Raw genomic sequence first — 230,686 nt, forward strand, 5'->3', positions numbered from 1 at the left:
CTCCCACCGCAAGCTCGTACGTCCGTTGCACGCCGGCTTCGGTGCGGAAACGCTGGATGTAGGACCAGGGCTGTCCCGCGGCGCCCACCCTCAACACGTAGGTCTTACCGTCACCCACCGCGCGCACGCGGATCGACGTCGCACCCGTGGCTCGGCGCCCGATATCGGGGTCTTCCGGACTGCGGGCGGAGGCGAAACCGCCGTTGTTCTCCAGGGAGATGGTCCCCGAAAACACAAGGCCACCATCGCCGTACGCGACGTTCGACGTGGACCGACCGCCCATGACGGGGTCGTTGACCGTCGTCCAGCGGGCAACGTCGGCGGCGTTGAGGGACACCAGCGGGACCTCGGATCCGGGGTTCTCGGCCGCCGGGGCGGACGAGCGCCCAGGCGCTGACGCAGTCGTCGTCGCATCCGCTCCGGCGGGTCGCTCGCCGCTTCCACATGACACCAGCAGGAGTGTCGAGAGTGCTGCCATGGGGCCGGCCAGCCCATATCGAATCATCAACACCGCCCCGGATTGGCGCGAATTTCGTTGCCGCGCATCGGCATGCCATCGATCACGGCGTAGATTCGCTGAAGGTCGGGGACCCCGGTGACGCGCAGTTTCTCGCCGCCGTCTTTGCCGATCAGCACCACCGTGAAGGCCTGCGTATCGACGGCGAACTGGGTCCTCAGCCGCTGCGCCTGCTCGGCGTCGACGGGTTGACCGTCGAGCGTGCTGTCGCCGGTGGCCAGCACCTGCCCGAGCACCATGTCGCGGGAGGCGAAGTCACAGCCGGTGGCCTCGATCCGGCTCAACGTCTCGGCGAGCCGCGGGTCGCTGTGCGCGGGCGCGAACACCAGCAGAGGACGACGTTCCCAGCGATAGTCGCCGAGTTCAGCAGCCATGGCGGTAGCTGATCCGAGGGCGCCGCTCATCAGCAGAACAGTGAGGACAACCGTCCATCGGAAGATGCTGCGCTTCACGGCCATGGTGCTTCTCAACTGTACCGGCCGACGGCGGGTCGCCGCTCACACCGGGGCGAAGCGCGAGTCGACGCGGCGATCGCCGGGTGATCCAAACCTTCCTGCCAAGGGTCATTGCACGCTGGCTATCCGGCGAAATGCTCGCAGCAAAACCGCTCTCAGTTCGTGCTCCGGGTGATCTCCGAGCGCCGAGAGCGCCGGACCCACCGACGTCGCTGAATACACAGCGAATCGCTGGTCCAGGCTTGGATCGGGCCCATAGGTGACCTCGATGAGCGTATCGAGCATCCCGGGCCCACCGACCGCGGTGCGCATGGCTTCACGGAATGCGGCCTGCTGCGCCATTATTCGCGCGAACTCACGGCGTGAGAGAAACAGGTCGGCCAGCCCGGTCACCAGTATCTCCGTGCGTTCCGGCCCACGGGGGTGGGCCCGGGCACGATCCAGGAGTGCGGCGATGGCCGTCCGAGCCGGCTCAGCTAGGTCCTTGAGGATCTCCTGCTTACCGCGGTAGTGGTAGAACACCGCTGGCTTGGTCAGTCCCATCTCGTTGGCAATGTCCTGCAACGACGTTGCCTCATAGCCCTTTTCGGCGAACAGCGTCAGCGCCACACTGACGATGCGAGCACGTGTCTGGCGGACGCGCTCTGCGCGGGTCTGAGGCTCAGGATCGTGCGGGACCACGCGCTCACTTTACGGCTGTTAGACGGATCACATGTCCATCGTCGGCTGGACATTTCATTTAACGGTCGTAAAGTGAACCCCGACAACCGCCCGACCGGAAGGACAGCTGATGCTCGATGAAGTCGCTGGCGCGAGCGCCGCCACAACGACAGCGCAGGGCCGCCATCACGAGATCGCGTGGATCACGTTGGGAACAATGAGCGGTCCACTTCCGAGCGCCGTACGGCACCAGCCGGCGAACGTGCTCTACGACGGGGTGGAGGCGATTGTCGTTGATTGCGGCGACGGCGCGGTCGATCAGCTGTCCAAAGCCGGGATCTCACTTCCGGCCGTGCACACCGTGATACTGAGCCACCTGCACATCGACCACACCGCAGGGCTGTACGGACTCCTGGGGCGCCGGCTGCAGGCGCAGATCCCGGGACCGCTGATCATTTACGGCCCGCCTGGCACCCTCCGCATCGCCAATGCGATCCGGTCATCGTTCGATTTCGCGTCCGGGCTGATGTCGCAGGTCCCGGGTTTCATCCGGCAGTCTGACGCCGACATCACCGTCATCGAGATCACCGACGGCTCCAGTTTCACCGTGGGACGAATCGATGTCACGGCGACGATCAACACGCACTACGGCTATCCGGAGGGCAGCCCGGAAGCATCGCGCTACCAGTCGCTTTCGCTGCGCTTCGATACCCCGACACGCAGTCTGGTCTATACCGGTGATACCGGCCCGAGTGACAAGGTCGAGCGTCTGGCTCTCGGGGCGGATGTGCTGGTAAGCGAGATCACCGACCCCGATCAGGTCGTCGGACAGATTTCGCGCTCTCTGCCATTTCCGTCGGAGGTGCTGGCTGCCATCAAACGACGCTTCGAGCGCGAACATCTCACTGCCGAGGAGGTGGGTCTATTGGCGAGCCGCGCAGATGTCAAATCGGTTGTCATCACTCACAATCCGCTGACGCCCGAGAATGTGGCCAGGGCTCGCACCGCTATCGGCTCGCACTTCACCGGCGCGGTGGCGTTCGCCGACGACCTGGACATCTACTAGTCACGAGGGACAGCGCACCAATGATGTCGAGATATCTGGAAGCCCAGGACCACCCGGAAATATTTGTGCCGCACCACTATCCAGAACAGGTCGCTGATCTCGGCGAGGTCAGAATGAACTACGCGACCGCGGGTGACGCGCGCAATCCGGCCATCCTCTTGATTCCCGGCCAGACCGAGTCATGGTGGGGTTACGAACAAGCCATGAAGCTGCTGTCGCCGCGATTCCACGTCCACGCGATCGATCTGCGCGGGCAAGGACGGTCCACCTGGACGCCCGGCCGGTACAGTCTGGACTTGTTCGGGTCTGACCTCGTTCGATTCATCGATCGAGTGATCGGACGCCCCGTGGTGGTCAGCGGACTGTCGTCGGGCGGCGTCATCGCGGCATGGCTGTCTGCCTACGCAGCGCCCGGTCAGATCCGCGCAGCCGTCTACGAAGATGCCCCGCTGTTCGCCTCCGAGGTCAACCCTGCAGTGGGACAGTCCATTCGGCAAGCTGTCGGACCGCTGTTCGACCTGCTCTACAAATGGCTGGGGGCGCAGTGGAGCATTGCCGACGTCGACGGCATGCGGAAAGCGCAGAAAGCGGAACTGCCCGCATGGATGCCGGCACACGACGGGGTGCCCCAAAACCTGCGCGAGTACGACCCGGAGTGGGGACACGCATTTTCGACCGGGACGGTGGCCCAGAACTGCGACCACGAAACCATGCTCGCTCACGTGAAGGTGCCGGTGTTGTTCACCCATCACTTCCGCATGCAGGATCCAGCGACCGGGCATCTCATCGGCGCCATCTCCGACCAGCAGGTGCGCCATGTGCAGCGCCTCGTGGAGCAGGCCGGAAACTCCTTCAGCTATCAGAGTTTCCCCCAGATGCCGCACTCGATGCACGGCCACGACCCACAGATGTTCGTCGACACCGTGACCACCTGGCTGGGGACCCTGCCATCGTGAGACGACGATCGACGACGGCCAAAAAGCATCGGAGCACATCGATTAACGACCGCCTCCACCGCGTGCGGGCGGAGTTCGCCGCGGTCATCACGTCACCCACATCGAAGCTGATCGACCTCGCGGGCGGCTGGCACGGCCTCGTTGATGCGCTGGTGCCGCACACCCTTTTCCTCGTCATCTACTTGGCAACACGGCAGATCGGCCCCGCCGTGTGTGCGGCGTTGGCGCTCGCCGTGGCCATGGCGGTGATACGACTGCTCAGTCGACAGCCGCTGCGGACTGCGGTGGCCGGCGCGGCGTTGATCGGGGTGTCCGCCCTGGTGGTCGTCAGCACAGGTGACGGGACCGACTTCTATCTCCTGGACATCGCCCGTACGTCGGTGTTGAGCGTCATCCTGGTGGCCTCGTTGGTGGTCCGCCGCCCGCTTGTCGGAGTCCTCGTCGGGCCGGTGATCGCCGACGCACGGTGGTACTCCGATCGCGTTCAACGTCGCGCCTATGACCTGTGCACCGTCATCTGGGCGGCCGCCGTCGTTGCGCGCAGCGCCGTCAAGATCCCCTTTTACCTCGACGACAACGTGGTAGCGCTGGGCGTCGCCAGCATGGTGATGGGGGTGCCCTTGCTGGTGGTGACAACGTACCTGCAGCTACGGATTCTGCGGGCCACGTATTCGCAGCAGGTGACGGCTCGGTCAACGCTTGATGTGCCGCGATAGGGGCTCGTCGCCGAGGAGGGCACGATAGAGCGCGTGGACGTCTTGGTTGTCGGGGCGGGGCCTGCCGGTATGGCGCTGGCAGCGGCGTGCAGTCAACGCGGACTGACGGTCGGCCTGCTGGATCCGAACCCGGAGCGGCGGTGGGTGGCCACTTACGGCATGTGGAGCCCAGAACTGCCCGCCGACCTGCCTGCGGCCACGGTCGCCGCCCGGGCCGCGGGCCGTGCCATCGCACTCACCGAACACCGTCTGGGTTGGGAGTACGTGGTCCTCGACGTTGACGCGCTGCGCTCTCACCTCGTCGACCACAGTGTGGACGTGACCGTCTACACCGGGCGTGCTGTCGGGTCTCCGGTGCGCGGTGTGGTGGCGTTGGCCGACGGCTCGAGCCTGCGAGCTTCGGTCGTCGTGGATGCCACCGGCCGCTCGCGCCCGTTGGATCCCAACCGGTCGCACCGCGTATCCGCCGAGCAAACGGCCTATGGCGTGATCCTCGACGAAACGTCGGTGGCACCGCTGGTCGACCCCGGCGAAGCGTTGTTCATGGATTGGCGGGCCGGGCACGGCGAGTCAGGGTGGCCGACGTTCCTCTATGCGGTTCCGTTGGGCGGCGGGAGGGTGCTGGTGGAAGAGACCTCACTGGCACGCCGGCCCGGTCTGCCGCTGGCGACCTTGCGCCGCCGGCTCGATGCCCGGCTCGCCCACCACGGCATCTCAGCACCGAAAGACGCACGTACGGAGAAGGTTTCATTCCCGGTCGACCAGGCACGACATTCGGGACCTGGCGTGCTCGGGTTCGGCGCGGCCGCGCCGCTGATACATCCGGCAAGCGGATTCAGTGTCGCAGCCGCGCTTCACCTTGCGCCGCGGGTGGCGTACGCCTTAGCAGAGCATCTCCCCGCGGATCCGGATCGAGCGCTCGCGGCGGCCCAGGCGACGGTCTGGCCCACCGCCGCGAAGGTGATCCACCGCGTTCGGCGCATCGGACTGGAAGCGTTGTTACGGATGCCCGCCGCCGAGGTCCCCGGCTTTTTCGAACAATTCTTCTCGTTGCCCGACGCGCACCGCTGGGCTTACCTCACCGGCCGCGACGACGTCGGCGGCACCGTTGCCGCAATGGCGAGCTTGTTTCGTCAATCGAACTGGCGACTGCGCCGCCATCTTGTTCTGCCAGCACTCATGCGTGCGCTGGAAACCAATGATGAGCTGCCATCCTCGGCTGTCCGCGCCAACTGACAACGGGCGTTGCCAGAACGTCGCGCCCGCGCTAACGTCGCCTCATGACGGTGACTGGTGAACGTCCGGAGATCCTTCTCGAGGATGTCGACTTCAATCGGCGTGACCATCCGGACCGGCCGTTGCGTCCCATCCCGCCCGGCCGCGATCACTACGCTGACCAGTGGCGATTCATGCGCGAATTCATCTTCGGCGGGTGGATCGACATCGACAGGGAGGTCCAACCCAGCGACCTCACCCGCCTGCGGGACGACTATTTCTGGCAGCGCGACGAGCTCATGATCGGTGCGGTCGAGGCCTTCGAGCGCCTCGGCCATGAGCAGGGCCGGGCACTCTTCGAACAAGCGCTGACCCAGGGCATCGACACGCTCGAGGACCCGCCGCAGGAATTCGTCGATCTCTTCGACCACCTGGATCAGCTGCCTGCCCAGTTCGATCTGGTGGCGGCCGAGCGGGGCCGGATGCTGGCGATGTCGAGCACGTGGGCTGCCACAACGATCATTCGCGGGTGGGCCTTCTACGAGACCGCGATGACCGGCGACATCTCCGCCGCCACCGGAGCCACCGGGCGATTCGCCGACGACGGCCCTCGCCGATTCATCGAGACCGCAAGGGTTTTCGCCGAATTCACGCTGCCCGACATCTTCGATCGGCATTCGGAAGCGTTCCAGGACGTGGTGCGGGTGCGGTTGATGCACGCTCTGGCCAGTCGCGGCTTGCGTCGGAAGTGGGGCGACGACGTCTACCTCAAGTTCGGTGAACCGATCCCCGTCACATCGTTGCTCGGGTTCGGCAGCGGCATGCTGCTCGGACGTCTCGTCGACCACGCGTTCGGCCGCAAGCTGACCCCGCAGCAACTCGAGGACCTCGCCGAGTACTCGTCGTTCTCCGGGCGGTTGTGGGGCGCCCCCGAAGCGCTGCACTCCCCGAACGGCATCGAGCTGATCAAATCGTTGAATTACGTTCTGGCCCGGGGCGGTAACCCGTCTCCGTGGCGTGCCCAACTGGTCGATGCGATCGCGGGTCCTGTGCACCTGACGACCCTGACAGACGCGCTTCCCGGCGTGGTCAAGAAGGTGGTCGCGCGGCACGTCAATCAGATCACCGCCAGCGTCGCCCTGGCACCGGCAGGAGTCGTCTTCGGCTACAAGCAGATCGAGGCGATGGTGGCGGGCACGCTCTTCGAACCGCTGGGCTACAACTTCGAACGACGAGTGCGCATCTTCACCGACCTCACGCGGCTCAACGTCGGCATCGCGAGGGTCACCGACCTGCTGCCGTTCTCCAACCCCATCCGGGAGAGCAGGAAGAAGAGCGGTGCCGCCGCACGTGAGCGGATTGCCATGCTGAACAAGATCGCCCGCGGTAAGCACATTCCGCTGACGTTCAGCCACCACGACCGTTCGACGGCGGGGGAGGGTTTCACCGGCTAGCTCACCGGCGTCACGCCCGTACTACGATCGAGGCTGATGACTGAAGGAGCACCCCAACCAGCGTCGGCGCCGGGGCCGGTCGGTGAGATCCCCCCGCTCGATGTCGTCGGCTCAGGCATCCTTCCCGAGATCGATGACCGGGTGCGCCGACGGTTTGGCCTACTTGAGCGGTTCGCGCCGTGGTTGGGATCACGGTGGGCGGTCGAGTTGTGGTGTACTCCACCGGTTCTCGAGTCAGCGCTACGCATGCCTCCGGGTGTCCCCCCCGGCAGGCCGGTGGAAGCGTTCTGGGATGGCCATCGGGTCGCCGGTGAGGAATGGGGCGAGGGGCCGCCGATTTATCTGGTGCACGGCTGGGGCGGACAGCGCCCGCACCTGGCGATGTTCGTCAAACCGCTGGTGGAAGCCGGGCACCGGGTCGTTGCGTTCGACCTGCCCAGTCACAACGAATCCGATCCCGGTGAGCTCGCTCCCGGGCGTACCACCGCAACCGAGTGTGCCGACGCGATCGCGGCCATGATCCAGACTCATGGGCCTGCCCACGCTGTGGTCGCTCACTCACTGGGCGCGAACGCGACGGCGTTGGCGGCGGCGCAGGGCGCTCCGGTGGGACGTCTGGTCTTTTTCGCGCCCATGGCAGATTTCCCGCTCTATCTCGACCTGTTCGCCGCACGCCATGGCTTCGGCCGCCGGATCCGCGCGGGGCTACACCGTCGTCTGGAAAAACGAATCGCCATGCCGCTTCACGAGACCAACATGACCCGAGTCGGCCGACGAGCCAACTACCCTCCGCTGCTTCTCATCCACGACCCCGACGACCCGGACAGCCCGTATGCCGCCACCGAGCGACTGGCCGCGTCCTGGCACGGTGCGCGACTACTGACCACCAAGGGCCTGGGCCGACTGGCTCATTACCGAGTCCTGCGCCACCGCCCGGCGATCAATGCCGGGGTGGAGTTCATCGGCGAAAGGGCGGACGATTAGTTCGCCGGCGAGCGGGACCCCGGCCCGAAGTTGCAGGGCCAGAACGTAATCTGCGGACCCTGCTGCGTCCTGCTAGGGGGTGCTTGAGCCGTACGACACCGAGCGCCAGCCCGAGCTGATCAAGTTGGTCACGTCGTTGACCCAGGCCGCGTCCAGCGGGGCGTCGTGTCGGATGATGATGCGGAAGATCGCGCTGCCCACCACGACCTCGGCGAGCAGCGGTAAGTCACCATCATCGGGCGACGGGCTGTACTGCTGGTCGATTCGGGTTCGGAAACTGGTGAGACTGCTGGCGAACCGCGAGATCATCTTGCTGTGAACTTCCGGATCGGCAACGGTATCGGCGATCAGCGCCGGTAGGGCGAGCCGGACCTCGGGGCGGTCGAACATCGCCCGCGTCGCCTCCACCAGCGCCCGGATGTCCTCGGCGACGTCACCGGAGGCGCTGGGCATCGCCATGATTTCGGCGGGCAATATCGCTTCGTGAACCAGCTGCGCCTTGCCGGACCAGCGCCGGTAGATGGCGGCGGTGGTGGTCCCGGCGCGAGCGGCGATGGCCGACAACGACAGTGCCGGATAGCCCGTCTCGAGGAGTAGGTCGCGGGTCGCCCGGATGATCGCCGCGTCGATCTTCTCGTCGCGAGGCCGGCCCGGCGACCGGGAGGGCCCCTTGTCATCGTCGGGCGGATCTGTTCTCATCATTTCCAATATAGCTCGCATCGTATCGTTATTAGGGGAGAACCCGTTGATCCTGAGCCCACTCGACGAATACCCGATCCACCAGGCGCCGGTGCCGATGAGTGCTCCGGCGACCTCGGACCGCAACTTCTACGACCGCTCCTACTTCAACGTGCTCGACCGCGACGGCCGCTTCATGGCGCTGACCGGGATCGGTTACTACCCCCGACTGGGCGTCAAGGATGCCTACCTGCTGATCCGGCGGGGAGACACGCAGACCGCCGTCCGGTTCAGTGACGCGATCGACGATGATCGTCTCCACCAGAACGTCAACGGGTACCGGCTCGACGTCGTCGAGCCCCTGCAGGAACTGCACCTCACCGTCGCCGAGACCGAGGGTGTCTCGGCTGGCCTCAGATGGCGCGGGTTGTTCCCGGCGGCGCTGGAGCACCCGCATCAGATGCACTCGGAGCGACGAGTGACGTTGCACGCGTGCCGGTTTGCCCAACTGGGCAGCTGGGAGGGATGGATCGACGTCGACGGTGAACGGCTGAGTGTCGATCCGACGACCTCGGTGGGCAGCCGCGACCGGTCCTGGGGAATCCGGCCCATCGGCGAGCCCGAACCCGCCGGCCGACCGGACACCGCATTCGGCGGCATGTGGTGGCTGTACCTGCCATTGGCCTTCGCCGACTATCAGATCTTCCTGATCATCCAAGAGGATCCGGACGGGCATCGCAGCCTCTACGACTGCAGCCGGCGCTGGCCCGACGGCAGGGTAGAGCAGCTCGACGGCGTGCGCGCAACGATCCACTACACGCCCGGCACCCGCATTCCTTACGGTGCCCACATCGAGATGCTCACCCGATCCGGAAGCCGGCTGCAGCTCGATGTCGAGTCGAAGCTGTTCGCGCCCATCGCATTTGGGTCCGGCTACGGTGGGGACTCCACCTGGGCGCACGGCACGTGGAAGGGTGGCCCGTCCGCCGAGCGCGTCTCCTACGACATGACCGACCCCGAGGTGCTCGCCCGAGCCCCGTTCAGCCTGATCGACCATGTGGGCCGGGCCGTCTGCACCGAGCCCGACGGCAGCACACAGCAGGGCGCGGGTCTGTTCGAGCACGCGATCATCGGCCCACACCACCCGTCGGGGTTCTCCGATTGGACTGACGTTCAGGAGGCGGTGACGCCGTGAAGGTGATGACAGCCCTGTTCGGCCCGACTGATGCCGTCGAGCGCGCGGCCGTGTTACGCGAAGCCGGAGCGTCGGGGGTGTTCACCTTCGAGGGTCCGCGGGAGGTCTTCACGCCCCTGGTCCTGGCATCGACGGTCAAGGGCTTGGACCTGATGACGAACGTGGCGATTGCCTTCCCCCGCAATCCGATCCAGTTGGCCCATGAGGCGAACGACCTGCAGGAGATCTCGGAGGGCCGGTTCATCCTCGGCCTCGGCACTCAGATCCGCGCGCAGATCGAGAAACGCTACGGCGCCGAGTTCGATCGACCGGTGGCGCGGATCAAGGAGATGGTCGGTGCCTTGCGGGCGATCTTCACCGCGTGGAACACCGGTGAGCGCCTCGACTTCCGTGGTGAGTTCTACCGCCACACCCTGATGACACCCACGTTCAATCCCGGCCCGAATCCCTTTGGGCCGCCGCCGATCTATCTCGGCGCGCTCGGCCCGCAGATGACCCGCGCGACGGCCGAAGTGGCCGACGGTCTGCTGGTGATGCCGTTCGGGTCCAAGCGGTTCCTGCACGAGAAGACCATGCCGGCCGTCCGCGCCGGGTTGGCCGCTGCCGGCCGCGACGTCGCCGACTTCGCGGTGGTACCCGAGATCATCGTTTCGGTGGGCGAGGATCACACGTCGACGCGGATGCTCCTGTCGTTCTACGGCTCCACCCCGGCGTACCGCCCGGTGCTGGAGGCGCACGGCTGGGGCGATCTGCAGCCCGAACTCAATGCCATGTCCAAGCAAGGCCGATGGCAGGAGATGGCGACCTTGATCGACGACGAGATGCTCCACACGATTGCCGCATGTGGCACGCCTGCTGAGGTGGCCGCACACATCCGCGATCGTGTCGACGGTGTCTCGGACCGGATCTGCCTGTATCAACCCGGGCCTATCGCTGCCGAGGCGCTGGCCGAGATCATCGACGCGCTGGGCTGACGCGTGCACACCACGACGATCGAGTTCGCGGACATCATTGACGACCGGTTCGGCGGCAAAGCCTTGGGTTTGGCCGAGCTGACCCGGATCGGGCTCTCCGTCCCAACGGGTTTCGTCATCGCCCATGCCTCCCTGCTGCCCCTCCCGGAGTCGGTCACGGACCGCTTCGCTCAGATGCAGGCGGCGGGCGGATGCCCGGTCGCCGTCAGATCCTCGGCCACCGGAGAGGACGGCGCCGAGCAGTCGTTCGCCGGACAGTACGACACCGTCCTCGGCGTGGATTCGCTGGATGCGTTCGCCGCGGCCGTCCGCAAATGTGCCGCATCGGTCGGCTCCGAACGAGCGTCCTCCTATAGCGGCCACGACGCCGCCACCGGCGCGGTGACCATGCACGTTGTGGTCCAGCAGATGGTCGATGCACGGTCGGCCGGAGTGGTGTTCACCGCGGACCCGACGACCGGCCGCAGGGATCTGATGGTGATCGATGCCGTCGCCGGGTTGGGTGAAGCGCTGGTCGACGGATCTGCCATCTCCGACCATCTGGTACTGACCACCGACGGCACCCAGGCGGTCCGCGAGGTCGGAGAGAATCCCGTGCTGTCCGACGAGGAAGTCGCGCAGATTCGCGCGGGTGCGCTGCACGCATCCCGGCATTGGGGCCGGCCGATGGATCTGGAATGGGCGATCGACGCCACTGGGCAACTGAGATGGTTGCAGGCTCGGCCGATCACCACACTGCCCGGGGACCTCAACGAGATGGACACCCCGGTGGCCGGCCCGTCCCACGTCTACACCCGATGCAACATCGGCGAGATGATGCCAGGAGCCTTCTGTCCGCTCACCGCGTCGGTCTCGGGCTACGCGATCGACTACGCCATGCAGACCACGCAGGTGGTGGCGCGGGCGCAGGACAGCTACGCCACGCCGTGGCTTCAAGTCGGCTACTTCTACGGGCACATGTTCTTGAACATGACCGAAGGCACGGCGCTGAGTTCGGGCATCCTCGGAAACTCGCTGGAACAGTTCTCCATGTCGATCTGCGGGCGGGTGGTCGACGAACTCAAGGCCAAACCACCAAAGCCGTTCATCCCCAAACTGATCAACACGATCCGGCTCACCTCGCATGCGTTGTCCGCCGGTCCGGCTATCCGCCGGCTCGGCGACCAGATCGTCGCGTATCCGATTCCGACCAGTCGCGACGCCAAACACGTTCTGCGGCAACTGGAAGCGGGCGTCGAACTGTACTGCTACGTCACGCTGGTTCACGTGCGGTCGTCATCGCGGGCTGCGGTGGGTGCGAATATTCTGGAGAGCTATCTGGTGCGCAACGCCGTCAAGAACGGTCTCGATGAGCACGAGGGTCAAGCCGAGGCGGCACGTCTGATGGCCGGTGCCACCGACGTCGAGAGCGCCATGATGGTCGACGAACTGCATGCGGTGGTGCGTGAGATCGTCGCCGACGAGGCGACCGCCGAGCAGTTCCTGGCCGCGCCGCCGGATGAGGCGGTGATCGGCCTGTGTGGTGGCGCCGGCCGGGGCGGTGCGGCGTTGCGGCAGTTCCTGATTCGGCACGGCCACCGCGGTTACCGCGAACTGTGCATGCGCGATCCCGCGTGGGCCGAGGACGCCGACGGACTCGGGTCGATGATGCAGGTCATGGTGCAGTCTGCGCGGAGTTCCGCCGGCGAGCAGTCAACGCGCACACCGATCGATGCACCCCGGTCGCGGACAGTCCGGCTGCTGGCCCGCTTGGCTCAGGGCGGTGCCCGCGGGCGCGAGGAGACCAAGTCCAAGATGGCGCTGATGGCCCACCGCCTCAAGCTCGGATACCACCATCTGGGCGAGGTGCTGGCCGATTCCGGACGTCTTCCCGACGCGGACCTGGTCTTCTTCTTCGATCGCGCCGAGTTGCCATTGGTCGTCGGCGACGAGGACATCGCCGACCTCGTGCACCGCGCGCAGCAGCGCCGGGATGCGCTGCCGTTCCAACAGGCGCTGGAATTCGACGACGTGTCGGTGGGTCGGCCCACCCCCATCCTCGCGCGGGTTGCGGGTGCTCTCACCGACGATCAAATCACTGGGCGGCCGGCCAGCCGGGGCATCGCCGAAGGCACGGTCCGCGTGGCCAAGTCGATCCATGATGCGCGTGATGTGCAGCGTGGCGAGATCCTCGTCGCACCGGTCACCGACGTCGGTTGGACACCATATTTCACCGTGATCGCGGCACTGGTCACCGACATCGGAAGTTCGGTGTCCCATGGCGCGGTCGTGGCGCGGGAGTACGGGCTACCCTGCGTCGTCAACACGCTGATCGGTACCCAGGTACTCAAGACCGGTGATCGAGTCAGAGTGGACGGCGACAAGGGGCTGATCACCCGGCTCGACGCGGCGGCCGGCCTCGATCCCGAGGTTGGTCAGCTGTTCAGCGACCACACCGAGTAGTTCAGGGCTGTCGCGAACAGGCTCCACGCGAAGTACGGGATGAGCAGCGCGGCCGCCGTGCGGTTGGCCTTCCAGAACAACACAAGGGTCGCGGCCAGGACCACGTCGAGCAGCAGGATGTCCACGAGTGCCACACCACGCCAGCCGAGGCCGAAGAACAACGGTGACCAGACCAGATTCAGGACCAGTTGCGTGGCGTACGCGATGATCGCCGGGTTACCGAATCGGGGGTCGGCCCGCCACACGAGCCAGGCGGCGATCGCCATCAGCGCGTACAAGATGGTCCACACCGGTCCGAAGACGTTGGGCGGCGGCGCCCAATCGGGTTGTTCGAGCCGTCCGTACTCGCTCGCGGCACCAGCAGAGGCAAGCCCGCCCACGGCGGCTACCGCGGCGACAGCGACGAGCGATACGACAAGCGCGAGAATGTGCCGCGAGCGCGTCGTGGCGGGGATCTCCGAGGTCATCTGCGTCCATTTCTGTCGGAAAAGCTCTAGCTCCATATGAGGTATCCGTCGGCGAATACGCCATCTTGTGACGTCGTCTCCGCCGAACTGCCAGGCCCGTGTGCCCCAGGTCCGGCCAGGCTACGAAACGGGCACGGCGTTGTCCAACAGCAGTTCAACCGCGTCCACGTAACGGTCTCCTGACACCCGCCGCGGTCACGGCGGTAGCTCGGGTCGTCACCCGACTGGCACGATGTCGGCGGCCCCGAGCCGCGCACCATCGGCTGTCTCGTCGTCGGGCATCGACTGACTTTCCCGCTCGGCGGCCACCCGCGCCAGATAGTGCGCGACCTCCCGGGCCTTCTGTTCGTCAGACCAACCCAGCACCGGCGCCATCAAATCGGCGATCTCCGAGCAGGATTCGGTTCCCCGGTCGAAGGTCTCGATCGAGATCCTGGTCCGGCGGCACAACACGTCGTCGAGGTGCAGCGCCCCTTCGTGGGTGGTGCCGTACACGACCTCGGCACGGAGGTAGTCGTCGGCGGCCGGCAGCGGGGCGCCCAGTGACGGATCATCTCGGATCAAGGCCAACACTTCGCCGATCATTGACCCGTACCTATTCAGCAGCCGAGCGATGCGCGACTCGTTCAGTCCGGATTCGGCCGCGAGCTGGGTCCGCGCGTTCCACATCGCCCGGAAGCCCTCGGCTCCGAGCAGCGGTACGTCGTCGGTGATGCAGCCGGGGATCTTGCGGTCGAAGGTCTCACCCAGGCCGTGGACGGCCTCGTCGACCGCGTCCTTGGCCATCACCCGATACGTGGTGTACTTGCCGCCCGCTATCACCACCAGGCCCGGAACACTATGCGCCACCGCGTGTTCGCGCGACAGTGCGGAGGTATCGGCGCTCTCGCCGGCCAGCAACGGACGCAGTCCCGCGAAGACCCCCTCGACGTCGGCTTCGGTCAGCGGCACTCGTAGCACGGAATTCACCTGGTCGAGCAGGTAGCGGATGTCACGCTGACTGGCCGCGGGATGGGCTTTGTCCAGCGACCAGTCGGTGTCCGTGGTGCCGATGATCCAATGCCGGCCCCACGGGATGACGAACAGGACCGACTTATCGGTTCGCAGGATGATGCCACTCGACGACCGGATGCGGTCGCGCGGGACCACGAGGTGGATGCCCTTGCTCGAGCGCACATGGAACTGTCCGCGCTCGTTGGCCAATGTCTGCGTATCGTCGGTCCACACCCCGGTCGCGTTGATGACCTGCCGCGCCCGAATCGTGTACTGGCGGTTGGATTCCAGGTCCACCACCCGGGCCCCGGTGACCCGCTCTCCCTCGCGCACCAGGTCGACGACCCGCGTGCGCGTCGCGATCCTCGCGCCGTAGGCGGCCGCCGTGCGGGCGATGGTCATCGTGTGCCGGGCATCGTCGACCTGCGCGTCGTAATACTGGAGAGCACCCACGAGTGCCTCCTTGTTCAGCGACGGCGCAACCCGCAGTGCACCGCGACGGGTCAGGTGTCGGTGCAGGGGGACGCCGGCACCATGCCCGGATGCCTTCGACATCGCGTCATACAGCGCCAGTCCGGCTCCCAGATAGACCCGCTCCCATGCCCGATGCTTGAGCGGGTAGAGGAACTTGACCGGCCGCACCAGGTGCGGTGCCAACTTCTCCAGCATCAGCCCACGCTCGGAGAGCGCCTCGGCGACCAGTCCGAAGTCGAGCATCTCCAGATAGCGCAGCCCCCCGTGGATCAGCTTGCTGGAGCGGCTGGACGTCCCGGAGGCGAGGTCGCGCGCCTCGACCAAGCCGGTCCGAAGGCCCCGCGTGGCGGCGTCCAGCGCGGCGCCGGCGCCGACCACGCCGCCGCCGATGATCAAGATGTCCACCGGCGTCTCGGACATATCGGCGAGCGCGGTCTCGCGGTTGAGCGGAGACAACGGGAATGAGTCCATGTCACTTGACCTTTCGAGGTTGAGGGAGTCGGTGCAAGGCCGGCTCAGCCGACGTCGACCCAGTCGAGCGTGCGCTGGACGGCCTTGCGCCACTGGGCGTGGCCGGCTTGGCGCTGCTCGTCGGACCAGGCCGGATTCCAGCGCTTGTCCTCGAGCCAGTTCTTGCGCAGCTCGTCGGTGTCCTTCCAGAAGCCGACCGCCAGACCCGCCGCGTAGGCGGCGCCGAGCGCGGTGGTCTCGGCCACCACCGGCTTGACCACGTCGACGCCGAGGACGTCCGCCTGGATCTGCATGCACAAGTTGTTGGCGGTGATGCCGCCGTCGACCTTGAGCACCTCGAGATGAACCCCCGAGTCAGCTTCCATCGCCTCGACGACGTCGCGGCTCTGATAGCAGATCGCCTCCAACGTCGCCCGCGCCACGTGGGCATTGGTGTTGAACCGCGACAGACCGACGATCGCGCCGCGGGCATCCGAGCGCCAGTGGGGCGCGAACAGGCCGGAGAACGCCGGCACGAAGTACACCCCGCCGTTGTCTTCGACCTGACGGGCCAAGACCTCTGATTGTGCTGCGCCGCTGATGATTCCGAGCTGGTCGCGCAGCCACTGCACAGCGGAGCCGGTGACGGCGATCGAGCCTTCCAGCGCGTAGACCGCCTCGGTGTCCCCGAACTTGTAGGCGACCGTGGTCAGCAGGCCCGCTGAGGAGCGCACGATGTCGTTGCCGGTGTTGATCAACATGAAATTGCCGGTGCCGTAGGTGTTCTTGGCCTCACCGGGTGCGAAGCACACTTGGCCGACGGTGGCGGCCTGCTGATCGCCGAGCGCGCCGGTCAGCGGCACCTCGCCGCCCAGCGGTCCGTCGGCCAGGGTGATGCCGTACGGCTCGGGTGAGGACGACGGCACGATCTCAGGCAGCATCTGACGCGGAATCCCGAAGAGCGCCAGAAGTTCGTCGTCCCAGTCCAGGGTTTCCAGGTTCATCAGCATGGTGCGACTGGCATTGGTCACGTCGGTCACGTGGACACCACCGTGGCTACCACCGGTCAGCCGCCACAGCAGCCAGCTGTCGGTGTTGCCGAACAGCGCATCCCCGCGCTCGGCGGCCTCCCGCACGCCGTCGACGTTGTCGAGAATCCACTTGATCTTCCCGCCGGAGAAGTAGGTCGCCGGTGGCAGGCCGGCCTTGTGCCGGATGGTTTCGCCGTGGCCCGCTGCCTCCAGCGCACTGGCGATGCGGTCAGTGCGGGTGTCTTGCCAGACGATGGCGTTGTAGTACGGCCGACCGGTCCGCTTGTTCCACACCACCGTCGTCTCACGCTGGTTGGTGATGCCCAGGGCGGCAAGGTCGCTGCTGACCAGCCCGGCCTTGCCGAGCGCGGTCTGGATGACCGAGGAGGTGCGCTCCCAGATCTCGACCGGATTGTGCTCCACCCAGCCGGCCTGGGGCAGGATCTGCTCGTGTTCGAGTTGATGCGCGGCGATGACGTTGCCGCCGTGGTCGAAGACCATGAATCGGGTGCTGGTGGTTCCTTGGTCGACAGAACCGACGAAATCGGGCATGGGATTACTCTCCTGAGGGGGTAGTGGTCGGAAACAAGATGACGAGCAGGCTCAGCGGTGGGGAACCGCGGTCGCTTCGGAGACACCGATCTCGTCGGGTCGCGCATCGTCGGGCGGCAGGAACCGCTCGATGCCGTAGACGAACAGCGCCCCGCCCAGCAATCCGCCGATGATGGGGGCGACGATCGGTAGCCAGAAGTACAACTCGGGACCGTTGGCCGAGTACATCGCGTCCTGGTAGCCGCTGATCCAGGAGGCCAGTCGGGGGCCGAAATCGCGTGCCGGGTTGATGGCGTATCCGGCGTTGGTGCCCCACGCCATGCCGATGGCGACCACCAGCAGGCCGATGATCACCGGGCCCATGTTGGCCATCGGCGGATTGTTGATCGCACTGGTCACGGCGAAGATCACCATGACCAGCAGGGCGGTGCCTACGATCTGATCGGCGAATGCGGTCGTGATCGACACGCCCTCGCCAGGCGAGGTGGAGAAGATGCCCTGCGTCGCTCGGGTGTGGCCGGGATCGACGGCGGCGATCTGGTCGGCGTAGACGAACCGCACGATCAGCGCGCCCAGGAAGGCACCCGCCATCTGTGCGCCGATGAAGGGCAACACTTTTCGTCGCTCGAAGCCGCGAAAGACCGTCAGGGCGACAGTGACCGCAGGATTCAGGTGAGCGCCGCTGATGCGCCCGGCGACGAAGACGGCCATGGTCACGCCCAGTCCCCACCCCCACGCGATCGAGTTGTGGTCGCCGGCACCGACCGACTTGGGGAATCCTCCGGCCACGACCTGTGCGACGACGCCGCAGCCGAATACGACCAGGATGGCGGTACCGAGCATCTCTCCGGACAACTCGCCGAGAAATGGATGCTTCGTCTTCATCGTTGACTCCTCTATGAGCGTTCGAGACGTCCCGGGAACGGGCACTGGATTAGTGACGTGTTCCGAACGTAAGGAGCGCGTGTGACGTACATCAACCGCCGCTGTTCGACAATGTCGAACGAGGCGTGCCGTGGCCTTCGTCTCAGGCGACCGAGAAGTGAGGAGCACCCATGCCCGGTCCTATCCAGGCCATCGCCCGCGCCACCGCGATCATCGACCTGATCGAACGCAGTGACAGATCGATGCAGTTGCGCGAGATCGCTCAGGACGTCGGCTTGTCCAAGACGACCACCCACGGCATTCTGCGCACCTTGGTAGACCTCGAATACCTGGAGCAGGACCCGGACACCGGCGACTATGCGCCGGGTCCACGGCTGTTCTCCCACGACATCGTCGAACTGGACGGCAACGACCTGCGCTCGGCGGCGATGCCGTGGGCCGACGCTCTGGCGCTGGGAACCGGGCTCGAGGTCTTGATGACGATGCTCAACGGCCAAGAAGCCGAGATCGTCCATCATGTCTTCCGGCCCGATGACAAGCGCCAGACCCTGCGCGTCGGCGAACTCCTCCCGTTACACGCCACCGGGTGCGGCAAGCTGGTGCTCGCGTATTCGCCACTGCGGGAACGTCTTTTGCGCAACCTGACCCTCGATCGACTCACTCGCCGAACGTCAAACAATCGCGCCCGACTGGCTGCTGCGGTCACGCAGATCAGGACCAGCGGGGTGGCAACAGCCGACGGGGAGTACGACCCGGACTTCGCCGACATCGCCGTTCCCGTCCACGGCCGGAGGTCAGGCGTTGCGGCGTTGGCGCTACACGGCGCGCCCGAAGAACTCTTCACCCGAGACGGTAATCCGCGGCCCGACCTCCTCGAGGAGTTGCGCCACGCCGCCGCAGCGGTGGTACACGCACTCGAGTTCGCGCGGTGAGCGAACAACGGGTCGTCGCGGCGATCGACCTCGGCACGACGTCCGCGCGCTGCATGGTGTTCGATCAGCGCGGACGGATGCTCTCGATCGCCCAGCGTGAGCAACGGCAGAATTTTCCGCAGCCAGGTTGGGCTGAACAGGATGCCCTCGAGCTGTGGCGCAACGTCCGGCGGATCGTGCCGGAGGCCCTGTCGGCGGCGGGCCTGGACAAATCCCACGTTGTCGCACTCGGAATCGCCAATCAGCGTGAGACAACCGTGGTCTGGGACCGCCGCACCGGCAAGCCCGTGGCGCCGGCCATCACCTGGCAGGACACCCGGACCGGCCCCGTGGTCGACCAGATCGCCGAGCACGCCGAGGAATTCCGCCGCATCGCCGAACTCGACCCGGCAACCTATTTCGCCGCGCCCCGGCTGCGATGGCTCCTCGACAACATCCGCGGACTCGAATCACGGGCGCGCAAGGGCGACGTCCTATTCGGGACCCTTGAGTCGTGGTTGATCTGGAATCTCACCGGCGGGCCCAAAGTGGGAGTCCACGTCACCGATGTCACCAACGCCAGCAGAACCCTGTTGATGGATCTCCATACGCTGCAATGGAGTTCGAAGCTGCTTGGGGTGTTCGACATCCCGGAGGCCATGATGCCCACCATCGTCTCCAACGAAGAGGTCTATGCCCGCTGCGCGACCGTGCTGCCAGGTGTGCCCATCGCCGCGGCGCTCGGTGACCAGCAGGCCGCGCTGTTCGGGCAGATGTGTTTCGAACCCAGCGACGCCAAATGTACGTACGGCACCGGAGCCTTTCTGCTGATGAACGTGGGAACGTCCATCGTCCGGTCCACGCACGGGCTGCTGCCGACGGTGGCCTACTCCGCGCCGGGGGCTGAACCCATGTATGCCCTGGAGGGCCCGATCGCAGTGGCCGGCTCGTTGGTCCAGTGGTTCCGCGATTCACTCGGCGTCATCAACACTGCACCCCAGATCGAAACCCTGGCGCGTACCGTCGACGACAACGGCGGCTGCTACATCGTGCCTGCTTTCTCCGGAATCTTCTCTCCCCATTGGGATTCCGATGCGCGCGGCATCGTCGTCGGATTGACGTCGTACATCACCAGAGGACACCTGGCGCGCGCGGTACTGGAGGCAGTGGCGTGGCAGACCTGGGAGGTGGTCAACGCGATGACGATCGATTCAGGTGTTCCACTGGCGCGCTTGGCGGTGGACGGTGGAATGACCTCCAACCATCTGCTCATGCAGTTCGTCGCCGACGTGCTCGACGTGCCGGTGATGCGGCCCTTCGTCTCCGAGACCGTGTCGCTGGGCGCCGCCTATGCGGCCGGGCTCGCGGTCGGATACTGGCCCGACCGCGCCGCTCTACGCGCTAATCGGCACATCGCAGCGGCGTGGTACCCGGACATGGACGCCCGTATCCGCCGACTCGAGGCCGCCGGGTGGCGCTCGGCGGTCGCGCGAGCGCTGACCACCGAAACGTGATCAGTCCGCCGGTGTCACGTCCGTCCCGGACCCCTTGATCGACGCCTTAGCGCGGTTCTCCGCGCGCACCGCTCGCTTGCCCCGCACGTAGCCGGTCGCCGAGATCGACGCCGACAGCAGGGCATTCTCACCCTTGACGAACGGGTGGAACCCGACGCCGACTCCGCCTCGACCCTTCACCGGGATGTCGGCGACTTCGGTTACTTTCCAACTCTTCTCCGACGTCGACAGGATGGCCTCGCCGTTGCCGCACGACACCGGCAACGCGGCGATCACGGTGTCCTCCGGGTCACCGGACGCAAGCTTCACCCCGGCCACACCGTTGCCCGCGGCGCCCTGCGGATTCACCGCGGCCGGGTCGATCCGCAGCACCTTTCCTCGGCGGGTCACCAGCGCCAGGTGGTAGCCCGACGGGAGCACACCCGAGCACAGCAGGCCGGTGATATCTGGTGCCACCGGAATGTCGCGGGTCTTGTACGGCAGACCGTTCCCGGTGGTGAACTTCACCCGCCCGTCGGTCCACACCGCCCAGCCGAGGCCGGAGGTGAGCAGCTCCCCGTGACTGTCGGAGAACACCCCTCGATCGTCCAAACGCCAAGCGGCGTTCATCTTTCGCTCGCGAGGCCCGTCGTCGTCGGCGGCCGAGGTCACCGGGGTGGCCTCCGCGTCGAGGACGGTCCGGCGGTCGAACTCCGGTCCCTTGAACAGTTTCGCGGTCTCGACGAGTTCGGAGTCGATGACCTTCCGGCGCGCGTCGGGATTGGACACCAGCTCGGTCAGCGCCGCGAACTCGGCGTCAAGCTTCTCCGCTTCGGCGCGCAGTTCGATGACGTCGAGCTTGGTTAGGCGGCGAAGCTGCAGTGCCAGAACGTAATCGGCCTGGACGGCGTCGATCCCGAACCGCTCCTGCAGTCCCTGGCGCGCCTCGTCGACGGTGTCGGAGCCGCGAATGACCGCGACCGCGGCGTCGATGTCCAGGTGGATGGTCATCAGGCCGGCCACCAGGTGCCGGCGTGCGGTCACCTTCTCCAGTCGATACTCGCTGCGGTGCAGTACCACCGAGTCACGCAGATGAAGGAACGCTGATATCAGCTCGCGCACCGACCACCAGCGCGGCACCCGGTTCTCGTCGAGGGCGACCAGGCTGGCGGCGAATGTCGACTCCAGCGGGGTCAGGGCCAGCAGCTGTTCGCGGATGTCCTCGGCGCTATGGCCGCGCTTGGCGGTGACGACGATGCGCAACCCGTTGCGACGGTCGGTCAGGTCCGACATGTCGGCCACGCCGGACATCTCGCCCGACTCGACCAGGGCCCGGATCCGTTCCTGCACAGTGTTACTCGCGACACCGGGGGGAAGTTCGGTGATGACGCAGTTCTTGCCGTCGACGCTCACCGTGCCGCGCACCGTGAACGCGCCCCGGCCGGTGGTGATGTACTCCCGCAGCCCGGCGGTGCCGACGACCGTCGCCCCGCATCCCCAGTCGGGCCCGGGGATGAGCTTGACCAACCTGTCGTCGGTCATGTTCGGCGTCTTCAACAACGCGCGGCAGGCGGCCATGATCTCGCGGGGATTGTGCGCGGGCACCTTGGTGGCCCACCCTTCGGCGATGCCGACGGCTCCGTTGCACAGCAGCACCGGCCACTGGGCGGGCAGCATCGTCGGCTCGGTCCACTCGCCGTCGAACGTCGCCACCATCGGTACCGCGTGGTCGTCGAGTTCCGCGGTCAGCGCCGCTCCTGGAGCCGACAAGCGCATCTCGGTGTAGCGGTCGGCGGCGGGGATGTCACCCTGGATGCGGGGGAATGCTCCCTGTCCATCAATGACTTTCACGCGCTGGAACTCGGCAGCCATCAGCGCCGCGGCACCGTACATCGACGCACCGCCGTGGGGGTGCAGGTTTCCGGTGACCGCCGAGCAGACCTTCGAGGACTTCTGTGGCTTGTTGCCGGGCAGCAGCCTCGAGTCGTGCATCTGATAGAGCAGCCGTCGCTGGCCCGGCTTCAGCCCGTCGAACGCCGACGGGATCGCGCGGTCGCTGACGCTGTAGAGCGCGAACGTGAGCTGGTAGTGGTTCCAGTACTCGTCGGCGCTCTGGTCGAGCACCAGGTCGGCATTCTGTTCTGGAATGTCCAGGGTGGCGGTCACGTGATACTCCTAGTCGAGGTCCAGCGCAGAGGTGTCGACACGGGCGGCCACATCGGCCATCCACGTGCGCCGGCCCTCGGGCGGTCCGCCGAACAACGTATGGTGCAACTTTTTGTCGTCGTCATCGAGATGGACCCGAATCACCGTGCGCCGCTGTGGATCCAGCACGGTGTTCCAGAAGTCGTCGGCGTCCATCTCGCCGAGACCCTTGTTGCGCTGCACCTCCACCCGCTTCTTGGAGGTGTCCTTCAATCTCGCGACAGCCGCGTCGCGCTCGGACTCGTCCTGGCAGTAGATCCGCTCGTCGCCGTTCTTGACCACGAACAGTGGCGGCAGCGTCACGTAGACCATTCCGGCCTCGACGAGCGGGCGGTAGAAGTCGAGGAACATCGATATCAGGCTCGAGTTGATGTTGCCGCCGTCGGGATCGGCGTCGGAGGCGAACAGAATCCGGTCATAGCGGCATTGCTCGGGGTCGCAGTTGTCCCGAACCCCGCATCCCAGAATGCGTTCGATGGAATCGAACTCATCCTTGGCCCGGGCCTTGCTCAGTGCGAACCCATAGACGTTGGGCGGCTTGCCTTTCAGCGGGAACGCGGCCTGGAAGGTCGCGTCCCGAGCGGCTTTGATGGTGCCCAGCGCCGAGTCGCCCTCGCACAGGAACAGCTCCGCGCCGGAGCCGCGCCCGGTTTCCCTGCTGGGCAGCAGTTTCGGGGGTAGCGACAGATTCGTGCCCAGTCCCTTGGCTTTCGATGCCGCACGGGACCGGGCTTTGGCGCCCTCGGCGCTGCGCCGCGCCCTGGCGAATTCGAGCGCCAGCTTCGTCCACAGCGACACTGCGTCGCCGTTGGCCGGGTTGGCCGCCCAGACGGTGACGCTGCGTGCGACGTCCGGGGCCATCGCCACATTCAGGGAGCGGGACGACACCGCTGTCTTGGCTTGGGAGTCCCACGACACGTCGGGGGCGCGGGTGTCGACGGCCAGTGCGGTGACTGCCGCGAAATCCTGTGCCTCCGGGCCTTCTTCGCCCTTGGCCAGGCCCAGGTCACGAATGCGGGATGCGCGGTCGGCGAGGGCCTCGGACACTCCCTTCATCGCCGCCGCCAGGTGCGACCCACCGCCCGGGGTGCGCACGGTGTTGCAGAACGCGGCCACCGTCGCCGGCTCGGCAGGGCCCGCCGTCAGCGACCACCGAAACGGTGTCGGGCCACGGCTGGTGGTGTATTCGCCCCGGCCCTCCACAACAGCCCGCACGGCGGGTGCCGGAGTCTCGGCGGCGGTGCACATGAGGTCGAGCAATGTGTCGCTACCCCAGGGACCGTCGAACGGCGCGAGCAGGGCAGGCGGGATCTCGCCGCCGGGCCAGCCCTCATCGATGACGACCAAGTGCACACCGGGCGACATCCGCGCCGCCGCATGGGCACGCAGCAGCACCTCGCCGATGTCGACGCGGGAATCGGGCACGACGGTCGAGTCGAACAGGATGCGCACTTCGGTGCCCTGAGCGTCGGGCTTCCGGTTGCTGGTGCCGCGCAGCTTTTGGGTGTCGGACCGGGTGAACGGCGCGTCCGGGTCGAACTCGGTGCCCTCGAACACTCCGGGATAGCCCCTGCCGAAGCTCTGCAGGTAGGTCTTTCCGGCCCGGCGTACCGAGACGTCGGTGCGCGCGGAGATGAAGACGGCAGCGGCCGCACCGATTCCGTTCAGGCCGGCCCCGGTGCTGGTGGCGTCGGTGTGCGCGGAGAATTTGCCACCGGCCCGCGCGGTGCCCAGCGTCTTGACGATGCCGTTCTTACCGGTCGTCGGGTCGGTGTCGACGGGCAACCCGCGCCCGTCGTCGGCAACACTGACCGATCCGTCGGCGTGCAGCGTGATGGTGACCCGGGACCCGCCGTGGCTGGGATCAGCCACCTCTTCCACCGCGTTGTCGATCAGCTCCCGCAGGGCGGTGTTCAGAACGTCCAGACCGAGGTTGACCGCCGGCCGAAGGCGTGTGTGCTGGACATCGTCGAGCTCGGTGATGTCAGCGGCGGTGTAGCTCACGTCTGGCCCTTTCCCTGGAATGCATCGCCGGTGGAATCGTAAGCGGCCGGTCCGACTTTCTCGTGCAGCCGCAAGGGTGGCCGTGCTTACAGCGCGACATCAGTGCAGGTCACGGGATGTATCCAGGGCGGCGCGGGAGCCCGAATAAGTGAGTTGTGTGCAACTAGATCGCGTGCGATATGGTGACCGCATGCCTGGTCCGCGTCTCGATGAACAGCTGTGCTTCGCGCTCTACTCGGCGTCGCGGGCGGTCACTGCCGCCTACCGTCCCATGCTGGATGAACTCGACTTGACCTACCCGCAGTACCTGGTGCTGCTGGTGCTCTGGGAAGAGGAGCCGTGCACAGTGAGCCACCTCGGCGACCGGCTCCATCTCGATTCGGGCACCCTGTCGCCCCTGCTCAAACGTCTCGAGGCGGCCGGCTTCGTGCTCCGGCAGCGCAGCGCGACCGACGAGCGGCGTGTCGACATCACCCTCACGGCCAAGGGGCGCGCCCTGGAAGAGCGGGCGGCGTGTATTCCGGACCGGCTGTTGGGCTCCGACGATTCGGCCGCCGCGGATCTCGCGGCGCTGCGCGAAGCACTGCACCTGATCACCGCGGAACTGCACGCCCGCGCCAGCAACTGATCTCTCCGAACCGAATCCGACGAAAGGCTGACCCATGTCCGAACTGCCTCCGCCCCCGCCGACCACCCGTGCGCGGACGATCGCCCGCTTCGTTCTCGCGGGCGCGATGATCTTCGCCGGATTCAGCCACTTGTTCTGGGCCCGTGAGGAATTCCAGGCTCAGGTTCCCCGGTGGGTGCCGATGGACGCCGACGGCGTCGTCATGGCATCTGGTGGCGTCGAGATCACGCTGGGCGTGGGCCTGGCCCTACTGAACCGGGACCGGGTGCTGGTGGGCAGGCTGCTGGCGGCGTTCTTCATCCTGATCTTCCCGGGCAACATCGCGCAGTACGTCAACCACGCAGACGGCTTCGGTCTCAACAGTGACACCAGTCGCTTCGTGAGGCTGCTGTTCCAACCGGTTCTCGTCGCGTGGGCGCTGTGGGCGACGGGAATCCCGCGCGCCAAGCGGTGACGCCGCGGCTGCCGGGGCAGTCAGGCAGTGGCCCCGATGCGGCGCGCCATAATCGCCTCGGCGACTCTGCGCCCACTCACCAGTGCACCCTGGATCGACGCCGTGTCCCGGTGGTCACCGCACAACCACAGTCCGTCCGGACTGCGCACGGGACGCCGCACCACCAGCGGCGCGGGCTGGGCCGGCAACGCATCCGGAATCTCGTGTCGGACAACCAATGTCCATGTCGATGCGTCCAGACCGAGTATGTCGGCGGCGTGCCGGCGCAGCACTGCCTCCGATGGTGGTCGGCGCTGCGGCCCGATGAGCGCCGATGCGGCGATGAGGTGCCGGCCCGGTGGCGCGTAGGTCGGCGCTGCCGAGCTGATCACCGCGGTGTTGACAACAGGTCCGGGTGGCTCGGCTCGGCCGTCGACACTCAGCATGGCCGGCCTGGGCGGCAGGTCGTCCCCAGCCCACCAGTCGGTCACGACGCCCTTCATCGCCGGCGGCGGTGCACCGGTCAGGACACTGCTCGCGGGCGCATCGGCGGCCACGACCACCTCACGGGCGCGCACTGTCACCTCACCGCCGGTGACGGCCCAGTCGGCTCCAGCGCGGGAGATCCGAGTCACCTTGTGCTGCAGGTGAATCCGATCCATGATCGGTGCGGCGAGCAACTCGGGTAGGGCGCGCATGCCGTCGGCGGGCAGGCCCGGAACGCCGAGCGCGAACATCCGCGTCAGCAGCAGGGCGAAAGCGTTGGATGTGGAGCCGGTGTCATCGAGAAGCACACCTGCCAGGAAGCGGTCGAGCACGCGACGGCTGATGCCCTCGACCCGGCAGTGATCAAGGGCGTCGTGGAGATCCGTGTCGTGGTGCGCCGCCGCCAGAACGCCCGGACGCAGAGCGGGGGCAGCCCAGCGGAGCAGGGCCGCCACCTGGCGCGGCGACAGGCCGCCACGCATCAGCATCTGTGGAACGTCCCGGGGCTGACGCAGCGGATGCACCCACTTCACCCGGTCGTGGTCGCGCCGGACAACCACACCGGCCTCGAACGGCTGCAATTTCAGGTCTCGGACCGCCACCGCTCCGTGAAGCGCCGGATAGGCGGGATTGAGCACCTGGAATCCGCGGTCGCAGCGAAAGCCGTCGACAATGTCGGTGCGGATACGGCCCCCCACCTGGTCCTCGGCCTCCCAGACCGCCACCTCGTACCCGCGCTCGGCAAGTACAACGGCGCATCGCAACCCTGCGAGACCGGCACCGATCACCAGTACATCGCAGTCATCGACCTGGGGTTGCTCACTCATTGGCGTCTCCGGCCGTCCAGTCCTCCAACACATCACCAGCTTCCCAGCGTGACGGTAATCTCGACGCGGACGTCAGCAATCGGTAATGGCTCTCGACATGGCACCCCTGCCGTCGCTGTGATTCGCTCGACGCAGCGCTTCGTCAAGGTCTGGCGTCGCGATGCAATGAGCGATCCGGTGCCGAGACGTTGCCTATCGCAAGAGCGCCGCCATGCGTACCCGTGAAATGTGCGGGGTACCCATCGGCCACGACTCGAGGGAGGTCACGGGGTGGATGCCCAAGCGCAGGTCTCGCAGCTGAGTCGCGAACGCCGTGAGGCCCTTGCCAGGCGTATCCGGTCTCGGATGTCCGAAGCCGGCGGGCCGCCCGCCGATCACGACGTGAGTGTCGTGGGTGGTGGCGCCGCGGCTCTCACCCTGGCTCTGGAACTTCGCCGGGCGCGGCCGAGCACGCGAGTCCAGGTGATCGAACCCCACGTCCACCCGGTCCCGGAGATGACCCACACGGTGGGGGAGTCGACCGTCGAGGTGTCGGCTCACTACCTGCGTGACCGTCTCGGCCTCGGCGATCACCTGAGCACTTCTCAGATCCGCAAGATGGGGTTGCGGATGTTCTTTTCCGTCGATCGCAACACCGACATCGCGCAACGGATGGAGCTGGGCAGTTCGTCGTTCGTACCGCAGGTGACCTATCAGATCGACCGCGGGCGATTGGAGAACGAGCTCAGCAGACGCTGCCTGGCGGAGGGTGTCGAGATCACGCACGGCCGGGTCAGTGCGGTGGAACTGAGCGAAGGGCAGGGGCCCCACACCATTTCGGTCCAGGACGGTGAGTCCGTCACCCGGACCACGGCACGGTGGGTGGTGGACGCGTCCGGGCGTAACCGATTCCTGCCCCGTCACTTGAATATCCGGCAGGCCAACGCACACGACTGCAACGCCGTATGGTTCCGCGTCGCAACGGAAATCGACGTCGGCCGGTGGAGCGACGACCCGGACTGGCAGAGCCGCCTGGTCGAAGGCGACCGCGCACTGTCCACCAATCACCTGATGGGCGAGGGCTACTGGGTCTGGCTGATCCGCCTCGCGTCCGGTGCCACCAGCGTCGGCATCGTCGCCGACCCGGCCTACCATCCGTTCGGCACGTTCAACACCCTTGAGAAGGCCACCGCGTGGCTGCGCGACCACGAGCCCCAGTGCGCGGCCGTGGTGGACGAGCACGCGCATGACATCAAAGATTTCCGCGTCATGAAGAAGTACAGCCACGGCGCGGCACAGGTTTACGACGGCACCGCCCGCTGGTGCCTGACCGGCGACGCGGGCATCTTCCTCGACCCGCTCTACTCGTCGGGGCTCGATCTCGTCGCGATCGGCAACGGACTGATCACCGACATGATCACCCGTGAACTCGACGGTGATGATGTCGTCGCGCGCGCGCAGATCAGCGACACACTCTTTCGCTCGCTCACCGAGATGTGGCTTGCGGTGTACCAGGACCAGTACTCACTGATGGGCGTGCCGAGCGTGATGTCGGCGAAGATCATCTGGGACGTGGCCTTCTACTGGGGATTCATCGGTCTGTTGTACGTCAACGGCCGGTACGTGAACCTCGCCGACGATCCCGGCTTCGTACCGCACCTCGATGGTCTCATCGCTCTGAGCAACCGCGTGCAGAAGTTCTTCCGCGAGTGGGCCGCAGTCGAAACCGGAACTCCCACGGTGTCCTTCGTCGACCTGTACGCACCGTTGAACTTCATGGTGACTCTGCACAAAGCGATGATGGGCCCGAGTGAGAACTTCGACGAGCAGTTCGACATCAACGCCGACATGCTGCGCCGACTGGCCGGACAGCTGGTCGAGACAGTCCTCGCCGAGAAGTCGGCGATGTTCGGCGACGACGACGTCATGCGCCAGGTGCAGGAGTGGCAGCGGGACCCGCTGCTGCACGAGTTGCGGTCCGTCTACCGCCACCGGCAGGACAACGATCCCCTCAGCAGCGACTGGATTGTCAGCACCTCGCCCGCCCTTCAGACGAGCTGACCGGTGACCATGCTCAGCGATCACAGCGGCCGCGAGCCGCTGGCCATCGTCGGTATCGGATGCCGCCTGCCCGGCGGGGCCGATTCGGCGGACCGTCTGTGGGATCTGCTCTGCAGCGAGACGGACGCGACCTGTGTCGTGCCCGAATCGCGCTGGAACGCCGACCGCTATCACGACCCCAACCCGGCCAAAGTCGGCAAGATCGTGACCCGCCGCGGCGGATTCCTCAGCGAGATAGACCAATTCGATCCTCAATTCTTCGGAATCTCGCCGCGCGAGGCGCATTCTCTCGACCCCCAGCAGCGCCTCCTGCTGCACGCCGCGTGGGAAGCGCTGGAGGACGGCGGACTTCCCGCCGACAGCCTGGCCGGCAGCGATGTCGGGGTGTTCATCGGCGGCTTCACCCTCGACTATCAACTGCTACAGAACCTGGGCCGTACCAGTCGCTACCGGTTCAAGGCGCATTCGGCCACCGGGATGATGATGACGATGCTGGCCAACCGGCTCTCGCACGCATTCGACTTCCGCGGGCCCAGCGTGACGGTCGATACGGCCTGCTCGGGTTCGCTCGTCGCCGTACACCTTGCCGCACAGAGCATCTGGAACGGCGAGTGCACCGTGGCGTTGGCCGGCGGCGTCAACATCATGGGCGGGCCCAACACCGCGATCGCGGAGTCCAAGAGCGGATTCCTCAGTCCCGAAGGACGTTCCAAAGCCTTCAGTGACTCGGCCGACGGCTACGCCCGCGGCGAAGGCGGCGCCGTCGTCATCATCAAACCCCTGCACCAAGCGCTCGACGACGGCGACGACATCTATGCGCAGATCCTCGGCACCGCCGTGTCGCAGGACGGTCATACCGACGGCATCACCGTTCCGCGTCAGGAGGCACAGGAAGCCGCCATTAGGACAGCGCTCGCGCGAGCAGGCATCGCGCCCAACGACATCGGATATGTCGAAGCCCACGGCACCGGAACGCCAGTCGGAGATCCGATCGAGATGCGCGCGCTGGCGGGCGCGCTGACAGCCGACCGATCACCGGCCGATCCGCTTCTGATCGGGTCGATCAAAACCAACATCGGTCACCTCGAAGCGGGGGCCGGTGTTGCCGGGCTGATCAAAGCCGCGTTGGTGGCCAAGCACGGCTATATTCCGGCCAACCTACATCTCGACGAGCCCACCCGGCACGTCTCACTGACGGAACTCAAGATCGACGTACCCGCGACCGGGCGGCCGTTCCCCGCCGACAAGCGACGGCTCGTCGGCGTCAACTCGTTCGGCTTCGGCGGTACCAATGCCCACGTGGTTCTCGCGGGGCCACCCGCTGCGGCGGGCCCCAGCCCCGAACCGCTCGCGCCGCAACTACCTGCGGTACTTCCCATCTCGGCGCGCAGCGAGGAGGCCCTGGTTGCGGCAGCCGGCCGGCTCGCCGGTCATCTCGACGCGGACCCGGACCTCACGCTGTCCGATCTGCAGTACACGCTGGGATTGCGGCGCTCACATCTGAACTACCGGCACGTCGTCATCGCCGACAGCAAAGATGATGTACGGCAACAACTTCAACTTCTCGCCGACGGTGGGCCGATCTCGGGACGCACTGCGGGTGCCGCGCCCAAGCTCGCCTTCGTCTGCACCGGGATGGGCCCGCAGTGGTGGCGGATGTGCCGAGGGTTACTCGACGTCCTTCCGGCCTTCACCGACAGCATCCTGCGCAGCGATCGCGAGCTTGCGCAGTACACCGGGTGGTCGCTCGTCGACGAACTGCGACGGGACGAGGCCACCTCGCGGATGACCGAGACCGAGGTGGCGCAGCCGGCCAACTTCGCCGTCCAGATCGCTCTGGCCGAACAGCTGGCGCAGTACGGGATCCGCCCGGATGCGGTAATCGGGCACAGTGCAGGCGAAGTCGCCGCCCACCACATCGCCGGCCTGCTGACCTTCGAGCAAGCTGTCGAGGTCGTCTACCACCGAAGCCGCCTTCAGCAGCGCACCAGTGGGCAAGGCCGGATGCTCGCCGTCGGCACCGACGCCGATTCGCTGATGCGAGCGATGGACCCGCAGATGCAGGCCGAATTCGGCAGGCGGATATCGATAGCGGCGATCAACAGCCCGTCCGCGGTCACCGTTGCCGGGGACGGGGACGTCCTCGCCGTGTTGGCTCCGCACCTGGATGAGCTGGGGATCTTCAATCGCTATCTCACCGGGAAGGTGCCGTACCACACGCATTTCATGGATGCGATCAAGGACGATCTGCTCGGTGCGCTCGACGGGATGTCGTCGAAGGATGCCACCATGCCGCTGTATTCGACAGTCACCGGCGAGCGGCTGGACCGGTATCAGGCCGGCGCCGCGTACTGGTGGCAGAACACGCGGGCGACGGTGCTCTTCGAGCCCGCGATCCGGCGAATGGTGGAAGACGGCTACACCCACTTCGTCGAGCTCGGCCCGCATCCCGCGCTGGCGGCGTCGATCGTGGAAACCGCGGGCCAGCAGAAAATCTCGGTGACGGCCGTCCAACGACGCGACCAGGACGACGTCCGCACGCTTCTCAATTGTGTTGGCACGCTGCACTGCAATGGCCATGACATCGCATGGGGCGCACTCCAGCACCGTGCTGGCGCTCGCCTGGCGAAGCTGCCGAGCTACCCGTGGCAGACCAAACGCTTCTGGAATGAAACCCGGGAATCCACCGAAGCTCTGTTCTACAAGCCGGTGCATCCCCTTCTCGGACAGCGGATCAGTGCGCTGCACCCCACCTGGGAAGCGGAACTGAGCACCGTGTTCAATCCGTTCCTTGCCGACCATCGGGTGCAGGGAAGTGTGGTCGTGCCGGGGGCGGTCTACATCGAGATGGGTATGGCGGTGGCGAACGCCGTCTACGGCTCGGACTTCAGCGTCGACAATGTGGTGCTGCATCGTGCGGTGATCCTCGACGACACCTGCGATCCGATCCTGCGGACCACCCTCAACGAGCAGGACGGCACACTGGAATTCGCGTCGTTCACCGCGACAGCGGACGGTGAACCCAAGTGGGCCATCACCGCCACCGCCGAACTCAACGTCCGGCCACCAGCGCCCAAGACGATGGCCTCAGCAGACAGCGCCGAGTCGGTCGTCTCGATCAGCGGCGCCGACTTCTACCGTCGCACCGAGTCCATCGGCTTCGACTACGGCGACGCCTTCCGGACCGTCCGGACGGTCACCGCGGGCGAGGACTGGGCCGTCGCCGACATCGCGGTGCCCGAATCAATCGTCGATGAGGTGCCGCGATTCCGGTTCCACCCGGCTCTCATCGACGGGGCGTTCCAGGCGTTGTTCGGCGCACCGTTCCTCGGTCAGGAAGAGAACGAGGATCCGTTCCTGCCGGTTCGGATCCGGCAGTGCGCCGTCTACGGCGCACCCGCGCCGGAGATGTCGGTTCACGTCCGCGTGGTGTCGGTGAGCAAGTCGCACGTCGAAAGCGACATCACGATCACCGAGCCGGACGGTACGCCGCTCGCGGTCATCACCGGGTTCGTCGTGCAGTCGTTGAGCGAGTCGTCGCGCATGTCGCCCGACCGTATCGACAAGGGAGTCCTACAGATTCAGTGGCAGCGCATGGCGGACCAGCCACCCGGCGAGGAGATCGGTGCCGCCGGCCCAACGTCGTGGCTGCTCCTCGGTGACGACACGGGTGTGGGAGCGGCCATCGCCGAGGAGATGCGTCGCCGAGGCCACCGCGTCCGCGTAGTCGGCCACGACGGCGGAGATGAACTCGCTGCGATAGATTTCGGCGCGCTGTTCGCCCCCGATTTCCACGGGATCATCGACTGCTGGCCGCTGGACATCACGGAATCGCGTTCGGTCGAGGACCAACAGCAGCTCGGCGTACTCACCGTGTTGCGGCTCGCGAAAGCCCTTGCCCAACAAGACACCCCCGACCAGGTTCGCCTGTATCTGGTCACCGCGAACGCCCAACCCGCACCGGACACCGAACTGCGCGGTGTCGACCAGGCCGCGGTGTGGGGTCTCGGTCGCGTCATCGGCCACCAGGAGCTACCGGAGCACTGGGGCGGACTCATCGACATCGATGCCGCCGACGACCACGCCCAGACGGCGGCCCGCATCTGCGAACACCTCCTCAGTGGGGAGCCCGAAGATCAGATCGCCATCCGCGGCGAGGTGACCTACGTGCCGCGTCTGCGGCCGTGCGATCAGCTGAGGCGGCCCTTTCCCACCAAACTCAGCCCGGACGCGACCTACGTCGTCACCGGCGGTGCAGGCGCACTCGGTCGGGTGGTCGCCACGTATCTCGCGGAGCGGGGCGCGCGGCATATCGCCTTGTGGGGTCGCAGTGTGGTCCCGCCGAGAGACAGCTGGCCCGGCCTCACCGCGGAGCATCGCCATTTCGAGACCGTCAAGACGATCGTCGACATCGAACGTCTCGGCGTGCACGTCACAACGGCGAGCATCGACGTCGCCGACCGTGAGCAGGTTTCGGCATGGTTGCGCGACCACGCCGGAGGCGGCGGACGGCCGGTGCGCGGAATCATCCACGCCGCCGGATCGGTCAACGACCAACTGCTGGTGAACATCAGCGAAGACGACTTCACCGCGGTGATGGCGCCCAAGGTGACCGGCGCTCGCGTGCTGCACGACGCCTTGAAAGACCACGAGCTCGACTTCTTCGTGATGTTCGGCTCCGCCGGGTCGACGATCGCCTCGCCGGGGCAGGGCAACTATGCAGCCGCCAACGCCTTCCTCGACGCATTCGCGCACTATCGCCGGGAACAGGGTTTGCCGGCACTCACGATCGGTTGGGGTCCCTGGTCGGTGGGGATGGTCGAAGAGCTCAACCTCGAAAAGCTTTACGCTGCAAGAGGTATTGAACTCATCACCCCCGCGGTGGGTGCTCTGATCCTCGATCGGCTCATCAACCAACAACCGGCCGATGTCGTCGCCATCAGCGCCGACTGGGGCCGGGCCCGCCAAGCCGGGCTCGGCAGCCGTCTGCCGATGATGTTCGCCGAACTCGGAACCTCCGAGACCGTACCCGGCGCAGGCGAATCCGACGGTTCGATACTCATGATGCTCGCGACGACTCCCGAAGCCGACCGTCCTGCTGTCATCGCTGATCAGCTTCGGCAGATCGTGGCAGCTGTCTTCGACTGCGCCGTAGAAGATTTCGAGCCGGACGATATGCTCGACGATATCGGCCTGGATTCGATGATGGCCATGGACTTCCGAGTGCGGATCAACATGACCTTCTCGATCGACCTGCCGGTACTCGAGATCCTTCGTGGCGTGAGCGTGAACTCGCTGGCCGACCGGGTGCTCGCCGAGTTGCACTTCATCCATGGTGACGTCGCCACGGCAACTACCGAATCGGCAGGGCCGACCGAGGAGCCGGACCTCGACGACGAGCTGGACCAGCTGATGGCCGAACTGTCCGACGCCGAACTGCAGGAACTTCTCGCGCAGCTGGAGAACGAGCCCGAATCGGATGCCGGCGAGGCATTCTCATGATTGCGGCATCGGCGGTTCAGGTCGAGGGACTGTCCAAGTCCTACGGCCGGCTGCAGGCCGTTCGCGATCTCGATCTCGAGGTCGGCTACGGTGAGATATTCGCGATCCTCGGGCCCAACGGGGCGGGCAAGTCCACGACCATCGAGATTCTGGAAGGGCACCGCAAACGCGACTCGGGGCGGGTTCAGGTGCTCGGCGAAGATCCTGCAGATGCAGGGCGCAGTTGGCGGGCCAGGATCGGTATCGTCTTGCAGGAGACCAGCGACTTCGGCGTTCTGACGGTGCTGGAAACCGTGCGGATGTTCGCGAAGTGCTACGGCGAGGCGCGGGCCCGGGTCCCCGAGGAACTGCTGGAGCTTGTCGGCTTGACGTCCAGCGCCGGCTCGCGGGTCCGGACACTGTCGGGAGGGCAGCGTCGCCGCCTCGACGTCGCGCTGGGCATCATCGCCCAGCCGGAGCTTCTCTTTCTCGACGAGCCGACCACCGGATTCGATCCGGAGGCACGGCGCCAGTTCTGGGACCTCATCAGGCTCCTGGCCAGCGATGGCACCACCATCCTCCTGACGACGCACTATCTGGAAGAGGCAGCCGCACTGGCGGATCGGGTCGCCGTGGTGGCCGGTGGCCGAGTGGCGGCCGTCGATTCTCCCGCACGTCTGACCGCGCACGTCAACAGCGCGGCCACGGTGCAGTGGATGGACGGCGACCGGCTGCGCGTGGAGCACACCGACCATCCGACCGAGTTCATCAGGCAACAGTCTGCCGACGGCACCGAACTGGCCCAGCTCACCGTCACCCGGCCCACCCTCGAGGATGCCTACCTGCAACTGATCGGGATGGCGTGATGTCGGTCGACTCAACCCCGCGTAACGGGGCCCAGCCGCAGCATCGCGGCGCCGCAGCGGCAACAGCCCTGCCCTCGGCCGTACGGATCGGGTTGTCGCGAGTCATCCCCGAACTGAAGATGTTCTACCGGCGTCCCGAGCAAGTGGTGCTGACGTTTTCGATGCCGGCGATCATCTGCATTCTTCTGGGGTCGATCTTCTCCGCGAAGATCCCCGGCACGCAGACCAGTACCGGCGCCGTGATAGCCGCCAGCATGCTGGCCTACGGAATCCTCTCCACGTCGTTCATCAACCTCGGCATCGGTATCGCTGCCGACCGTGAAACCGGCGCTCTTCGCCGCCTGCGCGGGACGCCGGCGACCGCATCGTCGTATTTCATCGGCAAGATCATCTTGGTTGCCATCGCCAGCCTCGCCGAGGCGGTCGTGCTGCTGGCGTTGGGGGTGGCGGCTTTTCAGCTTCAACTGCCCAGCGACGTATACGCGTGGTTCACGCTGGCCTGGGTGTTCGTCCTGGGCATCATCAGCTGTTCGTTGCTGGGCATTCTGGTGAGCAACTTCGCAGGCAACGCCGTCTCCGCGGCGGTGATGACGAATGGGCCTGCCGTCGGTCTGCAGTTCGTGTCGGGCACCTATGTGCCGCTGATGGCCTTGCCGACCTGGATGTTGATCGTCGGGTCCATCTTCCCGGTCAAGTGGATGGCGCAGGGTTTCCGCTCGGTGCTGCTGCCCGCGCAGATGGTTGCCTTCGAGCCGGCAGGCAGCTGGGAGCACGGGCGTATCTTCCTGGTGCTGGCCGCGTGGAGCATCGGCGGTCTGATGGCCTGCCTCTACATCTTCCGATGGTCGGACAAGGGCTGACGCCCATGCCGCCACTGCTGAACATCGCCTACCATTTTTTCCTGCAGATCGCGGTCATCCTCCTGACCTACCGGCTGCTGTGGCCGCTGTTCCGCAGGCTGGCCCAGGTGCAGGTCGTCGCGATCATGGTTGCCGGCTTCCTGCTCGGGCCTTCGGTTTTGGGGTGGATCTGGCCTGCCGCACAACAGTGGCTGTTTCCGGCCAAGCTGACGATCGGCGCCGAAACGATCGTGCACCCGAACCTCACGGTCATCTATGTCGTCGGCCAGCTCGGCCTCGTCCTGTACATGTTCCTCGTGGGCTCCTCGTTCCAGCTGAGCATCCTGGGAGCACACTCCCGACAGGCGGGTGCCACCGCCGCCACCGGAATCGGAGTACCACTGATCCTCGGTGGCGTCCTGGGCTGGGTGATGGTGAGCCTCGGCGGCTACTTCACCGACAAGGTTGCGCACTGGCAGGGCGGCCTTTTCGTGGCGGCCGCGGTGGCGATCACCGCCTTCCCGATGCTGGCGTGGATCGTCTACGACTCCGGACTCCTCAACACCCGGCTGGGAACGATGGCATTGTCCTGCGCCGCAATCGACGACGCCTGCTCCTGGATCCTGCTGGCAACAGTTGTCGCGACCGCGAAAGGTCATGTGACAGGCGCGATTCTGGCCATCGGGGGTGGAATCGCCTACCTGCTGCTGATGATCTACGTGGGCCGGCCACTGCTGCGCCGGCTGGAGAGCTGGACACCTGCACGCGCTGACGTCGAGCGCACCGGCGGGTTACCGATCGCGCATACGAGCATCGTGCTCCTGGTCGTACTCACCGCGAGCTGGTTCACCGATCTGGTCGGGATCTATTCCGTATTCGGCGCTTTCGTGGCGGGTGTGGTGATGCCCCGCGGCGCGTTCCTGGATGCGATCCGTGAGCGGTTCGAGCCACTGGTGGCCTATCTGCTGCTCCCGGCGTTCTTCATCTATTCGGGACTCAACACTCAACTGACATTGATCTTCGACTCGTCGACTCTGCTCATGGCGAGCATCGTCCTGGTCGTGTCCTTCGCCGCGAAGTTCGGGGCCGTCGGTTTGGCCGCACGCTGGCAGGGCATGAGCTGGTACGAGGCGGGCTCGATGGGAGCACTGGCCAACGCCCGCGGTCTGATGGAGCTGATCCTGCTGAACATCGGTCTGGAAGCGGGACTGATCTCCGGCAAGCTCTACACGATTCTGGCGGTCATGACGATCATCACCACGTTCGTCGCCACACCGTTGCAGCGGCTGTTCGAACGCCGTCTGGCCAGGTCTGGCGCGAAATTCGGCCCGGAGGGGGAGGAACCCTACGGCAAGGAGCCGGCCGCCGCGTGACCGAGACCGGTCTGAGCGCCTTCCGGGTCGCGAGATCGACCTGAGGGTCGCGACGCCCCGCGGTGCACGACCATGAGGTCGATTTCGTGTTGACCCGAGTCAAAAGCCGCGAAGCTTCCGCAGCCAAGTACCCAGAAGCGAGTGCCGTAGCGGCCACGTCACGACCGACTCGATGAGTCTCAGGGCACTCTCCGGAAGGGACTGCGGCACTGTGACGGGATCCATGAGGTCGTTCTCCGCAAAGGGACTCGCGTCTGCGGCCACCATCGTGTCGGTGAGCGCCCGAAGCGATCGCCCGGTGCCTCGCAACGCCTCGACCGATGCCAAAAAGGAACCGAGGCGGGCTATCTCGTCGCGGAAAGTATCGACCGACACACCGAGGTGCTCGGCTATGAGCGTGTTTCGTACGCGGAGGATCTCTTCCTCTACCGGCCCGGAGTCCCCACGCGTGGGCAGCGATTCGATAGCGACATCGCATTCGCTGTCGAACCCCAACGATCTGTTGTTGAAGTTCGACGAGCCGATACGAAGCAACCGACCATCGATCACAAGGACCTTGGAGTGCACGTAGACCGACACCCCCCGATCTGCCACCGGCCAGTACACACCTAGCCGTCCGTGCTCGTCCGCGGTTCTGAGCATGCGGAAGAGTCGTTCACGGGCACTGTCCATTGATTCTTGTTCCAGCCGGCTTTCTGAGCTGCGCGGGAGAATCATCACGACTTCGGGGCCGTCGGGCTCACGCAGTCGGGCAGCGATCGCGCCGGCGATACTGCGCGACGCGAAGTACTGGTTCTCCAGGTAGATGACATCGCGTGCGGCGGCGATGGCCGCGAGATCCAGCGCCTCGACTTCCCGGACTTCGCTGCGGCCCGGCAGCCTGGGAAGCGTGCGTGCCACCCCGACGTCGACTCTGCGCAGCCCGGGGATGAGCCCATCGGGCCAGGCCGGCGGCGATGACGTCACCGGCGGCAGTGCCTGCCCGGTCGCTGCCTCCCAGCGGTCCCGGGCCTGTTCGGCAAGTACACCCGCAGCAGCGCCGTCCACCGCGGCCATCACCTCGTGGCGGGGGCCGTAGGCGCCGCCGAGGCCGGTCCGGCGGCGGTCGGCAGGGAGGTGCTCGGAGGTATCCCACCGCCCGAGCGTCAGATCCAGGCCGCCGCAGAATGCCACGGCATCGTCGATGACCACGATCTTCTGATGGTGCACCGCGCCGGTGGGATGCGCGCCATCGACGGCGAAACGCAAACGCGCCGAGGTGAATTGGTTGAGCACACTGACCGGGGTGACGCCGAACCAGAACCCGTCGAACGCGGGCAGGAGGCGAAGGTTGGACTTGAGCAGGTACACGTTGAGTCCCCGCCGCCGCTCGAGCAGCCAATGCAGGAATGGGCCGAGGTGGTTAGGCCCGTCCAGAGTCTTCCCACCCCGTTCGAAGGCGGTTCGGTAGTCGAGGTCCCAGCCGACGATGACGATCCGGTGTTGGGCACGCAGCATCGCGGCCTTCAGATGCCGCAGGTAATCCGCGCCATCGATGATGGCGGCAAAACGATCGGCTTCCGCCGCCCGCCAACACGTGTCGCCGGGCACCAGCAGCGAGTTCTCACCAGCCGATTCGTCGGTGCCCACGGACTTCCTCCTGTTCCGGGATGGGCGGCATTATCCAGCGCACATCTTGTGCAATCTTCCCTCATACCCACTGTTTGGGGACGGCCCGTAAGAAACTTGTCACGGTGGCGATCGTCGATGGTGACGAACGTCTCCCAGCCTCGTGTCACCGCTCGTCACGGCGAATCCGGCCACGGCGCAACCGGTTTGGGGGACACGCCTGGGTGGCCAGCGGAAGCTGATCGGCTAAACTGGCTGTCGCGACCCTGATTTCGGGGTTGGCGGACGAGGGAGCAGTACCCGCCCAGGACAAGACTGACTCGCAGGAGGAGTCTCGTCATGGCATGGGTCATTCTGGTGCTCTCCGGAATTCTCGAAGCCGTCTGGGCGGTGGCGCTGGGGGAGTCGGACGGTCTGCGCCGACGGGTGCCGACGGTGGTGTTCGTCCTGGCGCTCATCGGCAGCATGATCGGCCTCGCACTGGCGATGGGCACGGTGGCGACCGGCACCGCCTATGCGGTCTGGGTTGGTATCGGTGCGTCCCTGACGGTGCTCTGGGCGATGATTCGACGCCAGGAGGCTGCGACCATGGGCCGTCTGTTGCTGCTCGCGCTGCTCGTCGGTTCGGTTGTCGGACTCAAGGTGGTGAGCTAACCATGGCGTGGCCGGTTCTGCTTGTCAGCGCCGTACTCGAAGCGGTCTGGGCCACCGCGCTCGGCGAGAGCGACAATTTCACCAATGCGAAGGCCACCGCGCTATTCGTGGTGACGCTCCTGCTCAGCATGGTCGGCCTGGCGTGGGCGACGAAGAGCATCGCGATCGGCACCGCCTATGCGGTCTGGACCGGCCTGGGAGCCGCGCTGACGGTCGGCTTCGGGATCGTGACCGGCGACGAGTCGGTGAGCGTCGCGAAGGTGGTGTGTCTTGCAGGCATCATCGTGGCGGTGGTCGGGCTCAAGATGCTGCCCGGCCGTTCTGGTGTCGGCCGCGGGTTGGTAGGTGTGACGCTTCCCACAGCCGGGGTACACCGGCGACATGACCAACACTGATTCGCGCCCTGCCGCCGTCCGTCAGCAAGCGCAGCGACACGCAGACCAGGCCCGACGCAAGATGGCGCAGCGGCGTGCGGAGGGTCCGGACGACGGCGTCAGCGGTTGGCTCAACCAGCGCACCGGCCAGTGGGATCTGGCAGGGCAGGACGAAACGACGATGCAGCGCCAGAAGTATCTGTGGAACTTCCTGGTGGATCACTGGTTCCGGATGGAGTTCGACGGCTGGGACAACCTGCCCGACCCGCCGGTGCTGCTGGTCGGAATCCACTCCGGCGCCCCGTTCGTCTGGGATGCGTGGACGGTCGGCGTGCAGTGGTGGCGCCGGTTCGGTCAGGAGCGCACCCTGCACGGCACGGCCCACGATGCGCTGATGGCGATGCCCGTGATCGGCAGGTACTTCCGGGCGATGGGGGTGCTGCCCGCCGCGCCCGATTCGATGGCCACGGCGCTGGCCGAGGGCCACGATGTGGCGGTCTGGCCGGGCGGTGAGGTGGACTCGCTGCGACCGTGGAGCGAGCGTGACGTCGCGAACCTGGCCGGCCGCACCGGTTTCGTGCGCATGGCGATCAAGGCGGGAGTGCCGATCGTGCCGATCGCGACCGTCGGGGGAGCGGATGCGATGCCGGTGCTCATCCGCGGCGATGGGCTCTCACGAGCACTGCGACTGGACAAGATGCTGCGGCTCAAGGTTTTTCCGCTCGCTGTGTCGCTTCCGTGGGGTATCGCGCCAGCGGCTTTGCCGCAGCTGCCGCTGCCCGCGAAGATCCGCACCCGGCTGATGCCCGCAGTGGAGGTCGACAACGATCCGTCCCGCGCCGAGGATGACGATTACGTCGAGCAGAAGTACCGCGAGGTGCAGGACAGCATTCAGAGCGGCATGGACGCGCTGGCCCGCAAACGGGCCCTGCCGCTGTTCGGCTGACGGCTCAACCGAACGCGATTGCGGCGATGCGGTGAGCGGCCGTGTCGACAACTGCCTGGGCCGCCGGATCACCGGCCACCTCGTCGCGTCGATTCATTCAGACGAATGCGGAGTCGGACTCTGCGAGGACTCCCACTTGGATTCCAAGGATCGCTTGACCGTTGCGTCGGCTGAAAACTCGCGTTCGAACGTCTCGCCGTCATCGTCTTCGAAGGTGATCAGAAAACCCGCGTCCGTGGTCTGCGTATGGACCACCTTGTACTCCTGTGCACCAGAACCTTGGTCGAGGGTGACGAGGTCGCCCGGCGCGACTGCGTCGATGCGCCCGTACGAGTCGGTCATGAGTGCTGCTCGATGTAGTCGTCGGCATCCTTGTCGCGATTGTCGATGCCGTCGATCGACTCCCGTTCGGCGTAGAACTGCAGCCACTTCATGCCCAGCTCGTGGCGCAGCTCCAAGCTCGCACTCTTGATGAAGTCCGGCATGGCCTCGCGCTCCTCCTCGTCGAGGTGCTCACCGTTCTCCTTGCGCGCCGTGAAGACAGCCTTGAACCACTCGTTCGTACCCGGCTCGTGCCTGCATGCCTCACGCACCGCATCCCGGATCGCGTTGTGATCGGTGATGGCGTCTTCGGTCTCGTCCCGCGGGTCACCCTCCGGGTTGCCCGGATCGTCGTCTCCGCCGTGCTTGAGCAAGGCCGGATAGAAGACGGTCTCCTCGGCGTCGGCATGCGCGTCGAGCCGGGCGCTCAGTGTCGTCCAGATCGCTGCCAGTTCGTCGCGAGACGTGGCATCGTCGAGCCGGAAGAACTGGCGCCGCAGCCAGTCATGATCGGCGTAGATGAGGTCGATGATGTCGGACATGGGCAACAGTTGCCCCTCGCGCCGCCGATCGAAACGCCCGCGTGTGGAATGCGACCCCCACGCCGGCGCGTGCGCTACCGGCCGGGGCCGGTAGCAGCCACTTTCCGGGTCAGGTAGTCGATCTGAATGTGAATGGCATACAGCACCAGTGCGGGCAGCACGATGAACGGGATGTTCTCGCCGATGAACTTGAACCACAGTCCGAACGCGCCCTGCCCGATGTCTCGAAAGCCGGCGCCCACTTCGGAGATGAAGTAGACAGCGGTGCTGCTCATCAGCACCCCGATACCGGCGAAGGCCACCCACAGGGACCGGATCCGCGTCTCGACCGGAAGCGACTGCCGGACCAGCCGGGTCCACATGGTGATGACGACGACGCCCGTGATCACCCCGACCACTTCGAGAGCGAAGGTCCACGGGTTACCGCTGGCGTAGCGGGTGTCGGCGAGTCCGTACTGCCACCACAGCCATTTGATGCCGGGATCGTTCGTGGGAGTCCACCAGCCGAGCGGATGGCCGATGAGGAACACCAACTCGTAGCAGATCTGGCTGAATGCGGTGTAGGGCAAGTAGAAGAGCGTGAGCTCGGCGGCCTTCTCCTCCCGCAGGCGAACCTCGCCGGGCGCATCCCACAGCAGCACGAGGGGTATCAGGATTGCCGGAATGCCGAACAGGAGATTGGCGACCACGTCGGAGGTGAAGGTCGGTTCGATGATCCCGATCCCGACGCCGATCGTCATCCCCACGAAGACGAGCCCGGTGAACAGCGCGGTGGCCACGTACATCCGGACCCGATGCGGCGCCCACGGACTGACGAGGTTCGGCTCGCGCTCAACAACCTTGGTCATAGCGATACCTTTCCGACGGCGGATCGCGCAGTGACGCGGACAGGAATGTTCCCCTGTCGCGGCAGCCCGGTGATGTGGTCGTAGTCGACCTCGGTCGGGATCAACCGGCCGACGGTGCTTCCCCGGTCGCGCACCTCGTCGTCCTCGGCCGGCAGGCCGCCGAACGCATGATGGGTGGCTACGACGTCGGGACGAAGGCTTTCGTCGGCCTCGATGACGCTCGGGATGCTGTCGTGCGGGGACGTCACCGTCACGACGTCGCCCGGGTTCAGTCCCAGCGCCGCGATGCTGTCCGGATGCATGTAGGTGGGGTTGTACGGCTTGCCCTTGTTCAACGCAGCCAGGGTGGTGCCCGAAGAGTTCATGAAGTTGTTGTGCCGCCGCGGAATCAGCCGGAACGGGAAGTCCGTGTCGTGCCGGCTGGCCCGGAAGTCCTCCACGAAATACCCGCCCAGTTCGCCAAGCATCACAGCATTTCCGACGTCGAGCTTGGCGGTGCAGTCCGTGTCCTTGTCCTCGACGACGGCCGCCACGTCGAAAACATGACCGTGCGGGTGGCTGCGAACCTCATCGAGGGGGATGCGCGAGGTTTCGCACATCTTCTCAAAGAGCTCCTCGGTGGTGATCTGCGTGTCGCCGTTGAAGTTGCACACGATTGGCGGTGATTCCATGAACCTGCCGCCGCCCCCGCCGAAGAAGTTGATGAACCACAACTCCAATTCCATCCGCTTCGCCAGGCCAAGGAAAAACTGCCACTCCTCGGTCAGGTCTGATCCGGCGGGCGGTTCGGCAAGCCGCGGCGCGTACTGCGCATAGGGAGCCGGAATGCCGGTACCGCTGGCGTAGTACTTGATCAGCTCGCTGCCCATCGTCATGGCAGGTGTTTCCATCTGCATCTTGGGTGCGATGACGTAGTGCGCCAGCCGTGACGTCAGCGACATCTCGGTATCGAGGGTGACCAGCAGCTCCAGATTCTCCAACGCACGCAGGGTTTTTCGCTGGTCCGGCCACGCCGCCATCGGATTGCCACCGATGCAGATGAGTGCCTTCACCTGCCCGTCGCCGTCGAGCAGTATTTCGTCGGCCAGGGCAGCTGTCGGCATTCCGCACACCGCATCGGTCAAACCCCGCACCCGCAGCTGCTCCCCGTACCCCCATCCCTCGTACGGCGGATACGCCTGAGCTTTGGCGGTGAACGCGGGCAGCAGCGTGTTGGGTCGGGTGACCCGCTCGCCGGCCCGTTGCCACCGACCGCAGATCGATGTCAGACACAGGCACAGGTACTCGACCACGTTGCCGTGCATGGCCATGTTCGCCCCGGTGCCGGCATTGACCATGCCGCCGCGCTGACCGTGTGAGGCGAACAGCCTTGCCGCTTCGACCAATTGCTGCTCGTCGATGTCCGCCCGCTCGGCGACGTACGCGGAGGTGAAACCTGCGACCGCCTCAGTGAGCGCCGCGAAGCCGTCGACGTTCTCCTTGACGAAATCCCGGTCGTACAACTTTTCGGCGATGACGATGTTGATGATCCCGGCCAGGATCGCAGCGTCTTCACCGGGGCGCGGCTGAAGGTGGATTGCCGCCCGCGCCGCGGTCTGCGACCGGCGCGGATCGATGACGATCAGCTTCATGCCGCGGCTGATCGCGTTTTTCAGGCCCTGGCCGGGATTCTGGCCTGGAATGCCGATCGCCTTGGACACCAGGGGATTGGTGCCGACCAACAGCCAGCTGTCGGCTTCGTGGAAGTCGACATCACCGCCCAGCCAGTGGCCGTGGGCCGCGAGCGCGATCTGTTTGCCGGGTTGGTCGATGGTGTTGGCGGTGAAGAACATCGGCGAACCGATGGCCCGAATGAACGCGTTGGCCATCAATGCGGACGCAGGATATGGCAACCCGTTTGTCCCCAAATACAGCGCCACCGATCGGGGTCCGAATTCCGCGATCAGACGCTGCAGGGTCGTCGCGATCTCATCCATCGCCTGCCCAGACTCGATGGGTGCATGCTTGCCGTCGACGGCCCGCTTCTGGCTGTGCAGTAGCCGGTCGGGATTGTTGTGAATCTCTGGAAGCGCCCGGCCCTTGGCGCAGGCGTAGCCCTTGAACAGCGGGTTGTCGGGATCGCCGGTCACCTTGGTGAGCTTCCCGTCCACGACGGTGGCCAGCACGCCGCAGTGCGCCGAGCAGATGCGGCAGATGCCCGGTCGGGTAGTGGTCGACATCGGTTCTACGCTGTCCTCGTTGCTGATCAAGTGGCGACGTGCTGGAATTAATCCCGATCGGGAAAATATCACGCTTCAATGGTGTTCGGAACCGAAAGGCACTGTGTGCAGGAGTCAGCGGCGCGCCGCCAGCGCGGGCGGCCACGACAGATCACCCGGGAACGCATTGTGGCCGCAGCCCGCTCGTTGGCGTTCGATGAGCTGACCATGCAGGCGGTCGCCGACGTCCTGGGCGTGGACCCCAAAGCCCTCAACTACCACGTCGGCGATCGAGAAGCGCTACGCGAGCTGGTTGCCGTCGACGCGTTTGCCGTGGAGCTGAACCGCATCGATCTGTCCGCCTGCGGCGACTGGCGGGACGTCCTGCGCCGCTATGCCACGGCTCTTCGTGACGCCACAGTCACACTCGGCGAACTCGTGACCTATTTTCGTCTGCCCGCCAGCGGTATCGGAGCACTCGAACCCGTCGAACGTGTTCTGCAGAGTCTCGTCGACGCCGGCTTCTCGGTACCGGAGGCCGGCCACGTCCTTCGCTTGGTCAGCGAGCTGGGCCATGCCGCGGGCCGGGAAGCGGTCTTTCGGTCCAGAAGCCGGGAGCACCCGTACGTCGCCGATGTCTCGGCTGCACTGAATACCACTGCTGCAGAAGACTTTCCATTGTTGCGCAAGGTGGTGGCCGGCCGCGATGCCGCACCGGACGACGGTCAGCAGCTGGACTTCAACCTGGACGTGCTGATCACCGGGTTGGCGGCCAAACTGTCCCAGCGGTGACAGCGCGGGCGATCGTCCCCGCGGGAGCGCGCGGACGCCGGCATTCGGCGCTTCGCCGACCGACGACTTCGCCCGCTAGCCCCGCTCGGGGCCGGCGGCCAATCGCCGGGTTGCCGACGCGAGCAGGAGTCCCCCGACCAGCCAGGTGGTGACGGGCAGCCATAGCAGCGCCGACACCGACGTGTGGTCGAAGCCTGCGGCGACCACGGCGATGCGGACCAGCGCTGCGGCGGCCAGCACCGAATACATGGCGCCGACGACGGTGCCCTCCCTGCCCCCGTGGCCTAGCCGAAGGGCCGCTGCGACGGCGCTCATCGTGACAGCACCCCACGCGCAGCCGCAGACAAATTGCGCAGCACTGAGCGCTAGGAGGTCGGTGGCCAGCTTCGCCACCCAGGCCGCAGCGGCGGCGATCACGGCACCGGCCGCCATCACGGCAACACCGCCGAATCGCTTGGTCAACCACGACGCCGGCAGCATCGCCACGCTGAACCCGATCCAGAAGACGGACAGCAGGTCTGGGAGCTCGTCAGGCCCGGCGAACCTGGAAAAGAGGGGACCGGAGTTGATGAAGGCGTGGACCTGGTACGCGAGTGCCAGCAGCAACACTGCCGCCAGGAAGCGTGTGAACGGAGGCCGGTGGATCCGGGACAGGGGTTGTTTGACGACGGGCGACGCGCTCCTGGCGAGCGCCTTCTCCGCCCACACGATCGACCCGGTCACCACGACGACGGACAGGGAGGAGGCGGCGAACATGATGCGCGGGTCGTACGCGGTGGCCCACTCGCCGAGAAACGGTGCGACGGCGCCGGAGATCCCGAGACCGAGCAGGAACAACGAGCTGATCATCGGCTGCTGATCCGGCGGCGTGTAGCGACCGATCAACGTCAGCGGAGGCGCGCGCAGCGCCGACGAGGTGATCGCCCACGTCGCGGTCAATACGAGAAACAATCCCGCGCCGAGGTCGGTTGCCAACGGCAACAGCAAGAATGCCAGCGCCGAAATCGCCGTCACCAACGCGATGATCTTGCCGAGCCGGCCGAGGGTTTTCGCGACGCTGTCCGAAGCCAGTCCGGCCGCCCAGTCACACAGCAGAAAGATCAATTGGTCGGCAACCAGGATCCAGGGCACCACCCACGCGGCGATGCCGGCCTGAGCGGCCAGCTGCGGCAGATAGATGACGTAAATGACCCAACTCAGGTTGAACACCAGTTGCAGCAGGCCGAAGTACACGCCCACGCGGGTCGAAGCCGCGCGCGCCGGCGCGGGCACGCTCATGTCGGATTCGGCCCGGTTTGCATCCGTTCGCCTCCTCCTGGCCACCTGGTCATCCGGCGGGCAGTCTAAGCGGCTGACACGTGCGCGGCATCTGGTCCGCTCGTGGTGGAATTTCTGTCGGCGGGATCCGCTGTTGTGGAGTCCGGTCCGGTACCGTACGGTCAATCTAGTTGATAAGCCCCCTTCGGGAACGTTGTACCGTACGCGCCTGTCGCCGCTCATGAAAGGGTCACGGATGCAGCGGGTTTCGCTCGGCCGGCGGCTCAGCCAACGCTGGATGCTGCTGGTGGCGGTCGTCGTTGTCGCGGTGGCAGGTTTTGCCGTGTACCGGCTACATGGAATCTTCGCCTCCCACGACGTGACCTCAACACCCAGCGGGGCGGGAAACGACATCGTCCCGTTCAACCCCAAGCACGTGGTGCTGGAGGTCTTCGGCCCACCAGGCACCGTCGCGACCGTCACCTACCTGGACGTGAACGCACAGCCGCAACGCGCAGACGCCGTCACGCTGCCGTGGGCGTACGACGCGACCACCACCCAGCCCGCGGTGTTCGTCAACGTGTCCGCTCAGGGCGACAGCGACTGGATCGGCTGCCGCATCAAGATCGATGACGTCGTCAAAGACGAGCGAACTGTGAACACCCTGAACGCGTTCACGTACTGCCTGGACAAGTCGGGATGACCCACCGGATTCCCGACTTCATCCGCCGATACTCGGTCCTCATCGCGGTGTTCTGGTTGGGCCTCGCGGTGATGACCAACGTTTTCGTCCCGCAGCTCGAAACCGTCGCCGAGTCGCACAACGTCTCACTGAGCCCGCAGGACTCGCCATCGCTGCTGGCCGCCAAACGGATCGGAAAGGTCTTCGGCGAATTCGACTCCGACAGTTCGGCGATGATCGTCCTGGAGGGTGACCAGCCACTGGGTGCCGAAGCCCACCACTACTACGACGGCCTGATCAAGAAGCTGCAACAGGACACCAAGCACGTGCAGCACATTCAGGACTTCTGGGGTGATCCGCTGACCGCTGCCGGGTCGCAGAGCGCGGACGGCAAGGCTGCCCTGGTTCAGCTGTATCTGGCGGGCAACCAGGGCGAGTCGCTGGCCAACGAGTCCGTCGACTCGGTACGCAACATCGTCAACAACACCCCGCCGCCGCCGGGCCTCAAGGTCTATGTCACCGGTGCCGCGCCTCTGGTGACCGACCAGTTCGAGGTGGGCAGGCACGGCACATTGAAGACCACGCTGATCACCATCGGGGTGATCGCGGTGATGCTGTTCTTCCTGTACCGGCGGCTCACCACGGTGTTCTTCGTGATCTTCACGGTGATGATCGAGCTGACCGCGTCACGCGGATCGGTGGCCGTGCTCGCGAATGCCGGGATCATCCAACTGTCGACGTATTCGACAAACCTGTTGACGCTGTTGGTGATCGCCGCCGGAACGGACTACGCGATCTTCCTCCTCGGCCGCTTCCACGAAGCACGCTATGCCGGGCAGGACCGAGTCTCGGCGTACAACTCGATGTACCACGGCACCGCGCACATCATCCTGGGATCAGGCCTGACCATCGCCGGTGCAGTGTTGTGCCTGACCTTCACCCGGCTGCCGTATTTCAACAGTCTGGGCGTTCCCGCCGGCATCGGCGTGCTCGTCGCCGTGATCGCGGCGCTGACCCTGGCCCCGGCGCTGTTGGTCATCGGCCGCCACTTCGGCCTGTTCGAGCCCGCCCGCCCGATGCGCACCCAGGGCTGGCGGCGCATCGGCACTGCGGTCGTGCGCTGGCCCGGGCCTGTGCTGGTGGTGACGGTCGCGATCGCGTTGATCGGTCTGATCGCACTGCCCGCCTACAAGACCAGCTACGACGCCCGCGGGTACATGCCGGCCAGCGCGCCGGCGAACGTGGGATACACCGCCGCCGAACGCCATTTCACGCAGGCCCGGCTCAATCCCGAGTTGCTGATGATCGAGACCGACCACGATCTGCGCAACTCCACCGACATGATCCTGCTGGAGCGTGTCGCCAAGGCGGTGTTCCACACCGAGGGCATCGCCCAGGTGCAGTCGATCACCCGCCCGCTCGGTACGCCCCTGGACCACACGTCGATCCCGTTCCAGATCAGCGCCGGAAGTGCCTCGCAGATCAACAATCTGCCGTTCCAGCAGGCTCGCGGCGAGGACCTGCTCAAGCAGGTGGACGTGATCAACAATTCGATCGACATCCTGCGCCAGCAGTACGCGTTGCAACAGCAGTCCAGCGCGGTCACCGACGAGCAGACCAAGGCGTTCCAGGACACCGTCGCCACCGCCCAGGACCTGCGCAACAAGATCGCCAATTTCGACGACTTCTTCCGCCCGCTGCGCAGCTACTTCTATTGGGAGCCACACTGTTACGACATCCCGGCCTGCGCCGCGCTGCGATCGCTGTTCGACGCGTTGGACGGCATCGACGCGCTCACCGATCAGCTGGGCAATGTCGCGGGCAGTATCGCCAAACTCGATGCGCTGCAACCCAAGCTGCTGGCCCTGATTCCGCCGCAGATCGCAAGCCAGCAGACCAACCGCGATCTCACCCTGACCAATTTCGCCACCACGTCGGGAATCAACGACCAGTCCCAAGCGGCACTGCAGAATTCGACCGCATTGGGGCAGGCGTACGACGCATCCAAGACCGACGACTCGTTCTACCTGCCACCGGAAGCGTTCACCAACCCCGAGTTCGTGCGCGGTATGAAACTGTTCATGTCGCCGGACGGAAAAGCCGCGCGGATGATCATCACCCACGACGGTGATCCCGCTACGCCAGAGGGTATTTCGCACATCGACGGGATTAGGCACGCTGCGCAGGAAGCCGTCAAGGGTACGCCGCTGGCCGGCTCGAAGATCTATCTCGCGGGCACGGCCGCGACCTACAAAGACATCCAGGACGGCGCCAAGTACGACCTCATGATCGCCGGGATCGCGGCGCTGAGCCTGATCCTGCTCGTGATGATGTTCATCACCCGCAGCATCGTCGCCGCGTTCGTGATCGTCGGCACGGTGGCGTTGTCGCTGGGTGCCTCATTCGGTCTGTCCGTGCTCATCTGGCAGGACATCTTCGGCATCCATCTGTTCTGGATCGTGCTGGCGCTGGCCATCATTCTGTTGTTGGCGGTGGGATCGGACTACAACCTGCTGCTCATCTCCCGGTTCAAGGAGGAGATCCACGCCGGCCTGAACACCGGCATCATCCGGGCGATGGCCGGGTCGGGTGCGGTGGTGACCGCAGCCGGCCTGGTGTTCGCCGCCACGATGGCGTCGTTCATCTTCGCCGACTTGCGGATCCTCGGTCAGATCGGGACGACGATCGCGCTGGGTCTGCTCTTCGACACGCTGATTGTGCGGTCCTTCATGACGCCCGCGGTGGCGGCGCTGCTCGGCCGTTGGTTCTGGTGGCCACTGAAGGTGCGTCCCCGGCCGGCCAGCCAGATGCTGCAGCCCTATGGCACCCGCCAGTCGGTCCGCCAGTTGCTGCTGTGGGAGGACGACGACCCGGCCGCCAAGGCGCCGAACTGAGGAGTCTGCAAGCAGGGCATCCACTCTGCGCTCAGCGCGCCGCTGAGGGTGCACATCCCGCGCTGGACGCAGACTCGATGCCGGTGATGCGCGAAGTCAGGCGCTGGCAACGGAAGTGAGCTGGTCGGTGTCGTCGGTCTCCGACACCGCGATATCGCGCAGCGTGCTTTTCATCCCGGCTACCCGCCGCAACTGAGCGGCCATGTTCATCGACGTGAGCATCGGGATGCCGCCGATGAACGTCCGAAACGACGGGTTGCCACCGTCGAGGTGCAGCATGAACAGGCAGCCGACCACGTAGAAGAAGCCAATGGTGAACAGCGCCGCGGGAATGGCGTAGGCCAGCGGTGATCGAGCGTCCGCGACCAGCTCGCCGGCGTAGTCGAATTCGTCCTGCGTCAGCGGCTCCCGCTTGCGCACTTTGGCCAGCACCCTCTTGTGGGCGCCCACCTCGTCGCCCATCGGATGGGACGTTCGGCGCTCCAGGCGGCCAATGTAGACGAATACGCAAGTGGCGAACACGATCTCCAGCACAGCGGCAAGAATCGTCAGGTCACCCCAGGGGCCAAGGTTCACGTAATCGCTCCTCTTCTGCACGCGCGAATACCAGAGAAACGCTACCCGATCTAACTAAAGAATGTGGCCCAGGCCGCAGCGGCTCAGTCGCCTGCGGCGCGGGCCCGGTTTCGGCGGCGACGCTTGTTGTACATGGCCTGATCGGCATGCTCGAGGACCCCGTCGATCGATCGCCCGTCACCGGTGCGGTGGGCGGCGAAGCCGATCGTCAACCGTGCCGGCACCTGTATACCCTCGGCGATCGTCACCGGTGTGCTCTCCAGCTGATCGGTGATTCGATCGGCCAGGCGGGCGAGCTCCCAGTCGTCGACGGAATCGGTGATTACCAGGAATTCGTCACCCCCCCAACGAGCCACCGTGTCACCATCGTCCGCCGCCCCCCGCAGGCGGGCGGCGACTTCGACGAGGAGCAGGTCCCCGGCGCGGTGGCCGTACTGGTCGTTGACGTTCTTGAAGCGCTCGATATCGCAGAACAGGATGCCGTAACCTCGCCCGCTGACGTCGAGTTGTTCGAGCCGGTTCCAGCCTGCAGACCGATTGGCGACCCCGGTCAGAGGGTCGGTGGCGGCTTGGCGGGCCAAATCGGCCTCGCGGATGCGATCGGCTGTCACGTCCACGATCTGCGATACGAAGTAGCGCGGTTGATCTCGCGGTGCGTTCACGACGACGACGGTCAGTGCGCCCCACACGATGCGTCCGTCGGCGGCGATATAGCGTTTGTCGATGCGGTAGGAACGGCGCCGTCCTTCCAGACATTCGGTGAGAAGTGCGATATCGGCGTCGAGATCGTCGGGGTGGGTGATCTCCTGGAAGGTCAGTTCGGCCAGTTCACGTTTGGTGTATCCGAGCATGTTCCGCAGGGCGCGGTTGGTGCGCAGAAATGTTCCGTCCAAGCCGACGACGGCCATGCCGATCGGCGAATGGGCGAGCGCTAGTTCAAATCGCCTTTCGCCCAACAGGTCCACCGCGGTCGGTAACAGGTCGGTTGACGCCGCGGCGGCCGCAGGCGGAAATCCGTGCACGAGAGGACGGGGCCGGCTGAGGTAATAGCCTTGCGCGGAACTGATGCCCACCGAGTTGACGGCATCGAGTTCGCCTTGTATCTCAACACCTTCGGCGATCACGGTCGCGCCCATCTGTCCGGCGAGTTCGGCGATGGCGTGCGCCAGTCGACGCCGGGCGTCGTCGACGTCGATGTGGCGGGTGATCGACTGATCGATCTTGACGAACTCCGGACTCAACTCCAGCACGTGGGAGAAGGAGGAGAAGCCGGCACCGACGTCGTCGACCGCAACCCGCACGCCGCGCGCACGGCACGGTTCGAGTGCGTCATCGAGCGCGCCGTAGTCCAGGACAGCGTCATGCTCGGTGAGCTCCAGGACAATTCGCGACGGGTCGACATCCGCCAGCATCTGAGCCCATGGGGCGACCAGCGCGGCGGACGGCGAGATGTTCACCGCGACGTACACGTCCTCGGGCAGTTGCGGGATCATAGAGATGACCCGCGCCACGATCGCGGTCTCCAATTCGATTCCCAAGCCCAGCAGTGCGGCCTGGGCGAGGAATCCGTCCGGACGAAACGGCTCACAGGGGAAGCGGGCGAGCGCCTCCACGCCCACCACCTTGCCGGTCACCACCTCGTGAACCGATTGGAACACCACTTCGAAGTCGCGCTGATACACCACGCGTCGTATCGACGCGCGCTGCGCGGCGGTGGTGTCCCGGCCGGTGTCGGGGGATTCGATCAGCGTGCCGATGAGCTCGGCGATCTGCTTGACGATGCGCAGGTCGATGTCGGCGAGATAGGGCTTGGACTCGCGGCTCACCGCACACACCATGCCGACGGTCCCACCGCTGCGGTTGAGCACAGGCACACCGACGTAGGCGCCCAGCCCGAATTCGCTGGTGATCGGCAGGGTGTCGGTGGTCTGGTTGGCGCTGGTGTCGGGGATGATTCCGGGCAGTCGGCCGTCGATCACGCGCACACAGTACGAGTCGAACAGGGACGCGCGGTCGCCCGAGGACAGTCCGATCGTGTCGGCTTCACCGTCCAGTACCTCGAAGACCTGTGCGCCGTCCCGAAAGGACGACAGCCATGCCGTTTCCAAGCCGAGCCGGTTCCGCAGCAGACCCAGCAACGTACGGACCAGTTCGACGGGAAGCTCCGCCCCGCGTTCTGCGAGCGGCTCGTCGACCCCGTCGAACCCCATAGCCACCAGTAGACCGCACCACCGGTGAATCTGCACTGGAATGCCACTGTCGGTAAGACAGTTTGCCAAGGCGTCATATCGCAAGACGTGGACGCCGCGATCGTGAGCACGCGCGCTTAGCCAGTCGACGGGGCCCACGCCCGGCGTGCGCCGGCCGACCCGCAATCCGGGTCGCGGCTCGGCGGTGTTGCTGGCGGCGATCGGGATCCACGGCCGGGCAGGTGAGCCGTCTGTTCGGGCGGCGACGGTCGTGGCTCGTGATGTCGCGAAATATGCGGCTGCTGCGGGGTTCCGGATCAAACTGGCGTTCAATCCATCCGATGTGCACGCTTACCGGACGCGGCAGCGGTGCGATCGATAGTCTGCACTTTGCGTTTGCGCGGTCTCGTGTGAACGCGACCCGCACCGCACCGACAGAACGGAACGCAGTGAGACTGCTCATCGGATACCTGGCCACCCCTGGCGGCGCCGACGCGTTGGCCCTGGGCGTGCGGTTGGCCAGGACCCTCGGCGCCGAGCTGGAGATCTGCTCGGTGCTGCCGGTTCCCATTCCCCTTGACTCCGAGTATCAGAGCGAACTCGCCACCCAGGCCACGCAGTGGCTGCGTGAGGCCCAGAAGTCAGTGCCGGATGACGTCACCGCGCATATCCACGTGAGCTTCCACGAATCCTTCGCCGAGGGCATCAGCCGCGAGGCCGAGCGGCTGGAGGTGGCCGCGATCGTCGTCGGCGGATCGGGTGGCTTTGCCGCCGGATTCACCCTGGGCTCCGTCGTCAACGAACTGTTGCATTCGGCTCCGGTCCCGGTGGCCGTCGCCCCGCGCGGCACCCGGCACTCCGACGTCGAACGGGTCCGCAGCATCACCTGCGGGGTGGGCACCCGGCCGGGCGCCGAGCATCTGCTCGACCTCGCGGTGCGGGTGAGCACTGCTGCCGGAGTTCCGTTGCGGCTGGTGTCGTTGGTCGCGCTCGACCACTACGGCGCACGAAGCAAGGTCAGCGCCGAGGGGACCCGCCAACAGGCACTCGACCACGCCGCCGCGATTCTGGCGTCCGCCGAGTCGTCGCTACCCCAACGGTTTCCGGTCACCGTTGTGGTCGCCGAGGGCGCCACGGTCGAGGCGGCGGTGGAGAAGCTCGACTGGCGCGACGGCGATCTCATCATCGTCGGCTCCAGCCGGCTGGCTCAACCGAGACGACTGTTCCTCGGATCGACGGCGGCGAAGATGATGCGGGTGCTGCACGTGCCTCTCGTCGTCGTCCCCGGCCCCGACGCCGCCACCGACCACTAGGAAGGCAAAGAACTTGTCGCAAAACGCATCTGCGCCGAGATCGCACCTCTCGAGGTCGCTCGGGTTGTGGGCTGTCGTCGGTCTGGGCTTGGGCTACATGACTCCCATGACGGTCTTCGACACGTTCGGGATCGTCTCCGGCGAAACGAACGGGGTGGTACCGCTCGCCTACATCGTCGCTTTGATCGCGATGGTGTTCACCGCGATCAGCTACGGCCGGATGACCCGGGTCTACCCGTCGGCGGGTTCGGCCTACACCTACGCATCGGAGACCATTCACCCGAACTTCGGCTTCGTGGTCGGATGGTCCTCGCTGCTGGACTATCTGCTGCTTCCGATGGTGAATGCGGTCATCGCCCGTATCTACTTCGAGTCGTTCTTCCCGTCGGCGCCGTCGTGGGTCTTCGTACTGGTGTACGTCGCCGCCATCACCGCGCTGAATTACCTGAGTATGAAGGGAACCTCGCGCGTCAACGGAATTCTCGTGGTGTTCCAGATCGTCCTCATCGGCGCCTTCCTGGTGTTGGCGACCATCGCGCTGAGCAAGGGCGTCGGCGCGGGGACGATCTTCACCCTGGATCCGCTGGTCCACGAAGGCGTCCAGATGCAGGCCGTGGTCGCCGGTGCGACCGTCGTCTGCTTCTCGTTCATCGGCTTCGATGCGATCACGATGTACGCCGAGGAAGCGAAATCGCCGGACGTCGTGCCACGGGCAATCGTGCTGGCACTGCTCATCGGCGGGGGCATCTTCTTCGTTGCGGCGTGGTTCAGCCAGTCGGTGTTTCCGACCCTCGACGGGTTCGAGGTCACCGATGACACGCTGCCCGAGATGGCGCTGAAGGTCGGCGGCATGTTGTTCAAAGTGTTCTTCGTGTCAGCCGCTCTGGCCGCGGTGGTGGCGTCGAGCCTCGCATCGCATGCCAGCGTCGCGCGGATGATCTACGTGATGGGCCGCAACGGAAGGGGACGATTCGGGCGGTTCCTGTCCTACATCCACCCTCGGTTCCTCACCCCTGCGCACGCCGTCATCATTGTCGGTGTGGTGTCACTGCTCGCGGTGAATTTCACCCTGGAATTCGCCTCGTCGATGATCAACTTCGGTGCCCTCATCGCATTCACCGTGGTGAATCTGACGATCATCGTGCTGTTCGCGTTCCGCCTGAAGCGCCGTCGCACCCCGAAAGAGATCGCCACCAACATCGTGCTTCCGGCGATCGGCATGGCGCTGACCGGGGCGCTGTGGGTCAACCTGCATTTCGATGCGCTGCTTTACGGCGGCATCTGGCTGGCGATCGGGATCGCGGTACTGATCTACCTGACCAAGGGTTTCCGCGACCAGCTGACGATGCGGATCGAAGACGAGACCCTGACCGAGGAAGGCGTCACGGTCCCAGACTTCAAGCACTAGACACCCGGCATCGACGTGCCGCGCCGACCCGGCCCCGGCGTGGGCCCGGAATTTGCTGAATCTGTCGATTGTCAACTGCGCCGGGCCTGCGGGGCGGCACACTTGTGGAACGAATTGTTGTTCACGAAAAGAGGCCGGGGGTGGACGCTCGAGTGCTTGTGCCGGACCTTGCGCGGGAGGGAACACTGATCCTGTGCTGATCGATGGCGTGGTGGATGGGTCCACGACAGCCGAGAGCAAGCAGACGGTGTTGGTGGTCGACGACGACGCCCGTCTGCGGGACCTGCTGTGCACCGTGCTGACGCCGCTGGACTGCGAGCTTGTCCAGGCCGGCTCCGGTGAAGAGGCGCTCACGGCGCTTCTTCAGCGCAAGGTGTCCGTGATCGTCCTCGACATCAACATGCCCGGGATGGGTGGATTCGAGACGGCGCAACTCATCCGGGAAGCCGACGAGTTGGCCTCGACGCCGATCATCTTCCTCACCGGCCAGGCCGACGATGGGGATCTGGATCGCGGCTACGACCTCGGCGCGGTCGACTTTCTGCTCAAACCGGTTTCCGCGGCGGTGTTGTACGCCAAAGTGAAGGCGTTGCTGGAGCTGGATCGGTCGTTCGCCAGATTGCGGATCGAGGCAGCGAAGCTGCATGACCAACAACTCCAGATCGCACGAGCCGCCGAGAGCCGGCAGCGCGAGGAGTTGGCCCTCGCGCGGCGGCGGGCGAGGTTGGCGACGATCTTCACCGAAGGCAGCCTTGATCTGGCCGCGCTCGAGAAGACCATCGTCACCGAGTTGAGCCGAATCTTCTCCGCGGAGTGCCTGCTCCGGGTGGCGGTTCGTGACAACGATTGGCACGACACGTTTTCCGATCCGGAGGCGGACCGAACGCCGGAAGCGGTTCAGTCGTGGCTTGCCGAGCAAGTGGCCGGCGCCGTCGGTGGCATCACACCGCACGCGGCGGTACTGGTCGAGGAGTTGATGGCCCGCGGTGAACATGTCGGCTTCGTCTGCGTCGGCCGAACCGATGGCCCGGCCTTCTCCGAAGTCGAAGCGGCGCTGTTCCGCGGCGTCTCGGCGGCGGCCGCGCTCGCGATTTCCAACGCAACCCTCTATCGCGTCCAAGCCGAGTACGCCGCCGTCATGCAGGCCACCGCCGACGCGATCCTCGCCGTGGACGTCTCGGGTGCCATTCGCAGCTGCAACAAGGCCGCGACGGCCCTGTTCAGCGGGCAGGCCGACACCCTGATCGGCCGGTCCATCGTCGACCTTGCCACCGATGCTCACCGGGCCCGGTTACGTGAGCAGTTGGACCTCACTCTCGCGACACACCAGGAGATGTCGATGGAGATGACGTTCGCCGCCGGCACCCGTCGTCCCGTCGACGTCTTGATCACCCTGTCGCCGATCGGTGAATCCGTCGACCTGCACGTCGCGGTCGTGGTTCATGACCTGACCGAGATCAAACAAGCCCAGATGGTGATCAGCCATCTGGCAAGCCACGACCCGCTGACCGATCTGGCCAATCGCCGGCAACTCAACGAGCGGCTCGCGGAGCTGTCCCGCTGCCGCGACGGAAAACTCGTGGCGCTGCTGTACATGGACGTCAACAGGTTCAAGTCGGTCAACGACACCTACGGCCATGACACCGGCGACGAACTGCTGGTCGAAGTGGCCGACCGACTTCGGTCGGCCGCCGGGAGCGATGCGCTGGTGTGCCGGATCGGCGGCGACGAGTTCATCGTCGTATTCGAAGACGTGCCGTCGGTGGATCATGCTGTCGCAGAGGGCAACCGCATTCTGCGGCGCGTCCAGGGGGAGCCGGTGCGGTGTGAGGCGGTGACGCTGCGGCCGTCGTTGAGTATGGGCATCTCGTGCCTGGGCGACAGTGCTCGTACGCCGGAAGAGCTGCTGTCCCAAGCCGATATCGCAATGTTCGAGTCCAAGAAGAACCGCTTGGACGAATGCGTGCTCTACACCGACGGGATCGGTTCACGGCACAGGGGGAAAGTGGACCTGCGATCGGAAGTGGCGGGCGCCATCTCCCGATCGGAGTTCCGGATGGCCTATCAGCCCATTGTGAATTCGACGACCGGAGCGCTTTTCGGCCTCGAGGCGCTGGTTCGGTGGCGCATCGGTGGCGAGGAGATGCCGGCCACCGACATCATCGCGTTGGCCGAGAGCGCCGGACAGATCACCCCGCTGAGCCGCTGGATTCTGCTGCGGAGTTTCGAGGACTACGCCGCCCTGGGAAGGGACGATCTCAAACTGCATGTCAACCTTTCACCGGACCACGTCGGGGACGGCAGCTTCCTCGACGACCTGATCGGTGCTCAGCGTGACTGCGGGATACCGCCGGAGAACATCTGCCTGGAACTCACCGAACGGACGTTCTACGGTGATCCGGCTCCGGCCTGCATGGCGCTACGGCATGCTCGCAGCATCGGATTCAACCTTGTGATAGACGATTTCGGTGTCGATCACGCCAGCATGACGAATTTGCTGCATGTTCCCGTCGACTGGCTGAAGATCGACCGCACCTTCGTCGCCGAGGTGCATGACGACCAGCGCGTCCAACGCCTGGTGCGCAGCCAGATCGCCCTTGCCGCTTGCATGCATGTGGATCTGATAGCGGAGGGCGTGGAGAACCAGAAGCAGGCGGACTGGCTCAGGGACGCGGGATGCCTGCTGCAACAGGGATTCCTGTACGCCCAGCCGATCGAGGCGATCGACCTTGACGCTCAGGTCGAGAACTGGCCAACGGCGTGGACTAACGGCGATTCCGGTGAGGCAAAGGTGATATGAAGCTTGCGACCCGATTGGCAATCGTGTGCGGTTGCGCGCTGCTGGCCGTCATCATGGCGAACACGCTCTATACCGTTCAATTGCGGCGGATCACCGATCTCTACGAGGAACGCAGCCAAGCCCGCGATGGCCAGGTCGCCGCCCTCGACATTCAACGGGATCTGAAGGCGCTGCTCGTCACCCGCGACAGGTTGCTGCTCGCCACTGACCCGGGGCGCCGCGCAGAGCTCAACGGCCAGCTCGACAACCTCGATCAATCGGTCGACACCGAGCTTCGGGCGGCCGCCGAGACCAATGACAACAGCACCGTCCGCATGCTGTCCCAACAAGCATTGGCAACCTGGACGGCATTCCGGTCCGAGCTCCAGAGCACCCAGAATGCGGGAGCTCCAACGCTTTCCGACCGAGGCATCGAAGGACAGGTCGCCCTGCTGGAGAGTCAGCTCAGCAACATGGAGCAGGAGGCGGTCAAGGCCGTCGACAACTCCAACACTCAGGCGGCCAAGGCGGTCGCTTTCGCCAAGACCATGCTGTGGATCTTCGCCAGCGCGATCGTCCTGGTATTGGGCATACTGCTGTACTTCACCAGCCGAAACATCCACCGCACCGTGACGCGGGCTGCAGAACAGAACGAAAAGGCCAGGCGCGCCAAGGAGATCCAGGCAAGTCTGATGACCGAGGTGCAGACTGCAGCCGACCTGCCGGCTGCGGCGTCGATCATCGTGTCACGCACCGCTCAGGCACTCGACGCCAAGCACGGCGCCCTCTACCTGCGTCAGACCGACAAGGTCGACGAGTTCGCCCTGGTCGCGTCGTACGCCTTCCACCGGCGTAAGGATCTGCCGTACTCCTTCGGGCTCGGAGATGGTCTGGTCGGCCAGTGCGCCCTGGAGGGCAATCGGATCGAAGTCACCGGAGCACCGAGCGATTACGTCGAGATCGTCTCGGGGCTGGGCAAAACGGAGCCCGTGTCGCTCATCTTGATCCCGATCAAGTCCGAGTCGGAGGTGCACGGCGTTCTCGAGCTGGCCGGTCTGAGGCTGTTCTCCGACGATGATGTCGAACTCGCGGAGAGCATCGCGCTTGGCGCCGGAGTGGCACTGAGCGCCATCGAATCGGCGCAGCAGACCAGCGAGTTGTTGCGACTGTCCCAGGCGCAGACCGAGGAACTGCAAGCACAGGAAGAAGAGCTACGGACCGCGAACGAGCAACTGACCCAACGCGAGGACCAGCTGTCGGCGCAGAATGCCGAACTGGAGGAGACGACCGAAGAACTGCGGTCCCAGCAGGAGGAGCTCAAGGCGAGCTCGGAACGGCTGGAGACCCAGGCCCAGTCTCTGGAGGCCAAGAACGAAGAGCTGCACCGCCTCAGCCAGACCCTGGAAGCGAAGGCTGAGGAACTGGCTGTCTCTTCGCGGTACAAGTCGGAGTTCCTGGCGAATATGTCGCACGAACTGCGCACACCGCTGAACAGCATTTTGATCCTCGCCGGTCTCCTGGCTGATTCCGAGGATTCGCTCACCGACAAACAGCAGGAGTTCGCCGAGACGATTCAACAGTCCGGCAAGGACCTCTTGAACCTCATCGACGAGGTTCTCGACCTCGCCAAGGTCGAATCCGGATCCTTGCGCCTCGAGCGCGAAGTGATCGTGGTGAGCGACCTCGTCGCCTTCCTCGAGCGCACATTCCGGCCGATAGCGGAGAACAAGGGCGTCGCTTTCCGGGTCGTGGTGAGTGACTCTGCCCCAGCACAACTCATCAGCGACTACACGCGGGTGAAACAGATTGCGAAGAATCTGATCGCCAACGCGATCAAGTTCACCGACGAGGGATCGGTGACCGTAACGCTGTCGGGGGCAGGTGACAACGAGGGCAACCCGGGCAACAGCTATCTCGCGATGGCCGTCACCGACACCGGGATCGGCATCGACGAGAACGATCACCACCTGATCTTCGAGTCCTTCCAACAGGCAGCGCGGGGCACCACCCGGCAGTACGGCGGCACCGGGCTGGGACTGGCGATCAGCCGGGAACTGGCCCGTAACCTCGGCGGCGAGATCACCCTCCGCAGCGCGCTGGGCGAGGGGTCCACGTTCACCTGCCACCTGCCCGTCGCAGGTCCGCACGGGGCTGACTCCGCGCCGTCCGCGACCCCGACCTCCGCGCTGGGGCCGAGCGGTCCGGTCGCCGAACCCGTTCCAATGCCGGTGTCCGGGAACGGCGCCGGCCCTGCCGTAGACGGCACCTCGCCTCGCCAACTCGACGGCGCGTTCGCGAGCAACGGCGCGGTGGACATTTCGGACATCGACTGGCCGCGCGGAACCAAGCCGGTCCTGTTGGTGGTCGAGGACGACCCCACGTTCGCGGGGTTGTTGGTCGAACTGGCCACCGAGGCCGGCTTCGACGCGGTGGTCACGGCCAGCGGCCGGACGGCTCTGGCGCTGGCCAAGGAACGCCAACCCGCCGCGATCACGTTGGACATCGGTCTGCCGGATATGGCCGGCTGGGTGGTTCTCGATGTCCTCAAACACGACCTCGCCACGCGCCACATCCCGGTCAACGTCATCTCGGGCTCCAACGACGACGGCCGCGGTCGGCGGATGGGCGCCATTCACACGTTGAACAAGCCCGCCGACGTCGCCGACCTCCGTTCGATGTTCGGTGCGGTCGCCGAATTCCTGAAGCCCGGACCGCGACACGTATTGGTCGCCGAGGACGACGCCAGCCAGCGCCAGGTCGTCAAGCACATGATCGAGAGCGACGACATCGCGATCACCTGTGTCGGCACCGGTCAGCAGGTGCTCGCCGAACTGGCCGGGCCGACGTCCTACGACTGCCTGGTCCTCGATCTGGGGTTGCCCGACATGGATGGCATCGACCTCATCGAGCGAGTCAAGGACCAGCTCAAGCAGAAACATCTGCCGGTAATCGTGCACACTGGGCGGGAACTGACAATGGCCGAGACGCAGCGCCTCGAAGTGCTCGCCTCCGCGATCGTGTTGAAGAACGCGAAGTCGCCCGAGCGTTTGCTGGATGAAACAGCGTTGTTCCTGCATCGCGTGGCCAACGATATGCCCGACTCGGCGCGTGAGATCCTGTCGAACCCGAAGCGGATCGACGAAAGCCTCAAGGGCAACACCGTGTTGCTCGTCGACGACGACGTCCGCAACGTCTTCTCCCTGGGCAGCGCGCTGAAGCGGTACGGCATCACGGTGATTCCCGCGCGCAACGGCCAGGAAGGGCTCGACAGCCTCGCCGCCCACCCCGAGGTAGGCCTGGTGCTGATGGACATCATGATGCCTGTCATGGACGGGTACGAGGCGATGCGCCGGATCCGAGCTGAATCACGTTGGCGCAGTTTGCCTATCGTGGCTCTGACCGCAAAGGCCATGAAGGGTGACCGGCAGAAATGTCTGGACGCCGGGGCTTCTGACTACGTCACCAAGCCGGTCGACATGGATCAACTCACATCGGTGCTCAGGGTCTGGCTCGGCAGCCGGTTGCGTGGCCAGCAGGGGGCGGCAACCACCAATGACTGATCCCGCGGAGAATGACCCGGCTCGGTCCAAAGAACTGACGGCGATCGAGGCGGAGGCGTTCTTCTACACCGTATTCGAGTTCCTCGGCTACGACTTTCGCCATTACACGGACGCGTCGCGCAACAGGCGGCTGATGGCGTTCGTCGATCGCCATTCGCTCGGCAGCATCTCCACAGCGCAAGACCGGGTCCTTCGCGATCCGAGCCTGCTGGCCTCGTTTCTGTCGACGATGACGGTCAACGTCACCGAGATGTTCCGGGATCCCTTGGTGTTCGCCAAGATCCGCGCGGACGTGCTGCCGAGGCTGGCCACCTATCCCCGGATCCGGATCTGGGTTGCGGGATGTGCGACGGGGGAGGAGGCGTACTCCGTGGCCATCCTGCTGGATGAGGCCGGTCTGCTGGATCGGTCCACCATCTACGCCACCGATATCGACAGCGAATCGCTACGTGTTGCCGCATCGGCGATCTACCCCGCCGACACGATGGTGGGAGCGACCCGCAACTACCAGGCCAGCGGGGGCGTACGGCCGTTCTCGGACTGGTACATCGCCAAGTACGACCGAGCTATTCTGAGCCCCACCCTTCGGTCCCGACTCGAGTTCTTCTCCCATAATCTGGCGACCGACAGCACCTTCGGCGAGTTCCATCTGATCCTGTGCAGAAATGTCTTCATCTACTTCGAGGAGACGTTGCAGCGCAGGGCCGAGCGCATGTTCTGGGACAGCCTGGCGCCGTTCGGAAATCTCGTCATCGGTCCGCGTGAAGGCCTCACCGGCGATGGCACGAAGTTGTTCAAAGCGCAGGACCGCAGGCTGGGGATTTACGCCAAGAGCCAGAACCAGCGTGCCCGGCCCTGACGTCGTCGTCATTGGCGGCAGCGCCGGCGGCATCAAAGCGTTGCGCGGCATCTTCGAGACCCTCGGCGACGCCCGCAGCACCGTGGTGTTCGTGGCTCTGCATCGCGCGCCTCAGTACGCGGGGCTCGACCGGGTCCTGCAGGGCTACACCGCAATCCCGATTCGGGAGCCGGCCGCCAGTCCCTGGCCGTGTTCGCCGGGAGAAGTGACGTTGGCCCCGGCCGGTTATCACCTGCTGGTGGGCAACGACCGGAACCCGTCGACGGAACCGGCGACCCCCGTCGAGCAATACGAGACAGGCTCCGGTGTGCGCGCGCACCTCACCTTGGACGCACCGATCCTGCATTCGCGGCCCTCACTTGACGTGTTGTTCTCCAGCGCGGCGCAACTGGTCAATTCGGTGACGGCCGTGCTGCTTTCGTGTGCCAGCGATGACGGCGCCCGGGGTTGTGAAGAGGTGAAGGCCGGCGGGGGCCGCGTTGTGCTCCAGGATCCGGACACCTGCGAGGCGGCCGTCGCCGTCAACGCCACCCTGCGCCGGGTGGATCCGGATCACGTCGCGGATCCAGCCGGCATCGGGCGATGGCTCTCCGAAATAGGCGGCCGACGCAGCCTCAGCTGAACCGCACGTTCATCGTCGCCAGACCGAAGATCTTCTTGCCCGCCGACTTCGCGCCGATCAGGACGACGCCCGAGCGGGTTTCGGGATCCAGCGACTTGACCTTGCCGCTGAACTCGATGTCGGCACCCTCCTTGGCCGAGACGACCGCGGGTTGCGACAGCCGCACCGCGAAGCGGGTGACCGCTCCCGGGTCACCCGACCAGACCGAGTGGTACCCGGCGCCCAGACCCATGGTCAACATGCCGTGAGCGATCACGTCTGGGAGACCCGCCAGCTTGGCGATGTCCTCATCCCAGTGGATCGGGTTGGCGTCGCCGGCCACGCCGGCGTAGTTCACCAGATCGCCCCGCGAGACCCGGGTGTGATGGGCGGGAAGCTCCTCGCCGACCGCCAGGTCGTCGAACGACCGCGTCCCCGGTGAACGGGTCAGACCTCCGTCGGAGATCCGGATCTCGCCGGCGGGGCGTAGCTCCTTCTCGTAATCGGCGTCGTCTCCGCCGATGTCGAGGATGTTCATGTCGTGCATCATCGCGTTCTGGACCGCGATCTTCACGCCCGCGTCGATGTCCTCCGCGGTCACACCGACGACCGTGGTGTGCAAGGTGTGCACCCGTTCGCCGTGAGTGTCGGTGAACGTGTTGGTGACGGTGATGAAGTCGCGTCCTGCGGTCCGGCGCACCGAGGTCAGCTCGACGTCGATCACGAGCTCGTCGCCTGCGACGATCGGGCGGTGCTGCTCGAAGACCTCTTCGGTCTGTAGGTAGGTGTCGTAGCCGACGACGATCGACTCGAACATCCGCCGGTTGCACTGCATGCCCGGCGCCGAGGTGAAGGTCAGCGGGGCGACGACATCTGAATAGCCCAGCTCAGCTGCCGCGGCGACGTCCCAGTGGGCAGGGTGATAGTCCTGCACCGCGCGGGCGTATTCGCGCAGCTTCTCCCGGCCGACGAGGTAGGTGCCGTCCATCCGGTAGTAGTGGCCGACCCGCGCTTCAAGCGGCGACGTTTCTGCTGGTGCGGTCATAGATGCTCAACTTTTCTATCGGCTTGTTCACTGAAGCCGACCACAGCACCCTAACGCGCAGAGAACATAGCGTGACACGCCGATACGATTCGGCTGTCACGGAGAACCGAGCGCACGGCGGTTGGGGTGAGCAATGAAGGGAGCGCCCGCGGCCTGCCCCTATTGCGGGGCCGACCTCGACGCAGCTGGCACCTGCGCGCGTTGCGGCGGCGTGCCGACGCCCACCCCGCCGACGGGCTGGCGACCGGATCCCACCGCCCGTTACGAGGGCCGGTATTACACGGCCGGGCACGCCACCAACCGGGTGCGCAACGGCAGGTCCGAAGCCAACGACCCGGTCGGCGGGCAGATGTTGCCGTCGTACGTGCAGGTGCCGGTGGCGCGATCGAGCATCCGGCTGACCTGGCTGGCCACTGGCGTCACGACCGCGGTCATCGTGATGGTCGCCGGTGTGGTCGCCGGCCTGCTCTGGGCCCGGCACCGGACCTCGCCGCCGCCCGAAGTCGACTACGTGCAGGCGTTGCAGACTGCGGGGCTGTTCGATCAGTTCAATTCCGAGGCCAATGCCGTCGCCCATGGGCACGAGGTGTGCAATCAACTCGAACACGGCGGGCCGCAGCAGGGTCTGCTCGCGGACAAGATCGCCGTCGACGTGTTCTGCCCGAAGTTCAACAAGGGCTTCCGCATTCTCGAATCCGCGAAGATATCAGGGGTTTTCGTTCTGACCGACAGTCTTGGTACCGGTTCAATCGTCGTCGACGGCGGCGCCTGTCACGGTACTGCCGGCTACGCCGATGTCGGTCGCACCACCCCGGTGACGGTCAAGAACAGCAAGGGCGACATTCTGACCACCACATCGCTGGGCGCCGGCACCGGCGACAGCGCGACATGCACGTTCTCGTTCACCTTCTCCATCGATGAGGGCCAGGACAGTTACGTCGTATCCATCGGCCGGCGCGGCGATTTCAGCTACAGCTTCGAACAGCTGCGTAGCCACGGGCTGCAGATCCACCTCGGCCGCTAGGCTGCAGCGATGGAGTTGCGGCAGCTGCGCTACTTCGTCACCGTGGCCGAGGAGTTGAACTTCGGTCGCGCGGCTACCCGCCTGCGCATCGCGGGACCATCGTTGTCCCAGCAGATCAAGGCCCTCGAACGCGACCTCAAGATCACGTTGTTCGATCGCGACCGCCGTTCGGTGGCTCTGACGCCTGCCGGAGCTGCACTGCTGCCGGATGCCAGAGCGCTGATCGCACAGGCAGACGAATTACGCAGGCGCGCGGCGAACTTCGGGGAATCGGATCCGGTGCGGTTGGGCTACGTAAGTTGGTGCCCGACGGATCTGACCACGCGGGCGGCGGGGATAGCACAGCTGCGGGTGGACACCTGGGTCATGCCGTCGCACACGCAGGCCGCGCGGGTCGCCGACGGTAGCCTCGACCTGGCGATCTGCTGGGTGCAGAACGCCGACCTCGAAGCGCTCTCGCTACAGGCTCGGTTGCTGGGAGTGGATCGGCTGTACGCATTGGGCTCAGGACCGGACGATTCGGCCGTCGAGGCCGCTGACACCGTTGTGTTGATCGACGCGGATGCCGCCAGCTGGTTGTCGTGGAATCGCTACGCCACACAGTTTTCGGCGGCCACCGGTGCTCGCATCATGCGGACCGACGACGGCGGTGTCACCGGCCCGACGTTCCTGGAACATGTCCGCGGCCTGGGGCGTCCGGTGCTCAACAACCCGAAGGGCCAGGACCATCCGCTGCCCAGGGACCTGGTGCGGCGCCCGGTCATCAATCCCTCGCCGGTGTGGACGTGGTCACTGGTGTGGCGGCGCGACGACGACAATCCCGCTGTTGCCGCGCTGGTCGATGAATTCACCTCTGGTGTTGACGATTTCGGTCTGGATGACCTCTCGGTCTGGCTTCCCGCCGACGATCCGCATCAGCCCCGCGACCACGGCGGCCGCTAAGACCACCACCGCACCCACCACAAGGGCGGGCCGGAAGCCGTCCTGCAGGAGGGGAGCGACCACGACCGGACCCACTATCTGACCCACCGAATAGCCTGCGGTGAGCAGCGCGACAGCCCGTGGATAGCGCAGCAGACGCGCAGCCGACAGTGAGAGCGTGCTGATCCCGATGAACGTGCCGCCGAAAAGCACCGCCCCGATCATTGCCGGCCCGACGCCGCCGAAGATGCCCGCCACAGCGACTCCCACCGCTTGCGCGCATAACGCCGTCACCAACGGTCCCGGGTGAGACCATCGCGAGCTCAATGCTGCCCACAGCGCTGCGGAGGGGATGGTCGCCAGGCCCACGACGAGCCACGTCGTGCCCCCGAGCCACTGCGGCGCGCGCTGGCTGACTGCGGCGACCAAGAATGTCCCCGCGATGATGTAGCCGACACCCTCAAGGGAGTAGCTTAACGCGAGCAGACCGAACAACCTGTGCGGCAGTCGATTTCGCATCTCCACCGAGGAAGGCTGGGCCCCGGGTGTGCGGCGCATCGTCCAGGCCGCGGCTGTCAAGACCGCGGCGGCTGCCGCCGATGCCCACCAGGCGAGCCGCCATTGCTGGCTGGCCAGCACCAGCACGGCTGACAAAGCGATGCCCGCGCCGATGCCACCGAATCCCCAGCCGGCCAGATGGGCAGGCCGTCCGTGCAGGTGTTCCAGCAGAGTGTTCACCGCGATCACGAACACCAGCGCACTGGTCGCACCGGCCACGCCGCGCAGCAGCGTCCATTCAAGCACTGTGTTGGTCAACGGCATGGCGGCCAGACTTCCGACGAGCAGCACCAGAGACACGCGACAGACCACAACGGACCGGGCCAGTGACGGCCAGAGGAAACCGGCCACCGCACCGACGAGATAGCCGATGTAGTTCGCGGTGGCCAGGGTGGCCGCGGCATGCGGTGCCATGCCGGTCTGCGCCGTCATCAACGGCAGGATCGGGGTGTACGCGAATCGGCCGATGCCCATTGCGGCCGCGAGTGCCGCGGCGCTGCGCGCGACGTGCCTGTGATGCTGCATCGCACCATCGTGGAACTGATCCGATGGTGGCTGCCACGTCCGCCCTGCTCTCAGCTGGGAGGCGAAGCGTCCTACGGCACGCGACCGCTACCTGGGTCTAGCGGAATTAACCCAGCCCGTTCTAGCGTTGTCGCCAGAGAAGACGTCGGCAAAGGGAGAACTTCGATGACACAGCAGATCACCGCCCTGGTAACGGGTGCGAACCGCGGGTTGGGGCGGCAGTTCGCCACCGAACTGCTCTCCCGCGGCGCCACGGTGTACGCCGCCGCGCGCAGGCCCGAGACGATCGACCTGCCTGGTGTGGTGCCGATCCAACTGGACATCACCGACCCCGAGTCGGTACGCCGGGCGGCGGCGATCGCCGGAGACGTCACGGTCCTGATCAACAACGCCGGTGTCTCGACCCAGGCCGACCTGCTCAGCGGGCCGATGGAGGACATCCGGTTGGAGATGGACACGCACTACTTCGGCACGCTGACCGTCACCCGCGAGTTCGTGCCGATCATCGAGAAGAACGGCGGCGGTTCGGTGCTGAATGTTTTGTCTGTGCTGGCCTGGTACCACGCGCCGTCATTCGGCGCCTATTCGGCTGCCAAGGCCGCCGGATGGGCGATGACAGACGCGCTACGGACTCAACTGGCGCCCAAAGGAATTCACGTCGCCTCCCTGCACGTCGGATACATGGACACCGAGATGGCCTCCTTCGTGCCCGCCGACCAGAAGATCAATCCCGCAGTGGTGGCGAAGCTGGCGGTCGACGGACTGCTCAGCGGCCAGGCCGAGATCCTGGCCGACGACTTGACCAAGCAGGTCAAAGCCGGACTTGCCACCGCGAACGGCTAGCGCGGGGAGACGACGCGTGATCAGTCGTCGCCGGCGGCGACCAGTGGGCGCAGGGTCACCGTGGGGTTGTCCTCCTGGAATCCCTGCAGTCGCCACTTCGTGGTGAACAACGCGAGCATCACGCCGTCGGTGCGGGTGAGGACTTCCGTCGACACCTGCTTATCCACGAACGGTGCGTCCTCGGGATCGACGGCGCGCGCGACGGTGTAGGGCAGCGAGTCCAGCGAGATCGGTGCGTTGAATTCCGTGGCCATCCGGTGACTTGTCACCTCGAACTGCAACGGGCCGACGGCGGCGAGTACCGGCGCCTGGTCACCCCGGCGGTCTGACCGCAGAACCTGCACCACGCCTTCCTGCTCGAGTTGCTCGATCCCCTTGCGAAACTGCTTGTGCTTACTCGGATCGGTGCCCCGGGCGACCGAGAAATGCACGGGAGCGAAGCTCGGGATCGGCGGAAACTGAACGGGCACATCGCGAAAGAGGGTGTCACCCGGACGGAGTGCGTTGGCGTTCGCCAGGCCGATCACGTCACCGGGCCAGGCGTCATCCAGTGTGGAGCGCTGCTGGCCGAACACTGATTGGGCGTACTTGGTCACGAACGGTTTACCTGTTGCGGCGTGGGTGAGGACATCACCGCGCTCGAACGTTCCCGAACACACCCGGGCATAGGCGATGCGGTCGCGGTGCGCGGAATCCATGCCGGCCTGAACCTTGAAGACGAACGCACTGAACGGGGCGTCGACCGGCCGCACATTACCGTCGACGTCGACCTGGCCGCTCGGCGGAGGCGCGAGCTTCGTCAGATTGTCCAGAAGCTGATTCACGCCGAAATTCAGTGCGGCGGAGGTGAACAGGACCGGCGTCGTCACGCCCTGCAGGAAGGCTTCCTGATCGTGGTCACCGTCATCGGCGGAGAGTAGTTCGCATTCCTCGACCGCGTTGTCCCAGTCGATGCCGGCGGCGTCGCGGGCGCGCTCGGGTGAGATGTGCTCCTCGGGTGCGGCGGTGGCACCACCCGCGGTGCGGGTGAAGCGAATGAAGTTGCCGGTGCGGCGATCCAGCACACCCTTGAAGTCGCCGGCAATACCGACCGGCCACGTCAACGGGGTCGGCTTGAGGCCGATGCGCTCCTGGATCTCGTCGAGCAGCTCCAGTGCGTGCCGTCCCGGCCGGTCCCACTTGTTGATGACGGTGAGGATGGGCAGTCCGCGGTGCTTGCACACTTGAAACAGCTTGAGCGTCTGCGGTTCCAGACCCTTGGCAGCGTCGATCAGCATGACCGCGCAGTCAACCGCGCTGAGCACCCGGTAGGTGTCCTCGGAGAAGTCGGCGTGCCCGGGGGTGTCGAGCAGGTTGATGACGCAGTCCTGCCCCTCGGGCGAGTGGTACGGAAACTGCAATGCCGTCGAGGTGATGGAGATACCCCTGGCCTGCTCCATCTCCATCCAGTCCGACACCGTGGCACGGCGACCGGCCTTGCCGTGGATGGCGCCGGCCTGCGTGATGATCCTGGCGTGCAGCACCAGGGCCTCGGTCAGCGTCGACTTACCGGCGTCAGGGTGGCTGATGACGGCGAAGGTGCGACGGCGGCCGGCTTCGGTTGCCAGCCGGTTGGCCGCGGCCGTGGTGGAAGGCGTCCGGGTATCGAGGTCGTGATCGCTCATTACGTCCTCGATGGTATTTGCCGACGACGCAAAACCTCTAATCGTCGGGCCTGAACAGGCGTGCCGACGGGGAGCTCAGTCCAGACGACCGACGTCAACCACCCGCAACGCCGGCGCACCCGCCTCGTCCGAGGCCTCCACGTCCACCTCCACCTCGATGCCCCAGTCGTGGTCGCCGGCCGGGTCATCGAGGATCTGCCGCACCCGCCACACATCGGGCCCACGGTCGATGATCAGCAGGGCAGGCCCTCGGGCGTCGGCGCCGGTGCCCACTTCGCTGTGCTCCTCGAAGTAGTCGTCCCCGACCTCGAGCCAGCGCTGCGCGGACCATCCCGACCCCGCGTCCAGTTCACCCAGCTCATGCCAACGTCGCCGGGCGAAGAGCATCACCCGCCGGAACAGCGCGTTGCGGACCATGGCGGTGAAGGCCCGCACATTGCCGGTCACCGGCCGCGGACGCATCGGTACCGCCACCGGGACGTCGTGCGGTTGGTCGGGGCTGGTGAGCTCCTCCCATTCGTCCAAGAGACTGGAGTCGACCTGGCGCACCAGTTCGCCGAGCCACTCGACGATGTCGGTGAATTCCTCGGTCCGGGCCGCCGTCGGCACCGAGGAGCGCAGCGCCTTGAACGCGTCGGACAGATATCGCAGCACCGCCCCCTCGGACCGGGTCAGGCCGTAGACGCTGACGAACTCACGGAAGGTGAATGCCCGTTCCCACATCTCCCGGACAACGGATTTCGGCGACAGCCGGGAGTCGGCTGCCCACGGGTTGGTGTGCAGGTACACCTCGAAGGTATGTCCGAGGAGTTCCTCGAGCGGCTTGGGATAGCTGACGTCGTCGAGCAACTCGATGCGCTCGTCGTACTCGATGCCGTCGGCTTTCATCGCGGCGACGGCTTCACCCCTGGCTTTGTTCAACTGCGCCGCCAAGATCTGACGCGGATCTTCCAGCGTCGCTTCCACCACCGACACGACGTCCAGCGCAAAGGTTTCCGAGTCGGGATCGAGGACACCGACCGCGGCCAGCGCGAACGTCGACAGCGGCTGGTTGAGGGCGAAGTCGGGCGGCAGGTCAACGGTCAGCCGGTAGCGGCGCCCGTCAGCCTGGGGTTCGTCGAGCCGCTCGAGTACCCCGGCCTGCAGCAGCGAGCGGGCGATACCGACGGCTTCCCGGATGTGCTGCAGCTGGCGCTTGCGGGGCTCGTGATTGTCGGTGAGGAGTCGCCGCATCGCGACGAACGGATCACCGGGGCGGTCCACCACATCGAGGATCATCGCCGTGGATACCCGCATGTTGCTGGTCAGCGGTTCCGGGGTAGCATCGACCAGCCGCGTCATCGTGGCTTCGCTCCACGGCACCATCCCTTCGGGTACCTTGCGGCGCACCAGTTTTCGGCGCTTCTTCGGATCATCGGCGACTTTGGCGAACTGTTTGAGGTTCTCGACTTCGTGGTCGGGAGCCTGCACGACGACGGTGCCGGCGGTGTCGTAGCCGGCCCGCCCGGCGCGGCCGGCGATCTGATGGAACTCGCGGGCATTGAGCAACCTGGTGCGTGTCCCGTCGTACTTCGATAGCGCCGAGAAGACGACCGTCCGGATCGGCACGTTGATGCCGACACCCAAAGTGTCTGTGCCACAGATGACTTTGAGTAGGCCTGCTTGCGCAAGCTGTTCCACCAGCCGCCGGTACTTCGGCAGCATCCCGGCATGGTGTACGCCGATACCGTGGCGGACCAGCCGGGACAGCGTCGAACCGAACGCGGTCGAGAACCGGAAGCTGCCGATGTGCTCGGCGATCGCGGCCTTCTCATCCTTGGTGCTGACATTGACACTCATCAGCGCCTGGGCGCGTTCCAACGCGGACGCCTGGGTGAAATGAACGATGTAGATCGGCGCCTGTTTGGTCTGCAGCAGTTCGGTGATCGTTTCGTGCATGGGCGTGGTCGCATACGAATAGAACAGCGGCACGGGACGCTGCGCACCGGCCACCAGAGCGGTCGCCCTACCGGTGCGCCGGGTGAGGTCCTCGCGCAGGAAGCTGACGTCGCCGAGCGTGGCCGACATCAACAGGAACTGGGCATGCGGCAACTCCAGGAGCGGTACCTGCCAGGCCCAGCCGCGGTCGGGGTCGCCGTAGAAATGGAACTCGTCCATCACGACCACGCCGATGTCGGCGTCCGCCCCTTCGCGAAGCGCGACGTTGGCCAGTATCTCCGCAGTGCAGGCGATGATCGGCGCGCTCGCATTGACCGCGGCGTCGCCGGTGAGCATGCCCACGTTCGCGGCACCGAACGTCGCGCACAGCGCGAAGAACTTCTCGCTGACCAGCGCTTTGATCGGCGCCGTGTAATAGCTTCGCCGCTCAGCGGCCAGGGCCGCGTACAACGCTCCGGTCGCGACCAGGGACTTACCGGATCCCGTCGGTGTCGCCAGAACGACGTTGGCGCCGCTGACCAGTTCGATCAGCGCCTCCTCCTGCGCCGGGTACAGCGGGGTGCCGTTGGCCTGCGCCCAGCCGGCGAAGGTGGTGAACAACCGGTCGGGGTCAGAGCCCAGCGCGCGAACGGTGGACAGATCGCCGGGGTCGTCGAGGAGGGGGGCTAAAGCAGTCATCGGGATACTGGCACAGCCTAGTCAGGTTGCGCCGACCAGGTCTGATGCAGGCCGACGATCGTTCCGCGGTGGGATGTGGTCAGGGAGTGTCGGCAACTGAAATCGGATGGGCGAGAACTGATTCGTGCATGTAGCCCAGCTCGTTCCAGGGGGTGGAATCTGGTTGGACACGGCCCCGGTCGTCGGAGGCGCGCACTCGCAGGACATGCTCGCCAGGTCCGGCGTCCCAGCGGAACTGCCAGCGGGTCCAGACGCCGGGCTCGCCGTGTGAGGTGATGGTGGCGCTCTGCCAGGGGTGATCGTCGATCTGGTAGTCGACGGCCGTGACCCGGGCTTCGCCGGCGAACGCCCGGCCCCGGATGATCTGCGGGCCGGGGCACAGGTGTGCCGGCCACGGCAGTTCGACCAGACTGGACAGCGCTGGTTCGGTGATGGCTGGCCCGCGGGCCTGGTCGCCCTCGGCGGGGTAGCCCGGCCCGATCATCACGTAATCGATTGTGTTCCAGGGAACTTCGACGTGGTGTGTGGCGACTTCGAGCCGGCCGAGCCATTTGATGCTGGCGGCTCCGAGCCACCCCGATACGACCAGGCGTGCCGGGAAGCCGTGGTCAGGCGGCAACTCCTCGCCGTTCATCGCCCACGCCACGATGGTGTCGTCGGCGAGCGCTTTGGCCAACGGCAGCGGACGCCTGGCTCGGATCGCGTCGAGTGACTCGGGTACTACTTCGCAAGCATCGGTCGCGATACCGGCCACCTCCAGCACATCTCGCAATCGAACGCCGGTCCATTCGGCCGTGCCGATCGCGGTGCGCCCCCACTGTGTGCCGTCGAAGGTGTGGCCGACCTCGCGCCCGAACTGCACCCGCCGGTTGCCCGCACACTCGATGGTGCGCACGATGGAGGTCAGGGCGAAACCTGTGCGCAGATCGTCGTAACTGAGCGAAACCGGTTGCCGCACACCGTCGCCCTGAATCTGCAACGCCCAGCCCTCGGCGTCGATGACGGGTGTCTCGGCGTGACTCCGTACGAAGAAGCGATCGGTGCTCACGATGTCGCCGATCAATCGATCGGGGCGAGTTCCGTAATCCAGCCCCGAGCCGGTGTCCTCCATCAATTCCGCAGGAGTTGGCTTGACGAGCCCGCGTCGGGAAGTGTCCGGCATCGCCGTATTATGCCGCCTGCGAGACCGGCTGTTGCCGGTGAAACACCTGCGTCAGGCGCTCACCTTCTCATAGGCCACCGGAGGAGGCGCGTCTTCAGTCCCCGGCACAGCGGTGCCGTTGAGCGGACAGCGGGTGGTCTCAGGGACTCTGATCAGTGCAAGCGCGCCGATCAGACAGGCGCCCATCATGTAGTACGCGGGTACCAGGGAATCGCCCGTCCTGGTGGTCAGCCAGTCGTTGATGGCCGGCGCTGTGCCGCCGAACAGGGACGTGGACACGTTGTAGGCGATCGCGAAACCGGCGTATCGCACCTGGGTGGGGAACATTGCCGGGAAAGTCGCCGAGATGGTGGCCAGCTGTGGCACGTAGAGCAGCCCCAGCACCGCGAATCCGACGACCGCTCCGGCCAGACCAGTCCCGATCAACAGAAACATCGGCACGCCGGCGACGAACAGCCCGATCAGGGAAAACCACCACATGGGTTTGCGGCCCAACCGATCCGACAGGAGCCCGGCGAACGGAACGAAAATCATCATCGACAACATTCCGATGATGGGGACCATCAGCGACTGATCTGTCGAAAGCCCGATCTCGCTCTCCAGATAGGTCGGCATGTAGGTCAGCAGCGTGTAGTTCACGACGTTCAGCGCGACGACCATACCGCCGAGCTGCAGGATCGGGCGCCAGTAGCCGGTCAGAAGATCGCGGAATTGAGTGCGGGTCTGGTCCTCGGACTCGCCCTTCGCTTCGAGCTCCCGGAACACCGGTGTGTCCTCCAGACGGGACCGCAGGTAGACCCCGATCAGTCCGAGCGGCGCGGCGACGAGGAAGGGAAGACGCCATCCCCACGCCTGCATCTGGTCGTCGCCGAGCACCAGCGAGCAGCCCAGCATCAGCAGCGCCCCGATGGAGAACCCGACCAAGGTGCCGAATTCGAGGAAACTGCCGAGCACACCGCGGCGGCGGCTCGGGGCGTACTCCGCCATGAACGTGGCCGCGCCGCCGTATTCGCCGCCCGTCGAGAATCCCTGGATCATCCGAAGCACCACCAGCAGGATCGGGGCCCAGATGCCGATGGTGGCATAGGTCGGGACCAGGCCGACCAGGAAAGTCGCGCCGGCCATCAGGACGATTGTGATGGCCAGCACACTCTTTCGCCCCAGGCGATCGCCCAGCGGTCCCCACACGAAGCCGCCGAGCGGTCTGACCAGAAATGACACCGCGAATGTCATCAGTGCGAGCAGCGTCGCCTGCTGGGTGTCGCCGGGGAAAATCGCAGCCGAGATGTAGCTGACGCCGTAGGCGTAGATGCCGTAGTCGAACCATTCCGTCGCGTTGCCGATCGCGGACGCGGCGATGGCTTTCTTCAGCACGCCCGGCGGGGGCTCCTTGTCGACGACCGGTGGTCGATGGTCTCCGGTGTCCACGGGGCCTCCTCCTGAGTAGTTGCTGGCGCGGACCGCGCCGCTCACAGCGCGTTCCCAGTTACGCAGAAGCCGAAACCCGCAGCAAACAAGAAACTCTGATCGACGTTTGCTGAGCATCTATTGTTGCCTGGCGGCAACTATTGCTTGACGGGCCGGGGCGAGCCACAGTTGCCGCGAACGCCCTGCTCTACGGGTCGACCGGCTCATCGTCGGATGGGCGGGACTGTGCGGGTGCGGTGTCGTCGGCCGGAGTGGGTTCCAGGGGCACGCTCCAGGAGCGCTGGTGGGGAGCGCGCTTGACTGGACGCCCGGCGACCGGCTGCAGTCGAACGACTCGTCCGACGGCCCGTCGCAGGCCCGGCGGTCCCTCGACTCGGAAAAAGTCGCCCACGCGTCCTGCGCGGTAGCGCAGGGGGGACCCGAGCAACTCGCCCATGACGACGCCGGCCCCGATGGCCAGTGCAGTGGCTGCCGCAGCCAGGGCCTGGGCGACCCCGCCGACGTAATCCCCGTCGACAGCCAGGAAGAACACCGCCCGAAAGACCGCCAAGCCCGGCAACATCGGGGTGATGCCTGCGGTTGCGGTCACCAACGAGGGGGCTTGCTGCCGAATCGAGAGGAACGTAGCCAACAGCCCGACGCCGACCGCCGCGATGCCGGTGGCGGCCACTTGGCCGAATTCGGCGTTGCCGAGACCGATCAACACCGATTCGGCGAGACCGGCCACTGCGCCGGCGGTCAGCATCGCCCGGGGGCGGGCGTAGCTGGCCAGGGCCAGGCATGCGCCGGCCAACGCAGCGCCGGAGACCGCCAGCAGTATCGGCAACGGCCGGTTCGGGATGACGAATGATTCGGTGGCGTCGACGCGAAGCTGGATCTGGATGCCGGCGAGTGCCGCAATCTGCAGCCCGCCCAGGATGCCCACCACGATGCCGGCGGTGAGGAAGAGAACGTCACCGAGCCGGGCGACCGCCGTCAGCATGTAACCGGTCAAGGCATCCTGGACCGAGCCCACCAACGTCATTCCCGACAGCAACATGACGATCCCGGTGGCCACCAAGGCGGTGGGTCCTTGTCCGGCGAAGAGGTACGCCAGCACCGCGATCAGGGTGGCAATCGAGGCGCCTGCGGCTTGCTGGAAGAAGAAGGGCGTACCGGCGCGATTCAGCAACCGGCCGACTCGGTCGATCAACGCCGACGACACCGCAGCCAGAAGGCACGTCAGCCAAGTGCCCCCCATCAGCATGGCGATACCCACGGCGAAGCCGGCCCAGCCTGCGGTCGCGACCCAGCGAGGGTAGGGGTGGGGTTGTGCGGCCAGCTCGTCCATGGCCTCGTGGGCTTCGTCGACGGAGACACCGCCGGAGGTGATCCGCCGCACGAGCCAGTCGAGCTCGGCCAAGCGCGTGTAGTCCGTTGACCGCGTCTGTACCGATCGCACGATCGTGACCGGTGGACTGTCCGCGGTAGGCAGCGCCGAGACGAATATCGTCGTGACGAAGACGTCGACCACGCAGTCGTTGAGTTGATAGGCCTGTGCCACGTCCTGCGCGGTGGCGACGACGTCAGCCGTGCCCGAGCCGGCCGACAACATCACCTCGCCAAGCCGGATGGTGAGGTCGAGGACCCGCCGGGTGTGCCGGTCGCCCAGGCCGTTCGAGTCGCGAGTGCGCTGGCCCGCTCCGGAGGCGGGGTCCCGTCGACCCCGGAGGGTGATATTCAGCCCACGGCGACGTGCCGAGGCCGACCGTTCGGACGCCATTTTCTCCACGATACCGAGGTACTGGTCAACGCTGCGGGATCAGTCGGTCGAGGTCCCGAAACGATAAGTACAGCAAGGCATTCGATTCATGCTGGACTGTTGCGCCGAGCCCGATCGTCAGGCCCGGACCGATGTTCTGGAAGGAGCCCCGGGTGGGTGCTCAGTGGATGACCGGGGTGCGCCGCGGCGTGGCGGGAACGGGCATCGGAGTGACCGCAGCGGGGCGTGCGGGCCGGCCCTGGCGCCGGCTCTGACGCTGAATCCTCTTGTCCAGCAACCGCAGTTCGCGAGTGGTCAGAGAACGGTTCTTGCGAACCAGGAGATCGAGCTGCTGCCAGCTCAGCCCGTCGAGGTCACCGTCCGCATCGTGGGTGGCGACGACGACACAGCCGGGCAGAAGCGGCACCGATTTGGCGGTGAAATTGGTCGTCGCCAGAAGAACTTCGGTGGCTTGCTGATTGATCCGGCTCTGGCAGCCTGGCGACGAGGGGCTGAACCAGAAGTCGAATTGGCGGTCGGGACTGGTCAGGCAGTGAAGCTGGCGGCCCTTGAACAAGCGGTCGATATCGGCCTTGGAGTAGGCGCGTGTCTCATAAACGGGGCCGTTGGAGCTGAAGTACAAGATTGTGTTCATCACGATGATCCATTCGATTCTTTCTTAGCTGGTCAGGTCGGCGCCTATACCACGGCGCTGTTACTGAAGTTACCCCTGTTGCAAATGAGACAAACCTGGATCTCAATGTGGAAACAATGTGTCTTAGCTGACAGTGCTGTCAGTCGTCCCACAGCAACAGTTGTCGGACCGCAGGCCGGGATCCGTAGGGGCGCAACATGGTGCTGGCGGGCCGCGGGCGCACGCGCAGCGGCCACCAGAACCATCTGCCGAGCAGCGCGGCGATCGAAGGCGTCATGAACGACCGCACGATCAGGGTGTCGAACAACAGCCCGAGCCCGATGGTGGTGCCGATCTGGCCGAGCACGAGGAGATCGCTGAAGACGAACGAGCCCATGGTGAACGCGAACACCAGCCCGGCGGCGGTGACGACGCCGCCGGTGCTGGCCATGGCGCGGATGATGCCGGTGTTCAACCCGGCGCCGATCTCTTCTTTGAACCGCGAGATCAACAACAGGTTGTAGTCCGAGCCCACCGCCAGCAGCAGGATCACCGCCAACGCGAGCACCACCCAATACAGCGGCTTGCCCAGTAGGTCCTGCCATACCAGCACCGACAGACCGAACGAGGCACCAAGTGACAGGGCCACCGTGCCGACGATCACCAACGCCGCCACGATGCTCCTGGTCACGAACATCATGATCAGCAGGATGAGGCTAAGCGCCGCGATGCCGGCGATCATCAAGTCATACTTGGCCATATCGGCGATGTCTTTGTAGGTTGCCGCCGTACCGCCGATGTAGATATTCGACCCGGCGAGCGGCGTTCCCTTGACGGCCTCCTGAACGGAGTGCCTGATCGCGTCGATATGTGCAAGCCCTTCGGGCGTAGCGGGATCCACGTCGTGGGTGACGATCATCCTGGCAGCCTTGCCATCTGGCGACAGGAACTGCTTGAGGCCGCGTTGGAACTCGCTGTTGCTGAACACTTCTGGGGGCAGATAGAACGAGTCGTCGGTCTTGGAGGCGTCGAACGCCGCCCCCAGGGCGGTTGCGTTCTGCAGCGCCGCCGCCGTCTGGTCGTAGATGCCCGACTGGGTGGCGTAGTTCGTCATCGAAAGATCGCGGTTGGCCTGCTGACTCTCGATCTGTTGCGGGATCAGGGCCAGCAGCTTCGGCTGGAGCGCATCCAACTTGTCCAAGCTGGCTGTGACATTGGCCAATTGATCGGTCAGCGCATCGATGCCATCGAGGGCGTCGAACACCGAGCGCAGCGCGGCGCAGATCGGAATGTCGAAACAGTGCGGTTCCCAGTAGAAATAGTTGCGTAGTGGCCGAAAGAAGTCGTCGAAGTTGGCGATCTTGTTGCGCAGATCCTGGGCCACCTCCACGGTCTTGTGGAACGCTTCGACCTGTTCATGGGTGGCTTCAGAGCTCTGCTGCTGCAGGGAGTACTGCTCGCGCAGAATGTTGATCGTCTTGTCGATCTCACCGACCTGCTTGAGCAGGTCCGCCGCCCGAGCCTGTTGGAAGGGCAGGTTGTTGATCTGCGCGCTGCTCTGAGCACTGATCTGAAACGGCACCGAACTGTGATCCAGCGGTGTGCCCAGCGGTCGCGTGATGGATTGGACCAGCGCGATGCCGGGCGTGTGGAAGACGGCCTTGGCGACGCGTTCCAGCAGGATCATGTCGGTGGGGTTTCGCAGATCATGATCGGCTTCGATCATCACAAGTTCCGGATTGAGACGCGCCTTTGAGAAGTGCCGTTCCGCCGCGGTGTAGCCGACGTTCGAGGGGGCGTCGGCAGGCATGTAGGCGCCGACGTCGTAACTGGTCTTGTACCCGGGCAGTGCCAGGAGGCCGATCAGAGCGATCCCCAGCGAGACGACGAGGATCGGCCCGGGCCAGCGCACGATAGCGGTACCGATACGCCGCCAACCACGGGTCTTGGCGCGCCGCTTGGGATCCATCAGCCCGAAGTGACTGCCGATCACCAGGATCGCGGGGGCCAGCGTGAGCGCCGCGATGAGCGTGACGAAGACGCCGATCGCCGACGGGATACCCAAGGTTCGAAAGTAGGGATTGCGGGTGAAGTCCAAGCAGTAAACGGCCCCGACGATCGTCAGACCCGAGCCGAGAATGACGTGGGAGGTACCGCGATAGGTGTCGAAGAACGCCGTCTCCCGGCCCACGCCGGCGGACCGCTCTTCGTGATAGCGGCCGACGAGAAAGATTGCGTAATCGGTGCCGGCTGCAATGACCAGCAGCGTCAAAAGATTGGTCGCGTAAGTGGACAGCCCGATGAGTCCGGTGTTGGCCAGGAATGACACCACACCGCGCGCGGCCGACATTTCGATGAGCACCGTGATGAGCATCAAGAGCATGGTGACCACCGAGCGGTACACCAGCAGCAGCATGACCGCGATCACGCCGATGGTCAGCAGAGTGACTTTTACGGTGCCTTTGTCGCCGGTCTCGAACTGGTCGGCAACCTGCGGCGCCGCGCCGGTCACATAGGCCTTGACGCCGGGTGGCGCGGGAGTGTGATCGACGATATCGCGAACCGCGTCAACGGATTCGAGCGAGAGTGCTTCGCCCTGGTTTCCGGAGAGGTAGACCTGCACATATGCGGCTTTGCCATCGGGACTCTGCGCGCCGGCAGCCGTCAGCGGATCGCCCCAGAAATCCTGAATGTGCTGGACGTGTTTATGGTCCGCGGCCACCCGCTTGAGCAACTCGTCGTAGTACCGGTGCGCGTCGGCGCCCAGCGGCTGGTCACCCTCGAGCACGATCATCGCAACGCTGTCGGAACTGAATTCACCGAAGACGCTGCCGATCCGTTTGAATGCCTTCAGCGACGGCGAATCGGGGGAACTCAACGCCACGTTCTGAGCTTGGCCGACGACCTCCAACTGGGGTACCAACGCATTGCTGAGGGCAGCGACTACCAGCCAGAACAGCAGAATCGGGATGCACAGCACGCGGGTCAGCCGCGCGAACCGGTGGGTCAGCGAGCGGTCCGCGGCCTGCTGGTCTGGATCCTCCGTCGAAACCCTCTGCACCCGTTAGCCTTTCGATAACCGGCGAACACGATCACTTGGCGGGGAGAGATCCTTCCCGGTCAGCAGGGGCGGATAACCCTAGGCGGTACGGTACGGTACTGGATCACCTCAGGCAACACTTCGTTTCAGCTGATAGGACGGGTGAGACTGGGGATCATGACGTTGTCGACGATCGCCCGTACCGTCCGCCGATCAGGAGGTCGGTTGGGGACGATCGACCGGAAGATCAGGTACCCGGGCATCAGATCCCAGAGTTCTTCGGTGATCGCCTCCGCCTTGATCTCGCCGCGGTCGACAGCGTGCTGCAGCACCGACTCGATCAACGCCTTTCGCTGGTCCAGGAACTGATGCTGCATCGCCTCGCGCAGGGCCGGATCGCGGGACACCTCCACCATCACCGCACGGATGGTGGCGGAATGCTCCGCGGCGTGCTCGGTGATGGCTTCGCCGAGACGCAGCAGGTCTTCCCGCAGCGAGCCGGTGTCGGGGCGGACCGCCGCGCACCGGACACCTTCGATGAAGGCGGCCAGCACGAGTTCGCCCTTTGAGGGCCAGCGCCGATAGACCGTGGCCTTGCTCGCTTTGGCGGTCGCGGCGACCGCGTCGACGGTCAACCGTTCGTACCCGTGTTGTTGCAACAGCTGCAGAGTGGCCGCGAGCAGTTCCGCCTCGCGCGCCGACCACGGCGACGATTGCGCCTCGTAGTCGGCAATCCCGGTCACAGCGCCAACCATAGAGCGCCCAGGCAGTACGGTCCAGTACTGTCCAACCCTGGCGAAAGGCCATTTCGCTGCCGCCGATCGCCCGCACCCTGCGGTTACCATGAACGCCGTGGCGAGCGTCGTGGTGCGGATCGGCCTGGCAATGCTGGTGAGCTTGCTGTTGGCACCGGCGGCGAGCGCAGCGCCGGACTCCTCACAGTGGATCGTCGTCGGCGTGCCCACCGCCAGTGCCACCACCGGAACGTTGACCGCCTTCCAGCGAGTGGGACAAGACTGGAAGGTCGTCCTGGGCCCCACCCCGGCCAAGGTCGGCGAACTCGGCGTCGGCGTGCCGGCCGACGGTGTCTACCGCACTCCGGAAGGGACCTTCGGCTTCGACCAGGCCTTCGGACGCCAGCCCAACCCCGGCACCAAGATGCCGTACTTCCAGGCCACCGACCAGGACTGGTGGGACGAGGACCCCAAGTCGCCGGGGTACAACACCCATGTCCGCAGCGACGGCCAGCCCTCGGCGATCGCGGAGAACCTCTACGACTCCGGCCCGGTCTACGACTACGCGGTCAACATCACGTCCAACCCGAACCGCATCCCCGGCAAGCTGGCCGGAATCTTCCTGCACGTGTCCGACGGTGATCCCACCTGGGGATGCGTCGCCATCGGCCGCGACGAGATGCGGTCAATACTGAATTGGCTTGACCCCGCCGCCAATCCGCAGATCACCATCGGGGTGGGTGACCCCTCGCTCATCACGGCGCGGTCGTGACCCAGCCGAACCGCCGCGATGTCTTTCGGTACGCGCTCACGGCGCTGGCCGGTGCCGCGGTGCTCGCAGCACCCCGGGCGGCCGCGGACGGGTTGCAGCTCATCGATTTCGCCGACCGCCTGGTGAGCCCGGAGCAGATCAAAGCCGCCGGCTACGGCGGGGCACTGGTGTACGTCTCCGAGCTGAGGCCGGGCGCCACCTTCGATTTCAAGCCCGTCACCCGCGACTACACCGACGGACTCATCGCGGCCGGACTGCACGTGGTGAGCTGTTACCAGTTCGGTAAGCCCGGCTGGCCCACACCGTCGGACTTCACCCGCGGGTTCGACGGAGGCGTGGCCGACGCGCAGACCGCACTGCGGATCCACGGTGCGGCCGGTGGCCCGAATTCAGCGCCGATCTTCTTCAGCGTCGACGAGGACATCAGCTCCGACACCTGGAAAAGCACTGCGATCCAATGGTTTCGCGGTATCAACTCGGTGATCGGCGTCGAGCGCACCGGAATCTACGGCGGTGCGCGCCAACTCGAATGGGCGATCGGCGACGGCGTCGTCGGATATTCCACGACGCCTGGCTATCGCTGGGCCTGGCAGACCAAAGCGTGGTCGGGCGGTGTGCGCGAACCCGCCGCCGTGCTCTTCCAGCGCGAGGTCGTCACGGCGTCGGACCCGGGTGCGCTCATCGACGGCGTCCACGTCGATGTCGACGACGTCCTGGCGCCCGACTTCGGCCAGTGGGACCTGGCCCGCTGATCAGCTTTCGACGAAGGTGACGTTGGCCTCCAGCGGGTTGCGCGGCACCGTCAGTTGATTGCACGCGAATTCCGGATCGGGGTAGCCGATCGAAACACCGCACAGGATGCGCATCTCCTCGCCGATGCCCAGATGCTCACGCAGTACCTCGGGATAGCCGGCCACCGAGACCTGTACGCAGCTGCCGAGCCCACGCGCGGTGAGCGCCAGCAGGAAGGTCTGCAGGAACATGCCCACCCCTACCGCGTCGACGTAGTCCAGGTTGCGGTGCATACAGACGATGCCTGTGAGCGGAGCGCGGAAGAACTCCCAGTTGCGGAGCACCGCAACGCGTCTGGCTTCGGCGTCGTCGCGGGCCACGCCCATCGTGCCGTAGACCAGTGCGCCCAGCTCGCGGCGGAGGTGGGCGAACGACTCGGGAAGTTGCGGAACGTTGGGGGCCTCGATATCGGCCTGCTCCAGTAGCGCTTCGGCCAGCCGGTCTCGAGCCGGCCCGGAGGCGAAGACCACATGCCATGGCTGGATGTTGGAGTTGGACGGTGCGCGGATGGCGAGTTGCAGTGATTCGGTGACCAACTCCTGGGGCACGGGCTTGTCGCGAAGGAACAGCCGGATGGACCGGCGTTCGCGGATCGCGTCCTCAAGGTCATGCATCGCTTCCTGCTTTCCTCAGCCCGTTCTGTCGCGGAAAACGCCGGTGATCGGAATTTGCATCCCGCGGCCCGGGCGCACAGCTCGTACAACCTCCTTGGTGACCTTGAGCGGCACCGTCTGGTCTTCGGTTCCCGAGGTCAGCAGCCGCCAGGCCAGGCCGGCGCCGACACCGCATAGCCGCGGCCGCTGAACAGGTCCAGCCACGGCTGCCAGGCGCTGGCATGGATCCACCAGCCGTGGATGAAGATCACGGGGTTGAGTTTGGTGCTCACAAAGTCCTTCCGGGGGTGCTTCGGGGCCTACAGGGTGGTGACGTAGCCGCCGTCAATGCGGATGTCGGAGCCGGTGATGTTCGCGGAGTGTTCACCCGCGAGGAACATGACGAGGTCGGCCACCTCCTGCGCGGTGGTGAATCGTCCGGTCGCCGAGCCGGCGACCACGGAGTCGACGACCTGATCCGGGGTGGCCCCGCTGGCCGCGGCGAACTGCGCGGCGATGCCCTTCTCGGCCAGCCACAGGGGAGTGGCTACCGGACCCGGGCTGACCGTGTTCACTCGAATACCGTTGCGCCCGAACTCTTTCGAGACCGCTTTCGCGAAGTTGGCCAGGGCGGCCTTGGCTGCGCCGTAGTCGACGATGTTCCACTCCGGCAGCGTCGCGTTGACCGAGCCGATCATCACGATCGAGCCCCCGCCGCGGCGCAGCAGGTGCGGGATGGCTTCCCGGGTGGCCCGCACGGCGGACAGGAAGTTCACCGCCAAACCCGCCAGCCAGTCGTCGTCGGTGACGGACAGCAGGCCGTCGAATCGCGGCGTGACAGTGCCGGCGTTGTTCACCAGGATGTCGAGGCCACCGCGTTGCGCGGCCGCGTCGATCACGGCCCTCGCCCCCTCGGCAGTGGCGAGGTCAGCGGCGACGAACGTTGCTGAGCCGGTAGCTTCCAGCTCTTCCAGCTCGGCGCTGTTGTGCCGGGCCCCGGCAATGACGTGCGCGCCCGCAGCGGTCAGGGTCCGGCTGATGGCCAAACCGATTCCCTTGCTGGCACCGGTGACGACGGCGATCTTGTCGGTGAGGTTGGTGTCCACGGGGATACTGTGCCTCACCGGTGTGAATTCAGCGCTCTAATGTGAAGACCACGTCGTACAGGCCGGGGTGGGCCTCGCCGAATTCGGCGTTGCGCTCCAAAAATCTTGCTGCACGTAACCGTTCGATCACCCGCAGCGCCGCCTCGAGACTGTCGCTTTGAGCGTAGTTCACCACTCGGGCGCCGTCGTGGCTGCGATGCAGGCTGGCCGAGCGCCAGCCGGGGGTGGTACTGGCGAATCGCGCTGCCTCCTCGAGCAATTCGATCAGCGCCTGCTGCCCGCCGTCGGGCACCGTGAACGTGTTGATCTGGGTGACGATTCCGGCGTCGGTTCGGATCAATGGCATGACTACCTCCTGTGTCGGAGGCGCTGTGAACCGGAGACTGACCACGGCCCTGTCGCTGCCGGCGCCAAGCCACCGGCGCAGCAGCGCCAGTTGCTTGTCGCGGGTCCGACGGGCGGTACGGAGCTTCCTTGCGGAAGGGAGCGGGCTTACCGGTGCCGCTCCTGGTCCTTTTCGACTCTTCGACCCTACCGGTTGAAGTGTTCGCGGTCGATGCGTGTGGTCAATTCTGTTGGCTCACAACGCCGAGCGTGCAGGTTGTCGTCGAAATTGTTCGAAATCTCGACGACACCCCCCACTCTCGGCGACAGCGTTACGGTGATGGCATGAGCGAACCGGACTCGCCCGGCGAGCGCCCCGGCCACGGGCGCTTCGATACGCATTGGGTGTGGTTCGGCGCGATCCTCGCGTTGCTGCTGACCGCGGGACTGCTCGTCGCGTTCCTCTCGCTGTTCCCGCTCGCCATGGCAACCGACGGCTGCCACGACGGCAGCACCGAGCGCATCTGTTCGCTGACGGCCCGCGGCCAGCACGTACTCGTGGCGATTCCCTGGGCGTGTCTCGCGGTCGGCGCAGTGACCGCTCTGGTCGCCGCCTATCTCGCAACCCGGATCCGGTGGACGCCGCTGCTCGGTATTCCGATGGGTGTCATCGCAGCGGCAGCGATGATTCCGCTGGGCGACTGGATCGCCTACCAGGTCTAGCCGAGCGTCGGGCTAGGTGATCCAGCGGTCGACGAGGGCAGCCCACCGTCGGGAGATGGTCTTGTCCAGCAGGTCACGTCGGCGGCGGGTGTTCACATCGTCGGGTTCGATCGCGCCGATCGTCAACCGCGCCACCTCGTCGAGGAGATCACGCTCCAGCCCGAAGGTGAGCAGGATGTCGAGATCGGTGTCGGTGTCGAGTTCATCGGGCAACGTCGAGCGAGCCAGCAGAACGGCGGCATTCTCCTCGCCGGCCTCCAGCAAGATGGCGACCAGGCCGGCTTTGGCGACCTTCACGAACGGCAGCTACACCGGTCGGCGGATCGACAACTCGATACCGTTGTCCCGCATGACTTTACGGCACTGTTCGGGCGTGTAGTCGAAGTTCTGCAGGTCTTTGATGTAGGACGCCGGCTCGGCAAGACCTTCGACGTGGGGGTAGTCCGAGCCCATGAGGATGTGGTCGTCACCCATCAGCTTGAGCAGACTGGCCAGTTCGTCCTCGTAGAACGGCGACACCCAGACGTGGCGTCTGAACGTTTCGCGCGGATCCTCTTTGTAGATGAACGGAATCTGACCCCAGGACTTGGTGAGCTTCTCGAAGAGATGGAACACCCACGTCGATCCGCTTTCGATACACGCGATCCGCAGGTTCGGAAACCGCAGGAACAACCCGTTGTGCAGGTGGTTGGCGAATGTGTCCTGGATCGCGTCACCGCTGAACAGGCTCCGGAAGCCCAGCAGCGCGTTGAACGACATCATGTAGTCCGACTCACCCCATGCCGGCATGAACTTCGAGTAGTAAGTCTCGCCGGAGTGGTAGCACACCGTGATCCCGGAATCATTGGCCAGCTGCCAGAATTCGTCGAACATCGGATCGCCGGGCGGACGCATGCCGACTTCGGTGGTGATCGGTCCGGGGATCATGACGATGAAACGCGCGTCGTGGTCCAGTGCCCACTCGAGCTCGCGCACCGCCTCGGCCGGCCGGCACATGGTGATGTACGGCGCGGTGAAAATCCGCTCCTGGTAGGCGAATCCCCAGTCGTCGTCCAGCCAGCGGTTGAAAGCCTGGAAGGTGGCTACTGTCGCGTCGAAGTCGGGGAGCAGTGCCTGCTCCATGCCGACTCCGAGGGTGGGCAGCATGATGCAGCCCTGCATGCCCTGGGCGTCCATGGTCGCCAGCCGCGCGTCGCGGTTGCGGTACTCGGGCCGGATCGGTTCGAGCTCGCCGAACAGCGAGTTCAGATCCGAACCATGCGGATTACGGCCGCGGAAGTATTCGTCGAGTGCACCGGGCTTGCCCACCGGATCGAACGTCGGGTTGGGGATGAAACGATTGACCCTGCCGCCGACCAGCAGCCGCTGCCGACCGTCGAGCTGTGCCCACTGGATGGCGCGCTTTTTCAGCTTCGGGTCGATGTAGCGGGTGAACGCGTCCTCGGCCTCGTAATAGTGGTTGTCACAGTCGAAGAACGTGAACGGCAGCGCAGTGGTCATGGCTCGGTCCTTTCACACTATTTCCGCGGCAGGCCCAGAATCATCGAGGCGATGATGGTCAGCTGGATCTCTGCCGTACCGCCTCCGATGAGCTCGGACGGCATGTCGAAGTAGGGACTGATCACCGGGGGATCCGAATCCTCAAGCATGGCAAGGCGTCCGGTGAGACTCAACGTGGCGGTGGAGGCGCGCCGCAGCAGCAGCACCATCGCGTACTTGGCGATGCTCGACGTCGGTCCGGGTCCCTGCCCTTGTACCAGACGCAACGTCTCACGCAGGACCATCGCCTTGATGGCGGTGGTATGCGCTTCGATTTCGCCCAATGCCTGCAGGACGGTGTCGTGATCGGGCCCGTCTGTATCGGCCACCCTCCGCAGGGCTTCGGACCGATCGAGGTTGACGTAGTTGCCGATCGCCGTGCGTTCGACGGCCATGGTGGCCACGGCCAGATCCCAGCCCTGGCCGGGTTCGCCGACCAGCATGTCGTCGGGAATGAAGACGTCGGTGAGGAAGACCTCGTTGAAGTCGAAGTGGCCGCTGGCTTGTTTGATCGGGCTGATCTCGATGCCGGGGGAGGACATGTCGACGAGGAAGTAGCTGATGCCACCGTGTTTCGACGCATCCGGGTCGGTGCGTGCCAGCATCGCCCCGAACTGGGCGACGTGCGCCGACGACGTCCAGATCTTGTGCCCGTTGACCAGCCAGCCGCCGTCGACCTTCGCAGCGCGGGTGGTCAGCGACGCGAGGTCTGAGCCGGCTCCCGGTTCACTGAACAGCTGGCACCAGCGCTCGGTGCCGCGCAGCATCGGCCCCGCGAATCGTTCGCGCTGTGAGTCGGTTCCGCTGTCGAGGATCGTCGGCAGGATCCACTCCGCGATGTTGAGCGAGGGCCGAACCAGATCAGGACGCTTGTCGAACTCCTCGGTGATGATCACCTGCTGTACCGGGGTGGCCCCGACGCCCCACGGGGCCGGCAGGTGCGGGGCGACCAAACCGGCGTCGGCGAGTAGGTCCCGTTGCGAACCGTAGGCCAGCCCGGGCGCCCGACGGTCGTCGGTGGGCGTCTCGTTCCGCAGTTCCATGGCCTGGTCGAGCGTCTTCGCCAGGGCGGCGCGGAAGTCCGACTCGACGTCGTCGCCGAGATTGATTGCGGTAGAGCGCTTCAGCGTGCGAGACAGTTCACCCGCTTCGCGGGCCCAACGTGGTGACGGTCCCAGCGATGCGGCCAGGCTGGTGGCGCGCCGCCAATACAGGTGGGTGTCGTGTTCCCAGGTGTAGCCGATCGCGCCGAACATGAGCAGCGCGTCCAGCATCAGGTCGGGGCCTGCGCAGACCGCCATCAATGCGGCCGAGGCGGCGGCCAGCCGGTGCTGCTCGATGCTCTCGTCGATCGCGCGCACCGCATCCCACGCCGATGCCGACGCCAGTTCCGCGTTGACCAGCAGGATCGCGGCCTTGTGCTGCAGCGCCTGGAACGACCCGACGGGCTTGCCGAACTGTTCGCGGGTGCGGATGTAGTTCACCGCGGTCTCGACGCCCTTGCGCACCGTGCCCGCCGAAGCGCAGGCCGTCAGCGCGGCGACGACGCAACGAGCCCGGTCGGTCTCGATACCCGATATGCGTTGTTCCGCGGTCACCGGATAGCTGTCGAGGACGAGCACACCGACGTCGGTGCTCAGGTCGGTGCCCCGCTGCTGCTCGACAGCGATGTCCGGTCCCATCGGTAGGCCGAACCACAGCTCGGTGCCGTCCTCGGCGTGCACCGCCAGCAGGATGCGCTGCGCGGCAATCAGTCCCAGCGTGCTGCCGATCGATCCGGTCAATCGCCAGCCGTCGCCGTCGGGCATGGCCCGGACACCGGAATCCTCGGGCAGCACCACCGCGGCCGTCGCACCGCCGGCGAGATCGGCCACCAACGTCGCCGCGGAGTCGTCGGCGAGATTCGCCACGGCGCTGGCGGACACCGTACTGAGCAGGGGGCCGGGCAGCAGCGCCGCGGACGCCGCTTCGATGACGCAGGCCATATCCGCGAGCGTCCCGCCCTGGCCGCCGGCATCTTCGGGAAGGTGCACCGCATGGAAGCCGTTGGCGGTGAACTCCTCCCACCACGTCGGCAGTTCACCGGCGGCGATCGAGTCGAGGGCCGCCCGCGTCTTGTCGATCGGGGCGTGCCGGGCCGCGAACTGAGTCACGGCCTCGGCCAGCTGCTCCTGCTCGATCGTGATCGCCAACACTGCGTTAGTTCTCCAGTCCTAGAATCCGGGCGGCATTGCCGTACAGGAACTTCGGCCACACCTCATCCTTGAACGGCACGTTGGGCAGATCACTGAAGATCCGTTCCAGCGACAGACCCATCGGGAAATAGCCCGCGTAGATGACCTTGTCGGCGCCGCGGGTGTTCGCGTAGTCGATGATCTCCTTGGGGTAGTACTTCGGTGCGAACGCCGATGTCGAGTAATACAGATTGGGCCACTTGAGCATCAGCTTGACGGCGAGGTCCTGCCACGGCTCGCAGCCGTGGCGGGTGACGAAGACCAGGTCGGGGAAGTCGAACATCACGATGTCGATGCGCGAAACCTCCTGCGGTGCCATCGGAATTCGCGGGCCGGGAACGCCGGCGCAGACGAAGATGGGGATGCCGAGTTCGACGCAGGTGGCGTAGATCGGATACATCTTCGGATCGTCGATGGGAACCTGCGGGAAGGTGCCCGACGGGAAAACCGACGTCGCGCGGATGCCGTAGGTCTCGTAGTCGCGGCGGATCGCCTGCACCGAACCCATCACGTCGTTGGGGTCGGCGATCGCGCCGGAGGGAATGAATCGATCGGGGAACATCTTCAGCGCGAGCTCGGCCGCGGAGCCCTCGCTCACGCCGATCATCGACTTCTCGATGCCGAACCGGTCCATCTGCTGAAGCAGTAGTGATACCGGGTCGTCGGTGGGCAGGCCCTTGGGCACGTCTTTGAACATGTACTCGACCGGGAAGTCGAAGTCCTCTTTGGATTCGCGATCCTTGGTCTGCTTGCGAATGAAGTCGTATTGAGCGGTCCCCTCGTGCGGGAATCCGATCATCGTGTCGATCACCGGCAGACCGACCGGTCCGGCCATGGCGTCCTCCCATCCCAAGAGACCGGCGGGGTGCCGCCGCGACCACCATAGTGAAACACGGTTCTACTTTGTGTCAAGCCGCCACCTGGTGTTAAGTCCCCATTCTCGGCTAACCTGTCGTAGCATCACAGAAGACCGTTCTGCGCTGATCGGAGGTGGCATCGTGAACACGCCCGCTCCCGATCTGATGTCGCCGACGGGCCGGATCATCCCGATGTCGGATATGACCAGCGGTCAGCTCGCCCGCCGCGCGAAGATCATCGAAGAGGTGATCGATCTGATCGGTGAGGTCGGCGCCGATGCGGTCCAGATGCGGGATGTGGCTCAGCGCGCGGGAGTCGCCCTGGCCACCCTGTACCGATACTTCAGCTCCAAAGAGAACCTGCTGGCCGCTGCGCTGGCGGATTGGCAGAAGCGGTTGACCCGCCGCATGCTGTCGGGCGGCGGCCCCGCCGACAGTGACCCGCTGCCCGCTGTTCTGGACTACCTGCGCCGTGCCCAGCGGGCGTTCAATCGCAACCCGGCCATGACCGCCCTGATGCTGCAGATGATGACATCGACCGATCCCGAAGTGCGTTCGTCGATCGATCAGATGGAGCGCACCAATGTCGAGTTGTACAACCGCCTGCTGGCCGGCGTCGCGGCGGAGTTGATCCCGCAGGTGAGTTTCGGCCTCAACGCCGCGCTGAGCGCCGCACTCGCCGGCCTGCGGGCCGGGCGACTGACATTGGACGAATCGCTCAATCACGTGGAGTGGGTGGCTCGGGTGCTGCTCGCCGAGGCGCAGCACGCCTAGTTCGCGGCTAGGCTGGAGCGATATGTCGTTGTCTGCTGAGTTGTGGTCGCACAATTCCGATCTGGCCGCCGATATCCTGGCGCATCCGTTTGTTCGCGGTATCGCAGACGGCTCGCTGCCGCGTAGGCGCTTCGCCGCATACATCGCTCAAGACGCGTTCTTCCTCGAATCCTTCGCCCGCGCATATGCATTGGCCTTGGTCCGCAGTCCGGACACCTCTACCCTGCTGGTTCTGGCCGATTTGATCGCCGGGGTTCGCGAGGAACTGGGACTGCACGCGTCCTATGCCGGCTCGTGGGACATCGACATGGCCGGCGTCGAACCGCTGGCGGCAACCAGCGCGTACACCGAGTTCCTCCTCGCGACCGCGGCCACGCGACCGCCAGAGGTCGTCTATGCCGCGATGACCCCGTGTATGCGGTTGTACGCGTGGGTCGGCCAGTCGCTGGATGCCGACTCGGCCGGCCCGTACGCGCAGTGGGTACAGACATATGCCGCACCGGAATTCGAGGGGATCGCCCGCCAGCTGGAGAACCTGCTCGACGAGCAGTCGCCGGACACTCCGGATGTGCGCGACGCGTACCGGCGCGCGATGCAGCTGGAACTGGCATTCTTCGAAGCGGCCAACAACACCGACACCTGACCGGTCGCCGCGACGGCGGTCAGAAGTCCGCGGGATCAGGCCGTTCGACCGAGCGGGGTGACAGGCCCAGGCCACGTACGTGCAGCGCGATGTCCCGCAGGGGTGCCACCCAGACATCCGCGCACGACACCACGTGCTCGACCAGTTCCTCCAGCGCGGCCGCTCGCGACGGCCGACCCGACAGGAAGGGATGGTTGGTCAGCACGAAGCAGCCCCCGACTGCGCGCAGACCCTCGAACTCCAGCCGCCAGATCTCGGCGGCTTTGTGGGGGCTCTCGATCAGTCCGCTGCCGGAGATCTCCGGCAGGTAGCAGTACTGCTCCCAGTCGTCGAGCGCCCACTGCACCGGGATTTCGACGAGGCTGCTGCTGCCGGTGGCGCCCACCCGCAGTTCGTACGGATGGTCGGCGTCCATCAGGCTGGTGTCGTAGAGGAAGCCCCGCTCGGCCAGCAATTGCGGTGAGTGCCAGTTCAATTCCCACATCGGAGCCCGGAAGCCGACCGGAGCTTCGCCGGTGAGCGCGGCCAGCACCTCGGTGCCGCGGTCCAAGATCACCCCCTCCTGCTCGGGGGTCATGCCGGTGAGGACCTCGTGCAGATAGCCATGGTGCGCGACCTCGTGGCCGCCGTCGACGATCGCACGTACCACATCGGGATAGCGGACCGCGGTGTAGCCGGGGACGAAGAACGTCGAGCGGACATCGTGTCGCGCCAGCAGCGCCAGGAGCCGGGGCACGCCGACGAGCGGCCCGTAGGCCTGGTGCGACATCACCGACATCCGATCGGCATGCGCCGCATCGATGTTCAGTACGGCTGATTCGGCATCGACGTCGAAGGTGAAGCATGCCGCGGCCCGCTTACCCGCGGGCCAGGCCACAGGTTCGGCCGGTGTCGCGCTCATATGCGGGTCCACCGACGATGCTGCCGAGTCATGTTCGTAGATGATGGCCTATCTCCGAGCCGGCCGCATGCTCAGCAGCCGACCGTGCGAGATCAGCGAGCCGGCTTGCTTGAGCCGCTGCGTTCGTACGCTGACGTCGTAGCCCTGTACATGACGCACAGTCGCCAGCCGCTCGATGATGTACCGGTGTAGGTGATCGACATCGCGGGTGATCACGACCGCCAGCAGGTTATGGGGTCCGCTCACGGCGATCACCGAGGCGATCTCGGCATGTGCGAGAAGCTGTTCGGCGGCACCCGTCAGATCGCGGGGTGCTATCGCCATCCAGATCAGGGCATGGACTCCAAAGCCCAGCCGCTCGGTGAGCACGTCGACGTCATAGGTCAGGGTGCCCGCCGTTTCCATCGCCGCGATGCGTCGCTTGACTCGGGCCGGCGACCAGCCGGTCAACTCGGCCAACTGCGCGTGCGGGATTCGCCCATCACGTGCCAGCGCTTCCAGCAGGGGACGATCGTCGCTCACCGGCGGGACCGCGGCGTCGGACCGCTCGGCTTGCACGTCGGCCAACGCTTTCACCTGCGCGGCGGTCAGGGTGTGGCCGTAGCCGGTCCACACCGCACCTGAGGAGTCGCCGAAGACGTGCAGCACCAGATCGACCGTCATGCTCAACACCGCCGAGGTGCGCGGCAGGCGGTGCAGGATCCCGTCGCTGTTCTCGGCCAGCGGTGCGCGAACGATGCACACCAGCTCGGTGGATCCGGACAACACGTTGGCGTGGGTGACTTCCGGTCGCTGGGTGAGCGCCTCGGCCACGCTGAGCAGCGTGTCGGGCCTGGTTCGCAGCCGGACGACCCACTGACACTCGCCATACACCTGCGGGTTCACCAGGCCGACCACCCGGATCGCACCGTCGCGCAGCATGGCGCGGTAGCGGCGTGCGACGGTCTGTTCGGGAACGCCGAGCACGTCACCGATCCGCCGAAACGACACGCGCGGGGACAGCTGGAGCGCATGCAGAATCTTGCCGTCTAGCGGGGATGTCATGCCGATAACGGTACGTAAGAGTCGACTCATATGCCGATATCCACCGCATCGGCGCGCTGATGTGGTTGATCTGACCTCACGATCCGAGACTGGACTGACTGCAGTCGAGCGACGCGGCCTCGGCCGACGGAATCGGAGGATGTCATGAGAATCGGTATCGGTCTGCCAAACCATGTCGCAGGTGTGAACGGTGCGGTGATCGGTTCGTGGGCCCGCCGCGCCGAGGAGCGCGGGTTCGAGTCCCTGACGACCATCGACCGGCTGTTGTACCCGAGCCTGGACTCGGTTATCGCGCTGTCGGTGGCGGCGGGTGCGACGAGCACGCTCGGGCTGGTAACGAATGTTCTTCTGGCGCCGCTCTATTCGGCACCCGTGCTCGCCAAACAGCTCGGCAGCCTGGCGGCGTGTGCGGGTTCCCGTCTCACGGTCGGCATCGGCGTCGGATCGCGGGCCGACGACTACGACGCGGTGGACGTGGACTTCGCCAGACGGGGCCGCATCCTCGACGAACAGCTGGTCATGATGCGACACGGTTGGAGTGCCGATGCAGGGTTATGCCCTGCGCCAGTGCAGATTCCACTGCTCTTCGGCGGACGGTCGGAGGCCACGATCCGCAGGGCCACCACCGTCGGCGACGGCTGGGTTGCCGGGGCGCTGCGCGACTTCGACGCGCAGTCGGCCTTCGCCGAGCGGATTCGTGCGGGGTGGCAGGCGGCGGGCCGAGCGGGAGCTCCCGAGATTCATGCTTCGGTGAACTTCGCGCTCGGCGAGGGCGACGTAGTGCGGCGAGGACGAGACCACCTGGCCCGCTATTACGGCTTCAGGCCGGAGTTCGCAAAACTCAACGTGGACGACATGATTCACTCCGCCGACGATGCGCGTGCCGCGGTGCATGCTTACCGCGACCTCGGTTTCGACCGGTTGCTCTTCCACCCTGCGGTCGCGACGATCGACCAGGTCGACCTGCTTGCCGACGCGCTGCTGTAGCCGCAGCATCCTCAGCCGAGTCGCGGTATCACTTCATCGCCCAACCGCTTCACCCAACCCTGCGGATCGGGGTTGCCCGGCATCGGTCCGGTGTTGATCAAGTCGAAGCCGAGCTGCGCGTAGGCGTCCAGAGTGCGCAGGTACTCGTCGATGTCATTGAACGGGTCGTCCGAATAAGCTGCTGTGAGCCGGATTTCGTCGAAGTCACGACCGACGGTGTCGCAGTGGCGGCGCAAGACGTCCAGCTTGTGCGGCATCTCATCGAGGGATGACGTGCTATTCCATACGTCGGCGTACTGGGCCACCAGTCGCAGTGTCTTCTTTTCACCGGAGCCGCCCAGAAGGATCGGGGGCCGACGAATCGGCTGAGGCTCGCAAAGGGTTTCGGCGAGATGGTAATGCCGCCCGTCATACGGCCCGTCATCATCGCTCCACATCTGTAGACAGATCTGCAGGGTTTCCTCGAGCATGTCGAATCGCTCGCGGACGGAGGGGTACGGGATACCGAGGGCGTGATGCTCCCGCTCGTACCAGGCGGCGCCCAGACCGAGCATCGTGCGGCCGCCGGCCAGCACGTCCAGCGTCGTCATCGTCTTGGCCAGCACACCGGGATGGCGATAGGTGACGCCGGTGACCAACATGGTCAACGTGATTCGGTCGGTCAGACCGGCCAGGTAACCCATCGAGGTGTAGCCCTCCAAGAATGGGTTGTCAGCCCGGGCCAGCGGTTCCATCTGAAGGAAGTGGTCGGCGAGGGTGAACATCTCCACGCCGGCGTCCTCGGCAGCCTTGGCCGTACCCGCCATGGTCGGACCCAGTCGCTCGGCGGCGCCGGGCAGGAAGTCAATGTAGTGAACGCCCAATTTCATAGTGGTGAGCCACCTTTCATTCATCTAGTCGTCCGAGCAATGTCAGCGCGTCATTGATCACCTGGCGCTCGTCCTCGGTGTATCGGTCCTGCATGGCTCGCACCAACCACTCCTCGCGTACCTTCCGGTCGCTTTCGGCGCGGCGACGGCCGACGTTGGTCAGACCGATCAACTGCCGGCGACCGTCGTCAGGATCCGGGGTGCGGTCGATCAGGCCGTGCCGGTCCAGGCCTGCCACAGTGGCAGCCATTGATTGAGGGCGAACTCGCTCTGCACCTGCGAGTTGGCTGGTCGAACTAGGGCCGTCCTTGAACAGGCGCAGAAGGACGGCCGTCTGCGAGGGGGTCAGGTCATCGTCGGCGGCAACCGCTCGTAACCGCCTGCGCAGCCTGCTGAACACGACGCGAAGTTCTCGTGCGGCCCGAATCGAGGACTCATCGACCTTTCCCATATAGACAGCCTAAACTGTACAGTCAAAACTGTCTAATTTCCGGACGAGGTGGTGGCCTCGCTGAATTTGATGGATTGGCGGGGAGACGTGCCCCGCCACTTCCAACATATAGCGCACCGGGGGGCTTGCGGCAAGACCCCCCGCGTGCCGCAAAATCGCTGCCTTCGAAAGAAACTGACTGCACAGGGGGCATGCGAATGCGTGGATCTGACTACGACCACACCGTGGTGATCGCCGGGGGAGGACCGACCGGGCTGATGCTTGCCGGTGAGCTGGCGCTGGCCGGGGTGGACGTCGCGATCGTCGAACGCCGCACCAGCCAGCAGGTCACCGGCCAGCGGGCCGGCGGGCTGCACTGCCGCACGATCGAACTGCTGGACCAGCGCGGCATCGCAGACCGGTTCCTGGCGGCCGGGCAGGCTGTTCAAGTCGCCGGGTTCGCGCAGATCGGGCTCGACATCAGCGACTTTCCCACCCCCCATCCCTACGGATTGGCGTTGTGGCAGAACGAGATCGAACGGCTCCTGGCCGAATGGGTCGGCGAACTGGGCGTGCCGATCCGTCGCGGGGCGGAGGTGACGGGCTTCACCCAGGGAGAGGCCGGAGTCGAGGTCGAACTCTCCGATGGCGGCGGCCTTCGCGCCGAATACCTCCTCGGATGCGACGGCGGTCGCAGCCTGGTTCGCAAGGTGGCCGGCATCGACTTTCCCGGCTGGGATCCGGTGACGAGCTATCTGATCGCTCAGGTCGAGGTCCGCGACGAACCGACATGGGGCATCCACCGCGACGCCCTCGGTACCCACGGGCTGGACCGGCAGAACGACGCTGAACCGGTTCGGGTGATGGTGACCGAGCGAACCGTCGGGCCGGCAACAGAACCCACGCTCGCCGATCTGAGCGCGGCACTCACCGCGGTCTACGGCACCGACTTCGGAATCCACAGCCCCACCTCGATCGCCCGATTCACCGACGCGGCACGGCAGGCGGCCACCTACCGCGACGGCCGGATCCTGCTCGCCGGTGACGCCGCCCACGTCCATCACCCGATCGGCGGCCAGGGTCTCAACACCGGTCTGCAGGATGCCGTCAACCTGGGGTGGAAGCTTGCCCAGGTGGTCAACGGAACCGCACCGGACACGCTGCTCGACACATACCATGCCGAGCGGCACCCGGTGGGTGCGCGCGTCCTGCAGACCACGATGGCGCAAATGGCATTGCTACGCACCGACGATCGTACAAAAGCCTTGCACGACAACATCTCCGAGATGCTCGGCATAGACGAGGCGCGCAAGGCATTCGCCGCGCGCATGTCGGGTCTGGACATCCGCTACGACCTCGGGGCGGGGCATCCTCTGCTGGGCCGGCGGATGCCCGACCTCGACATTCATACGGCCACCGGGCCGACGCGCGTATTCGAACTGCTGCACGCCGCCCGGCCGGTACTGCTGGACTTCGATGACCCGGGCGGGATCGATCTTGCGGGGTGGGCGGATCGAGTCAGCCTGGTCACAGCGCAGTACCGAGGCGCATGGAAGCTTCCGGCGCTCGGCGAAGTGGCCGCGCCCACACGAGTGCTGATCCGCCCGGACGGGCACGTCGCATGGGTCGGTGAGAGTTCGTCGGAGGGCCTGACTGAGGCGTTGACCAGCTGGTTTGGTCCTTCGGTGTAACGGCAGGCAGCCCATGCGGCGATCAACATGCGACAGACCGTGGAGGGAAAGCATTGTGATTGGGCGCCTGGGAAGGGCCGTGCTGGCCGCGGGTATCGCACTGGCCGGGCTGACGGCTGCAACCGCGTCGGCGGCACCAGGGTGCGCCGACTACCACTGGATCGGCGCCGCCGGTTCCGGTCAGCGCGACAGTGCCAACCTGACCGCCAACGGCGGGATGGGCTCCGTGGTGTACCAGTCCTATCAGCAGCTCAAATCGCAGCTCGCCGCGGACGGCCGGACCATCGACGCCGAGGCGGTCCAATACCCCGCGGCTGCGGTGCCACTGGAGGGCGGCATCAGTGGCTGGCTTGGCTTCCTCGGCAGCGTCGGTGACGGCACCGACGCGACCGCAAAGCAGTACAAGGCGTTCACCGAGCGTTGCCCGGACAGCAAGGTGGTTCTGGCGGGCTACTCACAGGGCGCCATGATCGTCCACCGCAACTTGTACGACCTTGCCGACGATCCGCATCTGGCCGCGGCGCTGTTGATCGCCGACGGCGACCGGCTGCCGGTCGACACCACCATCAAACTGGGGTCGACGGCCGTCGCGATGGGCCACGGCGAGGGCGTCGCGCAGGACCACTCGTTCCTGGCGTCGACCAACACCTCTGAGTTGCCACCGGCGATCGGCACCCGAACCATCAGCGTGTGCGATGTCGGTGATCCGGTCTGCGACTACAACCCCGACACCGGGAAGATCTCCGATGCGGCGATCGCCATTCACACCTCGTACTCGCCGGCGCCGAGCGGCCCCCACGCGTGGGTCACGCCGCTCTACACCGTGGTGACGGCGACGGAGACCGCCTCGCCGGTGGAGCTGTCCGCCCACACCTCCTGACCCGGTTCCGTCGCCGGGATGACTTTTCCAGAAGTCATCCGTTCTGGCCGTCAGGGAGCTGTCCTGCTCCCGAAAGCCAGAAGGGATCATCATGAAACTCGTCGTAATCGGTGGCACCGGCCTGGTGGGCTCGAAAGTGGTGCAGAATCTGACCGCCCGCGGCCACGAGGCTGTCGCAGCGGCTCCCTCGACCGGCGTGAACACCTTCACGGGTGAGGGTTTGGCCGAAGTGATGGCGGGGGCCGCCGTCGTGATCGACGTGTCCAATTCGCCGGCACTGGACGACTCGGCAATCGAGTTCTTCCGCACCGCAACCACGAACCTGCTGACCGCCGGGCAGAACGCCGGTGTCCGGCACCACGTCGCGCTGTCGGTGGTGGGCACCGAGGACCTGGCCGCGCAGAGCGGCTATTTCCAGGGCAAGCTCCTCCAGGAGAAGCTGATCAGTGAAGGCCCGATTCCGTTTTCGATCGTGCACGCGACGCAGTTCTTCGAGTTCATCAACACGCTCGCCGACGCCGCGACCGACGGCGACACCGTGGTGCTGCCGCCGAAGTACTTCCAGCCGATGGCGGCCCTCGATGTCGCCGAGGGCGTTGCAATCGCCGCCGTCGGGGAACCGGTCAACGGCATCGCCGAGATCGGCGGCCCCGACATGGTTTTGCTTCCCGACCTCATCCGCACCGCGCTGATTTCCCGTGGTGACAGCCGCACCGTCGTCGCCGATCCGGCCGCGTCGTACTGGGGCGTCGACATCGACGAGCGCACGTTGGTCCCCGGCCCGGGCGCCACACTCTTCGACACCCGATTCGAGGACTGGCTTCTCGAATCGGCCGCGAAGTCCTAGGCCGAGACGTGGACGTATACGAAGCGGTGCGGAGCAGACGAGCCGTCCGCGGGTTCACCGATCGGCACGTCACGCCCGAGATCCTGCAGCGGGTGCTGGCAGCGGCGTCGTGGTCACCCTCGGGGTCGAACATCCAGCCGTGGCACGTCTATGTCGTGACAGGTGCGCCGCTGGCCGAGCTGAAGAAGATCGCCGTCGAGCGTGTCGTTGCAGGTGAAGCCTGGGATGACCGGGAATTCGAAATGTATCCCGCTGAGATGGCGTCGCCCTACCGGGAGCGCCGCTCCGACTTCGGTCGGCAGCGGTACGCCGCCCTGGGCATCGCTCGCGAGGACTGGGAAGCCCGACAGCGGGCGGCCGTCGCGAACTGGGATTGCTTCGGCGCGCCGGTCGCGCTGTTCTGCTACATCGATCGGCATCTCGGCCTGCCGCAGTGGGCGGACCTCGGCATGTATCTGCAGACCGTCATGCTGCTGCTTCGTGCCGAAGGGCTGCACAGTTGCCCGCAGATGGCGTGGTCGCAGGTTCGCCGGACCGTTGCCGATGTGGTGTCCCCGCCCGATGAGCTGATGCTGTTCTGCGGCATGTCCGTTGGCTACGAAGACATCTCGTTCAGCTACTCACGTACCGGTCGGGCCCCTCTTGACGAGACCGTCACGTTCCTGCCCGAATAGGTCCGCCCACCGCGGTGTCCACCACCCCCGGTTACGATCAGGACCGGAAATTCCGGTGAGGTCCGCTAGGGGCAGACGGTGGTGCCTATCTCGAGCGACGGGCGGCCAGCGCACTTGCATGGTCGTGCCGCCGAGTGCCAAGTGCTGCGCTCGGTGATCTCGACCATCGCCGGTGGCGATTCGCAGGTGCTGGTGCTGCGCGGCGAGGCCGGCGTCGGCAAGACAGCGTTGCTCGGGTACCTCTCGGAGCAGGCATCGGCGTTACGGGTGCTGAACGTCGCCGGCGTTCAGTCGGACATGGAACTCGCCTACGCCGGACTGCAGCAACTGTGCGCCCCGCTGATGGAGCATCTCGGTGAGCTGCCGGATCCGCAACGTTCGGCGCTCGACGTCGCCTTCGGTCGCGGAGTGGGTGAGCCGCCCGACCGGTTTCTGGTGGGTTTGGCGATCCTGAGCCTGATGGCGGCAGCCGCTCAGCGTCGGCCCCTGCTGTGCATCGTCGACGACGCGCAATGGCTCGACCAGGTGACGGTACAGACGTTGGGCTTCGTGGCGCGCCGCCTGCTGGCCGAGCCGATCGCGTTGGTGTTCGCCGTGCGCGACGACGGTGCTCAGCCGCTGACGGGGCTGCCCGAATTGGTCGTCCGCGGCCTGACCGACGGCGATGCGCGTGAGCTACTGGATTCGGTGATGCTCGGCGGTATCGATCCGCCGGTACGTGATCGTATCGTCGCTGAGACCAGGGGTAACCCTCTTGCGCTGCTTGAGGTTCCACGCAACGCCTCGGCCACCGAGCTCGCCGGCGGCTTTTGGCTGTCGGCCTCGGCGACGGCACCGGGGGCTATCGAGACCAGTTATGTGCAGCGAATTCAAGGGCTTCCCGCGCCGACCCGGCGGCTGCTGCTGGTGGCAGCGGCCGAGCCCGTCGGTGATGCCGCATTGTTCCTGCGGGCCGCCGCCGCGCTGGGCATCCCCATCGACGCGCTGGCGCCTGCCGAAGCCGCCGGCGTCATCGAGTTCGGTCCGCGGATGCGGTTCCGGCACCCGCTGCTGCGGTCCGCGGCGTACCGCGCCGCCGATCTGGCCGACCGCAGAGCCATCCACCGCGCTCTGGCCGACGCCACCGACCCCGACGCCGATCCCGATCGGCGCGCATGGCATGCCGCCAACGCTGCGGCAGGCCCCGACGACGAGGTGGCCGAGGAGCTGGAGAACTCGGCGGCCAGGGCCCAGAGCCGCGGTGGGATGGCTGCGGCGGCAGCGTTTCTCGAGCGCTCCGCGATCTTGACAGCCGATCCGCAGCTGCGCGGCGCGCGGGCGTTGGCCGCCGCGCAGGCCAAGCGAGACGCCGCGGCGCCGGCCGCCGCTCGCGACCTGCTCGACCTCGCGGAGCGGGGACCCTTGTCAGAGCTGCAACGGGCTCAGGTGGCGCGCCTGCGCGCCCAGATGGACTTTGTCCGCAGCCGAGCCGGCGAATCCGGAGCGCCGTCCGTGCGCGATACCGCGCAGGCACTTCTGGACGCCGCTCAGGCACTCGAACACCTCGATGACCACGCATCTCGAGAGAGCTACCTCGAAGCGATCGCGGCGCTGATGTACGCCGGCCGCCTCGGTGAGCCGGGGGCGCTGACCAATGCTGCGCGGGCGGCCCTGGCGGCACTGGACCGTGAGACCGAACTGTCTCGCTCGGTGGACTTCTTGCTCAAGGGGATCGCCGGGCGCATCACCCAGGGGGTCGGCGCCGGTACCGAGTCGATGCGAATCGGCTTGGATCACATGTGTATTCAGGCCGCGGCGGATGACCGCAACGTCCTGCGGTGGATGGTGCCGGCGTTCCCGATCCTGCAGGAGTCGTCGGCCCACGAATTGTGGGACCAGGCCACCGTGCACCAGCTGTCCGCCGCAGCTGTGCGTGCCGCGCGCAACGCCGGCGCCCTGGCCATCCTGCCGCGCGCGCTGGTGTACCAGGCCGGCGTCCACCTGGTCGCCGGCGAATTTCGCACGGCAGCAACCCTTGTCGAAGAAGCCAACGCGATCACGTCGGCCACCGACCACTATGCGGCGGTCAAATATCACGCCTTGATGCTCACCGCCTGGCGGGGCGACGCGGCCGAAGCCGAACGGTTGATCAAGGCCACCGAAGCGGACGGAACCAGCCGCGGCGAGGGCCGGGTGCTCGGTCTGACCGGATACGCCGCGGCGGTGCTCTACAACGGGCTGGGCCGCTACGACGAGGCGCTGGCCGCCGCCCGGACCGTGTGCGAATACGAGGACATCGGGTTCTACAGCTGGTGTCTGTACGAACTGGTCGAAGCGGCGGCACGCAGCGGCGAGCGGGACACCGCGACCGCGGCGATCCACGATCTCGCCGATCGCGCCGGAGCCAGCGGAACCGACTGGGGCCTGGGCGCATTGGCCGCGGCTCAGGCGATGCTCGCCGACGACGCCGACGCCGATGCGCTCTTCACCGAAGCCATCGAGCGGCTGGGGCGCACCACGATCGCCGTGCACCGGGCCCGCGCGCACCTCGCGTACGGGGAGTGGCTGCGACGGGTGCTACGCCGAGCCGACGCCCGGCGACACTTGACCGAGGCCCACGAGATGTTCGTTCGGATGGGTGCAGGCGCCTTTGCCGAGCGCGCTCGCCGGGAACTGGCGGCCACCGGCGAGAAGGTGCGTGCGCACCAGCCGAGCGCGGGCGGGGAACTCACGGCGCAAGAGGCGCAGATCGCGCGACTGGCCGGCGAAGGCCTGACGAACCAGGAGATCGGTGCGCAGCTGTTCATCAGCACGCACACCGTCGAATGGCATCTGCGAAAGGTCTTCGCCAAGCTCGGCATCACCTCACGCAGGCAACTGCGGGCGATGTCCTGGGCGAGTTAGACCCGACCACGGACCGACGACTACGGACTACGGGGTTTCAAGGGTTCGCGTGGACGGCACGGCGGCGAGGCTGAGGTCATCCGCAACTCGCACCCAGGAGACCGCTCATGACCGTCACGTCTGTTCCCCGGCCAACCGACTCCGGGGCCGCCGAGCGGTTCGCCCGCGACGCGCAACCCCTGTTCGATGCTCTGCTGCGCCGGGCCAGGGGATTGACCAAGACCATCGCCGACGCCGAGGACCTGGTGCAGGACACCCTCCTGCACGCATTCATGGGCTACCACACGTTTCGCGACGGCACCGACTTCAAGGCGTGGCTGTTCCGGATTCTCTACAACCGCTGGGTGAGCGGCTTCCGCGCCAAGCAGCGCCGGCCGTCGGAGGTACCGGTGGACGACGTCACCGAGGGCGACCTTGCTGACAGCGCTGCCCGGTCATCCACCGCCTCCCGCTCGGCCGAGGCCGAGGCGCTCACCCGGCTGCCCGACGGCGACCTCCGCTCTGCGATGGACACCTTGCCGGAGGACTTCCGCACGGTGCTGTTCTACGCCGAGATTCAGGGCCACACCTACGCCGAGACCGCCGTGATCCTCAACATTCCGCGCGGCACGGTGATGTCGCGGGCCTCCCGCGGCAGGCAGCGCCTTCGGGTGGCGCTCGCCGACAGCGCGTACGCGCCGACGGCTCAGATCGCGTGACCACGGAGATGGAACTGACCGGGCAGACGGCGCTGGTCACCGGTGGCACCGCCGGGATCGGGCTGGCGTGCGCCCGGCAGTTGGCCGACGCCGGTGCCACGGTGATCATCACGGGGCGAGACCATCGGCGCGGCGCGGCCGCGGTCGGCCAGATCTCCGGCCAGGCGAGCTTCGTGGCCGCAGACCTCTCCGATGCCGATGCGGTACAGGCATTGGTCGCCCGGGTGGGAGAGGTGGACATCCTGGTCAACAATGCGGCCAGCTTTCCCGGAGCGCTCACCGTCGATCAGGACCTCACGGCCTTCGAGACGACGTTCGACACCAATGTGCGCGGCACCTACTTCCTGACCGCCGGCCTGGTCCCGGGCATGTTGCGGCGACGTCGGGGCAGCATCGTGAACGTCACGTCGATGGTCGCGTCCAAAGGTGTCGGCGGCGCATCGACGTATGGCGCGTCGAAGGCCGCGGTCGAAGCGTTGACGCGATCGTGGGCGGCCGAGTTCGGCCCCTATGGCGTCCGGGTCAACAGCGTTGCGCCGGGGCCCACCAAAACCGAAGGCGTCGCGGCGCAATGGGGCGACACCAACGACGAACTCGGCCGGGCGCTGCCCCTCGGACGCACCGCCGCCCCCGAGGAGATCGCCCACGCGGTGCTTTTCCTCGCCTCTCCGCGGGCGAGCTTCATCACCGGATCGACCCTGCACGCCGACGGCGGCGGAACAGCCGTCTGACATCAAGGAGAACGGACATGACGAAAAAGCATGACCCGCAATGGGAGAACGCACTGACCGTCGTTCAGGACGTGCACCCGCCCTTCATTCCGGAGGCCGCCGATGTGATGACCGTCGTCATCGAATACCCGCCGGGCAGTGCCGGAGCCCCACCGCACCGCCATCCGAGCGGCCCGGCGTTCGGCTACATGCTGGAAGGCGAGATGCTTTTTGAACTCGAAGGCCAGCCGCCACGTGTCATCCGCGCGGGCGAAGCCTTCTGGGAGCCCGGCGGAGACGTCATCCACTACTCGGACGCCAACAACCGAGACGACGTCAAGAGCCGGTTCGTCGTGACAATGGTGTGTGTCCCGGGCCGGCCGATGCTCGAGCTCGTCGACGACAGCGAACTGACCGCCCGCAGACACCTGCGGGTAGCCGCCCAACCGTCTGCCGGAGAGGACTGAATCACCTTGTCTCGCATTCTTCTTCAGACCACCATCACGGCCCAGCCGGATGACTGGGACATCAACCGGTTCACACTGCTTGCCGACGAATTGCGCACCGCCGGACACGACGTGGTCGCCCGCGATCGCGCACACCACGGCGACGATCCGGTGCTCGGTGTTCTCGACGACCTGGGGTTCGACCAGGTGTGGCTGATGGCCGTCGACATCGGCGACGGCCTGACCGATGCCGAAGCCGACGCCATCACCAGGTTCCGCCGCGGCGGCGGCGGGGTGCTCACCGCTCGTGACCATCAGGACCTCGGGTGCTGCCTGGCCCGGCTCGGGTCCTTGGGACTGGTCAACGAGTTCCAGGACAAGACGGTCGACCAACGCCACCTCTGCGACGACCAGGACACCCCGACCATCTCCTGGCCCAACTTCCATTCCGGCGCCAACGGCGACTACCAGCCGGTGCTGGCCACGGACCCGGTGCATCCGCTGCTGCGCACTGCACAGACCACCAGCGGCCGCATCGAATGGTTCCCCGCGCACCCGCACGAGGGCGCGGTCTCGGCGAGCGTTCCCTGCGCAACCGTCGTTGCGGAGGGGCGAAGCAGCGCCAGTGGCCATCGGTTCAACCTCGCCGTCGCAATCGATGGTGAGACTTTGGACGGGTTGCCGATGGGGCGGGCGCTCGCCGAATCGACGTTCCACCACTTCGCCGACTACAACTGGGATTTGGGTTGCGGGGCGCCGTCGTTCGTCAGTGAGCCACCCGGTGGGCAGATTCTGGCCGATCCGGCTCGCCTGATGGTGTTCAAGGACTACGTGCGCAACGTCGCGGCCTGGCTGCATCCGGTTGTCCCAACCGGTGCCGATGTTTCCCCCGAAGCGCACGGTGCTGTCGTACTCTGAATGCGCTTCACACACAGGAGGCGCCCGTGAGCGAACACGAAGTCAAGATGATCATCCTGTCGACCGACGACTTGGATGAATCGATCAGGTTCTACAGCGACACCCTCGGTATGGCAGTGAAGTTCCGCGACGGCACCCATTTCGCGGCGCTCGACGGCGGGCCGGTCACCCTGGCGCTGGCGACCGAGATCGACCACCCGATTCCCGGGCAGGTCGTGGTCGGCATCAAGACGGCCGACGTCGACGCGGCGGCGAAGGCTGTCGAAGCCAGTGGTGGGGGAATCGTCAAGGGCCCGTACGACGACGCGCATGAGCGTCGAGCCGTCGTCTATGACAACAAAGGGAACGGCCTGGTCTTCTACAGCCCGCTCGCGCGCAAGTAACGGAGACATCGCGTGACCGAACTTCAGGACCGGCAGGATATTTCAGATCTGCTGATCCGCTACGCCAGCGGTATCGATCGGCGTGACTGGGACCTGTTTCGGACGGTGTTCACCCCCGACTGCCACCTGGATTACGGCGAGATCGGGGTGTGGAACGGCGTCGATGAGGTCACCGATTTCATGGATGTCGCGCACGCCGCCGCGGGGTATCTCATGCATCGCATCAGCAACATCGTGATCGACGTGCAGGGTGACAGCGCGGTGACCCGGTGTTATGTCGATGCCTGGATCATGGCTGCCGACAACAACTCCGGGGTGAACGCCCGCGGCTTCTACGACGACGAGATCGTGCGTACCGATGCCGGCTGGCGCATCGCGCGGCGCACGTTCACCACGGTGCAGGTGGTGTACTGATGAGTGACTTCTCGGAGAAGTACGGACCCTGGGCGCTGGTCGCGGGAGCCTCCGACGGTGTGGGTGCGGCCTTCGCCGAGGAGCTGGCCGCGCGCGGGCTCAACGTGGTGCTGCTGGCTCGGCGGCAGGCGGTGCTCGACGAGGTCGCCGCGGACATTCGCAGCCGTCACGGTGTCGAAACCAGGACGCTGGCAATCGATCTCGCAGCGGCGGGTGCATCGGCCGCGGTGACCGAGGCGATGGCGGATCTCGACATCGGCTTCTTGGTGTACTGCGCGGGCGCTGACCCCGATTTCACGCCGTTCCTGAGCAATTCGATCGAGGCTGCCGAGAACATGGTGCAGCGCAACTGCGTGGTGCCGATGCAGCTGTGTCACCACTACGCGGCCCCGATGGTCGAGCGGGGCCGAGGCGGAATCGTTGTGTTCGGCTCAGGTGCAGGCTTTGTCGGCGGCCCAAACATGGTGGCCTACGGCGCAACCAAAGCCTTCGACATGGTGTTCGCCGAAGCGCTGTGGAGTGAACTACACGACAAGGGTGTCGACGTGATCGGTTTGATCCTCGGCAAGACCGATACTCCCGCGCTGCGCAAACTCGAGCATCAACGCGGCACCCTGGCCTCGGAAGACCAGACGCCGACCGATGCGGTATCGGTCGGCGACGTGGTGGCCGAAGCGTTCGCGAACCTGACCAACGGGCCGACCGTGCTCGTCGGTGACCAGATGCGCGGTGTCGGGCAGTTGCTGGCGTCGATGGACCGTAACGACGCGGCTCGGCTGATGGCACAGTCGATCGCCGCGGCGATGGGATCCGACTGACGCTCGGCTTTTTGCCCCGTCTGACGCGTCAGATGTTTATCGATCTCAGATCTGGATAGCTAATACCGGTACCAGGCAGGTCGTTACTCACGCACGATTGACGCACGATTGGAGCACTAAGCCATGAAGTTGATCGAGATTGTCGCCGGAGCCGCTGTGGCCGGTGGATTGGCTGCAAGCGCACTGGGATTGAGCGCCGCGACCGCGGCCGCCGACCCCGGCTGGACCCCGCCGCCCGGCCCTGTTCAGCCTGCGCTGCCGCCGGCCGGCCCCGACGCGGGCAGCCCGCCGGCCTGGGCGCCGCCGAAGCCTGTCGACCCCACCTGGGCCGCAGGCAACAAGCAGGTGTGGGACGAGGGCTGGAATCACTGGGGCGTATGGATCAACGGGGTCTTCATCCCCACGTACTGATTCGCGCATGACGCCGCGGGATGCCGTCTGATCGCCTGGGCGACGGCATCCCGCGGCGTCCTTGTGTGTAGGCGCTGACGACGCGGCTCTATGGTCGAACAGTGACGATCACCTACGACGACGCATTGCGGGCGCAGATCCGCGATCGCCTGAGCGGACACGACCGCCGATCGGTGGCCGACCCCACCAAGCGCCACGCCGCTGTCGCAGTGGTGCTCGTCGACTCCGACACTGGTGAAGATCGGGTGGACCCCGCTCCTGTCGACGACTGGATCGCCGGCCGGCCGATGGAGCCCGGTTTGGACGGCCGGATGGTCGGAGTCTCGGGTGGTGCGGCATTTCTGTTGTGCCGCAGGGCGTCCCGCTTGAATTCACACGCCGCGCAGTGGGCCCTCCCCGGCGGGAGACTGGACCCGGGAGAGACCGCGATAGACGCGGCGTTGCGTGAACTCGACGAGGAAGTCGGCGTCACGCTTCCCCACGCATCGGTCCTCGGAGTGCTCGACGACTATCCGACCCGGTCGGGCTACATCATCACCCCGGTCGTCATCTGGGGCGGCGGGCGGCTGGATCCGCGGCCGGCACCCGACGAGGTGGTCGCGGTGTACCGGGTCGGGCTGCATCAACTGCAACGTCCGGACTCGCCGCGGTTCATCACCATCCCGGAAAGCCCCCGCCCCGTCGTGCAGATGCCGTTGGGCAACGACCTCATCCATGCGCCCACAGGCGCTGTGCTGCTTCAACTTCGATGGCTGTGCCTGGAGGGCCGACACGACCCGGTCGATGACCTCGAGCAGCCCGTGTTCGCCTGGAAATAGGCCCCTGAAAAATAGGCCCTGAAACGGAAGTACCGCGCGGCCGTGATGACCGCGCGGTACGTCGACGACGATTGTCAGGCAGGCGGGTAGACGCCCATGCCCTTGGCCTTCTCGGTCTGCCAGAAGATGTCCGAGATCTGATCGATGGTCGCGAGCAGCTTCTCAGCCGTGGCGGCGTCGGTCGACTTCTTGACGTCACCGGCACCGTGCACGCCGTCCCAGAACAGCTGGTGCAGGTTCGGGAACTGCTCGAAGTGCTCCTTGGTGAAGAAGTCGGCCCACAGCACCATCAGGTGATGCTTGACCTCCTCAGCGCGCTGCTCCTTGATGAGGATCGCGCGGGTCCGGAAGTGCTCGTCATCCGAGTCGTTGTACTTCTGGATGGTCTTGAGGCACGACAGCGCCTCGATCTTGGCCTGGGCGGGGTCGTAGACGCCGCAGTACAGGTCGCAATGAGCATGGGCAGGGGTGGCGTTGGCGAAAAGTCGTTGCAGCATGGCCCTAACTTACCCTTTCACCATGCGGGAGAACCATGGGCTGGGTTCCTGGCCGCTGCGCCGGTTTCGGGTGGTGGAGGAGTCGATGTTGCCGACCCTTCGCCCTGGTGACGGGCTGTTGGCGGTCCGCGCCGGGGCGCCCCGTACCGGACAACTTCGGGTGTTCCCCGATCCGACCCTGCCGACCCGGTGGCTGATCAAGCGGGTCGGGTCGGTGCGGGGGCGCGGCCGGGCCGCGACCTTCGAAGCGTGCTCCGACAATCCGCAGGCGCCGGGGGTCGTGGACTCCCGGCGATTCGGCTGGGTTTCGGCCGCCGGTTCCTACCGGGTGGTGTGGACGGTCCGCTCTGCACACAGCTGAGTCGAGTTTCGTTTCCGCGCTATTGAGGTACACGGCGCCCATGGGTATTTCAGACAAGATCAGCAATAAGGTCGACGACGTCGCGGGCAAGGCCAAAGAGGGCGTCGGTGCCGCCACGGGCGACAAGAGCACCGAGAACGAGGGCAAGCTCGATCAGGCCAAGTCGAGCCTGAAGGACGCCGGCGAGAAGGTCAAAGACGCTTTCAAGAGCTGAGCGTGGAGCTCAGTAAGCAGCCACCGCCCACACCGGTGGACGCGACCAAGGCGAGCGAAGAGCAGCGCATCCTGCAGGACCAGCTGGATCATCAAAATGATGATCCGGCTGGTCCCGGCAAGGTCGATAGACACCAGGTCGCCGACGAGACCTGAGCTACTGCGGGTGGGTGGCCAGGTACTCGGCGACCGGGATGGGCTCATCGGCTGAATAGCCGATCGGCAGAACGACGTCGCCTTCGGTGGTGACGTAATAGACATCCCACCGGTAGAAGCCCGCGAACGTCGCCGGATCGGTCAGGATCTCGGCGTAATCCTTGACCGCCGAGACATATTCATCGGCGTGGTTGTAGCGGTAAATGGCGTGATCGGGGTCCGCGCCGAAACCGTTGGCGGCCAGATAGCGGCCGGCGGCCATGATGCTGTCGTGCGGTGACCGTATGTCGCCGCCCTCGCCGTGGGCCGCGAACGTGGAAGGCAGAAACTGCATGGGTCCGTCCGCGCCGGCGGTGCTCAGCCCCACGATGCTGCCGAATCGGGTTTCGATCAGATTGATCGCCGCCAGGTAGGTCCAGCCCACCCCCGTCGCCGCCTCTGCCTCGCGGTAGTAACCAAGCAGCTCATCGGCCGGCGCCGGCGGCTGAATCCGCCACGCCGGCAGGGTGTCCCTTGGGTGAGCCATCGCAGCGAGTTGGCGCCTAGCGTCGACGTTGCGGTCGTAGGCATCGATCAAAGCCGGCGGGATCCGCGGCCGGATGATCGAGTCCCATTCGGGGTGGCGGCCGATGCTGCGGTACGCGACCTGCTGACGACGTGCGGCAGCTACGAGCGCAGGCTGAGGCGTCGACGGATCGCGAATGGCCAGTTCGTCGGCGACCAGGTCGTCGGCCAGGTGAGCAGGATCTGAGGCCAGACTGGGCTGCGCGCCGGCGGGTGCCGCGTCGGGCGCCGCCGTGGAATCCAGCGCGGCTGCGGGCACCGACGAGGTGTGCGGACGGCTGGCCGGCGTGCTCACGGGGTGGACAGTGCCTGATGCGCAGGCAGGAGCGGTCAGCAGGACCGTCACCGCCAGGAGGGAGACTCGGATGCGCACCGCTGAAGTCTGTCCTACGACGACGGGAAGCACCAGGATTCGGTCTGGGATGATGGGGGGATCATGCGGATAGATTCCACATCCGTCTCAGCCGTGGCGCTGGGTGCGGCCATGACGGCGGCGCTGCTGTTCAGTGCCGTCGGCGTAGCGGACCCGTCACCGCGAATCGCATTGGCCGACAACACGGTCAGTGTCGATCCGCCGGCCGTCGCCGCGGGTGACGGTTCACTGGCCGACGGCCAGGTACTGACCCCGTTCGACGTGCAAAACCCGGCCGTCGGCCGCCTGGACCCGCGGCTGCTCGACGCCATTCAGCAGGCTGCCTCCGCGGCGTCGGCCGAGGGCATCACGATGACGATCACGTCAGGGTGGCGCTCACCAGAGTTCCAGCAGCGCCTGTTGGACAGCGCGGTCGCCCAGTACGGCAGCCTGGCGGCTGCCCGCGAATACGTGCAGACCCCCGAGGCGTCCAAACATGTGGTGGGTGAGGCCGTCGACGTGGGCGGGGTGGGTGCCGACCAGTGGTTGATGGCCAACGGCGCGCGGTTCGGTCTGTGCCGCATCTACGCCAACGAGGTGTGGCATTTCGAACTGGCCACCGATGCCGTCGGTAACTGTCCGCCGCTTCTGCCCAACGCGGCAGGTTGAGCGTAATTTGATCCAGATGAGAAGTCTGGATGAAATCCGCACCGCACTCGAGGCCTGTTACTCGGCGATCGAAGGCCTGTGCGCCGACCTGAGCGACGCCGACTGGAAGGCACAGTCGCTGTGTCCGGACTGGGTGGTGCGCGACGTCATTCAGCATGTGGTCAGCATCGAAGCCGTGATGGCCGGCTGGCTGCCGCAGGACGACGCCACCCCGCCGCCGTTCGAACGGGCGGCGGAGTTCCTGGCCGGGACCGACGATCCGGCGACGCTGGCCGAGAAGGTCACCGCCGTCTTCGCCGAGCGCAGGCGCGACCTGAGTGCGCTGACCGCCGCCGACCTCGACCGGCCGTCGTGGATGCCCACCGGGCGAGGAACCTACGGTCGCTTCCTGGAGATCCGGGTCTTCGACTTCTGGGTTCACGTGCGCGACATCACGATTCCGCTCGGACGTGCCACCGACGACGACGGTATCGCCGCGGAGATCGCGCTGGGAGAGGTAGAGAGCTCGATCGGCTACATCGCGGGAAAGAAGGTCGGAGTGCCCGACGGCAGCGCCATCTCCTTCCGGCTGACCGGTCCGGTGGCTCGCGAGATCAACGTGGCGGTCGACGGGCGGGCCAAACAGGTTGCGCACCTGGACAATCCGGACGCGGTGCTGACCACGGACTCGACCACGTTCATCATGCTCGCCTCCGGCCGGATCGACCCCCAGGCCCAGATCGACACCGGCGCGGTGACCTGGAGTGGCGACGCCGAGCTGGGCGAGCGGGCCGCCCGCAACCTGCGGTTCACGATGTGACCGGGCGGCCCGAGTCCGTCGACTTCCACTTCGACGTGATGTGCCCGTACGCATACCAGACGTCGCGGTGGATTCGCGAGGTCCGGGACCAGACCGGACTGGTGGTGAACTGGCGATTCTTCAGCCTCGAGGAGATCAATCGCAAAGAGGGCAAGAAGCACCCGTGGGAACGGGACTGGTCCTACGGCTGGTCGATGATGCGCATCGGGGCACTCCTGCGCCGACAGTCGGTGGCGGACGTCGAGGCCTGGTACCAGCGTGCCGGTCGGGCCCTGCACGTCGACGGTCACAAACCACACGACCCGGCGGTGGCCCGACACCTGTTGGCCGAACTCGGTTTTGATCCGGCGCTGGTCGACCAGGCCATCGCCGATCCCACCACCGGCGATGAGGTGCTGGCCGATCACAACCGCGTCGTGGCGGCCGACGGTTACGGTGTGCCGACGCTGTTCTTCCCCGACGGTCAGTGCCTGTTCGGACCGGTCCTGATCGACCCGCCGACCGGGGAGGCAGCTGTGCGACTGTGGGACGCCGTCGTCGCGTGGACGGAATTCCCGCACCTTTATGAACTTCAGCGGCCCAAGACCCCGGCCGACGGGCAGCTGATCGCCGAGACGTTCCGCCCGTACCTCGAGGCCCGCGACTGGGTGTCGATCAACCGTGGTGAGGTCGTCGGCTTCGGAGACTAGCGATCGTCGTCGCGGTTAGATCGAGGTATGCGTGTCAACCGGATCATTGCCGACCTGCCGGTCTCCGATACTTTGGCGGCCAAAGGCTTTTACACCGACTACTTGGGGCTGAGCACCGAGGAGTTCAACCTCGGCTGGGTGGCCCGATACACCTCGCCCGACACCGGTGCGAACCTGCAACTGGTCACCGCCGATGCCACGGCACCCGAGTCGCCCGTCATCTCGGTGGCCACCGATGACGTCGACGCGGCCTATGAGCAGGCCCGCGCTCGTGGCTACCAGATCGTGCATCCGCTGACGACCGAGTCGTGGGGGGTCCGGCGGTTTTTCGTTCGCGATCCGGACGGCAACGTGATCAACGTTGTGGCGCATCGGGATTAGCGCGGGGACTAGCCGGTGGGCGTCGCGCCCAGCACCCGTTGCAGGTCACCCTTCATCGCTTGCAGTTGCGCGCCCCAGTACCCCCAGCTGTGCGTGCCGCTGGGCGGGAAGTTGAAGACCGCGTTGCGGCCGCCGGCGGCCTGATACTTGCGCTGAAACTCCTTGTTGGTGTTCAACGTGATGTTCTCCAGATACCCGGCGGTGAACAGGCCACCGAACGTCGGGTCGTCGGTGTTGTCGAGTTCGGACGGTGCGCCCGTCCCGCAGTAGATCCACACCGCGGTGCCGTTGGCGACCAGCCGTGCCACGTTGACCATCGGGTCGTTGCGCTGCCAGGCCGGATCGTTGGAGGGTCCCCACATGTCGGTGGAGCGGTACCCGCCGCCGTCCTTCATCGCCAGCCCGATCAGGGTGGGCCACAGGCCCAGCGACGGGTTGAGGAAACCGGACAGCGAGCCCGCGAAGATGAACTGTTGGGGATGCCAGATCGCCAACGTCAAGGCCGCACTGCCCGACATCGAAAGACCGACCACCGCATTGTTGATCGGAGTGACCGCTTTGTTGAGCGCCAGCCACGCCGGCAGCTCCTGGGTCAGGAACGTCTCCCACTTGTACGTCAGCGTCCCGTTGGACCCGGCCGCCGGCTGATACCAGTCGCTGTAGAAACTCGACTGGCCACCGACCGGCATCACCAGAGACAGCCCGGACTGGTAGTACCACTCGAACGCGGCGGTGTTGATGTCCCAGCCGTTCTCGTCATCCCGGGCGCGAAGGCCATCGAGCAGATAGACCGCGTGCGCGCCGCCACCCTGGAATTGGACCCTGATGGTGCGGCCCATCGCCGGCGACGGCACGTCGAGGGCCTCCACCGGCAACCCGGAGCGGGAGTAGGCCGCGGCGGGTGCGGTCGGGCCTGCCAGGCCGACCATGCCGGGGACCAGTAGCACCGTCGCGGTGAGGATGCCGAGGCGCTGCACCCAGCGGGTCGCGCGGTGCACGAGGTTCCTCACGAGCAGCAAGGTAACAATGCGGCCGGTGTCGAGACGGTCTGGCACGCCTGCCGTAATTGCTTTGTGATCGGCGAGAATTCACGCCGCCCTGGTGCGCACCCCCAACACCGGTTGCCGGCTTTCGCGGTCACAGAAGTCCGCGGCCCACGGCCACCGGCCGCGACCATCCGACCAGACCAGCTGCAACGCACGGATCTCCCTGCCGTAGAGGGCGGTCGCGAAACCCATGTGCGCATCGGGATGTTCGACCTCGACGACCTCGAGCATCGGACCGCCGCAGAGGGTGAACTGCTGGCCGGCGGTCAGCTCGGCTCCCCGGACCACGAGCTCGGCCGACTTGCTCAGCAGGCGTGCGGCCCGCTGCGGTGACACATTCGTCATCAGCAGTTCGGGGACGTCGTAGTCGCTCAAGCCGATTGTGTAGGCGAACGGCATGCGGGGCGATTCGACGTACTGCACTGCCCACCCACGCCGCAGGATCTTGGCGCGGACCTCGTCGAGATAGTCGGCGACGGTGTTGTTCGGGTGATCGCACAACCAGCACATTGCTGGGCCCCTTTCGTCAGTTCGACGGCGTAGGACACACGATGCACCCGGGGTACGACAAAAACTCGAACAGACGTTCGCCGTGCTCAGCGCGGAACCCACGCACCGCCGCACAGCACGCCGGTGACCGCGAGTTCATCGTCCAGCGCGACCAGGTCGGCGCGTGCGCCCGCGACCAGTTCGGGGGACGGAAGCCCCAGTGCGCGAGCTGGATTCAGCGACGACTGGCGCACCGCGAGTAGCAGCGCGTCGTCGCGGGGGAGTCCGCTGTGGGCGACGGCGAATTCGAACACCCGGTCCATCGTCGCGGTGCTGCCCGCGATCGTCGCCGTCCCGGCCAGCCGGGCCACGCCGTCGGCGACCTCGACGTCCATTCGACCGATCTGGTACCGGCCGTCGCTGACCCCGGCCGCGGCCATCGCGTCGGTGACGAGCGACAGCCGCTCCGGACCGGCCGCGCGGACCACGTGCCGGTACAGCGCGGCGTCGACGTGCACTCCGTCGGCGATCAACTCCACCGTCACCCGGGGGTCTTCGAGCAGCGCGATGATCGGCCCCGGCTCCCGGTGGTGGATCGGGCGCATCGCGTTGAACAGATGTGTGCCCACCGTGGCGCCCGCGGTGATCGCCGCGCGGGTCTGTTCGTAGGTCGCCTCTGTGTGTCCGACCGCGGCCACCGCGCCCGCCGTGACGATCCGCTCGATCGCGGCCAGCGCACCCGGCCGCTCCGGTGCGAGCGTGACCATCCGGATGGCTCCGGCGCCGGCCTGCAACAGCGTGTCGACTTCGACGGTGTCCGGATCACGAAGCAGGACGGGATCGTGCGCCCCGCAGCGCTGACCGGACAGCCACGGGCCTTCCAGGTGAACCCCGGCGAGCACGCCGTCGCGCACGTGGCCGGCCAGTACCTCGACCTGGTGCAGCAGTTCGGTCGGTCCGGCCGACACCAGCGACGCGATCAGGGTCGTGGTGCCGTGCCTGCGGTGAAGCTCCACAGCGGTCGCCGTGTCATCCGAAGTCGCCCCGGAGAAATCGGACCCGCCGCCGCCGTGGACGTGGGTGTCGACGAAACCGGGCACCACGGTATCCAGCTCACGGTCGGCCGCGCGCGGCGGCGAACCCGCGCCCAGCGCCCGCACTGAACCACCGGACACCTCAATCCAGCCTGGCCGCAACAACTCTCGGCCGGTCAGCAGGGTCGCAGCGGCGATCAGCACTCAGATGCCCTGCCAGGACGGCTTGGACAGGTAGGTCTCCCGGTAGTAGTCGGCCAGCTGCAGACGGCGCGCCGCACCGCCGTCGAGGAGGACCGTCACGTGCGGATGGTGCTGCAGGATGGTGGCCGGCCACATCGCGCTCACCGGCCCCTCCACCAGCTGATGCACCGCCTCGGCCTTGCTTCGGCCGAGGGCCACCAGGACGACGTGCCGGGCCGCCATGATCGTGCCCAACCCCTGCGTGAGGCAATGGGTCGGGACCTGGTCGACGTCGTCGCCGAAGAAGCGGGCGTTGTCGATTCGAGTCTGGCGCGTCAGCGTTTTGATCCGGGTGCGCGACGCGAGCGACGACCCGGGCTCGTTGAATCCGATGTGGCCGTCGGTGCCGATGCCCAGGATCTGCAGGTCGATGCCGCCTGCTGCGGTGATGGCGGCCTCGTACTCGGCGCACGCCACCGGAATGTCCTCGGCCAACCCGTCGGGGCCGGCCACCGCGCCCGGCTCGAAGTCGACGCGCGAGACGAACACCGTGTCGATGACGGTGCGGTAGCGCTCGGGATGATCGGCCGGCAACCCGACGTACTCGTCGAGGGTGAAGCCGCGGGTTTGCCGAAACGAGATGCGCCCCGCGTCGCAGCGGGCGGCCAGCTCGTCGTAGATCGCCAGCGGGGACGAGCCGGTGGCCAGTCCCAGCACCGCGGTCGGCGTGCGGGCGAGCAGCGCCTCGACGGCATCGGCGGCCAGCGCGCCGATCGCCGCGGCGTCGGGGAGAATGACAACTTCCATCAGACCCTACTTGTTGGCAGTGAAAAGTAGGGATCCCGAAGCGATTTCGGCACCCTGAGTGACGCCGCCGCTCACCACGATGTTGCCGGGTTCACGTTCGTCCATCACCACGACGGGAACGATCGGGCTCAACCCGGCTGCCACCACCGACGGGACGTCATAGGTGATGATCGGCTGGCCGGCGGTCACGGTGTCGCCCTCGCTGACGTGGGCGCTGAATCCCGCTCCCTGCAGGGTGACGGTATCGAGCCCGAGATGAACCAGGACGCCGACATTCTCGCCCGTCATGATGATGTAGGCGTGCGGCATCAGCTTCAGGACGCGTCCGCTGACCGGTGCCACCGCATCGATCACGTCGTGTGGCGGGTCGACTGCGGCGCCGTATCCCACCATGCCTTGCGCGAAAACGGGATCGGGTACGTCGCCGAGCGCGACGGCACGCCCGGAGACCGGCGCGTGGACGGACGTTGTGCTCATTGTGGAAGACAATAGAGAGTCGACCGACGTAGCCGCGGCGGAAACAGCGCCTCACCTCCGGCGATTTGTCTAAGCTTCGGCTGTGCTGCGACGACGGGAGGCCGGCCGGTCATGAGTGAAACCACCAAAGACTCAGGCGCACAGCAAAAGTCGGGGCTGCACATACCGGGCTTCGCGCAGCTGCAGCGGCTCGGTAAGAGCTTGATGCTGCCGATCGCCGTGCTCCCGGCCGCGGGCATCCTGTTGCGGCTCGGCCAGGACGACCTGCTGGGGCGGATCAAGGCGCCGGTGATCGGCCCGTTCTTCCAAGCGATGAGCGCAGCCGGCGGAGCGCTGTTCAACAATCTCGCGTTGCTGTTCGCCGTCGGTGTCGCGATCGGATTCGCGCGCAAGGCCGACGGCTCGACGGCGCTGTCGGCGGTCGTCGGCTATCTGGTGATGCAGGCGGTCTTCAAGACGATGTCGCCGTTTGTGCTCGCCGGACAACTCGACAAGGCCGGTGAACAGGCGCAGATCAACTACAGCGTGTTCGGCGGGATCGTGATCGGCCTGCTCACCGCGTGGTTGTTCGACAAGTACCACACCATCACGTTGCCGCCGTACCTCGGCTTCTTCGGTGGCCGGCGCTTCGTCCCGATCGTCGTATCGCTGGTGAGCCTCGTGGTGTCCTTCGCGATGAGCTACTTCTATCCGATCTTCGACGCGGGGCTCACCGGGCTCGGTCACTTCATCGGCGGTGCCGGTGCGCTCGGCGCATTTGTCTACGGCTTCGCCAACCGCATGCTGATCCCGCTGGGGCTGCACCACATCCTGAACTCGTACGTGTGGTTCATCTACGGCAGCTATCCGACCGGCGACGGGCATGTGGTCACCGGTGAACTCAGCAGGTTCGCTGCGGGTGACCCCAGCGCTGGGCTGCTCACGTCGGGCTTCTACCCGATCCTCATGTTCGGCCTGCCCGGCGCGGCGTTGGCGATGATCCACGTGGCGAACAAGAAACAACGCAAGGTCGCGTTCGGCATCCTGTCCGCCGCCGCGCTGACCGCGTTCCTCACCGGTGTCACCGAACCGCTGGAGTTCGCCTTCATGTTCGTGGCGTTTCCGCTCTACATCGTGCACGCGGTGCTGACCGGTCTGTCGCTGGCCATCGCCTACCTGCTCGACATCCACCTGGGCTTCTCGTTCTCGGCCGGACTGATCGACCTGCTCCTCTACGGCACCGCGCCCGCGGCCAAGAACATTCCGCTGCTGATCGTCATGGGCCTGGTTTTCTTCGCGGTGTACTACCTGCTCTTCCGTTTCGCGATCACCCGATGGAACATGCGCACGCCCGGGCGTGAACCCGACGCCGAGTTCGACGCCGAGGAGCGGGCGAACCTGGGGGAGGGCGCCGAGTCGGCCACCGCCGTGGCGGCCGGTGGCGCGGTGACGACCGCCCCCGCGGTCACCGACAGCAAGGCCGAACAACTGATCGCGGCATTCGGCGGGCGAGAGAATCTGCGCAGCGTCGACGCCTGTATCACCCGACTGCGGATGGAGGTTGTGGACGCCGGCAAAGTCGACCAGAACCGGCTGAAAAGCCTTGGCGCCGCCGGCGTGATCGAGGTCGGCAACAGCGTGCAGGCCGTTTTCGGGACCCAGGCCGAGGTGCTGAAGAACGAGATCAACGACGCGCTATGACGGCCGGGCGAGCAGTATCGCTGAAACCGGGAAGTGTCGCACCCGCTGGACATAGATCGCGTAGAGGAAACGCATAGGCTTCGAACCTTTATGGTTCCGTGCCCAAAGTGTGACCTGAGTAGACCACTGTTACCGAAGTGACATCAGTGGCTCGTGCTTTGAGCCGATCGAGCCAGAGTAGGACCCACATGACCGTGCGTACTTTCGATCGTGAATCGACCGGCGGCACCTCCTTCGCACTGCGATCGCTGGCGGTGATGGCAGGCGCATTTCTTGCCACCGCCGCGTGGCCGACGCCAGCCCACGCGGATACCGCGGGCGTGAGCAGCCTGCTGAACTCGACCGGTGTCAGCCAGCTGATCGTGCAAATCGGTCAACAGATCTGCCCGATGCTGGTCAAACCGGGCAGCAATCTGGTGTCCAATGCCACCACGGCCAGCGGACACGGCGGCCTCGCTTCTCAGGTGACCGGGTTCGTGGCCGAGCAGGCCATCCGGTCTCAGTGCCCGGCGGTGATGGCCGAACTCGCTAATGGGAACTTCGCGCCGCTGATGCAGATGCTCAGCACCGCCAACCAGGCGTCGGGCGCACTCAACACGCTCAACGGTGTGCCGTCGGTGCCGTCGGTGCCGTCGTTGCCGCTGCCGGCCGCCGGCGTGCTCAGCCCGTAGCGACATCGTCGCTGGTAATCGCTAACGAATCTGGCTGCGCCATCGATATCGTGGTTAAGTGGTTGGACCCGAGGCCTGCTCGAGGTGGAATCAGGTGACTGTGAATCGACTTCTCATCGGCGCGTGTGCGGTGGCGCTCACGTCGGGATCGCTGGTGCTCGCCGCACCGGCGTCCGCCGACTGCCCGAATGGGACGGTCCAGAGCCGATTCCCCGGGGTGTGCACATCCGGCCCGTCAGGCGGTCAGGTTCCGCAGGCGATCGGCCCGGACAACGTGACCACCAACATCCAGCCCAACCAGATCCCCACGATGAACGGCATTCCCTGCAACCTGTGGCATTCGGTCACGTGCTGGGCGATGGCGCAGAACGGCGGCTGAGCGCCAGGCTGTCACGCCGCGCGCAGCGCATCGATGCCCTGGTCCAGTGCGGCCTCCAGATAGCTCAGGTCGCCGGTCGCGAGCATGATGCCGACGCCACCCTGGATTCCGGCCAGCAACGCCGCTGCGGCGCGTTCGGCGTTCACCGAATCGGCCACCTTGCCCTGCTCCTGCATCGACCGGATTCCGGTCGCGATCGCGCCGCTCCACTGGACGATGAGCTCGGCGGTGACAGCCTCGGCCCCCGGGGTGGTGCGCCCGATCTCCGACATCAGCACCGCGATCGGGCAGTTCTGGCCCTGCCTGCGGTAACGGTCGACCACGCAATCCCGCCACCGCTGCCACGCTGCCCAGGATGTGAGCGCGCCGAGATGAGGCTGCTGGTCGTCGAGCACCATCTGGGATTCGAGTGCCGCGACCGCCAGCAAGAGCTGTTCCTTGCCGCCGGGGAAGTAGTGGAAGAGCTGACTTTTGGAGGTGCGAGTACGCGCCATGACGTCGTCGAGGGTGGTCAGCGCAATGCCGCGGGCGCGGATCTCGGCGGCGGCTCCTTCGATGATCCGCTGCCGGGTCGCGCGGCCCTTCGCCGTCAAATTTTGGACTTGCAGGTCCATTTTTGGAAGCGAATCATATGGACTCATGAGTCCAAAAGATACCCGGTTGGCCGGGCGCAGAGCACTTGTCACCGGTTCCACAGGCGGCCTCGGGGTCGCCATCGCGAAGGCGCTGGCCGCTGACGGCGCCTTCGTGGTGGTGAGCGGACGGGACAAAACCCGCGGCGACGCGGTCGTCGCCGATATCCGTTCTGCAGGTGGGACCGGGTCCTTCGTCGCCGCCGATCTGGGAGCCGGCGGTGCCGCCGCACATCAGCTGGCCGACGCTGCCTTCGAGGTGGCCGGCGGCATCGACATCCTGGTGAACAACGCGGCCACCTTGCTGATGCCCACGCCGACCGCTGACATCACCGAGCAGGAACTGCGAGATGTGTTCGGCGTCAACGTGTTCGCCCCGTTCCTGCTGACCGGCATACTGGCACCGCGCATGGTTGCCCAGGGTGGCGGCGCGATCGTCAACATCGGCTCGATCGCCGGGCTGCGCGGAGCCAGCGGCTCGGCGGTCTACAGCGGAAACAAAGCTGCGATCCATTCGTTCACCCAGTCCTGGGCCGACGAGTACGGCCCGCACGGTGTTCGGGTCAACGCCGTCGCCCCCGGCCCGATCGGCACCGAGCGGCAGGCCGAGTTCGCCGAGCACATCGCGCCGACGCTGAGCCGCCTGCCGTCGCGGCGGGTCAGCAGCCCGGAGGAGGTCGCGGCCGTGGTGGCGTTCCTGGCCGGTGACGACGCCGCCAATATCCAGGGAGCAGTTCTCAGCGTCGACGGCGGCTGGGCTGCAACCTGATTCGAGGCACGGGCAATGAACCGGAGCTGTCAAGCCCAGCAAACGGCTGGGCAGGCGGCGTCCAGCAACCCCACAGCGTTGCGAGACCGGACCGGCAACGGCCGCGCTGATAGGCTGCCAGGTGCAATCGCGGGGGCGGCGGGGTCCGACCCGTCTGACGAGGTGGCGTCGAAACGTAAAGCAAGAGTCGGAATGGGTTCGGAATGGGTGTTGTGCGAACCGGAGAAATCAAGGCGCTGACCGGTCTTCGCATTGTCGCCGCCATGTGGGTGGTGCTGTTCCACTTCCGGCCGCTGATCTGGGAAGCTTCACCGCGACTCAAGGAAGACCTCGCGCCGCTGCTCAACGCCGGAGCTCAAGGCGTTGACCTGTTCTTCATCCTCAGCGGATTCGTGTTGACGTGGAACTATCTCGACCGGATGGGATCGCACTTCTCGGGGCGGGCCACCCTGCACTTCCTCTGGCTGCGGCTGTCCCGGGTATGGCCGGTGTACCTGGTGACCATGCACTTCGCCGCCGCCTGGATCATCTTCACGCTGCACTTCGGCGCCACCCCGTCGGCGGATGTCGAGAAGCTCACCGCAATCAGCTACGTGCGCCAGCTGTTCATGGTGCAGCTCTGGTTCGAACCGTTCTTCGACGGCACCAGCTGGGACGGGCCGGCATGGTCGATCAGCGCGGAATGGCTGGCCTACCTGCTGTTCGGCGGGATCATCCTGGTCATCTTCCGGATGGCGCGGGTGACCCGGGCCCGCACGCTGCTCTTTCTGGCCTTCGTCGCTGCGCTGCCACCCACCCTGCTGCTGCTGGCCAGCGGCCACTTCTACACCCCGTGGAGCTGGCTGCCGCGCATCGTGGCCCAGTTCTTGGCGGGCGCGCTGGCCTGCGCGGCGGTTCGACGGCTGCAGATCGGAAGACGTGGCCAGCACATCTCGGGCATTGCCGCGGTGCTGCTGACCGCCGCGATGGTCGGCATCCTCTACTACTACGACGCCAACCCGGTGGCCGGGATGATCGACCCCGGCGGCCTGGTCGACGTGTTGTTCATGCCGCTGGTCGTCACGCTGGCGATCGGCGTGGGCACCCTGCCGGCGCTGCTGTCCACGCGGCTGCTGGTGTACGGGGGCCAGATCTCGTTCAGCCTCTACATGGTCCACGAGATCGTGCACACCTCGTGGAACTGGGCGGTCCAGGAGTACCAGATCGACCTGCCGAAATCGGTGCAGAAGATCGTCGTCGTCGGCCTGATCGTGGCCGCGCTTGCCGCCGCGATCGGGCTCTACCACGGGGTCGAGGAACCGGCCCGGCGCTGGATGCGCAGGATGGTCGACTTCCGCGACGTCAAGCATGACAAGCACACCGGCCCGCCGGGGGCCGAGGGCGGCCGGCTGGCCTCCATCGACAACGCCCGCGATACCCGTCCTCCGCAGTCCTCGGCACGGGCCGGGTAGTAACGAAGCCAGCGTCGGTGTGCGACAACACCTTCGGAGGCAGTAGGCTGCCTGCGTCGGGCACGAGATTCAGTGGGGTGTCATTGATCCGCAAGGAAGGGCTTGTGCGCGTCATCACGACCGGCCTGTCGGTTGTCGCGGTGCTCGCCGCCGTCGTCGGCTATTCACGCCCGGCCGTCACCTACGAATTGGCCAATCGCGGTTCGGGTTTCAGCCGGGTCGCGGTGATCGGCGATTCGTACACGACCGGCACTGACGAGGGTGGTCGGGGGCCGCAGTCGTGGACTTCCCGCGCTTGGCTGCTGCTGGCCGGTCAGGGCGCCAGGGTCGACGCCGACGTGGCCGCCGAGGGCGGTGCCGGCTACGGGATCCGCGGCAACCATGGCAGCTTGTTCGAGGATCTCACCGTGCGGGCCGTCGACCGCGACGATTCCCTGGTGGTGTTCTTCGGATCCCGCAATGACCAGCCCGCCGATATGGGGAAGTACCCGGTGCTGGTCGGGGAGACCTTGCAGATCGCCCGCCGGGTGGCGCCCAAAGCCAAGGTCCTGGTGATCGGCCCGCCGTGGCCGACGGCCGACCCGCCGGGCGTGGTGCTGGCCCAGCGCGACATCCTGCGGGCCCAGGCCAAAGCCGTCGGCGCGGTCTTCATCGATCCGCTCGCCGAAGGCTGGTTCGTCGGCCACCCCGAACTGATCGGTCCCGACGGAGTGCACCCCACCGACGCGGGACACGCCTACATGGCCGAGAAGATCGCCCCGCTCATCCGGAGCCAGTTGGCCATCCCGCTGTGAGGGTTCAGGGCGCGATCCAGGGCTGGCTGTTGCCCAGATTGTTCGCGTCCACCTGGTAGCACTGCTGCGGAGTGTTGAACCCGAATGCACCCCCGGTCTCGCAGCGCTGAAAGAAGCCGTTCGCATCGATCGGGCCGTCGCAGCGCTGACCGCCGCCCCACGGTGTCCAGAGTCCCTGGCACCCCGCGCTGGCGGTGGGCGCCCCGATTATGCCGATACCGATGGCGGTGATCGTGCAGACCACCACTGAACCGAGTTTCTTCACCGTCACCTCCTCGACGAAAAACCTCAAGTGAAGTTCGGATACCCAGTTCATCGCGGTGGCCGCGCAGATCGTTATCGCAAGCACGGTTCCAGCGCGCTGCGCTTGCATCAGTGTGCAATCGTTTCGGCTTGTGACGTCCCGTTCGCGATGTTGTCGTGGTAGACCGGTTAGCTGATGAGACGCATGTGGCCAGGGCGTTGCCGGGCATACCGGATGACACCGCTGCTCGCGACGCTCGCGGTGGTCATGGTGGTCTTCGCCGGCGACCGCCCGACGCCGTCGCTGCCCTACAACCTGATCGCCGGGCCGTTCGCCCGGCTGCTGGCCCAGGCCGCCGATCTCGGTCCTGCGCGCAGCCAGCGAATCCAGCTGACCGCCGAACTCCGAGAGGCCGCCCGGCCGACGGCGCTGACCGCATGGGCCGCCGCCCACGGATTGTCGGTGGGCTGGCGCGACGGTGACGCGTGGGCTGTTGTGGAGGGCACCCCGCGAGCCGTTGCCGGTGCCCTCGACGTGGCTGTCCACGACTATCGCCGCACCAACGGGGTGGTGTTCTACGCCTCGCCACAGCAGCCCGTCGTCCCGCAGCAGCTGAGCGGTGAAGTCACCGAGCTGGGCCGGATTCTCGGCTACACGCCGTCACACGAAGGCGTTCCGCCGACCCCACCGCTGGATGTCCCCAATGCGGGGCTCGCGCCGACCGAATTGCTCACCGCCTACAACATCAACCCGCTGAGCTCGGCGGGGTACACCGGAAAGGGCCAGACGGTCGTCGTCTTCACCTTCGACGGCGTCGACCAGCGCGACCTGGACCAGTTCTCCGAATGGTTCTCGCTGCCGAAATTCACCCTCGAGGTGATGGGCGGGATGCCGCCCGAGCGGCGCGGCGAGGCGAGCATGGACGTCCAGTTCGTCCACGCGATCGCACCCTCGGCGCGGATCGTTCTGGTCAACGCCCGGTCTACCGCCGAAGGCGACGCGACCTACGTCAAGCTGGGCAAGCTGATGGAGGAGGTGGACCGCACCTACCCGGGGGCGGTGTGGAGCTTCTCGATCGGCTGGGGTTGCGATCGCCTGCTCTCCCGCGCGGACCTGGCGCCGGTGCGCTCGGCGCTGGCCCGCGCCCAGCGCAACGGGACGACGGCCTTCGTCGCCAGTGGGGATCTGGCCGGCCTGGAATGCAAAGGTGGCAAGACCTGGTCGGATCCGCCGAGTCCCGACGACTACGGCGTCGACGTGATGGCCTCGCTGCCGGAGGTGACCGGCGTCGGGGGAACGACGTTGTCCACCGATTCCCAGGGACAGTGGCTGGCCGAACAAGGGTGGTACGACGTCCCGTTGACCCAGGGCAGCGGCGGCGGCGCGTCGGTGTTGTTCGCCCGCCCGTCGTGGCAGGACACCGGAACCCGCGCCGGCCCGCACGACAAGCGGCTGGTGCCCGACATCGCCGCGGTGGCCGACCCGTTCACCGGGGTGAAATTCGTGTTCAACGGTCAGATCCTCGTGGGTGGGGGCACCTCGCAGGCCGCACCGATCTGGGCCGGTATCGCCGCGGTGATGAACCAGTTCCTCACCGCGCGCGGTTTGGAACAGCTCGGCGACTTCAACCCGCTGCTCTACGACATCGCCGGAGGCGCCGAATTTCCCGCCTTCCGCGACATCTATCTCGGGGCCAATGCGGTGACGCCCGTCATGGTCGGCTACGACATGATCACCGGGCTCGGGACGCCGAACGTCGACAACCTGATCAAGGCCCTGCTCGTCCTGAAGTCGTTGCGCCGATGAGTGATCTGACGTCGGACCCCGACGCCGCCGACTCGTTCACCGGCTACGCGGTACCCGCGGGCAGCTACCGGGCTCGCCGACAGCGCGGCCCGGGCTACTTCGTGACCATCGGCCTCTGGCTGATCGTTCTCGTCACGGCGATGATGGCGCTGAGCGTCGTGGCGACTCGCATCACGCCCACCGCGACCACCTATCGCTGCCCGCCCGACTGCGGGCGGCCGCCGACGGGGCTGCCGGTGGCCATCAATCCGCGCTACTTCGCCCCCGACGGATCGTTCTCGGTGTCGTATCCGTCGCCGGGAACCGCCTACGACGTGACGATCGAACCCAACGGGGTGCGCGCGGAACTGAACGTCGGTGACGGTGGCACGCTGCGATTGTTCAGTGAACCGGCGAAGGGCCGCGACGCACGCCAGGTGGCCACCGACCTGCTCAACCAGATCTTCCCCGACGCGGTGACGTCCTATGAGCTGCCCAACGCGATCCTCGGGTACCAGCCGGGGTACGGCGAGGTCGCCGACGACTGGCCTAAGGGCACCGCGAGCGATTCCCAACACGAGCGCGTCATCATCATCGTCGCCGTCAAGAACGACCTCGCATTGGTCGCCGGCGCGGTGGGACCGTTCCACCAGTTCGGCCCCGACGACGGGCCTGGGCCACCGTCACCGGCGAACCTCGACATCGCCAAGGACATGGGCAAGTACGTCAACAGCTTCATGTGGCGCGGCGACCCGCCGAGATAGCCTCCTGCGCTTGGTGTTTCAGCCCTGTACGGCCTTTGCGACGGCGATACATGCAGTCAGCCGGCCCGGCTGCTCTGCGGAATCCTGCACCGCCCACATGGCATTCAGCACCGCCCGCACCACCACCCAGGCCCGCGCCCGATCCTCGTCGAACTCCGCCGCGTCGACCAGGGTGTAGAACCGCCGGCGCACGCGAAAGCGGACGTCGCCGGCCAACTCGTCGAACCGGTTCCACAGCATCGGGGCGATCTCGTAGTGCGGATCGCCGTTGACCGGTTTGGGGTCGATGGCCAGCCAGGGCTGACGCCGGCCTGCGAGCACGTTCGCGTAATGCAGATCGCAGTGCAGGACCCGCGCCGTCGCCTCGGCGTCAGCCGTCAGGTCCGCGCACTGGCTCAGCGCCTGCTCCACCAGCCGGTGCGGAATCGGTGCGCCGCGCGGCAGCTGGGCCAGTTCGGCGGTCCAGCGGTCGAGGTAGAACGTCAATGGCCGCAGTTGCGGCAACGCGGGGACGTGCAGGTGCCGATACAGACCCGCGACGATCCGGCAGGCCTCGACGTCGTCGACTGTGGTCAGGTCGTCGCCGAGCCGCTCCAGCAGAATCGTCCGCCGGTGCGGGTCGGCGCTCAGCAACCGGACGGCACCCTCGCCGCCCCAACGGCGCAGCGCCAGGTGCTCGTGTTCGGACTCGTCGTCGGGGAAGCCGAGCTTCAGGATCGCGGCCGTGTCGTCGGCTGTGCGGACCGGCAGCACCAGTGAGCAGTACCCGTGGGTGGCGAGACCGTCGGGCCGAAGCTGCCACTGCGCGACGACGTCACGGGTGAGTCGGGGCAGTGCGTCGACCCACGTCGCCCACTGTGGGCCGCGACCGGCCATCGCCCGCACCCCGGCGGGCAGATCGATCACGTCTCGGGGTCATCCGGGTGCTCGCCGGCCGGCTCGCTTGGCGGGGCCGGCCTGTTCAGCCAGTCCTTCAGCCGGAACAACTGGCTGGCCACGATTCCCAGGCCCACCAGCAGCAGACCCAAGACGATCCAAATGGTCATCGCCGTCGAGCCTACGCACACGACGACGCCTCCGGCGGCGCTCGCCGCTATTGTGGCGCCAGTGTCCGAGGTCTCCGTTGAGCAGGTGCGTCAGCTGCGCGCCCGCCTCGACGGCGTGACGTTCCGGGATGCGGCCCGGTTGGGGCGGCGGCTGAAATCCCTGCGCGGCGACGTGTCGGCTGAGACGCTGAAGAAGATCTCCGATCAGATCGCGGTCGCCGAGGCGTTGGTCGCCACCCGTCAAGCCGCGGTTCCGGTGATCACCTACCCGGATCTGCCGGTCAGCGACCGCCGAGACGAGATCGCCCGAGCGATCGCCGACCACCAGGTGGTCGTGGTGGCGGGCGAGACCGGGTCGGGCAAAACCACCCAGCTGCCCAAGATCTGCCTGGAGCTGGGCCGCGGGATCCGCGGAACCATCGGCCACACCCAGCCACGTCGGCTCGCCGCGCGCACGGTGGCTCAGCGCATCGCCGATGAAGTCGGCACCCCGCTGGGTGAGACGATCGGCTACACCGTCCGGTTCACCGACCAGGCCAGCGACCGCACCCTGGTCAAACTGATGACCGACGGCATCCTGCTCGCCGAGATCCAGCGCGACCGGCGCCTGCTGCGCTACGACACCCTCATCCTCGACGAGGCGCACGAGCGCAGCCTCAACATCGACTTCCTGCTGGGCTACCTGCGCGAACTACTGCCGCGCAGGCCCGACCTCAAGGTGATCGTCACGTCGGCGACGATCGAACCGGAACGGTTCGCCGCGCACTTCGGCAGTGCCGAAAATGGACTCAGTCACGGCGCACCCATCGTCGAGGTGTCCGGCCGAACCTATCCGGTGGAGATCCGCTACCGGCCGCTGGAAGTGCCTGTGGCGGCTAATGATTCGGAAGCCGGATGTCGCCGCCGGGGCGGCTCCGAAGATCCCGACGATCCCGATCACGAGATCGTCCGTACCGAGATCCGCGACCAGACCGAGGCCATCGTCGACGCTGTGCGCGAGTTGGAAGCCGAGCCGCCCGGCGACGTGCTGGTGTTCCTGTCTGGGGAGCGGGAGATCCGCGACACCAGTGATGCACTGCGCGGCGTTGTCGATTCACACACCGAGGTGCTGCCCCTGTATGCGCGGCTGCCCACGGCCGAGCAGCAGCGGGTGTTTCAGCCGGCACGGACCGGCAGGCGAATCGTGTTGGCCACCAACGTCGCCGAGACATCGCTGACCGTGCCGGGCGTCCGGTATGTCGTCGACCCCGGCACCGCGCGGATCTCCCGCTACAGCAGGCGCACCAAGGTGCAGCGCTTGCCGATCGAACCGATCTCCCAGGCCTCGGCCGCGCAACGAGCCGGACGGTCGGGGCGTACCGCGCCCGGAGTGTGTATCCGGCTCTACTCCGAAGAGGATTTCGCGGGCCGGCCCCGCTACACCGACCCGGAGATCCTGCGTACCAACCTCGCCGCGGTGATCTTGCAGATGGCGGCGCTGCAGCTCGGTGAGATCGAGAGCTTCCCGTTCCTGGATCCGCCTGAGCAACGCAGCATCCGCGACGGGGTGCAGCTGCTGCAGGAGCTCGGCGCGTTCGACGCCGTCGGCGCCATCACCGATGTGGGTCGGCGGCTGGCGCAGTTGCCGGTCGATCCGCGGCTCGCGCGGATGATCGTGCAGGCCGACACCGAGGGATGCGTGCGCGAGGTCTTGGTGCTGGCCGCCGCGTTGTCGATTCCCGACCCGCGCGAGCGGCCGGCCGAGCGGGAAGAGGCGGCTCGGCAGAAACACGCCCGCTTCGCCGACGAGCACTCGGACTTCGTATCCTTCCTGAATCTTTGGCAGTATCTGCGTGACGAGCGGAAGGCCCGTTCCGGCAGCGCTTTCCGGCGCATGTGCCGCGAAGAGTTCCTGCACTACCTGAGGATCCGGGAGTGGCAGGACCTGACCGGGCAATTACGCAGCATCGCCCGCGACATCGGCATCAGGGAATCCGACGATCCCGAGCCGGCCGACCCGGCGCGTGTGCACGCTGCCCTCGTCGCAGGGTTGCTCTCGCATATCGGCCTGCGGGAGGGGGATTCGCGCGAATACACCGGTGCGCGCAACACCCGGTTCGTGCTGGCTCCGGGATCGGTGCTGACCAAGCGTCCGCCGCGCTGGCTCGTGGTGGCCGATCTGGTGGAGACCAGCCGGCTGTACGGCCGCGTCGCGGCCCGCGTCGAACCCGAGATGGTCGAGCGGGTGGCCGGACACCTGGTGCAGCGCAGCTACAGCGAACCGCATTGGGACGCCAAGCGCGCTGCGGTGATGGCCTTCGAGCGAGTCACGCTCTACGGGCTTCCGCTCGTTCCGCACCGGCGGGTGGGATACGCCACCGTCGATCCGGTCGTATCCCGCGAGCTGTTCATCCAGCACGCACTGGTGCAGGGGGAGTGGCAGAGCCGCCACCACTTCGTCGCCGACAATGCGCGGCTGCGAACCGAATTGGCCGAACTGGAGGAGCGCGCACGCCGCCGCGACATGCTCGTCGGTGACGACGAGATCTACGCCTGGTTCGACAGCAGGATTCCGCCGCAGGTGGTCTCCGGCCGGCATTTCGACGGCTGGTGGAAGAAGCAGCGGCATCGCACACCCGATCTGCTGACGTTCACGCGTGACGACCTGTTGCGTGTCGACGACGAGGACGCCGAACGGCCGGACAGCTGGCAGGCCGGCGACTTGTCGCTGCCACTCACCTACCGATTCGAGCCGGGCGCCGCCGACGACGGGGTCACCGTGCACATTCCAGTCGAGGTACTCGCCCGGCTCGGTGGCGATGAATTCGGCTGGCAGGTACCGGCGCTGCGCGAGGAACTGGTGACCGCGCTGATCAAGTCATTGCCGAAAGACCTGCGCCGCAACTTTGTTCCCGCCCCGGACACCGCGCGGGCGGTGCTGGCCGGTATTCAGGTCGGAAGCGAACCGCTGCTGGAGGCGCTGCAGCGGGAATTGCACCGGCGCAGCGGCATTCTCGTACCGATCACAGCGTTCGATCTGGAGAAGCTGCCCGCTCACCTGCGGGTGACCTTCGCTGTCGAGGGGCCGGACGGAACCGAGGTGGCCCGCGGTAAGGACCTCGATGTGCTGCAGCGCAGGCTCGCAGGCTCGGCCCGCAGGGCGGTGGCCGACGCGGTGGCCGGTGACTGGGAACGATCGGGCCTGCGTGCGTGGCCGGACGACATCGAGGAGTTGCCGCGCAGCGTCGAACGTACTGTCGGGGGACACCTCGTCCGCGGCTATCCGGCGCTGGTGGACGCAGGCAAGGGCGTCGACGTGCGGGTCTTCGCCACCGAGGCCGAACGCGAGACCGCGATGCGCGGCGGCACCAGGCGGCTGCTGCGCTTGGCGGTGCCGTCTCCGGTGAAGGTGGTGGAGAAAGGACTGGACCCGCGTACCCGACTTGTGCTGGGCGCCAACCCCGATGGGTCCTTGACCGCGCTCCTGGATGACTGTGCCGACGCCGCCGTCGACGTCCTGGCAGCCGAGCCGGTATGGACCAGAGCAGATTTCGCCGCGCTGCGGGACAAGGTGGCCGAAGCACTGCCGTCGACCACGAAGGAAGTCGTGACCCGGGTGCAAAGGGTGCTTGCCGCTTTGCAGGAGGTGCATCTCGCCCTTCCCGACAATCCGCCTGCGGCGCAAGCCGATGCCGTCGCCGATATCCGCGCGCAGCTCGCCGGTTTGGTCGCCACGCCCTTCGTCACCAGCACCGGGGCCGCACGCCTGGCCGATCTGACCCGTTATCTGACGGCGATCGTTCGCCGTCTGGATCGGCTGGCCCAGGCGCCGCAGGCCGACCGCGAGCGCATGCACCGGGTGCACGCCGTCGAAGACGCCTACACCGAACTGCTGCAGGCGCTCTCGCCCACCCGGGCAGCCGCCTCCGACGTTCGCGCCATCGGGTGGCAGATCGAGGAGTTGCGGGTCAGCCTGTGGGCTCAGCAGCTGGGCACCCCCCGGCCGGTCAGTGAGCAACGGATCTACCGGGCGATCGACGCGATCCTGGCATGACAACGAAAGAGGGGCACCCGATCAGGGTGCCCCTCCCATGGAGTTCGTTGTCGATCAACGACTTCCATGCACAGTTGTGTCTACATGGGGCGCGGTCGCCGTCGGGCCGATGTTGTTGACCCAGTCGTTGTGACCGAGGTCGGCCTGGGCGGGTCCGGCGAGGCCGAGAACGGCTGCGGTCATCGCGCCTGCGATCGCTGTGGTGATGGCGTACTTCTTCATTTCTCTTTCCCTCTTCCTCTGCGCCCGTCAGTGGGGGTTTCCGGTGCGCTGACTGTGTTAACGCCGCGTTAGGGCGCGGTAATTCCGCTGGCAGCAGATGATCGCCGGTTGGCAGAAATTGAGCGGTGTCCGCTGATCGGGGGACAACTTATTCCCCCCGGGTATCCGCCGGCTGCCCGACAGACAATGCCGCTCGGATGCGAGACCGTTTAGGCACTGGCGAAACGCGAAGGCCGACACCAACACAGTTGATGACGACGAAGAGGAAAACCCTGAGATGACCACCATGACCTGGATGAAGCGATTCGCCGCCGGCAGCGCCCTGGCCGCCGGCTCCGCACTGTTCGCCTTCGGCTCCGCCACCGACGCCCTCGCCGAGAGCGGCTCCTTCAATGGCGGCCCGCACATGAACCAGCCCGGCCACCACCAGACCTTCCCCGGCCAGCACAACCAGCCGGTGCCCGGCTCCGTCGAGCACCACCATCACCAGTGGAACCACGCCGGCTAGCGGGTCGCTCCTAGCATGGGGCGATGGCCCCGATCGTGACGAAGCCCGTCGACCTGGTCCTGGCCGGCGGCGGCGTGAAAGGTATCGGCCTGGCCGGGGCCGTCGTCCGGCTGATGGAGGCCGGTTATCGGGCCCACCGCGTCGCCGGCTCGTCGGCCGGGTCGATCGTCGGCTCTATCGTGGCCGCGGCCGCGAAGAACGACCGGCTGACCCCCGCCGACGTCCGGGATCTCGCGCTGAGCATCGACTACCGCAAGTTCCTGGACCCCGGCCCGGTCGAGCGGGTGCCGCTGCTCGGCGCAGGATGGGCCATCCTGCAGGGCACCGGCATCTACCGGGGTGACTACGCGCACGATTTCATCGCCCACCAGCTCCGCGATCTCGGCGTCAGCACCTTCGGTGACCTTCGGCTCGACGACGACGAACTGCCTCCGGAACAGCGCTATCGGCTGGTGGTGACCGCGGCCGACGTGACGACGGGCCAGTTGGTTCGCCTGCCGTGGGACTACCAGCGGCTCTACGGCCTGGACCCTGACGAACAACCGGTCGCCGATGCGGTGCGGGCGTCGATGTCGATTCCGTTCGTCTTCCGGCCGGTGACACTGACCAGCGCGACGGGCCGGGAATCAACCCTCGTCGACGGCGGGCTGCTGTCGAACTACCCGATCGACTCGCTGGACCGCTGCGACGGGAAGAGACCCCGGTGGCCGACGCTCGGGGTGACGCTGCTGCCGGACCTGCCTGAGAACAACCACAAGGTGATCCCGGCGCTGGCCCCGCTGCGGCTGTTCGGCGGTCCGAGCCTCCTCGAGGACGTGATCACCACGATCCTCGTCGGGCGCGACCAGGCCTACCTCAACCTGCCCTGGGTCAGTGCCAGGACCATCCGGGTGGATGCGACCGGTGTCGGTGTACTCGATTTCGAGATCAAGCAGCCGCAGATCGACGCCCTCTACACCGAGGGCTACGACGCGGCCACGTCGTTCCTGTCGACGTGGGACGAGCGCGCGTACCTCGAACGGTTCCGGTCCTAGGCTGGCACGCGTGGGGCCCGATGACGCCGAAGCGCTCTCCGCTGATGACGCGCGCATTCTGCGCATGGAATCCGCGGCGATCACCGGCCACACGCTGAAACTGATCGTTCTGGAGCCCGGTGCGGGAGCGCTCGACATCGACGAGTTGCGCGCCTCGGTGGCCGCGCGCCTGCCGAGTCAGCCGCGCGCCACTCACCGCGTGGACACCTCGGGACCCGATCCGCGATGGGTCCCTGCCCCCGACTTCGAGATCGCCGATCATGTCCGGCTTCGCACGGACAGCAACTGTGTCGGTCGGGAGGACCTGTGGCGCATCGTCAGCACGCTGATGGCAGAGCACCTCGATCGCAGCAGGCCGTTGTGGACCTTCGACGTCATCGGGCCACTGGCTGACGGTCGAGAAGCGATCGCAGCACGCATCCACCACGCGATGGCCGACGGCATCGCCGGCGTGCGGTTTCTGGAATCGGTGTTGTTCGATCCTCACCGCGACAGAGATGCGATGGGAAGGACTCCCGGACAACATGATTCACCCAGCGTGACGCCATTGAAAGAAGCCTGGCGAATGCCCTCGGCGCTGGTGCGCGAGCTGGGCCATCCCACAGGCGGTTCGCCGTTCGACCTATCCATCACCGTTGCGCGGGAGTTGGCCTTCTCGGTCGCTCCACTGGCCGAATCCAAGGCCATCGGCGCATCGCGGCCCAACCCGGCAACCGTCAACGACGTCCTGCTGGCGGTCATCGCCGGTGGTCTGCGGCGCTGGTTGGGCGAATCCCGGGCGCGGGACCTGCGTGCCCAGATCCCGGTGAGTCTGCACCATCGCGGCGAAACCGGTCTGGGCAACCGCGACTCGTTCCTGAACATCGATCTGCCGCTGGCGGAAGCGGATTCGTTGGCCAGGCTGGACCGGATCAGCGCGCAGACGCGTGAGCGCAAGCGCCTCGATGACGCCGACGAGATGTACGACCTGTTCCATGTCCTGGGCTGCGTCCCGCATCTGGAATCCGCGGTCCGCCGACTGGCCGGCAGCGCAGACGAATTCTGCCTGTCGATTTCCAACGTTCCCGGACCCCGCGACCCGGTTCACGTTGCGGGGCGCCGCGTTGCGCACCTCTTCTCGTCCTCGGAACCGGCCGCTCATCACGCGCTGCGGATTTCGGCGATCTCGTGTGCAGGCGACATGGGGATCGGGCTGTGTACCGATCCGAACGCGTTGCCCGACATCGCCGGGTTGGCGAGCCGCATCGACGCTGCCTACGAGCAATTGCGTGAAGCGGCTGGGATCTGACGGCAGGCGGCCAGCAGGGCGCTGAAGCGGTCGTCGTCGGCTTCATTGGCCGGTATCGGCAGGTTGATACCGTCGCACAGGCCCGAATACCACTGGGCGAGCACGTCGGGAATCTCCTCGTAGGTGCCCTGCGGTACCAGCCGCTCCACCACCTCATCGGTGAGAATGCTTGGCAGAGTCTCCCATTCGTTACGTTGTGCCATCGCGGAGAGGGCGGCGCCGACGTCGGCCAGGCCGAAGTCCTCCAGCTGCCTGCGGTAGGCCGGCGTGCTGTAGAGGAAGGCCAGCTCCGAACGTCGTTGGACGCGCAGCGCGTCGACGGCATCGCGGGTGCCGGCAGTCATGACGTGTGGGTTCGCGACGACGGCAAGGTCGGCCAGGTTTCGACCGGCCCGCGCCGCGCCCTCGGCAAGCGCGGGAAGGGTGCGCGATCGCAGCACCGCGGGGTGTGAGTTCGTCGGATGGCACACGAAGCCGTCCGCCAATTCCCCTGCCATTGCGCACATTTTGGTGTTCACCGCGCCGGTCCAGATCTCGGGCGCGGGGTGTTCGAGCGGCCCCGGGTTGAAGTAGGGCTGCAGACGTTCGAATCGGTAGTGCGGCCCCACGTAATCCAGCTTGGCGCCGGTCTGGAACGAGGTGAAGATCGCTCGGAGCGAGCGGATGTAGTCGGCGAGGCGGGCAACCGGCTCGGACCACTGCGCCGAGAACCGGCCGACGATGTTGCCGCGCACCTGCGAGGCGATGCCGAGCTGAAACCGGCCGCCGGAGAACTTCGACAGATCCCAGGCCGCGTAGGCGGTGATCATCGGGCTGCGCGGAAAGGCGAGCGCCATGCTGGTCCGTACCGTCACGCGCTCGGTGTGCTGCAGCGCCAGAGCGGCGACGGTGAAGGGGTCGTGGATGGTTTCCGAGATGTGCACGACGTCGAACCCGAGCCGTTCCGCACGGGCCGCCCACGGGCCGATCTCCCCGGGGCCCATCGCCGCGGGGGCGGAGGTGACCAAGTGCACCGCGTCAGCGTACTGACCGGTGTCCCCCGATCGGTGGACCCCGGTTTCACCCGGGCTTTGCGCTGGTCAGCCGACAGACATCTGGATTGTCGTGCGCGATTCTTGTCTTACCCGGCAAACCGGGTGAAGCACGAACAGAACGAGCACGACATCATGACCATCACGACCACCAACACCTCGACCACGATCTGGTTCAAGCGCGTCGCCGCAGGCGCGATCCTGGCCACCGGCTCCGCGCTGGTCGCCCTGGGCGCGGCACCTGCGAGCTTCGCGGACGCAGGCGGCCCCAACATGAGCCACCCGACGCCGCACCCGGCGTTCCCGCACCAGACCAATCAGCCCCAGCCGGGGACCTCGATCCATCACCACCACCAGTGGAATCGCCATCGCGGCTGACGAGCCGGGCGCACCACGAAATAGTTCGGGTGCGAGAAGTTCTCAGCACTTCTCGCACCCGAACTTTTCGTATCTGGGCCTCAGGCAGGCAGGCCGTCGGCCACCCTGGTCGCGTCCTCGGCACTGGCCTGGTCCAGCACCATGTCGGCGATCCTCGCCCGGTGCTGTTCGGCATTGCCGAGCAGCGCAGCAACAGTGGCTGCGCGCTTGAAGTACAAGTGCGCCTGGTGCTCCCAGGTGAAGCCGATCCCGCCGTGCACCTGGATGGTGTCGGCGGCGACACGGCTGAGCGCGGCCGACGCCGCGGCCTGAGCGATGCTGCTCGCCAGCGCCGGATCATCGGAGCCGTCGCTCAACGCCCACACCGCGTGGTAGGCGGCCGAGCGGGCATGCTCGACGTCGACGAGCATGTCGGCCAGCTTGTGCTTGATCGCCTGGAATGAGCCGATCTGGCGGCCGAACTGCAGACGGGACTTGGCGTATTCGACCGACAGATCCAGCAGGTGCTGTGCGGCGCCGACCTGCTCGACTGCCAGCAGAGCCGAACCGACCTGCAGTGCGTGAGTGATCACCCGCTCGGCATCCTCTGGGCCGGCCAACAGCCGGGCGGGCGAGTCGGAGAAGGTGATGTTGGCCTGCGGCCGAGTCAGATCCAGGGTCGACAACGGGGTGCGCTGAACGTCTTGTGCGTCCACTGCGTACAGCCCGACGCCGTCGGAACCCGTTGCCGCGACCAGGATTACGTCGGCGGCGGCACCGTCGACGACCCGCTTGACGGTGCCGGAGACGGTGTCACCGGCGGCTGTCACGGGCACCGTGGCGGGATCGAACGCACCTGCCTTGTCGGCGACGGCGAAGGCCGCGGTGGCGGTGCCCTCCACCAAATGGGCCAGCAGCTCGTCGCGTGCCGGACCGCTCGAACTGGCGACCAGCGCGGGGACGGCGAGGTAGACGGTGCCGAACAGCGGCCCGCAGGCCAGCGTCGCGCCGAATTCCTCGACGGCGACAGCCTGATCGACCAGCGAACCGCCGACACCGCCGTCGTCCTCGGGAACCGAGAGCCCGAGCACGCCGAGCTCGGCGCCCAGCCGGTTCCACACCTTGGCGTCGAAGGGCACCTCGGACTCCATCAACCGGCGCACGGTCGATTCGTCGAAGTTGTCGGCGCAGAACTTGCGCACCGCTGCGCGCAGCTGCTGCTGTTCCTCGGTGAACGAAAATTCAGCCACGGGGGATCTCCTTCCAGGGCATGCCGGCGTCGGCACGCAGATCACCGGGCAGGCCCAGGACCCGCTCGCCGAGGATGTTGCGCATCACCTCGGTGGTGCCGCCCTCGATGGTGTTGGCGCGGCTGCGCAGGAAGCGCTGCTGGATCGGCCCGCGCCAGTCGCCCGCGTCACCGGCGTCATCGGCCAATGCGTAGCGGTCGTAGAGGATGCCTTCGGGGCCAAGGAGATCCATGCACCATTCGTAGATGTGCTGATTGAGCAAGGCGCCCACCAGCTTGCCGATCGAAGCCTCCGGGCCCGGGCCGCCCGCGGTGGCCGAGGCGCGGGAGCGCTCGGAGGTCAGTCGCTGGGCTTCGGACCGTAACCACAACTGCGACAACCGGTCTCGTAGCACCGGGGTCTGCAGGTCGGGACGTGATGCCCACAGTGCGGTGGCCTCTTTGATGGTGCCGCTGCCGCGGCGGCTGCCGCTGGCGCCCAGGGCGCTGCGCTCGTTCATCAGGGTGGTCATCGCGACGTTCCAGCCGTTGCCGACCGCGCCGAGGCGGTGGCTGTCGGGGATGCGGGCGTCGGTCATATAGACCTCGTTGAACTCCGCCTGCCCGGTCATCTGGCGCAGCGGACGGGTCTCCACGCCGGGGGCGTGCATGTCGAGCACGAAATAGGTCAGGCCCTTGTGCTTGGCGATGTCGGGATTGGTCCGGGCCAGCAGCAGACCCCACCGCGCGCGGTGCGCCAGACTGGTCCACACCTTCTGGCCGTTGATCACCCACTCGTCGCCGTCGGGCACCGCGGTCGTGGCCAGGCCGGCCAGGTCGGAGCCGGCACCCGGCTCTGAGAACAGCTGGCACCAGATGTCTTCGGTGGTGGCCAGCGGCCGCAGCAGCGCTTTCTTGAGGTCGTCGGACTGGGCGTGTTCGCGCACGGTCGGCGCGGCCATGCCGTAGCCCATCGGGTTGAGGCCCAGCGGCACCGGGCCGCCGGCGCCCTGCAGGACCCGGTCGGCGACTGCCTGCAGGCCGCGCGACAGGCCGAGCCCGCCGAGACCTTCAGGGAAGTGCACCCAGGACAGGCCGGCGTCGTAACAGGCGCCGAGGAATTCCGGAATCGGGACTTTCTTCGGGTCGTGGTCTGCTACGACCCGCCGGGCCAGGTCTTCGACCCGCTCGGCATCAGCGACGGTGCTCATTCCGACACGATAAGGAACCCAGTGCAGGCCGTTGTTGGCAGGTGTCAAGTTTGGGGTCCGGACGTGGGATCGCGGACTCGCCAGGCAACTAGAACGTGTTACAGTTCGGCCGCGGTAGGAGGCTGGAAATGGTGGACCGAAGCAAAGCAAAATCGCTGTGGTTGGTCACTGCGGCCTACGTCGTCGCGGTCGCGGCCGGCGCGGGCTGGCTGTTGTATGGCCCGTCGGCGACCGGGCGGTTGTGGCTAGATGCGTTCATCGCCGACGTCATCGCCACCCTGGTGGTGTTCGTCTTCAGCCGGGCGTATCGCAACTCCAGTTTCTACGACGCGTTCTGGAGCGTGATCCCGCCGCTGCTGCTGATCTACTGGTGGGCCGCCGGGCCGCTCGGCCTGGATTCGGTGCGGTGCTGGCTGGTCGCGATCGTCGTCATGTACTGGGCGATCCGCTTGACCGGCAACTGGGTGTACAGCTTCCCCGGCCTGCACCACGAGGACTGGCGGTACCCGCAGCTGCGCGCCGGCGCGGGCCGGTGGGAATTCCTGGCCGACCTCTTCGGTATCCACCTGATCCCGACCGTTCAGGTTTTCCTGGGCGTGCTGCCCGTCTACGTCGCGGTCACCCGGCCCGGTGAGGGCGTCATCTGGCTGACCTGGGTCGCATTCGCGGTGGGCATCGGTGCGGTGACTCTCGAGCTGGTGGCCGATACCCAGATGCACCGCTTCGTCCGCGACAAGAAGCCCGGCGCGGTGATGGACCGCGGGTTGTGGGCCTGGTCGCGGCACCCGAACTATCTCGGCGAGATCGGCTTCTGGTTCGCGATGGCGTTGTTCGGCGTCGCCGCCGCGCCCGCCGACGCCTGGTGGCTGTTCGTGGGGGTGGTGGCCATGGTCGCGATGTTCCTCGGCGCCAGCATCCCGATGATGGAGAAGCGCAGTCTGGCTCGCCGCCCGCAGTACCAGGGCGTCATCGACCGAGTGCCCATGCTCATTCCCCGCCCGCCCCGAAAGGCCAGCGTAGGAGGAGATGTATGAGCCGCAAGCCCCGCGTCGTGATCGCCGGCTTGGGTGACAGTGGGCTGCTCACCGCGATCAAGCTGGCCCGTCACGCCGACGTCGTCGGCATCTCGGTCAAGCCGGCCCTGGTCAGCGGTCAGGAGCTCGGGCTGCGGCTGGCCCGGCCGAAGGACTGGGCCCGCGACAACTGGATCCCGTTCGACAAGTACCGCGGCCTGGACGGGGTGCGCACCGTGCAGGCCACGCTGACCGGTCTGGATCTGGAGAACCGCACCGTGCTGGGGAGCGCGCCGGACGGCTCACCGGTCACCGAAACCTATGACGTGCTCGTGATCTCGACCGGAGTGCGCAACGGCTTCTGGCGCCAACCGACGCTGCAGACCCCCGAGCAGATCGCCGCGGATCTGACCGCCACACACGAGCGGCTGGCCGCCGCCGAGTCGGTGATGATCATCGGGGGCGGCGCCGCGGCGGTCAGTGCGGCCGCCAACGTCGCCACCGCATGGCCGGGCAAGAAGGTGGACCTGTACTTCCCGGGTGAACGCGCACTCACCGAGCATCACCACCGGGCCTGGGAACGGTTGCACGCCAAGTTGATCGGTTTGGGTGTTGGCGTGCATCCGGGACACCGCGCGGTGCTTCCCGACGGGTTCGACGGTGACGAGATCACCGACGGAGCGGTGCAGTGGAGCACCGGGCAGCCGGAGTCGAAGGCCGACGCGGTCCTGTGGGCGATCGGACGGGTCAAGCCCAACACCGGCTGGCTGCCGCCGGAGCTGCTCGACGAGCAGGGCTTCGTCAAGGTCACCCCGGAGTTGCAGCTGTGCGGTCACCACCACATGTTCGCGATCGGGGACGTGGCCGCCACCGATCCGCTGCGCGCCTCGGCTCGCGCGCGGGCCGACTCGCTGCTGGCGCACAACATCCGCGCGACCCTGACCGACCGGCCGTTGAAGAAGTACCGCGCACCGCGGCGCCGGTGGGGTTCGATCGTGGGGATCCAGGCCGACGGGCTCGAAGTGTTCGCCCCCAACGGCACCGCCTACCGCTTCCCGGCCTGGTCGATCGACCGGGTGCTGATGCCGTGGATCGTGCGCCGCGGCATTTACAAAGGGGTCCGACGGAATCAGCCGCTGAGCTGAACGGCCTGGTAAACGGTCCACGGCCGAACTGACAGCGCACGGATCGACGGTAGGCTCATCAAAGTGGCGATCTTCGGTCGGAACACGGCGCGCCAGCGCCTGAAGAGGGCGACGCGGCACGCGCTCTCCGCGCCGACCTTTGACACGCCGCCGGACGCCACGCCGTGGGTGATCGGGGGGTTGTGGCCCGCGGAGCTGGCGACGGTCACGCCGAGAACCGCCGCTGTCGCCTCGCACCTGAAGAACGACCTGCAGCGCATCGCGGACTCGGCCAACGAGCGGTTGCGCGCGCTGCGGCACTCCGATGTCCCCGACTTCGCGCGGCGGGCCGAGGAAGTCCGGATCATCGAGACGGCCAGAGCCTATGCGGTGCAGCGCGTCGAGTCGACGATTCGTCAATTGCGTTCTGCGGAAGATGATTTCGATACCGACCCGGCGATGCAGAAGATCACCCCGGAGCAGGTGCGCGAGGCGGACGCGATCGCTACGCCCGTGGTCGAACCCGTCGAAATCAATTCTGAACCCGAACCCGAACCCGAACCGCCGCCCACACCTGAACCCGTCGATCGCCGACTGGAGTCCGTGCTCGAGTTCGTCGCCCGCCAGGAGCCGGGATTGCGGTGGGCGGTCGGGGAGCGCGCGGATGGGACCACTGTGCTGGTCACCGATCTCGCGCACGGCTGGATCCCGCCCGGCATCGCAGTGCCCGCCGGTGTCGGTCTGTTGCCGCCGGCCAGGCGCGGCGGGTGGGTCGGTGAACTGCTCGGTGACGTCGTCCGATCCGCGGTGTATCACCCCGGTGACCCATTCGGTGCCGGGCGCACTGATGCGGCGACTTCGCTGGAGGCCCGCGAACTGCCCCGCGTCGACGACCTCGGCTGGAAGTTGGTGGAGGCCACCCACTGGCGGGACGGACTACCCCGGATGGTGCACACGCTGGCGAAGGCCGGCGCGGCCCGCACCGGGGTGCTCGACGCCGAGGTCGACGTGCTGCGCGTGCATTCCGACACCGCTCGCTATCAGCTGATGGCCCAGTATCCCGATGTCGACGCCGCACTGTTGAGCAACGCCCTGTTGTTGGCTGCAACCGAAGCGATCGCGCTGGGCGACGAGGTGTCGGCCAACTATCACGTGGCCTGGTTCGAGGCGCTCACTGCGCCGCAGCCAACCAACTGGGGCACCGCGCCATAACCGAACCTATGGTGCGAGGTTGCTGGAGCGTTTTGCACCGGTGGCGGCCGCCGATGCTGAAGAAGTGAATTGACGCAGGTAGCGACGGTCGACATACTTGTGACGTGGCGGGATCGGGCAGCGGTCGCGAGCTTAGCGACAGGGATCTCGTCGACGCGGTCTTGAAGGAGCTGAGCGAGGCTGCCGAGCGCTGGGAGGCGCTCGTCGCGCAGGCCGAGACCATCACCTACAGCGTCGATCTGGGGGATATACACGCGGTGGCAAACTCCGACGGCAAACTGGTCGAACTGACTTTGCATCCGGCGGTCGTGACCGATTACACCCACGGTGAGCTCAGTGACCGACTGAACCTGGCGTTCGCCGCGCTGCGCGAAGAAGCCGAATCCGATAACCAGGCACGGTACGGAGGTGGATTGCGGTGACTCCTGCAGACCTGGCGGAGGGACACCACCCGTGCCGCTGAATCTGTCCAACCGGGACCAGAACTCCGGGCATCTGTTCTACAACCGCAGGCTGCGGGCAGCGATCACCCGCTTCTCGGTGCGGATGAAGCACGATGACCGCAAGCAGCAGGCGGCCGTGGCACTGTCGATCGTCTTCGTGCTGATCGGCTGCGGCTGGATGGCCCTGCTGCATTTCATGAAGCCCGCCGGTCTGGTGGGCCAGTCGAACATCATCGGCAACCGAGACACCGGTGCGCTCTACGCCAAGATCGACAACCGGTTGTATCCGGCGCTGAACCTCACGTCGGCGCGCCTCGCGACCGGCAGTTCGTCATCACCGACCTGGGTCAACGCCAAAGAGATCGCCAAATACCCGACCGGGCCGATGATCGGAATCCCCGGCATCCCCGACGATTTGACCGTCTCGGCGAACCCGGTGTCGGCATGGTCGTTGTGTGACACCGCCGCGGCACGGGGCAGCGGCCAGACTCCGGTGGTCACCGCCATCGCCGGTGAGATCTACGGTGGTGGCCGGGCACAGCCCATGCGCTCGACGCAGGCTGTCCTGGCCACCCATGGCAGCGCGACATATCTGATCTGGAACGGGCAGCGCACCCAGATCGACCCGGCCGACCGCTCGGTGACCTTCAACCTCGGAGTCGACCCCGGCGTGACGCGTCCGATCGATATCTCGAACGCGCTGTTCGATGCCATGCCGGCGACGGAACCCCTTGTCGTCCCTGTCATTCCGGAAGCCGGCACACCGTCTCGCCTGCTGGCCGGTTCGCTCGTGGGTAGCGTCCTGGAGACCAAGGACTCGAACGGCAACGTCAGCGGCTTTTACGCCCTGCTTCCCGACGGCGTCCAGAAGATCACCGGCTTCGTCGCCGACCTGCTGCGCACCGCCAACAGTCAGGGCTCGACCACCCCGCAACTGATCTCGCCCGACAAGCTCGTCGACATCCCGCAAGTGACGGTGCTCAACGTCGACTTCTATCCGACCGGCAAGCTCGATTTCATCGACACCGATGCCAATCCGGTCACGTGCGTGGGCTGGCAGAAGCAAACCACCGACCGGCAGGCCGCGGTGACGTTCTTCAGCGGGCGTGGGTTGCCGAGCCCGGAGGGTATGGATTCGCACATCGTGCGACTGGTCCGCGACAGTCGTGACCCCGATTCCGTCGAGGCCAACCAGACCCTGATGCTGCCGGGCGCGGCGAACTTCGTCGCATCCACCAGCGCGGCGACCTCCTCGGACACCCGAGAGAGCCTGTATTGGGTTTCCCCACAAGGGGTTCGGTATGGGATCGAATGGGATCAGAGCACGCTCCAAGCCCTGGGAGTTGACCCGCGCCTCGCGGTACAGGCGCCGTGGCCCATCTTGCGGACGTTCGCCGCAGGCCCGGCCATCAACCGCGCGACGGCGCTGTTGGCGCGCGACACCATCGACCCCGGCGGTGCAGTGGCCCCGGTGGCTGCACCAGGCCAACAGAACGCGGGAGGATAGCGGTGTCGAAGAGGGGATTCGTTCGAGGTCCGCGCAAGTCGACGCCGGCCGTCCCGCCGGTTCGGGTGGCCGTCGCGCCGCCGCTGGCACTGCCCGAGCGGGAGCCGCGCAACATCCTGCTGATGATCGCGCTGCCGGCGCTGCTGGTCGGCATCATCGGCACGCTGGTCGTGATGTACACGTCCGGCGTGCGCTCACTGCAGTCCGGCTTCTTCCCGATGGTGGGTCTGGTCGGGTTCGGCGCGCTGATGTTCAGCGGCCGGCTCGGTCGCGGCCGCCGAATCAGTTGGGGCGAGCAGGAAAAGCAGCGGCGGATGTATCTGCGCCAACTCGACGACGATCGCGACGAAGTGCAGCGCGCCGCTCAGGACCAGCGCCGCAGCCAGCTGTTCGTGCATGGTGACCCGCAGGAGCTCGACACGGTGATCGGCGGGCCTCGGATGTGGGAGCGCCGCCCGTCCGATCCCGATTACCTCGACGTGCGACTGGGCATCGGGGTGCAGTCGACCGCCGACTCGGCGGTGTCCCTGCAGTGGCCCGAGGTGCCCGTCGGCGAGGAGCTGGAGCCGGTGACGGGCCGGGCGCTGCGTGACTTCATCCTCGAGCAGAGCAAGATCCGCGGTATCGGCAAGGTGCTGAGCCTGCGGTCACGCCCCGGATTCAGCTTCGTCGGTGATGATCCCGAGGAACTGCACTCCTTCATGCGAGCGGTGTTGTGCGAGTTGGCGGTTTATCACAGCCCCAACGACGTCAAACTGATGGTCGTCACGCGGCATCCTGAACTGTGGTCCTGGATGGTGTGGTTGCCGCACAACCAGCACGACGAGATGTTCGACGCCTGCGGGCTGCGGCGACTGGTCTTCACCTCGCCCACCGAACTGGAGGATGCGCTCGACGCCGAGCTGCATCGCAAAGGTCGCGGGCCGTGGACGCCGCCCAGCGGCTCCAGCCCGACGACCATGCTCTCCCCGATGGAGGCGGCGTCCGGCAACGCGCTGGGCCCGCACTGGGTGATCGTCGACGACAACATCGGCACCCCCGAGCAATGGGAGGGCATCACCGGTCAGAAGGGCATGGCCGGAATCACGGTGCTGCGCTTGGCGTCCCGACCCGGAGTCGGAGTGGGATTCTCGGGCGACGAGGAACGCTTCAGCCTGCGCGAGGGCCGGCTGCGGCATCGCAACGCCTTCTACGCCGTCGCCGACATGCTCGCCGAGAGCACCGCGGACCGCTACGCCCGTGCGCTGGCGCGCTGGTCGCCGATGACCGCGGGTGAACTGTCAGAGACCGACAGCCAGGGCGGGGAGCTGTTGCGCGCGTTGGGGATCACCGATCCACGCCGCCTCGACGTCGATCGGCTGTGGGCTGAGAGCCGAGGTCGGGGGGACCCGAAGTGGGCGGTGGTCCCGGTCGGCGTCAAGCCCGGTGGCGAACTGCAGTACGTCGTGTTGCGAGCCAAGGACTTCGGTGGCTTCGGCTTCCACTCCGTCGTGATCGGAACCTCGGGTTCGGGCAAGTCCGAGTACTTCCTGTCGCTGTGCAACGGGATCGCGCTGACCCACTCGCCGGAGACGTTCATCGTGATCTTCGTCGACATGAAGTTCGAGTCGGCCGCCCAGGACCTCGCGGGATTGCCGCACGTGGCGGGTTCGCTGTCCAACCTGGGCAAGGATGACCGTCACCTCGCCGAGCGGATGCGCAAAGCCATCGACGGTGAAATCGCCCGCCGCTACCGGCTGTTCAAGGACGCCGGCGCCCGCGATGCCAACGAATACGAGGAGATGCGGCTGGCGGGCCGCGACCTCGAGCCCGTCCCGATCCTGCTCGTCATCATCGACGAGTATCTCGAACTGTTCCACCATCACCCCGAGTGGATCGATCTGGTGATCCACATCGGTCAGGAAGGCCGCGGCTGTAACGTCTTCTTCACCCTCGGCGGTCAGCGGCTGGACTTGTCATCGCTGAGTAAGGCAAAGAGCAACATCGCTTTTCGGGTTGCGCTGCGCGCGGAGACCGCAGAGGACTCGCGCGACGTGATCGGCAGCGACGCCGCCCTGCACCTGCCGTCCAAAGAGGCCGGCTACGGTCTGCTCAAGGTCGGACCGCGCGAACTCGAACAGTTCCGCTGCTTCTATGTTTCGGCGCCGTTCGTGGTGCCCAAGAAGGTGGTCACCACAGACGCCACCGTTGACGTCAGTTTCACCCAGCCTCGACCACTGACCTGGGAGTACCAACCGCTGTCGGCCGAGGACAACGCCGCGCTCGCCGAGGCCGATGCTCCCGAGGAGCCCGACGAATTCCTCTATCACGCAGACGGTTTCAAGAAGAAGAAGCTGCTCGACGTCATCCGGGAATCGTTGATCTCGCACCCGGCCCGAGCACCGCACCAGATCTGGCTGCCACCCCTGGAAGTCGGCGAGACCGCCGACGCTCTGGTGGAGCGCTGGCGCGGCAAGCCGTGGTGGGTGGACTACGGGCAGAACCCGGGCCTACTCATCCCGGTCGGAATCGAGGACTTCCCGGAAGACCACGCCCAGCGGGTGCACGTCATCGACGCCGAGATGGACAACATCATGGTGGTCGCCACGGCCCAGCGCGGAAAGTCCACCACGCTGATGACGCTGGTCACCTCCGCAGCTCTGATGTACCGGCCCGAGCGGGTGACGTTCTTCTGTCTCGGCGCGTCGCTGTATCCGGTCGAAGATCTCCCGCATGTGGCGGGCGTCGTCAGCCTCACCGACACCGAAGGTGTGTCCCGCACGCTGGCCACCATCGAGGGCCTGATCCGGGCGCGGGAAGCGTCGTTCAAGCGATATCAGATGGACATCGGTGAGTTCCGTGAGCGCCGGTTCGGCGCGGCAGGCGGCGGCGGTACCGATCCCGACGACAAGTTCGGCGACATCTTCCTGGTCATCGACAACTTCGGCGATCTGTACGACAAGGACAACGGCATGGGTGACCGCGCGATCTCGATTGCGCGCCAAGGCCTGTCGTACGGCATCCACGTCGCCACCAGCGCCAGCGGCTGGCTGGTCGGCCAGAAGCAGGCCCTGCTGAGCGTGTCCAACGCACGAATTCAGTTGCGGCTGAGCAACCCTGACGAGACGCAGATGGGCACCGGCATGGAGCATCGCCGGGCGGCGCGAAACACCCTGGACCGTCCCGGGTTCGGTGTCACGAGGCTCGGTCAGGAACTGTTGATCGGGCTACCTGAGATCGTCGGGCCCGACGGCGAGCGGATCCCGACCCGCCAGGTGGGCCAGGTGATCGCGGCCCAGACCGGCGCGAGCAAGGTCGAGACGCTGGCCCGCCTGCCCGAACGTATCGGGTTGCGCGAGATCATCACCGCCTACCCCGCCACTGCCGATAGCCTCGACATCCCCTTCGCGATGGGGGAGAGCGCACTGCAAGCGGTGGCCCTGCCGAGCCGGCAGATGCCGAACTTGTTGGTGGTCGGAAGGCAGGGTTGCGGCAAGACCAGCAGCCTGGCCGCCTTCGGGCAGTCGATCGCCGCACGGCTGTCGCCGGACGACGCGCAGATCACCATCATCGATCCGAAGACCAGCCTGATCGGCAAGATCCAGGGACCGCACGTGCGGGCCTATGCCTACACCCCGGACGACATCGACCAGGTGCTGGCCGAACTGGCCGAGATGATGCGGGATCGGCTGCCACCGTCAGGGCTGAGCCAGGAGGAGCTGCTGACCCGCACGACCTGGACGGGACCGCACCACTATGTGCTGATCGACGACGAGCAGGAACTGCGGCCCAGCGGGGCCATCGGCAAGGCCGCCGCGACCGCACCACTGTGGCCGTTGATCGAGCGAAGTCGGGAGATCGGGTTGCATGTGATCGCCGCCCGGCTGCCCGGCAACTGGGCCGGCGTCTCGGCGATGAGCCCGTTCCTGCAGAAATTGACCGGTTCCCGGGCGCCCACGCTGTTCATGGACAACGACCCGCAGACCGTGAAGGTGTACGGCCGCACCAGCGCTCAGCAACTGCCACCGGGTCGCGGATTGATGGTGACTACCGATGGGGTTATGGAAGGCGTATTAGTGGGAACACCAGAGTGACGGCAATCTGCAAGTTAGCTGCAAACGCAACCACATAAGTAGCCTTAGGTCGCCAGCACACTCTAGTATCAGGCAAGATTGCAGGTACGCCTGTGATTACTGGGAGGAGAGCAACATGGTTTTGAATGTCAACGCAGCGACGGTGTCCACCTCGGCAACGACCGAGACCAGCCTGAGTGCGGAAATGGGCGCGGCTACGTCGGCTGCTTCCGAGGCGCTGATGGGTGTGCTCCCGATGGGCGCGGACCTGGACTCTGCACAGTTCGCTGCGGCACTCAACGCCGCAGGCGCCTCATACGTCGCAACTGCCTCAGAGCACCTGGCGAATCGCGGCATGTTCGCGGGCTCGCAGGAACTGGCGGCGGCGACCTACACCGCCACTGACATCCTCAACAACGCGGCGCTGGTCATCTAGTCCGATGCCCGATCCGTCATGGCCGACCTTCACGCCTGAAATGAATTACCTCCGCCTCGTGGGGCCGGGGGCAGGTGGGACGGCGACGACGTTGGCCAACGGCGCGGCCTGGCAGGCGTTGATGGGCAGCAATGAGCTGGCCTTCTCGATGTCGCAGCTGAACACCGCGGTCACCTCGCTGAATTTCGAGGGCGTCGGCGGCCTGAGCTCGATGACCGCCGTCACCGGACTCAATACCGCTCTGCAGTTGCTCGCCGGCTGGGTGCAGGAGAAGCCGCCGATCGCCGCCAGTGCCGTCTCGGCCTACGAGACCGCGGTGTCGTCGATGATTCCGGCGGAGGTCTCGATCGCGAACCGCACCGAACAGGCCGCTGACGTAGGTATCAACCCCGCCGTACTGGGCGCCTTGACGCCGGCGATCGTCGCGTTGGACACCGAATACTACGGCGAGCACTGGCCGCACAATGCCGGTGCGGGCGCCGCCTACGGCGCTGCTCTGGCTGCGCTCGTCGCGGCGCTGGCCATTCCGCCGCCATTGGCCCCGCTGGGCGCCTCACCGGCCGCCGGCGCCTCCGCGGCGGCCGCTGTCGCGCAGGCGGCCGGGACCACCGGCATGCAGGCCGCCACCCAGGGCACCGGTCAGGTCACCCAGATGGCCGGCCAGACCGCCGCCGCACCCGCGTCGGCCGGCGGCGAGATGAGCTCGATGATGATGCAGCCCATGCAGGCCGCGATGGGTGCCATGCAGCCGCTGATGGGCATGTTCCAGGCGCCGATGCAGGCGTTCCAGGGCCTGTCCAGCCTCCCGCAGTCGATGATGGGCCAGCTCGGCGGCCTGATGAACGGGATGAAGGGCGCTGACGCCGCATTTCCGGCCGCCGACCTGGTCAAGGCAGGTGCTCCGGTCGGCGGAGCCGGTGGTATCGGGGGCGGCGGAGCCGGTGGAGGTATCGGCGGAGGCGGTGGCGGCGGGGTGCCGGGCGCGGGGTTGACCAGCTATACCCGGCCCACGAGCAGCTTTGCTCCGGAGAACTCCGGCAGGCCCACGTCGCTGAAGACGGGTCTGCTCAGTGCCGCCGAAGTGCGCGGCCCCACCTCGTCGCCGATGGGCGGCGGCGGAATGCCGATGTCGCCGGCCCACGCCGGCATGCTCGGCCAAGGCAAGGGAGAGAACAGCAAAGACGATGTTGCGCGTGCGCAGGTCGTAGTGGGGCATGATCCGCAACGCGATCCGCGACTCAGCTAATAGCTCGTACTTAGGGGGTGCGTCCGTCAACGTTTGCCAGAGGGTGAAGTGACAGCTGGTCCGCCCCCACCCGATACTCGACAACACATCCACTTACCGGGATCACACTCAGCAAAAGGGAGAAACACATGACACTCGTCGTCACACCGGAGGTGCTGCGGAGCACCCAGCAGGCCATCGAGTCCGCGCTCGAGCACGCGACCGCGATCGCCAATGGCTACCTCAGCCACCACGAGGGCCTCGGCTCGGCGGTCTGGGGCGGCCAGGCGCAGCTGGCGTCGGTGAACACCGCGGCCCAGATCAACCACGACCTGCAGCAGACGATCACCGGTGGCACTCGGTTGGCCCACGGCCTGAGCCAGGCGGCTTCGATGATGGAGCAGCACGAGGCCGACGCCGCGCACAGCCTCACCAGCTTCGCCGCGAACGCCTGACCCTCAGACCACCCACCGAAAAGGACTTGATCATGGACAACATCACGTACAACCACGGCGGTGTCGCCGATTTCGCCTCCGACGTCGGCCAGCGATCAGCTCAGCTGATGGAGATCCACGACGATATTCTGCAGCGCACCAACGCGATTGCCGATTTCTTCCAGGGCGCCGCGGCCGGCTCGTTCCACGAGGCGCAGATGCAGATGCTGCAGGGTCTGCAGGGGCTCGTCGAAACGATGAACCAGCACGGCACCACGATCAGCAACGTGAACGACAGCGCACATCAGACCGACCTCCAGATGGGCAACCTCTTCTAAAGCCGACGTTCTCAGCCGGTGGGGGCGCACGGTCGGTGCGCCCCTGCTGTCTGTCTCGGGGAGAACCATGTTGACGACGACAGTGGACGGCCTGTGGGTCCTACAGGTGTTGTCCGGTATCGAAGTAGTGGCACCAGAGCTTGGCTTGCGGCCACATCTGCCCAGTGTCGAGACGGCCCAGATGGCTCTGGCCCATCCCATCGCCGAGGAGCTTCGCGCCGCGGGTGTCATCAACGATGCTGGCGGCGTCGACGAGGCGGTCCTGGAATGGCTGACCGTGTTGTCCCGTCGCGACGTCGCCCTGGTGATCTACGCGCAGACGCCGGCGCAGGACATCGAATCGGAGCGGGTCCTGCTGGCCCGCTTCGCGCAGTGGTGGGTTGCCTTGGAGCGCAACGGGATCCTGGTGCGGCTGTCCGGCGTCGGTACCGCGAGCTCCGAAGAGTCGGCCGGCATGCTGATCAACTCGCAGATCGAGCGTCTGTGTGGAGAGATGAAGCCGGCGTCCCTGCGACCGGTGACCATCGATGTCCCCGAATTGCTTGCGGCCGTTCATGATCAGGCGAGTCTGCGGTCCTTCCTACTTGACCGCAGGTTCGACAGCGATCAGGTCACCATGCTGACCATGGCCGCCGACACCGACCGGTCGGCGCAGGCCTCGGTGGTGGCTATCCAGTCCGGTATGCCCAGCGGGCCCGCGCGTTCGCACATCGAGCAGGGGGCGGTGACCATCCTGGACACCCCGCAGGGCAGGCTGGTGTCCGAACACGTCACGCGCGCCGGAAAATCGTGGATGATCATTTCGCCTGGGTCAGCCGCCAACATCGCGTCCGCGGTGTTGAAGATGGTTCGCCGACTGCCCGCCGAAGACGAGTGGTACTCGCACAGAAAGGTTGTCTAGGTGACGAACCCCTGGAATGAACCACCGCGGTCCGCCGACCCCCGCGATCCCGTCGGCCGCGAAAGCTTCGGTGCACACCACCGCGGTCACCAGGATTCCGTGTCCGGCACGTTGCGCATCTCGGACATGGTGGCGCCACGCAAGATCCCGCCGGGCTCGGGGTGGCGCAAGTTCATCTACAACGCCTCGTTCAAGACCATCAACCTCGGTGAGTCCCCCGCCGAGCGGCACTATCGCGAACTGCGCGAACGGATTCGCAGGCACATCCGCAAGCAGTACGTGATCGGATTCGTCTCCGGTAAGGGCGGCGTCGGCAAGACGACGATGACCGCGAGCATCGGTGCGGTCTTCCGGGAATGCCGGCCGGAGAACGTGGTGGCCATCGACGCCGCGCCCGGCTTCGGCACGTTGGCGGGACGTATCGACGAAGCGCCGCCGGGCGACTACTCCGCCGTTCTCAACGACACCGATGTCCAAGGCTATGCCGACATCCGAGAGCACTTGGGGCAGAACCAGATCGGGCTCGACGTGCTGGCGGGCAACCGGGCATCCGATCAGCCCCGGCCACTGGTGCCTGCGATGTTCACCGGAGTGCTGTCGCGGCTGCGCCGCACTCACAACGTGATTCTGGTCGACACCGCCGACGATCTGGAGCACCCCGTCATGAAGGCGGTCTTCGACGCGTGCGACACCCTGGTGTTCGTCTCGGGGCTCACCGCCGACACCTCGCTGCCGGTGACCAGGTCCATCGATCTGCTTCGTTCACTGGGCTATCACGAGTTGGTGTCCCGCAGCATGGTGATCCTCAATGACAGCCGCAACAACTACGACTCCGACGCGCGCAAGTATCTGACCGAGCGGTTCAGCCAGTCCGGTGCGTCGGTCGAATTCATGCCGTACGACCCGCATCTGGCCAAGGGTGGCATCATCGACGCCCAGCACGAGTTGCAAAAGAAGACCCGGCTGCGGCTGTTCGAGATCACTGCCGCATTGGCCGACAAGTACATCCCGGACGCCGATAGGCCGCGTTGATGGCGAAGGTCTCGTTTCCGGCTCGCTGCGCGGTCGCGGTGATCTGCGGCGAACACCTTGTCTCACAGGTCTATCCGGCATCGGTGCCGGTTGAGGTATTCATCGACAACGTCGTCGAGCTGCTCAACGAAGAGCTCAAGCGGCGCGGTGTTCCCGGCCTCGACCCCGGCATCGCGTATGAGCTGAACCGCGCAAACGGGACTCGGCTCGACGTGACGAAGACGTTGGACGAACTCGGCGTCGAAGACGGGGCCACTCTGGTTCTGGTGCCCGCGCAGGAGGGTGAGTCCTTCGAGCCGCAGTACGAATCGCTGTCCACCGGCCTGGCCCGAGTAGGCAAGCGGCTGTTCGCCCCGGTGACCGCCGAGACCGCAGCGCACACCGCGCTGGCGGTGCTGGCGATGGTGGTGCTCTCCGTCCTCGGGCTGGGCGTACACACCCGGCTGCACACGGACTCGGTCATCCCGGCCATCGTCACCGGCTTGACCGGACTGCTTCTCGCGGTCGGTGCGGGTTCGGTCTGGCGGTGGTGGCCGCAGCGGGCCGATCTGCTCAGCGGCTTCGGCTGGCTGGCCGTTCCGCTGTTGGCGGTCGGCTTTGCCGCCGCAGCGCCCGGCGGTGTCGGGGCTGCACACGTGTTCATCGCGGCCCTGGCCGCCGCGATGCTCACCGTCGGTGTGGTCTCGATGACCGGGCGGCATGTCACCGTCGCGTCGACGGTGGTGACGCTGTGCGGAATCGGCGCCCTGGTGGGCGTTGCCCGGATGTGGAACCCGATCCCGGCGCAGTGGCTGGGCATGTGCGCGCTGATCGGCTTGCTCATGCTGTTGACGCTGGCGCCGACCTTCGCCTTGTGGACGGCGCGAATTCGGCCGCCGCACTTCGGTTCCATCACCGGACGTGATCTGTTCCGCCGAAGCGACGGGCTACCCGTCGACACCGTCACCCCGGTCGATGACGAGACCGAGGATGAGCCGAACCCGGACACCACGCCGACGGGCGCGATCATCACCGAAGCCGCCCGCCGAGCCAACAGCGTGCTGACCGGCATCTGCATCGCGGCCGCGATCACGCTGCCCGCGGCGGTGTGGGCGACCTTGATGCCGGGCCAGGGCAAGAGCATTGCCGCTGCCGTGCTGGCCGGGCTGTTCGTGCTCATCTTCATCAGCCGCGGCCGGGCGTACGCCGACAAGCGACAGGCCGTGGCGCTGGTGTGCGGCGCAGCCGCCGCGCTGTGCGTCGGCGTCATCCGTTACGTGCTGTCCGCGCCTGCCGACTCGGGGATGGCACTGTTGTGGGGTGCGCTGGCCCTGGCCGCCTTCGCGGGCGCCGGATTGGCTGCAGCCCTGCTGGTTCCGGTCACCCGGTTCACACCGTTGGTGCGCATGGTGGCCGAATGGCTGGAACTTGCCGCGATCGTGGCGGCTTTCCCGCTGGCTGCCTGGATCGGCGGGTTGTTCACCTGGGTCAGGATGCGATGATCGGGCAGCGGTTTGCCGCGACGGCGATGGTCATCCTGCTCACCGGGTTGATCGCCAACATCCCTGCAGCGCAGGCGATTCCGCCGCCGAGTGTGGATCCGTCGATGGTTCCGCCGGACGGTCCACCGCGCCCGGATCAGCCGATGCGGCAGAGCAACATCTGTGCCCGCACCATCACCGTGGCCGACCCCAACGTGGCACTGCCCGCGCCGAACCTGGCGATGCTCAACGTCGTCAAGGCGTGGCAGTACTCGACCGGTAACGGCGTGCCGGTGGCGGTGATCGACACCGGCGTCAACCCCAGCCCGCGGCTACCCGTGGTGCCCGGCGGGGACTACATCATGGGCGGCGACGGCCTGATGGACTGCGATGCGCACGGCACCATCGTCGCCTCGCTGATCGCGGCCACCGTGCAGGGCGGCCCGCCACCGGCTCCGATGCCGCCCACTCCCGCTTTCCCGCCGCCGGCAGGCCCGCCCGCGGTCATCGCCGCGCCACCGCCTCCGGGGTCGCCGCCCGCGCCGCCGGCGCCCCCGCCGCCGCCCGTGCCGGTGACGGTCACCGAGACGAAGCCCGCGCCGCCCCCGCCACCGCCACCGCCCCCGCCCGATCAGCCGTCAGCGGGCCCGGGTGACTTGGACCCGAACGGCCCCGAGGATCCCGAGGTTCCGCCGCCCCCGCCGGGAGCGCCCGACGGTGTGGCCGGTGTGGCCCCGAACGCGGTGGTGATCTCGATCCGTCAGTCGTCACGGGCATACGAACCGGTGAACCCGGGACCCGGCGACAACGAGGCCCGCAAGAAGGCCGGCACCGTGGCGACGCTCGCCAGCGCGATCGTGCACGCCGCCAATATGGGCGCCAAGGTGATCAACATCAGTGTGACGTCATGTGTTTCGGCAGCCGACCCGCTGGATCAGCGCGCACTCGGCGCGGCCGTCTGGTACGCCGCGACCATCAAGGACGCGGTGATCGTCGCCGCCGCCGGAAACGAGGGCGAGGACGGCTGCGCCCAGAACCCGTCGTTCGACCCGCTGGACACGTCGGATCCGCGGGACTGGCATCAGGTCAAGACCGTGTCGTCGCCGTCGTGGTTCTCCGATTACGTCCTGTCGGTGGGGGCCGTCGACAACACCGGCGCGCCCATCAACAAGAGCTTGGCCGGACCGTGGGTCGCCGCGGCCGCGCCCGGTGTCGGTGTCATGGGTCTCTCACCGCAGACCGGTGGCCCGGTCAATGCCTATCCGCCGGTGCGCCCGGGGGAACGGAACATGCCGTTCTGGGGCACCAGCTTCTCGGCGGCGTACGTCTCCGGTGTCGCGGCACTGGTCCGGGCCAAGTATCCGAACCTGACCGCCAACCAGATCATCCACCGCATCCTGCAGACCGCGCACAACCCGCCCCGAGGGGTGGACAACCAGGTCGGCTACGGCGTGGTGGACCCCGTTGCCGCACTGACGTTCAACGTGCCGCCCGGTGACCGGCTGGCTCCCGGCTCGATGACCCGGGTGCTGGCGCCACCACCGCCGCCGGCCGCCCCCGACCATCGCGCGCGCAACGTGGCGCTGATCTTCGCCGGTGCCGTTGTCGGGGCCGTGTTGTTGGCGAGCATCATCGGCCGCGCCAGGCGGGCGCGATGAGACGTCACAGCATCCAGCTCGCGGTGATCCTCGCCGTGCTGGCGCTGGGGCTGATCGGGTGGATCGTCTACGGGCTCATCGGTGCCGGTGTGGGACTGGTCCTCGGTCTGATCCTGTTCGCGATTCCCTGGCGGCGCCAACCGCTGTGGTCGTGGGCGGGTCTGTATCTGCGCCGCAACCGTCCGATCCTGCTGAGCGAGCCGGTCACGGTGGCCAACGACCGCTCCGGTGGCGGTGTGCGCTACCAGGACGGGGTGGCCATCGTCGCCGTCCAACTGCTCGGGCGGGCGCACACGGCGACGATCTTCACCGGCTCCACCGCGGCGCAGACCCGCAACAACCTCGACGTGAGCGAGTTGCTGCCGGCCATGCACCAGAGTCTGGGGCTGACCATCGAGTCGCTGTCGGTGGTGACGGCGGGCTCGCGGCGCCGCAGCACCGGCGACTATCCGCGGGTCTACGACACTCTCATCGGCACGCCGCCGTACGCCGGGGCGCGGGAGACCTGGCTGGTGATCCGGCTGCGGGCCCTGGAGAACGCCGATGCGTTACGGCGCCGCGCCACGGTGGGAACCGCAGCGCTGGCCGCGGCCCAACGGATCGCGGCGAGCCTGCGCTGTAACGGAATTCGCGCAAAGGTCGCCACCGCGACGGACATGGTCGAGTTGGAGCGCCGACTGGGCCGCACCGCGCTGGAGTCACACAACCAGCGCTGGAAGACCGCACGCAGCGATGCCGGCTGGCTTACTACCTACGCCTACCAGCCGCGCGACATCAATGCCGAGATGCTCTCGCAGGCCTGGGCGCTGCGTGCTGACGGCATCATCCAGAACATCACCCTGTTCCCGGACGGAACGGCGAGTGCGACCATCACCATCCGCAGCGCCCAACCGCCGACGGCTCCGCCGAGCGTGATGCTCAAAACCCTGCCTGGTGAGCAGGCGAGCGCCGTCGCCGCGAATCTGTGCGGACCCAGGCCGGAATTGCACGGCCTCAGCCGCGGACGTGCCCCTGCCACTTTGGTTCTGCCGATCGGGCCGTCCGGCGTGCTGTTGGGCAAGGTCAACGCCGGCGACCGGCTGCTGCTGCCGCTGGGCGATCCCGGGGAGTTCAGCCGTATCCACATCGCGGCCGAGGACCCGATCGCCAAACGCATCATCATCCGGACCGCGGGTGCGGGGGACCGGATCACCGTGCACACCAGCGATCTGCAGCGCTGGGAGAGTGTGCGGATGCCGCACATCGCGGTCTCCGATCAGCCGCGGCCGGCGTCGGGGACCACCGTCAGCGTGGTGGACGGAACCGTCGCCCCCGCCCCCCGGCCGAACACGGTGATCTCGGTGGGCCGGCCAGGGGAGACGCGTCGAGGCACGGCCGACGTGGTGATCACCCAGATCGGTCCGGCAACCGTCGAGGTCAACGCCGCCGGCCAGGTGTATATGGTGGAGGTGGAGCTGTTCCGCGCCGAAAATCGTTATGTGTCAAGTGAACCGACCAGCCTGCGGTCGGATGAACTGGAGCTGGCAGACTAGTCATGACCAGTAGTGCAGATACCGCGGCCGCCCGTCGCCAGTTCGACCAGGCGATGGCCGTGCTGGAGTCCGATCCCGCGACCGCGCTGCGGCATTTCCGCGACGCCACCGGCATCGACCCGTCGATGGCCGATGCGTGGTTGGGCCGGATCTCCGCCGGCGACGACGCGCTGGATTCCCTGCAGCAGCTGTTCGCCTACGGATCGCGGTTGCACCGCGAGTCCAACCGGCTCGGTGTACGTCTGGGCGCGCCGATCAAGGCCGGGCCGTACCTGTCGATCACCGTCACCGAGTCCTCGCACGCCGGTCTGGCGCTGGCCAGCGCGCTGGTCGACGACGAGCAGTTCGAGAAAGCCGAAGCGGTGTTGGAGGATTCGGCGCTGCTGGACACCTGGGAAAACCATCAGTGGCAGCAGTACGTCCGGGCGTATCTGATGTTCGCCACCCAGCGCTGGCCCGACGTCATCGCCGAGGCGGCTCGGGTGCTGCCCCCTCAGGCGATCATCATGTCGGCGGTGACGGCGGCCACCAACGCGCTGGCCGCGCACGCCGCCGCGCATCTGGGGCAGGGCCGGGTGGCACTCGATTGGGCAGACCGGGTGGAGTTGCGCACCGAGCGGGGCGCCGCCGAGACGCGCAGGCACAGCCTGCTGGATACGGCGGTCACCGCGATCGATCCGCTCGAATTCCCGCTCATCGCAGCAGACCTCGCGTATGTCCGGGGGATGGCGCACCGCCAGCTCGGCGAGGAGGACAAGGCGCAGATCTGGTTGTCGAAGGCCACGATCAACGGTGTGCTGATCGACCCGGCCAAACAGGCGCTGGCCGATCAGCGGCTGCAGTTGGTCGTCACCGACGAGGACACGATCAACAGCCGCTCCAACAAGTGGGACGCCAGCACCGAGCAGTCGGAGAACGAGCGGGCCGAAGAGGAGAACGCTGAGCGGCGGACCGAGCTGCTGGCCGAAGGCCGTGCGCTGCTGAACAACCAGGTGGGCCTGGCCGACGTCAAGCGGGCGGTCGCCGAGCTCGAAGACCAGATCGAGGTCCGCGAGCTGCGGCTGGCCCACGGCCTACCGGTGACCAACCAGACCAACCACATGTTGTTGGTGGGTCCACCCGGAACCGGTAAGACGACGACGGCCGAAGCGCTCGGCAAGATCTACGCCGGGCTGGGCATCGTCCGGCATCCGGAGATCATCGAGGTCAAGCGCGCCGACTTCTGCGGTGAGCACATCGGGTCGTCGGGGCCGAAAACCAATGAGCTGATCAGCCGTTCGCTGGGTCGCATCCTGTTCATGGACGAGTTCTATTCCCTGGTGGAGCGCCATCACGACGGGCGGCCGGACATGATCGGAATGGAAGCGGTGAACCAGTTGCTGGTGGCCTTGGAGGTGCACCGCTTCGACTTCTGTTTCATCGGCGCCGGCTACGAGAAGGAAGTCGACGAATTCCTCACCGTGAACCCGGGTTTGGCGGGGCGCTTCAATCGCAAGCTGCGGTTCGAGTCCTACAGCCCCGACGAGTTGGTGCAGATCGCCGTCCGCTACGGCGGACCGCGCGCCACCGTGATCGAACCCGCCGCGCAGGACGCGCTGAACGCGGCGTGCCGCAAGTTGCGGGCCTACCTCGCCCCCGACGGCATCCACGGTATCGACGTCATGCAGAACGGCCGGTTTGCCCGCAACGTCGTGGAGCGCGCGGAGCGGTTGCGTGACTCACGGGTGGCCGCCCAGAACCGCACCAGCCGCGGCTCGGTGACGGTCGAGGATCTCGAGACACTACGCACCCAGGACCTGATGGCCGCGGTCGCCGACGCATGCGCGGAAAAGCATGTGCCCATCAGCCTTTGACCTGTAGCACCGCCGCGGCGGCGCGTGCAAGCGCGCCCGCGCTCGGGTAGCGCGCCTCCGGGTTCTTCGCCATCGCCGTGGCAATGACGTCGTCCATCGCCACCGGCAACCACGGTGCCAACTCGGTGACGCGGGGCGGCTCGCGGTACAGGTGCGCGTGCACCACCTGGTCCTTCGATTCGGCGTCGAAGAACGGCGGCTTGCCGGTCAGCAGCCGAAACAGTGAGCAGCCCAACGAATACACGTCGGCCCGTCCGTCGACTTCGCTGCCCCGCAACATCTCCGGCGCCGCGTAGGCAGCGGACGTCAGTACCATGCCATCTGCGGCGAACGGCCGCGACCCGAAATCTGCCAGCAGCGCGCGGTCGTCGCCGTCCAGCAGGAAATTCGACGGCTTCACGTCACCGTGCACGACTCCCTGCGCGTGGGCGAAGTCCAGCCCGCGAGCGATGCCTGCGATGATGTGCACCGCCCGTGCCGGCGACATTCGTCCGGCACGTAATTCGCGGTCCGCGTCCCCGCCTGCCGCGTACTGCATTGCCAGCCAGTGCTTTCCGTCCGGGGCCGTGCCGTGGTCGTACACCGGCACGATACTGGGATGGACCAGAGCCGGGGGTGCACCGGATGTGGAAACCTTGAGCGCGACGCGCTTGCCTGAATCGTGCGCCAGGTAGACAGTGCCCGCACCGCCTGTGCCGAGCACGGATTCGACGACGTAGCCGCCGATACTAACGGGGTCCACGGGGCGGTATGGTCGCGAAGAATTGCGAAATGACCGCTGCCACTTCGACGAACGCCCGGCGGGTCGGCACCGACATCTCAGCGGTGCTGTTGATGACACCTCCCGGGCGCAGGCCCGGATCGAAGGGCACCTCCACCACCGCCTGTCGCCTGGAGCGGAACTGGTCGGCCAGCACCCCGCGCGTCTTCTTGTCGGAGTGCCCGTCGGAATCATTGAGCACGATCACCGAGCGCTGCATCAAGCCGGTCTTACCATGGGCGGCAAGCCATTCCATCGTCTGTGCGGCGGCTGACGCCCCGTCCGGCCAGGGCGAGGACACCACGATCAGCGCGTCCATGTCGCGCATCGCCTCCTGGGTGACGGGGGCGTCCATCGTCGAACCGCAGTCGACGATGGAGATCGTGAAGTGCCGGTCGAGCCGCATGGTGGCCTCGCGGTAGATCGCCGGGTCCAGAATCCCGCGGCGACTGCCGTTTTCCCCGGCCAGCACGAACAATCCCGACGAGTTGCTGCCCATCCGGGTGAGCACCTCGGCGAACGAGCGCAGGTTCTTGTTCTTGGCCAGCTCCCAGTAGGAGCCGTCGGCGCGCGGGTCGATGCGGCTGCCGAGCCGGCCGAACGCGGTGTCGGCGTCCACCGCCACCACCCGGTCCCCGCGGCGAAGCTCGGCCAGCACACACCCGACGCTGGCCGACACCGTCGTCTTGCCGACACCACCCTTGCCCAGCACGCCGATCTTGTAGTGGCCGCGCAACGGGGCGGCCACCATGGCCTCCATCGCGGCCTGACGCTGGTCCTCGCGCGACGGACCAGGGTTCACCAGCCCGAACGTCGCGGCATGGACGCCGCGGCGCCAACCCCGGGTCGGCTTGGGCTTGGGCCGCCGGACCGGCGACGGCGTCGGAACCGCGGGATACGGCGCCCGCGGCATCGGCGGCATCGGTCGTATGGGGGGCGGGACCTCGATACGGGGCAGCCGCTCAGTGGGCGGGCCGCCGTACTCCGGCGGAGGCGGAGCCTGCCGGTATCGCTCGCGGTAATCATCGCGGTCGGTCATCGTGTTCAGTATCGCTGGTCTCTCCGAGATCGACGTTTTGCCGGTCCTCACCCGGGCTTTTCCTGCGATTCGTCGGTTTGGACGAGGTAAAGCTAAGAATCCGACCAGAGTTTGCGCAAAGTCTCGGGCCGGACCGCTGTGTGGCGCGTGGTGCCGGTGACGACGGCTGATGTGAGGTACACCGCAGCCGCCGGGTGGGCACCCTACGCCCTCAGCAAACAACCACCGCCACGGCGAACGGAGCTCCCCGTCGGTCCCCCGGTGCGCGAACCGGGCATCTGGCCATCAAAAGGGGTCGAGGACAACGGATTCCGCAGCCGAATGGCCCCGGCGATCACGTCTTCGATTCCCACAGCAGAGCAACCAAGTAAGCCTAGACTAAGTTGGCATGTCAGGCGGGGTTTGACATATCGTTTTACGACTTGTTGACACCACAGTGGAGCCCCGTTCAGTGACGCACGGAGGAATCCCTGGCGGGGCGCGGTGACGTCGACGAACCACCGCGCACAAAAGCTTGTGAAGGGTCAGGTGCGAATGCCCAGGAGTGTCGGGCTGTACAACCCCGCATATGAGCACGACTCATGTGGCGTCGCCATGGTGGTGGACATGCACGGCCGTCGCAGCCGCGACATCGTGGACAAGGCGATCACCGCGCTGCTGAACCTCGAGCACCGCGGCGCGGCAGGCGCCGAGCCGCACAGCGGTGACGGCGCGGGCATCCTGCTTCAGGTTCCCGACGCGTTCCTGCGTGCTGTGGTCGACTTCGAGCTTCCTGCCGAGGGCTCCTACGCCACCGGCATCGCGTTCCTGCCGCAGTCGTCCCGCGACGCGGCCACCGCCTGCGAGGGCGTCGAGAAGATCGTCGAGGCCGAGGGCCTCGACGTCATCGGCTGGCGCGACGTCCCCACCGACGACTCGTCGTTGGGTGCGTTGTCCCGGGACGCGATGCCGACCTTCCGCCAGGTGTTCATCGGTGGCGCGTCCGGCATGGAGCTGGAGCGCAAGGCCTACGTGATCCGCAAGCGTGCCGAGCACGAGCTGGGTTCCAAGGGCCCCGGCCAGGATGGTCCGGGTCGTGAAACCGTTTATTTCCCAAGCCTTTCCGGCCAGACCTTTGTCTACAAGGGCATGCTGACCACACCGCAGCTCAAGGCCTTCTACCTCGATCTGCAGGATGACCGGCTGGAAAGCGCGCTGGGCATCGTGCACTCGCGGTTCTCCACCAACACATTCCCGTCGTGGCCGCTGGCCCACCCGTTCCGGCGGGTCGCCCACAACGGCGAGATCAACACCGTCACCGGCAACGAGAACTGGATGCGCGCCCGTGAGGCGCTCATCAAGACCGACATCTTCGGCACCGACGTCGAGAAGATCTTCCCGGTCTGCACCCCCGGCGCCTCGGATACCGCCCGCTTCGACGAGGTACTCGAACTGCTGCACCTCGGTGGGCGCAGCCTCGCGCACTCGGTGCTGATGATGATCCCGGAGGCCTGGGAGCGCAACGAGTCGATGGACCCTGCCCGGCGGGCGTTCTACCAGTACCACAGCTCGTTGATGGAGCCGTGGGATGGACCGGCCTCGGTGTGCTTCTCCGACGGCACGGTCGTCGGCGCGGTGCTCGACCGCAACGGCCTGCGTCCGTCGCGCATCTGGGTCACCGAGGACGGCCTCGTGGTGATGGCCTCCGAGGCCGGGGTGCTCGATCTGGACCCGGCCACCGTGGTCAAACGCATGCGCCTGCAGCCCGGCCGGATGTTCCTGGTGGACACCGCCCAGGGCCGCATCGTCTCCGACGAGGAGATCAAGGCCGAACTGGCCTCCGGCGAGCCCTACCAGGAATGGCTGGACGACCAGCAGTTCCATCTCGACAATCTGCCGCAGGGCCCGTATGTGCGGATGCCGCACCACCGCGTGGTGCTGCGCCAGCAGGCCTTCGGCTACACCTACGAAGAGCTCAACCTGCTGGTCGCGCCGATGGCGCGGACCGGAGCGGAGCCGCTGGGCTCGATGGGCACCGACACCCCGATCGCCGTGCTCTCGTCGCGGCCACGGATGCTGTTCGACTACTTCCAGCAGCTGTTCGCCCAGGTGACCAACCCGCCGCTGGACGCCATCCGCGAAGAAGTGGTGACCAGCCTGCAGGGCACCGTCGGCCCGGAAGGCGACCTGCTCAACCCGCAGCCGGAGTCGTGCCACCAGATCGGGCTTCGCCAGCCGATCCTGCGCAACCACGAACTGGCCAAGCTGATCAACCTCAACCCGGACGACACCGTTCGCGGCCGCAAGCACGGCATGCGCTCTGCCGTCATCCGATGTCTGTATCCCGTCGCCAAGGGCGGCGAGGGTTTGCGCCGTGCGCTCGATGACATTCGTGACGCGGCGTCGAAGGCCATCGCCGACGGCGCCCGGATCCTGATCATCTCCGACCGCGAGTCCAACGAGAACCTGGGGCCGATCCCGTCGCTGCTCTCGGTGGCGGCCATTCACCACCACCTCGTTCGCACCCGGACCCGCACCCAGGTCGGCCTGGTCGTGGAGGCCGGCGACGCCCGCGAGGTGCACCACATGGCCGCCCTGGTCAGCTTCGGGGCCGCCGCGATCAACCCGTACATGGCGTTCGAGTCGATCGACGACATGATCGGCCGTGGGATGATCGAGGGCATCAGCCGTGAGAAGGCGCTGCAGAACTACATCAAGGCCGCAGGCAAGGGTGTGCTGAAGGTGATGTCCAAGATGGGCATCTCCACCCTGGCCTCCTACACCGGCTCGCAGCTCTACCAGGCCATCGGCATCTCCCAGCAGGTGCTCGACGAGTACTTCACCGGCCTGCACTGCCCGGTCGGCGGGATCGATCTGGACGACATCGCCGCCGACGTCGCCACCCGCCATCAGCTGGCCTATCTGGACCGCCCCGACGAGCGCGCGCACCGCGAGCTCGAGGTCGGCGGCGAATACCAGTGGCGCCGCGAGGGTGAATACCACCTGTTCAACCCGGACACGGTGTTCAAGCTGCAGCACTCCACCCGCACCGGCCAGTACAAGGTCTTCAAGGAGTACACCCAGCTGGTCGACGACCAGAGTGAGCGGATGGCGTCGCTGCGCGGCCTGCTGAAGTTCAAAGATGGTGTGCGGCAGTCGATTCCGATCGAAGAAGTCGAGCCGGCGAGCGAGATCGTCAAGCGGTTCTCCACCGGGGCGATGAGCTACGGCTCGATCTCGGCCGAGGCGCACGAGACCCTGGCGATCGCGATGAACCGCCTTGGCGGGCGGTCGAACTCAGGCGAGGGCGGCGAGGCCGTCAGCCGATTCGAGCGTGAGCCCAACGGCGACTGGCGCCGCAGCGCCATCAAGCAGGTCGCCTCCGGTCGCTTCGGTGTGACGTCGCACTACCTGACGAACTGCACCGACATCCAGATCAAGATGGCCCAGGGTGCCAAACCAGGTGAGGGCGGCCAACTTCCGGGCCACAAGGTCTACCCGTGGGTGGCCGAGGTGCGGCATTCCACGCCAGGCGTCGGCTTGATCTCGCCGCCGCCGCACCACGACATCTATTCGATCGAGGATCTGGCACAGCTGATCCACGACCTGAAGAACGCCAACCCGCAGGCCCGCGTGCACGTGAAGCTGGTGAGCGAGAACGGTGTCGGCACGGTCGCGGCCGGCGTGTCCAAGGCGCACGCCGACGTGGTGCTGATCTCCGGCCACGACGGCGGCACCGGCGCCACGCCGCTGACGTCCCAGAAGCACGCGGGTGCACCGTGGGAGCTCGGCCTGGCCGAGACCCAGCAGACGCTGCTGCTCAACGGATTGCGTGACCGGATCGTGGTGCAGGTCGACGGCCAGCTCAAGACCGGCCGTGACGTGGTGGTCGCTGCTCTGCTGGGTGCCGAGGAGTTCGGCTTCGCGACCGCGCCGCTGGTGGTGTCGGGCTGCATCATGATGCGGGTCTGCCACCTGGACACCTGCCCGGTGGGTGTGGCCACGCAGAACCCGGTGTTGCGCGAACGCTTCGACGGCAAGCCGGAATTCGTCGAGAACTTCTTCATGTTCATCGCTGAAGAGGTCCGCGAGTTGATGGCTCAGCTGGGCTTCCGCACCATCAACGAGATGGTCGGCCAGGTCAACGCGCTGGATACCGCGAAGGCTGCCGAGCATTGGCGGGCCCACAAGCTGGACCTGACGCCGGTTCTGCACGAGCCGGATTCGGCGTTTATGAATCAGGATCTGTACTGCAGCTCACGCCAAGACCACGGCCTGGACAAGGCGCTGGATCAGCAGCTGATCGTGATGAGCCGAGAGGCGCTGGATTCCGGCACTCCGGTTCGCTTCTCGACGACGATCGCCAACACCAACCGGACTGTCGGCACGATGCTCGGCCACGAGCTGACCAAAGCCTATGGCGCCAATGGACTTCCGGACGGAACCATCGATATCACGTTCGACGGTTCGGCGGGCAACAGCTTCGGTGCCTTCGTGCCTAAGGGTGTGACGCTTCGGGTCTACGGCGACGCCAACGATTACGTCGGCAAGGGGCTCTCGGGCGGAAGGCTCGTGCTACGGCCGTCGGACAAGGCGCCGGAAGACTATGTGGCAGAAGCCAACATCATCGGCGGCAACGTGATCCTGTTCGGCGCCACCAGCGGTACCGCGTTCATCCGCGGCACCGTGGGTGAGCGGTTCGCGGTGCGCAACTCCGGCGCGCACGCCGTGGTCGAGGGCGTCGGTGACCATGGCTGCGAGTACATGACCGGCGGACGGGTGGTGATTCTCGGCGAGACCGGCCGCAACTTCGCGGCGGGCATGTCCGGTGGCATCGCCTACGTCTACGACCCCGACGGCAGGCTGCCGGCCAATCTCAACACCGAGATGGTCGATATCGACGAGTTCGACGACGCCGACGTCGAGTGGCTGCGCGACATCATCGTCGCGCATGTGGACGCCACCGATTCGGTTGTGGGCCAGCGCATCTTGGCTGACTGGTCCGGACAGGTAGGTAATTTCGTGAAAGTGATGCCGCGCGACTACAAGGCCGTGCTGCAGGCGATCGCCGAGGCTGAAGCTGCCGGCGAGGATGTCGACAAGGCGATCATGGCGGCCGCTCATGGGTGACCCGAGTGGCTTCCTGAAGATCACCGCGCGTGAGACGCCGGTGCGCCGGCCGGTGGATCTGCGACTCAAAGACTGGAAAGAGGTCTACGAGGACTTCTCCCAGGACACCCTGGAGAAGCAGGCCTCGCGCTGCATGGACTGCGGAATCCCGTTCTGCCACAACGGCTGCCCGCTGGGCAACCTGATCCCGGAGTGGAACGACCTGGTGTACCGGGACCGGTGGCGTGACGCGATCGAGCGGCTGCACGCCACCAACAACTTCCCGGAGTTCACCGGCCGGCTGTGCCCGGCGCCGTGTGAGGCCTCCTGCGTGCTGGGCATCAATCAGGATCCGGTGACCATCAAGCAGGTCGAGGTCGAGATCATCGACAACGCCTTCGACGAGGGCTGGGTCGTCCCGATGCCGCCGCACGTCATCACCGGCAAGAAGGTCGCCGTCGTCGGCTCCGGCCCCGCCGGGTTGGCGGCTGCCCAGCAGCTGACCCGTGCCGGGCACGACGTCACCGTCTTCGAGCGGGCCGACCGCATCGGTGGACTGCTGCGCTACGGGATCCCCGAATTCAAGATGGAGAAGCGTCACATCGATCGGCGCCTGGCTCAGATGGAAGCCGAGGGCACCAAGTTCCGCGCCGGCGTCAACGTCGGCGTCGACATCAGCGCCGACCAGCTGCGCGCCGACTTCGACGCGGTCGTCCTCGCCGGCGGTGCCACCGACTGGCGGGATCTGCCGATCCCGGGCCGCCAGTTCGAAGGCGTATATCAGGCCATGGAGTACCTGCCGTGGGCCAACAAGGCCACCCACGGCGACCCGGTACTCGACGAGAACGGTCAGCCGCCGATCACCGCCAAGGGCAAGAAGGTCGTCATCATCGGCGGCGGCGACACGGGCGCCGACTGCCTGGGCACCGCCCATCGCCAGGGCGCGGCCAGCATCCACCAGTTCGAGATCATGCCGCGGCCGCCCGAGACCCGGGCCGACTCGACCCCCTGGCCGACGTACCCCCTGATGTTCCGGGTGTCCTCGGCTCATGAGGAGGGCGGCGAGCGGGTGTTCTCGGTCAACACCGAGAAGTTCGTCGGCCACGAGGGCAAGGTCACCGGTCTTCGCGCGCATGAAGTGGTGATGAAGAACGGCAAGTTCGAGAAGGTCGACGGCACCGACTTCGAGCTCGAGGCGGACCTGGTGCTGCTGGCGATGGGCTTTGTCGGACCGGAGAAGCCGGGCTTGCTCACCGACCTGGGCGTGGAGCTCACCGATCGGGGCAACGTCGCCCGCGACAACGAGTTCGGCACCTCCGTGCCCGGTGTCTTCGTCGCCGGCGACATGGGCCGCGGCCAGTCGTTGATCGTCTGGGCAATCGCGGAAGGCCGCGCCGCCGCCAAAGGTGTGGACCGCTACCTGATGGGTCACTCCGCGTTGCCGGCGCCGATAAAGCCGACCGCAGCCCCTCAGCGCTGATCGATTCAAGGCCACACTGGTAACTCCAGTCCCATCAGAATCATCGGATTAATCGGCGGCGCGCCTCTTGCTGTTTGCGGTGTGATCTGTGTCTAATTGCTGGAGTGAGCGTTGCGGTAACGTGGGGCTCCGCCTGAGCTGAGATCCGACCACAGGAGTGATCCTTGTGTACCTCAACCCGATATCTCGTTCCCGGGTCGGGCGTATTGCCTGGTCCTTCTTCCGTCACCCAGTGAGAAGCCGCGAGTGGCCGGCCAAGCACGAGCGCTTGGTCACGGCCGACGAGCTCGTCCGCTTCGGTTTCTAGCAACTGATTCCGGCGGTAGTTGACGCAGGCGCAGCTTTGCCGGCCGTTACCAGGCTGTTATCTAGAGCCCTGAATCCCGGATCGCTTCGGCCAGCGGCTCGAGCACGGCCGGATGGTGCGGCGGGGGCAGGTACACGATCGCCAGATCCAGACCCTCGGACCCCAGGGCCGCGGCCTCGTCGATCGCCTTGGCATAGTCGTGGTCCTCGCTGAGCCGGACGTGAGCGGAGGTCATGATCTCGCTCGGGTCGCGACCGATGTCGGCGCAGTGCGATGCCAGAACGTTGAGCTTGTGGGCGAATTCCTCGGGGGTACCGCCGGCGAAATTCCAGTGCTGGGCATATTTGGCGACGATGCGCAGTGTCCGCTTCTCGCCGCTGCCGCCGATGCAGATCGGCGGGTGGGGCCGCTGCGGGCCTTTGGGCTCGTTGCGTGCGTTGCTGAGCTGGTAAAAGGCTCCGTCGAAGTCGGTGGTGTCCTGGCTGAGCAGTCCGATCAGCACCTGGCAGGCTTCCTCGAAGCGGTCCAGGCGCTCTTTGACGCTGCCCAGTTCGATGCCGTATGCGCCGGACTCTTCTTCGTTCCAGCCGGCGCCGATACCCAGTTCCAGGCGGCCGCCGGAGATGATGTCGACGGCGGACACCATGTTGGCCAGGACCGCGGGATGCCGGTAGTGGATGCCGCTGACCAGGTTGCCGAGCCGTAGCCGGGTGGTGGCCTGGGCCAGCGCGGTCAGCGTCGTCCAGCCCTCCAGGCAGGGTCCGCTCGAGTCCGAGAAGATCGGATAGAAGTGGTCGAAGGTCCAGCCGGAGTGGAAGACGTCGATGTCATCGGCGACCTGCCAGACCGCCAGCATGTCGGCCCACGTGGTGTTTTGGGGGGAGGTCTTGAAGGCGAATTGCACTGTACCGAGCCTAGTCCGGTTCGCTGACCGGCACCTGTCAGGCGGCGTCTATTCGGAGCAGTTCACTGCGGCCGGCGGGCTCACGGCGCAACGCCCTACCGAGCGCGTGAACGAGCAGCCACTGGCCGAGTCCGGCGACCACCAGCGGCCAGAGAGCGCCGGCAAGTAGGGCGGGACCGATGGTCACGGCAGGACTGGTCAGTTGGCTCCGGCGCGACCAGGCGGCAAACGCCATGGCACCACCCGCGACGAGAGTGGCTGCGCACACATACGCGACCACCCACTGGAGAGCTGACATGGGCTTTTTGTACCCGAGAATTTTCAGGGATAAACCGGGCGGGCCACGTGGGAGCGGGCGTGGGCGATCGCGTCGTCGAGGGAGTCGATCAGGTGATTCTCGTGGCGCAGCGCGTCGACGATGCCGATGTTGGCCAGCAACGCCATGTGCTCGGGCCGCACTCCCTTGATGATGACGGTCACGCCCCGGGCCTCGAGGTCTTCGGCGATCTCGGCAAGGGTGTGCGCACCGGTGGCGTCCAGCATTCCCAGCTGGGACATGCGGATGATGACCACCGATACGTCGGGATGGTTGGTGATCGCGTTGGAGAGTCGTTCGGCGGCGCCGAAGAACATTGCGCCGTCCAATCGCAGCAGCGCGATGCGCTCGTCGCCGGGCTGAGGCGGGCCGGGCAGATCCTCACGGACCACGCTGCTGCGCCGCGCGACCGTCCGCAGCGCGAAGAACGCGGCGATCAGGATGCCGATTTCGACCGCCTCGATCAGATCGAAACACACCGTGACGACGGCGGTCAGGGTGAAGGCCAGCGCGTCCGAGCGGGTGGAGCCGACGATCTTGGCGACGGTGCTCAGCGAGATCATCCGAAACGACGTCACCATCAGCACACCGGCCAACGCGGACAACGGAATCGCCGCAACCGGGCCGGTGGCGAGATAGACGACGCCGAGCAACAGCAGCGAATGGACGATCGCCGACAGCCGGGTGCGAGCGCCTGACCGCACGTTCACCGCGGTGCGGGCGATCGCGCCGGTGGCCGGCATGCCGCCGAACAGGCCGGACGCCATCGAGGCCAGACCCTGACCGACGAGTTCGCGGTCCGGATCGTAGGGGCCGGTCGGCGACATGGTTGCCGCCACCCGCGCCGACAGCAGCGATTCGATGGCGGCGAGCGCGGCGATGGCCACCGCGGCGCCGAGCAGGGTGCGCAGCGCGGCGGGATCGGCGTGCGGCACCAGCGGCGCGGGCAGATGCGCGGGCAGGTTCCCGATCGCGCCCACCGGGAAGTGGAAGGCGACGACGAGCAGGGTGGCCACGACGACAGCTGTCAGCGATTCGGGAATCGCGCGGTGCACGCGCGGCAGGCCGACCATGACCGCGGCGACGAACGCCACGACGGCGAGAGTGCGCCATGCCGATGACCACTCGGCCTCGGCGACGACTGTCCAGGCGGCGACCAGCGTGCGTTGACCGCTGGGAGCCTCGACACCGAACGCCGCGGGCACCTGCTGCAGGAAGATGATCGCCGCGATGCCGAGCGTGAAGCCTTCGATCACCGGCCAGGGAATGAACGTGACCGCGCGGCCCAGGCCGGTGATGCCTGCGGCCAGCACGATCACCCCCGCCAGGACCGTGACGAGCGCGACGCTGCCGATGCCGTGCTGCGCCACGATCGGCGCGAGTACCACCGCCATCGCTCCCGTCGGTCCCGACACCTGGACATGGGATCCGCCGAATATCGCGGCGACAACTCCCGCGATCACAGCCGTGATCAATCCGGCTGCCGCCCCGACACCCGAGCTGATGCCGAACGCCAACGCAAGCGGCAACGCCACCACACCCACCGTGATCCCGGCGAGGATGTCGCGACGCCAGGACCGGGGTAGGTCGGCGTAGTCACTGAGATGGGGAAGCAGCCGCGACAGCTGACCGGCGGCCTTGGTGATCACTGCGGATTTCCCACCGGAGGCAACGAGTCGAAGGCCGAGAGCTGTTCGTGGCGGGCTTTGAGGGTGTCGGCGAGGAAGCCGCGCGCAGACACCAGCAGATCGCGGATCGACGGGTGGGCGAGCTCGTAGTGCACGGCGTTGCGGGTGCGCTCCGCCGACACCACGTGATGGCGTTTGAGGACAGCCAGGTGCTGCGACAGCAGCGTCGGTTCGATCTCGGTGGCCGCGAGAATCTCGCTGACCGGGGTCGGCCGGTCATTGGCCGACAAGATCTCCAGCACGCGAATACGCGCGGGGTGCGCCAGCGCCTTGAAGAGGTTGGCCTTGATCTCGTAGAGCGGGCGCTCGTCGCCGCCGGGAGAGTTGGTGGGCACCATGAGCCTCGACTTGATGACTTGATGGATTGAACGAAATCTCAATTAGCGTAGCGCGGATGCGCTCGGGCGCCAAAAGCCGCCACCCGCGCGGGGCACACTGGAGTCATGGACCCGGTGGCCGCGCTACGCGAGATCGCGTACTACAAGGACCGTGCGCGGGAAGACTCCCGGCGGGTGATGGCCTATCGCAAGGCCGCCGACATCGTCGAGGCGCTGGATGAGCAGACCCGCGACCGGCACGGCCGGGCCAACAGCTGGCAGAGCCTGCCCGGCATCGGACCGAAGACGGCCAAGGTGATCGCGCAGGCGTGGGCCGGCCAGGAACCCGATGTACTGGTCGAGTTGCGCGGCTCGGCTGAGGACCTCGGCGGTGGCGACATCCGTGCGGCGCTGCGGGGCGATCTGCACCTGCATTCCAATTGGTCGGACGGGTCGGCGCCGATCCCCGAGATGATGGCCGCGGCGGCCGCGCTCGGCCACGAGTACTGCGTGCTGACCGACCATTCGCCGCGGCTGACCATCGCCAACGGGCTCTCGCCGGACCGGCTGCGCCATCAGCTCGACGTGATCGACGAGCTGCGAGAGAAGATGGCGCCGTTCCGGATCCTCACCGGCATCGAGGTCGACATCCTCGATGACGGGACGCTGGACCAGGAGCCCGAGTTGCTGGACCGCCTCGACGTCGTCGTCGCCAGCGTGCACTCGAAGCTGGCCATGGATGAACCGTCGATGACGAGGCGGATGGTTCGCGCCGTGACCAACTCGCGGGTCAACGTCCTCGGCCACTGCACGGGCCGGCTGGTCACCGGCAACCGCGGCTTGCGGCCGGAGTCGAAGTTCGACGCCGAGAAGGTGTTCGCCGCGTGCCGGGACAACAACACCGCGGTGGAGATCAACTCGCGGCCCGAGCGTCGCGACCCGCCGACCCGGCTGCTGAAAATGGCGTTGGACATCGGCTGCGATTTCTCGATCGACACCGACGCCCACGCCCCGGGCCAGCTGGATTTCCTCGGCTATGGTGCGCAGCGCGCCGTCGACAGCGAGGTTCCGGTCGAACGGATCGTCAACACCTGGCCCGTCGAGAAGCTGTTGGCTTGGGCCGCAAGCCGATTGCCGGTCGTTGAGTTCGAGAATGACGCCGGGTGCGGCGATGCGCGATGGCACTCGGCGGGCTAATCCGGCAGGTGCGGCATCTCCAGATCCGGATCCCGCCCGACCAGGACACCGCGAGTGAGTACCGCATTGCCATACCGACGCCGGACACGGTCGACGGCCGCGTCGAGGTCCAGCGTCTCGGGGCGCCCGCCGTCGAGCGGAAGCTCCAGCTGCTGAGCGCCACCGGGGTCGATATTGCTGACGGCAAAGCCGATCAGCGTGATGCCGCGCTCGGCGATCAGCGGCGCGGCGGCAGCGACCAGGTCACGGGCAGCGGCCAGGATCGGTGCGGTGGACCCGGTGGCCCTGGCCATGGTGTGCGACCGCGTGATTCGGGTGAAGTCATCAAAACGCAAGCGCAGCACAACTGTTCGGCCGGTGCGCTGCGCGCAGCGCATCCGGCGGGTGATCCGGTCCACCAGGCCGATCACCACGGCGTCCAGCTCGCCAGGACTGATCCGGCGCCGGCCCAGCGCGCGCTGGGCGCCCACCGAGCGGCGACGCCGGCCGGTGTCGACCCGGCGCCGGTCGATGTTGCGCGACAACGAATACAGCTGCCTGCCCATCGCCGGCCCGACCATCGACGCCAGCATCGACTCCCCGAGCTCGGCGACCTGGGCGACGGTCTCGATGCCGTACGCGTGCAACTTGTCGGCCGTCTTGGGTCCCACGCCCCACAGCCTGCGCACCGGCAGCGGGTGCAGGAAATCCAGCTCCCGCTCGGGTGGCACCAGCAGCAGCCCGTCCGGTTTCGCTTCCTGGCTGGCGACCTTGGCCAGGAACTTGGTGCGCGCGATACCCACCGTGATCGGTAGCCCGACCCGGTCGCGAACCTCGTCCCGCAGCCGCGCCCCGATCTGCACCGGGTCGCCGGCCAGCCGCTGCAGCCCGGCGACGTCGAGGAAGGCCTCGTCCACCGAGAGCGGTTCGACCAGCGGTGTGGTGTCGCGGAACACCGCGAAGACGTCGTCACTGGCCTGGCTGTAGGCAGACATCCGCGGCGGGACGACCACGGCTGCGGGGCGCAGCCGGCGGGCCTGGTGGCCGCCCATCGCGGTGCGCACCCCATATGCCTTGGCCTCATAGCTGGCGGCCAGCACGACGCCGCCGCCGACGATCACCGGACGACCGCGCAGCGTCGGGTCATCGCGCTGCTCGACGGAGGCGTAGAACGAGTCGAGATCAGCGTGCAGGATGGTCGCCCGGGCGCCGGACACGAGCATATGTTCGCATGCCGGTCCGACAATTGCCTACGGCGGCGGTGGCGGCGGCTCAGGTGCGGGCGGCGGTGGCGGCGGTTCCGGCGCCGGGGGTGGCGGCGGTGCCGGTGGCGGCCACATCGGCAGCGTGATCGGCGGCAGGCCCGGAATGTTGATGACGTTGACGTCCGGCGGCGGGGCGTCCGGCGGTGGGGGAGGAGGCGGCGGCGCCAGATCCGGTGGTGGCGCGGGTGGTATCCCGTTGCTGGTATTGATCGTGATGATCGAGCCCGGGATGGTCTTGCCCGACGGGGTGGTCCCCACGACTGTGCCCCGCGACGAGAAGCTGTTGACCGGGGTGGGGAGATCGGCGACCTGGAAACCGGCTTCCCGCAGGCGTTTCCGCGCCGCTTCAAAGCTCAGGCTGCTCACGCTCGGCACGGTGCTGCCCGGGCCGCCTTCGACGTACCGCTTGTCGGTGGGCGGCAGCGCGATCGGGCCGAAGTCCTCGGCGACCGGCTTCATCGCCAGGAACCAGGTGCGTGCGGGCTCGTTGCCGCCGTAGAGGTTCCCGTATCCGCACTTGCGCAACGGAAACGAGCACAGTCCGCCGGGATTGGTCGAGTCGTCGAAGATGTAGTTTGCGGCGGCGTACTGGTTGGTGAAGCCGAGAAAGCCTGAGGAGCGGTGCGATTCGGTGGTGCCGGTCTTTCCCGACATCGGCAGGCTCCAGCCGACCGAGCCGGCCGAGCCGGCCGCGGTGCCGCTGGTGGCGTCCTTGGACAGAGCATTTGCCAGCGTGTTGGCCAGCCCCTCGGGAACTGCCTGCTCGCAGGCTTGTGTCTCGACGGCGACCTCCCGGCCGTGCCGATCGAAGATCTTGTCGACCGGGCTGGGCGGGCACCACATGCCCCCCGACGCCAATGTGGCCGCCACATTGGACAATTCGAGGGCATTGAGCTCGAACGGCCCCAGCGTGAACGAGCCGAGGTTCTGGCGCTTGATGAAGTCGGCCAGACTCTCGTTGCTGTCCGGCTGGTAGGCGCGCGCCGTGCCCGGCTCGGCGTAGGAGCGCAGCCCCAGCTTGACGGCCATGTCCACCGCGCGCTGCACCCCGATCTGGCCGATCAACCGCGCGAACGCGGTGTTGGGCGACTGCGCCAGCGCATCCGTCACACTCATCGGGCTGCGGTAGTTGCCTGCGTTTTTCACACACCACGTCTCTTTGGGACAACCCGGGGTGTTACTGCTGCCCAGGCCTTTCCCCTGAAACTGCGCCGGCACCTCCAGCTGGGCGTTGGTCCCCATGCCCATCTCCATGGCGGCGGCGGTGGTGAAGATCTTGAAGATCGATCCGGCGCCGTCACCGGCCAGTGAGAACGGCTGCGGCTGGACCGTCTGACCGGCGTCGAGCTGCAGACCGTAGTTGCGGCTGTCGCCCATGGCGAGCACCTTGTGACTGGTTTTGCCGGGCTGGATCACCGACATCACGCTGGCCACCCCGTCGAGCTGCGGGCTGGCAACGGTGTCGATCGCCTTCTTCACGCTGTTCTGGACCTTCGGGTCCAAGGTGGTGCGGATCAGGTAGCCGTTGCGCGCGACGTCGTCCTTGGACAGACCTGCTCGCGCCAGATACTGCAGCACGTAGTCGCAGAAGAACCCGCGGTCGCCGGCGGCGATGCAGCCCTGCGGCAGTGAGTTCGGCTGCGGCAAGATGCCCAGCGGCGCCTCACGGGCGGCGCGCAACTCCTCGGCCCGGTCCGGCAGATTCTCGATCATCGTGTCGAGGACCACGTTGCGCCGGGCCAGCGCAGCCTCGGGGTTGGTGTAGGGATTCAGCGCGTTTGTCGACTGCACGATGCCGGCCAGCAGCGCGGCCTGCTGCCAGTTCAGGTCCGCCGAGTTGATCCCGAAGTATGTCTTGGCCGCATCCTGCACCCCGTAGGCGCCATTGCCGAAGTAGACCAGGTTCAGGTACCTCGTGAGGATCTCGGGCTTGGAGATCGCCCGGTCCAGGGCCAGCGCCATCCGGATCTCGCGCAACTTGCGCGCCGGCGTGGTCTCGACCGCCGCCCGCCGCTCGGCGTCGGTCTGGGCGTTGACCAGGAGGTTGTAGTTCTTGATGTACTGCTGCTCGATCGTCGAGCCACCTCGGGTGTCGAGGTCGCCCCGCAGGTAGCCGACCAGACCGGTCAGGGTGCCCTGGACGTCGACGCCGTTGTGGTCGGCGAAGCGCTTGTCCTCGATCGATACGATCGCCAGCTTCATCGTGTCGGCGATCCGGTCGCTGGGCACCGGCCACCGGCGTTGGGCATAGATCCAGGCGATCGGGTTCCCGGCGGCGTCCACCATCGTGGAGACCGTGGGCACCTCGCCCTCCATCAACTGCGCGGAATCCTGCGCTGCCACGTCGGAGGCGTGGTTCACCACGATGCCCGCACCACCGGCCAGAGGAAACAGCATGGCCGCCACCAACACACCGGCCAGCACGCAGTACAACGCGAGCTTGCCAACGGTGGCACCCCTCGATGGGTGTGGCTCCGACATGCCGCCAGACTAGGGCCAGCCGCTCGGGCCGCGAATTCGAATATGCGAAGCCGGAATCAAACCGAGGCCGGGGCCCCGCCGTAAATGCTGGTGATCCAGATGTGGACGACGGATTCCAGGGCGGCGTCCTCGGCGAGCGTCGGCTGTTGGGTGCCCTGGGCGGCGACCACGACCCGCTCGTTCATCAGGTTCAGCGCCGTGGCGAGATCCCGCGCCGGGATGGTGTCGGGTGCGGCGCCGCGCTCCCGTTCCCGGGTGATCAGTGCTGCCGTGTAGTCGATCCAGCCGGTCATGAAGCTCGCCCACACCTCACGGAGTTCGGTGTTGGTGGCCATCACGCCGAGCCCGGCAAGCACCACCGCCCGGTTCGGGCGCAGGGAATCGAAGAAGGCGTAGATGCCGTCACGCCAGGCCTGCTGCGGCTGCCGCGGGACGTCGGCGCTCTGCTGCTGGTCGGGGCCGGACGCGGTGATCGCCCGGGTGAACAGCCGCACGAGCACCGCGTCCTTGGAGGCGAAATAGAAGTAGAACGTCGGCCGGGACAGGCCCGCGCCCTTGGCAAGTTCGTCCACGGAGATCTCGGCGAACGGCCGTTCGGTGAGCATCTCTTCGAGCGTGCGCAGGATGGCCGCTTCGCGATCGTCGCCGGATGGGCGGGTGGCGCGGCGCCCGCGAACGCGGGCCGGGCTGACAGCTGGCACGAGCTTTACTTTACAGCGTGTTGAGTTTCTCGACAGACTGTTGACCTATTCAACACGGTGTTGATAACGTCGCCGCCATGACTGAACACGTCGATGTGGTGATCGTGGGAGCCGGCATCTCGGGCATCAGCGCCGCCTGGCATCTGCAGGACCGCTGCCCGGGCAAGAGCTTTGTGATGCTGGAGCGCCGCGAGAATCTCGGCGGCACCTGGGATCTGTTCAAGTACCCCGGCATCCGGTCGGACTCCGACATGTTCACCCTGGGCTTCCGGTTCAAGCCGTGGACGTCGGAGAAGTCGATCGCCGACGGGCCGTCGATCATGTCGTATCTCCAGGACGCGGTGCGCGAGTACGGCATCGACAAGCACATCCGCTATCGCAACCGGGTGGTGCGCGCCGAGTGGTCCAGCGCCGACAACCTCTGGACGGTCCGGGTGGAAGCCGAAGGCGAGCAGAAAGACATCACCTGCTCGTTCCTGTTCGCGTGCAGCGGCTATTACAACTACGACGAGGGCTACTCGCCGCAGTTCCCCGGCTCCGACGAGTTCACCGGCACGATCGTCCATCCGCAGCACTGGCCGGCGGATCTGGATTACACCGGCAAGCGCATCGTCGTCATCGGCAGCGGCGCCACAGCCGTGACTCTTATTCCGGCCCTTGCCAATTCGGGAGCCGAGCATGTCACGATGCTGCAGCGTTCACCGACCTACATCGGGTCGCTGCCCGACGTCGACCCGTTCGCGGTACGGATGAACAAGCTGCTGCCCGCCAAACCCGCTTATGTGGCCAACCGGTGGAAGAGCATCGTCTTCCAGTCCATGCAATACCGGCTGGCCCGGCGGTTCCCCAACTTCATGCGCAAGCAGTTGATGACGATGGCGCAGCGCCGGTTGCCCGAGGGCTACGACGTCAACAAGCATTTCGGGCCGAGCTACCGGGTGTGGGACGAGCGACTGTGCTTGGCGCCCAACGGCGATCTGTTTCGCACCATCCGCAAGGGCCGGGCCGAGGTGGTGACCGACACCATCGAGCGATTCACGCCGACGGGAATCAAGCTCGCGTCAGGTCAAGATCTGGCGGCCGACATCATCGTCACCGCAACGGGTTTGAACCTCCAGCTGTTCGGCGGAGCCGAGATCGCCATGGACGGTGAGGCGCTGGATCTGAACACCACGATGGCGTACAAGGGCATGATGCTCTCCGGTGTGCCCAACATGGCGTTCACCATCGGCTACACCAACGCGTCGTGGACGCTGAAGGCTGATCTGGTGTCCGAATTCGTCTGCCGTGTCCTCAATTACATGGACGCCAACGGATACGACCGGGTCGCTCCGAGTCAGCCGTCGGCCGATATCGAGGAACGCCCGCTGATGGACTTCACACCGGGCTACGTCTTGCGCGCACTGGATCGGCTGCCCAAGGCGGGCTCGCGCGCACCGTGGCGACTCAAGCAGAACTACCTGCTGGACCTGCGGCTGATCCGGCACGGCAAAGTCGCCGACGAGGCGCTGAGCTTCACCAAAAACCGTGTTGCAGTGGGTGTTTAGTCTGCAGAGGTGACGACGATCCCGTCGTCGTCGCTGTAGGCGATCTCGCCGGGCGCGAAGGTGACGCCGCCGAAGCTGACCGGAACATCACGCTCACCGTCGCCGGTCTTGGTGCTCTTGCGCGGATTGGTGCCCAGTGCCTTGATGCCGATCTCGAGGGTCCGCAACGTCGATGCGTCGCGGACCGCGCCGTGCACAATGAGACCGGCCCAGCCGTTGGAGCGACCCAGCTCGGCGATCACGTCCCCGACGAGGGCGGTGTGCACCGAGGCATTGCCGTCGATCACCAGTACGCGCCCGTCGCCGGGTTCGGAGAGCACCGACTTCAGCAGCGCGTTGTCCTCGAAGCAGCGCACCGTGCTGATCGGTCCGGCGAATTCGGTGCGAGCACCGAACTGCCGGAACTGCACATCGCAGCTGCGGACGTCCGGGCCGATGTCGTCGACCAGATCGGCGGTGGGACGGAAGTCAACGGCCACGCTCACTCCGCGTTCCGCTGGCGCAACCGACGTACCAGCAGGGCGATCAACACCGTCACCGCGAAGGCCACCGCGAACGGCAGCGGGGAGCGCGACGGTTCCGGCGCCGGAACGATCGCCGGGGTGGAGACCGGGTCGGTGGCCTGCTCGACCGACGACTTGGCGTTGTAGGCGGCGGCCCGGGCGCCCTCGGTGAGCGGCGCGGAACCGTTGCCCGCGGCGGTCGTGGCGGGTTCGGCAACCGGTGGCGGTGGCGGCGGGGCGGCCACCTTCTTCGCCGGGGCCTTCTTGGCCGGTGCCTTCTTGGCCGGGTCGGCAGCCTTCGCGGGCACCTTCTTCGCCGGGGCCTTCTTCACAGCCTTCTTCGCCGGCGCTTTTTTGGCCGGCTGCTTCTTGGCGGGGGCCGATTCCGGAGGCGGCGGCCCCGGCGGCGTGGCGTCGCGACCCTCGTCGGGCAGGTCCTGCGCGTCTGCCATCAGGTGCGCTCCTCTTCAATCATTCGTCGCCGGCAGTGGCACCCATCATGCCAGGGTCAGGTTCGGCGAAGCCGCGACCAGATCACGCCGAGGGCGATGACCGCCACGGCACCGGCGATGAACGGCCAGACCGGCAGTGCGCGGTCTGCGGATGGTGTCGACGCCGTCGCCGATGGGCCCGGCGAGCCGCTGCCCGCGACGGTCATGGTAAAAGCCCAGGAACCGGACACCACGTGGCCGTCCGCCGAGGTCACTCGGTAGTTCACGGTGTAGGACCCGGCCGGGCCGAGTGGACGCACGCCGACGCTGACCGCGGCGCCCTGCACCTGCGGGGTCCCGTCGGACCACAGGTTGCCGTCGGGGCCCACGACGGTCATCGCGGCGAAATCGCTCTGCAGCTGTTCGTTGAAGGTGGCGCTGATGCGCGTCGGTGCCGTGGACAGCGTGGCGTCCGGTGCCGGGTCGGCGGACACCCGCACGGCGTGCGCCCAGGCCACGGCCGTTCCGGCCATCGCCATCGCGGTGATCAGCACCGCCATGGCGACCAACCGCCGCAGGGCGGTCATGTTCGCCGGCGGGCCAGTGCGACGCCGACGCCGATCGCGGCCACCAGCAGCGCACCGCCGGCCAATGCACGAGCGGTGTTGTCGGCACCGCCATGCGTCGGGGCCTGCGCGTCGGCCGTCGGAGCGGCGCTCACCGAGGGACTCGCGGTCCCCGGTGGGGTCGCGTGATGCTCCTCCGGCTCGTGCGGGCCGGCGGTCAGCGGCAAGACCGGAGCCGGATATTCCGGCTCACCGCCGCCGGGCAGTGGCGGCTGGTCCCAGTTCACGACAGTGCCGTCGGCGTAGGTCTGAGCCACCGGGAACGACACCGAATCGGCGTCGGGCAGTTTGATCGACAGCGGAAACAACTCGAACTGGCTGGCGCCGATACCCGCGTCGGGCGTCGCCGTGAACGTCACGGATCGATACGCACCGCTGGCCGGATCGCGGTCCAGGGTGGCGGTCCAGCCCGCCATCACATCGGTGCTCGCCGATGCGACGCCGGGCAGCGTGATCGTGACTTTCGTTGTTGGAACGCCTTTTTCGGATTCATTGGGGACCTGGAAGGTCACCAACGCGTAGTCGCCGCGCACGGCGTGATCGGCGTTGACATGGACGTGCGCGCCGGCCGTCGCGGCGACCGTCCACGAGCTCAGGGTCAGCAGGGCGGCCGGGGCCAGCGCACGGGTCACCACCCGATGGCGCGCCATCACAGCACGCCGAGGCGCGCCATCAGATCGGCGTCGATTCCGTCGAGCTGTTCGGCGATCGCGGCGTGCGCATCGCGGCGGCGTTGTCCCGGCATGTTCTCCGCGGCCGGGATGGCCGCCGACAGGGCATTGAGCCGTTCGGTCATCGCCGCGACGAACTGCTTGGTCTCGGCGTCCTTGGGCTTCTTCTCGGCAACCATCCGCAGTGAGTTCTCCGCGCCGGCGATGCGGGCCGACAACTGCCCGCCCTGACCGGAGAACTGTCCGAGCTGACTCAGCGGGACGCCGAGGCGGTCGGCGCGCCGCTCATCGATGACGCCGCGGGCCGCGATGGCGGCGCGGTAGGCCACCGGGACGATGACGGGGGCCAGCAGCCGGGACACCGTCAGCGCCCGCCGCACCCGGGTGGGCGACAGAAGTTTGCCCTCGCGGACCGCCTTTAGTTGCGCCTCGGCCACTTTCACCGCTGCCCGGTCGGAGTCGCGGGCGGCTTTCAGCTGCGCCTTGAGCACCTTGTTCTCGGAGCGCTCGGCGGCTTTGATGCGGCGCACCTCGTTGCGGGCCGACAGCTTGGCCTCGAGCTTGGCGCGGGCCTTGATCGCGCGAGCCTCCGCGCGGCGCGTCGCACGGCTTTTGCGCTTGGTGAACAGGCCCATACCTGATGCCTCCCGAGTAGGTCGTCGGCGATCGGCGAGACGCGCTCGCGATCGGGTCAGCTAACCCTATCGCCCGGCTCAACGGGGCCTATCACGACCTGCGGATATGCCACAATGATCCCGAACCGTCCGACGCGGCGCCCACCTGCACCGCTAACTCTAGGAACGTCGTGAACCGCTCGCCGAAGGGTGCCGCAGCGATTAGCTGGGTGATCGCGTGCGGTTTGCTCTGCGGTGGTGGGGCCGTGCTGGCGGCGACGCCGGCCGCCGCCAGCCCGGGCACGGTAGGTAACAGCGACGGCGAGCACGGGGCTCAGCCCGGCCCGGACAGCAACATCTCGCCGAACGGCAGGGCGGACAGCGGCCGTCGACACAACGGGCCGCACAAACCGCGCGGCAGCGCCATCACCCCGGGCATCGACCGGCCGGCCGGCGGCGTCGCGAGGGGCCCCCGTCGGGTCCTCACCCAGGCCGGCCAAATCCCCGGCGGCGGTTGGCATCCCGGCGATCCGGGTGGGCCGTCGAGCTGGCCGTGTCTGCCGCTACCGCATTTCCCGCCGATCGTGCTGCCGCCGCTGCCGCCGCTGCCGCCGCTGCCGCCGCTACCCCCGCTGCCACCGTTGCACTGGCCGCGGGCCGCACTGGGAGACGGGGTCGGCGTCGAGGCGCCGCCGAGTGCGCGGATTGCTCCGCCGCCCGAGGCCGGTGGCGGCGGTGGCGGCAGCGGGGGCCTGATCGACGCCGCGCCGCGAACGATTCCGCCGCCCGGAGAGCCGGGCGAGCCGGGGGAGCCGCCCGTGGTCAGTGCCGAGAGCGGCGCGGTGGGGTCGAGCGGCTTGACGCCGCCACCCATCACGATGCCCCCGATGATCGGACTGCCTCCGGTGCTCGAGGTCCCGCTGCGTCCGGTCGGTCCGGGTTCCGAGCCGGCCCCGCGAAGCGGCCCTGGGAGGGAATCCCCGTCGACGCGTGAACGGCCGCCCGCCACGTCCGCGGGAGCCGGTACAGAAGTGCCCCCGTCGTCTAGGGTTGGCTATCCGAAATACCTCCAAGATGCCAAGATCGGCGAGGTCGCGGCGGTAGCCTTACCCGGTTTCGCCGGGCTCCTCGCGCTCACCGGACTCGGCGGATTTCTCGGATACCGCCAAGCGAAGGCCGGCCATCTCGTCCGGGCCGCCGGGACGACGCGGTTCATGCAATAGCGCAGTTCGCATCGCAACCTGCCGTCGGGGAAGGGGGACCAGATGTCGGCCAGTCGCCGCGTCACGACTGCGGTCAACGACGTCCTCGACCTCGCGCCGCGCCGGGGGGAGATCTCCCTGACTCGGCTGGTGGCAGCGGTCAGCGCCGACCGGGAACGGCCCATCGAGGTCACGATGGCCGATCTACCGCCCGGGGTGTGCGGCCAGTGGCGCCAATACGCCGATCACGACGTGTTCATGATCCAGAACGGCCTGCCGACCTGGGATCGCACGCTGGCCCACGAACTCGGTCATCTTGTGCTCGGGCACTACGGCATTCCGGTCACCGAGGCCGCCCGCGATGTCGCCGAGCTGGCCAGCGATGACCTCATCGGCTACATGCTGAACCAGCGCACCGGGTGCATGGGTCCAGGGGGAGAGGACATCGAGCAGGAGGCCGAGGATTTCGCCGCCCTGCTGCTGTACCGCCTGGGCCGGTCGCCGTCGGACAGGTCATCGATCGTGCAAGTTCGCCTCGGAGAGGCGTTTGGTTGATCGTCTGGTTGATCGCCGGTCTGCTCGGGATGGCCACCGGCCTGCGCATCGGGTGGGCACTGGTCAACAAGCAGTCGGTGGTCAGCTCCGCGATGATCGTCGCCCTGGGCAGCCTGGCCGCGGTCGCCGCGTTGAACTGGCCGCCGCTGACCCTGTTGATCGACAGCGCGCTGCATTGGTCCAACATCTCCATCGGGCTGAGCCAACTGGCGCTGATCGGCTGCGCGGCGGGCAGCTGCGTGATGATCACCAGCGTCGCGTCGACGCGGAGCCCGGCAGCGGTCCGCCGCATCGCCGCCGTCCAGTACGCCGTGGCCGCGGTGATCGGTGTCGCGAGCCTGGTGCTGTTCTTCCTGTCCGGTCAGCAGCCGGAGATGTCGCCGGAGGAATACCTGCGGCGCAATCTCGGGTCGACCAATACCTCGCTGCCGTGGCTGTTGCCGCTGCTGTACGTGATGCTGGCCTGCACGCTGGTGCTGTGGGCGGGCATGCGCCATTCGAATCGGACCCGTCGCGGTCGAGCACTGTTCGTGTTCACCCTCGGCATTGCACTGCTGGTGGCGGCTACCGCGTTTTTTCTCATCCGCGCGGTGGGCACCTCGCGGCTGGTCGGCGTTGGCACCGCGGCGACGCTGCTGGGCGCGGCCATGGCGATCGTGGCGGCCGGGTCGTTGTTGCCCGCGATCGAGGACTGGTTCGGTGGGCGGCGCGAACTGCGCCTCATCGATCCGCTGCTGACCGAACTGGAGCGGCGGCAGCCAGAAGTCGGTATCGGTGAACGGCCGCGCGGGCCACTGATTTTCCGGGTGGCCGAGCGGTTGTCCCTGATTTCCGACGCGCTGTACATGGAGGCCACCATGGCCGAGCACCTGCGGGCCGGTGGGCCGGACGGCGCGACGGTGGACGTGCTGGCCGATGTCGAGCGCACCGGCGTCAGCCCTGACGCGCAGGCGATGGCGATCGCGAAGTGGATATATGCCGGCCGGCGCACACCGCGCGTGGCGCAGCCCGCGGGCCAAGGGAAATTCCCCGGAATGAGCTGGCTCGGGCAGCCCGAAAGCTATTCGGACCGGGAATGGATCCTCGAAATCGCACGGCAGTACCGCGCGTTGGAGCAGCGCAGGCCAACCGTTGCGCTGTGAAAGGCATCTAACGTTGCCGACTGTCCCGTTCCGGGAGCAGCGGGCTAATCGTCGAGGTGTTCCTGACGACGCAGCTCGTCGACCTTGGTCACGATGTCCTGCTGGGCCTCCGGAGACAGCCCGACGGTACGCGCGGCAATGCGACGCACACCCTCGTCACGCATGTTGGCCAGCCAGGTCAGTTCCTTGTCGAGCTTCTCGTAGTACTCGTCGTCGGTGAAGTAGGCCGGCTTGATACGGAAGAAGTTGGCAAGCGCCGTCATAGTGGTGGATGACGGATTCGTCCGGTTGCCTGAACGCAGCTGAGACAGGTACGGAGCCGACATCGTGATGCCTTCGGACTTCAGTGCGGCGATGACTTCCGCGGAGGTATGCGGACCCCGGCCGGGCGGATACACCGTGTCGAACAGGCGATTCAGTCGCGCCGAGAACGTCGTGCTCATCTTCTTGCCCTCCACCTGCGCCAGGAGCGGTCGTTTCCGTTGGCTTATTTGCTGATCATCGTAGCGACACATCCGCCGACAACCAAGTGCAAACTACTAGATAATTGACGCACGCGTGGTTTTTCCGAGATGTGGCAAACAACGACGCGGGAGATTCGCGTGGTGGGCACGTGCTCGGAGCGGGGCGTTAGGCAAAGAAAAGCAAGGTTGGGCGCATCTTGGCACAGCGCGTGATCGATCATCGCTCAGTCAAGAACCTGAGAGTACCCTGAGCAACCGCGCCCCCAGCGGGCAGTTGCCGAAAACCGCTTTGCTGTAAGTGCGGTTATGCAGGCTCGGCGGGTGGCTTCGGTGCCGCTCCCCGGCCACCGTCACCGCCGACCGCCGACGGCGCCGACTCGGGGGCGTCATCGGGAGACGGTGCCACCCGGGGGGCCGGCCGCAGGGCGGCGGGGCGCAGACGGGGCGGTAGCGCCCGCAGTGCGGCTGCGGCCAGCGCGACCGCCGCGACTGATATCGCGCCGACGACAATGCCGGATGCCGCGGGGAACGCGCCCTCGATCAGCATCGACACGCCGAACACGAGGAACAGCGCTGCCGCGCCCAGCTGGATCAACCGCTCGGGAAGGTGCTTGCCGGCCAGGGCGCCGACGAGGATCGCCAGCGCGTCTGCGGCCACCATGCCGATAGTGGATCCGATCCAGACGCCGACCCAGTCGTTGTCGGCGGCCAGGGTGATCGTCGCGAGCATCGTCTTGTCGCCGAGCTCGGCCAGCAGGAACGCGGACGTCACGGCGAAGAAAGCCGGTGCGCTGTTGCGTTGGGCCTTGCCGGCCTCGTCCTCGGAGAGCTTGTCGCCACGCAGCGTCCATAGACCGAATACGACGAAGGCGACGCCGGCGAGGATGCCCAGCAGGTGCGTCGGCAGGGCCGCGCCCAGGTAGTGCCCGACGGCGACCGAGATCAGGTGCACCGCCGTGGTCGCCACGGTGATGCCGGACAGCACCACCCACCAGCGATGGCGCAGTGCGAACGTCATGGCCATCAACTGCGACTTGTCGCCCAACTCGGCGACGAAGATGACGGCGAAACTCAGGATCAGAGCGGCAAGCACCCGAGACTCCTCGATCGGGTGGCTGTCGTCAGGGGCGATAAAGATGCCTCCGGCCGACAACCACTAACGGTCTAACGGCCGAAGGTCTCGCCCACCGGAAACGCACGCCGGCCGGACAACCGGGCCCGCGATGCACGCCGGGCCAGTATGTCGATTGTCCGATTGGGGGCTACTCCCCTTCGCTGGCGCCAACACTACGTGCAGCGACGCACTACCCGCAACTCGTGCTTCACGAAAGACCAACCGCAGCAATAAATTTGGGGCACCGCGTCAGAAAGTTCGGTTGCCCTCACAACACTAAGCGGCAAGCAACATCGCCAGGATCGCCGTGTCGGGATGGCTGATCGGGTCCACGCCGACGCGGCTGACCATGCCGGTGATCGTGCCGTCGGACTCCGCCTCGACCCAGGCGGCGCGATGTTCCAACCCCAGATGCGGAATGCCGGGCAGCAGGACGCACCCCGACGCCGCACCCGTGCACTCCGGCAGCGACGGCGTGGTCTCCGAGGGGGGATGCAGCATCAGTAGTGCCGGCGGCTGACGTTCAGCGAAATGTCCTGGCGGAACGGCGGATTCACCGACCACCGTGCCCTCGGCGAGCACCAGACCGACGGTGCCCGGCTGCGGCTTGTCGGGGAGCTCCTCCCTGACGCCGAAAATCGTTGTCGTGGAGAGCAATCCGGGCAGCGAGGCGACGCGAACCGCGACCATCAGAAGCTGGGCCCATTCCTTGGTGGAGTTGGGCCAGCGGCCGGAAACCACAAAGCCCTTGAGGGCACCACGAGAATGAAATGGGGCGACTTCGACCGAACGCCCGGAACCATTTTCCATCTCGCCTCCGCGACACTCGTTATGCCAGTGCGACTCGACAGTGGGTCGGTTCGATTCAGGATGCGGTACGTAACGCCTGGCACGCAAGCGGACACGAGTGCTAACGAGAGGCAAATCGCCGTGGGATGGAAACCCCCGGGCGCGGGCTCAGAACAGAACGATCAGGGCGAGGATGCCCAGCAGCACGAGAGCGATGACTCCGGCCCGCAGCGCGGCCAGCATGTACGAGCGGTTACAGGTCGCCGACGGGGCATACCAATGCGACTGCTGCGACCCGGACTGAGCCCGGTATGGCTGCTGATATGCCATCACACCGTCCTGACCAGCATGTTCAACTACCGCCCCTAGTGAAAATCGTCACAGGTTAACTGTGAGCGCGATCATAACCCCATCGGTAGCGGTAGGAAAATTGGCCCACCGCCGTGACCAGCGCGCAGAAGAATTTTTGTTTGGCGTTTCGCGGTGCCGGGTATTGAAGATCACAGTCGGCGCGGAGGTGTCGGCGTGTCGTTCGGCGCGTCGCGGCCCCTCATCGGACGGTTAGTGGGCCAACCGATTTCGCTCGCTCGTAACCAAGTTGTTGATCAGGGCGCTCTACGGCCGCGGTGTTATCCACAGATACTGCCCGTCTCCATGGCGAGAAGGTGCGCTCAATGCCCATTAACCGGGGTAGAGCGCTGTGGATAAACCTGTGGAAACTGTGGATAGCCGATCATTGCTGCACGTCCCGAAAGGGCGTACCTGCACTGCGTGCCACAATTCCGGCTCGACGACGGCCCGCCTGGTCGCTCCGACTTGCGCTTGCGCTCGCTAGGCTGGTCCGCGTGATTCAGGTGTGCTCCCAATGCGGAACGCGGTGGAATGTGCGCGACCGCCAGCGCGCCTGGTGCCCACGCTGCAACGGCGCCCTGATGGCACCGACCGGTCCGCCGGATCCTCGCTGGAGCCCGGGCGCCACCACACATCCGCCGGCGCGCAGTCCCGCGCCGCAGACCGGCGCGCCCCGTCTGCCGTCAGGGTTCCGCTGGATAGCGGTCCGGCCTGGGCCGCCCCCGCCACCGCGCCGTCGCCGTCGTCATCTCGGACCGACGCCCCGGTACGCCTACATCCCGCGCTGGGGGCTCGCCGACAACCTTCCGCAGGCCCCGGTGCAGGGCGAGTCCACCGCGAAAGAGGGGCCGGCACCCGTCACCGTCCGCGCCGCGCTGCTGTCGGCGATCGCCATCTTCGGCCTGGCCGCGGCGATCCACATCGTTCGCTACGTGTTGCTGCTGATCAATCGGACGACGCTGCTGCCCCCGCTGGTTGCCGGCGCGGCGCTGTGGCTCGGCGTGTTGCTCAGTCTGGCCGCCATCGTGTCGGTGATCCTGACCGCGGGTGTCATGGCGTGGTGGTTGATCACCCGCCGCGCGGCGGTCTATGCGCATCTGGGACAGGACGACCCTCGGCCGGCCTGGGCGCTGTGGGTCGGCAGCTTGGTGCCGATCGCCAATCTGGTGTGGGCGCCGGTGTACGTCATCGAACTTGCCCACGCCGAACAGTCGGAGGCTCGGCTGCGGGGACCGATCGCCGCGTGGTGGATCGCGTGGGTGCTGTCGACCGCGTTATCGATCTTTGGGATCGCCACCAGCTTCACCACCAAGCCGCAGGGAATCGCCGACAACACCGTGACGGTCGTCATCGCCTATCTGCTGGGTGCGGCGGTGCTGGTGTTGTTGTGGCAGGTGTTCGACGCGTTCGTGCGCAAGCCGGTCGAACGGCCGCTGCACCGGTGGGTGATGGTCGGACAAGAACAGCCCGGTACCGATCAGCCGGGGCCCGGCGAATCGGAAACGCCGCCAGCGGTTGAGCCAGACCAACGGGAACCGGCAGCATAGGCGTATGCACTCGGCCGGCGATCCGCACGGCGGGCACCCCTTCGTGGTGGCCCACCGGGGCGCGTCGGCCGATTGTCCCGAGCACACGCTGGCCGCCTACGAGCTGGCCCTGGCCGAAGGTGCCGATGGAGTCGAGTGCGATGTCCGCCTGACTCGCGACGGCCATCTGGTGTGCGTGCACGACCGCCGGGTGGATCGCACCTCGACCGGTACCGGCCTGGTCAGCGAGATGACACTCGCTGAACTCAAACGGCTGGACTGGGGCGCCTGGCACAGCAGCGCCGGCGCCGAGAAGCCGCCGGAGGGAACCGGGCTACTCACTCTCGATGACCTGGTCCGGCTGGTTCTGGACTGGAACCGGCCGGTGAAAATGTTCATCGAGACCAAGCATCCGGTGCGCTACGGCGGCCTGGTGGAGAGCAAGGTGCTGGCCCTGCTGCATCGCTACGGCATCGCCGCGCCGGCCTCCGCCGATCTGTCCCGCGCGGTGGTGATGTCGTTCTCGGCCGCGGCGGTCTGGCGGATCCGCCGTGCCGCACCGCTGCTGCCGACCGTGCTGCTCGGTGAGACGTCGCGCTATCTGGGCGGCAGCGCCGCCACGACCGTCGGGGCCACGGCCGTCGGCCCGTCCATCGCCACCCTGCGGGAGCATCCCGAACTCGTCGACAGGGCCGCCGCCCAGGGCCGGGCCATGTACTGCTGGACGGTCGACCACTACGAGGACGTCGGATATTGCCGCGACCTCGGCGTCGGCTGGATCGCGACCAACCATCCGGGCCGGACCAAAGCCTGGTTGCAGAACCCGCTGGCGGTCCCCGGCGACTAGGGCTGAGCGTCGAGCACCGATTGCGGGATGGCCGAATCGGTGCGCAGCGCCTGGAACAGCTGGTCGGCGGCGTCGGAATCCCACACCACCACCGACCCGGAGCTGTTTGCGGTGAACTCACCGATCGGCACCGTGATCGCGGTGGTCGAGCCGTGCAGCGCCCAGCCCAGCTGGGCCAGATCCCAGACGTGATCGCCGCTGTCGACAGTGAGCGATCCGACGGCGGCCTTGGGCACCGAGTACCAGCGCCACGGATTGAGCCACACCAGAGGACTGCTCGCCCGGTGCATCACGGCGGCCATGAACTCGCGCTGATGCACCATCCGATCCAGGTCGGCCCGCGGCGTCGCGCGGCTGCGCACGTAGCCCAGCGCCTTGCTGCCGTCGAGGGTCTGGCAGCCCGCGGGCAAGGTGATCCCGGCCAGCGGATCGTCGATCGGGTCGGCAGGGCACACGTCGACACCGCCGAGCGCGTCGACCACCACGGCGAAACCGTCGAAACCCACTTCGGCGTAGTGGTCGAGGTGTAGCCCGGTCGCTTCTTCGACGGTCTGTGCCAGCAGCGGCGCGCCGCCCTCGGCGAAGGCGGCGTTGATCTTGTCCTTGCCGTAGCCGGGAATGTTCACGTAGGAGTCGCGCGGCAGGGAGACCATCGTGGTCGGTGCGCCGGAGCCCAACCCGGGGATGTGAACGAGCAGGATCGTGTCGGTGCGGCCGTTGCCGAGGTCACCGCCGGTCGCCAGCTGGGCTTGTTGCTCGGGGGTCAGACCGGCCCGACTGTCGGACCCGACCAGCAGCCACGTCGTGCCCGCACCCGCCGCCGGCCGGTCGGCGTAGTCGAACACGGTGACCCGGTGCAGTGACGTGTCGATCCAGACGGCACCGCCGACGAGTCCGCCGACCACGAGCAGGACGACGATGATCAGTGTGGCGAAAATCCTTCGGCCCCAATGCTTCTTACGCTTCGGTGGCGCTGCTGGGGGCGGTGGTGGCGGAGGTCGCCGAGGTGGGGGAGGCGGCGGGGGCGTGGCCTGGCGCGGAGGTGGTTGACGGGGCGCCGGTGAAGGCGGTGGGGGTGCCGGGCGCGGTGGCGGTGGGGGCGGTGGCCGATAGCCGGGTTCGCGGCGGATCACCTCGGAGGGCTCGCGGCGCGGCGGTGTGGCACGCGGTATCCGCTCGGTCGGCGGATCCGGCGCGGGGCGCCGCCGCCAGTCGTCGCTCACCAGGTCAATTTACGTGCCGGACTCACGTGAGCCAGCCAACATGACCGGCGAGTGCGACGTAACCCACAAATGCGACGGTGTCGATGACGCCATGCGCGATCACCAACGGCCACAAGCGCCCCGTCCGGCACCAGGCGTAGCCGAAGATCAGGCCCATCACCAGGTTGCCGAGACCCGCTCCGAACCCCTGATAGAGGTGGTACATCCCACGCAGGACGCTGGATATCAGGATCGAGCGGTTCTGGCTGAGGCCCAGTTGCTTCAACCGGGTGATCAGGTACCCGACCACCACCACTTCCTCGGCGAAGCCGTTGGCGAACGCGGAGAAGATCAGGACCGGGATGCGCCACCAGGTGTCGTGCAGCGCCGACGCCTCGACCTGGGCGTTCATCCCCAGCCATCGCGCGGCCAGATACAGCAGTAGGCCGGGAATGCCGATCAGCGCGGCCAGGCCCAGACCGCCCAGGATGTCCGAACGCCAGCGCACCCGGCCGAGCCCGAGTCGTGCCGGGCTGGTTCCGCTGCGCCACAACAGATACAGGCCGAGAGCGCCCCAGGCCACCAACTGGGCGACGGAGGCCAGGTTCAGGCCGAGGTTGATCAGGTCGTAGCGAGATAGATTGGGATTCAACCGAACTCGGCGCCCGGCCAGTCCGGACAGGACACCGTCGAGCAACTGCAGGATCGCGGTGACCGCGCTGACACCGAAGGTGACGGCGAGCATGACGCCGATCTCGATGCGCAGCCCACGCCGGTCGGTGGCGAGGAAGTTGTCGCGGGGCGCGGTCACCCCGACACGGTAACGGCCCTACATGCGACGGGCGCGCAGCCCGTTGACGAACGGGCAGCCCATCAGCAGCCGGATCGCGCGACCCAGCGCGGGGACGTCGTGCACCGGTGCGGCGAACGGCAGGCGGACATCGTGATCGCCGTCGGTGCCCTCGACGCGTAGCCGCACGCCGTAGCGGTCCAGCCCGAGCGGGCGCACCCGCCCGCGCCGCAGTTGAGCGGGCAGCTTGCCGGCCAGTCGTGCGAGGACTTCGGGATGGTCGTTGTCCAGATGCCGCAGCCAGGCCGATTCGAACTCGCAGAACGGGTCCGGCCGTGCGGTCAGCAGTTCGTGCAGACAGACGGTTTCGGCGCCGCCGGCATCGGCGACGACGACGGACTCCGCTTCCAGCAGGAACAGCGCCTGGCCGGACCCGATGTCCAGCAGTGCCGCGTTGGGGTGGTCGGTCGCGATCATGTCGACCATCGTGCGTACGGCGTGCCCGGGCACGCTTTGGACTCGGCCGCGGATCCACACCAGGGACCGCACCGGCTCTCGCAACGGCAGCGGGGCGTAATCGGTGAGCTCGAGCACGGCCGCGATGCCGTCGGTACCGGCGCAGCGGGCGCGAGCCGCCAGCGCCGACTCGGAGTCCAGGCTGACCGCGAAGGATCCGCCGGGCAGAAGATGGTGCAGGGGTGTGGTGGCGGGGGCGACGTCGTCGGCGACCAGCATCGCTCCGGCCGCACGCGCACAGGCACTGCGGACGCGTTCGGCGGTGGTTGGTGTTGTGAGCGTCGCTGAGGTCATCGCGCACCTTCCGGCTAGTGAGGTAAGCCTAAGTTAACTACCGACGTGTGGTCGCGCAAGGCTTTCCCGCGAGACGGAACCGATAGGGTTGAACCGTGGCCCGCATCGCCTACCTCGGTCCCGAGGGCACGTTCACCGAAGCGGCACTGCTCAAGATGTGCGCGGCCGGTGTCGTTCCGGGTGATGGCGCCGCGCATCCCGAGCCGACAGACAGCACCCCGGCGGCACTGGCGGCCGTCCGGGCCGGCACAGCGGATTTCGCGTGCGTGCCGATTGAGAACTCGATCGAGGGAAGTGTGCTGCCGACCCTGGACAGCCTGGCGACCGGTGTGCCGCTGCAGATCTATGCGGAACTCACTCTCGACGTCGCGTTCAGCATCGTGGTGCGTGACGGCCAGGACCGCGCCGCCGTGCGGACCGTTGCGGCGTTTCCGATCGCCGCCGCGCAGGTGCGTCGCTGGCTGAGTGACCATCTGCCGGATGCGGAACTGGTTCCGGCCCACTCGAATGCGGCTGCCGCTCAGGAGGTGGCCGCCGGCCGTGCCGACGCGGGGGTCAGCACGGCGCTGGCCGCGCAGCGCTACGGGCTGGGCGCGCTGGCCGACGGGGTGGTCGACGAGCCCAACGCCCGGACGCGGTTCGTCCTGGTCGGCAGGCCCGGCCCGCCACCGCCCCGCACCGGCGCCGACCGCACGTCTGTGGTGTTGCGGATCGACAACACCCCCGGGGCGCTGGTGTCGGCGATGACCGAGTTCGGCATCCGCGACATCGATCTGACCCGGATCGAATCCCGGCCCACCAGAATCGAATTGGGCACCTACGTGTTCTTTCTGGATTGCGTCGGCCACATCGACGACTCCGCGGTGGCCGAAGCGCTCAAAGCGCTGCATCGCCGCTGCGCCGACGTGCGATTCCTGGGATCGTGGCCGACGGAATCGGCCACCGGCGCGACACCGCCGCAGCCAGACGAAGCGGATCGCTGGCTGATCCGGCTCCGTGAAGGGGACCCGACATGAGTGGGCGGCTGATCCTGCTGCGGCACGGGCAATCCCACGGCAACGTCGAGCGCCGCCTCGACACCCGTCCACCCGGTGCGGACCTGACCGACCTCGGCCGCGAACAGGCGCGCGAATTCGCCTTGTCCCGCGGCCGGCGTCCGGGACTCCTGGTGCATTCCGTCGCCCGGCGGGCCGCTCAGACCGCCGAGGAGATCGGTGCGCAATTCCGGCTGTCCGCCGAGGAATTCGAGGGCATCCACGAGGTGCAGGCCGGCGAACTGGAGAATCGCAACGACGACGATGCGATCGCGGAGTTCAACGCGATCTACCAGCGCTGGCACCAAGGCGAACTGACGGTTCCCATGCCCGGCGGGGAGAGTGCCAACGATGTGCTGGAGCGCTATCTACCGTCGATCACCGATCTGCGGCTGCGCTACCTCGACGACCACGCCTGGACCGACGACATCGTCGTGGTGAGTCACGGCGCGGCGATCCGGCTGATCGCGGCGACCCTCGCGGGGGTGGAGAGCACCTTTGTGCTGGACCATCATCTGGCCAACGCCGAGTCGGTGGTCCTGGCGCCGATCACCGACGGGCGATGGAGCTGCGTGCAGTGGGGATCACTCAGCCCGCCGTTCTACCCCGAGCCCGACGCGCATCCGATCGAGGACGCGCTCGAATCCATCGATCCGATGGGCTGAGACGACTTCACACAGCCAACGAGTGAGTCGTTTGCTGAGAGCAGGAACACCCGACCGCTTCGCAATCGATGACCAACAGGTGAAGTACCAGCTCGGGATCGTCGCAATCCGGCTCGGTGCACTCGCCGCGATGCAGGTCGTGGACGATCAAGGTACCGTGGCAATGTGCCAGGCCAGCAGCGCATTCTCGGCAACTCGATTCCATGGTTCGTTCCTAGCACTGCGGTCCGACACTGGACGGTTGCCACGCTGGCGCCAGCAAGCTAATTTTCGCCCGTCGCGAAATTAGCTATGCAATAGCTGGTGTGGTGAGATATCTTGAGTGTCCTCGGCCCTTCGGGGGTGGGCTGGTTAACTGCCGGGCCAGCCAGCAACTCGACGATTCACCCGGCAATACGAAGTAAGGACTGATCATGATGTCAGGTCGTTTGACTCGGCAGATTGCGCTTTTTGCTGGCGGCCTCGCGATTGTCGGAATGGGCACGCTGACCGCTTGCGGTAACAACAAGGAAAAGGCGCCGGAGAGCACCACGCCGACCACCACCACCAGCGCTCCTGCACCGTCGCCCACGGAGAAGGCTGTCGCGCCTGGTGGCCCCAACTCCTTCACGCCGACGGTCAAGGCTCCGCCCGCTCCGACCGCGCTGCCCGGCAACGTCATCACCGGCGGTAACTAGGCCGTTCGGTCGGTATCCCTCCGCAGCAACCCTCCGCCGACAGTGATCGGGGTCAATCGCCTCCGGGCGCTGTCCGCGGTTGGTCTGCTCGGGGTCCTGACCGCTGCTGTAGTACTGGTCGCTGATCTGCACCGTCCACCGGCACCCGCCGGCATCGGTGCGATCAGCGGCCCGTACGCGTCTCTGCTCGCCAGTTCCGTCGATCTCGGCCCGGCGCGCACCGATCACGTTCAGTTGACTGCTGCGCTGCGTGATGATTCTCGGCCCGAGCTTTTGATGGGATGGGCTGTCCAACAAAATCTTTCAGTGCGCTGGCGCCCCGGCGACAGCTGGGCGATTCTCGAAGGTGCGCCCGACGCGGTTTCCGGTGCGTTCGATGTCGACGTCCACGACTACCGCGGCAAACGCGGCCAGGTCTTCTACGCCTCACCCCAACAGCCGTCGGTACCGCAGTCGCTCACTGTGGAGGTGGCCGGCCTCGGCCGCATCCTCGGCTATACGCCGCACCGCGAGTCCAAGGTCTGGATGCTTCCCCTTGAGGTGCCCGACCAGGGACTGACCCCGCGCGCCCTGTTGCGCACCTACAACGCGATGCCATTGCACGACAAGGGCTATACCGGCAAGGGCACCACGGTCGTGGTGTTCGCGTTCGACGGCTTCGACCAAGCCGACCTCGACACCTACGCGTCGTCCTTCAACCTGCCCAAGTTCACCCCGGATGTGGTGGGCGGCATGCCGCCGGCACGGCGCGGCGAGGCGACCATGGACCTCGAGTCCATCCACGCGATCGCCCCCGACGCCAAGAAGGTGCTCGTCAATGCGCGGTCCACCGTCGAGGGCGACGGCTCCTACGAGAAGATCGCCAAACTCATGGAGGACACTGAGCGCACCTACCCCGGCGCGGTGTGGAGCTTCTCCATCGGCTGGGGTTGCGACAAGCTCATCACCGCCGCCGACCTGGTGCCGGTACGGGCGGCTCTGTCGTCCGCACATCGTTCGGGCACAACAGCTTTCGATGCCAGCGGTGACCTGGCCGGCCTCGACTGCAAGGGCGGCGACGAGTGGTCGTCACCACCGAGCGACAACGACGTGGGACTGGACGCCGTGGCGTCGATGCCGGAGATGACCGACGTCGGCGGCACGACGGTGTCCACCGACGACAAAGGCGACTGGCTCGCCGAGCAGTCCTGGTTCGACCCGCCACTGTCGCAAGGCACCGGCGGCGGTGTTTCGGCGCTCTTCGATCGGCCCGAGTGGCAGCAGCACCTCAGCGCGCCCAAAGGTGACGGCAAGCGGCTGACGCCTGATATCGCGGCCGTGGCCGACCCCTTCACCGGCGTGCAGATCGTGTTCAACCAGCAGGTGATCGTCGGCGGGGGCACTTCGCTGGCCGCACCCATCTGGGCCGGATTGACCGCGTTGATGAACCAGTTCGTGGTGGACAAGGGCGGTTCGCTGATCGGCAACATCAACCCGCTGCTCTACGCCATCGCCCAGGGCACGCCGCTGCCCGCCTTCCGTGACGTCGTGCTCGGCGGTAACGCGGTGGACAATGCCGGACCGGGCTATGACCTGGTGACCGGGCTGGGCACTCCCAATGTCGAGAACCTGGCGCAGAATATCCTTGTGACCCAGAAGGTGGTCGGATGAGTGCGCCGGAGAACGGCATCGACGACGTTCCGACGATGCAATGTTCGGTCTGCCAGATCGACGTCCCCGCCGGGGCGTTCTGCGGCTACTGCGGCGCGCACGCGGCCGACGAACCCCACCGCGGACCGCGATGGCTGGGCCGGCTGCGGGGCGACACCTTTGGTGCGTCGCCGGGCGAGAGCGTCTTGCTGCCGGCGATAGCCAGCTCGCTGTTCCCGCATCTGCCACAGCGGTCCCGGACGCCATTCCGGGTGGGGCTGGCACTGGTGCTCGTCGGCCTGGTCGTGTTCGCCGTCGTGAAGATGCCCGCGGCGCTGATCACCGTCGCCGCGCTCGGGTTGCCGCTGTTGTTCGTGCTGTACCTCGCCGAATCGGCGGTGTACCGCGACATGTCCACATGGTCACTGCTGCTGGCCGGCACGCTGGGGGCAGCGCTCGGGGTGGGCTGGACGCTGTTGACGGGTCAGATGGTGGCCCGCGCCTATGGCGTGCCGATGGCCGCGGGCATGGCGATTCACCACCTTGTGCGCGAAGGCATGATCATCCCCGCGGGCGGGATGATCCTGATGCTGGTGCCCACGGTCCTGGTTCGGGTGCTGCGGCCGAATTCGCGAGAATCCCTGGACGGGTTCGTCGTGGGGGCACTGTCCGCGCTGATGTTCGCCGCCGGCGCGACCCTGACCCGGCTTGCACCGCAGTTCGCCACCGGACTGTTGGCGCACAGCCGTCCGATGAAGGGCCTGCTCGTCGAGGCGCTGTTGTGTGGCGTGACGATTCCGCTCACCGCCGCCGTGGCCGGCGGGATGATCGGTATCGCGTTGTGGTTCAAGGGCCAGAACTCCAACCCGCATGAGCACCCCGGCCGAACCCGCGCCGTGCTGTTCGCGCTGGCGATCGTGGTGGTGGTGATTCACACCGGTGTCGCGATCACCGACATCATGGGGATGGAGCAGCTCCGGATGCTGGCCGTCCACGTCGTGATGACGTTGGTGGTACTCGTTCTGCTGCGAATCGCGTTGCAGCTCGCGCTTCTTCACGAAGCGCACGATCCGATCGAGCTGGACGAGCCGCTGCTGTGCATCCACTGTCAGCACGTGGTTCCCGATATGGCATTCTGCCCGGCGTGCGGCGTGGCCACCCGGGCGTCGTCGCGCGCGTCGCGACATGAGCGCCGTGAGTTGCGTCCGGTTCGACAGGTCGCCGCGGAGGGGTCGTGACCGCACCCTCGGCCGCTGCCGGCGAGGAGAAGTTCGTCGGGTATGCGCTGCCGGCCGGCCTCTACGTCGCCCCGGAAGTGCGGCGCCCCAAATTCAGTCGCACCGTCGGAATTTGGATGGCGGGGATCGTCGTCGTCGCCTTGATTCTGGTCGGGGTGTCGCTGTCGGTCACCAAGAAGGCCCCGCGCTACATGTGTCCGCCCGAATGCGGTGCCCCGCCGATGGGCACGCCCGTGACGGGACTTCCCCGCTTCACCGCGGCGGACGGCTCATTCTCCGTGTCCTATCCGACAGCGAATTCGGCCTACGAGATCTCCACCGAAGGCAACGGCGTGACCGCGAAGTTCACCGCCGGGGATACCGGTGTGCTGCAACTGTTTTCCGAGCCTGCGAATGGCCGCGACCCGCAGACCATCGCCCGTGATCTGTTGAAGAAGAAGTTCCCCGACGCCAAGATCGCCTACGAGATCCCCAACGCGATGGTCGGCTATCAACCCGGGTACGGCGAGGTCGCCGACACCTGGCCGCAGGGGACGTCCAACAGCTACATCCGCCTGCGCACCGTGCTGCTGGTGGCGATCAAGAACGATCTGGCGCTGGTGGCCGGCGCTGTCGGCCCGTACCACGCGTTCGGCCCTGATTTCGGCCCCGGCCTCCCGTCAGGTGCCAATCTGCAGATCGCCCAGGACATGGGCAAATACGTCAACAGCTTCGCCTGGCAGGGTGACCCGCCGCGCTGAACTGCCTCAGCCCCAACCTAACTCGTGTAGTCGATCGTCGTCGATGCCGAAATGGTGTGCGATCTCGTGGATTACGGTGATCGCCACCTCCTCGACCACGTCGGCCTCCGTCTCGCACATGTCCAGCAGCGGTTCGCGATAGATCGTGACGGTGTCGGGAAGTGATCCGGCGTAACTGGAATCGCGCTCGGTCAGCGCGACGCCTTCATAGAGGCCCAGCAGGTCGGGGTCGTCCGGGTGGTGATCTTCGACCATGATCACGACGTTGTCGATCGCCTTGGCCAGCCCGGGCGGAATCAGATCCAGTGCGTCACCGACCAATTCCTCGAACCGTGCCGGGTCCATCCGGACGGGCACTAGGCCGGCGGTGGAACGGGGATGTCGGCGGGCCCGGGCGGCGGGCCCGCCGGTGCCGCCGGAGCCGGAGGGCCGTCCATGGGCGGCGCGTCGGCGGGTGGCGGTGGCGGGGCGGGCACCGGTTCACCATTGACCACGTTGCCGTCGGCTGGCGGCGGCACTGCGGCGGGAGTGGTGGGTGCCGCGGTCGAACTCGGCGTCTGGGTTTGGGTCGCGGTCGCCGTCGACTGCTGCGGCAGGTGCTGGGTTTGGGTGGACTGGCTGGACTGGCTGCCGCTGTCGGTTGCCGACGGCGAATACGTGGTCGTCGGGACGTCGGGCAACAGCGGAATCGACGGGAGGTTCAGGCGCTCGGACGGAATGTCCGGGGGCGGGATCGGCGGCATGCCGTTGATCAGCAGCGCACCCTTGGCGGGGTTGATCAACGTCGCCCAGCCGCCGTTACCCAGGGTGGCGCCGATGCTGCACGCCACCTGGTGGCTGCCGGCGGTCCAGCTGGGCAGCGAGATCGTGCTGTAGATCAGCGTCAGGGTGGTCGAGCGCAGCTGCACCGGTGCCAGGTAGGCGTCGGTCATCCGGGTGCACACGTCTTTGATGAAGGCGTCCTGGTCGGCATCCGATGGCAATCCGCCGGAGAACTTCTCCGCGAGGTTCACCGTCCCCGTGACCTCCATGGCATGCGGGGCGCCGCAGTCGACGGGGATGTCGGTCGGTTGGTTGGTGGGCGGATCGATGCCCAGGCAGGTGCCGGCCGGCCAGACCTTGGACTGGTCGAGCTCGGCCACCCGGCCCTTGAAGGCGGTCTGCTGGTTGTCGGCTCCCGGCAGCTGCAGGCCGCACAGCATGCGTCGCTCGCCGTCCTGCTTCCAGGCCTTGTCACCCGACCACAGCATGCTGATCGTGAACTTGCTGTTCGGATCGAATTTGTCGCCCAGGTACCGCTCGACAGCCGGCTGGCATTGCTCGAGGCTGATCTGCTGGATCCGGGCGGCGCTCGGCGGCGCGGCGTTGGGCCCGTATTCGGTCCCCGGATAGGTGCGCATGTCGACGGACTCGGCCACCTCGAACTTGTGGTCGCCCTTGCAGTCGACGATGGTGGCCGCGTCGGGATTCTTGTCCCAGGTCAAACAGCTGCCCGACTTGGCGTTGGCGAAGGCCGCCGTCCCCTTGGCGCCCGACAGCGGGTTGGACCCGGCGTAGCCGGCCAGCCGGTTGTTGTAGCCGATCGGCAACGCGGTGACGACACCCGCGATCAGAAGGCCGCCGAGCGCGGTCAGCAGCAGGGCCCGTCGGGTCGACGTGGCCTGGAAGGTGCCGAGAAACGTTCGCCTCGATGTGCCCGGTTCGGGCTGGTCAGGCGTCACGTCGTCGCGCTCGGATAACTGCAGCATCGCCCTCTATTGTGGCAGGCGCGGCGAGGCGTGTGACAAGTGATGCAGTTGTAATGTTATGGGGTTGTGCTGTGTCGTCGGCCGGAGGGGCCGACGCACCGCTGCGGCCAACTAGCTAGGGTTGCGGGCGTGATCGACCTGAAACTGCTGCGCGACGACCCCGATGCGGTACGGCGGTCCCAGCTCAGCCGTGGTGAGGATCCGGGCCTCGTCGACGCCCTGCTGGACGCCGACACCGCGCGCCGGGCGGCGATATCGAGAGCCGATTCACTGCGCGCCGAGCAGAAGGCCGCCAGCAAGAAGGTCGGTTCGGCATCCCCTGATGATCGGCCGGCACTGCTCGAGCAGGCCAAAGAGCTTGCCGCGCAGGTGAAGTCGGCCGAAGCCGAGCAGGCTCAAGCCGAAGCGGCGATGACGGCCGCGCACATGGGCATCCAGAATGTCATCATCGCCGGCGTTCCGGCCGGTGGTGAGGACGATTTCGCCGTGCTCGAGGTTGTGGGCCAGCCGCGCGAGATCGAGAACCCGAAGGACCACCTCGAACTCGGCGAGTCGCTAGGGCTCATCGACATGGAGCGCGGCGCCAAGGTGTCGGGATCGCGGTTCTACTTCCTGACCGGCCGCGGCGCCCTGCTTCAACTCGGGCTGCTCCAGCTGGCGGTACGGGTGGCTACCGAGAACGGCTTCACGCTGATGATCCCGCCGGTGCTGGTACGCCCCGAGGTGATGGCCGGAACCGGATTCCTCGGTGCCCACGCCGACGAGATCTACCACCTCGCGGACGATGACCTCTATCTCGTCGGTACCTCAGAGGTGCCGTTGGCGGGTTATCACTCCGACGAGATCCTCGACCTCTCGGGCGGTCCGTTGCGCTACGCCGGATGGTCGTCCTGCTTCCGGCGCGAGGCCGGCAGTTACGGCAAGGACACTCGCGGCATCATCCGGGTGCACCAGTTCGACAAGGTGGAGGGCTTCGTTTACTGCCGCCCTGAGGACGCCGAGGCCGAACACCAGCGGCTGTTGGGCTGGCAGCGCCAGATGCTCGAGCTCATCGACGTGCCCTACCGGGTGATCGACGTGGCCGCCGGTGACCTCGGTTCGTCGGCGGCACGCAAATTCGACTGCGAGGCTTGGGTTCCCACCCAGCAGGCCTACCGCGAACTCACCTCGACGTCGAACTGCACGACGTTCCAGGCTCGTCGGCTGGCCACCCGGTACCGCGACGAGAACGGCAAGCCGCAGACCGCGGCGACCCTGAACGGGACGCTGGCCACAACGCGGTGGCTGGTCGCGATCCTGGAGAACCATCAGCAGCCTGACGGCAGCGTGCGTGTTCCCGCCGCCCTGGTACCTTACGTTGGGACGGAGGTCCTGCAACCGTGATCGAACTCGACCTCGATGAGGTGCGCGGCTGGTTCGGCTTCGGCGTGGCCGGAAACTTCGCCGGCCATCTCGAACAGGCCGGCGAGGCAGTCGATTTCGTCAATGTCAAGACGGAGGGCAAAGAAGGTTCAGCCCCCAAGGGAATCTTCCCGTGGTACGCGCCCGGGCACGACAGTTTCCTGGGGGAGTTTCCGCTGTCCCACGACGCGTTGATGGTGCCCAAGACGACGGAGGCCGACGGCCCGCTGAACCTGCAGATCGAGCCCGAGGTCGGGTTGGCCTGTGACGTGGTGTGGGAGGGCGACACCGTGGTCACGCTGCGACCGTTTGCGCTCGGCGCGTTCAACGACTGCTCGATCCGCCGGCCCAACGCGGCCAAGATCAGCCACAAGAAGAACTGGGGCCCGTCATCGAAAGGCGTTGCGCACCAGTTCTTCGACATCAGCGACCTCACCCCGGACGGCCCGACCGCGACGCTGCGGCTGCTGTGCCATCTGCGCACCGCCGACGGCGTGCACCACGAGTACGGGGTGGACAGCCCGCTGCTGGGCTATTCGTACTACGGCGAGGTGTTGCTGGACTGGATCGTCGAGCGGTTGGCCAACCAAAAGGGTTCGCCCGATACGCCTTTGGAGGATGTCGGAGCGCTCATGGTCGCGTCCGGGCGTCCGAAACGGGTACTGATCGGCATCGGTGCGACGCGCTACACCGAGCTGGGGGAGTCGACGTACCTGCAGCCGGGCGATGAGGCCATCGTGCGGGTGTACGACACCGAGAGCGACGCGGCATCCGAACTGCGCCAGTTGGTCTGGCAGCCCTAGTCCTTTCCTCACTGCGCCCAAACCGACGTTTGGACGCAAAAGGTCGAGTGGATCGCGCCATTTCGTCGATCTCGGCGCGGGCGTGCAGTGACTAACCCAGCAGCTCGTTCAGCACCGTCAAGAACTCCTGCGGCTTCACCGGGGTGAACGCCGGGCTCGGATAGGTCCCGGGCACGTCGAGGGTCACCAGCGTGGATTTCACCGGACGGTAGATGTCCAGCGGCAGCCAGCGGCGCAGATCCGAGCTACCCCAGAATCGGAAGCGCTGCATCCAGAACCCCAGCGGCTCGGCCTTGTATCCCCGGATCGAGTGCAGGGGAATCACTTTCGCGGTACCCGACGGAAAGTGATAGCGCCGCAACGTCAGTGCGTAACGGTCCAGTTGCACCAGGCCGTCGTCGTAATGCTGCTGCGGTGGGGCGCTCATAGTCGAGAACACCGCAGCTCGTGGCCTTTGGTGGTCAGGCATCGTCCGGTCTCCAGATTCCACTGCCAGCCGTGCAGGTTGCACGTCAACGTCGAACCTTCCACCACACCGAATTTCGACAGGTCGGCTTTCAGGTGCGGGCAGCGGCGTTGCATCGTGTACCCACCGATCTCCACGTCGCTGCTGTCGTCGTGGGTCTCGGCGAACCAGCCGTCCGCGTAGGCGATCCGCTCGTCGGTCAGACACTTGAAGAAGGTGTACAGGTACTCGTTGTAACCGCCGACCCGCCACGCGCGGAAGCGGGTGGACAGGAAGATCGTGTTCACCCAGTCCGGTTCGTCGTCACGCAGAACGGTCCGCACCAGTTCCGGGGCGATCTCGAAGCCGTACCGGAACTTCTCATCGGCAATCGGCTCCCGCACAACGCGTTTCGGGAAGTCCACCACGATGGTCTCCGGTCCGACACGCAGCTCCACCGCGTAGCCGATACCGTCGCAGATCTGGTCGCTCTGCAGCATGATGGGTTCGAATTTCGCGCGCAGCGGCTCCAGCAGCGATTCGCCCGTCGCCGGCGCCCACCGCGCCTTCTCGGCGGCCAGCACCGGCGCCATCCGTTCGGCGTAGGCGGCGATGTACTCGGCCTTGCCGGTGGTGAAGATCGCCTCCACCTCGGGGGTCGGGATCGGGTGTTCGAGTGAATTCAGTTCCGGCCCGGTGAAATCGGCGACCGACCCGGGGATCATCAGCAGGCCGCCGTCGTTGCCGTTGCGCCGCATCTGGTCCAGGAAGACCATCTGGTCGGGGAAGATGTTGGCCGGGTCGCCGTGGTCGTCATTGAGGTCACGCAGATCGGGATCCAGGAAGCATGGCGGCCCCGCCGACGGGATCACCCAGGTGGCACCGACATCGGCGATGAACTGCCTGCAGCGGTCCATACCGCGCTGACGCTTCTGAGTGCCGAACGACTGCTTGGCGCGCTCGGGCATGTCGTAGACCATCGGGTACCAGATCGCGCCCGAGTACTGCAGCATGTGCACGTCGATATGCCCGAATGCATCGGCCAGTAGGTCAACCGCGAGCGGGCGCGAGTCGTTCATGTTGAACACCGTCGTGGTGCCGTCGGAGACGACCAGCCCGGAGTCGCCGATCGGGCCGTCGGCCGGGGCCCGCAGCGCCACGATCATCACGTCCAGCTCACCCTTGGGCCCGCTGACCCGATGCTTCACGGAGTCGGTGGTCTCGTAGAAGCGGTGGAAGCCCAGCGCCTCGAGTTCGCGCTTCAGGTCGGGCACCGGGAAGTCCGGCAGCAGGACGACCGCGTCCTTGTTGACGTACTCGGTGAGCAGCTTGGGGTCGAAGTGGTCTTTGTGCAGGTGTGAGACGTAGAGGTAGTCGCAGTCGCCCAGCGCGGTCCAGTCCAGGGCGCTGTTGTCAGGGAAGACGAACCACGATCCGAAATAGGCGGGGTTCAGCCAGGGGTCGCACAGGATGCTTCCTGCCTGGGTGTCGATCCGAAAACCGGCGTGACCGATGCTGGTGACCTGCACAAATCCCCTTTTCCGTGGTAACTGCACCAGCCACGAGCTTAGCCGCCAACGGTTCGCGAGCTAGGCTGACCGCTGTGGAACCGGTATATGGAACGGTCATTCAGCTCGCCCGCCTGACGTGGCGGGCGCAGGGCTTGAAGTTCACCGTGACCGGCGTCGAAAACCTACCCGTGACGGGTGGTGCTGTCGTGGCCATCAACCACACCAGCTATTTCGACTTCACTTTCGCCGGGCTGCCCGCCTACCTGCAGGGCCGCGGCCGCAAGGTGCGGTTCATGGCCAAGCAAGAGGTCTTCGACGCCAAGATCACCGGTCCGATCATGCGCAGCCTGCGCCACATCCCGGTGGACCGGGCCAGTGGCGCCGCCTCCTTCGACGCGGCTTGCCAGGCCTTGAAGGCCGGCGAACTGGTCGGCGTCTACCCCGAAGCGACGATCAGCCGCAGCTTCGAGCTCAAAGAATTCAAGTCCGGGGCGGCGCGCATGGCGATCGCCGCCGACGTCCCGATCATTCCGCACATCGTGTGGGGCGCTCAGCGCATCTGGACCAAGGGCCGTCCGCGCAAGATGTGGCGCCCCAAGGTGCCGATCGCGATCGCGGTCGGGGAGCCCATCGCGCCGACGCTGCCGGCCAATGAACTGACCGCGCTGCTGCACTCGCGTATGCAGCATCTGCTGGAACAGGTGCAGGACCGCTACGGCCCGCATCCTGCCGGCGAATTCTGGGTGCCGCACCGGCTGGGCGGGGGTGCTCCGACGTTGGCTGAAGCATCTGCGATGGACGCGGCCGAGGCTGCCGAGAAAGCGGCCAAGAGGGCACAGCGCCCAGACCCGCCGGGGTAGCACCATGGAACCCGTCTTTCGCTCCCTGGAGATCCTCGCCTCGATGGCAGTCCGGGCAGTGGGGTCAACGATCACCTTCGAGGGTCTCGACAACATCCCCACCCACGGTGGTGCCGTGGTGGCGATCAACCACACCGGTTACGTGGATTTTCTGCCAGCCGCGTTGGGTACCCGCCAACGCAGACGCCGCATCCGGTTCATGATCAAGGCCGAGATGCAAAACGTGCGGACGGTGAACTTTTTGATCAAGCACACGGGCACCATCCCGGTGAATCGGCAGGCCGGCGCCGGTGCGTACGCCGAAGCGGTGCGCGCGCTCAAGGCCGGTGAGCTCGTCGGGGTCTATCCCGAGGCCACCATCAGCCGGGCGTTCGTCTTGAAGGACTTCAAGAGCGGGGCCGCGCGGATGGCCCTGGAGGCGCAGGTTCCCATCGTCCCCTGCATCGTCTGGGGCGCTCATCGGGTGTGGACCAAAGATCACCCGAAACGGTTGGGCCGCAGCAAGATTCCATTCACCGTGCGGTACGGGCGGGCGCTGCCGCCGGTAGGCACAGCCCGCGATCTGGAAGGTGCGCTCAGAGAGCAGATGAGCACGATACTGCGTGAGGTACAGCGGGCGTATCCGCACCCGGAAGGCGAATACTGGGTGCCGGCCGAGTTCGGGGGCGGCGCACCGACTCTGGACGAGGCCAAGCGGCGTGACGAGGCCGAGTTGGCTGAGCGTGCGCGCCGCATGGGGGAGCACAGCTGATGCTGCCCGCGATGATCGCCACCGATGTGGATGGCACCCTCCTCGACGAGGACGAGCACGTCACCGCGCGCACCCGCAGCGCGGTGCAGGCAGCGGTGGCTTCGGGCGTCAAGTTCGTGTTGGCGACCGGCCGCCCGCCGCGGTGGGTGCCACCGGTGGTCGAGGAATTGGGATTCGCGCCGATGGCGGTGTGCGCCAACGGTGCCGTGATCTACGACCCCGATCAGGACCGCATCATCTCCGCGCGCACCTTGTCGGTCGAGGTCCTCACCGAACTCGCCGACATCGCCACCCGGGTGATCCCCGGAGTGGGCCTGGCTGTCGAGCGGGTCGGACGCAGCGCGCACGACTCGGCCACGCCGCAGTTCGTCAGCTCACCCGGTTACGAGCACGCCTGGCTCAACCCCGACAACACCGAAGTCGCGATCGAGGACCTGCTCAGTGCGCCGGCGGTCAAGCTGCTGATCCGCAAGGCCGGCGCTCTCAGTGCGGACATGGCTGTGGAGCTTGCGAAACATATTGGCCCGCAAGGTGATATCACCTACTCGACCAATAACGGTCTGATCGAGATCAACCCGATCGGAACCAGTAAGGCGACCGGCGTCGAACACATCGCCCGGCCGCTGGGGATTGCCGCCGACGATGTGGTCGCCTTTGGTGACATGCCCAACGACGTTCCGATGCTGCGCTGGGCCGGGCTGGGCGTCGCGATGGGCAACGCCCACCCGGAGGCGGTCGCTGCTGCCAATGAGGTGACCGCGACCAACGCCGACGACGGCCTGGCCCAGGTACTCGAACGTTGGTGGCTGTAGACCTAAGCGATCGGGTTGGTGATGCGGCTGAACCGCTCCAGCTGCACGGGCGGCCCGTCGGCCGGTGGCGGCGGCATCACCAGGGTCAGCCCGTCGACCACCCGCAGCACGTTGTGCGTCTGGCGGTCGAAGTTGAGGGTGCCGTGCTGGAAGTTCTGCACGATCCACTCGGGTTCCTGGATCTCACCGCTGGTCGGCAGGCCCAGCGCTCCACGTTCATAGCCCAGTGATGCCCAGGCCTCGTAGATCGCACCGGTCAGCGGCTGCGCATCAGTGGTGGGTGACCAGTACACGGCGCCGTGCTCGAAGGTCACATACCGCGCGTTGCCGTCGGCGGCGGCCTCCGGCGTCGTCGGCATCCCCAGCGGTGAGTCTTTGCCGCCCATGGCTTCCCACTTGGCCAGGATCGCGCCGCCGCGCAGCGAATCCATCAGGTCCGGTGGTCTGTTGAACCTCGACGCGATGTCGCGGATCTGGTTCAGCGCCGCATAGCCGGCGTTGCCCGGGCATGCGGTGTTGCCGACGTCGCGGTGCGCGAAGATCGTCGGCAGCGTCGGCGTGGTGCCGGCGGGGAAGAACGTGTAGTCGCCCCCGGCCGATCGCAGCATCGTGGTGCCCAGTGGGTTGACGTGGTCCAGGCCCAGTCGCCAGCCGAGCAGCCTGCCGACCGTTCGGACCAGGATGTCGGTGGGTGGCACGTCCTCGAAGTCGCCGATCATCGACACACCCCACACGTCGGTGTTGAAACCGCCTGTGTGCGAACCGAGTACGTCTTTCGTAATACCGCCGGCACGGCCTTCGAACACCTGGCCGTACTTGTCGACCAATGCGTTGTAGGCGATGTCGCACCACCCCAGAGTGCGGGTGTGGTAGGCGTAGATCGAGCGGACGATCTCAGCGGAGTCTTCGGGGGCGTAGTCGTTGCTGCCTGCGGTGTGGTGTACCACCGCCGCGCGAATTCCGTTGCCGTAAGAAGGGTTACCGCAGCGGATGTGCTCGTCGGCACCCCACTGGGCGCGGCTGATGATGTTCGGTGGTTGGCCGGGTCCCAGAGCCGCCGTCGGCGGTTGCCACTGCGAGTCGACCGGTGCCCTGGGCGGCGGGGTGATCAAGACTGCCGAGATGTTCTGCGCGAATGGTTGTTCGACGGTGGCGGGCACGTAGCCCAGGTTCTTGCCGGTCTCGGGTGGGGCGGTGGTGACGGGCGCGTTCGGCGGCCGGGTGACTGCGATCTGCACCGATGTGGTGGTTCCCACGAACACCGGGTCGGTGCCGCGGGGACCGCCGTGCTGGCTGTCGTCGGCGTTCGATTCCAGAGTCTCCGCGGTGTACCACGGGCCCCAGGTGCCGTCCGGGCGCTTGGCGCGTACCCGCGCCGATGTTCCGGTCAGGTCGGTCCCCGTGAGGGCGACCATCGAGAACGGTGTCGGCTGGCTGATCTCGCGCACGGTCACTCCGCCGCCGACGCCGGTCAGCGGTTGCTGCGAGAGCACGGTGTCGGCTGCCTTGGGCCCGTCGGGGCGTTCTGATCCGGGCGCGCCGGTGATTGCCCACGGCAGGATGACGACGGTCGCCGCGATCGCGGTGAACACGAGTGTCGGCGCAGGTCGGCGGGGCAGCACAAGGCGATGTTACGTATGTGCCTTCTGATACCAGTGTTTCGACACGGGCCAGTGTGAAGAAAGTGATACTTGATGCCTGCAACGGCACCGCAGGGGCCTCTCCGGGTTCACTGCCCTAGCGGCCTGACCCACCCTGCGGTGCCGTTCCGACGCAGGTCTTTTCTTAACCGGCGGGGGCTGGGGCTGCCGCGGGAGCGGCAGCGGCGGCCGAGGCGCCCTGCATGGCCTGGGTGATCGACGGCATCACCACACCCTTGAGCAGGTCGATCGCCTGGCCGACGCCGAGTTGGTTGGCGGCGCTGCTGAGATCGCTGATGATCCCGCCGGAGGCGGCCGGTGCGCTGGGCATGGCCAGCGAGGGATCACCGAGGATCGGATAGGTCCCGTTCACCGGACCCAGCGGAGCACTGATCGGCTGCTCGCTGGGCAGACCGAGGCCCGTCGCCGAGGGGCTGGTCAAGCCCGGTGTTGCCAGCGACGGAGTGGTGCCGAGCTGCGGAGTCGTCAGTGCCGGGTTGGTCAACCCGGGATCGGTCAGCGACGCCGACGGCAGGGTGGCCCCTGGAGTGGTGAGGCCGGGTGTCGTGAGACCCGGGGTGGTGACGCTCGGCGTGGTGAGGCCGGGCGTGGTCAATCCTGGAGTCGTCAGACCCGGTGTGGTCAGACCGGGTGTGGTGAGCCCCGGTGTGGTCAGACCGGGTGTGGTGAGCCCCGGTGTGGTCAGACTCGGTGTGGTCAGCCCCGGTGTGGTCAGACTCGGGGTCGTCAGCCCGGGTGCGGTCAGACTCGGGGTGGTCAGGCCCGGCGCGGTCAAGCCCGGGGTGGTCAGCAGCGGGCCTGCCTGCGCAGGCTGGGCGCCGGCGGGGCTCAGGCCCGTAGGCAGTGGCGGCAGGTTGATCCCGAACTGCGACAGACCTTGCTGCAGTGCGGACATCAACTCGTTGGGCAGGTCGGTCACCACGGCGGCGCGAACGAATTCGCGATGCTCGGGCGCCTTCTGCGGGGCGGCGGTCAGTTCGACCACACCAATAGCTGCAATTGGACTTGCGACGGCCAATGCGGCGACTGCGCTCATGGCTGTCGAGAGCTTGCGTCGACGGCTGTTAGGCACGGAAGTCTCCTCAATATCTAGACAGCGTTCGTGTCTGATCACTTCGTGGGGCTCGATTTTCGGCCGTGCGCCGAGTCCGAAGCCAACGTGATTGATGGTACGGCTGTGACTAGTGTGTCTAGAGTGACGATGCTGAATCGTGAGCCAATTGCGACCTTGGAGCGTTACCGGCGCATGTGATTTCCCGCCGGCGTCCGGGCTTGCGATGCGGGTCACACCGCGCCGGTCCGATAACCTAGGCGCCGATGAGCAGTTCAGAATCCCCGGTCGCTTCGCTTGTGCCCGCCGGTCAAAATTCCGGGATCGACTCAGGCCCCTACGACCTCTTCGTCGTCGGCTCCGGCTTCTTCGGCCTGACCATCGCCGAGCGGGTGGCCAGCCAGCTGGGCAAGCGGGTCCTGGTCGTCGAACGCCGGTCGCACATCGGCGGCAACGCCTACTCCGAGCCGGAGCCGCAGACCGGCATCGAGATCCACCGCTACGGTGCCCACCTGTTCCACACCTCCAACCAGAGGGTGTGGGACTACGTCCGGCAGTTCACCGATTTCACCGGATATCAGCACAGGGTGTTCGCCATGCACGGCGGCCAGGCCTACCAGTTTCCGATGGGGCTCGGACTGGTGGCGCAGTTCTTCGGCAAGTACTTCACCCCCGACGAGGCCCGTCAGCTGATCCAGGAGCAGGCCGCCGAGTTCAAGACCGAGGAGGCCGCCAACCTCGAGGAGAAGGCGATCTCACTGATCGGCCGGCCCCTCTACGAGGCCTTCGTCAAGGGCTACACCGCCAAGCAATGGCAGACCGACCCCGCCGAACTCCCGGCAGCCGTCATCAGCCGCCTGCCGGTGCGCTACACGTTCGACAACCGCTACTTCAACGACACCTACGAGGGCCTGCCGGTCGACGGCTACACGAAGTGGCTGCAGAACATGGCCGTCGACGACCGCATCGAAGTCAGGCTGGACACCGACTGGTTCGACGTCCGCGACGAACTGCGGGCCGCCAGCCCTGACGCCCCGGTGATCTACACCGGGCCGCTGGACCGCTACTTCGGCTACGCCGAGGGTCGGTTGGGCTGGCGCACCCTGGACTTCGAACTGGAGGTGCTCCCATGCGGGGACTTCCAGGGCACCCCGGTGATGAACTACAACGACCTCGACGTCCCCTACACCCGCATCCACGAGTTCCGCCACTTCCACCCGGAGCGCGAGTACCCGACCGACAAGACGGTCATCATGCGCGAGTACTCCCGGTTCGCCGACGACGACGACGAGCCCTACTACCCGATCAACACCGAGTCCGACCGCGCGCTGCTGGCCGCTTACCGCAGTCGGGCGCGGGAGGAGACGTCCGCGAACAAGGTGCTCTTCGGTGGCAGGCTGGGCACATACCAATACCTGGACATGCACATGGCGATCGCCAGCGCGCTGAACATGTATGACAACACCCTGGCGCCGCACCTGCGCGACGGGACCCCGCTGACCGAAAGCAGCACAGAATGAGCGAGATTCCGTCCGGCCCGATCGCGGCCGGAGAAACCAAGGCCGTCAGCCTGCTGGCGCGGGTGATCCTCCCGCGTCCCGGCGAGCCGCTCGACGTCCGCAAGCTCTACATCGAAGAGTCCGACACCAACGCACGCCGGGCGCACGCGCCCACCCGCACCACCTTGGAGATCGGCGCCGAGTCCGAAGTCTCGTTCGCGACCTACTTCAACGCCTTCCCGGCCAGCTATTGGCGACGCTGGTCGACGCTGGAATCGGTGGTACTGCGCGTCGAGGTCACCGGATCGGCCCGCGTCGACGTCTACCGGTCCAAGGCCACCGGCGCCCGAATCACCGTCGGCGGCACCGAGATCAGCAGCCCGGACGCGACGACGCCGACCTCTGCGGAATTCGAGATCGGCCTGGACCCGTTCGAAGATGGCGGCTGGGTGTGGTTCGACATCACCACCGACACCAACACCACGGTGCACGGCGCCGGCTGGTACGCCCCGGTGCCGGCTCCGGGCCGGGCCAGCGTCGTCGTGGGCATCCCGACCTTCAACCGGCCCGCCGACTGCGTCAACGCGCTGGCCGCACTGACGTCGGATCCGTTGGTGGACAACGTGATCACCGGCGTCATCGTGTCGGATCAAGGAACCCAGAAGGCGAAAGACCATCCCGGGTTCGACGCCGCCGCAGCGGCGCTGGGTTCGCGTCTGTCCATACACAACCAGCCCAACCTCGGCGGTTCGGGCGGTTACAGCCGGGTGATGTACGAGGCGCTGAAGAACACCGACTGCGAACAGATCCTGTTCATGGACGACGACATCCGCATCGAGCCCGACTCCATCCTGCGGGCCTTGGCGCTCAACCGATTTGCGAAGGTTCCGACCCTTGTCGGCGGCCAGATGCTCAATCTGCAGGAGCCCAGTCACCTGCATGTCATGGGTGAGATGGTCGACTCGGCCAACTTCATGTGGAGCGGTGCGGTCAACACCGAGTACGACCACAACTTCGCCAAGTACCCGCTCAACGACGAGGAGCAGTACCGCAGCAAGCTGCTGCACCGCCGCATCGACGTCGACTTCAACGGCTGGTGGATGTGCATGATCCCGCGGCAGGTCGCCGAGGAGCTCGGCCAACCGGTGCCGCTGTTCATCAAGTGGGACGACGTCGAATACGGCCTGCGTGCGGGCGAGCACGGCTACCCGACCGTCACCCTGCCCGGCGCCGCGATCTGGCACATGGCGTGGAGCGACAAGGACGACGCGATCGACTGGCAGGCGTACTTCCACCTGCGTAACCGGCTGGTGGTGGCCGCCATGCACTGGGATGGAAACGTCCGCGGCCTCATCGCCAGCCACATGAAGGCCACCCTCAAACACCTTCTGTGCCTTGAGTATTCGACTGTCGCGATCCAGAACAAGGCGATGGACGATTTCCTCGAGGGGCCCGAACACATCTTCTCCATCCTCGAGTCGGCACTGCCCGAGGTCCGCCGGCTGCGGTCGCAGTATCCCGACGCCGTCGTGCTGCCCAGCGCCACCACATTGCCCACGCCGTCGGACAAGCGGTGGCGCCGCAAAGTCAGCATCCCGACCAACCCGCTGTCGATCGCTGTGCGGCTCGCCCGCGGCGTGGCCCACCAGCTGAGGCCGCACGATCCCGTGCACCACGAGCGTCCCCAGATCAACGTCGCGACCCAGGACGCCCGGTGGTTCTCGCTGTCCCGGGTCGACGGCGTCACCGTCACCACCGCCGACGGCCGCGGCGTGGTCTACCGGCAGCGCGATCGAGCGAAAATGTTTGCGCTACTGCGGGCTTCGACGCGCCGCCAGGTGCAGCTGGCCCGCAAGTTCAACCGGATGCGCAAGGTCTACCGAGACGCACTGCCGACGCTGTCGAGCAAGGAGAAGTGGGAAACGGTGTTGCTCGAGAGCTCGTCCAGCCATGGCTGAGGTCGAGCCGGTCGCGCCGCCCGCGAGCGGTGAGATCGCGGCCCTGGTCACCATCCAATCGACCTTGGGTACGCCCCGGGTGATCGAGGTGGCCCGCGCGATGTCGCACTTCGGCGAACATGCCCAGGGCTGGGTGGCAGTGTCGGCGCTCGGTGCGCTGGCCATGCCGAAGCGGCGCAGGGACTGGGTGCTGGTGGGCGTCGGCGCGGTGGCCGCACACGCGGCCGCGATCGCGATCAAGCTGGTGGTGCGCCGCGCGCGCCCGAATCACCCCGCGGTCGCGGTCAACGTCGGCACGCCCAGCGCGCTGAGCTTTCCCTCGGCGCACGCCACCTCCACGACTGCCGCGGCTATGCTGCTGAGCCGGGCCACCCGCTCACGGCTGCCGCTGGCAGTGGTGCCCGCGATGGCCTTGTCGCGGCTGGTGCTCGGCGTGCACTACCCGACTGACGTGCTCGCGGGGGCGGCGGTCGGCGCCGTTGTCGCGACGACGGCCGGCCGTGTCGCCGCACCGCAGAAGGAGAAGCGGAAATGAGCGCCCATGAGTGAGGGAGCGGCGCGGGTCGCCGGACCGCCGAGCAATCTGTTCACCGGGATCATCAAGGCCATCCGCCCTCGCCAGTGGGTCAAGAACCTGCTGGTGCTGCTCGCCCCGATCGCCGCGCTCGGCGGCAACGTGCAATACGACTACAAAGAGGTCGCGGTCAAGATTTTGATCGCGTTCGCCTCGTTCTCGCTGGCCGCCTCCTGCATCTATCTGGTCAACGACTCGCGGGACGTCGAAGCGGACCGTCAGCACCCGACCAAGCGGTTCCGCCCGATCGCCGCGGGAGTGGTTCCGCCGGGGCTGGCCTACACGTTGGCCGTCGTGCTGGGCGTCGCCGCGCTCGGGCTGTCGCTGCTGGCCTCGGTGAACCTGCTGATCGTGATCGGCGTCTACATCGCCATGCAGCTCGCCTACTGCTTCGGGCTCAAACACCAAGCGGTGCTGGACATCTGCATCGTGTCGTCGGCCTACCTGATCCGTGCCATCGCCGGCGGTGCAGCAGCCGGGATCCCGCTGTCGCAATGGTTCCTGTTGGTGATGACCTTCGGATCGTTGTTCATGGTGGCCGGAAAGCGTTATGCCGAATTGCAGCTCGCCGAGCGCACCGGCGCCAAGATTCGCAAGTCGCTCGAGAGCTACACAGCCTCTTACCTCCGGTTCGTCTGGACGGTGGCGGCCACCGCGATGGTGGTCTGTTACAGCCTGTGGGCTTTCGAGCGGGACGGGGCCAACGCGTCCTGGTACGCGGTCACGATCATTCCGATCACCATCGCGATCCTGCGATACGCGGTCGACGTCGACGGCGGATTGGCCGGCGAACCCGAAGACATCGCGTTGAAGGATCGGGTACTGCAGCTGCTGTTGCTGGCGTGGATCGGGACCATCGGTGCAGCGATCGCCTTCAGTTGAGTACCTGACGCCTGAACCGGTTTCGGCCGCGCCGACCGGGCGCCGCCTGGTGCGGGTGAGCCTCTGGATCGGCGTCGTGGTGACCGCGGCGCTGTGGGCGTGGGGTGCCTGGCAGCGCCGCTGGATCGCCGACGACGGTCTGATTGTGCTGCGCACGGTGCGCAACCTGCTTGCAGGCAACGGGCCGGTGTTCAACGCCGGCGAACGCGTGGAATCCAATACCTCCACGCTCTGGACCTACCTGAACTATCTCGGCGCACTGATCGCCGGTCCGGTGCAGCTGGAGTACGTCGCGCTCGCGCTTGCGCTGAGCTTGTCCGTGGCCGGCGTGGTGATGATAATGCTCGGCACCGCAAGGCTATTCGCGCCCGGTCTGATGGGCCGCCGGGCCGTGTTGCTGCCCGCGGGGGCGGTGGTCTACATCGCGATCCCGCCCGCACGGGACTTTGCCACCTCGGGTCTGGAGAACGGCTTGGTGCTGGCCTGGATCGGCTTGCTGTGGTGGATGATGGTCTGCTGGGCGCAGGCACCCCGGCTGCAGCGCGGTGGCCCGGTTTTCACCGCCGCGCTGGCCTTCGTCGCAGGCTTGAGCGTGCTGGTGCGGCCCGAACTCGCCCTGATCGGCGGCCTCGCATTGGTCATGATGCTCGTCGCGGCCAAGGGCTGGACCACCCGTGTGATCATCCTGGTTGCCGGTGGCTTGTTGCCGGTGGGCTATCAGATCTTCCGGATGGGTTACTACGCGCTGCTTTTCCCGCAGACCGCGCTGGCCAAGGATGCCTCGGGGGACAAATGGGGGCAGGGCCTGATCTATCTGGCCAACTTCAACCAGCCCTATGCGCTGTGGCTGGCGGCGCTGCTGGTGATCGCGCTGGGCGCGGTGGTGGTGGCCGCGCGTGATACCTCGTCGCGGGCCGGCGAACCGGACCCGCCCGGCGACCGCGGCCGGCTGGCACGCAGAATCCAAAGTCCCACTGCCGTTGTGATTTTCATGCTCGTCAGTGGCCTGCTGCAGGGTCTGTACTGGATCCGGCAGGGCGGTGACTTCATGCACGGCCGGGTGTTGTTGACGCCTGTTTTCTGCCTGCTGACTCCCGTCGCGGTGATCCCCGTGGTGCTGCCCGAGCCCTTCACCTTCTCCCGCGAGCGCGCCACGGTGCTCGCGGGCGCGACGATCGCGCTGTGGTTGGGGCTGGTCGGCTGGTCGCTGTGGGCGGCGAACTCGCCGGGGTTGGGCTCCGACGCCACCCGGGTGACCTATTCGGGCATCGTCGACGAGCGGCGGTTCTACTCGCAGGCCACAGGTCACGCTCACCCGCTGACCGCCGCCGATTACCTGGACTACCCGCGGATGCGGGCGGTGCTGGCCGCGATCGCAAACACACCCGATGGCGCGCTGCTGCTGCCGTCGGGAAACTACGACCAGTGGGATGTGGTGCCCGCCTATCCGCCGCCACCACCTCCACCGGGTGTCTCGATGGATACCTGGCGTCGCCAAATAGCACCGCACACAGTCTTTTTCACCAACCTCGGCATGCTCGGGATGAACGTCGGGCTGAACGTGAGAGTGATCGACCAGATCGGTCTGGCGAACCCGATCGCAGCGCACACCGCGCGCTTGGCAGATGCCCGGATCGGCCACGACAAGAACCTCTTCCCGGACTGGGCCGTTGCCGAGGGGCCTTGGCTCAAGGAGCACCCGTACGTGCCGCCGTACCTCGATGAGGGGTGGATCGCCGAGGCCGAGGTGGCGCTGCGGTGTCCCGAGACCGAGGCGATGCTCAATTCCATCCGGGACCCGCTGGGTATCCGCCGCTTCCTGTCAAATGTGTTGCACGCGATCGATTTCACTCGATACCGCATCGATCGCGTTCCGCAGTACGAGCTGGCGCGTTGCGGTCTTGCGGAGCCACCGTTGAAGGGCACCCCGTATACGGGCCTCCCTGCTACCGGTCCCTGACCACCCCGCTGACCGTCCCGTCAGTTTTCCGGCGTCGCGATGTGGCCAAAGTGGGCCGAGTGCAAGATGTTACGTGTGACACATGCCGCAAAGTGCTGAGCATGGCGCACAGCACCCTTCCGGTGCAGCGGGTTTCACGATTACCTCGCCGGCGCGGTAGTTTAGTTTGCCAGCCGGGCTCTAGCCGGTAACGCTGCGGTCAGTTTGCGGCGATACACAGGTCAAGTGTGAAAGCGCTTGGCAAAACCAACGTCAATGTCGACAGCGGTTCTGCCGTGCCGTGAACGAATGAGTTGAGCAACCGATGGTTCGTGCCGTGAGAGCCTCCCTCGCCGCCGTCCTACTGATGACCGCGCTGGCGACGGTGACGGGCGTGGTCCCGCACGCCAAAGCGTTCTCCAGAGAAGGCCTTCCGGTCGAGTATCTGGACGTGTACTCGCCGTCGATGGGCCGCAACATCCGCGTCGAGTTCCAAGGCGGCCCCGCCGGCTCGAAGGCCGTCTACCTGCTCGACGGTCTGCGCGCCCAGGACGACTACAGCGGCTGGGACATCAACACCCCCGCCTTCGAGTGGTTCTACGACTCCGGAGTCTCGGTGGTCATGCCCGTCGGCGGGCAGTCCAGCTTCTACAGCGACTGGTACTCGCCGTCGAGCTTCAACAAGCAGCCCTACACCTACAAGTGGGAGACGTTCCTCACCAGCGAGCTCCCGCAATGGCTGGCCGCCAACAAGCAGGTTTCGTCGACCGGCAACGCCGTCGTCGGCCTGTCGATGTCGGGCGGCGCCGCGCTGATTCTGTCGGCCTACCACCCGCAACAGTTCGTCTACGCGGCCTCGCTGTCGGGCTTCCTCAATCCCTCGGCGCTGCTGATGCAGCAAGCCATCCGGGTGGCCATGCTCGACGCCGGCGGCTATAACGTCGACAACATGTGGGGTCCACCGTGGGATCCGGCGTGGAAGCGCAACGACCCGGTGGTCCAGGCCGCCACGATCGCGCACAACGGCACCCGGCTGTGGATCTACTGCGCGCCTGGTGGGCAGACCGATCTCGACGCCGGCGGCGACCCAGGCGCGGCACTGAGCGCCACCAGCCTGGAGTCGATGGCGATCAAGAGCAACAAAGATTTTCAGGCCGCCTACACAGCGGCCGGCGGCAGCAACGCGACGTTCGAATTCCCGCCGTCGGGCAACCATTCGTGGCCCTACTGGGGAGCTCAACTCGCGGCACTAAAACCCGACCTCATCGCCACCATCAACCGGTGAGAGGGCGGTCACGACAACATCTGTAGAAGAGGAACGATCACCACACCTGTGGTTGACTACCAGGGCACGGCTGCGTGGATCGCATGCGGTGCGGCCCCCGAAAAAGGATGGAAATACATGAAGTTCGTTGAGAAGTTGCGCGGCGTTTGGCTGCGCCGGCTGACAGTCGCTGCCGCGGCTGCCGCCGTGCTGCCCGGCCTGATCGGCGTCGTCGGCGGCTCCGCAACGGCGGGAGCATTCTCCAAGCCCGGCCTGCCGGTCGAGTACCTCGAAGTGCCGTCCGCAGGTATGGGACGCGACATCAAGATCCAGTTCCAGAGCGGCGGGCCCAACTCGCCCGCGGTCTACCTGCTCGACGGTCTGCGCGCGCAGGACGACTTCAACGGCTGGGACATCAATACCCCGGCGTTCGAGTGGTACTACAACTCCGGACTGTCGGTCGTCATGCCCGTCGGTGGCCAGTCCAGCTTCTACTCGGATTGGTACAAGCCGGCATGCGGCAAGGCCGGTTGCCAGACCTACAAGTGGGAGACGTTCCTGACCCAGGAGCTGCCCGCGTACCTGGCCGCCAACAAGGAGGTCAAGCCGACCGGTAGCGCGGCCGTGGGTCTGTCGATGGCCGGTTCCGCCGCGCTGACCCTGGCGATCTACCACCCCGAGCAGTTCCCGTACGCCGGCGCGCTGTCGGGCTTCCTCAACCTCTCCGAGGGCTGGTGGCCGATGCTGGTGAACCTGTCGATGGGTGACGCCGGCGGTTTCAAGGCCAACGACATGTGGGGACCGACCGAGGACCCGAACAGTGCCTGGAAGCGCAACGACCCGATGGTCAACATCCAGAAGCTGATCGACAACAACACCCGCATCTGGATCTACTGCGGTGACGGCAAGCCGTCCGACCTGGACGCCGGAACCAGCAGCGGCAACCTGTTCAACGCGAAGTTCCTGGAAAGCTTCACGCTGCGGACGAACAAGACGTTCCGCGACACCTACCTGGCCAAGGGTGGCACCAACGGGGTGTTCAACTTCCCCGCCAACGGCACCCACCAGTGGAACTACTGGGGCCAGCAGCTGCAGCAGATGAAGCCGGACATCCAGCGCGTGCTCGGCGCCACGCCGACCGCCTGATATCCAGCAGTCGACAACTCACCAACGGCGGCGACCTCCGGGTCGTCGCCGTTGGCGTATCCGAACCAACCGCGTAAGCAGTGTGATTCACTACCTGCAGGTGGGGCGGGGCTGGGAAATGCGACGAGTCGACTTTGAGGTGACCATGAAGAGTCTGTCGGGCCTGTTTCGGGGAGTATGCGCCGCGGTTCTGGCGCTGGGCCTCATGAGTGCCACCGCGCCGACCGGCCACGCGGCCGATGTCGAGTACCTGATGGTGCCGTCGCCGGCCATGGGCCGCGACATCCCGGTGGCCTTTATGGGTGGCGGCCCGCACGCCGTGGTGTTGCTGGATGCGTTCAACGCCGGCGATCCGGTCAGCAACTGGGTCACCGCGGGCAACGCGATGAACACGCTTGCCGGTAAGGGTGTCTCCGTGGTGGCTCCGGCCAGCGGCGCCTTCACCCTGTACACCAACTGGGAGGCCGACGGCACCCGGCAGTGGGAGACCTTCCTGTCCGACGAACTGCCCAACTGGCTGGCCGCCAACAAGGGCTTGGCCCCGGGCGGGCATGCCATCGTCGGCGCCGCGCAGGGCGGTCTCGGCGCAATGATGGAGGCGACGTTCCACCCTGATCGCTACCGTTACGCCGGTTCCCTGTCGGGCTTCCTGACCCCGTCGAACACCTTCATGAACGGCGCGATCACCGCGGGTATGAACGAGTTCGGCGGCGTGAACACCCAGGCCATGTGGGGTGCTGCGCAGCTCGGCCGGTGGAAGTGGCATGACCCCGAGGTGCACGTGCAGCTGCTGGCCGACAACAACACCCGGCTGTGGGTGTTCAGCCCTCAGACCACGACCTGCAGTGACGTTCCGGCCATGATCGGCTACTGCGACCTGGCCCAGGGCAGCAACCGGACCTTTTACGCGCATTACCGGGCCGTGGGGGGCCACAACGGCCACTTCGACTTCCCGGCCGGCGGCAATCACGACTGGGGCAATTGGGCCGGGCAGCTGGCCGCGATGTCGGGAGATGTTGTCGCGGCGATCAAATAGCTCGCTCCTGACCTTCCAGGTCAGCGCGAACTGTTAACTTTCCGCAATCTCGCGGTGCTCTGGGGCAGCCATGCCCAGCCGGTACCGTGGAGACGTGCAGCGCTCGGTCCATCGTGTGAACGGCAGCGGCGTCAACGCCACCGCTGCCGGCACGGTCCGGCACGCGCTGCTGATGGCCGGCCTGCTGGGCTCGGCAACTCTGCTGATGGTGGCCTGCAGCTCGGGCGAGGATCTGGTGACCACCGCCGCGCCACCGCCCACGCAGAGCTACGGCTCCGTCCACGGTCAGGGTGCGCCGCTGCCGGCAGACGCCGACCCCCAGTCCGTCAAGTTCCATGTCACGCCGGCCCAGCGCGGATTCCTTGATGCGCTCACTGCCGCCGGCGTGCATCCATCGAGTGAGCTGGAAGCACTGAGCATCGGTTCCCACGTCTGCCAGGCCCACGCGGCCGGTCAAAGCGACCAGGCGGTCTGGGACTACATTGCTCCGATGGTGCGCAGTGACGTCGTCGACGCGGGATCGCCGCCGCACACTGCCCCCGATCCGCAGGTGACAGCGGCCACGGCCGACTACATCCGGATCGCCACCCAGCAGCTCTGCTAGCAGGAAGATCACCTCCCTTCAATGGCTCGAAACTCCCGGACCCCCGCCCGTCGTCGCCGTCACCGCATTCTCGGACTGATCGCGGCCGGCGCCATGGCCGCCGCGGTGGCACTGATCGTCGCGATCATCGTCATCGTCGCCCGCCGGCCCGAAGCGCCGCCGACCGCGGTGCCGCCGACCGCGCTGCCGCCCACCAGTTCCCCGGGCCAGCACAAGCCGCGGCCGGAATTCCAGGACGCCAGCTGCCCGGACGTTCAGATGATCGCGATCCCCGGCACCTGGGAGTCGTCGCCGACCGACGACCCGCTGAACCCGACCCAGTTTCCGCGGTCGCTGATGCTCAACGTGACGGCGCCGATCACCGGCCAGTTCGGCCGCGACCGCGTCGAGGTGTTCACCGTTCCCTACACCGCGCAGTTCCACAATCCGCTGTCGCAGGACAACCAGATGTCCTACAACGACAGTCGCGCCGAGGGCACCCGCAACGCAGTCAAGGCCATGACCGACATGAACAATCGCTGCCCGCTGACCAGTTACGTCATCGCCGGCTTCTCGCAGGGCGCGGTGATCGGCGGTGACATCGCCAGCGATATCGGCAACGGGCGCGGCCCGGTCGACGAGGACCTGGTGTTGGGTGTGACGTTGATCGCCGACGGCCGTCGCCAGGAAGGCGTCGGGCAGGACATCGGTCCCAACCCGCCGGGCGAAGGCGCCGAGATCACGCTGCAGGAAGTGCCGGTGTTGTCCGCGATGGGCCTGACCATGACGGGGGCTCGGCCGGGTGGCTTCGGCGCGCTGAACAACCGCACCAACGAGATCTGCGCCGCCGGTGACCTGATCTGCGCTGCGCCCCAGCAAGCGTTCAACATCACGAATCTGCCGACCACCCTCGATGTATTGGCCGGTGGCGCCGGACAACCCGTGCACGCGCTGTACAACACGCCGCAGTTCTGGAACCTCGACGGGCAAACGTCCACGCAGTGGACACTGAATTGGGCGCGCAATCTGATCGAGAACGCGCCCCATCCAAAACATGGATGACGTGGGAGCTTCGTTGGCCGATGGATTTGGCCGCCGCCGCGACTGCGCCTAACATTAAGAAGAAAATAAGAGCTGCATGGTTGAGCTGTCGGTCCGGGCGTCCAACGTCCGATCCGACAGGGCGCCGGCCCACAGCGCCACCGAGGTCCCCGACGGACCTGGGATAGATCGGTACGATCTGTGAGGTTTGGGGCCTAGACGCAGGGAGAACGGTGGCGCGACGTCGTGCGCGGCCGCCGCAGGGCCCGACACGGATGTGTTCTGACAGGAGACTGGTATGCCGTTCCACAACCCGTTCATCAAGAACGGACTGATCACCTTCCCCGAGGGCGCCAGTGTGATCAAGCACGTGGAGCGCTGGGCCAAGGTCCGTGGTGACAAGATCGCCTACCGTTTTCTGGATTTCTCCGTCGAACGTGACGGTGTCGTCCGCGAGCTGACCTGGGCCGACTTCGGCGCCCGAAATCGCGCCGTGGCCGCCCGCCTGCAGCAGGTCACCCAGCCGGGTGACCGCGTCGCCATCCTGTGCCCGCAGAACCTCGACTACCTCGTCGCGTTCTTCGGCACCATGTACTCCGGTCGCATCGCCGTCCCGCTGTTCGACCCGGCCGAGCCCGGCCACGTCGGCCGGCTGCACGCCGTGCTGGACGACTGCGGCGCGTCGGCGATCCTGACCACCACCGACTCCGCGGAGGGCGTGCGCAAGTTCTTCCGCAGCCGCCCGGCCAAGGAGCGCCCCCGCGTCATCGCCGTGGATGCGGTGCCCGACGAGGTCGGCGCGACCTGGGAGCCGTTCGACGCGGTCGACGAGAACACCATCGCTTATCTGCAGTACACCTCGGGTTCCACCCGGATCCCCAGCGGTGTGCAGATCACCCACCTGAACATGGCCACCAACGTCGTGCAGGTGATCGAGGCCCTCGAGGGTGAGGAAGGCGACCGGGGTGTGTCCTGGCTGCCGTTCTTCCACGACATGGGTCTGGTCACCGCGCTGCTGCCGGCGATGATCGGCCACTACTTCACGTTCATGACGCCCGCGGCTTTCGTTCGCCGCCCGGGTCGCTGGATCCGTGAACTCGCCTATCGCGAGGGCGACACCGGCGGCGCCATCTCGGTAGCGCCGAACTTCGCGTTCGACCACGCCGCGGCACGTGGCGTGCCGAAGGACGACGAAGAGCCGCTGGACCTGTCCCACGTCAAGGCGATCCTCAACGGCAGCGAGCCGATCTCGGCGGCTACCGTGCAGCGCTTCAACGAAGCGTTTCGTCCATTCGGCTTCCAGCCCAAGGCCATCAAGCCGTCCTACGGCCTGGCCGAGGCAACCTTGTTCGTGTCGACCACCCCGGCGGCTGAGGAACCGAAGATCGTCTCGGTCGATCGCGACGAACTGAACGCGGGCCGCTTCGTGGTGGTGCCCGACGATTCACCCAAGGCGGTGGCCCAGGCCTCGGCGGGCAAGATCGGTGTCGCCGAGTGGGCGGTCATCGTCGACAACGACACCGCCAGCGAGCTGGCCGACGGACAGATCGGTGAGATCTGGATCAGCGGCCAGAACATGGGCACCGGTTACTGGAACAAGCCGGACGAAACCATCGCGACGTTCCAGAACATCCTCAAGTCCCGGACCAGCCCGTCGCACGCCGAGGGTGCCGCCGACGAGGCGACCTGGGTGCGCACCGGTGACCTCGGGGCGTTCTACGACGGCGACCTGTACATCACCGGCCGCGTCAAGGACCTGGTGATCATCGACGGCCGCAACCACTACCCACAGGACCTGGAGTACTCCGCTCAGGAGGCAACGAAGGCGGTGCGGACCGGTTTCGTCGCCGCGTTCTCGGTGCCGGCGAACCAGTTGCCGGACGAGGTGTTCGACAACGCCCACGCCGGGCTCAAGTGCGATGCCGATGACAGCTCCGAGCAGCTGGTGATCGTCGCCGAGCGCGCGCCGGGTTCACACAAGATGGAGATGGGTCCGATCTCCGACGACATCCGCGCGGCCATCGCGGTACGCCACGGCGTGACGGTTCGCGACGTACTGCTGACTCCGGCGGGCGCAATCCCGCGTACCTCCAGCGGCAAGATCGGCCGGCGAGCCTGCCGGTCGGCGTACCTCGACGGCACCCTGCGCAGCGGGAAGGTGGCCAATGCCTTCCCGGACGAATCGGAATGACGACCGAAGGAAAGACTCAACCGATGAAGGGGAGACCGCCCCTTCGCACGAGGTGAGGCCCCATGTCTGAATCACACACGCCCGAAACGCCCGAAACGCCCGACACCCCGGACACGCCGCCCCGCACCGACATGACAGTGCCGGAGATGCGCGAATGGCTGCGCAACTGGGTGGCCAATGCGACCGGGCAGGCACCCGACGCGGTCGACGAGTCCACCCCGATGGTGGAGTTGGGGCTGTCCTCGCGGGACGCGGTCGCGATGGCCAGCGATATCGAGGATCTGACCGGCGTGACGCTGACCGCGACGGTGGCCTTCCGTCACCCGACCATCGAGTCGCTCGCCACGGTCATCATCGAGGGTGAGCCCGAAGTCGAGTTCGACGGCGACAGCGAGGATTGGTCGCGCGCAGCCGATGTCGAGGACATCGCGATCGTGGGCGTAGCCACCCGGTTCCCCGGCGATATGAACACGCCTGGCGAGATGTGGCAGGCGCTGCTCGAGGGCCGTGATGCGATCACCGACCTGCCCGACGGGCGCTGGTCGGAGTTCCTGGCCGAACCGCGCATCGCCGAGCGGGTCGCCAAGGCCGCCACTCGCGGCGGATACCTCAGCGACATCAAGGGATTCGACGCCGAGTTCTTTGCGCTGTCGAAGATGGAAGCCGACAACATCGACCCGCAGCAGCGGATGGCGCTCGAGCTCACCTGGGAGGCGTTGGAGAACGCCCGCATCCCCGCATCCAGCCTGCGGGGCACCAACGTCGCCGTCTACATCGGTGCGTCGAACAACGACTACCAGTTCCTCGCGGTGGCCGACCCGACGACTGCGCACCCGTACGCGATCACCGGCACCTCGAGTTCGATCATCGCCAACCGGGTGTCCTACTTCTACGACTTCCGTGGCCCCTCAATGGCTTTGGACACCGCCTGCTCCAGCTCCCTGGTCGCCGCCCACCAGGGTGTGCAGGCGCTGCGCAGCGGTGAGGCGGACGTGGCCGTGGTGGGCGGCGTCAACGCGATGATCACCCCGCTGGTCACCATCGGATTCGACGAGGTCGGCGGCGTGCTCGCGCCCGACGGCCGGATCAAGTCGTTCTCCTCAGACGCCAACGGCTACTCGCGCTCCGAGGGCGGCGGCATGTTGCTGCTCAAGCGCCTCAGCGACGCCCGCCGCGACGGGGACGAGATCCTCGCCGTCATCGCAGGCAGCGCGATCAACCACGACGGCCGGTCCAACGGCATGCTCGCCCCGAACCCGGACGCGCAGGCCGATGTGCTGCGCAAGGCCTACAAGGACGCCGGGATCAGCCCGCGCAGCGTCGACTACATCGAGGCGCACGGAACCGGAACGATCCTCGGTGATCCGATGGAGGCCGACGCGCTCGGTCGCGTCGTCGGCCGGGGCCGCCCCGCCGACCAGCCCGCCCTGCTGGGCGCGGTCAAGTCCAACCTCGGTCACCTGGAGTCGGCGGCCGGCGCGGCCAGTCTGGCCAAGGTGGCATTGTCGTTGAGCCGCAACAAGATCCCACCGTCGATCAACTACGCCGGGCCCAACCCGTACATCGATTTCGACGCCGTCCGACTGCGGGTCGTCGACAAGGTCACCGACTGGCCGCGGTACAGCGGCCATGCGATCGCCGGTGTCTCCGGATTCGGCTTCGGCGGCGCCAACGCCCACCTGGTGGTGCGCGAGGTGCTGCCGGCGGATTTGGCGGAGCCGCAACCGGAATCCGCACCGGTTGAGGGTACGTCCGGGTCCGATGCCGGCGCCGTCTACGTCGGCGGGGTCCGGATGGACGAGTACGGCGAGTTCGTCGATGAAGAGGAAGTCGCCGACGAGTACGCTTCGGCCGTCGCCTACGACGACGAGCCGGAGCTGCCCGGTCTGACCGATGAGGCGCTGGAGCTGATCGAGGCGGCCCGAGCCGAGTGGGAAGCTTCGGAGAAGCCTGTTCCTGTTGTGCCGCTGGCTATTTCAGGCTTCCTGACCTCGCGCAAGCGTGCGGCGGCCGCCGAGCTGGCCGACTGGATCGACAGCCCGGCCGGCCGCGCGGCATCGCTGGAGTCGATCGGCCGTTCGCTGTCGCGGCGCAACCACGGCCGTTCACGGGCTGTGGTGATGGCCCACGACCATGATGAGGCGATCAAGGGTCTGCGCGCGATTGCCGATGGCAAGCAGAGTCCGCTGGTGTACAGCGCCGACGGCCCGGTGACCAACGGCCCGGTGTGGGTGCTGGCCGGATTCGGTGCCCAGCACCGCAAGATGGGTAAGAGCCTGTATCTGCGCGAGCCGGTGTTCGCCGAGTGGATCAACAAGGTCGACGCGCACATCCAGGACGAGCGTGGCTACTCGGTCGTCGAGCTGATCCTCGACGACGCGATCGACTACACCAACGAGACCTGCGAATACCCCATCGAAGTGGTCCAGACGGTGATCTTCGCCATCCAGATCGCACTCGGTGAACTGCTCAAGCACCACGGCGCCAAACCCGGTGCGGTGGTGGGACAGTCGCTCGGTGAGGCGGCCGCCGCCTACTTCTCCGGTGGTCTGTCGCTGGCCGATGCCACCCGCACCATTTGCTCGCGCGCCCACCTCATGGGTGAAGGCGAGGCGATGCTGTTCGGTGAATACATCCGGCTGATGGCGCTGGTCGAGTACTCGGCCGACGAGATCAAGACCGTGTTCTCCGATTACCCGGGCCTGGAGGTGTGCGTTTACGCCGCCCCCACCCAGACGGTCATCGGCGGCCCGCCGGACCAGATCGACGCGATCATCGCCCGCGCGGAATCCGAAGGCAAGTTCGCTCGGAAACTGCAGACCAAGGGCGCCAGCCACACTCAGCAGATGGACCCGTTGCTCGGCGAGTTGTCCGCCGAGATTCAGGGCATCGAGGCGCACCCGCTGCACACCGGTTACTTCTCGACGGTGCACGAGGGCAGCTACATCCGCCCGGGCGGCGAGCCGATCCACGATGTGGAGTACTGGAAGAAGGGACTGCGGCACAGCGTCTACTTCACCCACGGCATCCGCAACGCCGTCGACAACGGCCACACCACGTTCCTGGAACTGGCGCCGAACCCGGTGGCGCTCATGCAGGTTGGCCTCACCACCGCATCTGCCGGACTGCACGACGGGCAGTTGATCGCGACGCTGGCCCGCAAGCAGGACGAGGTCGAGTCGATGCTCGCCGCGATGGCGCAGCTCTACGTCTACGGGCACGATCTCGATTTCCGCACTTTGTTTGATTCGGGGTCGATTCCGGCCAAGTACGCCGAGATCCCGCCCACCCGGTTCAAGCGCAAGCCGCATTGGCTGGACGCACAGTTCACCGGTGACAGCTCGGTGATGATGCCGGGCAACCATGTGGCCACCCCCGACGGCCGGCATGTCTGGGAGTACTCGCCGAAGGGGCAGACCGACCTGGCTGCTCTGGTGAAATCTGCCGCGGCACAGGTTCTTCCGGACGCCAAGCTGACCGCTTCCGAGCAGCGTGCGGTGCCTGGGGACGGAGCCCGGCTGGTCACCACGCTGACCCGCCACCCGGGTGGCGCTTCGGTGCAGGTGCACGCACGTATGGATAACGGGGCCGAGTCTTCCTTTTCTTTGGTCTACGACGCCGTGGTCACCCGCGGCGGAGCAGTGTCGGCGTTGCCGTCCGCGGTCGCGACCGGTGTCGCGGTGAGCACGCCGGCTGAGGCGGCTCCCGCGCCGGAGGAGGACGACGACGCGGAGATCCTCCAGGACAACCTGACCGCAGGTGCCGGCCTGGCCGCCGGCTTCGCCAAGTGGTCGGCGGATTCGGGTGAGACGGTGCACGACCGGCTCGCGACGATCGTCGGTAGCGCAATGGGCTACGAGCCCGAAGACCTGCCGTGGGAGGTCCCGCTGATCGAGCTCGGTCTCGATTCGCTGATGGCGGTTCGGATCAAGAACCGCGTCGAGTACGACTTCGACCTGCCGCCGATCCAGTTGACCGCGGTACGGGACGCCAACCTCTACGCCGTCGAGAAGCTCGTCGAATACGCCGTCGAGCACCGCGACGAGGTCGAGGATCTGGCCGAGGCGCAGAAGGGCAAGACCGCCGAGGAGATCGCCGCCCAGCAGGCCGAGATGATGGGCGGCGCCAGCACGGTCGCCGAACTCGAGGCCAAGCTCGCCGAGGCCGGTCACCCGATCGCGACCGAGGCTGAGGCCGAGGTGAATGTCCCGCCGCCGCCGACCGATCCGGCGGGACCGAAGTCCACCGCTGCCGCGGCGGCGGCAAAGGTTTTGACCCAGGAGGCCGTCACCGAAGCGCTCGGCGCCGACGTGCCGCCGCGGGACGCCGCCGAGCGCGTCACGTTCGCGACGTGGGCGATCGTCACCGGCAAGTCGCCGGGCGGCATCTTCAACGAACTGCCCGCCGTCAACGACGAGACCGCGACCAAGCTGGCCGACCGGCTCTCCGAGCGCGCCGAAGGCACGATCAGTGTCGATGAGGTGAAGTCCACCAAGACGATCGAGGCACTGGCCACCATCGTTCGGGCCCAGCTCGAAGACGGTGTGGTCGACGGGTTCGTCCGTACCTTGCGCGCGCCGAAAGATGGCAGCACTCATACTCCGGTGTTCGTCTTCCACCCGGCGGGCGGGTCGACGGTGGTCTACGAGCCGCTGCTCAAGCGGTTGCCCGCTGACACCCCGGTCTACGGTCTGGAACGCGTCGAGGGCTCGATCGAGGAGCGCGCGGCCGAGTACGTGCCCAAGCTGATGGAGATCGCCGGCAAGGGGCCCTACATCCTCACCGGCTGGTCGCTGGGCGGGGCGCTGGCCTACGCGTGCGCGGTCGGCCTCAAGCGCAACGGCTGCGACGTCCGCTTCGTCGGGTTGATCGACACGGTGCGCGCCGGTGAGGAGGTGCCGCAGACCAAGGAGGAGATCCGGGCCCGCTGGGACCGTTACGCCGTGTTCGCCTCGCGGACCTTCAACGTCGAGATCCCCGAAATCCCTTACGAGCAGCTCGAACAACTCGACGACGAGGGTCAGGTGCGGTTCGTCCTGGACGCGGTCAAAGAGGCCGGGGTCGACATCCCCGGCGGGATCATCGAGCATCAGCGGACGTCCTACCTGGATAACCGGGCCCTGGACACCGCCAACATCGAGCCCTACGACGGACACGTCACGCTGTACATGGCGGACCGCTATCACGACGACGCGATCATGTTCGAACCGCGTTACGCCGTCCGCCAACCTGACGGCGGCTGGGGCGAATTCGTCGACGACCTGGAGATCGTGCCCATCGGGGGCGAGCACATCCAGGCGATCGACGAGCCGTACATCGCCAAGGTCGGGGCTCATATGAGCGAAGCGATCAACCGTATCGACGCCGAGGAGAAGCAGGACTAGTGACCACTGAGAGCTCTCCCACCCACCACCCGGTCACAACTGCCGAAAAGCTCGCCGAACTCCGCGATAAGCTGGAGCTCGCCAAGGAACCGGGCGGTGAGGCGGTCGCGGCGAAGCGGGACAAACGCGGCATCCCCAGCCCGCGGGCGCGTATCCATGAGCTGTTGGATCCCGGCAGCTTCCTCGAGATCGGCGCCTTGGCCCGCACGCCCGGCGATCCGAACGCGTTGTACGGCGACGGGGTGGTCACCGGGCACGGCACCATCAACGGCCGTCCGGTCGGTGTGTTCAGCCACGACTACACCGTGTTCGGTGGCTCGGTGGGAGAGATGTTCGGCCGCAAGGTTTCCCGCTTGATGGAGTGGGTGGCGATGGTCGGCTGCCCGATCATCGGTATCAACGACTCCGGTGGCGCCCGCATCCAGGACCTGGCCACGTCGCTGGCCTGGTACGCCGAGCTCGGCCGTCGCCATGAGCTGCTCAGCGGTCTGGTTCCGCAGATCTCGATCATCCTGGGTAAGTGCGCGGGCGGTGCGGTCTATTCGCCGATTCAGACCGACCTGATCGTGGCCGTGCGCGACCAGGGCTACATGTTCGTCACCGGCCCGGACGTCATCAAGGACGTCACCGGCGAGGATGTCACCCTCGACGAGCTCGGCGGTGCCGACGCCCAGGCCAAGTACGGCAACATCCACCAGGTCGTCGACTCGGAGAAGGCCGCCTTCACCTACGTCCGCGACTACCTGCAGTTCCTGCCCGCCAACACGTTTGACGATGCCCCGGTGATCAATCCCGGCCTGGAGCCGGAGATCACTCCGCACGATCTGGAACTCGACAGCCTCGTGCCGGACGCGGACAACACCGCATACGACATGCACGAGATCCTGCTGCGGATCTTCGACGACGGCGATTTCCTCGAGGTCGCCGCGCAGGCGGGCCAGGCCATCATCACCGGCTTCGCCCGTGTCGACGGCCGCCCGGTCGGGGTGATCGCCAACCAGCCGATGCACATGTCCGGCGCCATCGACAACGAGGCGTCCGACAAGGCCGCGCGGTTCGTGCGGTTCTGCGACGCATTCAACACGCCGCTGGTCTTCGTCGTCGACACCCCCGGCTTCCTGCCCGGTGTCGAGCAGGAGAAGAACGGCATCATCAAGCGCGGCGGACGGTTCCTCTACTCCGTCGTCGAGGCCGACGTGCCGAAGGTGACCATCACCATCCGCAAGTCCTACGGCGGCGCGTACGCGGTGATGGGGTCCAAGCAGCTGACGGCTGACTTCAACTTCCTGTGGCCGACGGCGCGCATCGCCGTGATCGGCGCCGAAGGTGCGGCCCAGCTGATCGTGAAGCGGTTCCCCGACCCCAAGGCTCCTGAGGTGCAGGAGATCCGGCGTCAGTTCATCGAGGGGTACAACCGCGACATGGCAACGCCGTACGTGGCTGCCGAGCGCGGTTATGTCGACGCGGTGATCGAGCCGCACCAGACTCGTCTGCAGCTGCGCGGCGCCATGCGGATCCTGCGCGACAAGCAGATCCTCCGCGTGCAGCGCAAGCATGGTCTGATCCCGATCTAAACCGCCGCCGGGGTTATCCCCAGGGTTTACTCACACCTGTGTAATTCGCCCCCGGCCGGCACCGGCCGATGGCAAAGTTGACGAAACGTCGGTGATCGGGAGCTCGGCCGACTTACCGTGGGTCGGTGACCACCGAGAAGATCGAGCTGGCCGCCATCGGCCAAGACGGCCGCCATCTCTACACCTGCCCGTTGTGTGAGGCCATGTGTGGCTTGGAGATTCAGGTCTCCGACGGGCGCGTCGACAGCATCCGCGGCAACCAGGACGACGTCTGGAGCCGTGGGCACCTGTGCCCCAAGGGTGCGTCGCTGGGCGCCATCCACGACGATCCCGACCGGATCCGGAAGCCGATGGTCAAGGTCGACGGACAGTGGCAGGAGGTCAGCTGGGGGGCCGCGTTCCGGCGCTGCACCGAACTGCTGGCCCCGGTGATCGCCGAGCATGGCATCGGCGCGGTCACCTGCTATACCGGCAATCCGCTGGCGCACTCGTTCTCGCTGGGCCGCTACACCGGCGTCCTGCTTGGCATGTCCGGAATCCCGGTCAGCTACTCA

At 66.6% G+C, this 230,686-nt stretch carries 204 protein-coding genes, 2 pseudogenes and 1 riboswitch (2 of these 207 running past the window's edge); of the genes and pseudogenes, 123 read left to right on the forward strand and 83 right to left on the reverse strand.

The window, feature by feature from the left end:
• From CRM90_RS04885 to CRM90_RS04895, 3 genes are all read right to left on the reverse strand, one after another.
• Positions 1–478, reverse strand: partial view of a CIA30 family protein gene (locus CRM90_RS04885; RefSeq protein WP_102805878.1) — the 5' portion only. Its footprint begins 152 nt before the window's first position; 478 of the gene's 630 nt are visible here — the first part of the coding sequence; it begins with the start codon at positions 476–478; its stop codon lies off the left edge, out of view.
• Between the two features lie 26 nt (positions 479–504).
• On the reverse strand, positions 505–921 hold the full coding sequence (locus CRM90_RS04890) for a DUF4174 domain-containing protein (RefSeq protein ID WP_233209166.1): 417 nt from the start codon (positions 919–921) through the stop codon (positions 505–507).
• A gap of 159 nt (positions 922–1,080) precedes the next feature.
• Positions 1,081–1,653, reverse strand: a complete 573-nt coding sequence (locus CRM90_RS04895) for a TetR/AcrR family transcriptional regulator (protein ID WP_102805880.1) — start codon at positions 1,651–1,653, stop codon at positions 1,081–1,083.
• Between the two features lie 109 nt (positions 1,654–1,762).
• Between CRM90_RS04895 and CRM90_RS04900 the strand changes: the two genes are divergently transcribed.
• The 6 genes from CRM90_RS04900 to CRM90_RS04925 all read left to right on the forward strand — a co-directional run bounded on the left by CRM90_RS04900 (position 1,763) and on the right by CRM90_RS04925 (position 8,023).
• Positions 1,763–2,698, forward strand: coding sequence for an MBL fold metallo-hydrolase (locus tag CRM90_RS04900; RefSeq protein ID WP_102805881.1), 936 nt, complete (start codon positions 1,763–1,765; stop codon positions 2,696–2,698).
• 20 nt (positions 2,699–2,718) lie between these two features.
• On the forward strand, positions 2,719–3,654 hold the full coding sequence (locus tag CRM90_RS04905) for an alpha/beta hydrolase (protein WP_199189780.1): 936 nt from the start codon (positions 2,719–2,721) through the stop codon (positions 3,652–3,654).
• Between the two features lie 62 nt (positions 3,655–3,716).
• Positions 3,717–4,370 carry a DUF3159 domain-containing protein gene (locus tag CRM90_RS30465; protein ID WP_158248985.1) on the forward strand — a complete coding sequence of 218 codons (654 nt, stop codon included), beginning with the start codon at positions 3,717–3,719 and terminating at the stop codon, positions 4,368–4,370.
• Positions 4,371–4,403: 33 nt separating this feature from the next.
• On the forward strand, positions 4,404–5,606 hold the full coding sequence (locus CRM90_RS04915; protein ID WP_233209167.1) for a lycopene cyclase family protein: 1,203 nt from the start codon (positions 4,404–4,406) through the stop codon (positions 5,604–5,606).
• Between the two features lie 44 nt (positions 5,607–5,650).
• Positions 5,651–7,039 (forward strand): oxygenase MpaB family protein, encoded by a 1,389-nt coding sequence (locus CRM90_RS04920; protein WP_102805883.1) that lies wholly within the window; start codon positions 5,651–5,653, stop codon positions 7,037–7,039.
• Positions 7,040–7,075: 36 nt separating this feature from the next.
• Positions 7,076–8,023 (forward strand): alpha/beta fold hydrolase, encoded by a 948-nt coding sequence (locus CRM90_RS04925; RefSeq protein ID WP_102805884.1) that lies wholly within the window; start codon positions 7,076–7,078, stop codon positions 8,021–8,023.
• 72 nt (positions 8,024–8,095) lie between these two features.
• Here CRM90_RS04925 and CRM90_RS04930 read toward each other — a convergent pair whose 3' ends face one another.
• On the reverse strand, positions 8,096–8,722 hold the full coding sequence (locus tag CRM90_RS04930; RefSeq protein WP_102806117.1) for a TetR-like C-terminal domain-containing protein: 627 nt from the start codon (positions 8,720–8,722) through the stop codon (positions 8,096–8,098).
• A gap of 46 nt (positions 8,723–8,768) precedes the next feature.
• Between CRM90_RS04930 and CRM90_RS04935 the strand changes: the two genes are divergently transcribed.
• From CRM90_RS04935 to CRM90_RS04945, 3 genes are read left to right on the forward strand one after another with little or no spacing between them, the layout of a single operon-like run.
• On the forward strand, positions 8,769–9,896 hold the full coding sequence (locus CRM90_RS04935; protein WP_102805885.1) for an Rv3169 family protein: 1,128 nt from the start codon (positions 8,769–8,771) through the stop codon (positions 9,894–9,896).
• Positions 9,893–10,870: a TIGR03617 family F420-dependent LLM class oxidoreductase gene (locus tag CRM90_RS04940; protein ID WP_102805886.1), complete on the forward strand. Its 978-nt coding sequence runs from the start codon at positions 9,893–9,895 to the stop codon at positions 10,868–10,870. The genes CRM90_RS04935 and CRM90_RS04940 overlap by 4 nt, the downstream gene beginning before the upstream one ends.
• Before the next feature lie 3 nt (positions 10,871–10,873).
• Positions 10,874–13,312: a PEP/pyruvate-binding domain-containing protein gene (locus CRM90_RS04945; protein WP_102805887.1), complete on the forward strand. Its 2,439-nt coding sequence runs from the start codon at positions 10,874–10,876 to the stop codon at positions 13,310–13,312.
• Here CRM90_RS04945 and CRM90_RS04950 read toward each other — a convergent pair.
• The 4 genes from CRM90_RS04950 to CRM90_RS04965 all read right to left on the reverse strand — a co-directional run bounded on the left by CRM90_RS04950 (position 13,285) and on the right by CRM90_RS04965 (position 18,164).
• Positions 13,285–13,779 carry a TspO/MBR family protein gene (locus tag CRM90_RS04950; protein ID WP_102805888.1) on the reverse strand — a complete coding sequence of 165 codons (495 nt, stop codon included), beginning with the start codon at positions 13,777–13,779 and terminating at the stop codon, positions 13,285–13,287. The two genes, CRM90_RS04945 and CRM90_RS04950, sit on opposite strands and share 28 nt — an antisense overlap.
• Before the next feature lie 216 nt (positions 13,780–13,995).
• Entirely contained in the window at positions 13,996–15,717 is a 1,722-nt protein-coding gene (locus CRM90_RS04955; RefSeq protein WP_102805889.1) for a glycerol-3-phosphate dehydrogenase/oxidase, read from the reverse strand.
• Between the two features lie 44 nt (positions 15,718–15,761).
• Complete coding sequence (glpK, locus tag CRM90_RS04960) at positions 15,762–17,279, reverse strand: glycerol kinase GlpK (protein WP_102805890.1); 1,518 nt, start codon at positions 17,277–17,279, stop codon at positions 15,762–15,764.
• Positions 17,280–17,330: 51 nt separating this feature from the next.
• Positions 17,331–18,164, reverse strand: a complete 834-nt coding sequence (locus tag CRM90_RS04965) for an MIP/aquaporin family protein (RefSeq protein WP_102805891.1) — start codon at positions 18,162–18,164, stop codon at positions 17,331–17,333.
• Positions 18,165–18,334: 170 nt separating this feature from the next.
• Here CRM90_RS04965 and CRM90_RS04970 point away from each other — a divergent pair, with 170 nt between their 5' ends.
• Together CRM90_RS04970 and glpK (CRM90_RS04975) are read left to right on the forward strand one after the other, a co-directional pair.
• Positions 18,335–19,096, forward strand: a complete 762-nt coding sequence (locus CRM90_RS04970; RefSeq protein ID WP_102805892.1) for an IclR family transcriptional regulator — start codon at positions 18,335–18,337, stop codon at positions 19,094–19,096.
• The gene (glpK, locus tag CRM90_RS04975; protein WP_102805893.1) at positions 19,093–20,589 is read left to right on the forward strand and encodes a glycerol kinase GlpK; all 1,497 of its coding nucleotides are present in this window, start codon (positions 19,093–19,095) and stop codon (positions 20,587–20,589) included. The genes CRM90_RS04970 and glpK (CRM90_RS04975) overlap by 4 nt, the downstream gene beginning before the upstream one ends.
• Here glpK (CRM90_RS04975) and CRM90_RS04980 read toward each other — a convergent pair whose 3' ends face one another.
• Both CRM90_RS04980 and CRM90_RS04985 read right to left on the reverse strand, forming a co-directional pair.
• On the reverse strand, positions 20,590–22,734 hold the full coding sequence (locus CRM90_RS04980) for a DNA gyrase subunit A (RefSeq protein ID WP_102805894.1): 2,145 nt from the start codon (positions 22,732–22,734) through the stop codon (positions 20,590–20,592).
• A 9-nt stretch (positions 22,735–22,743) separates the two neighbouring features.
• The gene (locus CRM90_RS04985) at positions 22,744–24,777 is read right to left on the reverse strand and encodes a toprim domain-containing protein (RefSeq protein WP_102805895.1); all 2,034 of its coding nucleotides are present in this window, start codon (positions 24,775–24,777) and stop codon (positions 22,744–22,746) included.
• A gap of 190 nt (positions 24,778–24,967) precedes the next feature.
• On the opposite strand from CRM90_RS04985, the gene CRM90_RS04990 reads away from it, so the two are divergent.
• Positions 24,968–25,405: a MarR family winged helix-turn-helix transcriptional regulator gene (locus CRM90_RS04990; protein WP_102805896.1), complete on the forward strand. Its 438-nt coding sequence runs from the start codon at positions 24,968–24,970 to the stop codon at positions 25,403–25,405.
• 34 nt (positions 25,406–25,439) lie between these two features.
• A complete protein-coding gene (locus CRM90_RS04995) occupies positions 25,440–25,859 on the forward strand; it encodes a DoxX family protein (RefSeq protein WP_102805897.1) in 420 nt (139 codons plus the stop codon).
• A gap of 20 nt (positions 25,860–25,879) precedes the next feature.
• Here CRM90_RS04995 and CRM90_RS05000 read toward each other — a convergent pair whose 3' ends face one another.
• Positions 25,880–27,151 carry an NAD(P)/FAD-dependent oxidoreductase gene (locus CRM90_RS05000; protein ID WP_102805898.1) on the reverse strand — a complete coding sequence of 424 codons (1,272 nt, stop codon included), beginning with the start codon at positions 27,149–27,151 and terminating at the stop codon, positions 25,880–25,882.
• Between the two features lie 345 nt (positions 27,152–27,496).
• On the opposite strand from CRM90_RS05000, the gene CRM90_RS05005 reads away from it, so the two are divergent.
• The 5 genes from CRM90_RS05005 to CRM90_RS05025 are packed head-to-tail and all read left to right on the forward strand — an operon-like array spanning position 27,497 to position 37,750.
• The gene (locus tag CRM90_RS05005; protein ID WP_142391323.1) at positions 27,497–29,191 is read left to right on the forward strand and encodes an NAD(P)/FAD-dependent oxidoreductase; all 1,695 of its coding nucleotides are present in this window, start codon (positions 27,497–27,499) and stop codon (positions 29,189–29,191) included.
• Positions 29,192–29,200: 9 nt separating this feature from the next.
• Positions 29,201–34,693, forward strand: a complete 5,493-nt coding sequence (locus CRM90_RS05010) for a type I polyketide synthase (RefSeq protein WP_102806118.1) — start codon at positions 29,201–29,203, stop codon at positions 34,691–34,693.
• A complete protein-coding gene (locus CRM90_RS05015; protein ID WP_102805900.1) occupies positions 34,690–35,538 on the forward strand; it encodes an ABC transporter ATP-binding protein in 849 nt (282 codons plus the stop codon). The genes CRM90_RS05010 and CRM90_RS05015 overlap by 4 nt, the downstream gene beginning before the upstream one ends.
• The gene (locus CRM90_RS05020) at positions 35,538–36,398 is read left to right on the forward strand and encodes an ABC transporter permease (RefSeq protein WP_102805901.1); all 861 of its coding nucleotides are present in this window, start codon (positions 35,538–35,540) and stop codon (positions 36,396–36,398) included. The genes CRM90_RS05015 and CRM90_RS05020 overlap by 1 nt, the downstream gene beginning before the upstream one ends.
• Positions 36,399–36,403: 5 nt before the next feature.
• Positions 36,404–37,750, forward strand: coding sequence for a cation:proton antiporter (locus CRM90_RS05025; protein WP_102805902.1), 1,347 nt, complete (start codon positions 36,404–36,406; stop codon positions 37,748–37,750).
• 99 nt (positions 37,751–37,849) lie between these two features.
• Here CRM90_RS05025 and CRM90_RS05030 read toward each other — a convergent pair whose 3' ends face one another.
• Positions 37,850–39,379: a phospholipase D-like domain-containing protein gene (locus CRM90_RS05030; RefSeq protein WP_102805903.1), complete on the reverse strand. Its 1,530-nt coding sequence runs from the start codon at positions 39,377–39,379 to the stop codon at positions 37,850–37,852.
• A gap of 238 nt (positions 39,380–39,617) precedes the next feature.
• A riboswitch (guanidine-III (ykkC-III) riboswitch) is annotated at positions 39,618–39,683 on the forward strand.
• A 14-nt stretch (positions 39,684–39,697) separates the two neighbouring features.
• On the opposite strand from CRM90_RS05030, the gene CRM90_RS05035 reads away from it, so the two are divergent.
• Genes CRM90_RS05035 through CRM90_RS05045 form a run of 3 tightly spaced genes read left to right on the forward strand, consistent with a single transcriptional unit; the run spans position 39,698 to position 41,332 of the window.
• Positions 39,698–40,012 carry a DMT family transporter gene (locus tag CRM90_RS05035; protein ID WP_102805904.1) on the forward strand — a complete coding sequence of 105 codons (315 nt, stop codon included), beginning with the start codon at positions 39,698–39,700 and terminating at the stop codon, positions 40,010–40,012.
• A 2-nt stretch (positions 40,013–40,014) separates the two neighbouring features.
• Positions 40,015–40,407, forward strand: a complete 393-nt coding sequence (locus tag CRM90_RS05040; protein ID WP_102805905.1) for a DMT family transporter — start codon at positions 40,015–40,017, stop codon at positions 40,405–40,407.
• Entirely contained in the window at positions 40,394–41,332 is a 939-nt protein-coding gene (locus tag CRM90_RS05045) for a lysophospholipid acyltransferase family protein (protein WP_102805906.1), read from the forward strand. The genes CRM90_RS05040 and CRM90_RS05045 overlap by 14 nt, the downstream gene beginning before the upstream one ends.
• 93 nt (positions 41,333–41,425) lie before the next feature.
• Here the strand turns inward: CRM90_RS05045 and CRM90_RS05050 are convergent, their stop codons facing one another.
• The 4 genes from CRM90_RS05050 to CRM90_RS05065 all read right to left on the reverse strand — a co-directional run bounded on the left by CRM90_RS05050 (position 41,426) and on the right by CRM90_RS05065 (position 45,262).
• Positions 41,426–41,674: a hypothetical protein gene (locus tag CRM90_RS05050; protein WP_102805907.1), complete on the reverse strand. Its 249-nt coding sequence runs from the start codon at positions 41,672–41,674 to the stop codon at positions 41,426–41,428.
• Positions 41,671–42,195: a hemerythrin domain-containing protein gene (locus tag CRM90_RS05055; protein ID WP_102805908.1), complete on the reverse strand. Its 525-nt coding sequence runs from the start codon at positions 42,193–42,195 to the stop codon at positions 41,671–41,673. Before CRM90_RS05055 ends, CRM90_RS05050 begins: the two co-directional genes overlap by 4 nt.
• A 74-nt stretch (positions 42,196–42,269) precedes the next feature.
• Positions 42,270–43,043, reverse strand: a complete 774-nt coding sequence (locus CRM90_RS05060; RefSeq protein WP_102805909.1) for an emopamil-binding protein — start codon at positions 43,041–43,043, stop codon at positions 42,270–42,272.
• A complete protein-coding gene (locus CRM90_RS05065; RefSeq protein WP_102805910.1) occupies positions 43,040–45,262 on the reverse strand; it encodes a molybdopterin-containing oxidoreductase family protein in 2,223 nt (740 codons plus the stop codon). The genes CRM90_RS05060 and CRM90_RS05065 overlap by 4 nt, the downstream gene beginning before the upstream one ends.
• A gap of 81 nt (positions 45,263–45,343) precedes the next feature.
• On the opposite strand from CRM90_RS05065, the gene CRM90_RS05070 reads away from it, so the two are divergent.
• The gene (locus CRM90_RS05070; protein WP_158248986.1) at positions 45,344–46,033 is read left to right on the forward strand and encodes a TetR/AcrR family transcriptional regulator C-terminal domain-containing protein; all 690 of its coding nucleotides are present in this window, start codon (positions 45,344–45,346) and stop codon (positions 46,031–46,033) included.
• Between the two features lie 75 nt (positions 46,034–46,108).
• Here the strand turns inward: CRM90_RS05070 and CRM90_RS05075 are convergent, their stop codons facing one another.
• Entirely contained in the window at positions 46,109–47,311 is a 1,203-nt protein-coding gene (locus CRM90_RS05075) for an MFS transporter (protein WP_142391324.1), read from the reverse strand.
• Between the two features lie 235 nt (positions 47,312–47,546).
• Between CRM90_RS05075 and CRM90_RS05080 the strand changes: the two genes are divergently transcribed.
• Both CRM90_RS05080 and CRM90_RS05085 read left to right on the forward strand, forming a co-directional pair.
• Positions 47,547–47,993, forward strand: a complete 447-nt coding sequence (locus CRM90_RS05080; protein ID WP_102805913.1) for an MmpS family transport accessory protein — start codon at positions 47,547–47,549, stop codon at positions 47,991–47,993.
• Positions 47,990–50,866 (forward strand): MMPL/RND family transporter, encoded by a 2,877-nt coding sequence (locus CRM90_RS05085; protein ID WP_102805914.1) that lies wholly within the window; start codon positions 47,990–47,992, stop codon positions 50,864–50,866. Before CRM90_RS05080 ends, CRM90_RS05085 begins: the two co-directional genes overlap by 4 nt.
• Positions 50,867–50,962: 96 nt before the next feature.
• Here CRM90_RS05085 and CRM90_RS05090 read toward each other — a convergent pair whose 3' ends face one another.
• Both CRM90_RS05090 and CRM90_RS05095 read right to left on the reverse strand, forming a co-directional pair.
• The gene (locus CRM90_RS05090) at positions 50,963–51,442 is read right to left on the reverse strand and encodes a hypothetical protein (RefSeq protein ID WP_102805915.1); all 480 of its coding nucleotides are present in this window, start codon (positions 51,440–51,442) and stop codon (positions 50,963–50,965) included.
• Positions 51,443–51,525: 83 nt separating this feature from the next.
• Complete coding sequence (locus tag CRM90_RS05095) at positions 51,526–53,652, reverse strand: EAL domain-containing protein (RefSeq protein ID WP_102805916.1); 2,127 nt, start codon at positions 53,650–53,652, stop codon at positions 51,526–51,528.
• Between the two features lie 428 nt (positions 53,653–54,080).
• Between CRM90_RS05095 and CRM90_RS05105 the strand changes: the two genes are divergently transcribed.
• The 6 genes from CRM90_RS05105 to CRM90_RS05130 all read left to right on the forward strand — a co-directional run bounded on the left by CRM90_RS05105 (position 54,081) and on the right by CRM90_RS05130 (position 64,172).
• Positions 54,081–54,944: a universal stress protein gene (locus CRM90_RS05105; protein ID WP_102806119.1), complete on the forward strand. Its 864-nt coding sequence runs from the start codon at positions 54,081–54,083 to the stop codon at positions 54,942–54,944.
• Positions 54,945–55,008: 64 nt separating this feature from the next.
• Positions 55,009–56,352, forward strand: coding sequence for an APC family permease (locus CRM90_RS05110; RefSeq protein ID WP_286145615.1), 1,344 nt, complete (start codon positions 55,009–55,011; stop codon positions 56,350–56,352).
• Positions 56,353–56,545: 193 nt separating this feature from the next.
• The gene (locus CRM90_RS05115; protein ID WP_102805919.1) at positions 56,546–59,152 is read left to right on the forward strand and encodes a two-component system response regulator; all 2,607 of its coding nucleotides are present in this window, start codon (positions 56,546–56,548) and stop codon (positions 59,150–59,152) included.
• Positions 59,149–62,691 (forward strand): response regulator, encoded by a 3,543-nt coding sequence (locus CRM90_RS05120; RefSeq protein WP_102805920.1) that lies wholly within the window; start codon positions 59,149–59,151, stop codon positions 62,689–62,691. The genes CRM90_RS05115 and CRM90_RS05120 overlap by 4 nt, the downstream gene beginning before the upstream one ends.
• On the forward strand, positions 62,684–63,550 hold the full coding sequence (locus tag CRM90_RS05125; protein ID WP_102805921.1) for a CheR family methyltransferase: 867 nt from the start codon (positions 62,684–62,686) through the stop codon (positions 63,548–63,550). The genes CRM90_RS05120 and CRM90_RS05125 overlap by 8 nt, the downstream gene beginning before the upstream one ends.
• A complete protein-coding gene (locus CRM90_RS05130; protein WP_102805922.1) occupies positions 63,537–64,172 on the forward strand; it encodes a chemotaxis protein CheB in 636 nt (211 codons plus the stop codon). Before CRM90_RS05125 ends, CRM90_RS05130 begins: the two co-directional genes overlap by 14 nt.
• On the opposite strand, the gene CRM90_RS05135 is transcribed toward CRM90_RS05130, so the two are convergent.
• A complete protein-coding gene (locus CRM90_RS05135) occupies positions 64,165–65,196 on the reverse strand; it encodes a fused (3R)-hydroxyacyl-ACP dehydratase subunits HadA/HadB (protein WP_102805923.1) in 1,032 nt (343 codons plus the stop codon). The genes CRM90_RS05130 and CRM90_RS05135 overlap by 8 nt on opposite strands.
• Positions 65,197–65,329: 133 nt before the next feature.
• Here CRM90_RS05135 and CRM90_RS05140 point away from each other — a divergent pair, with 133 nt between their 5' ends.
• Both CRM90_RS05140 and CRM90_RS05145 read left to right on the forward strand, forming a co-directional pair.
• Positions 65,330–66,220, forward strand: coding sequence for a DUF732 domain-containing protein (locus CRM90_RS05140; protein WP_102805924.1), 891 nt, complete (start codon positions 65,330–65,332; stop codon positions 66,218–66,220).
• Between the two features lie 9 nt (positions 66,221–66,229).
• Positions 66,230–67,162 carry a LysR family transcriptional regulator gene (locus CRM90_RS05145; protein WP_102805925.1) on the forward strand — a complete coding sequence of 311 codons (933 nt, stop codon included), beginning with the start codon at positions 66,230–66,232 and terminating at the stop codon, positions 67,160–67,162.
• Positions 67,163–67,204: 42 nt separating this feature from the next.
• Here the strand turns inward: CRM90_RS05145 and CRM90_RS05150 are convergent.
• Positions 67,205–68,224 (reverse strand): annotated as a pseudogene (locus CRM90_RS05150) (YbfB/YjiJ family MFS transporter); the annotation flags it as partial.
• Between the two features lie 165 nt (positions 68,225–68,389).
• Here CRM90_RS05150 and CRM90_RS05155 point away from each other — a divergent pair.
• The gene (locus tag CRM90_RS05155) at positions 68,390–69,067 is read left to right on the forward strand and encodes an SDR family oxidoreductase (protein ID WP_102805926.1); all 678 of its coding nucleotides are present in this window, start codon (positions 68,390–68,392) and stop codon (positions 69,065–69,067) included.
• Between the two features lie 20 nt (positions 69,068–69,087).
• Here the strand turns inward: CRM90_RS05155 and CRM90_RS05160 are convergent, their stop codons facing one another.
• The 8 genes from CRM90_RS05160 to CRM90_RS05195 form a co-directional block, all read right to left on the reverse strand.
• Positions 69,088–70,731: a peptide chain release factor 3 gene (locus tag CRM90_RS05160; RefSeq protein ID WP_102805927.1), complete on the reverse strand. Its 1,644-nt coding sequence runs from the start codon at positions 70,729–70,731 to the stop codon at positions 69,088–69,090.
• Positions 70,732–70,806: 75 nt separating this feature from the next.
• Complete coding sequence (locus CRM90_RS05165; protein ID WP_102805928.1) at positions 70,807–73,347, reverse strand: DEAD/DEAH box helicase; 2,541 nt, start codon at positions 73,345–73,347, stop codon at positions 70,807–70,809.
• A gap of 79 nt (positions 73,348–73,426) precedes the next feature.
• Positions 73,427–74,509 (reverse strand): molybdopterin-dependent oxidoreductase, encoded by a 1,083-nt coding sequence (locus CRM90_RS05170; RefSeq protein WP_102805929.1) that lies wholly within the window; start codon positions 74,507–74,509, stop codon positions 73,427–73,429.
• Positions 74,510–74,560: 51 nt separating this feature from the next.
• Positions 74,561–75,937 (reverse strand): MFS transporter, encoded by a 1,377-nt coding sequence (locus CRM90_RS05175; protein ID WP_233209168.1) that lies wholly within the window; start codon positions 75,935–75,937, stop codon positions 74,561–74,563.
• A gap of 187 nt (positions 75,938–76,124) precedes the next feature.
• Positions 76,125–77,699: a threonine/serine exporter family protein gene (locus CRM90_RS05180; protein WP_102805931.1), complete on the reverse strand. Its 1,575-nt coding sequence runs from the start codon at positions 77,697–77,699 to the stop codon at positions 76,125–76,127.
• Positions 77,700–77,859: 160 nt separating this feature from the next.
• Positions 77,860–78,333: a hypothetical protein gene (locus CRM90_RS05185; protein ID WP_102805932.1), complete on the reverse strand. Its 474-nt coding sequence runs from the start codon at positions 78,331–78,333 to the stop codon at positions 77,860–77,862.
• Between the two features lie 139 nt (positions 78,334–78,472).
• Positions 78,473–81,322 (reverse strand): MMPL/RND family transporter, encoded by a 2,850-nt coding sequence (locus tag CRM90_RS05190; protein WP_102806120.1) that lies wholly within the window; start codon positions 81,320–81,322, stop codon positions 78,473–78,475.
• Between the two features lie 176 nt (positions 81,323–81,498).
• Positions 81,499–82,107, reverse strand: a complete 609-nt coding sequence (locus CRM90_RS05195; RefSeq protein ID WP_102805933.1) for a TetR-like C-terminal domain-containing protein — start codon at positions 82,105–82,107, stop codon at positions 81,499–81,501.
• 97 nt (positions 82,108–82,204) lie between these two features.
• Between CRM90_RS05195 and CRM90_RS05200 the strand changes: the two genes are divergently transcribed.
• Positions 82,205–82,858 carry a L,D-transpeptidase family protein gene (locus tag CRM90_RS05200; protein ID WP_502693228.1) on the forward strand — a complete coding sequence of 218 codons (654 nt, stop codon included), beginning with the start codon at positions 82,205–82,207 and terminating at the stop codon, positions 82,856–82,858.
• Positions 82,855–83,610, forward strand: coding sequence for a DUF1906 domain-containing protein (locus CRM90_RS05205; RefSeq protein WP_102805934.1), 756 nt, complete (start codon positions 82,855–82,857; stop codon positions 83,608–83,610). Before CRM90_RS05200 ends, CRM90_RS05205 begins: the two co-directional genes overlap by 4 nt.
• On the opposite strand, the gene CRM90_RS05210 is transcribed toward CRM90_RS05205, so the two are convergent.
• The 4 genes from CRM90_RS05210 to CRM90_RS05220 form a co-directional block, all read right to left on the reverse strand.
• A complete protein-coding gene (locus CRM90_RS05210) occupies positions 83,611–84,264 on the reverse strand; it encodes a nitroreductase (RefSeq protein ID WP_102805935.1) in 654 nt (217 codons plus the stop codon).
• A gap of 137 nt (positions 84,265–84,401) precedes the next feature.
• Complete coding sequence (locus CRM90_RS31295) at positions 84,402–84,536, reverse strand: lipase family protein (RefSeq protein WP_286145616.1); 135 nt, start codon at positions 84,534–84,536, stop codon at positions 84,402–84,404.
• Positions 84,537–84,563: 27 nt separating this feature from the next.
• Positions 84,564–85,349 (reverse strand): SDR family NAD(P)-dependent oxidoreductase, encoded by a 786-nt coding sequence (locus tag CRM90_RS05215; protein WP_102805936.1) that lies wholly within the window; start codon positions 85,347–85,349, stop codon positions 84,564–84,566.
• Positions 85,350–85,377: 28 nt separating this feature from the next.
• The gene (locus tag CRM90_RS05220) at positions 85,378–85,695 is read right to left on the reverse strand and encodes an antibiotic biosynthesis monooxygenase family protein (protein WP_102805937.1); all 318 of its coding nucleotides are present in this window, start codon (positions 85,693–85,695) and stop codon (positions 85,378–85,380) included.
• Positions 85,696–86,018: 323 nt separating this feature from the next.
• On the opposite strand from CRM90_RS05220, the gene CRM90_RS05225 reads away from it, so the two are divergent.
• A complete protein-coding gene (locus CRM90_RS05225; RefSeq protein WP_102805938.1) occupies positions 86,019–86,396 on the forward strand; it encodes a hypothetical protein in 378 nt (125 codons plus the stop codon).
• A 12-nt stretch (positions 86,397–86,408) separates the two neighbouring features.
• Here CRM90_RS05225 and CRM90_RS05230 read toward each other — a convergent pair whose 3' ends face one another.
• The 4 genes from CRM90_RS05230 to CRM90_RS05245 are packed head-to-tail and all read right to left on the reverse strand — an operon-like array spanning position 86,409 to position 91,004.
• A complete protein-coding gene (locus CRM90_RS05230) occupies positions 86,409–86,693 on the reverse strand; it encodes a hypothetical protein (protein WP_102805939.1) in 285 nt (94 codons plus the stop codon).
• 9 nt (positions 86,694–86,702) lie between these two features.
• The gene (locus CRM90_RS05235; RefSeq protein WP_102805940.1) at positions 86,703–87,896 is read right to left on the reverse strand and encodes an amidohydrolase family protein; all 1,194 of its coding nucleotides are present in this window, start codon (positions 87,894–87,896) and stop codon (positions 86,703–86,705) included.
• A 17-nt stretch (positions 87,897–87,913) separates the two neighbouring features.
• Positions 87,914–90,130, reverse strand: coding sequence for an acyl-CoA dehydrogenase family protein (locus tag CRM90_RS05240; RefSeq protein WP_102805941.1), 2,217 nt, complete (start codon positions 90,128–90,130; stop codon positions 87,914–87,916).
• Positions 90,131–90,134: 4 nt separating this feature from the next.
• Complete coding sequence (locus CRM90_RS05245) at positions 90,135–91,004, reverse strand: amidohydrolase family protein (RefSeq protein WP_102805942.1); 870 nt, start codon at positions 91,002–91,004, stop codon at positions 90,135–90,137.
• A gap of 163 nt (positions 91,005–91,167) precedes the next feature.
• Here CRM90_RS05245 and CRM90_RS05250 point away from each other — a divergent pair, with 163 nt between their 5' ends.
• Positions 91,168–91,800 carry a TetR family transcriptional regulator gene (locus tag CRM90_RS05250; protein ID WP_233209171.1) on the forward strand — a complete coding sequence of 211 codons (633 nt, stop codon included), beginning with the start codon at positions 91,168–91,170 and terminating at the stop codon, positions 91,798–91,800.
• A 22-nt stretch (positions 91,801–91,822) separates the two neighbouring features.
• Complete coding sequence (locus tag CRM90_RS05255) at positions 91,823–92,443, forward strand: TenA family protein (RefSeq protein WP_102805943.1); 621 nt, start codon at positions 91,823–91,825, stop codon at positions 92,441–92,443.
• A gap of 19 nt (positions 92,444–92,462) precedes the next feature.
• Here CRM90_RS05255 and CRM90_RS05260 read toward each other — a convergent pair whose 3' ends face one another.
• Both CRM90_RS05260 and CRM90_RS05265 read right to left on the reverse strand, forming a co-directional pair.
• The gene (locus CRM90_RS05260) at positions 92,463–93,344 is read right to left on the reverse strand and encodes a polysaccharide deacetylase family protein (RefSeq protein WP_102805944.1); all 882 of its coding nucleotides are present in this window, start codon (positions 93,342–93,344) and stop codon (positions 92,463–92,465) included.
• Positions 93,345–93,392: 48 nt separating this feature from the next.
• Positions 93,393–94,388: an Lrp/AsnC family transcriptional regulator gene (locus CRM90_RS05265; RefSeq protein WP_102805945.1), complete on the reverse strand. Its 996-nt coding sequence runs from the start codon at positions 94,386–94,388 to the stop codon at positions 93,393–93,395.
• A gap of 144 nt (positions 94,389–94,532) precedes the next feature.
• On the opposite strand from CRM90_RS05265, the gene CRM90_RS05270 reads away from it, so the two are divergent.
• Positions 94,533–95,375, forward strand: coding sequence for an LLM class flavin-dependent oxidoreductase (locus tag CRM90_RS05270; RefSeq protein ID WP_102805946.1), 843 nt, complete (start codon positions 94,533–94,535; stop codon positions 95,373–95,375).
• Positions 95,376–95,386: 11 nt separating this feature from the next.
• Here the strand turns inward: CRM90_RS05270 and CRM90_RS05275 are convergent, their stop codons facing one another.
• Both CRM90_RS05275 and CRM90_RS05280 read right to left on the reverse strand, forming a co-directional pair.
• Complete coding sequence (locus CRM90_RS05275; protein WP_102805947.1) at positions 95,387–96,244, reverse strand: LLM class F420-dependent oxidoreductase; 858 nt, start codon at positions 96,242–96,244, stop codon at positions 95,387–95,389.
• Between the two features lie 16 nt (positions 96,245–96,260).
• Positions 96,261–96,695, reverse strand: a complete 435-nt coding sequence (locus CRM90_RS05280; RefSeq protein WP_102805948.1) for a MarR family winged helix-turn-helix transcriptional regulator — start codon at positions 96,693–96,695, stop codon at positions 96,261–96,263.
• A 197-nt stretch (positions 96,696–96,892) separates the two neighbouring features.
• On the opposite strand from CRM90_RS05280, the gene CRM90_RS05285 reads away from it, so the two are divergent.
• The 14 genes from CRM90_RS05285 to CRM90_RS05350 all read left to right on the forward strand — a co-directional run bounded on the left by CRM90_RS05285 (position 96,893) and on the right by CRM90_RS05350 (position 109,265).
• Entirely contained in the window at positions 96,893–98,365 is a 1,473-nt protein-coding gene (locus tag CRM90_RS05285) for an FAD-dependent monooxygenase (protein WP_233209172.1), read from the forward strand.
• A gap of 55 nt (positions 98,366–98,420) precedes the next feature.
• Positions 98,421–99,245: a cutinase family protein gene (locus CRM90_RS05290; RefSeq protein ID WP_102805950.1), complete on the forward strand. Its 825-nt coding sequence runs from the start codon at positions 98,421–98,423 to the stop codon at positions 99,243–99,245.
• A 91-nt stretch (positions 99,246–99,336) separates the two neighbouring features.
• Positions 99,337–100,092 (forward strand): SDR family oxidoreductase, encoded by a 756-nt coding sequence (locus CRM90_RS05295; RefSeq protein WP_102805951.1) that lies wholly within the window; start codon positions 99,337–99,339, stop codon positions 100,090–100,092.
• A gap of 8 nt (positions 100,093–100,100) precedes the next feature.
• Positions 100,101–100,766, forward strand: a complete 666-nt coding sequence (locus CRM90_RS05300; RefSeq protein WP_102805952.1) for a nitroreductase — start codon at positions 100,101–100,103, stop codon at positions 100,764–100,766.
• An 87-nt stretch (positions 100,767–100,853) separates the two neighbouring features.
• On the forward strand, positions 100,854–103,649 hold the full coding sequence (locus CRM90_RS05305; RefSeq protein ID WP_102806123.1) for a helix-turn-helix transcriptional regulator: 2,796 nt from the start codon (positions 100,854–100,856) through the stop codon (positions 103,647–103,649).
• 107 nt (positions 103,650–103,756) lie between these two features.
• Complete coding sequence (locus CRM90_RS05310) at positions 103,757–104,347, forward strand: sigma-70 family RNA polymerase sigma factor (RefSeq protein ID WP_102805953.1); 591 nt, start codon at positions 103,757–103,759, stop codon at positions 104,345–104,347.
• Positions 104,348–104,355: 8 nt separating this feature from the next.
• The gene (locus CRM90_RS05315) at positions 104,356–105,078 is read left to right on the forward strand and encodes an SDR family NAD(P)-dependent oxidoreductase (protein ID WP_102806124.1); all 723 of its coding nucleotides are present in this window, start codon (positions 104,356–104,358) and stop codon (positions 105,076–105,078) included.
• A 17-nt stretch (positions 105,079–105,095) separates the two neighbouring features.
• Positions 105,096–105,524 (forward strand): cupin domain-containing protein, encoded by a 429-nt coding sequence (locus CRM90_RS05320; protein ID WP_102805954.1) that lies wholly within the window; start codon positions 105,096–105,098, stop codon positions 105,522–105,524.
• Positions 105,525–105,530: 6 nt separating this feature from the next.
• Positions 105,531–106,421 carry a hypothetical protein gene (locus CRM90_RS05325; RefSeq protein WP_102805955.1) on the forward strand — a complete coding sequence of 297 codons (891 nt, stop codon included), beginning with the start codon at positions 105,531–105,533 and terminating at the stop codon, positions 106,419–106,421.
• A 26-nt stretch (positions 106,422–106,447) separates the two neighbouring features.
• On the forward strand, positions 106,448–106,804 hold the full coding sequence (locus tag CRM90_RS05330) for a VOC family protein (RefSeq protein ID WP_102805956.1): 357 nt from the start codon (positions 106,448–106,450) through the stop codon (positions 106,802–106,804).
• A 12-nt stretch (positions 106,805–106,816) separates the two neighbouring features.
• Positions 106,817–107,218 (forward strand): nuclear transport factor 2 family protein, encoded by a 402-nt coding sequence (locus CRM90_RS05335; RefSeq protein WP_102805957.1) that lies wholly within the window; start codon positions 106,817–106,819, stop codon positions 107,216–107,218.
• Positions 107,218–108,036 (forward strand): SDR family NAD(P)-dependent oxidoreductase, encoded by an 819-nt coding sequence (locus CRM90_RS05340; RefSeq protein ID WP_102805958.1) that lies wholly within the window; start codon positions 107,218–107,220, stop codon positions 108,034–108,036. Before CRM90_RS05335 ends, CRM90_RS05340 begins: the two co-directional genes overlap by 1 nt.
• A gap of 123 nt (positions 108,037–108,159) precedes the next feature.
• Positions 108,160–108,447: a hypothetical protein gene (locus CRM90_RS05345; RefSeq protein ID WP_102805959.1), complete on the forward strand. Its 288-nt coding sequence runs from the start codon at positions 108,160–108,162 to the stop codon at positions 108,445–108,447.
• A 101-nt stretch (positions 108,448–108,548) separates the two neighbouring features.
• Positions 108,549–109,265, forward strand: a complete 717-nt coding sequence (locus CRM90_RS05350; RefSeq protein ID WP_102805960.1) for an NUDIX hydrolase — start codon at positions 108,549–108,551, stop codon at positions 109,263–109,265.
• Between the two features lie 74 nt (positions 109,266–109,339).
• On the opposite strand, the gene sodN is transcribed toward CRM90_RS05350, so the two are convergent.
• Positions 109,340–109,762, reverse strand: coding sequence for a superoxide dismutase, Ni (sodN, locus tag CRM90_RS05355; RefSeq protein WP_036342074.1), 423 nt, complete (start codon positions 109,760–109,762; stop codon positions 109,340–109,342).
• 85 nt (positions 109,763–109,847) lie between these two features.
• Here sodN and CRM90_RS05360 point away from each other — a divergent pair, with 85 nt between their 5' ends.
• Genes CRM90_RS05360 through CRM90_RS30470 form a run of 3 tightly spaced genes read left to right on the forward strand, consistent with a single transcriptional unit; the run spans position 109,848 to position 110,492 of the window.
• Positions 109,848–110,123 carry a S24/S26 family peptidase gene (locus CRM90_RS05360; RefSeq protein ID WP_199189795.1) on the forward strand — a complete coding sequence of 92 codons (276 nt, stop codon included), beginning with the start codon at positions 109,848–109,850 and terminating at the stop codon, positions 110,121–110,123.
• Positions 110,124–110,163: 40 nt separating this feature from the next.
• Positions 110,164–110,337 (forward strand): CsbD family protein, encoded by a 174-nt coding sequence (locus CRM90_RS05365; RefSeq protein ID WP_036342072.1) that lies wholly within the window; start codon positions 110,164–110,166, stop codon positions 110,335–110,337.
• A 2-nt stretch (positions 110,338–110,339) separates the two neighbouring features.
• Positions 110,340–110,492, forward strand: coding sequence for a hypothetical protein (locus CRM90_RS30470; protein ID WP_158248987.1), 153 nt, complete (start codon positions 110,340–110,342; stop codon positions 110,490–110,492).
• A gap of 1 nt (position 110,493) precedes the next feature.
• Here the strand turns inward: CRM90_RS30470 and CRM90_RS05370 are convergent, their stop codons facing one another.
• On the reverse strand, positions 110,494–111,315 hold the full coding sequence (locus tag CRM90_RS05370) for a lytic transglycosylase domain-containing protein (RefSeq protein WP_502693234.1): 822 nt from the start codon (positions 111,313–111,315) through the stop codon (positions 110,494–110,496).
• A gap of 177 nt (positions 111,316–111,492) precedes the next feature.
• On the opposite strand from CRM90_RS05370, the gene CRM90_RS05375 reads away from it, so the two are divergent.
• The 4 genes from CRM90_RS05375 to CRM90_RS05390 are packed head-to-tail and all read left to right on the forward strand — an operon-like array spanning position 111,493 to position 113,946.
• Positions 111,493–112,077: a M15 family metallopeptidase gene (locus CRM90_RS05375; RefSeq protein WP_102806126.1), complete on the forward strand. Its 585-nt coding sequence runs from the start codon at positions 111,493–111,495 to the stop codon at positions 112,075–112,077.
• A gap of 16 nt (positions 112,078–112,093) precedes the next feature.
• Positions 112,094–112,876 carry a maleylpyruvate isomerase family mycothiol-dependent enzyme gene (locus CRM90_RS05380; protein WP_199189783.1) on the forward strand — a complete coding sequence of 261 codons (783 nt, stop codon included), beginning with the start codon at positions 112,094–112,096 and terminating at the stop codon, positions 112,874–112,876.
• The gene (locus CRM90_RS05385; RefSeq protein WP_102805963.1) at positions 112,873–113,565 is read left to right on the forward strand and encodes a mycothiol-dependent nitroreductase Rv2466c family protein; all 693 of its coding nucleotides are present in this window, start codon (positions 112,873–112,875) and stop codon (positions 113,563–113,565) included. The genes CRM90_RS05380 and CRM90_RS05385 overlap by 4 nt, the downstream gene beginning before the upstream one ends.
• 27 nt (positions 113,566–113,592) lie before the next feature.
• On the forward strand, positions 113,593–113,946 hold the full coding sequence (locus CRM90_RS05390) for a VOC family protein (protein WP_102805964.1): 354 nt from the start codon (positions 113,593–113,595) through the stop codon (positions 113,944–113,946).
• A gap of 8 nt (positions 113,947–113,954) precedes the next feature.
• Here CRM90_RS05390 and CRM90_RS05395 read toward each other — a convergent pair whose 3' ends face one another.
• The 5 genes from CRM90_RS05395 to CRM90_RS05415 form a co-directional block, all read right to left on the reverse strand.
• The gene (locus CRM90_RS05395; RefSeq protein WP_233209187.1) at positions 113,955–114,875 is read right to left on the reverse strand and encodes an esterase family protein; all 921 of its coding nucleotides are present in this window, start codon (positions 114,873–114,875) and stop codon (positions 113,955–113,957) included.
• A 159-nt stretch (positions 114,876–115,034) separates the two neighbouring features.
• Positions 115,035–115,502 carry a DUF4262 domain-containing protein gene (locus CRM90_RS05400; RefSeq protein WP_102805965.1) on the reverse strand — a complete coding sequence of 156 codons (468 nt, stop codon included), beginning with the start codon at positions 115,500–115,502 and terminating at the stop codon, positions 115,035–115,037.
• Positions 115,503–115,588: 86 nt separating this feature from the next.
• Positions 115,589–116,719: an N-acetylglucosamine-6-phosphate deacetylase gene (gene nagA / locus CRM90_RS05405; protein WP_102805966.1), complete on the reverse strand. Its 1,131-nt coding sequence runs from the start codon at positions 116,717–116,719 to the stop codon at positions 115,589–115,591.
• Positions 116,720–117,505, reverse strand: a complete 786-nt coding sequence (gene nagB / locus CRM90_RS05410) for a glucosamine-6-phosphate deaminase (protein WP_102805967.1) — start codon at positions 117,503–117,505, stop codon at positions 116,720–116,722.
• A gap of 6 nt (positions 117,506–117,511) precedes the next feature.
• On the reverse strand, positions 117,512–117,982 hold the full coding sequence (locus CRM90_RS05415) for a PTS sugar transporter subunit IIA (RefSeq protein ID WP_102805968.1): 471 nt from the start codon (positions 117,980–117,982) through the stop codon (positions 117,512–117,514).
• Positions 117,983–118,093: 111 nt separating this feature from the next.
• Between CRM90_RS05415 and CRM90_RS05420 the strand changes: the two genes are divergently transcribed.
• The 3 genes from CRM90_RS05420 to CRM90_RS05430 all read left to right on the forward strand — a co-directional run bounded on the left by CRM90_RS05420 (position 118,094) and on the right by CRM90_RS05430 (position 120,712).
• Positions 118,094–119,662 carry a PTS transporter subunit EIIC gene (locus CRM90_RS05420; RefSeq protein WP_102805969.1) on the forward strand — a complete coding sequence of 523 codons (1,569 nt, stop codon included), beginning with the start codon at positions 118,094–118,096 and terminating at the stop codon, positions 119,660–119,662.
• A 188-nt stretch (positions 119,663–119,850) separates the two neighbouring features.
• Positions 119,851–120,333 carry a DUF732 domain-containing protein gene (locus CRM90_RS05425; RefSeq protein WP_102805970.1) on the forward strand — a complete coding sequence of 161 codons (483 nt, stop codon included), beginning with the start codon at positions 119,851–119,853 and terminating at the stop codon, positions 120,331–120,333.
• 94 nt (positions 120,334–120,427) lie between these two features.
• A complete protein-coding gene (locus CRM90_RS05430; protein ID WP_102805971.1) occupies positions 120,428–120,712 on the forward strand; it encodes a hypothetical protein in 285 nt (94 codons plus the stop codon).
• A gap of 11 nt (positions 120,713–120,723) precedes the next feature.
• On the opposite strand, the gene CRM90_RS05435 is transcribed toward CRM90_RS05430, so the two are convergent.
• Complete coding sequence (locus tag CRM90_RS05435; RefSeq protein ID WP_102805972.1) at positions 120,724–121,326, reverse strand: TetR/AcrR family transcriptional regulator; 603 nt, start codon at positions 121,324–121,326, stop codon at positions 120,724–120,726.
• Positions 121,327–121,351: 25 nt separating this feature from the next.
• On the opposite strand from CRM90_RS05435, the gene CRM90_RS05440 reads away from it, so the two are divergent.
• From CRM90_RS05440 to CRM90_RS05450, 3 genes are all read left to right on the forward strand, one after another.
• Complete coding sequence (locus CRM90_RS05440) at positions 121,352–122,113, forward strand: SDR family NAD(P)-dependent oxidoreductase (RefSeq protein WP_102805973.1); 762 nt, start codon at positions 121,352–121,354, stop codon at positions 122,111–122,113.
• Positions 122,114–122,316: 203 nt separating this feature from the next.
• On the forward strand, positions 122,317–123,564 hold the full coding sequence (locus tag CRM90_RS05445) for an acyltransferase family protein (RefSeq protein ID WP_102805974.1): 1,248 nt from the start codon (positions 122,317–122,319) through the stop codon (positions 123,562–123,564).
• A gap of 113 nt (positions 123,565–123,677) precedes the next feature.
• The gene (locus CRM90_RS05450; protein ID WP_502693235.1) at positions 123,678–124,358 is read left to right on the forward strand and encodes an Rv0518 family GDSL lipase; all 681 of its coding nucleotides are present in this window, start codon (positions 123,678–123,680) and stop codon (positions 124,356–124,358) included.
• A 4-nt stretch (positions 124,359–124,362) separates the two neighbouring features.
• Here the strand turns inward: CRM90_RS05450 and CRM90_RS05455 are convergent, their stop codons facing one another.
• Positions 124,363–124,707 carry a CDGP domain-containing protein gene (locus CRM90_RS05455; protein ID WP_233209173.1) on the reverse strand — a complete coding sequence of 115 codons (345 nt, stop codon included), beginning with the start codon at positions 124,705–124,707 and terminating at the stop codon, positions 124,363–124,365.
• A gap of 129 nt (positions 124,708–124,836) precedes the next feature.
• Between CRM90_RS05455 and CRM90_RS05460 the strand changes: the two genes are divergently transcribed.
• Positions 124,837–126,408 carry a S53 family peptidase gene (locus tag CRM90_RS05460; RefSeq protein ID WP_142391325.1) on the forward strand — a complete coding sequence of 524 codons (1,572 nt, stop codon included), beginning with the start codon at positions 124,837–124,839 and terminating at the stop codon, positions 126,406–126,408.
• Complete coding sequence (locus tag CRM90_RS05465; protein ID WP_102805976.1) at positions 126,405–127,151, forward strand: hypothetical protein; 747 nt, start codon at positions 126,405–126,407, stop codon at positions 127,149–127,151. Before CRM90_RS05460 ends, CRM90_RS05465 begins: the two co-directional genes overlap by 4 nt.
• Positions 127,152–127,169: 18 nt before the next feature.
• Here CRM90_RS05465 and CRM90_RS05470 read toward each other — a convergent pair whose 3' ends face one another.
• Together CRM90_RS05470 and CRM90_RS30655 are read right to left on the reverse strand one after the other, a co-directional pair.
• A complete protein-coding gene (locus tag CRM90_RS05470; protein ID WP_102805977.1) occupies positions 127,170–128,057 on the reverse strand; it encodes an aminoglycoside phosphotransferase family protein in 888 nt (295 codons plus the stop codon).
• Positions 128,054–128,197, reverse strand: coding sequence for a hypothetical protein (locus CRM90_RS30655; RefSeq protein WP_199189786.1), 144 nt, complete (start codon positions 128,195–128,197; stop codon positions 128,054–128,056). The genes CRM90_RS05470 and CRM90_RS30655 overlap by 4 nt, the downstream gene beginning before the upstream one ends.
• Here CRM90_RS30655 and hrpA point away from each other — a divergent pair.
• Positions 128,190–132,230, forward strand: coding sequence for an ATP-dependent RNA helicase HrpA (hrpA, locus tag CRM90_RS05475; RefSeq protein WP_199189787.1), 4,041 nt, complete (start codon positions 128,190–128,192; stop codon positions 132,228–132,230). The genes CRM90_RS30655 and hrpA overlap by 8 nt on opposite strands.
• 54 nt (positions 132,231–132,284) lie before the next feature.
• Here the strand turns inward: hrpA and CRM90_RS30660 are convergent, their stop codons facing one another.
• Positions 132,285–132,452: a hypothetical protein gene (locus CRM90_RS30660; RefSeq protein WP_199189788.1), complete on the reverse strand. Its 168-nt coding sequence runs from the start codon at positions 132,450–132,452 to the stop codon at positions 132,285–132,287.
• Positions 132,453–132,729: 277 nt separating this feature from the next.
• Between CRM90_RS30660 and CRM90_RS05480 the strand changes: the two genes are divergently transcribed.
• From CRM90_RS05480 to CRM90_RS05490, 3 genes are read left to right on the forward strand one after another with little or no spacing between them, the layout of a single operon-like run.
• Positions 132,730–132,960 carry a hypothetical protein gene (locus tag CRM90_RS05480; RefSeq protein WP_233209174.1) on the forward strand — a complete coding sequence of 77 codons (231 nt, stop codon included), beginning with the start codon at positions 132,730–132,732 and terminating at the stop codon, positions 132,958–132,960.
• Positions 132,961–132,983: 23 nt separating this feature from the next.
• Positions 132,984–133,994, forward strand: coding sequence for a patatin-like phospholipase family protein (locus CRM90_RS05485; protein ID WP_102805979.1), 1,011 nt, complete (start codon positions 132,984–132,986; stop codon positions 133,992–133,994).
• Positions 133,995–134,004: 10 nt separating this feature from the next.
• Positions 134,005–135,282 carry a wax ester/triacylglycerol synthase domain-containing protein gene (locus CRM90_RS05490; RefSeq protein WP_102805980.1) on the forward strand — a complete coding sequence of 426 codons (1,278 nt, stop codon included), beginning with the start codon at positions 134,005–134,007 and terminating at the stop codon, positions 135,280–135,282.
• Here the strand turns inward: CRM90_RS05490 and CRM90_RS05495 are convergent.
• Positions 135,249–136,295 (reverse strand): TIGR03617 family F420-dependent LLM class oxidoreductase, encoded by a 1,047-nt coding sequence (locus CRM90_RS05495; RefSeq protein ID WP_502693229.1) that lies wholly within the window; start codon positions 136,293–136,295, stop codon positions 135,249–135,251. The genes CRM90_RS05490 and CRM90_RS05495 overlap by 34 nt on opposite strands.
• Positions 136,296–136,448: 153 nt before the next feature.
• Here CRM90_RS05495 and CRM90_RS05500 point away from each other — a divergent pair, with 153 nt between their 5' ends.
• Positions 136,449–136,691 carry a hypothetical protein gene (locus CRM90_RS05500; RefSeq protein WP_102806131.1) on the forward strand — a complete coding sequence of 81 codons (243 nt, stop codon included), beginning with the start codon at positions 136,449–136,451 and terminating at the stop codon, positions 136,689–136,691.
• Positions 136,692–136,771: 80 nt separating this feature from the next.
• Here CRM90_RS05500 and CRM90_RS05505 read toward each other — a convergent pair whose 3' ends face one another.
• Both CRM90_RS05505 and CRM90_RS05510 read right to left on the reverse strand, forming a co-directional pair.
• Positions 136,772–137,920, reverse strand: a complete 1,149-nt coding sequence (locus CRM90_RS05505; RefSeq protein ID WP_102805981.1) for an acyl-CoA dehydrogenase family protein — start codon at positions 137,918–137,920, stop codon at positions 136,772–136,774.
• Positions 137,913–139,109: an acyl-CoA dehydrogenase family protein gene (locus CRM90_RS05510; protein ID WP_102805982.1), complete on the reverse strand. Its 1,197-nt coding sequence runs from the start codon at positions 139,107–139,109 to the stop codon at positions 137,913–137,915. Before CRM90_RS05510 ends, CRM90_RS05505 begins: the two co-directional genes overlap by 8 nt.
• Before the next feature lie 128 nt (positions 139,110–139,237).
• On the opposite strand from CRM90_RS05510, the gene CRM90_RS05515 reads away from it, so the two are divergent.
• The 16 genes from CRM90_RS05515 to eccA all read left to right on the forward strand — a co-directional run bounded on the left by CRM90_RS05515 (position 139,238) and on the right by eccA (position 159,329).
• Entirely contained in the window at positions 139,238–140,143 is a 906-nt protein-coding gene (locus tag CRM90_RS05515) for a DUF1295 domain-containing protein (protein ID WP_102805983.1), read from the forward strand.
• A complete protein-coding gene (locus CRM90_RS05520; protein ID WP_102805984.1) occupies positions 140,140–141,267 on the forward strand; it encodes an FAD-dependent oxidoreductase in 1,128 nt (375 codons plus the stop codon). The genes CRM90_RS05515 and CRM90_RS05520 overlap by 4 nt, the downstream gene beginning before the upstream one ends.
• A 63-nt stretch (positions 141,268–141,330) precedes the next feature.
• Complete coding sequence (locus tag CRM90_RS05525) at positions 141,331–142,458, forward strand: DUF5631 domain-containing protein (RefSeq protein WP_102805985.1); 1,128 nt, start codon at positions 141,331–141,333, stop codon at positions 142,456–142,458.
• Positions 142,459–142,562: 104 nt separating this feature from the next.
• Positions 142,563–142,880 (forward strand): DUF2710 family protein, encoded by a 318-nt coding sequence (locus CRM90_RS05530; protein WP_083122970.1) that lies wholly within the window; start codon positions 142,563–142,565, stop codon positions 142,878–142,880.
• Positions 142,881–142,911: 31 nt separating this feature from the next.
• Positions 142,912–144,408 (forward strand): type VII secretion protein EccB, encoded by a 1,497-nt coding sequence (gene eccB, locus CRM90_RS05535; protein WP_102805986.1) that lies wholly within the window; start codon positions 142,912–142,914, stop codon positions 144,406–144,408.
• 2 nt (positions 144,409–144,410) lie between these two features.
• Positions 144,411–148,481: a type VII secretion protein EccCa gene (eccCa, locus tag CRM90_RS05540; RefSeq protein ID WP_102805987.1), complete on the forward strand. Its 4,071-nt coding sequence runs from the start codon at positions 144,411–144,413 to the stop codon at positions 148,479–148,481.
• A 115-nt stretch (positions 148,482–148,596) separates the two neighbouring features.
• On the forward strand, positions 148,597–148,896 hold the full coding sequence (locus CRM90_RS05545) for a PE domain-containing protein (protein WP_102805988.1): 300 nt from the start codon (positions 148,597–148,599) through the stop codon (positions 148,894–148,896).
• Positions 148,897–148,900: 4 nt separating this feature from the next.
• Positions 148,901–150,142: a PPE domain-containing protein gene (locus CRM90_RS05550; RefSeq protein WP_102805989.1), complete on the forward strand. Its 1,242-nt coding sequence runs from the start codon at positions 148,901–148,903 to the stop codon at positions 150,140–150,142.
• Between the two features lie 128 nt (positions 150,143–150,270).
• Positions 150,271–150,576 (forward strand): WXG100 family type VII secretion target, encoded by a 306-nt coding sequence (locus tag CRM90_RS05555; RefSeq protein ID WP_102805990.1) that lies wholly within the window; start codon positions 150,271–150,273, stop codon positions 150,574–150,576.
• A 32-nt stretch (positions 150,577–150,608) separates the two neighbouring features.
• Positions 150,609–150,893: a WXG100 family type VII secretion target gene (locus tag CRM90_RS05560; protein ID WP_276048142.1), complete on the forward strand. Its 285-nt coding sequence runs from the start codon at positions 150,609–150,611 to the stop codon at positions 150,891–150,893.
• A 67-nt stretch (positions 150,894–150,960) separates the two neighbouring features.
• Positions 150,961–151,794 carry an ESX secretion-associated protein EspG gene (locus CRM90_RS05565; RefSeq protein ID WP_102805991.1) on the forward strand — a complete coding sequence of 278 codons (834 nt, stop codon included), beginning with the start codon at positions 150,961–150,963 and terminating at the stop codon, positions 151,792–151,794.
• Positions 151,795–152,826 carry a MinD/ParA family ATP-binding protein gene (locus tag CRM90_RS05570; RefSeq protein WP_353616972.1) on the forward strand — a complete coding sequence of 344 codons (1,032 nt, stop codon included), beginning with the start codon at positions 151,795–151,797 and terminating at the stop codon, positions 152,824–152,826.
• On the forward strand, positions 152,826–154,307 hold the full coding sequence (eccD, locus tag CRM90_RS05575) for a type VII secretion integral membrane protein EccD (RefSeq protein ID WP_102805992.1): 1,482 nt from the start codon (positions 152,826–152,828) through the stop codon (positions 154,305–154,307). Before CRM90_RS05570 ends, eccD begins: the two co-directional genes overlap by 1 nt.
• Positions 154,304–155,944 carry a type VII secretion-associated serine protease mycosin gene (mycP, locus tag CRM90_RS05580; RefSeq protein WP_142391332.1) on the forward strand — a complete coding sequence of 547 codons (1,641 nt, stop codon included), beginning with the start codon at positions 154,304–154,306 and terminating at the stop codon, positions 155,942–155,944. Before eccD ends, mycP begins: the two co-directional genes overlap by 4 nt.
• Positions 155,941–157,476 (forward strand): type VII secretion protein EccE, encoded by a 1,536-nt coding sequence (eccE, locus tag CRM90_RS05585; protein WP_102805993.1) that lies wholly within the window; start codon positions 155,941–155,943, stop codon positions 157,474–157,476. Before mycP ends, eccE begins: the two co-directional genes overlap by 4 nt.
• Before the next feature lie 2 nt (positions 157,477–157,478).
• Positions 157,479–159,329, forward strand: coding sequence for a type VII secretion AAA-ATPase EccA (gene eccA / locus CRM90_RS05590; RefSeq protein ID WP_102805994.1), 1,851 nt, complete (start codon positions 157,479–157,481; stop codon positions 159,327–159,329).
• Here eccA and CRM90_RS05595 read toward each other — a convergent pair.
• Positions 159,319–160,071 (reverse strand): serine/threonine-protein kinase, encoded by a 753-nt coding sequence (locus tag CRM90_RS05595; protein ID WP_158248989.1) that lies wholly within the window; start codon positions 160,069–160,071, stop codon positions 159,319–159,321. The two genes, eccA and CRM90_RS05595, sit on opposite strands and share 11 nt — an antisense overlap.
• Complete coding sequence (locus CRM90_RS05600) at positions 160,058–161,128, reverse strand: MinD/ParA family ATP-binding protein (protein ID WP_102805996.1); 1,071 nt, start codon at positions 161,126–161,128, stop codon at positions 160,058–160,060. Before CRM90_RS05600 ends, CRM90_RS05595 begins: the two co-directional genes overlap by 14 nt.
• Positions 161,129–161,662: 534 nt before the next feature.
• Here CRM90_RS05600 and gltB point away from each other — a divergent pair.
• Together gltB and CRM90_RS05610 are read left to right on the forward strand one after the other, a co-directional pair.
• The gene (gltB, locus tag CRM90_RS05605; protein WP_102806134.1) at positions 161,663–166,237 is read left to right on the forward strand and encodes a glutamate synthase large subunit; all 4,575 of its coding nucleotides are present in this window, start codon (positions 161,663–161,665) and stop codon (positions 166,235–166,237) included.
• Positions 166,230–167,696 (forward strand): glutamate synthase subunit beta, encoded by a 1,467-nt coding sequence (locus CRM90_RS05610; protein ID WP_102805997.1) that lies wholly within the window; start codon positions 166,230–166,232, stop codon positions 167,694–167,696. The genes gltB and CRM90_RS05610 overlap by 8 nt, the downstream gene beginning before the upstream one ends.
• Positions 167,697–168,064: 368 nt before the next feature.
• On the opposite strand, the gene CRM90_RS05615 is transcribed toward CRM90_RS05610, so the two are convergent.
• Genes CRM90_RS05615 through CRM90_RS05630 form a run of 4 tightly spaced genes read right to left on the reverse strand, consistent with a single transcriptional unit; the run spans position 168,065 to position 171,249 of the window.
• Positions 168,065–168,907 carry an LLM class F420-dependent oxidoreductase gene (locus CRM90_RS05615; RefSeq protein WP_102805998.1) on the reverse strand — a complete coding sequence of 281 codons (843 nt, stop codon included), beginning with the start codon at positions 168,905–168,907 and terminating at the stop codon, positions 168,065–168,067.
• A 37-nt stretch (positions 168,908–168,944) separates the two neighbouring features.
• Positions 168,945–169,205, reverse strand: coding sequence for a hypothetical protein (locus CRM90_RS05620; protein ID WP_102805999.1), 261 nt, complete (start codon positions 169,203–169,205; stop codon positions 168,945–168,947).
• Positions 169,206–169,228: 23 nt separating this feature from the next.
• Positions 169,229–170,872: a SulP family inorganic anion transporter gene (locus CRM90_RS05625; RefSeq protein WP_199189789.1), complete on the reverse strand. Its 1,644-nt coding sequence runs from the start codon at positions 170,870–170,872 to the stop codon at positions 169,229–169,231.
• A complete protein-coding gene (locus tag CRM90_RS05630) occupies positions 170,869–171,249 on the reverse strand; it encodes an ArsR/SmtB family transcription factor (RefSeq protein WP_102806000.1) in 381 nt (126 codons plus the stop codon). The genes CRM90_RS05625 and CRM90_RS05630 overlap by 4 nt, the downstream gene beginning before the upstream one ends.
• A 105-nt stretch (positions 171,250–171,354) precedes the next feature.
• Between CRM90_RS05630 and CRM90_RS05635 the strand changes: the two are divergent.
• Positions 171,355–172,359 (forward strand): annotated as a pseudogene (locus tag CRM90_RS05635) (PHP domain-containing protein); the annotation flags it as partial.
• A gap of 62 nt (positions 172,360–172,421) precedes the next feature.
• Here CRM90_RS05635 and dinB read toward each other — a convergent pair.
• The 3 genes from dinB to CRM90_RS05650 are packed head-to-tail and all read right to left on the reverse strand — an operon-like array spanning position 172,422 to position 176,851.
• Entirely contained in the window at positions 172,422–173,627 is a 1,206-nt protein-coding gene (gene dinB / locus CRM90_RS05640) for a DNA polymerase IV (protein WP_102806002.1), read from the reverse strand.
• A 27-nt stretch (positions 173,628–173,654) separates the two neighbouring features.
• The gene (gene ponA2 / locus CRM90_RS05645; RefSeq protein WP_158248990.1) at positions 173,655–176,150 is read right to left on the reverse strand and encodes a transglycosylase/D,D-transpeptidase PonA2; all 2,496 of its coding nucleotides are present in this window, start codon (positions 176,148–176,150) and stop codon (positions 173,655–173,657) included.
• 56 nt (positions 176,151–176,206) lie between these two features.
• Positions 176,207–176,851 carry a TetR/AcrR family transcriptional regulator gene (locus CRM90_RS05650; RefSeq protein WP_199189790.1) on the reverse strand — a complete coding sequence of 215 codons (645 nt, stop codon included), beginning with the start codon at positions 176,849–176,851 and terminating at the stop codon, positions 176,207–176,209.
• 77 nt (positions 176,852–176,928) lie between these two features.
• On the opposite strand from CRM90_RS05650, the gene CRM90_RS05655 reads away from it, so the two are divergent.
• Positions 176,929–178,398: a flavin-containing monooxygenase gene (locus tag CRM90_RS05655; RefSeq protein ID WP_102806005.1), complete on the forward strand. Its 1,470-nt coding sequence runs from the start codon at positions 176,929–176,931 to the stop codon at positions 178,396–178,398.
• On the opposite strand, the gene rraA is transcribed toward CRM90_RS05655, so the two are convergent.
• The 5 genes from rraA to CRM90_RS05680 are packed head-to-tail and all read right to left on the reverse strand — an operon-like array spanning position 178,395 to position 181,264.
• Positions 178,395–178,877 carry a ribonuclease E activity regulator RraA gene (rraA, locus tag CRM90_RS05660; protein WP_102806006.1) on the reverse strand — a complete coding sequence of 161 codons (483 nt, stop codon included), beginning with the start codon at positions 178,875–178,877 and terminating at the stop codon, positions 178,395–178,397. The two genes, CRM90_RS05655 and rraA, sit on opposite strands and share 4 nt — an antisense overlap.
• A 2-nt stretch (positions 178,878–178,879) precedes the next feature.
• Positions 178,880–179,353: a nucleoid-structuring protein H-NS gene (locus CRM90_RS31300; RefSeq protein ID WP_102806007.1), complete on the reverse strand. Its 474-nt coding sequence runs from the start codon at positions 179,351–179,353 to the stop codon at positions 178,880–178,882.
• Between the two features lie 56 nt (positions 179,354–179,409).
• Positions 179,410–179,910 (reverse strand): copper resistance CopC family protein, encoded by a 501-nt coding sequence (locus tag CRM90_RS05670; protein ID WP_502693236.1) that lies wholly within the window; start codon positions 179,908–179,910, stop codon positions 179,410–179,412.
• Positions 179,911–179,915: 5 nt separating this feature from the next.
• Complete coding sequence (locus tag CRM90_RS05675; RefSeq protein WP_102806009.1) at positions 179,916–180,608, reverse strand: YcnI family copper-binding membrane protein; 693 nt, start codon at positions 180,606–180,608, stop codon at positions 179,916–179,918.
• Positions 180,608–181,264 (reverse strand): DUF6474 family protein, encoded by a 657-nt coding sequence (locus CRM90_RS05680; protein WP_036342031.1) that lies wholly within the window; start codon positions 181,262–181,264, stop codon positions 180,608–180,610. Before CRM90_RS05680 ends, CRM90_RS05675 begins: the two co-directional genes overlap by 1 nt.
• A gap of 170 nt (positions 181,265–181,434) precedes the next feature.
• Between CRM90_RS05680 and CRM90_RS05690 the strand changes: the two genes are divergently transcribed.
• Genes CRM90_RS05690 through CRM90_RS05700 form a run of 3 tightly spaced genes read left to right on the forward strand, consistent with a single transcriptional unit; the run spans position 181,435 to position 184,142 of the window.
• Positions 181,435–182,466, forward strand: coding sequence for a hypothetical protein (locus CRM90_RS05690; RefSeq protein ID WP_142391326.1), 1,032 nt, complete (start codon positions 181,435–181,437; stop codon positions 182,464–182,466).
• A gap of 42 nt (positions 182,467–182,508) precedes the next feature.
• Positions 182,509–183,000 (forward strand): ImmA/IrrE family metallo-endopeptidase, encoded by a 492-nt coding sequence (locus CRM90_RS05695; protein WP_102806012.1) that lies wholly within the window; start codon positions 182,509–182,511, stop codon positions 182,998–183,000.
• The gene (locus CRM90_RS05700; protein ID WP_102806013.1) at positions 182,997–184,142 is read left to right on the forward strand and encodes a hypothetical protein; all 1,146 of its coding nucleotides are present in this window, start codon (positions 182,997–182,999) and stop codon (positions 184,140–184,142) included. Before CRM90_RS05695 ends, CRM90_RS05700 begins: the two co-directional genes overlap by 4 nt.
• Before the next feature lie 44 nt (positions 184,143–184,186).
• On the opposite strand, the gene CRM90_RS05705 is transcribed toward CRM90_RS05700, so the two are convergent.
• The 4 genes from CRM90_RS05705 to CRM90_RS30665 all read right to left on the reverse strand — a co-directional run bounded on the left by CRM90_RS05705 (position 184,187) and on the right by CRM90_RS30665 (position 186,839).
• A complete protein-coding gene (locus tag CRM90_RS05705; protein WP_102806136.1) occupies positions 184,187–184,585 on the reverse strand; it encodes a transcriptional regulator in 399 nt (132 codons plus the stop codon).
• A 325-nt stretch (positions 184,586–184,910) separates the two neighbouring features.
• Positions 184,911–185,699, reverse strand: a complete 789-nt coding sequence (locus tag CRM90_RS05710) for a TMEM165/GDT1 family protein (protein WP_102806137.1) — start codon at positions 185,697–185,699, stop codon at positions 184,911–184,913.
• 297 nt (positions 185,700–185,996) lie between these two features.
• Positions 185,997–186,530 carry a hypothetical protein gene (locus CRM90_RS05715; protein WP_036342027.1) on the reverse strand — a complete coding sequence of 178 codons (534 nt, stop codon included), beginning with the start codon at positions 186,528–186,530 and terminating at the stop codon, positions 185,997–185,999.
• Between the two features lie 147 nt (positions 186,531–186,677).
• The gene (locus CRM90_RS30665) at positions 186,678–186,839 is read right to left on the reverse strand and encodes a hypothetical protein (RefSeq protein ID WP_165760953.1); all 162 of its coding nucleotides are present in this window, start codon (positions 186,837–186,839) and stop codon (positions 186,678–186,680) included.
• A 515-nt stretch (positions 186,840–187,354) separates the two neighbouring features.
• On the opposite strand from CRM90_RS30665, the gene CRM90_RS05720 reads away from it, so the two are divergent.
• Both CRM90_RS05720 and CRM90_RS05725 read left to right on the forward strand, forming a co-directional pair.
• Complete coding sequence (locus CRM90_RS05720) at positions 187,355–188,407, forward strand: DUF4328 domain-containing protein (RefSeq protein ID WP_102806014.1); 1,053 nt, start codon at positions 187,355–187,357, stop codon at positions 188,405–188,407.
• A gap of 4 nt (positions 188,408–188,411) precedes the next feature.
• Complete coding sequence (locus CRM90_RS05725; protein WP_102806015.1) at positions 188,412–189,233, forward strand: glycerophosphodiester phosphodiesterase; 822 nt, start codon at positions 188,412–188,414, stop codon at positions 189,231–189,233.
• Here the strand turns inward: CRM90_RS05725 and CRM90_RS05730 are convergent.
• From CRM90_RS05730 to CRM90_RS05740, 3 genes are read right to left on the reverse strand one after another with little or no spacing between them, the layout of a single operon-like run.
• The gene (locus CRM90_RS05730; RefSeq protein ID WP_502693230.1) at positions 189,230–190,456 is read right to left on the reverse strand and encodes an LCP family protein; all 1,227 of its coding nucleotides are present in this window, start codon (positions 190,454–190,456) and stop codon (positions 189,230–189,232) included. The two genes, CRM90_RS05725 and CRM90_RS05730, sit on opposite strands and share 4 nt — an antisense overlap.
• A gap of 22 nt (positions 190,457–190,478) precedes the next feature.
• Entirely contained in the window at positions 190,479–191,246 is a 768-nt protein-coding gene (locus tag CRM90_RS05735; protein ID WP_502693231.1) for a CPBP family intramembrane glutamic endopeptidase, read from the reverse strand.
• 18 nt (positions 191,247–191,264) lie between these two features.
• Positions 191,265–192,035, reverse strand: a complete 771-nt coding sequence (locus CRM90_RS05740; RefSeq protein ID WP_102806016.1) for a DUF2470 domain-containing protein — start codon at positions 192,033–192,035, stop codon at positions 191,265–191,267.
• 95 nt (positions 192,036–192,130) lie between these two features.
• Between CRM90_RS05740 and pheA the strand changes: the two genes are divergently transcribed.
• The 6 genes from pheA (at position 192,131) to CRM90_RS05775 (ending at position 198,018) form a co-directional block, all read left to right on the forward strand.
• Positions 192,131–193,051: a prephenate dehydratase gene (pheA, locus tag CRM90_RS05745; RefSeq protein ID WP_102806017.1), complete on the forward strand. Its 921-nt coding sequence runs from the start codon at positions 192,131–192,133 to the stop codon at positions 193,049–193,051.
• On the forward strand, positions 193,048–193,734 hold the full coding sequence (locus CRM90_RS05750) for a histidine phosphatase family protein (RefSeq protein ID WP_102806018.1): 687 nt from the start codon (positions 193,048–193,050) through the stop codon (positions 193,732–193,734). Before pheA ends, CRM90_RS05750 begins: the two co-directional genes overlap by 4 nt.
• A gap of 476 nt (positions 193,735–194,210) precedes the next feature.
• The gene (locus tag CRM90_RS05760; protein ID WP_370507392.1) at positions 194,211–194,411 is read left to right on the forward strand and encodes a hypothetical protein; all 201 of its coding nucleotides are present in this window, start codon (positions 194,211–194,213) and stop codon (positions 194,409–194,411) included.
• Positions 194,412–194,453: 42 nt separating this feature from the next.
• Entirely contained in the window at positions 194,454–196,061 is a 1,608-nt protein-coding gene (locus CRM90_RS05765; protein ID WP_102806021.1) for a S53 family peptidase, read from the forward strand.
• On the forward strand, positions 196,058–197,278 hold the full coding sequence (locus tag CRM90_RS05770) for a zinc ribbon domain-containing protein (protein ID WP_102806022.1): 1,221 nt from the start codon (positions 196,058–196,060) through the stop codon (positions 197,276–197,278). Before CRM90_RS05765 ends, CRM90_RS05770 begins: the two co-directional genes overlap by 4 nt.
• A complete protein-coding gene (locus CRM90_RS05775; RefSeq protein WP_102806023.1) occupies positions 197,275–198,018 on the forward strand; it encodes a hypothetical protein in 744 nt (247 codons plus the stop codon). Before CRM90_RS05770 ends, CRM90_RS05775 begins: the two co-directional genes overlap by 4 nt.
• Before the next feature lie 6 nt (positions 198,019–198,024).
• Here the strand turns inward: CRM90_RS05775 and CRM90_RS05780 are convergent, their stop codons facing one another.
• Together CRM90_RS05780 and CRM90_RS05785 are read right to left on the reverse strand one after the other, a co-directional pair.
• The gene (locus CRM90_RS05780; RefSeq protein WP_102806024.1) at positions 198,025–198,375 is read right to left on the reverse strand and encodes a metallopeptidase family protein; all 351 of its coding nucleotides are present in this window, start codon (positions 198,373–198,375) and stop codon (positions 198,025–198,027) included.
• Complete coding sequence (locus CRM90_RS05785; protein ID WP_102806025.1) at positions 198,375–199,766, reverse strand: septum formation family protein; 1,392 nt, start codon at positions 199,764–199,766, stop codon at positions 198,375–198,377. The genes CRM90_RS05780 and CRM90_RS05785 overlap by 1 nt, the downstream gene beginning before the upstream one ends.
• A gap of 129 nt (positions 199,767–199,895) precedes the next feature.
• Between CRM90_RS05785 and serS the strand changes: the two genes are divergently transcribed.
• Positions 199,896–201,149, forward strand: a complete 1,254-nt coding sequence (serS, locus tag CRM90_RS05790; RefSeq protein ID WP_102806026.1) for a serine--tRNA ligase — start codon at positions 199,896–199,898, stop codon at positions 201,147–201,149.
• Positions 201,146–201,970, forward strand: a complete 825-nt coding sequence (locus tag CRM90_RS05795) for a DUF5718 family protein (RefSeq protein ID WP_102806027.1) — start codon at positions 201,146–201,148, stop codon at positions 201,968–201,970. Before serS ends, CRM90_RS05795 begins: the two co-directional genes overlap by 4 nt.
• A 91-nt stretch (positions 201,971–202,061) precedes the next feature.
• On the opposite strand, the gene CRM90_RS05800 is transcribed toward CRM90_RS05795, so the two are convergent.
• Together CRM90_RS05800 and CRM90_RS05805 are read right to left on the reverse strand one after the other, a co-directional pair.
• Positions 202,062–202,397, reverse strand: a complete 336-nt coding sequence (locus CRM90_RS05800) for a hypothetical protein (RefSeq protein ID WP_102806028.1) — start codon at positions 202,395–202,397, stop codon at positions 202,062–202,064.
• Entirely contained in the window at positions 202,394–203,944 is a 1,551-nt protein-coding gene (locus CRM90_RS05805) for a Rieske 2Fe-2S domain-containing protein (protein ID WP_102806029.1), read from the reverse strand. Before CRM90_RS05805 ends, CRM90_RS05800 begins: the two co-directional genes overlap by 4 nt.
• 74 nt (positions 203,945–204,018) lie before the next feature.
• Between CRM90_RS05805 and CRM90_RS05810 the strand changes: the two genes are divergently transcribed.
• Genes CRM90_RS05810 through CRM90_RS05820 form a run of 3 tightly spaced genes read left to right on the forward strand, consistent with a single transcriptional unit; the run spans position 204,019 to position 206,349 of the window.
• Positions 204,019–204,786, forward strand: a complete 768-nt coding sequence (locus CRM90_RS05810) for a lysophospholipid acyltransferase family protein (RefSeq protein WP_102806030.1) — start codon at positions 204,019–204,021, stop codon at positions 204,784–204,786.
• Positions 204,787–204,790: 4 nt separating this feature from the next.
• The gene (locus CRM90_RS05815) at positions 204,791–205,537 is read left to right on the forward strand and encodes a lysophospholipid acyltransferase family protein (RefSeq protein WP_102806031.1); all 747 of its coding nucleotides are present in this window, start codon (positions 204,791–204,793) and stop codon (positions 205,535–205,537) included.
• Entirely contained in the window at positions 205,537–206,349 is an 813-nt protein-coding gene (locus CRM90_RS05820; RefSeq protein ID WP_102806032.1) for an HAD family hydrolase, read from the forward strand. The genes CRM90_RS05815 and CRM90_RS05820 overlap by 1 nt, the downstream gene beginning before the upstream one ends.
• A 2-nt stretch (positions 206,350–206,351) precedes the next feature.
• On the opposite strand, the gene CRM90_RS05825 is transcribed toward CRM90_RS05820, so the two are convergent.
• On the reverse strand, positions 206,352–207,971 hold the full coding sequence (locus CRM90_RS05825; protein WP_102806033.1) for an N-acetylmuramoyl-L-alanine amidase: 1,620 nt from the start codon (positions 207,969–207,971) through the stop codon (positions 206,352–206,354).
• 163 nt (positions 207,972–208,134) lie between these two features.
• Complete coding sequence (locus CRM90_RS05830) at positions 208,135–209,082, reverse strand: hypothetical protein (RefSeq protein WP_102806034.1); 948 nt, start codon at positions 209,080–209,082, stop codon at positions 208,135–208,137.
• 245 nt (positions 209,083–209,327) lie between these two features.
• Between CRM90_RS05830 and glf the strand changes: the two genes are divergently transcribed.
• The 14 genes from glf to CRM90_RS05900 form a co-directional block, all read left to right on the forward strand.
• On the forward strand, positions 209,328–210,581 hold the full coding sequence (gene glf, locus CRM90_RS05835) for a UDP-galactopyranose mutase (protein ID WP_233209176.1): 1,254 nt from the start codon (positions 209,328–209,330) through the stop codon (positions 210,579–210,581).
• Positions 210,578–212,518 carry a glycosyltransferase gene (locus CRM90_RS05840; protein ID WP_102806036.1) on the forward strand — a complete coding sequence of 647 codons (1,941 nt, stop codon included), beginning with the start codon at positions 210,578–210,580 and terminating at the stop codon, positions 212,516–212,518. Before glf ends, CRM90_RS05840 begins: the two co-directional genes overlap by 4 nt.
• Positions 212,511–213,053 (forward strand): phosphatase PAP2 family protein, encoded by a 543-nt coding sequence (locus CRM90_RS05845; protein ID WP_102806037.1) that lies wholly within the window; start codon positions 212,511–212,513, stop codon positions 213,051–213,053. Before CRM90_RS05840 ends, CRM90_RS05845 begins: the two co-directional genes overlap by 8 nt.
• A gap of 6 nt (positions 213,054–213,059) precedes the next feature.
• Positions 213,060–213,974, forward strand: coding sequence for a decaprenyl-phosphate phosphoribosyltransferase (locus tag CRM90_RS05850; RefSeq protein ID WP_102806038.1), 915 nt, complete (start codon positions 213,060–213,062; stop codon positions 213,972–213,974).
• Between the two features lie 4 nt (positions 213,975–213,978).
• Complete coding sequence (gene aftB / locus CRM90_RS05855) at positions 213,979–215,934, forward strand: terminal beta-(1->2)-arabinofuranosyltransferase (RefSeq protein WP_286145618.1); 1,956 nt, start codon at positions 213,979–213,981, stop codon at positions 215,932–215,934.
• A gap of 304 nt (positions 215,935–216,238) precedes the next feature.
• On the forward strand, positions 216,239–217,198 hold the full coding sequence (locus CRM90_RS05860; RefSeq protein WP_102806040.1) for an esterase family protein: 960 nt from the start codon (positions 216,239–216,241) through the stop codon (positions 217,196–217,198).
• Positions 217,199–217,315: 117 nt separating this feature from the next.
• A complete protein-coding gene (locus tag CRM90_RS05865) occupies positions 217,316–218,323 on the forward strand; it encodes an esterase family protein (RefSeq protein WP_102806140.1) in 1,008 nt (335 codons plus the stop codon).
• Positions 218,324–218,468: 145 nt separating this feature from the next.
• Complete coding sequence (locus CRM90_RS05870) at positions 218,469–219,359, forward strand: alpha/beta hydrolase-fold protein (RefSeq protein WP_102806141.1); 891 nt, start codon at positions 218,469–218,471, stop codon at positions 219,357–219,359.
• Positions 219,360–219,453: 94 nt separating this feature from the next.
• On the forward strand, positions 219,454–219,963 hold the full coding sequence (locus CRM90_RS05875) for a DUF732 domain-containing protein (RefSeq protein WP_233209177.1): 510 nt from the start codon (positions 219,454–219,456) through the stop codon (positions 219,961–219,963).
• 21 nt (positions 219,964–219,984) lie between these two features.
• Positions 219,985–221,004 (forward strand): carboxylesterase Culp6, encoded by a 1,020-nt coding sequence (culp6, locus tag CRM90_RS05880; RefSeq protein WP_102806041.1) that lies wholly within the window; start codon positions 219,985–219,987, stop codon positions 221,002–221,004.
• A gap of 277 nt (positions 221,005–221,281) precedes the next feature.
• On the forward strand, positions 221,282–223,174 hold the full coding sequence (fadD32, locus tag CRM90_RS05885; RefSeq protein ID WP_102806042.1) for a long-chain-fatty-acid--AMP ligase FadD32: 1,893 nt from the start codon (positions 221,282–221,284) through the stop codon (positions 223,172–223,174).
• Between the two features lie 62 nt (positions 223,175–223,236).
• The gene (pks13, locus tag CRM90_RS05890; RefSeq protein ID WP_502693232.1) at positions 223,237–228,558 is read left to right on the forward strand and encodes a polyketide synthase Pks13; all 5,322 of its coding nucleotides are present in this window, start codon (positions 223,237–223,239) and stop codon (positions 228,556–228,558) included.
• A complete protein-coding gene (locus tag CRM90_RS05895; RefSeq protein ID WP_102806044.1) occupies positions 228,558–230,132 on the forward strand; it encodes an acyl-CoA carboxylase subunit beta in 1,575 nt (524 codons plus the stop codon). The genes pks13 and CRM90_RS05895 overlap by 1 nt, the downstream gene beginning before the upstream one ends.
• Positions 230,133–230,278: 146 nt before the next feature.
• A protein-coding gene (locus CRM90_RS05900) for a molybdopterin-dependent oxidoreductase (RefSeq protein WP_286145619.1) crosses the window boundary here: on the forward strand, positions 230,279–230,686 show its beginning. It continues 1,809 nt past the right edge of the window; only the first 408 of its 2,217 coding nucleotides appear in the window; the start codon lies at positions 230,279–230,281; the stop codon falls past the right edge of the window.

This window comes from Mycobacterium sp. ENV421 (assembly GCF_002887815.1).
Classification (GTDB): Bacteria; Actinomycetota; Actinomycetes; order Mycobacteriales; family Mycobacteriaceae; genus Mycobacterium.

What these genes read in the sequence shown, in the direction of transcription:
- CRM90_RS04890 (WP_233209166.1), bottom strand. Translation starts at nt 921, where the DNA reads ATGAGCGGCGCCCTCGGATCAGCTACCGCCATGGCTGCTGAACTCGGC.
- CRM90_RS04900 (WP_102805881.1), top strand. Translation starts at nt 1,763, where the DNA reads ATGCTCGATGAAGTCGCTGGCGCGAGCGCCGCCACAACGACAGCGCAG.
- CRM90_RS04905 (WP_199189780.1), top strand. Translation starts at nt 2,719, where the DNA reads ATGATGTCGAGATATCTGGAAGCCCAGGACCACCCGGAAATATTTGTG.
- CRM90_RS04920 (WP_102805883.1), top strand. Translation starts at nt 5,651, where the DNA reads ATGACGGTGACTGGTGAACGTCCGGAGATCCTTCTCGAGGATGTCGAC.
- CRM90_RS04925 (WP_102805884.1), top strand. Translation starts at nt 7,076, where the DNA reads ATGACTGAAGGAGCACCCCAACCAGCGTCGGCGCCGGGGCCGGTCGGT.
- CRM90_RS04930 (WP_102806117.1), bottom strand. Translation starts at nt 8,722, where the DNA reads ATGAGAACAGATCCGCCCGACGATGACAAGGGGCCCTCCCGGTCGCCG.
- CRM90_RS04950 (WP_102805888.1), bottom strand. Translation starts at nt 13,779, where the DNA reads ATGACCTCGGAGATCCCCGCCACGACGCGCTCGCGGCACATTCTCGCG.
- CRM90_RS04955 (WP_102805889.1), bottom strand. Translation starts at nt 15,717, where the DNA reads ATGGACTCATTCCCGTTGTCTCCGCTCAACCGCGAGACCGCGCTCGCC.
- glpK (WP_102805890.1), bottom strand. Translation starts at nt 17,279, where the DNA reads ATGCCCGATTTCGTCGGTTCTGTCGACCAAGGAACCACCAGCACCCGA.
- CRM90_RS04965 (WP_102805891.1), bottom strand. Translation starts at nt 18,164, where the DNA reads ATGAAGACGAAGCATCCATTTCTCGGCGAGTTGTCCGGAGAGATGCTC.
- CRM90_RS04970 (WP_102805892.1), top strand. Translation starts at nt 18,335, where the DNA reads ATGCCCGGTCCTATCCAGGCCATCGCCCGCGCCACCGCGATCATCGAC.
- CRM90_RS04990 (WP_102805896.1), top strand. Translation starts at nt 24,968, where the DNA reads ATGCCTGGTCCGCGTCTCGATGAACAGCTGTGCTTCGCGCTCTACTCG.
- CRM90_RS04995 (WP_102805897.1), top strand. Translation starts at nt 25,440, where the DNA reads ATGTCCGAACTGCCTCCGCCCCCGCCGACCACCCGTGCGCGGACGATC.
- CRM90_RS05000 (WP_102805898.1), bottom strand. Translation starts at nt 27,151, where the DNA reads ATGAGTGAGCAACCCCAGGTCGATGACTGCGATGTACTGGTGATCGGT.
- CRM90_RS05005 (WP_142391323.1), top strand. Translation starts at nt 27,497, where the DNA reads ATGTCCGAAGCCGGCGGGCCGCCCGCCGATCACGACGTGAGTGTCGTG.
- CRM90_RS05010 (WP_102806118.1), top strand. Translation starts at nt 29,201, where the DNA reads ATGCTCAGCGATCACAGCGGCCGCGAGCCGCTGGCCATCGTCGGTATC.
- CRM90_RS05015 (WP_102805900.1), top strand. Translation starts at nt 34,690, where the DNA reads ATGATTGCGGCATCGGCGGTTCAGGTCGAGGGACTGTCCAAGTCCTAC.
- CRM90_RS05020 (WP_102805901.1), top strand. Translation starts at nt 35,538, where the DNA reads ATGTCGGTCGACTCAACCCCGCGTAACGGGGCCCAGCCGCAGCATCGC.
- CRM90_RS05025 (WP_102805902.1), top strand. Translation starts at nt 36,404, where the DNA reads ATGCCGCCACTGCTGAACATCGCCTACCATTTTTTCCTGCAGATCGCG.
- CRM90_RS05035 (WP_102805904.1), top strand. Translation starts at nt 39,698, where the DNA reads ATGGCATGGGTCATTCTGGTGCTCTCCGGAATTCTCGAAGCCGTCTGG.
- CRM90_RS05040 (WP_102805905.1), top strand. Translation starts at nt 40,015, where the DNA reads ATGGCGTGGCCGGTTCTGCTTGTCAGCGCCGTACTCGAAGCGGTCTGG.
- CRM90_RS05045 (WP_102805906.1), top strand. Translation starts at nt 40,394, where the DNA reads ATGACCAACACTGATTCGCGCCCTGCCGCCGTCCGTCAGCAAGCGCAG.
- CRM90_RS05050 (WP_102805907.1), bottom strand. Translation starts at nt 41,674, where the DNA reads ATGACCGACTCGTACGGGCGCATCGACGCAGTCGCGCCGGGCGACCTC.
- CRM90_RS05055 (WP_102805908.1), bottom strand. Translation starts at nt 42,195, where the DNA reads ATGTCCGACATCATCGACCTCATCTACGCCGATCATGACTGGCTGCGG.
- CRM90_RS05060 (WP_102805909.1), bottom strand. Translation starts at nt 43,043, where the DNA reads ATGACCAAGGTTGTTGAGCGCGAGCCGAACCTCGTCAGTCCGTGGGCG.
- CRM90_RS05065 (WP_102805910.1), bottom strand. Translation starts at nt 45,262, where the DNA reads ATGTCGACCACTACCCGACCGGGCATCTGCCGCATCTGCTCGGCGCAC.
- CRM90_RS05075 (WP_142391324.1), bottom strand. Translation starts at nt 47,311, where the DNA reads ATGAGCGTGCCCGCGCCGGCGCGCGCGGCTTCGACCCGCGTGGGCGTG.
- CRM90_RS05080 (WP_102805913.1), top strand. Translation starts at nt 47,547, where the DNA reads ATGCAGCGGGTTTCGCTCGGCCGGCGGCTCAGCCAACGCTGGATGCTG.
- CRM90_RS05085 (WP_102805914.1), top strand. Translation starts at nt 47,990, where the DNA reads ATGACCCACCGGATTCCCGACTTCATCCGCCGATACTCGGTCCTCATC.
- CRM90_RS05095 (WP_102805916.1), bottom strand. Translation starts at nt 53,652, where the DNA reads ATGGGGTTCGACGGGGTCGACGAGCCGCTCGCAGAACGCGGGGCGGAG.
- CRM90_RS05120 (WP_102805920.1), top strand. Translation starts at nt 59,149, where the DNA reads ATGAAGCTTGCGACCCGATTGGCAATCGTGTGCGGTTGCGCGCTGCTG.
- CRM90_RS05125 (WP_102805921.1), top strand. Translation starts at nt 62,684, where the DNA reads ATGACTGATCCCGCGGAGAATGACCCGGCTCGGTCCAAAGAACTGACG.
- CRM90_RS05135 (WP_102805923.1), bottom strand. Translation starts at nt 65,196, where the DNA reads ATGACCGCACCAGCAGAAACGTCGCCGCTTGAAGCGCGGGTCGGCCAC.
- CRM90_RS05140 (WP_102805924.1), top strand. Translation starts at nt 65,330, where the DNA reads ATGAAGGGAGCGCCCGCGGCCTGCCCCTATTGCGGGGCCGACCTCGAC.
- CRM90_RS05145 (WP_102805925.1), top strand. Translation starts at nt 66,230, where the DNA reads ATGGAGTTGCGGCAGCTGCGCTACTTCGTCACCGTGGCCGAGGAGTTG.
- CRM90_RS05155 (WP_102805926.1), top strand. Translation starts at nt 68,390, where the DNA reads ATGACACAGCAGATCACCGCCCTGGTAACGGGTGCGAACCGCGGGTTG.
- CRM90_RS05160 (WP_102805927.1), bottom strand. Translation starts at nt 70,731, where the DNA reads ATGAGCGATCACGACCTCGATACCCGGACGCCTTCCACCACGGCCGCG.
- CRM90_RS05165 (WP_102805928.1), bottom strand. Translation starts at nt 73,347, where the DNA reads ATGACTGCTTTAGCCCCCCTCCTCGACGACCCCGGCGATCTGTCCACC.
- CRM90_RS05170 (WP_102805929.1), bottom strand. Translation starts at nt 74,509, where the DNA reads ATGCCGGACACTTCCCGACGCGGGCTCGTCAAGCCAACTCCTGCGGAA.
- CRM90_RS05180 (WP_102805931.1), bottom strand. Translation starts at nt 77,699, where the DNA reads ATGGCGTCCGAACGGTCGGCCTCGGCACGTCGCCGTGGGCTGAATATC.
- CRM90_RS05185 (WP_102805932.1), bottom strand. Translation starts at nt 78,333, where the DNA reads ATGAACACAATCTTGTACTTCAGCTCCAACGGCCCCGTTTATGAGACA.
- CRM90_RS05195 (WP_102805933.1), bottom strand. Translation starts at nt 82,107, where the DNA reads ATGGTTGGCGCTGTGACCGGGATTGCCGACTACGAGGCGCAATCGTCG.
- CRM90_RS05210 (WP_102805935.1), bottom strand. Translation starts at nt 84,264, where the DNA reads ATGCATGACCTTGAGGACGCGATCCGCGAACGCCGGTCCATCCGGCTG.
- CRM90_RS05220 (WP_102805937.1), bottom strand. Translation starts at nt 85,695, where the DNA reads ATGCCATTGATCCGAACCGACGCCGGAATCGTCACCCAGATCAACACG.
- CRM90_RS05225 (WP_102805938.1), top strand. Translation starts at nt 86,019, where the DNA reads ATGAGCGAACCGGACTCGCCCGGCGAGCGCCCCGGCCACGGGCGCTTC.
- CRM90_RS05235 (WP_102805940.1), bottom strand. Translation starts at nt 87,896, where the DNA reads ATGACCACTGCGCTGCCGTTCACGTTCTTCGACTGTGACAACCACTAT.
- CRM90_RS05245 (WP_102805942.1), bottom strand. Translation starts at nt 91,004, where the DNA reads ATGGCCGGACCGGTCGGTCTGCCGGTGATCGACACGATGATCGGATTC.
- CRM90_RS05255 (WP_102805943.1), top strand. Translation starts at nt 91,823, where the DNA reads ATGTCGTTGTCTGCTGAGTTGTGGTCGCACAATTCCGATCTGGCCGCC.
- CRM90_RS05260 (WP_102805944.1), bottom strand. Translation starts at nt 93,344, where the DNA reads ATGAGCGCGACACCGGCCGAACCTGTGGCCTGGCCCGCGGGTAAGCGG.
- CRM90_RS05265 (WP_102805945.1), bottom strand. Translation starts at nt 94,388, where the DNA reads ATGACATCCCCGCTAGACGGCAAGATTCTGCATGCGCTCCAGCTGTCC.
- CRM90_RS05270 (WP_102805946.1), top strand. Translation starts at nt 94,533, where the DNA reads ATGAGAATCGGTATCGGTCTGCCAAACCATGTCGCAGGTGTGAACGGT.
- CRM90_RS05275 (WP_102805947.1), bottom strand. Translation starts at nt 96,244, where the DNA reads ATGAAATTGGGCGTTCACTACATTGACTTCCTGCCCGGCGCCGCCGAG.
- CRM90_RS05280 (WP_102805948.1), bottom strand. Translation starts at nt 96,695, where the DNA reads ATGGGAAAGGTCGATGAGTCCTCGATTCGGGCCGCACGAGAACTTCGC.
- CRM90_RS05285 (WP_233209172.1), top strand. Translation starts at nt 96,893, where the DNA reads ATGCGTGGATCTGACTACGACCACACCGTGGTGATCGCCGGGGGAGGA.
- CRM90_RS05295 (WP_102805951.1), top strand. Translation starts at nt 99,337, where the DNA reads ATGAAACTCGTCGTAATCGGTGGCACCGGCCTGGTGGGCTCGAAAGTG.
- CRM90_RS05310 (WP_102805953.1), top strand. Translation starts at nt 103,757, where the DNA reads ATGACCGTCACGTCTGTTCCCCGGCCAACCGACTCCGGGGCCGCCGAG.
- CRM90_RS05315 (WP_102806124.1), top strand. Translation starts at nt 104,356, where the DNA reads ATGGAACTGACCGGGCAGACGGCGCTGGTCACCGGTGGCACCGCCGGG.
- CRM90_RS05320 (WP_102805954.1), top strand. Translation starts at nt 105,096, where the DNA reads ATGACGAAAAAGCATGACCCGCAATGGGAGAACGCACTGACCGTCGTT.
- CRM90_RS05340 (WP_102805958.1), top strand. Translation starts at nt 107,218, where the DNA reads ATGAGTGACTTCTCGGAGAAGTACGGACCCTGGGCGCTGGTCGCGGGA.
- CRM90_RS05345 (WP_102805959.1), top strand. Translation starts at nt 108,160, where the DNA reads ATGAAGTTGATCGAGATTGTCGCCGGAGCCGCTGTGGCCGGTGGATTG.
- sodN (WP_036342074.1), bottom strand. Translation starts at nt 109,762, where the DNA reads ATGCTGCAACGACTTTTCGCCAACGCCACCCCTGCCCATGCTCATTGC.
- CRM90_RS05360 (WP_199189795.1), top strand. Translation starts at nt 109,848, where the DNA reads ATGTTGCCGACCCTTCGCCCTGGTGACGGGCTGTTGGCGGTCCGCGCC.
- CRM90_RS05365 (WP_036342072.1), top strand. Translation starts at nt 110,164, where the DNA reads ATGGGTATTTCAGACAAGATCAGCAATAAGGTCGACGACGTCGCGGGC.
- CRM90_RS05375 (WP_102806126.1), top strand. Translation starts at nt 111,493, where the DNA reads ATGCGGATAGATTCCACATCCGTCTCAGCCGTGGCGCTGGGTGCGGCC.
- CRM90_RS05380 (WP_199189783.1), top strand. Translation starts at nt 112,094, where the DNA reads ATGAGAAGTCTGGATGAAATCCGCACCGCACTCGAGGCCTGTTACTCG.
- CRM90_RS05390 (WP_102805964.1), top strand. Translation starts at nt 113,593, where the DNA reads ATGCGTGTCAACCGGATCATTGCCGACCTGCCGGTCTCCGATACTTTG.
- CRM90_RS05395 (WP_233209187.1), bottom strand. Translation starts at nt 114,875, where the DNA reads ATGGTCGGCCTGGCAGGCCCGACCGCACCCGCCGCGGCCTACTCCCGC.
- CRM90_RS05400 (WP_102805965.1), bottom strand. Translation starts at nt 115,502, where the DNA reads ATGTGCTGGTTGTGCGATCACCCGAACAACACCGTCGCCGACTATCTC.
- nagB (WP_102805967.1), bottom strand. Translation starts at nt 117,505, where the DNA reads ATGGAAGTTGTCATTCTCCCCGACGCCGCGGCGATCGGCGCGCTGGCC.
- CRM90_RS05415 (WP_102805968.1), bottom strand. Translation starts at nt 117,982, where the DNA reads ATGAGCACAACGTCCGTCCACGCGCCGGTCTCCGGGCGTGCCGTCGCG.
- CRM90_RS05420 (WP_102805969.1), top strand. Translation starts at nt 118,094, where the DNA reads ATGAGTGAAACCACCAAAGACTCAGGCGCACAGCAAAAGTCGGGGCTG.
- CRM90_RS05425 (WP_102805970.1), top strand. Translation starts at nt 119,851, where the DNA reads ATGACCGTGCGTACTTTCGATCGTGAATCGACCGGCGGCACCTCCTTC.
- CRM90_RS05435 (WP_102805972.1), bottom strand. Translation starts at nt 121,326, where the DNA reads ATGGACCTGCAAGTCCAAAATTTGACGGCGAAGGGCCGCGCGACCCGG.
- CRM90_RS05440 (WP_102805973.1), top strand. Translation starts at nt 121,352, where the DNA reads ATGAGTCCAAAAGATACCCGGTTGGCCGGGCGCAGAGCACTTGTCACC.
- CRM90_RS05445 (WP_102805974.1), top strand. Translation starts at nt 122,317, where the DNA reads ATGGGTGTTGTGCGAACCGGAGAAATCAAGGCGCTGACCGGTCTTCGC.
- CRM90_RS05460 (WP_142391325.1), top strand. Translation starts at nt 124,837, where the DNA reads ATGACACCGCTGCTCGCGACGCTCGCGGTGGTCATGGTGGTCTTCGCC.
- CRM90_RS05465 (WP_102805976.1), top strand. Translation starts at nt 126,405, where the DNA reads ATGAGTGATCTGACGTCGGACCCCGACGCCGCCGACTCGTTCACCGGC.
- hrpA (WP_199189787.1), top strand. Translation starts at nt 128,190, where the DNA reads ATGGTCATCGCCGTCGAGCCTACGCACACGACGACGCCTCCGGCGGCG.
- CRM90_RS30655 (WP_199189786.1), bottom strand. Translation starts at nt 128,197, where the DNA reads ATGACCATTTGGATCGTCTTGGGTCTGCTGCTGGTGGGCCTGGGAATC.
- CRM90_RS30660 (WP_199189788.1), bottom strand. Translation starts at nt 132,452, where the DNA reads ATGAAGAAGTACGCCATCACCACAGCGATCGCAGGCGCGATGACCGCA.
- CRM90_RS05480 (WP_233209174.1), top strand. Translation starts at nt 132,730, where the DNA reads ATGACCACCATGACCTGGATGAAGCGATTCGCCGCCGGCAGCGCCCTG.
- CRM90_RS05485 (WP_102805979.1), top strand. Translation starts at nt 132,984, where the DNA reads ATGGCCCCGATCGTGACGAAGCCCGTCGACCTGGTCCTGGCCGGCGGC.
- CRM90_RS05500 (WP_102806131.1), top strand. Translation starts at nt 136,449, where the DNA reads ATGACCATCACGACCACCAACACCTCGACCACGATCTGGTTCAAGCGC.
- CRM90_RS05510 (WP_102805982.1), bottom strand. Translation starts at nt 139,109, where the DNA reads ATGAGCACCGTCGCTGATGCCGAGCGGGTCGAAGACCTGGCCCGGCGG.
- CRM90_RS05515 (WP_102805983.1), top strand. Translation starts at nt 139,238, where the DNA reads ATGGTGGACCGAAGCAAAGCAAAATCGCTGTGGTTGGTCACTGCGGCC.
- CRM90_RS05520 (WP_102805984.1), top strand. Translation starts at nt 140,140, where the DNA reads ATGAGCCGCAAGCCCCGCGTCGTGATCGCCGGCTTGGGTGACAGTGGG.
- CRM90_RS05545 (WP_102805988.1), top strand. Translation starts at nt 148,597, where the DNA reads ATGGTTTTGAATGTCAACGCAGCGACGGTGTCCACCTCGGCAACGACC.
- CRM90_RS05550 (WP_102805989.1), top strand. Translation starts at nt 148,901, where the DNA reads ATGCCCGATCCGTCATGGCCGACCTTCACGCCTGAAATGAATTACCTC.
- CRM90_RS05555 (WP_102805990.1), top strand. Translation starts at nt 150,271, where the DNA reads ATGACACTCGTCGTCACACCGGAGGTGCTGCGGAGCACCCAGCAGGCC.
- CRM90_RS05560 (WP_276048142.1), top strand. Translation starts at nt 150,609, where the DNA reads ATGGACAACATCACGTACAACCACGGCGGTGTCGCCGATTTCGCCTCC.
- CRM90_RS05565 (WP_102805991.1), top strand. Translation starts at nt 150,961, where the DNA reads ATGTTGACGACGACAGTGGACGGCCTGTGGGTCCTACAGGTGTTGTCC.
- eccD (WP_102805992.1), top strand. Translation starts at nt 152,826, where the DNA reads ATGGCGAAGGTCTCGTTTCCGGCTCGCTGCGCGGTCGCGGTGATCTGC.
- mycP (WP_142391332.1), top strand. Translation starts at nt 154,304, where the DNA reads ATGATCGGGCAGCGGTTTGCCGCGACGGCGATGGTCATCCTGCTCACC.
- eccE (WP_102805993.1), top strand. Translation starts at nt 155,941, where the DNA reads ATGAGACGTCACAGCATCCAGCTCGCGGTGATCCTCGCCGTGCTGGCG.
- eccA (WP_102805994.1), top strand. Translation starts at nt 157,479, where the DNA reads ATGACCAGTAGTGCAGATACCGCGGCCGCCCGTCGCCAGTTCGACCAG.
- CRM90_RS05600 (WP_102805996.1), bottom strand. Translation starts at nt 161,128, where the DNA reads ATGACCGACCGCGATGATTACCGCGAGCGATACCGGCAGGCTCCGCCT.
- gltB (WP_102806134.1), top strand. Translation starts at nt 161,663, where the DNA reads ATGCCCAGGAGTGTCGGGCTGTACAACCCCGCATATGAGCACGACTCA.
- CRM90_RS05610 (WP_102805997.1), top strand. Translation starts at nt 166,230, where the DNA reads ATGGGTGACCCGAGTGGCTTCCTGAAGATCACCGCGCGTGAGACGCCG.
- CRM90_RS05620 (WP_102805999.1), bottom strand. Translation starts at nt 169,205, where the DNA reads ATGTCAGCTCTCCAGTGGGTGGTCGCGTATGTGTGCGCAGCCACTCTC.
- CRM90_RS05630 (WP_102806000.1), bottom strand. Translation starts at nt 171,249, where the DNA reads ATGGTGCCCACCAACTCTCCCGGCGGCGACGAGCGCCCGCTCTACGAG.
- dinB (WP_102806002.1), bottom strand. Translation starts at nt 173,627, where the DNA reads ATGCTCGTGTCCGGCGCCCGGGCGACCATCCTGCACGCTGATCTCGAC.
- ponA2 (WP_158248990.1), bottom strand. Translation starts at nt 176,150, where the DNA reads ATGTCGGAGCCACACCCATCGAGGGGTGCCACCGTTGGCAAGCTCGCG.
- CRM90_RS05655 (WP_102806005.1), top strand. Translation starts at nt 176,929, where the DNA reads ATGACTGAACACGTCGATGTGGTGATCGTGGGAGCCGGCATCTCGGGC.
- CRM90_RS31300 (WP_102806007.1), bottom strand. Translation starts at nt 179,353, where the DNA reads ATGGCAGACGCGCAGGACCTGCCCGACGAGGGTCGCGACGCCACGCCG.
- CRM90_RS05675 (WP_102806009.1), bottom strand. Translation starts at nt 180,608, where the DNA reads ATGGCGCGCCATCGGGTGGTGACCCGTGCGCTGGCCCCGGCCGCCCTG.
- CRM90_RS05680 (WP_036342031.1), bottom strand. Translation starts at nt 181,264, where the DNA reads ATGGGCCTGTTCACCAAGCGCAAAAGCCGTGCGACGCGCCGCGCGGAG.
- CRM90_RS05695 (WP_102806012.1), top strand. Translation starts at nt 182,509, where the DNA reads ATGTCGGCCAGTCGCCGCGTCACGACTGCGGTCAACGACGTCCTCGAC.
- CRM90_RS05705 (WP_102806136.1), bottom strand. Translation starts at nt 184,585, where the DNA reads ATGAGCACGACGTTCTCGGCGCGACTGAATCGCCTGTTCGACACGGTG.
- CRM90_RS05715 (WP_036342027.1), bottom strand. Translation starts at nt 186,530, where the DNA reads ATGGAAAATGGTTCCGGGCGTTCGGTCGAAGTCGCCCCATTTCATTCT.
- CRM90_RS30665 (WP_165760953.1), bottom strand. Translation starts at nt 186,839, where the DNA reads ATGGCATATCAGCAGCCATACCGGGCTCAGTCCGGGTCGCAGCAGTCG.
- CRM90_RS05725 (WP_102806015.1), top strand. Translation starts at nt 188,412, where the DNA reads ATGCACTCGGCCGGCGATCCGCACGGCGGGCACCCCTTCGTGGTGGCC.
- CRM90_RS05740 (WP_102806016.1), bottom strand. Translation starts at nt 192,035, where the DNA reads ATGACCTCAGCGACGCTCACAACACCAACCACCGCCGAACGCGTCCGC.
- CRM90_RS05750 (WP_102806018.1), top strand. Translation starts at nt 193,048, where the DNA reads ATGAGTGGGCGGCTGATCCTGCTGCGGCACGGGCAATCCCACGGCAAC.
- CRM90_RS05760 (WP_370507392.1), top strand. Translation starts at nt 194,211, where the DNA reads ATGGGCACGCTGACCGCTTGCGGTAACAACAAGGAAAAGGCGCCGGAG.
- CRM90_RS05770 (WP_102806022.1), top strand. Translation starts at nt 196,058, where the DNA reads ATGAGTGCGCCGGAGAACGGCATCGACGACGTTCCGACGATGCAATGT.
- CRM90_RS05785 (WP_102806025.1), bottom strand. Translation starts at nt 199,766, where the DNA reads ATGCTGCAGTTATCCGAGCGCGACGACGTGACGCCTGACCAGCCCGAA.
- CRM90_RS05800 (WP_102806028.1), bottom strand. Translation starts at nt 202,397, where the DNA reads ATGAGCGCCCCACCGCAGCAGCATTACGACGACGGCCTGGTGCAACTG.
- CRM90_RS05815 (WP_102806031.1), top strand. Translation starts at nt 204,791, where the DNA reads ATGGAACCCGTCTTTCGCTCCCTGGAGATCCTCGCCTCGATGGCAGTC.
- CRM90_RS05820 (WP_102806032.1), top strand. Translation starts at nt 205,537, where the DNA reads ATGCTGCCCGCGATGATCGCCACCGATGTGGATGGCACCCTCCTCGAC.
- glf (WP_233209176.1), top strand. Translation starts at nt 209,328, where the DNA reads ATGAGCAGTTCAGAATCCCCGGTCGCTTCGCTTGTGCCCGCCGGTCAA.
- CRM90_RS05840 (WP_102806036.1), top strand. Translation starts at nt 210,578, where the DNA reads ATGAGCGAGATTCCGTCCGGCCCGATCGCGGCCGGAGAAACCAAGGCC.
- CRM90_RS05845 (WP_102806037.1), top strand. Translation starts at nt 212,511, where the DNA reads ATGGCTGAGGTCGAGCCGGTCGCGCCGCCCGCGAGCGGTGAGATCGCG.
- CRM90_RS05850 (WP_102806038.1), top strand. Translation starts at nt 213,060, where the DNA reads ATGAGTGAGGGAGCGGCGCGGGTCGCCGGACCGCCGAGCAATCTGTTC.
- CRM90_RS05860 (WP_102806040.1), top strand. Translation starts at nt 216,239, where the DNA reads ATGGTTCGTGCCGTGAGAGCCTCCCTCGCCGCCGTCCTACTGATGACC.
- CRM90_RS05865 (WP_102806140.1), top strand. Translation starts at nt 217,316, where the DNA reads ATGAAGTTCGTTGAGAAGTTGCGCGGCGTTTGGCTGCGCCGGCTGACA.
- CRM90_RS05870 (WP_102806141.1), top strand. Translation starts at nt 218,469, where the DNA reads ATGAAGAGTCTGTCGGGCCTGTTTCGGGGAGTATGCGCCGCGGTTCTG.
- culp6 (WP_102806041.1), top strand. Translation starts at nt 219,985, where the DNA reads ATGGCTCGAAACTCCCGGACCCCCGCCCGTCGTCGCCGTCACCGCATT.
- fadD32 (WP_102806042.1), top strand. Translation starts at nt 221,282, where the DNA reads ATGCCGTTCCACAACCCGTTCATCAAGAACGGACTGATCACCTTCCCC.
- pks13 (WP_502693232.1), top strand. Translation starts at nt 223,237, where the DNA reads ATGTCTGAATCACACACGCCCGAAACGCCCGAAACGCCCGACACCCCG.